The following is a 227,506-nucleotide window of genomic DNA, read 5'->3' as shown; positions in this document are numbered from 1 at the left end:
TGTCGGCCATCAGCTCGTCGAGTCCGGCGCGGTCCAGCGGGATCCGCGAGTCCGCGGCGAGCTTGTCGAGCAGCTCGTTGCGCTCGGCGCCCTGCTCGCGCATGGCCAGGGCCGACGCGACGGCGTTCTCCTTGATGGCCTCGTGGGCCTCCTCGCGGCCGACGCCCGCCCGCACCGACGCCATCAGGACCTTCGTCGTGGCGAGGAACGGCAGGTAGCGGTCCAGCTCGCGGGCGACGACGGCGGGGAACGCACCGAACTCGTCGAGCACCGTCAGGAACGTCTCCAGGAGACCGTCGAGCGCGAAGAACGCGTCCGGCAGCGCGACGCGGCGCACCACGGAGCAGGACACGTCGCCCTCGTTCCACTGGTCGCCCGCCAGCTCACCGGTCATCGACGCGTAACCGCGCAGGATCACCATGAGGCCGTTGACGCGCTCGCAGGAGCGGGTGTTCATCTTGTGCGGCATCGCGGACGAGCCGACCTGGCCGGGCTTGAAGCCCTCGGTGACGAGCTCGTGCCCGGCCATCAGACGGATCGTCTTGGCGGTCGAGGACGGCGCGGCCGCGAGCTGCACGAGCGCGGTGACGACCTCGTAGTCGAGGGAGCGCGGGTAGACCTGGCCTACCGAGGTGAACGCCTGCGAGAAGCCCAGGTGGCCCGCGATGCGCTGCTCCAGCTCGTCGAGCTTCGCCGCGTCGCCGCCGAGCAGGTCCAGCATGTCCTGCGCGGTGCCGACGGGGCCCTTGATGCCGCGCAGCGGGTAGCGGGAGAGCAGCTCCTCGACCCGGGCGTACGCGACGAGCAGCTCGTCGGCGGCGGTCGCGAAGCGCTTGCCGAGGGTCGTGGCCTGAGCCGCGACGTTGTGCGAGCGGCCCGCGATCACCAGCTCGCCGTACTCACCGGCGAGCTTGCCGAGGCGCGCGAGGACGGCGACGGCGCGGTCGCGGACCAGTTCGAGGGAGAGGCGGATCTGGAGCTGCTCGACGTTCTCCGTCAGGTCGCGGGACGTCATGCCCTTGTGGACCTGCTCGTGGCCGGCGAGGGCGTTGAACTCCTCGATGCGGGCCTTCACGTCGTGGCGCGTGACCTTCTCGCGCTCGGCGATGGAGGCCAGGTCGACCTGGTCGAGGACGCGCTCGTAGTCGGCGAGAGCGCCGTCCGGCACCTCGATCCCGAGGTCCTTCTGCGCGCGCAGCACGGCGAGCCAGAGCTGACGCTCCAGCTTCACCTTCTGCTCGGGGGACCAGAGAGTGGCGAGCTCGGCGGAGGCGTAGCGTCCGGCGAGAACATTCGGGATACGGGGCTTTGCAGGCGCGGCAGTCACGTGTACGGATTCTACTGGCGATTCGTGCAGGCCAGCGCCAGGGCCCCGTTCGTCGGAAGCTACGAGGGCGGGGCGCCCGGCGCGCGCCGGGCAACGTCCCGGCAGGTCAGCCCCGCGGAGCCTCGTACGGCAGCAGCTCCGGTCGCTTCGCCGGGCGGCCGTCGCCGGAGGAGCGGCCCGTCAGCCGGCGGCCGATCCACGGCACCAGGTGCTGCTTGGCGAAGCGGGCGTCGGCGACGCGGCGTGCGCCCCAGCCCGGCGGCACGGTCGGCGGGAGCACGGCCTGCCAGTCGTCCTCGGCTTCGTGGCCGAGCGCCTGCCAGACGGCCTCGGCGACCCGGCGGTGCCCTTCGGCCGTCAGGTGCAGCCGGTCCACGTCCCACATGCGGGGGTCACCGAGGACGGGCGGCCCGTACAGGTCCACGACCACCGCGCCGTGCCGCGCCGCGAGCCCGTCGATGCAGGCGAACAGCTCCTCCATGCGCGGCCGGAAGCGCTCCATCACCGGACCGTTGCGGCCGGGGCTGCGCATCAGGACGAGCTGCTCGCAGGCCGGCGCCAGCTTCTCGACGGCCTCTTCGAGGAGCCCGCGCACCCGGCCCATGTCGACCTTGGGGCGCAGGGTGTCGTTGAGCCCGCCCACCAGCGTGATGACGTCGGCGCCCATCGCGGCCGCGACGTCCACCTGCTCGTCGACGATCTGGCCGATGAGCTTGCCGCGCACAGCGAGGTTCGCGTAGCGGAAGCCGGGGGTGCGGGCCGCCATCCGGCCGGCCAGTACGTCGGCCCAGCCGCGGTAGGAGCCGTCGGGCAACAGGTCGGACATGCCCTCGGTGAACGAGTCACCGACCGTGACGAGGCTGCTGTAATTGGTGTGGTTGGCATTTTTCTGCATGGCGGAAGCGATGGTAACCCGGGTCCCGCGATCACCGGCGGGCGCCGTGTGCCCGGCGTCCGGGCACACGGCGTCCTGCACGCGGCGCCCTGCGGACGGAGCCGGAATCAGTCGCCGAAATCAGGCCGCCGGGTTCACGCGGGCTGGCCGAACAGTTCCCGCAGGACGTCCTCCATCGTCACCAGACCCGCGAGCCGCCCGTCCGCGCCGAGGACCGCCGCCACATGCGTACGGCTGCCCCGCATCGCCGAGAGGACGTCGTCGAGCGGCGTCGTCTCGCGGACGCGGGCGATCGGCCGCATGTCCGGAATCCGGAACGGCAGATCGCGCGGCGACGCGTCCAGGGCGTCCTTCACATGCAGATAGCCGACGATGCGGCGGTTGTCGTCGACCACGGGGAAGCGCGAGAACCCCGACCGCGCCGACAGCTGCTCCAGCTGCTCGGGCGTGACGCCCACATGCGCGTAGACCACCCGCTCCAGCGGCAGGACGACGTCCCGGACCGGGCGGCGGCCCAGTTCGAGGGCGTCGCGCAGGCGCTCCTGGGCGCGGTCGTCGATGAGTCCGGCGTCGCCCGAGTCCTTGACGAGACGGGCCAGCTCGTCGTCCGAGAACGTCGCGGACACCTCGTCCTTGACCTCGACGCGCAACAGCTTGAGCAGCCCGTTCGCGAAGGCGTTGACCGTGAAGATCACCGGACGCAGCGCCTTCGCGAGGGTCACCAGGGGCGGCCCGAGCAGCAGCGCGCTGCGCACCGGCTCGGCGAGCGCGACGTTCTTCGGGATCATCTCGCCGAGCAGCATGTGCAGATACGTGGCCACCGCCAGGGCGATCACGAACGAGATCGGGTGGACCAGACCGTGCGGCACTCCGACCGCGTCGAACACGGGCTCCAGAAGATGGGCGATGGCGGGTTCGGCGACGATGCCGAGCACCAGGGTGCACAGCGTGATGCCGAGCTGTGCCGCGGCCAGCAGGGCCGACACGTGCTGCAGGCCCCACAGGACGCTCTTCGCGCGCCGGTCGCCCTCGTCCGCGTGCGGTTCGATCTGGCTGCGGCGTACGGAGATCAGGGCGAACTCGGCGCCCACGAAGAAGGCGTTGACGACCAGCGTCGCCAGGCCGATCAGGAGCTGGATCGCGGTCATCGGTGCCCCTCCGAGGCTTCGTCGGTCCGGTCGGACAGGGGCGCGTGCATCAGGACGCGGGCCGCGCGGTGGCCCGCGGCGTCCACGACGTCGAGCCGCCATCCGGCCACCTCGACGCTGTCGCCGACGGCCGGGATGCGGCCCAGCTCGGTGGCGACCAGGCCGGCGAGCGTCTCGTAGGGTCCGGCGGGGAGGCGCAGGCCGACCCGCTGGAGCTGGTCGGTGCGGGCGGCGCCGTCGGTTGAGTAGAGGGCGCGGCCCTCGTCGTCCTTGCCGGCCGGCGCGAGGTCCGGTGTCTCGTGCGGATCGTGCTCGTCCCGCACCTCGCCGACGACTTCCTCGACGATGTCCTCCAGGGTGGCGACGCCCGCGGTGCCGCCGTACTCGTCGATGACGACGGCCATCGTGCGCCTCCCGGAGAGCCGGTCGAGGAGCCGGTCGACGGTCAGGGTCTCGGGTACGAGGAGCGGCTCGCGCATCAGATCGGACACGGAACGGCGGCCCCGGAGTTCGGCGGGCACGGCCAGGACGTCCTTGATGTGCGCGACGCCGACGACCGAGTCGAGGTTGCCGCGGTAGACGGGGAACCGGGACAGGCCCGTGGCCCGGGTCGCGTTCGCCACGTCCTCGCAGGTGGCCTGCGCGTCGAGCGCCACGACCTGGACGCGCGGCGTCATCACGTTCTCCGCGGTCAGGTCCGCGAGGTTCAGGGTCCGCATGAACAGCTCGGCGGTGTCCGCCTCGAGGGCGCCCTGCTTGGCCGAGTGCCGGGCCAGGGCCACCAGCTCCTGCGGACCGCGCGCGGAGGCCAGCTCCTCGGCGGGCTCGATGCCGAAGCGGCGCACCGCCCGGTTCGCGGTGTTGTTCAGGTGGGTGATGAAGGGGCGGAACGCGGCGCTGAACCAGCGCTGCGGCGTCGCGACGTTCTTGGCGACGGCCAGCGGCGACGAGATCGCCCAGTTCTTGGGGACGAGCTCGCCGACGACCATGAGGAAGACGGTCGACAGGGCCGTGCCGATGACCAGCGCGACCGAGGAGGCGGTGGAGCGGGAGAGCCCGAGGCTCTCCAGGGGGCCCGCGATCAGCTTGGCGACGGACGGTTGGGCGAGCATGCCGACGACCAGATTGGTCACGGTGATGCCGAGCTGGGCGCCGGAGAGCTGGAAGGTGAGGTTCCGTACGGCCTTGAGGGCGCTGGCGGCGCCTCGCTCTCCGCGCTCCACGGCGCGCTCGAGGCCGGAACGCTCGACCGTGGTGAGGGAGAACTCGGCCGCGACGAACGCACCGCAGGCCAGCGCGAGCAGCACCGCCACGGCGAGCAGGATCACTTCGGTCATCGGGTCACCTCCGTCCCATGATCGGCCAGGGCGGTGGGTATTGCGCGATGTCGCAGGCGCCGGGTACTGGGAGGCTCGCCCATGGGCGGACGCTCACACCTTTCAAGAGGAGGACGGAACAAGTGGAGCACCCATGGTAAAGGGTCGGCAAAGCCGGTGCGGCCGGGACGCCGTCGCCCCGGCCGCACGAGGTCAGTCCGTGAGGTGCTTGACCCAGCGCGTCCACTGCGGCTCCGGCGCGTAGCCCCCGGCACGCCACGCGTGCCGCGCGCGCTCGTTGCGGTCCAGGACCATCGCGTCGCCCCGCCGTCCGCCGAGCGCGACGAACCGCTCCTCCGCGGCCGCGAGCAGCGCCGACCCCACGCCCTGCCGTCGCGCGTCCGGATGCACCGCGAGCCGGTACAGATGGCAGCGCCACCCGTCGAAGCCCGCGATGACGGTCCCCACCAGCTCTCCCTCGCGCTCGGCGAGCAGCAGCGACTCGGGGTCTCGGGCGACGAGCCGCTCCACGCCCGCGCGGTCGTCACTGATGCTCGTGCCCTCGGCGGCCACCTTCCAGAACGCGAGGGCGGCATCGAGGTCGTCGGGCGTCGCGGCCCGTATCCGAAGATCACTCATGGGTCAGATCCCACCACCGGGCTGTCGGGCCCGCGCACCATTTTCAGGATGCGGACAGCGCCCCGGCTCAGGCCTTTCGCAGTTCCTCGATGACCGGACCGAACGTCTCCATGTACGGCTCCAGGACCGTGATGTACGTGAACCCGTAGTGGTCGCGCTGCGCGCGCAGCTGGTCGGCGATCTCGCGGACCGTGCCGACGAGCAGGAGCGGCAGGTCCAGCGCCTCGTCCTCCGTGAACTGCGGGATGCGTTCGAGGACCGGCCGGATCGCTGCCCTGCGGTCGTCGGTCACCGTGACCATCTGGATCAGCAGATTGAGCTCGGCGGGCTCCGCGCGTCCCGCCGCGTAGCGGTGGTACGCGGCGACGCGCTCGTCCAGCTCCTCAGGGGTGAGGTGCTGGAGCTTCCCGTTCGCGTCGCCGGGGACGGAGCGCGCCCCGGTGAACGCCGCGATCTCCGCGTGTTCGGCCGTCAGCTTCAGCATCCGGTCGCCGTTGCCGCCGATCAGCAGTGGCGGGCGGGGGCGCTGCGCGGGGCGCGGCCGGTGCTCGTCCGACCCGAGCAGCCGGTCCAGCTCCTCGACGACGCGCCGCAGATGGTCCACGCGCTCACCGGGCGAGCCCCACGGGAGCCCGGCCGCTTCGTGCTCCGCCTGTACGTAGCCTGTGCCCAGGCCGAGTTCGAGCCGGCCGCCGGTGAGCGCGTCGGTGGTCGCCACCTCGCGGGCGAGGAGTACGGGGTTCCAGAAGCCGGCGTTGAGGACGAACGTGCCCACGCGCGGGCGCTCGGTCGCATCGGCGGCGGCGACCAGGGAGGGGAACGGCGAGGGCACGCCCAGGTGGTCGGCGACGAGGATCACGTCGTAGTCGAGATCCTCGGCCCTGCGACAGCGCTTGCGCCACTCGTCGCCGGACGCGGCGGTGAGCATGTTGACGCCGAACCGGAACGCACGACTCATGAACTCTCCTCAGTCTCGGGCGAGTTGAACCACGGTGAGTTGAACGGCCGAGAGGCCACGTGGCGAGTACATCATTCGTGCGCGACGGCCGCCAGCACGTTCATGCGCGAGGCGCGCAGCGCCGGAAGGAGCGCCGCCGCGAGCCCCACGAGGACCGAGCCGACCACGACCGCGACGATCGTCCCCCACGGGATGGCGAGCGCCTCCATGCCCTGGAGGGCGAGCACCTCGTGGATCGCAAGACCCCACACGACACCGAGCGAGAGCCCGAGCACCGCGCCGAACACGGCGATGACCACGGACTCCAGACGGATCATCCTCCGCAGCTGGCGCCGGGAGAGCCCGATGGCGCGGAGCAGACCGATCTCCCGTGTCCGCTCCACGACCGACAGGGCGAGGGTGTTGACGACGCCCAGGACGGCGATCACGATCGCGAGCCCGACCAGCGCGTACACCAGGTACAGCAGCACCGCGATCTGGTCGTGCACGAGCTTCTTGTAGTCGGCCAGGTCGCGTACCTGTACCTGTGGGTACACATCGAGGGCCTTCTCCAGACGGGCGCGCAGCACGTCCGCGCTCGTGCCGGGGGAGGCGTTCACGTACACCGCCGAGTCCTGGCCGTCGGGAAGGAACTTCTCCAGCGTCCCCATCCCCATGAACAGGCCGCCGGACATGCCGAATCCGTCCCCGCTGCCCTGGTCGGTGAGGGCCGCGACGGTGAGCCGGTCCGTTCGCCCGCCGGGCAGGTCCACCGGCACCACCGTGCCCACGCGCGCGTGGTGCTCCTTCGCGAACTCCGCGTCCATCGCGACCTTCCCGGGCGCGAGCGCCGCCTCCGAGTCGCCCTGGGAGTACGTGACGTGCGCGACGTCGTCGAGCTGTGCCCCGTAGCCGGCGGCGGTCGTCTTCACGCGCTTGCCGTCCGGCAGACGTACCGCGAGCGGGACGAACCGCTGCCGTACCACGAGCCCCGCCCCTTCCGTGGCGCGGATCCTGTCGGTCACCTCTTTGGGGAAAGGCATGAAGTTGGAATTCTGGACTGTGAAGTCGGCGCCCAGGGTCTTGTCGATCTGTTCGTCGAACGACTTGCTCATCGACGCGCTGGCCACGGACATGCCCGCCACCAGGGCGAGCCCCACCATCAGCGCGGCGGCGGTGGCCCCGGTGCGCCGCGGGTTGCGCAGCGCGTTGCGCTGGCTCAGCCGACCCACCGAGCCGAACACGGCGGGGAACGCGCCGCCCAGGACGCGGATCACGGGACGTACGAGCAAGGGTCCGGCGATCACCGTGGCCAGCAGCGTCAAGGCGATGCCGACGACCAGGAGCGTCGAGGCACTCGCCGTCTTCGTGGCCGCGGCACAGCCGGCCAGGGCGGCCACCCCCGCCAGGCCGACCACCGCTCCCGCCACGGCACGCACCCGCAGCGGCCGTCCCGCACCCGCGATCTCGGCGTCCGCGAGGGCCGCCATGGGGGAGACCTGGGAGGCCCGCCGCGACGGCAGGTACGCGGCCACGAACGTGACCCCGACCCCGACCGCGAAGGCCGCGACGGGCGTCCCCCAGCCGATCACCATCTCCGTCGACTTCAGGTTCATCCCGAACGCGCTCATGAGTTTGATGAGGCCGAGCGCAAGCCCGATGCCCGCCGCGAGGCCGAGCACCGAGCCCACCAGGCCGAGCAGCACCGCCTCCGTCAGGACGGAGCGGCGCACCTGACGCCGGTCGGCGCCGAGCGCGCGCAGCAGTCCCAGCTCGCGGGTGCGCTGCGCGATCAGCATCGAGAACGTGTTGATGATCAGGAAGATCCCGACCAGGACCGCGATCCCGGCAAAACCCAGCATGACGTACTTGATCACGTCGAGGAACGAGCCGAGGTCCGCCGCGTCCGACGTGGCCTGCTCGCCGGCGGTCTTCAAGTCGTAGCCGGAGCCGAGCTGTTGGGCGATCCGCCGCTTCAGGGCGGCGTCGCTCACCCCGGGGGCCGCGTCCACGGAGATGCTCGTCGCGCGGTCCGTCCCGCCGAGCAGCTTCGTCTGCGCCGTCGCCGTGTCCAGGAAGACGAGCGCGGCGCCGGGGTTGGTGGTGCGGAAGGTCGCGATGCCGACGACCCGGACGGTGAAGGAGCCCGGCTGTGCGAGGACGGTGAGCGAGTCGCCGATGCGGATGTGCTTCTTGTCGGCGGTGTCGGCGTCGAGCAGTGCCTCGCCGCTGCCGCGCGGGGCATGCCCCGAGGTCAGGCGGACCGGACTGCGGTCGGTGACGTACCAGTTGGTGGCGATGGTGGGAGCGCCGCTGGTCGGTCCGACCGAGTCGTTCTCGCCGTCCACGACGGTGATGTTCTCGGCGGCGGCGTCGATCCTGGCCGCGGCGACGCCGTCGACGGACCTGATCTGCCGGGCGAGGCGGGCCGGGACGGTCTCGACCGCTCCCGTCGGCACCGACTCGCTCAGGGAGTCCTGCTTCGGATTCACCTGCACGTCGGCGGACGTGGACGCGAACAGCCGGTCGAAGGTGCGCGTCACCGTGTCCGAGAAGACCAGACTGCCCGCCACGAACGCCACCGAGAGGACGATGGCAAGCCCCGACAGGACCAGCCGCCCCTTGTGCGCGAGGAAACTCCTGAGCGTCGCCTTCAGCACAACGGCCTCTCTACGGCTGGGAATTGTGGGGGTTTCCCCCGGTGAACAGGCGCATGCGCTCCAGGACCGCCTCCGCCGTGGGCTGGGGCATCTCGTCCACGAGGCGGCCGTCACCGAGGAAGAGCACCAGGTCGGAGTGGCCCGCCGCGCCGGGGTCGTGCGTCACCATCACGACGGTCTGCCCGAGGTCGTCCACCGCCTCGCGCAGGAACCCGAGGACCTCCAGGCCCGCGCGCGAGTCCAGGTTCCCGGTCGGCTCGTCCGCGAAGATCAGTTCCGGCCGCGACGCGAGGGCCCTGGCGCAGGCCACCCGCTGCTGCTGGCCTCCGGAGAGCTGCGCGGGACGGTGCTTGAGCCGGTCACCCAGGCCCAGCGTGTCGATGACCTGCTTCAGCCACTGTGCGTCCGGGGTGCGGCCCGCGATGTCCATCGGCAGCGTGATGTTCTCCGCCGCGTTCAGCGTCGGAATGAGGTTGAACGACTGGAACATGAAGCCGATCCGGTCACGCCGCAGCCGCGTCAGCTCCTTGTCGCGCAGGCCCGTGATCTCCGTGTCCCCGAGCCACACCTGGCCCGCGGAGATCGAGTCGAGCCCGGCCAGGCAGTGCATCAGCGTGGACTTGCCCGACCCCGAGGGGCCCATGACGGCGGTGAACCGGCCGCGCGCGATGTCCACGTCGACCGAGTCGAGGGCGAGGACCGCGGTCTCCCCGGACCCGTACGCCTTGGTCAGGCCCCGGGCGCGCGCGGCGATGTCGCCCGCCTCCGCCAGGCCGTAGGGCTGTTCTGCTGCCGCTGTGGACAAGGCCGCCTCCTGGGTCTCACCGTCGTCCTGGCCGTCGCAACTCCCTTGCCGCGTACGAGAGTAGTGGGGTGCGTCAGACCTGCGGTATCCCTCCGAGGTCGGGCTCCCGATACGCATGTAAGGGGCACCTTCGCTGTCTCCTTGCCGGTGCTAGCACGTCGGCGCTAGCGTGAAGTCATGGCGAAGACTCAGCTGAACGTACGGGTGGACGAGGACACCGCCCGAGCCGCGCGTGAACGTGCCCTCGCACGCGGCGTGAGTGTGAACCGGTATATCGAGGAGCTGGTCAGACAGGACGCGGGCGAGCTCGGCCGGACGTTCGTCGACGCGGCCGCCGACTTCATGAAGCAGTACGAATCCGTGTTCGCCGAGGAATTCGGCACGGACCGCGAAGGCCGACGCTGAACCCTTGAGCGAATCGAAGAACGTGCGTATCGACCTGGCCTGGCTGCTCATGATCGCCGAACAGAAGACCCCCGGAGACCCCCAGGTGACCGACTGGGGCGCGCTCGTCGCCGCCGTCAGCCGCCACGAGGCGGAGATATTCGGGACCGCCGTCTACGACAGCCCGCAGGCACGGGCCGCCTCACTGCTCCAGCTGCTCCTCCACGTCCCGGCCCTCGAACGCTCGAACGCGATGTTCGCGTCGGCCGTCGCGTACGCCTACCTCGTCGCGAGCGGCCTCAAGGTCGCCACGTCGCCCGACCAGGTCAGGGAACTGGCCCGCCTGGTCAAGGACGGCGGGGCGACCGTGCACGACATCGCCGAGGAACTCCGCAGATGGAGCCTGTGAGCCGTCAGGCCCTCACGGAGGACGACTCGGCGTTCGCGGTGAACGCCGCCGCGTCCCACGTCCCGTCCAGTTCCGGCGCCAGCCAACTCGGCGCGGACGCACGGAAGACGGGGTGCGTACCGGCACCTTCGGGGATCGCGCCGAGGAGCTTCGTCCCCGAGACCTCCGGAAAGTCCGCGAGATTGCAGCGGGCCGCGAGGTCCGGCCGCTTCGGCCAGCTGCCGACGACCACGCCGAGCGGCGTCAGGTCCCTGGCACGCAGGGCCTCCGTCGTCAGGGCCGTCGAGTTGAGTGTGCCGAGCCCCGCCGCCGCGACGACGAGGACCGGCGCTTCGAGGAGCCGCGCGGCGTCCGCGAGCGTGCCCCCGTCCGCGTCGAAGCGCACGAGCAGGCCGCCCGCGCCCTCGATCAGGACGAGGTCGTGCTCCGTGGCCAGCTTCGCCGCCGCGTCGGCCACCTCGTGCGGGCGCACCGGCGGGAGGCCGGCGCGCAGCGCGGCCGTCGCGGGCGCCAACGGTTCCGGATACCGCGCCAGCTCGACAGCCGTCACTCCGCTGCCCACCAGGCGCTTCACCTCGTCCGCGTCCCCGTACTCACCGGGACCGACCCCGGTCTGGGCCGGCTTCAGGACGGCCACCGACCGCCCCGCGGCCAGCGCCGCGGCCGCCACGGCCGCCGTCGTGACCGTCTTGCCGATCTCGGTTCCGGTCCCCGTGACCACCAGTACCGTCATGCCGTTCAGCCCTCCCGTGCGGCCGCGCACACCGCGCGGCCGATCCGTGCCAGATCCTCGTCCCCTGTGATGTACGGGGGCATCGTGTACACGAGGCCGCGGAACGGCCGCAGCCACACGCCCTCGCGCACCGCCGCCCGTGTGGCCGCCGCCATGTCGATCTCGTGGTCCAGCTGTACGACACCGATCGCGCCGAGCACGCGCACGTCGCGCACCCCGGGCAGCTCCGAGGCCGCGGCGAGCGACTCCCGCAGCCCCGACTCGATCCGCTTGACCTCCGTGGCCCAGTCCTGCCCGAGCAGGAGATCGATGGAGGCGCAGGCGACCGCCGCGGCGAGGGGGTTCCCCATGAACGTGGGCCCGTGCGCGAGCACCGGCACCTCGCCCCGCGAGATCCCGTCCGCCACACGCGCCGTGCACAGCGTCGCCGCCAGCGTCATATAGCCGCCGGTCAGCGCCTTGCCGACACACATGACGTCGGGGGTCACCGACGCGTGCTCCGCGGCGAACAGCGCCCCGGTCCGCCCGAACCCCGTGGCGATCTCGTCGAACACGAGGAGCACGTCGTGCGCGTCGCAGGCCTCGCGCAGGACCCGCAGATACGCGGGGGAGTGGAACCGCATCCCGCCCGCGCCCTGCACCACGGGCTCCACGATCACGGCCGCCAGCTCATGGGCGTGACGCCCGATCAGCTCGTGCAGATGCTCCGCGTAGGCCTCCTCGTACGCGGCCGGCGGGGCGTCGGCGAACACGTGCTGCGGAAGTGCCCCCGACCACAGCTCGTGCATGCCGCCCTCGGGGTCGCAGACCGCCATCGGCTGCCAGGTGTCACCGTGGTAGCCGCCGCGCCACGTCAGCAGGCGGCGCTTCTCCGGCCGGCCGAGGGAACGCCAGTGCTGGAGGCACATCTTGATCGCGACCTCGACGGACACGGAGCCCGAGTCGGCGAGGAAGACGTGCTCCAGGCCCTCCGGTGACATGTCGACAAGGCGCTTCGCGAGCCCGACGGCGGGCTCGTGCGTCAGCCCGCCGAACATGACGTGGCTCATCCGGCCGAGCTGGTCGCGCACCGCCTCGTTGAGCGCGGGGTGGTTGTAGCCGTGGATCGCCGACCACCAGGACGACATCCCGTCGACCAGCTCGGCACCCTCACCGCCCCTACCGCCTTCGCCGGCGAGCCTGAGCCGCACCCCGGCCGCCGACTCGACGACGAGCGGTTCCTGCCTCCCGGGCATCGGACCGTACGGATGCCACACGTGCCGCCGGTCCAGTTCGAGCAGCTCCGCCACGGGCAGCCCCGTCACCGGCAGCCCCGTCGTCGGCAGTCCCGGCCCCTCAGGCATTGGGTGCGAGATCCGTTCCGGCACCCCGGCGGCGTACGGCGACGAGGTCCGTGCGCGCCTCGGGGACCTCGGCGACCGGGGACTCCGCAGCGTCTTCGTGCGAGCCGCAGCCCCCTTCCTCATGGGAGCCGCAGCCCCCGCCGGAGCCGCAGGCCGAACCCGCGCCGGAACCGCAGGCCGCCTCGGCCCCGGACCCGCAGGGCCCGCCCCGGTGCTCGGGCAGCGTCACCTGGTCGGTGCCCTCGACCTCGAACCCGGCGTCCGTGATCATGTCCAGGTCCGCCTTGCCCGCCTGGCCCTCACTGGTCAGGTAGTCGCCGAGGAAGATGGAGTTGGCGAGGTGGAGTGCCAGCGGCTGCATCGAGCGCAGGTGCACCTCGCGCCCGCCCGCGATCCGCACCTCGACGTCGGGGCAGACGAAGCGGACCATCGCGAGGATCCGCAGGCAGCGCTGCGGCGTCAGGTTCCACTCCTTGGCGAGGGGCGTGCCCTCGAAGGGGATCAGGAAGTTGACCGGCACCGAGTCCGGGTCGAGTTCACGCAGCGAGTAGACGACGTCCACCAGGTCCTCGTCGCTCTCGCCCATGCCCGCGATGAGCCCGGAGCAGGCGGACAGGCCGGCCGCGTGGGCCTTCTGCACCGTGTCGACGCGGTCCGCGTAGGTGTGCGTCGTCGTGATGTCGCCGTACGTGCTCTCGGAGGTGTTGAGGTTGTGGTTGTACGCGTCGGCGCCCGCCCCGCGCAGCCGCTCGGCCTGGCCCTCGGACAGCAGACCGAGGCAGGCGCACACCTCGACGCCCTCGTTCTGCTCCTTGATCGCGCCGATGGTCTCCGACACGCGGTCGACGTCCCGGTCCGTCGGGCCGCGACCGGACGCCACCAGACAGACCCGCTTCGCGCCGCCCGCGACACCGGCGGCCGCGGCCTTCGACGCCTCGTCGGGCTTCAGCCACGTGTACTTGAGGATCTCCGCCTTGGACCCGAGCCGCTGCGAGCAGTACGAGCAGTCCTCGGGGCACAGGCCCGACTTGAGATTGACCAGATAGTTGAGTTTCACCCGCCGGCCGAACCACTGGCGCCGCACCTTGCCGGCCGCGGCCACCACATCGAGCAGTTCGTCGTCGGAAGTCGCCAGAACGGCGAGCGCTTCTTCACGGCTCGGCAGCTCGCGCCGCAGCCCCTTGTCCACCAGCGTGTTCAGCAGGTCCATAGCCCGATCCTGGCCTACGTCCCCTGCTCAGGCCAAGGAGGCTCCGGACAACTCTGCCGGTTCGACGTGTGGGTATTGCCACACACTGGGCGGCTGGATGTCCCGCTAGTGTCTGTGCACTGCCTACAAAGACGCAGGGGCACGGGACAGCACACCCCACTCGAGAACCGGTCGCGACACACGGCCGTCGGAGGGACTCACATGGCGGGATCGCCGTTCGGCTGGATCGACGAGCAGGAGCGCGTGCGCCGCGGCGCCGGACTCGTCCGCACGCTGCGCCCCCGCCCGTCATCGAACCCCCTCCTCGATCTCGCGAGCAACGACTACCTCGGCCTCACCCGCCACCCCGAGATCACCGGGGGAGCGGCGGACGCGGCGCTGCGCTGGGGCGGCGGCGCCACCGGCTCCCGGCTCGTCACGGGCACCACGGAGCTGCACACCGAACTCGAGCGCGAACTGGCCGAGTTCTGCGGCTTCGAGGCGGCGCTCGTCCTGTCGTCCGGCTACGCGGCCAACCTCGCCGCCGTGACCGCGCTCGCTCCGCACGGCTCCCTGATCGTCTCGGACGCGAGCAACCACGCCTCCCTGATCGACGGCTGCCGGCTCGCCCGCGGCGCCACGCAGGTCGTCCCGCACGCCGACCCGGGCGCCGTCCGTAAGGCCCTCGACACCCATCAGGGGCCGGCGGTCGTCGTCTCCGACTCCGTCTTCTCGGTGGACGGCGACGCGGCTCCACTGCCCGAACTCGCCGGAGTGGCAAGGGAGTTCGGGGCGGGTCTGATCGTCGACGACGCGCACGGGCTCGGGGTGCTCGGCGACGGCGGCAGGGGGGCGCCGCAGGCGGCGGGGCTCTCGGGCGCCGACGACACCGTCGTCACCGTCACGCTGTCCAAGTCGTTCGGCAGCCAGGGCGGCGCCGTCCTCGGTCCCGCCCGGGTGATCGACCATCTCGTCAACACCGCACGGACGTTCATCTTCGACACGGGCCTCGCGCCCGCCGCGGCCGGCGCCGCACTCGCGGCCCTGCGCCTGCTGCGCCGCGAGCCCGAGCGCGCCGACCGGGCGCGCGCCGTCGCCTCCTCGCTGCACGAACTCCTCACCGCCGAGGGGCTCCAGGCCGTACGGCCGGACGCCGCCGTCGTCTCCGTGCGTGCGCCGTCCCCCGAAGAGGCGGTGCGCTGGGCGGCCGAGTGCCGTGCGGCGGGCCTCGCCGTCGGCTGCTTCCGTCCCCCGTCCGTGCCGGACGGCATCTCGCGGCTGCGGCTGACCGCCCGCGCCGACCTGACCGACGATCAAATCGCCGAGGCCGTACGGGTGATCAGCCGCAACGCTCCCGACTCTGCTTTCACCGCAGGGAGTTGAGGAACCCCTCCCACGCGGAGGGCGAGAACAGCAGTGCGGCTCCGGCCGTGCGCTTGGAATCGCGCACGGCGAGCAGTCCGGCCGAAGGGCCGCGGCGCAGGGCGGCCGTCTCGACGCAGTTGTTCATTCCGGTGCTGCGGCTGCTTCGCCGCCATGGCGCGTCGTGCAGAGAGGTGCTGGGAACCGCGGCGGATGGTACGTACCGAGGCAGAGCTGACATGGTGCCTCCTTACGTGCGTTCACTGACCTCAGGGCGGTGTGCTCCGGCGATCCCGGCGATGAAATCCAGTGAGTCCCCGGGCGAAAGGGCGTGGATCCGAAGGGTGTCGAAGGCGTCCGTGTACGCCTTGAGGTCTTCTTTCCGCTCGAGGTAGAGGCTACTCGTCAAATGGTCGAGAACTACTACGTCGAGATCAGAAGTGTTCGGAAAGGAGAACACAACGAAAGGGCCGGTGAGTCCGACATGCTCTCCCGCGGCGAACGGCAAAACCTGTAGCCGCACATGGGGAAGCCTTGCCACGGCGGTGAGATGACGCAGCTGCTCCGCCATCACCTCGGGACCGCCCACCGGCCGCCGCAGCACCGCCTCGTCGAGCACCGCGCTGAGCCGCAGCGGCGACGCCGAACGCAGCACGTCCTGCCGGGCGATCCGCACCTCGACCAGGGCGTCGACCTGCCCGTCCGGCAGCCCGTCGAGCGCGGCCCTGGTCACCGCACGCGCGTAGTCGGGCGTCTGGAGGAGTCCCGGCACGACGGACGTCTCGACCGTCCTGACCCGGCACGCCTGCGACTCCAGGCTGATGAAGTCCCGGTAGGCGGGCGGCAGAAGACCCCGGTAGGCGTGCCACCAGTGCTGGCCGCCGTCGTCCCCCGACCCGGCCAGCGCGACCAGCAGATCCCGTATGCCGGGGTCCGAAACCTCGAACGCGTCGAGCAGGAGGCGTACGTCCGACGCCTTCACGCCGCTGCGCCCGGTCTCGATACGGCTCACCTTCGACTGGTGCCAGCCGACGAGCCGGGCCGTCTCACCACTGGTGAGCTGCGCGCGGGCACGCAGCGCGCGCAGCTCCGCGCCGAGCCTGCGGCGGCGCACCGCCGGACCGTGTTTCATTCCGTCTCCTCGGACCTGCGGCCCGGCTCCTTCCGGCCCGCCGGATCGTTGTTCTGAGCCGACGGTAGAGGAAGCAGGCGGCGTACGCCCAAATGCGGCCCACCGACGCAGAGTTCACCGCTTCGAGCGACAGATATATGCATATCTCGGGGGATCGGCTCCATGGGTCGAGCGGGAGTGGCACTCTGGCGCGAAGCACCAGTCCGGGGGGCGCCTCGAGTCATCCGCCATGTGTCGGATTCAGGCCCCGGCGAAAAAAGGGACGACGTCGCCATGGCAGATCACCAGGAAGCATCCGTCACTCTGCCGAGCGATCCCGCCTCGGTCTCCTCGGCCCGCACATATGTCGGTGACGTACTCGCCGAATGGGGCATGCCGCGCGACGCGGAAACAGCCGACACCGTCCGGCTCATCGTCTCCGAACTCGCCACGAACGCGGTGATGCACACCCGCGGGCAGTCACCGGTCTTCACCGTCGACGTGCATCTGGCGCGCGACGAACAACTGCGCATCGGTGTCACGGACAGCCACCCGCGCTACCCGAAGCGGCTGCCGGCCGCCGTCCAGCAGGACAACGGGCGCGGCATGGTGATCATCCGCTGTCTGACCGCGGAGTGCGGCGGAAGCCTGTCGGTCCGGCCCACCCCCGAAGGCGGCAAGACCGTATGGATCGCCCTGCCGTGGACGGTCCCCGTCCCGCAGGCGTGACGGGCAGCAGGCACGAGGCGGCTACGGGGACGGGGTGTCCGTCCCTTCCTGTGCCCGCGTGAGTGAGCGCCGCACCAGACGCGGCAGCACGCCCCACAGGCCCGCACAGACCGCGAACGTGCACGCCCCCGCCGCGATGCCCGCCGCGCGCCCCGCGGTGACGTCCACGACGAGCAGCACGGACCCGGCCAGGGCGAGCATCAGAACGCCCAGGCCGGCCGAGGCGAGCCGCGAGGACATCTGCACGATCTCCGGCTTGGCACCCCGCCGGAACAGCGCGCGGTGCAGCGCCGCGGGCGCCGTGAACAGCGCGGCGGCGAGCACCGCGAGCAGCAGGGTCGCGATGTAGGTCGCGCGCTGCACGCCGTCGAGCGACGGGAACCTCGGAGTGAACGCGAGCGTCAGCAGGAACGCGAAGAGGATCTGCACGCCCGTCTGGGTGACTCGCAGCTCCTGGAGCAGCTCGCCGAAGTTCCGGTCAGCACGCTCCAGCCGCGTCTCGTGCCGGTCCTGATGCCGGTCCTGATGCCGGTCCTGATGCCGGTCCTGAGCTCCGCCGGGCGGGCCCGTGGCGCGTCGGTCGTCCTCACCGCCTGCGGGTCGGTCCTCGTCCATACGACCACGAGTACCCCATCGCGCGGTTCCAAGGCGGACGGGGCGGGCGCGTGCCCCTCCGAAGCCTGACGGGTCCCCAGGCCCCCTGGGGACCCGTCAGGCGACGCGAAGGGTCTTCGCGGACACGACCTACCGCACGCGCCCGTACCAGACGCTCTTCGTCCAGATCCGCTCCAGTCGCACCACGGCACCGGTCTTCGGCGAGTGCCAGATCTTTCCCTTCCCGGCGTAGATGCCGACGTGGTAGATGCCGCGGCCCGCGTGGAAGAAGACCAGGTCACCGCGTTGGCGATGGGACGCGGAGACATGGCGGGTCTTGTTGTACTGCTGGGCGGCGGTGCGGGGCAGCTTCTTGCCCACACGCTTGAACGAGTAGCGCGTCAGGCCCGAACAGTCGAACCTGTGCGGTCCTGAGGCCCCCCATTGGTAGGGGCTTCCCTTCTTGGAGGCCGCGATCTGGAGGGCCTTCGTCGCCGGTGGCGCGGCTTCCGCTTGGGGCGCGGCTCCGGGGACCAGCAGGCTGCCACCCGTTACGGCGAGCGTGAGGGCCGAGGCGGTGCCGGCCCTGGTGAGCAGCGACGGGACACGATTGAGCGCAGTCATGCGCAACCCTTCGTCAGCCGCCTGTGAAGGATGACCTGTCGGATTCGGGCTGGCGAAGTTGCCCGGCCGCGAAGTGCGGCTTCACCCCAAGGGCCGGCCCGGAAAACAGCTCCGGCGGCCCGTCATGCTCGGGTCCTCCACTCCTGCCGATCCACTTCTGTCGACCTGGCATCCGTACGGCGGCAGGACTCGGCGTCCGCACGGACCGCCCCGCCGCGGCGGCGGGGGCTTGTCGTCGGAAGGGATCTTCACGCACGAACGGCGCGACCGCAGCGCGGAATCGGCCGTGTGTGAGTGTCCTCACGAATGATCTGTTCGGGTGGACAGCGCACCTTTCGCCCCCGGCGCGGGGGTCCCAACGACGCCCGCACCAGCAGCGGAAGGCGAAATTCCGCACTCCGCGTACACGTTCCGCGCAACTTTTCCGGTTCGCATGTGCGAGTACCGGCTACTCCGTATGTGGGTACCTCTTCTGGTCCGTTTCAGCCCGGCTCCGGACGGTTCGAGTCGATCGCTTCGGTCTCGGATGCGCCGTCAATTGACCGGCTCCGGTGGCAGAGTGACCCGTTGTGTCCTTCTTTCTCCGTCCAGGACCCGCAAAGCCTGAGCCAGCGTCGTCGTGTGGACCTCGCTCTCGCCCCGCTGATGCATGAGCGTCAGGGCGTCCCTGAGCGCCGTCGCCTTGCTGACGAGCGCTTGCGCGGCCCGTAGTCCGCCGTACGTGTGGTCGCTCCTGGCCGGGTTGATCCTGCCGAGCAGGTCGACGACCTCCAGGTAGCGGTCGAGGAGCTCGCACTCGGCGCGGGTCAGTGCGGGCAGTGGGGGCAGCTCGGGCGGCAGCATCGCCGGTTCACCGGGCGCCGGGGGCCGAACCGGACGTCTTGCGGTTCTCGATGACCCGGTCCACGAGCCCGTACTCCACGGCGTCCTGGGCCCGAAGGATCGTGTCCCGCTCGATGTCGGCGCCGATGCGCTCGCGGCTCCGCCCGGTGTGCCGCGCGAGCAGTTCCTCCAGCTGGGCCCGCATGCGCACCAGTTCACGGGCCTCGATCTCCAGGTCGGTCGGCTGGCCCTGTGCGGGTTCGGGCAAGCCGGGCTGATGGATCACCACGCGCGCGCCGGGCAGCATGGCCCGCTTCCCCGGCGTCCCGGCGGCCAGGAGTACGGCAGCGGCGGAGGCGGCCTGCCCGAGACACACGGTTTCGACCTCGCAGCTGACGAACTGGATCGTGTCGTAGATCGCCGTCATCGCGCTGAACGAGCCGCCGGGGGAGTTGATGTACAGCGCGATGTCCCGGTCCGGCGCGGCGTACTCGAGGTGCATGAACTGCGCCATCACGTCGTTCGCGGAGGTGTCGTCGATCGGCGTCCCCAGGAACACGATGCGCTCCTCCAGGAGCTTGGAGTACGGATCGAACGTGCGGTGCCCGGCCGAGGTGCGCTCGGTGAACTCGGGCAGGACGTAGCGGGCGGAAGGTCGGGTCATGACGCGTGCCTCCTTGAGCGCGACACTCGGTCGCTACTCGGTCGCTGCTTCTGTAAAAAATGTACAGGACGTACGGAGAGTGGAAAAGGTCGGAGGCGTGCGAGGCGCGAGAAAGGGGGCCGGCCCGCGCTCGATGCGCGTGGCCGGCCCCCTGCTCCGTACTCCTGTGTCGTGGCTACCGGTCGCCGTCGTCCGTCCGGGACAGGCGCAGCGCGAGATGTTGCAGGAGGTCCGCGGACTTGATGTCGGACCGGCCCGAGTCATGCACCTCGGCGAGCTCGGAGAAGAGGAACGCGAACGCGCCCACCAGGGAGATCGTCACCGGCATCAGCGCCGCGATGGTCGCTTCCGCCGCCTCCTCCACGCTCGATTCCGCCGGGATCTCGATGGAGGGGAACACCTCTGTCACCAGACGCCCGAGCTGGGCGTCCTCGGTGTCGATGTCGGGCTCGGCATCCTTGCTGAGCCTGCGCACCATTTCCTGGGTCTCGGTCAGGACGCCGATTGCGCGCAAGATGATCTCGCTCTGTTCCATGCGCGGAGCCTAGGCGGATGGGCCCCGCCGCGGGCGCTGTTCCGGGCGGGGCACCGTCGGATCCGCGCAAGCAGCCATGCAGCACGAACAGTTGACACGTCGACGCTACGCGCGGCCACTGACAACGGTGGCGCCCTCGAACCGTCCCGCTGAGCCCGAGGTCCCACCTGCGGGTTGCCCGGCGGTCACACACCGTGTCCGTGCCGCGGGCCCGGTCTAAGCTGGACGACATGGCCTACGAGATTCCGGTGACGCAAGCCCGCGCTGAGCTCGCCGATCTGATCAACCGCGTCGTCTACGGGGGCGAGCGCGTCGTCGTGACCCGGCACGGTAAGCCGCTCGTCGCGCTGGTCTCCGCCGCCGATCTCGAGCGCCTCGAGGCCCTGGGCGAGCCGAAGGACGAGCAGGTCATCAATTCCGTCTCCAGCGTCGGCTCGACCTCGACCTCGGCCACCGGCCACGACCGCCACCGCTTCGGCATCGCCGCGGAGCACCGGGGGCCTGAGGTCAGGTAGGTAGGCCGGACAGGCCGGATGAGCCAGGTAGGTCGAGCGGGTTCGGTGTGAGTCGGCGGGTCCGGTAAGTCTGCCGGTTCGGTAAGTCTGCGGGGCAGGTAAGACGGCAGGTCCGGCAAGTGGGCAGGTCCGGTAAGTCGGCAGGTCGGGCGGCTCTGTCGGGTCGGGTGGGTCCGGCCGTCCTCAAGGAGGGACTGGATCAAGCGACTTGGATGCCCGGCCCTGGCAGGGGGAAGGCTGTGCGCCCCCGTCCGCTACAGCGGGAGAGGGAAGGCCGTGCGCCCCCGTCCGCTACAGCGGGGGCGCACGGCTGTCATGAGGGCCGTCGGCGTCAGCCGACCGCCACCGCCACCGCCTCCCGGGCCGCGGGCTCCCCGGCCCCTTCGCCGGCGCCCCGCTTCCTGCGCAGTCCGCCGAGCAGTACGCAGACGAGCCCGAGCCCTGCCCAGGCCGCCAGCGTGATCGCGGGCGTCATGGCCCGCGCCCCGTCGAAGTAGGACACCGAGCGCAACAGCGTGCCACCCGCGCCCGGCGGCAGGAACTGCCCGATGCGGCCGACCGGTTCGGGCAGCAGCTGCGGCGCCGACGACACCCCGGAGAACGGGTTTCCGAGCAGTACCATCAGGAGCGCGCCCACCCCTATCCCCGCCGGGCCGATCAACGCGGCGAGCCCGGCCACGGTGCCGCCCACGGCCAGCGCCGAGAGGCCCAACACCCCTGCTTCGTCCCACCAGTTGCCCGTAAGCACCCCGAGCCAGGTGTGCGTGAGCGCCGCTGCCACGACGCCGACGAGCGCCGCCGCCACGACGAGCGCACCCGCCGCGCGCCACCCGCGCAGGCCGAACAGCGTCACTGCCGAACCGCCGGCCACACCCGCGATCGCCAGCGGCAGCACGCTCGAACTCAGCACCGCCCCACGCGGATCCCCGGCCGGCGCGGCAACCACGTCGACCGTCGGCACCTGCGTGCCCTTGGGGGCCCCGGCGCTCACCGCCTGCTGGAGCAGCTGCGCCACGACGGGGCTCGCCGCCGTCGCGGTGAGGAGCTTCGGGCCCTGGGCCGTCGCAACCACCGCTCCGTAGACGGCCCGGTCCTCGATCGCCGCACGCGCCGCCGCTTCGTCGGCGTACCGGTGAATCTCGAACGCGCCTTTGTGGGAACGCAGTTGCTGCTCGACGGGTGCTGCCGCGGCCGCCGGTCCCGCGACGCCGAGCGGCAGGTCGCGGGGGGCGGTTCTGGCGCCGGGCCAGGCGAACGCCCACAGAGCGAGGGCGACGAGCACGGGGACGAGCAGAGCGACCGCGGCCATCCTGCGCGCCGGAGACGGCGGGGCCGGGGTGGCGGACGGGCTGGACATGACTTCCTCCGGGAGGAGCGGGAGCTTCAAGGGGGCGAGAGCTTTGAGGGGCGGGGGCCGCCGTGAACATCTCGTTACAGGGAAGGGCGGGAAGGATCGCTATAGAGAAGGATCGTTCGTTTTGCCGATCGCCCACTGTCCCGGTGCGGCGTTTTCTTTTCAAGAAGGAATGTTCGTTTTACGTTGTGACCATGGCCCGTGTATCCCAGGAACACCTGGACGCCCGTCGTCGGCAGATCCTCGACGGAGCGACCCTCTGCTTTGCGCTCAACGGCTTCCACGCCACGTCCATGCAGGACGTGCTGAAGTCGGTCAACCTCTCCGCGGGGGCGGTGTACCGCTACTTCAGTGGCAAGGAGGAGCTGATCGGGGCCATCGTCAACGAGGCGCTCGACGACATACGGGGTGTCTTCGAGTCGGCCGGCGCCGAGAGCCCGCCTCCGCCGCCGGACGTCCTGGTGGGGAGGGTCCTGGGCGAGATCCTCGGGATGCGGCCGGGGCTCACGCACGAGGGTGTGTCCGTCTTCCCGCGGCTGATGGTCCAGGCGTGGACGGAGACCCTGCGCAACGACGAGCTCTCCCGGGTGATGCGCGAGGGCTACGACGGAGTGCGCGCGGCCTGGGTGAAGATCGTCGAGGGGTATCAGGCCGCGGGGATGATGCGGGCCGACATCCCCGCCGACGACGTCGCCCGGATCATGATCGCCACGGCGCAGGGATTCGCCGCGCAGCAGGCCCTGTTCGGCGAAGTCCAGGTCCCGGTCAAAACTTTGCAGAACGGCCTGCGGGCCCTGATGAGTATGGGTGAAACCACCTGGCAGTCATGAGCGGGTCAAGGGGTGGTTAACCTCATTGAAACTCCCCCCAATTAGCCTGCGCTGCACGTCACCAGCGGTTTGTGTAACCGGGATGCGCAAGATCGTGTGCATTTCTTGTATGTTACATCTATATCCGCCGCGGTGGCCGCGGCAACCGGACCCCGCACGGTCCGGAGTGAAGGACTGTGAGGTGAGCTGTGCAACTGACCCCGCACGAGCAGGAAAGACTGCTCATTCATGTGGCCGCCGACGTGGCCGAGAAGCGTCGGGCCCGGGGTCTGAAACTGAATCATCCCGAGGCGATCGCTCTCGTCACGTCGCACATCCTCGAAGGTGCCCGTGACGGCCGGACCGTAGCCGAACTCATGTCGTCCGGTCGCAAGGTGCTCACGCGCGACGACGTGATGGACGGCATCCCCGAGATGATTCACGACGTCCAGGTCGAGGCGACCTTTCCCGACGGCACCAAGCTCGTCACCGTCCACGACCCGATCGTCTGACGGGGGAGCAGTTTCATGATTCCCGGAGAGATCCTGTTCGCGGACGAGCCCGTCGTGTTCAACGAGGGCCGCGAGGTCACCCGCCTGACCGTGCTCAACGCCGCCGACCGGCCCGTCCAGGTCGGCTCCCACTATCACTTCGCCGAGGCCAATCCCGGTCTGGAGTTCGACCGTGCCGCAGCGCACGGTCTGCGACTCAACGTCGCCGCAGGGACCGCCGTGCGCTTCGAGCCCGGAATCCCTGTCGACATCGAACTCGTGCCTCTGGCCGGCCGGCGCATCGTGCCCGGCCTGCGGGGCCAGACCGGAGGTGCCCTCGATGGCTGAACTCTCCCGCGCCGCCTACGCCGACCTGTTCGGCCCCACCACCGGCGACCGCATCCGCCTCGCGGACACCGACCTGCTGATCGAGATCGAGGAGGACCGCTCCGGCGGCCCCGGACTCTCCGGTGACGAGTCCGTGTTCGGCGGCGGCAAAGTGATCCGCGAGTCCATGGGGCAGTCACGCGCCACGCGCGCAGACGGCGCCCCCGACACCGTCATCACCGGCGCCGTGATCGTCGACCACTGGGGCATCGTCAAGGCCGACATCGGCATACGCGACGGCCGGATCACCGCGATCGGCAAGTCCGGCAACCCGGACACCATGGACGGCGTCCACCCCGACCTCGTCATCGGCCCCGAGACCGAGATCCTCTCGGGCAACGGCAAGATCGTCACCGCCGGCGCCATCGACACCCACATCCACTTCATCTCGCCGACCATCGTCGACGAGGCGCTCGCCTCCGGTGTCACCACGCTGATCGGCGGCGGCACCGGCCCGGCGGAGGGCTCCAAGGCGACCACGATCACCCCTGGTTCGTGGCACCTTGCCCGCATGTTCGAGGCGATGGAGTCGAGCCCGGTCAACATCGGCTTCCTCGGCAAGGGCAACACCACGTCCGCCGAGTCCATGTACGCCCAACTGCGCGCGGGCGCCGTCAGCTTCAAGATCCACGAGGACTGGGGCGCGACCCCCGCCGTCATCGACGCCTGCCTGAACGTCTGTGAGGACACCGGCGCGCAGCTCGCCGTCCACACGGACACCCTGAACGAGGCGGGCTTCGTCGACGCCACCTTCGACGCCGTGGCAGGGCGCACCCTGCACGCCTTCCACGTCGAGGGCGCGGGCGGCGGACACGCACCCGACATGATCACGGCCGTCTCGCTGCCCAACATGCTGCCGAGCTCGACCAACCCGACGCGTCCGCACACCGTCAACACCGTCGAGGAACACCTCGACATGCTGATGGTCTGCCACCACCTCAACCCGGCCGTCCCCGAGGACCTCGCCTTCGCCGAGTCCCGGATCCGGCCCACCACCATCGCGGCCGAGGACATCCTCCACGACATCGGCGCCATCTCGATCATGTCCTCGGACTCCCAGGCGATGGGCCGCATCGGTGAGGTCGTCCTGCGGACCTGGCAGACCGCGCACGTCATGAAGCGCCGCCGCGGCCAACTGCCCGGCGACACCCGCGCCGACAACCTGCGCGCCCGTCGCTATGTCGCCAAATACACGATCAACGCGGCCGTCGCGCAGGGCATCGACCACGAGATCGGCTCCGTCGAGACCGGCAAGCTCGCCGACCTGGTGCTCTGGGACCCCCAGTTCTTCGGCGTCAAGCCGCTGCTCGTCATCAAGGGCGGCCAGATCGCGTACGCGCAGATGGGCGACGCCAACGCGTCCATCCCCACACCGCAGCCGGTGCTGCCCCGCCCCATGTTCGGAGCCCACGGCAGGGCCCCCGCCTCGAACTCCTTCTTCTACGTGACGCAGACCGCCCTCGACGACGGCCTGCCCGAACGCCTCGGTCTGGACAGGAAGTTCGTGCCGATCCGCTCGACGCGCGGACGCACGAAGGCGGACATGCGGCAGAACGACGCGCTGCCGCGGGTCGAGGTCGCCCCCGACAGCTTCGCCGTCACCATCGACGGCGAACTCGTCGAGCCCGCGCCCGCCGCCGAACTGCCGCTAGCCCAGCGGTACTTCCTGTTCTGACGGGCCGAGAAGAAGAGTCATGACACGAGCCGCACTACTCGTCCTGGCCGACGGCCGCTTCCCCGCCGGTGGGCATGCCCACTCCGGCGGGGCGGAGGCCGCCGTCAAGGCGGGACGCATCACGGGCGCGGCGAGCCTGGAGGACTTCTGCCGGGGCCGTCTGCACACCACGGGACTGGTGTCGGCGTCCCTGGCGGCCGCCGCCGCGCTCGGCCTCGACCCGGTCACCCTGGACGGGGCCGCCGACGCCCGTACCCCGTCGCCCGCCCTGCGCATTGCCGCGCGCAGGCTCGGCCGACAGCTCATGCGCGCCGCACGCGCGGCCTGGCCGCATCCCGAACTCGACGCGCTCGCCCGGCGGTTCCCCAAGGGGGCGCACCAGCCGGTGGTCCTCGGCCTCGCCGCGCGGGCCGCGGGCCTCGGACCCGCCGACGCCGCCTACTGCTCCGTCTACGAGAGCGTCAGCGGGCCCGCCACCGCGACGGTCCGGCTGCTCAGCCTTGATCCGTTCGACGCGACGGCGGGGCTGGCGCGGCTCGCGGACGACATCGACCGCGTCGCGACGGCGGCCGCCGAGGCGGCGGCACGAGCCGTCACCGAAGGGGTGGATGCACTGCCCGCGGCGTCCGCGCCGCTGCTGGAGGTGGGGGCCGAGGCCCACGCTGCCTGGGCCGTGCGCCTGTTCGCGTCGTAGCACGCGACGCGACGGACGTACCCCCAGCGCCCCGCCCTCCCCACTGAACGATTGGAGTAACACCATGCACCTCGACCACTCACACGACGGCCCCGCCGCTGTCAGCGCCGACGCCCGCCGCCCCGACGGCACCCGCCGTGCCCTGCGCATAGGCCTCGGTGGCCCGGTCGGCTCGGGCAAGACCGCCACCGTCGCCGCGCTCTGCCGCGCGCTGCGCGACGAGCTGTCCCTCGCCGTCGTGACGAACGACATCTACACGCGTGAGGACGCCGAGTTCCTGCTCCGTGAGGCCGTGCTGCCGCCCGAGCGGATCACCGCCGTGGAGACCGGCGCCTGCCCGCACACCGCCATCCGCGACGACATCTCCGCCAACCTGGAGGCCGTGGAGGACCTGGAGGACGAGGTCGGGCCGCTCGACCTGATCCTCGTCGAGTCCGGCGGCGACAACCTCACGGCCACGTTCTCGCGCGGCCTCGTCGACGCGCAGGTCTTCGTCATCGACGTCGCCGGCGGCGACGACATCCCGCGCAAGGGCGGCCCGGGCGTCACCACCGCCGACCTGCTCGTCATCAACAAGACGGACCTCGCCCCGTACGTCGGCTCCGACCTCGCCCGGATGTCCGCCGACGCGAAGGCGCAGCGCGCCGAACTCCCCGTCGTCCTGCAGTCCCTGCGCTCCGCCGACGGTGTGGGCGAGGTCGCCGGCTGGGTGCGCGGACAGCTCGCCGCGTGGACGGCATGACGGCAGGCGTACGCTCCACGGCCCGCATCACGGCGAGCGACGACGGCCGCGGCGGCACCTGCCTGCCCGTCCTCGACGGAGAGGGCTCGCTGGCCCTGCGCCGCATCCGCTCGACCGGTCCCGACGCGCGCGTCATGCTCGTCGGCGCCATGAGCGGACCGCTCGGCGGCGACCACATGAGCGTCGAAGCGCACGCGACGGCCGGTGCCCGCCTGCGCATCGGGTCCGTCGCCGCGACGATCGCCCTGCCCGGGCAGGCCAAGGGTGAGGCGCGCTACGACGTCCGGCTCACGGTCGACGACGGGGCCGAACTGCACTGGCTGCCCGAGCAGTTGATCTCCGCGAGCGAAAGCGACCTGAGGGTCACCACGCGGGCCGAGCTCGCCCCGGACGCCCGGCTCGTGCTGCGCGAGGAGCAGGTGCTGGGCCGCACCGCCGAGGACCCCGGCCGGCTCACCAGCCGCCTCACCGTCCACCGTGGGGGCCGCCCCCTGCTCGACCAGGAGCTGTCCTGCGGCCCCGGCGCACCCGGCGGCTGGGACGGCCCCGCCGCCCTCTCGGGACACCGCGCGCTCGGGCAACTCGTCGTCGTAAGGCCCGAGTTCGAGAAGGACAAGCCGCCTCCCGCGCTGCTCGGCGAGAACGCGGCGCTGATGCCGCTCGCCGGGCCCGCCGTCCTGGTCACGGCCCTCGCGTCCGATGCGCTGCGGCTGCGCGGAACGCTCGACGACGCCCTGCGTCGCCTGGCCTGAGCGACGGCCCAGAGGGCCCGGCCGGTCCGAACCAAGCGACCGTACGGGCCCATTCCGCTCACCGGGACGAGTTATACCGTTTATCGGATTGGTAAAGAACGTCAACAGTCTCTGTTGTCAGGGACGGTGCAGGCGCAAGGATCCCCGTACTGATCGAGAACCCGATCGAAGTAACGATCGAATCGATGTACGGAGGCCTCAGTTGAGACGGACTCGACTTACCAGTCGAAGCAGCCGGAAGGCGGTGATCGGCTCCGCCGGAACCCTCGTGGCGGCGACCCTGATAGCCGGAGCCATGGCGGCGCCGGTCGCCAGCGCGGACTCCCGGAACGGCCAGGACCGTGAGGCCCGCGGTGCGGCCGTCGCGGCGGCCCGTGCCGCCAAGGCCGGCATCGACTGGAGGGACTGCCCCGCCGACTGGGGCATCGCCAAGCCCATCCAGTGCGGCTGGGTGACGGTGCCGCTCGACTATGCGAAGCCGTACGGCAAGCAGATCAAGCTGGCCGTCGACCGCATAGGCTCCACCGGCACCAAGGACGAGCGCCAGGGCGCCCTCGTCTACAACCCGGGCGGCCCCGGCGGCTCCGGCATGCGCTTCCCGACGCGCGTGACCACCAAGAACCCGCTCTGGACGAAGACTTCGAAGGCGTACGACTTCGTCGGCTTCGACCCGCGCGGCGTCGGCCACTCCGCGCCGATCTCCTGCATCGACCCGCAGGAGTACGTGAAGGCCCCCAAGGCCGACCCGGTCCCCGACTCCGAGGCCGACAAGCTCGCCCAGCGCAAGCTCGCCAAGGAGTACGCGGACGGTTGCGCCGAGCGCAGCGGCGACATGCTGCCGCAGATGACCACGCCGAACACCGCGCGCGACCTCGACGTCATCCGCGCCGCCCTCGGTGAGAAGAAGCTCAACTACCTGGGCGTCTCCTACGGCACGTACCTGGGCGCCGTCTACGGCACGCTCTTCCCGGGCCACGTGCGCCGCATGGTCGTCGACAGCGTCGTCGACCCGTCGCGCGACAACATCTGGTACGAGGCCAACCTCGGCCAGGACGTCGCCTTCCAGGGCCGCTGGAACGACTGGACCTCGTGGGTGGCCAAGAACGACGCCTCCTTCCACCTCGGTGACACGCAGGCCAAGGTCGAGGCCCAGTGGGTCAAGCTGCGCGCCGCCGCGAAGAAGAACCCCATCGGCGGCGTCGTCGGCCCCGCCGAGCTGATCGCCTTCTTCCAGAGCGCCCCGTACTACGACTCGTCGTGGGTACCGGTCGCGCAGGTGTGGAGCAAGTACGTCGCCGGCGACACCCAGGCGCTCGTCGACGCCGCGGCCCCCGACATGTCGGACACCGCGGGCAACGCCGCGTCGGAGAACGGCAACGCGGTCTACACCGCCGTCGAGTGCGCCGACGCCAAGTGGCCCACCAGCTGGCAGAAGTGGGACCGCGACAACACGCGTCTGCACAAGGACTACCCGTTCATGACGTGGGCGAACGCGTGGATGAACCTGCCGTGTGCCACCTGGCCCACCAAGCAGCAGACCCCCGTGAACGTGAAGACCGGCAAGGGCCTGCCCGCCGTCCTGATCGTCCAGTCCACCCGTGACGCGGCCACTCCCTACAAGGGCGCCGTCGAACTGCACCAGCGCTTCAAGGGCTCGCGCCTGATCACCGAGAAGGACGCGGGCTCCCACGGTGTCACCGGCCTGACCAACCCGTGCATCAACGACCGGGTCGACACCTACCTGCTCACCGGCAAGACGGACACCAAGGACGTGACCTGCGCCCCGCACGCCACGCCCACGCCGTAACCACCGTCTGACGGCAGCACCTTGACGGCCCGGCCCCCGCTCGGGGCCGGGCCGTCACCGTGCGGTCAGCCGCGCCGGGCCAGCCACGCGTCCTCGGCCGCGTAGTCGAAGAGCCCCGTCGTGTAGCTCCGCACCATCGCCGGGAACGCCTCCTCCCAGCCGCGCCCCGCGCTCAGCCGCTCGGTCAGCCAGCCCACCGTCTCGGGCAGTGACGCGCTGTACGTCGTCACGGCGCGGTAGCCCAACTCCCGCTCCGCGGCGGCCATGTCGTACACGACGGGGTGCGCGATGGACCACGGGGTGCCACCCACGCTCGGCTCCGGAGGCGCACCGTCCACCAGGACCGTCTCCGTCCCGACCTCCATCACGGCGTCGATCTGCGCCCCGATCTCCGCGATCGTCGGCGCCTCGGGGTCCCCGGCGTTCAGGACCCGCGAGCCGGGCCGCGCCGCGGCGAGCCGCACCAGCTCGGCGAGGTTGTGCACGCTGACCGGATGGAACCGGCTGCGCCCGCCGTACGCCAGCACACGCGTACGGCGGCCGTCCAGGTTCCGCTTCACGAAGTACAGTTCGCGCGGTGTGCGGCAGTGCGGCCCGTGCACGGCGCCCGCGCGCAGGAGCGTCGCCGGCAGCTGGTCGCCCAGCGCCAGCAGTTCCCGCTCCAGCCCGACCTTCCGCGTGCTGTACGTCGCGTCGCCGGGCGCGACCGTCAGCTGGGTCTCCGGAATCGGCACCGGGTACTCGGGCGCCCCGTCCGGTTCGCCCTGCGTGTCGAAACCCCGGCCCTTGTCGTCCTCGTAGACCGACCCGCTGGAGATCACCACCGCGGAACCGATCCGGTCGGAGAAGGAGGCCAGCTGTCGCGCGTGGGCCGGGCCGTACGCCACCGTGTCCACGACCGCGTCCACGCCGTCCCCGAGCACCGCGCCGAGCGCCGCGTCGTCCTCCCGGTCGGCGAGGGACTCCCGCACGTCACCCGGCCAGCTCGCGTCCCGCCCGCCGCCCCGGGAGACCGCCGTCACGGCCCAGCCGTCCTCCGCGAGCGCCCGCACCGCCGCGCGCCCGATCTGCCCCGTCGCCCCGATCACCACCGCTGTCCTCATGGCCGGACCGTAGCCCGGCGCGGGGCGTCACCTCCAGGGCGTTACGCGGTGCGCAGAAAACCCCGGAGGCCGCTCTCAGCCCGGCCGCCGCTCTCAGCTCAAAGGCATCCGCGGGAACTTCCGTGCCTTCTCCTTGGCCTCTTCGGCCTCGGCCTTCACGTCGGCCGCGTACTTGTCGACGTACTCCTGGCCGGAGAGGCCGAGGATCGCGTAGATGATCTCGTCGGTGACCGCGCGGAGGATCGCCTTCTCGCCGTCCATGCCCGCGTAGCGCGAGAAGTCCAGGGGCTCGCCGAAGCGGATCGTCACGCGGTGGAGGTTCGGGATGACCTGGCCGGGGGGTTGCGCCTCGAAGGTGCCGATCATCGCGCAGGGGATCACCGGGACCTGCCCCTTGAGCGCCATCGCGGCCACGCCGACCTTGCCCTTGTACAGCCGCCCGTCGTGCGAACGCGTGCCCTCCGGGTAGATCCCGAGCAGCTCGCCCTTGCTCAGCACGCCGAGGCCCTCGCGGATCGCGGCCTGACCCGCCGACTTGCCGGAGCGGTCCACCGGAATCTGACCGGCGCTGCGGAAGAACGCGGCGGTCAGCCGGCCCTTGATGCCGGGCCCCGTAAAATACTCCGCCTTCGCCAGGAACGTGATGCGCCGCTTCAGGATGGCCGGCATGAGGAAGTGGTCCGAGAACGACAGGTGATTGCCCGCGACGATCGCCGCGCCCGACTCCGGCACGTGTTCGAGCCCCTCGATCCGGGGCCGGAACACCAGCCGCAGCAGTGGGCCCAGAATCACGTACTTGAGCAGTCGGTAGAACATGCTGGGCCGCCTTCCCCGTGGATCGAGATGCGTGCGCACAGTAACCAATCGTCGGCCCGTGCGCGAGAGCCCGTTCGGACCCTGCCGGACCACCGACCGGGGGACCGCACGGCGCGTCCGCTTGGCGGCCACCCGGTGCACGGAGTGCCCTGGCCGCCTCGCTTCTCCCCGTAACCGCACCGGAGGACCCGTGATGCGTCCGCTCGTCATCGCCGCCGCAGCCCTCACCGCTCTCGCCGCGGCCGGCCCCGCCCACGCCACCGCCACCGACCCGCCCGCGCCCCAGGGGCTCTTCCTCACCGTCTCCGGGGACCAGGGCTCGTGGATGCGCGGCGAGCTGCTGCGCTGCGAGCCGGCGGCGTCAGGGCACCACCCGTACGCGTCGAAGGCCTGCGCCGCACTCGACGGAGCGCGGGGGAACCTGGACGCCCTGCCCCCGGATCGGGAGATGTGCACCCAGGTCTACGCCCCGGTGACCGTCACCGCCAGCGGCACGTACCGGGGCAAGAAGATCACCTGGCAGAAGACGTTCGCCAACGCCTGCACGATGAACGCGTCGACCGGGTCCGTCTTCCGCTTCTGACGCGCGGGACCCGCTCTCGTGCGGCACCGGGCCCTGCGTCAGGTGCTGCGCGACGCGGCCATCGCGAGGGTGAGCAGACCGAGCACGACCCAGCCGAACCACAGCCAGCCGTTGCTCCCGAGCGCGACCGTGTAGGCCGTCACCGCGACGAGGGCGCCGACGGTGAGCACCCCCATCGTCTTCATCGATCCGGGCATGGCCCGCCTCCTCCCGGTAACCCGGACGGCGCAGCGCCCGGACCACGGCTGAACACCATGGTCACCCCTCAGGGGCGCCGGGCGCTACTGGCCGCGCGTGTTCAGTGAGGCGAGATACGCGTTGTACGCGACCAGCTCCTGGTCGCCGTCGCGGTCCGCGGCCCGGTCCTTGCGGCGCGCCTGCCGGTCCTCGGACTTCTTCCACTGGAACAGCAGCGCCAGCAGCACGAGCACCGAGGGCACCTCGCTGAACGCCCAGGCGATGCCGCCCGCCGCGGTCTGGTCCGCCAGCGCGTCGATCCCGAGCGAGGCCGGCGGGTGCTCGTACGTGCCGATCATCGGCCCGGACGCCATCATCAGGGCGATGCCGAAGAACGCGTGGAAGGGCATGCCCGCGAAGAGCTCCAGCATCCGCATCACATAGCCGGGGCGGTGCGGGCCCGGGTCCACGCCCATGATCGGCCAGAAGAAGACCAGGCCGACGGCGAGGAAGTGCACCATCATCCCGATGTGTCCGACCTTCGAACCCATCAGGGTGTCGAAGATCGGCGTGAAGTAGAGCGCGTACAGGCTCGCGATGAACAGCGGGATCGTGAACGCGGGATGCGTGATGATCCGCATGTACCGGCTGTGCAGCAGCATCAGGAGCAGCTCGCGCGGCCCCTTGGTGCCGCGCCGCGCCACCGGCATCGCCCGCAGCGCGAGCGTGATCGGGGCGCCCATCAGGAGCAGGATCGGCGACAGCATGCTGATCACCATGTGCTGCACCATGTGCACGCTGAACATGACCATGCCGTAGTCGTTCAGCTTGGTGCACATCACCAGCATCACGGTCAGCACGCCGATGACGAACGACAGCGTGCGGCCTACCTGCCAGCTGTCACCGCGCCGCGCGAGCCGCACGACGCCCCAGCCGTACAGGCCGAGCGCCACCAGGCACCCGATCAGGAAGAAGGGGTCCGCCGACCATGCGAGGCCTCGCCCCAGCGTGAACGGCGGCAGATCCATGTTCATGCCGTGCCCGCTGTGATCCATCCGCCGGCTCCTGATTGGTACTGGTTGTGGGCTGTCTGTCCGCACCAGAGTAGAACTGCCCCCGGTCGCGGCTGCGACCGGGGGCAGACTCTTCAAGAGCGAACTACAGAACGCACTCCGCCTCGGCGTACCGCTCCTGCGGAACGGTCTTCAGCGTCTCGACGGCCTCGGCGAGCGACACCATCACGATGTCCGTGCCGCGCAGCGCCGTCATCATGCCGAACTCGCCGCGGTGCACGGCCTCGACGGCGTGCCAGCCGAAGCGCGTGGCGAGCACACGGTCGTACGCGGTGGGGGTGCCGCCGCGCTGGACGTGACCGAGGATCACCGGGCGGGCCTCCTTGCCGAGGCGCTGCTCCAGCTCGCCGGAGAGCCGCGTGGCGATGCCCGCGAAGCGCTCGTGGCCGTACATGTCCTTGACGCCCTCGTCGAACTCCATGGAGCCGGGGGCGGGCTTGGCGCCCTCGGCGGCCACGACGATGGCGAACTTCTTGCCCGCGGAGAACCGCTCGCCGACCTTCGCGGCCAGCTCCTCGATGTCGAAGGGGCGCTCCGGCACGACGATGGCGTGCGCGCCCGCCGCCATGCCCGAGTGCAGCGCGATCCAGCCGGTGTGACGGCCCATGACCTCGACGATCAGGACGCGCTGGTGGGACTCGGCCGTCGTCTTGAGGCGGTCGAGCGCCTCGGTCGCGACGCCGACGGCCGTGTCGAAGCCGAAGGTGACGTCGGTGACCGCGATGTCGTTGTCGATCGTCTTCGGCACACCCACGATCGGGAGGCCGCCGTCCGACAGGAGGCGGGCCGCCTTCAGCGTGCCCTCTCCGCCGATCGGGATGATCGCGTCAAGACCCAGCTCCTCGACATGGCCCCTGGCCCGCTCCACGCCGTCGCGCAGATGCGCGGGCTGGACCCGCGACGAGCCGAGGATCGTGCCGCCGCGAGCGAGGATGCCGCCCACCGCGTCCAGGTCGAGCTTGCGGTAGTCGCACTCCAGCAGGCCCTTCCAGCCGTCGTGGAAGCCGATGACCTCGTCGCCGTGGTCGACGACGGCACGGTGCACGACTGAACGAATCACGGCGTTCAGGCCGGGGCAGTCTCCGCCGGAGGTGAGGACACCAATACGCATAGCCCGAGAACCTTTGCAAAGTGGGCCGATGACCGGACCACTTTGTCCGGCTGGATCCCCGCCACCCTACCGGCGGCAGGGGGCGGGGCCGCACCTGACGTCCGCCTGCTGGACGGACCCGCTCACTTGTGCGGGACAGCGATCAGGCGGGCTGCTGCGCCGCCGAGATCCGCTCGTTGCGCAGCGCCTCGTACCAGCGGTCGTCGACCGGCGGGAGCGCGTTGACATCGAGGGCCAGCTTCAGGAGCAGGTCCGCGATCAGCGGGTTGCGGGCGAGGACGGGGCCGTGCATGTACGTGCCGAACACGGTGTCGTTGAACGCGCCCTCCGTGCCGTCACCCGTGCCGTTGCCCCGGCCGATCTGCACGCGGGCGAAGGGCCGCGCCGACGGGCCGAGGTGCGTGATGCCCTGGTGGTTCTCGAAGCCCGTCAGCGGCGGGAGCCCCAACTGCGGGTCGATGTCGCCCAGTACGTCGCCGACGCACCGCTCGCCCTCGCCACGCGTGGACACCACGTCGAGCAGGCCGAGGCCCTGCTCGCGCTCGCCCAGGTCGTTGATGAACTCGTGGCCGAGGATCTGGTAACCGGCGCAGACCGAGAAGACGATCGCGCCGTTGGCCACGGCCCGCTGGAGACCGCCGTCACGGCGCAGCCGCTCCGCGGCGAGACGCTGCGGCCGGTCCTCACCGCCGCCGATCAGATAGATGTCGCCGGAGGTGGGAATCGGCTGGTCGCTGCGGACGTCGAGGCGGTGCACGTCGAGGCGGCGCTGGCGGGCGCGGCGCTCCACGACGAGGGCGTTGCCCTGGTCGCCGTACGTGCTCAGGAGGTCCGGGTAGACCCAGACCAGACGAAGGCCGTTGTCGCTCATGCTCATGAATCCTCTGCGGGGTCTCAGTTGCCGACGCGGCGGCGGACGTCCTGGAACGCGGTGTAGTTGGCGATCAGCTCGATCCGCCCGGGCGGGGCGGACTGCACCGCCTCGTCGACGCTCTCGCAGACCCGAAAGTCCAGGCCGGCGACCTCGAGCCGGACGGCGAGGTCGAGCCTGCGGTCGCCGATCACGAAGATCGGGTGACCCGCCAGACGCGTGTAGTCGACGTCCCACAGCCAGGAGGTGTCGGTGCCGTCGGCGCCGCGCGCGTTGACCGAAAGGATCACCGGGGTCGGCGGCGGGTCGATCAGGGAAAACGTTTCGAGCCAGCCCGCCGGGTTCTTCGCGAGCAGCAGACGCAGGTCGCGGCCGAGGAACTGCACGACGTCGTAGCGTCCCGCGACTGCCTGCACCTGGTACATGCGCTCGAGAGCCACCTGGGGCGGCACCCCGAAGCACGCGGCGACGGCGGCCGACGAGGTCGCGTTCGCCTTGTTGGCGCGGCCGGGGAGCTGGAGGTGGATCGGCCAGGCCGAGCCGTGCGGGTCGAGGACGTAGTCGCCCTGGAGCGCCCAGCTGGGCGTCGGACGGCGGAAGCCGCACTCGCCGCAGTACCAGTCGTCGCCGGGGCGCTGCATCACGCCGCCGCACGACGGGCAGGACCACGCGTCGTCCTTCCACTCCTGCCCTGCGGCGACCCACACCACGTTCGGCGAGGAGGACGCGGCCCAGACGACCAGCGGGTCGTCCGCGTTCGCGATCACGATCGCCTTCGAACCGGCCAGGCCCTCACGCCACTTCTCGGCGAGCATGCGGGTCTCGGCGGCGCGGTCGAGCTGGTCGCGCGAGAGGTTGAGCAGCGCGATCGCCTTGGGGGCGGTGTCGCGGGCGACGCCCGCGAGGTACTTCTCGTCGACCTCGATCACGCCGAACTTCGCGTCCGAGCCGCCGGCGAGTGCCGAGGTGATGCCCGCGGGCATGTTCGCGCCGAGCGCGTTCGACACGACGGGGCCGGCGGCGCGCAGGGCCTCCGCGATCAGCCGGGTGGTGGTGGTCTTGCCGTTCGTCGCCGAGACGAGCACCACGTCCAGATGCTGCGCAAGCCGCCCGAGCAGCTCGGGGTCGAGCCTGAGCGCGACCTTGCCGCCGATCACCGATCCGCTGCCGCGGCCCGCCGCGCGGGACACCGCCGCGGCCGCCTTGCCCGCCGTGACGGCCAGCTTGGCCCGCGGAGTCAGCGGCTCCGAGTTGCCTGACATCGTTCTGGATCCTCCTTGCGTACGGCGCCGCGCCTGCCCCCGGCATCGCTTGGTGGAGTCAGCCTATCGAGATCCACCTTTGCGCCCGAACCGCGGCACCACCCCGGATCCGGGGTTCGCTCTGACCGTACCCTTACGGCCATGCGACACGGCTCGATCCCGGGCGCCTCCGGGCGCGTACGACCCCTGACCCTGCTCGGTGATCCCGTGCTGCACACGCCCTGCGAGGAGGTGACAGATTTCGGCCCCTCGCTCGGCCGTCTCGTGGAGGACCTCTTCGCGACGATGTACGCCGCCCAGGGCGTGGGCCTCGCGGCGAACCAGATCGGCGAGTCCGCGCGGGTGTTCGTGTACGACTGCCCCGACGACGAGGACGTCCGCCACCTCGGGTACGTCGTGAACCCGCGCCTCGTCGACGCGGACGGCGTGGTCGTACGCGGCCCGGAGGGCTGTCTCTCGCTGCCGGGCCTGGAGGCGGGCACACCCCGCTTCGACCACGCCCGCGTCGAGGGCGTGGACCTGCGGGGCGAGCCTGCGGTGGTGCACGGCACCGGCTGGTTCGCCCGCTGCCTCCAGCACGAGTGCGACCACCTGGAGGGGCGGCTCTACACGGACCGCGTCACGGGGTGGCGCCGCCGCAGGGTCCTGCGTCGGGCGGCGCGGGCCCCCTGGGCGACCGACGCGGCGTCCTGAGGCTCCTTGGGCCAGGGCCTCTCGTTCGGATCAGGCCGGATCAGTTCGGAATCAGGCCGGATCAGGGAGCGGCCCTAGAACCCCGGCCCGCCCGCCTTGTCGCCCGCCGCGGCGAGCCTGCCCCACAGCAGGTCGGCGAGGCTGCGCACCAACTCGGTTCGCGAGCAGGGCCTTTCGCCGAGCCACCAGTCGCCCGCGGCGTGCATCATGCCGACGATCCCGTGGCCCCAGACCCGCGCGAGCTGCTGGCTGCCGGGGCCGAGGTCGACGCGCTCCTCGATGACCTCGGCGAGCTCCTCGCCCATGCGGCGCAGCAGAGGAGCGGAGTGCTTGCCGACGTAGAAGCCCTGCTCGCCCGGCGCCGTGCTCTCGGACACGCTCTCCGAGGGATGCATGAGGAAGCGGTACACCTGAGGCCGCGCCTCGATCGCCGCGAGATAGGTGTCGAGCGTCGACTCGACCCGCTCGCGGCGCTCCGCCGGGGCGTCGAGCGCGGCCCGAAGCGAGGCGAGGAGCGCGTCGGTGTGACGCTTGGCGAGCGCGGCGTAGAGGCCGCCCTTGTCGCCGAAGTGCCGGTAGAGGATCGGCTTGGTGATGCCCGCCTCGGCCGCGATGGCGTTCATGGACGCACCGGGCCCGTCGCGGAGCACCACGCGGTCCGCGGCCTCCAGCAGCTCTCGCCGCCGGCGCTCGGCAGACGACTGCTGTTCCGTCCGCTGTGTGGTCTCCATGAGGTTCTCCCCGCCCGTGCGATGGCCTGACGCACGCGAAACGTAACACTCGACGGTCTCGGGGCATCGAACGGGCTGCCGGGAGTTGACAGGTGCTACTGGCGAGTAACAGACTGCCGTTACCGCAAGTAACGTCTGAAGTGTACGCAGTGCTGGAGGGGACATGGCCGAGTTCACGATGGATCTGAACGACGAGCAGAAGGAAGTCAGGGACTGGCTCCACGGGTTCGCCGCCGATGTGATCCGTCCCGCGGCCGCCGAGTGGGACGAGCGCGAAGAGACGCCGTGGCCCGTCATCCAGGAAGCCGCGAAGATCGGAATCTACTCCCTGGACTTCTACGCGCAGCAGTTCTTCGACCCGACCGGTCTCGGCATCCCGATGGCCATGGAGGAGCTCTTCTGGGGCGACGCGGGCATAGCCCTGTCGATCGTCGGCACCGGACTCGCCGCGGTCGGCGTCCTCGCCAACGGCACCGAGGAGCAGATCGGCACCTGGATCCCCCAGATGTACGGCGACGCCAACGACGTCAAGGTCGCCGCCTTCTGCTCGTCCGAGCCGGACGCCGGATCCGACGTCGCCTCCATGCGTACCCGCGCGGTCTACGACGCGACCAAGGACGAGTGGGTCCTCAACGGCACCAAGACCTGGGCGACCAACGGCGGCATCGCCAACGTCCACGTCGTCGTGGCCGTCGTCGACCCCGAGCTCGGCTCCAAGGGCCACGCCTCCTTCATCGTTCCGCCGAACACGCCGGGCCTGTCCCAGGGGCAGAAGTTCAAGAAGCACGGCATCCGCGCCTCGCACACCGCCGAGGTCGTTCTCGAGGACGTGCGCGTGCCCGGCTCCTGCCTGCTCGGCGGCAAGGACAAGCTCGACGAGCGCATGGCACGCGCGCGTGAGCGCGCCGAGGCCGGTGGCGGCGAGCGCGTGAAGAACGCGGCCATGGCCACGTTCGAGGCGTCCCGCCCGGCCGTCGGCGCGATGGCGGTGGGCACGGCCCGCGCCGCGTACGAGGAGGCCCTGGAGTACGCCAAGACGCGTACGCAGTTCGGCCGCCCGATCATCGACAACCAGGGCGTCGCCTTCCAGCTCGCCGACATGCGCACCCAGATCGACGCGGCGCGACTCCTGGTGTGGCGTGCCTCCTGGATGGCGACCACGGGCAAGAAGTTCGAGTCGGCCGAGGGCTCCATGTCGAAGCTCTTCGCGAGCGAGACCGCCAAGAAGGTCACCGGCCAGGCCATCCAGATCCTCGGCGGCAACGGCTTCACCCGCGAGTACCCGGTCGAGCGCATGCACCGCGACGCCGCGATCTACACGATCTTCGAGGGCACCAGCGAGATCCAGCGCCTCGTGATCGCCCGCACGCTCTCGGGTCTGCCGATCCGCTAGCCGAGTCGGCCGGTGCCCTTCGCGCGGCGGAGGGCACCGGCTTCCGCGGTTGTGCCGCGTGGTCAGAGCCGTGCGGCGACCTTGCGGGCGATGCGGACGACGTCGCCGGAGGGCCGTGCGGAGTACGCCGGGTGGTCGCGGATCCAGCCGTCCTCCAGGGCGTACCAGTCGACCGGCCGCGGTGTCGTGCCATCGGTGAGGGCAACCGCGAGCCCGTCGAAGTAGGTCCGCCAGCGCAGCGTGTAGAGGCCGCCCACGAGCCCGGCCCACTCGCGGTTCGCGTAGTCGTGCAGCCCGCCGTCGTCGGCGCCCGAACGCGGGCCCCAGACCGTCACCAGAGACACGGCGTCGTACTCGAGACGGTCCCGCTCCTCCTCGTCGGCGCCCCAGGCGCGCGCGTCGGCGATCCAGCGCCCCAGCAGATGGCGCGGCTGCGTGGCGACGGTCTCCTCCAGCAGCCCGAGCCAGCCGAACCACTCACCGGTCAGCTCCTCGAACGCCCCGCGGTCCTCGGCGTCGAACGCGGCCTTGATCCGCGGCAGCAGGACGCGGCTGCGGTGCGAGATCGTCTGCCGGGTGACGTCCATCAGGTCGTAGGCGTACGCGGAGCTGCGGCGCAAGGCCGGTGCGACCGCGAGCAGTTCGGGCAGGGCCCGCGCGAACTCCTCGGGGTCGTAGCGCAGCGCGCCCGGCGACCAGGACGCCGCGCTGGAGACGTCCAGGGCGGGCCGGGCGCCGAACAGGCCGTCGTGACCCTCGCTCCAGCTGTCCGCGCGCGTGGTGCCGTACGCGGTGCGGCGCAGGATGTCCCAGGCGGCCACCGCGTGCGCGTCGTGCCCGCCGTAACGCTGCGCCGGCCACTGCTCGAACCAGCTCTTCAGCTCGACGGAGCCGTCCGTCCACGGCAGATCGCTGAAGAGGGCGAACGCGGCCGGATTATTGTCGGCGCCCTCGGGCATGAGCGCGATGCCGTCCAGGGCGCTGTTCTCCTTGGTGTGCCAACTCTCGTACAGCGAGGCCCAGTCGGGGGTGTTGGCGCCCATCGTCGTGTGGCCGCCGAAGTTCCAGATCGAGCCGAAGGCGTAGGGCGTGCCCGCCCAGTCCTCTTCGCGGTCGGTCACCGTGGGGAAGCGGTCGGAGAGGCCGTCGACGATGAACATCTTCGAGCGGTCGACGGCGTCGAGGATGTCGCGGCGCGGGTTGGTCTGCCAGCCGAGGATGTTCCAGATCGCGCCGGGATGGGCGGTGCGCAGCGCCTTCTCCACCGCCTTCGCGGCCTCGCCCACCGGCACGTCCCCCGGCTTGCCGCCCTCGTGCAGCAGGTCGAGTTTGTACATGGTGGTGTCGCCGAGCAGTTCGCTCTGCACGCGGTAGAAGGTCTCCGCGATCCTCGCGAAGTGCGGGTCTCGCGGGTCGAGCCAGTCGGGGCGCGTGAAGCCGACCCAGTCGCCCTGAGGGACGATGTGCGCGCCAGAATTCCGGTCGGCGAAACCGGGCGGGACGGTACCGAAGTAACCGGGGAACACCGGGGTCATGCCGAGCTCGCGGATCCGGCGGACGATTTTGCGGGCGAGCGCCGCACGCCGGTCGAGGAGCCTGCGCGACACGGGGCCGCCGAAGCCGGACATGTTCTGGAGCAGCCACCACGGCTGGTGGGCCGGGCCCGCGATCCACGCGCGCATCTCGGCGTCCTCGTAACCGAATTCCTGGAACGTGCGGTCGTAGACGGTGTCGGCGCCGAGGTGCACGAGGACCTCGTTGAAGCCGTGCAGCGCGAGCACGTCGAGCTCGCGCTCCCAGTAGTCCCAGCCGTGATACGGGCCTGTGTAGCCGTCGTTGGTGTCGTTGAAGGCGAACCGGTGGGCGACGTTCGCGCCGCGCGCCAGGGGCGCGGCGAGAGCGGGCAGCCGCGCTGGCAGGGACTCCGTCTGCTCGCCGTTCCACGAGAAGTGCGCGTGGGCGTGGTGGCGCAGATAGTGGTGGAAGCCGGTCAACTGCACGGCGGGTGTGGTGCCTTCGACGAGGATGCGGCCTCTGGACCCCGACACCCTGAACGCGTCCCCTCCGCCGCGGTCGGGGCGGGGGAGGGTGCGGAAGGTGACCTGGTCGTGGTGGCGCGGCAGCAGCCGGGCCAGGGCGTCGGCGGCCGGGGCGTGCGAGGCCGCTCCGCTCCCGGCGCGGGCCCCTGAGGCGGACACGGTGAGCGCGGCGGTGGAGCCGAGGGCGGTGAGCACGGTACGGCGGCCGATGTTCATGGAGCACTCCAAGCGCGTGAGTGGACTGGACCACTTGCGCCGCGGATCTTACGGAGGGCGGGGAAGGTTCGGTAGGGAGCGCGAGTAAGCGCTTGCGGGTTGCTCCCTGTACTCGCTGTAGGGGGTTGCTGGAGGGGAGGGTTCGGCCGGGGTGTGTGCTGGTGCGTGGTCGCCCCGGCCGGAGGTCATTCGTCCCCGGTGGCGGCCGACAGTGCTGCGGCCGGGTCGTGGGCGGCGGGCTCCGACGGGAGCCGGTGGTTGCTGGAGGGGAGGGTTCGGCCGGGGTGTGTGCTGGTGCGTGGTGACCCCGGCCGGAGGTCATTCGTCCCCGGTGGCGGCCGACAGCGCCGCGGCCGGGTCGTGGGCCGCAGGGCCCGCCGGGAGCCAGCGGCCGCGGTGCTTGCGGTACGGCCACCAGCGGCCGTCGCGGCCGAGCCGCACCTGCGCGCCCGTGCCGGTGGCCGTCCACCGGTTGCGGGCCGCCCGCAGCGGCGGGCGCTCCCCGGCGTCCCAGGCCGCTTCGACGGCGGTACGCGCGCGTGCCGCCGTCTCTGCGTCCGGCGTCCACTCGTCCTCCAGGACGGACAAGGCGGCGGTGCCCCCGTGTTCCCAGGCCGACACGGCCGCCGCGAGACCTTCGCGGACCCGCCCCGATCCGTCGGCGAGCCTGGCCCCGATCCGCGCCTCGGGGGAGCCCGCAGCCAGCCGGACCGCATCCTGATCCATCGTCAATTCGGCTTCCGGAGCGCGTAGTTCATGGCCCGGTGCCAGCGCATCCGTCAGCATCCGGTGTGCCTCGGCCGCTGCCCGCGCGCCGAGGAACTCCAGCGCCGCCACATCCGTCCCGGCAGGCGGCTCCGTCTCCGTGTCCAGGGACGGCACGCGCCCCACCTCGGGCGGCACCGGGGGAGCGGCCGGCAGCGGGGGCAGGATGCTCCCCGCCGCGAAAGCCTCCGTGGCGGCGACGCCGTCCGCGTGCACCGGTCCTTCGTCGGTCTCCTCGTCGATGGACCCGGCCGAGGCGGACGCCACGCTGCGCACCTGGAGTTCGTCGAGCAGTGCCCGCTCGCCGCGCCCGCGCATCAGCAGCAGCACGAACGGATCCTGGTCGAGGAGACGGGCCAGCTGGTAGCAGAGCGCCGCCGTGTGGGCGCAGTGGTCCCACGCGTCACACCCGCAGCGCGGCTCCAAGTCGCCGATACCCGGAAGGAGTTCCACTCCGGCCGCCGCCGCGTCCTCGACCAGGTGCGGCGGCATCTCACGGTCGAGCAGAGCCGCGATGTGCCCGGCTCGTTCGACCGCCATCCCGAGGAACCGGTGCCACTCCTCCTCGCTCAGCCGTTGCAGCAGCACGTCCGCGCGGTACGCGGCGCCGCCCCGGTCCTGGACGACCGCAGTGACCCGACCGGGCCGCACCGAGACGGCCCCCACGGAACCGGCGCGCGCGAGTCCGCGCCCTGCCTTCAGCTGCTGGAGGTCGAGGGCGGTGTCCTCCAGCGCCTTGAGCCAGGTCAGTCCCCACCACGACTGCGCGAAGCCGCGTCCCTGGACAGGCGGCAGCGCCGCGAAGACACGCTCCTCCGCCGCGTCGGCCCCCTCGCCATGGTTTTCCTCTTCGCTGTCGAACAGGTCGTCTTCGCCGTATTCGTGGCGGTCCGTCATCGTGCGCCCCCTCGCAGCTCGACCAGATCGGCGAGTTCGGAATCGGTCAGTTCGGTCAGGGCCGCCTCGCCGGAGCCGAGCACCGCATCCGCCAACTCCCGCTTGCGGACCAGCATGTCGGCGATCCGGTCCTCGATCGTCCCCTCCGCGATCAGCCGGTGGACCTGCACGGGCCTGTGCTGCCCGATCCGGTACGCGCGGTCCGTCGCCTGCGCCTCGACCGCCGGGTTCCACCAGCGGTCGTAGTGCACGACGTGTTCGGCGCGGGTGAGGTTGAGGCCCGTACCGGCAGCCTTCAGCGACAGTAGGAAGACCGGCACCTCGCCCTCCTGGAAGCGCCCCACCATCGCCTCGCGCGCGGCGATGGGCGTGCCGCCATGGAGGAACTGCGAGGCCACACCGCGAGCCGCCAGATGGCGCTCGATCAGGCGCCCCATCTGCACGTACTGCGTGAAGATCAGCACGCTCGCGTCCTCGGAGAGGATCGTGTCGAGCAGTTCGTCGAGCAGTTCCAGCTTGCCGGAGCGGCCGGGGACGCGCGGCTCGTCCTCCTTGAGGAACTGGGCCGGGTGGTTACAGATCTGCTTGAGCCCCGTGAGGAGTTTGACGATCAGTCCGCGCCGGGCGATGCCGTCCGCGCCGGAGATCTCGGCGAGCGTCTCGCGCACCACGGCCTCGTAGAGCCCGGTCTGTTCGGTGGTGAGCGACACGGCGCGGTCGGTCTCGGTCTTCGGCGGGAGCTCGGGCGCGATGCCGGGGTCCGACTTGCGGCGCCTGAGTAGGAAGGGCCGCACGAGTTGGGACAGGCGCTGGGCCGCCGCCGGGTCCTTGCCCTCCTCCACCGCGCGCGCGTAACGCGTACGGAACGTGCCGAGCTTTCCGAGCAGCCCCGGGGTCGTCCAGTCGAGGATCGCCCACAGCTCGGACAGGTTGTTCTCCACGGGAGTGCCGGTGAGCGCCACGCGCGCGCGTGCCCCGATGGTCCGCAGCTCCTTCGCGGTCGCCGAGTGCGGGTTCTTGACGTGCTGCGCCTCGTCGGTGACGACCATGCCCCAGTCGGTGCCCGCGAGTTGCGCGGCGTCGAGCCGCATCGTGCCGTATGTGGTGAGCACGAACTCGCCGGGGCCGAGGTCGTCCAGGCTTCGGCGCCCGCCGTGGAAGCGGCGCACGGGGGTGCCGGGTGCGAACTTCTCGATCTCGCGCTGCCAGTTGCCCATGAGGGACGTAGGGCACACGACAAGGGTCGGGGCGGCGGTCTCCGGGACGATCTGCCGGTGCAGATGGAGGGCGATCAGCGTGATCGTCTTGCCGAGGCCCATGTCGTCGGCGAGGCAGGCGCCGAGGCCGAGGGACGTCATCCGGGCCAGCCAGTTCAGGCCGCGCAGCTGGTAGTCGCGCAGCTCGGCGGCCAGCGCGGCGGGCTGTCCGACGGGCTCCATGCCTTCCGGGTCGGCGAGCCGCTCCCGCAGATCGGCCAGCCAGCCCGTCGGGTGGACGTCGACGCGGCGGCCGTCGACCTCAGTGGAACCCGTCAGGACCGCGCCCAGCGCGTCGATCGGCGTGACCTTGCGGTCCTGGTGCTCACGGGCGCGCCGGGCCTCCTCGGGGTCGATGAGGACCCACTGGTCGCGCAGCCTGACGACGGGCCGGTTGGCCTCGGCCAGCCGGTCGAGCTCGTCCCGGCTCAGCTCCTGGTCGCCCAGCGCGAACCGCCAGTTGAAGGCGAGGAGGGCATCCGCCGCGAGGAACGACGGGGTGTCTGTCCGGAGCCGGTCCGGGTCTTCCCCTCCGGGTGACCCTTCGTCCGGAGGACCGATGACCGCGCGTGCGCTCAGCCGGCGCGCCAGCTGCCGGGGCCAGTGCACGTCGACGCCCGCCGCGGCGAGGGCCCGTGCCCCGGCGCCCAGCAGGTCGGCGATCTCCTCGTCCGCCAGGTCGAGCGCGTCCGGCACGGCGGCCGAGAGCAGCGGCGCGAGGGGTGCCCAGGCGCGGGCGGCGCCCCGCAGCGCGAGCAGGGCGTCCATGCGTGCCCGCGGCCCGAATGCCGTGGCCGCAGCGCCCGACGCCGCCCAGACCTCGGCGGTGTCGGCGACCAGTGCGGGGTCGCTGACGCTGTGCATCTGGAGCACGGCGCGGAAGGCGACGCGCTCCTCGTCCGCGGCCCCCGGCACGGCGAGGTCGAGGCCGGCCACCTCGACGCGCAGCGAGATCCGCACGCCCGCGTCGTGTCCCGCGGCGACATCGGCGGCCCAGGCACGGTGTTCGGGCACCGGCTGCGGCTCGGGTGCGGCGAAGGCCCGCGCGCCCGCTGCGAGGCTCGCCGCGGGGGAGCGGGGCAGGGTGTCGGCGACGGCGTCGAGGAAGGCGCGCAGCAGCGCCTCGGGGGCGGGGAGACGGAGCGGCCCCGGACCGTCCAGGGGCGTCGCGTGGGCCTCGGGAGGCATCGCTGCGGCCAGCTCCCTGACCCGCTCCAGGTCCTCGGCCCGCAGCGGGCCCGCGCGCCAGGCGTCGTGATCGGTCGCGGTGAGTCCGGGCAGCAGCAGGCCGCGCGCCGTGAACTGGAGGGCGAGCACGGAGGCGGCGCCCCAGAAGAGGGTGGTCGGGTGCGCCTGTGCGGTGGCACGCGCGCGCGTGAGGACGGGTAGTGCGGCGCGTACGGGCAACAGGAGGGCCGGTACGGACTCGCGCTCGGCACCGGCTTCCCCGGGCACGGCAAGGCTGAGCTCCTCGGGCGTGCCCGCCTCGGTGTGCGGAGCCCGGCCGCCGTCGGGGCGCCAGAAGGCGACTCTTCCATTGCGTGCCGGGTCGCCGGGCACGAAGACAGCGCAACAGCGGACCAGTTCGGAGATCTCGGGGAGTGTTGCCACGGGACGCCTGTGGGCAGCGATGACGTATTCCTCAAATTTGACTACCGGGCGGAATCGCCGAGGCTACCCGAAGAATCCGCCTGGCCTGGCACGTCACAAGGTGACGTCGGTCACCCTCGTCCGAAAGGGGTGTAGCTAGCCCCCCTTCGGAGGCGGTGCTAACCCCGCGCACAGTCGGGTGGTGGCCTCATGGTGGCCAAGGCCGCTGATTCCTAGGTTTGTTGAGGTCAGGCCGTCTCGTGAGCAGGGCGTCCGGACAGTACGCCATTCCCCACCCCGTCGCCACATCCTCCGCCGTGCCCATCCCGCGCCTGTTGCCATGCCCAGAGACCGGAGACCTCGCCATGACCCTGGCCGTCGAACCCGTAGTGGACCATTCCTCAGGTGCGACCGGGACGCAGCCGAGAGGCAGCGATTTCACGCCGCTGCTGCGGACCGTCAAGAGCCAGGACCTCCTGGAGCGGCGCACCGGCTGGTACGTGCGCAACATCGCGCTGAACGCCCTGTCCCTCGCGGCCGTCGGCACGGGTATGGCCCTCATCGGCGGTTCCTGGTGGGTCCTCGCGCTCGCGCCCGTCCTCGCGGTGCTCTGCGCACGCACCGCTTTCGTGGGGCACGACGCCGGCCACGCCCAGATCACCGGCAACCGCGCCGTGAGCCGGGTCATCGGGCTCATCCACGGCAATCTGCTGCTCGGCATGAGCTACAGCTGGTGGAACGACAAGCACAACCGGCACCACGCCAACCCCAACCACATCGACAAGGACCCCGACGTAGCCGCCGACGTCCTCGTCTTCACCAGCAAACAGGCCGCGACCCGCTCCGGCTTCCGCCGCTGGCTCACCCGCAACCAGGCGTGGCTCTTCTTCCCGCTGACCCTCCTGGAGGGCCTCGCCCTGAAGCTGTACGGCTTCCAGGACCTGCGCCGCCAGCCCCCGCGCGAACGCGCCGTCGAAGGACTGTTCCTCGTCGCCCACGTCGTCGGCTACGTAGTCCTGCTCCTGACCACCATGCCGCTCGGCCACGCCCTCGCCTTCGCGGCGATCCACCAGGCACTCTTCGGTCTCCACCTCGGCATGGCCTTCGCGCCGAACCACAAGGGCATGGAGATGCCCGACCCGGACGGCGAACGCTGGGGCCACCTGCGCCGACAGGTCCTCACCTCCCGCAACATCAAGGGCGGCGCACTGACCGACTGGTTCCTCGGCGGCCTCAACTACCAGATCGAGCACCACCTCTTCCCGAGCATGCCGCGCCCCCACCTGTGCCTGGCCCAGCCCCTCGTCAAGGCCCACTGCCGCGACCTGGGCATCCCCTTCACGGAGACCGGCCTCGTCGACTCCTACCGGCAGGCCCTGCGCCACATGTACGAGGTCGGGGAGCCGCTGCGCATGGAGTGAGCCGGCGCATGGAACGAGCCGGCGCACGGAACGAGGCGCTGTCCGGGTGGGTCCGGCCGCCCCTGCGCAGCCCTTGGCCCCGGGTTCCTCGCCCGGGGCTCAGGGCGTGCGTGTCGGATGGGGATGCCGGAGGCTGCCTGGGACTCTCCGCGACTGCCTGGGGCTGCGCGGGGCTCGGGGGTGCGTCAGGGTGGAGGCTCAGGGGTGTCTCAGGGTCGTGAACAGGAACCGCTTGGACGGCGAGTCCGTTTCAGAGAGTAGAGGCGGGGGCCCGCCTCTCATGGCGAGGGCGCTTTGCAGCCCCCGAAGGAGGCGACGGACATGTCGAGGAACGCGAAGATCGCCGCAGGAGGTGTGGCGGCCGGACTCATCCTGTTGATCTGGCTGCCCTGGTGGGTGTCACTCCTGATCGTGCTCGGGGTGCCCACGGCGGCCTACCTGGCGCTGGACCCCTCCCAGCGGCGCAGGCTCCGCCGCGCCTCACGCAGGGAGATAGGCCGCTGACAGGCCGGGCTACAGGCGGGGCTACGGGCAGGGCTATGGGCGGGCGGCAGCTGCCGCTGCCGTCACCGAGCAGCCGTTGACGACGTCGCCGGCCGCCGGCCTGGCGATGGTGTGGTCGGCGGGCGGCCGCGCGCCGTCCTCCACCCACGCGGTGAGCACGTCGAACGCGGACCGGTAGCAGGGCAGCACGGGCCGCAGCCGGTCGGGATAGGTGTCGTAGAGGCCGTCGGTGTGCGTGCCGTCCTGCACGGTGTACGAGCGGTGCAGGCGGGCGCGCCCCCGGTCGTCGACCATTCGCCCGTACACATCGGAGTCGGCCGCGATCGGCAGCAGGGTGTCCAGGTCGCCCTGGAGCGTGATCAGCGGCTTGCCGATCCGCCCGCTCAGCGCGACCCGCGCGACGGCGCGGTGCACCGAGGCGGGGCGTGCCGCGTAGTCGTAGGAGGCGTCGGAGGCGCACGGTGCGAGCAGCTCGTCCGTCGTCGAACCTGCTGACGGGCCAGGGCACTTGGCGTCGTACGAGGGGTCGAACTCGGCTCGGTAGACCTTCTGCGTGAGCCCCCAGTAGGCCTTCTGGTGGTAGGCCCAGAGGAATTCGGAGCCGCGCGCGAAGCCCACGCGGTACAGATCGTCGTCGTCGGCCTTCCCGAGCCCGTACGCGACGGCGGTCGGCAGGGACGTGAGCGGGTTCGGGCCGTCCGCGGTCCAGAGGGTGCCCTCCCAGTCGACGCCGCCGTCGTACAACTCGGGATGGTTCTCCAGCTGCCAGCGCGTCAGATAACCGGCGTTGGAGATCCCGGTCATGTAGGTCCGCCGCGGGGCCCGCCCGTAGCGCTGTGCCACGGCCTTCTTCGCCGCCCTGGTGAGCTGAGTGGTCCGGTTGTTCCATTCGACGATCGCGTCGCCGGGGCGCTTTCCGTCGCGGTAGAAGTCGGGGCCGGTGTTGCCCTTGTCGGTGGCCGCGTAGGCGTAACCCTGGGCCAGGACGCGGTCGGAGATCGCCGCGTCCGTCGAGAACTGCTTTCGGTTGCCGGGAGAGCCGGTCACCACGAGGCCGCCGTTCCAGTGGTCGGGCAGCCTGATCACGAACTGCGCGTCGTGCTGCCAGCCGTGCGTCGAATTCGACCTGGAGTCGTCCGGGAAGTACCCGTCGATCTGCGAACCGGGGACGCCGGAAGGGTTGCGGGTCCCCTTCGCGGTGAGGCCCGCCTGGTCGGCGGTGTCGGTGTACGGGGTGCCGGCCAAGGCCGATGTCGTCAAGTCGTCCAGGCAGGTGCTCTGTTGAAGGGCGGCACCCGGGACGTGCACCCGCTCCTGACGAGCGCAGTGTGCCCCGCCCCCACCGCTCTCCGTGGCGGCTCCCGCGGGCACCGGCCCCGAGACGGCGAGCGCCAACACGGCCGTGGCGAAGAGGGGAACTGTTCCGGGCACGCGCATGGGGAGCCTCCGCGACGACGAGGGACCGGCAGGGGTGACGAGCGGGGCCATCGTGCGGGCGGGGCGGCGCACCGGGCCATGGGCCGGCGCCACATGGGAGAGAGGGGCGGTATGTGGGGCGAGGGAGGGGGGAGGAGATGCCGAGGTACGCGGCATTGGGAGAGGCAGGGCTCGGCCGCGTGAACCCGGGGCCAGGCCACGCAGCGGGCCGCCGGTGGCCCGCTGCGGGAGGCTTCAGGAGGGGCGTACGGCCATCTTGTCGAGCGCTTCCAGGAGGCCGGGCAGCTCGGGGCCCCGCCCGACGGGCAGCACTTCACCGGGCTCGTCGTCCAGCAGCACGAACGCGATGTCGTCCGTCCGGGCCACCATCGACCAGCCGGGACCGTCGGCCCGGAGGGTCCGGGCATCCCCGGACGCGAACGCCGACCGGACCCGGCCCAGGGGCGGAGGGCAGTCCACGTAGGCGCGTACCTCGGCGAGGACCCGCCGGATGCCCGCGTGCGGGGCGCGCGTGCTCTGCGCCTCGGAGTCGCTTCCGGGGGGAGCGGTGGCCGAGGTGTTGTCGGCGGCGTCGCCGGAATCGATGGTGGTGGAAGCGGAAGCGGCGGGGGTTGCCGTGCTGTCGGCGTCCGTGTCGCCTGCCTCCTTCGAGGCCTCCGCACCGGCCGCGCCCTCGGAGCCCTCCGAGCCGGCCGGGCTGTCCGTCAGGAACGCACTGTCGTCGATCTGGTCCCGCCAGGACGCCCACTGGAGGGCGATCTCGTCGGCGCCGAGGCGTCGTTGGGCGGGGCCCCACGTCTCCGTGTTCGGCGGCGTGAGAGGCGGACCGTCCATGATCTCCGGGTCGTGTTCCGGGTCGTGCGGGGCGGGGACGCCCGGCGCGGAAACGGAAAGGGCCAGCGGCCACCCCGGCATGGCCGAGACCACCGTGCGCTCGTCGGGCGACAACTCGTACTCCATGCCGCAGTCCCAGGACGCGATGGCGACGGCGACGAGGGACACGTCGTCTATGACGACGGTCCAGCGTGCCCCCGTCCCGTCCTGCCCGAGCACGAGCCCGTACCCGTCGGCGAGGGGCGCGAGCCCGAGCGCGGCGCATGCCTCCGGGTAGTCGTCCCCGAGCACACTGGGGAACTTCGCAGGGGTCAGCAACACCGCCGTCAGTACGTACAGCGCGTCGTCCCCGGCGGCGACCGTGTCGTCCGTCCCGGCCATGCCAGCCTCCCCTGAGCTTTCTCCGTCGGCGCACCCTAACCAGTCGCGGTGGAGATCGTCGAGGGCGTTGAGCTGGAAATTCTCCCGAAGGACCCGCCGTGGCGCCCAGTGGGCGGACCCTGCCAAGATCCCGTGCGCACTTCGTGTGCCTCCCGTGGAGAGCCGGCGGGCGAGGCCGGTCAGGTGGCGGCGGGCAGGCCGAGCAGCGCCCGCGCCACCTCCTGGGGCGACTCGTCGCGCTCCCGCGCGAGCGCGACGACTGCCCGGCACGCGAGTTCGTTGATGCCGAACGTCAGGGCCTCCGGAGATACCCAGGTCGCGGCCTCGGCGAGCCTGTCCTCGTCGTCCTCGACCGATGCCGAGACGTAGGTTGCCGCCGCCTCGAAGAGGTTCGGCGGGCGCTTGCGCGGCGGCGCCGCGACGCTCGCACCGGCCGGTGTCCGTGCGGCCAAGGCCTTGCGGAGTCTGTCGAACATGTACGCCACCTTCCCTCAGTGCGGTGTGCGACGGTGCGTCACCTCATCAACGTAGAGCTGGAGTTCGAGCGTCAGAAGGGTTTCGCCTACGTACGTGTCCGCAAGTCCGCGAGGGTGGAGCGCAGCCAGGCGAGTTCGGCCCGGCTGGTCGCGCGGGCGATGGTGAGGATGCCGCGGCGGAACGGGTCGTCCAACTCCTCGGCCCGCAGTGGACGTTCACCTTCGTAGAAGAAGCTGGCCGGTTCCTCCAGGAATGCCAGCCTGCGCCCGAGCACCGTCGCCTGCGCCCCCGGGTCGTCGAGGTGCCGCAGGAACGCGAGGACCGTGAACCAGCGGTTCTCGTCGGTGATGTCCGACCGGCCGGGCTCCGCCAGCCTGCCGCGAAGGTCCTCCCGGCCCGCCGTGGTCAGGCTGAGGACGTGGCGCTGGGCCGCGACCGACCCCGGCTGTGTCTCGCGGGTGAGCAGGCCCGCCTTCTCCAGGCGCTTGATCGCCGGATAGAGCGTGCTCTCGGCGACGGGTCGCACGTGGCCGGTCAGTGCCGTGATCCGTTTGCGCAGCTCGTAACCGTGCAGAGGTGCGTCGTAAAGGAAGCCGAGGATGGCGAGTTCCAGCATGCCCTCATTGTGCCGCACTCCCTCCGGCTCGGTGTACATCGGTCTGGCAATACATCGGTGGCGATGTATGCTCTACGGAGTGCCTCGTAAGGGCGGGGCTGTGCGGTTGCTGGGGAGAGGGAGTGGGGGCGCATGTTGAAGCAGGCCCGGTTCGACTCGCAGGGGAGCCACATACGCTGGGTCGAGGGCGACGGGGACGGGGCGCCGCGGGTGTACGTCCATGGGCTGGGATCCGCCTCGACCGTCTACCACGCGCATATAGCCGGCAGGCCCGAACTCGCGGGCCGTCGTTCGCTGTTCGTCGATCTGCCGGGGCACGGCATCAGTGACCGGCCCGCCGACTTCGGGTACTCGCTGGACGACCATGCCGACGCCCTGGCGGCCGTTCTCGACGCGGCCGGGGCGTCCGGTGCCGAGCTCGTCGCGCACAGCATGGGCGGCGCCGTGGCGATCGTCCTGGCCCATCGGCGCCGCGACCTCGTCTCGCGGCTGGTGCTCACCGAGGCCAACCTCGACCCGTACCCTCCCCGGGTGGAGGGCAGCAGCGGAATTGCCTCTTACGGGGAGGACGAGTACGTCACGGGCGGCGGCCACGCGCGCGTGCTCGCCAAGGTCGGCCCTCTGTGGGCGGCCACCATGCGCCTCGCGGACCCACTCGCCCTGCACCGCACCGCCGTCGGACTCGCCCGCGGGACCCGCCCCACCACGCGGCGGATGCTCATGGACCTGGACATCGACCGCCTGTATCTGCAGGGCGCGCGCAGCGGTGAACTCGCGGACCGCGCAGGCCTCGAAGCCGCGGGAGTACGCGTGCGCACCGTGCCCGATGCCGGGCACAACGTCATGTTCGACAATGCGGAGGCATTCGCCGCGGCGGTCGCGGACCACGTCCACGCCTAGCCGGGCATTGCGTCAATCCCGCACGGCACCAAATCCGTACAGCACCAAATTCGTACGGCGTCAGTCCCGGCGCTGCGCCAGTGCCAGGAAACGGGCGTCCTCGTCCACGTACGACGTCATGCGCCAGCCCGAACCGGCCAGCAGTGACCGGAGGTTCGGTTCGGCGCGCAGGTCGTCCGGGGTGAGTCGGCGGCCCTGTCGCGCGGCCAGCGCCGCCCGCCCGATGGGGTGGAACAGTGCGAGGAGCCCGCCGGGACGCACGACCCTCGCCAACTCCCGCAGATTCTCCTGGGGTTGGGGCAGGTGTGAGACGAGGCCCGAGCCGAAGACGGCGTCGAGCGACTCGGGCCGTACCGGCAGGCGCGTCACGTCGGCGAGCGCGAGTGAGCCGGCGCGATCCCGTCCCGCCCGTACGGCGGCCTCCAGCATCGCGGGGGTCAGGTCGACCCCGAGGACAGTTCCCGAAGGCCCTACGGCGTCCCTGAGCGCCGGCAGGGCGCGCCCCGTGCCGCATCCCGCGTCGAGCACCCGGTCACCCGCGCGGAGCCCCAGCTCGGAGACGGCCGCCTCGAAGGCCGGACCGTCGTCGGGGAACCGCGCGTCCCAGTCGGCCGCGCGGGCCGAGAAGAACTCCTGTACGTGCGTGTGGTCGTCGCTCATGACTCCATGATCCCTCGGGTACGGGCGTGTAGAGCGAGTACGGGCGCGTGTGTGGGGGCGTCCAAGGGATCGAAAACTCCGCATGCGACCGATGAGAACCGATGCGAACCGAAACCGCCGCATGTCGGGCGGTGCACATGTTCGAGCGTGACGCGATCGTTCTGGTGCGTCTCTCTGTCAGATTCCAGCAGCTTTCGAAATGCGCCCCTGTTGTGCGCCCCCGAGAGGTCTAGCGTCCCGGAGCCATGGGACACCTGGACCACGCCACCTTCGGCTGGCTGACCCCCGTGCTGTCATACGTGATGGCATCCATCGGCGCCGCGCTCGGTCTGCGCTGCACCGTCCGCGCCCTCGGCGCCACCGGCCGTTCGCGGCGCAACTGGCTGATCACCGCGGCGTCCGCGATCGGCACGGGCATCTGGACGATGCACTTCGTGGCGATGCTCGGCTTCGGCGTCACCGGTACGGAGATCCGCTACAACGTGCCGCTCACCGTCCTCAGCCTGGTCGTCGCCGTGGCCGTCGTGGGCGTCGGCGTCTTCGCCGTCGGCTACAGCCGCGACCGCAACCGCGCCCTCGCGCTGGGCGGACTCACCACGGGACTCGGCGTCGCGAGCATGCACTACCTGGGCATGGCGGCGCTGCGCCTGCACGGACAGGTGCGCTACGACCCGCTGCTCGTGGGGCTCTCCGTCGCCATCGCCGTCGTCGCCGCGACGGCCGCCCTCTGGGCCGGACTCAACATCAAGTCGCCCGCCGCTGTCGCGGTCGCCTCCCTCGTCATGGGCGGCGCGGTGAGCAGCATGCACTACACCGGAATGATGGCGGTGAGCGTGAAGGTCGCGTCCTCCGCAGCGGCCCTGCCCGGGGCCACGGCGATGCAATTCATCTTCCCCCTCGCCGTCGGCCTCGGGTCCTACCTCTTCCTGACGTCCGCGTTCGTCGCGCTGTCCCCCACCACGGGGGAGCGCGAGGCCTCCGCGTCGGCCCAGCGGCCCGTCGAGAGCGTCGCCCGCTGACCGCGGAACGGCGCCACCACCCTTCGCACCACGAGCGCACCACGAGCGAGGAGGCCATGCGTACACCCCGTAGGACCCCCATCAACGGCGCACCGCCCAAGCCCGCGCCTCCGTCGCGCGGACGGCGCGCGCACGCCGGACCGCCCGCGGAAGAGGACCACGGAACAGACGGCCCGTCCGTTCCTGTCGTGCCTCCCACGCGCGCGGGAGGCCGAGGGCTGCGGCCCCGTACCGTCCGCGCCAAGATCGTGTGCCTTCTGATGGTGCCCGTCGTCTCACTGCTCGCTCTGTGGGCGTACGCGACGGTCACCACCGCCCAGGACGTGGCCCGCATGCGGCAGTTGCAGCGGGTCGACTCCACGGTCCGCGGCCCGGTCGCCGACGCGGTCGCCGCGCTCCAGGCCGAACGCACCGCGGCCGTCGCCTACGCCGCCAAGCCGGCGGCCGACCGTGGTGACGACCTCAGGAAGCGCGGCTCGGCGACCGACCGGGCCGTGGCGAAGCTCCGTCTCGGCGAGGGCGGCACCGTCGCGGACGGCGCCGATCTGCCCGCGCGGCTCGGCGAGCGACTGACGGCGTTCGTCTCCGACGCCGACAAGCTGCGCCCCGTGCGCAGCGCGGTGCTCGGCCGACGCACGGGCTGGGAGGGCACATACGGGCAGTACACGAAGACGATCGGCTCGGCGTTCGCCGTGAGCGGTGCGGTGACCGGGATCCAGGACGACCGTCTCGGCTCCGACGCGCGCGTGCTGCTCGAGTTCTCACGGTCCGGCGAGATGCTCGCCCGCGAGGACTCCCTGCTCGCCGCCGCCCGTCTCTCGGGCTCGCTGGACGGGACGCGGCTGCGGCTGTTCACCGGGGCGGTCGACACCCGGCGCAACCTGGCCGAATCGGCCGTCGCCGATCTCCCGGCACCACAACGGACGGCGTGGCGCCACCTCGTGGAGGGGAGCGCGTACGGCGACGTACGCGCTGTCGAGGACAAGGCGCTCGCCGCTCGGCCCGGCCGCGCGGCGCTCGACGCGGCTCCCGCACTCACCTGGGACAGCGCGCACACGACCGTGCAGAACCGGTTCCGCTCGATCGAGGCGGACGCGGCGCGCACGGCCGCGGTCCGGGCGGATCCGTTCACCCGCGGACTGCTCACGCCCGCGGGCGCCGCCGTCCTCTTCGGCCTGCTGGCCGTCGGCGCCTCGCTCGTGATCTCCGTACGCATCGGCCGAGGCCTGGTCGTCGAACTGATCAGCCTGCGCAACAGCGCCCTGGAGATCGCCCGGCGCAAACTCCCGAACGCGATGCGGAAACTTCGCGCCGGCGAGGAGATCGACGTCCGCGCGGAAGCGCCGGAAGGCCCTCCCGCCGAGGACGAGACCGGACAGGTCGCCGAGGCCCTCGGCACGGTGCACAGGGCAGCCCTGCGCGCCGCCGCCGAACGCGCCGAACTCGCCAGCGGGATCTCCGGGGTCTTCGTCAACCTCGCCCGCCGCAGCCAGGTCCTCGTCCACCGTCAGCTCGGCCTCCTCGACACCATGGAGCGCAGGGCCGAGGACCCGAACGAACTCAGCGACCTGTTTCGCCTCGACCACCTCACGACCCGCATGAGGCGCCACGCGGAAAGCCTGATCATCCTCTCCGGAGCCGCCCCGGGCCGCGCCTGGCGCACCCCCGTATCGCTGACCAACGTGGTCCGCGCGGCGGTCTCCGAAGTCGAGGACTACGCGCGCGTGGAGCTGCGGCAACTGCCCGCCGCTTCCGTACAGGGCGCCGCGGTCGCCGACCTCACCCACCTCCTGGCCGAACTCGTGGAGAACGCCGCCCAGTTCTCCCCGCCGCACACCAAGGTGCGGGTCAGCGGCGAACCCGTCGGAAACGGCTACGCCCTGGAGATCGAGGACCGGGGCCTCGGCATGGGCAAGGAGACCCTCGCCGAGGCCAACAACCGCATCGCCCACTCCGAAGCGCTCGACCTGTTCGACAGCGACCGGCTCGGGCTCTTCGTGGTCAGCCGGCTCGCCCACCGCCACGGCATCAAGGTGCACCTGCGCACCTCGCCGTACGGCGGCACCACCACGGTCGTCCTGCTGCCCACACCTCTGATGCACGCCGGGGCCCCCGACAAGTCCGTCGGGGCGGACACCACACAGGAACACGCGACGGAGCACCACTACGCGCGCGTGCCCGACCCGGAAGCGCACCACACGAACGGCAACTCCGTGCCCGCCCAGGGGCCGCGCCCCGCCATCGCCGCCGCCGTGCACGCCGTGCCGGACAGGGACACGGCTCACGACACCCCGCCGCCCCCCGGAGTCACCGCCCTGCGCCTGCACAGGCCCGCTGCCGACGAGAGTGACTCCGAGGCACCTGACGGACTGCCCAAGCGGGTACGGCAGGCGAGCCTCGCACCCCAGCTGCGTGAGCGGCCGGAGGGCGACACCGGCGCCACACACCAGCAGGAATCCGGCGCACGCACGCCCGAACAGGCGCGGCAGCGCATGGCGGCCTTCCGTGACGGCTGGGTCCGGGGCGGCGGCCGCCCACCAGGAGCCGGCTCAGGACCCGTGCACGGCAGCGACAGCACCGAAGGAGATCCCACATGATCAAGGACCCGACCACGGACGCCGCGCCCCGGTCCGGAGAACTCGACTGGCTCCTCGACGACCTGGTGCTGCGCGTCGCCGAGCTGAGGCACGCGGTCGTCCTCTCCAACGACGGACTCGCCGTCGGCGCGTCGAGCGGGCTCGGCCGCGAGGACGCCGAGCATCTGGCCGCCGTCGCCTCCGGCTTCCACAGCCTCGCCAAGGGGGCGGGCCGGCACTTCGGAGCGGGCGGCGTCCGCCAGACCATGGTCGAGATGGACGACGGCTTCCTCTTCGTCGCCGCGGCGGGCGACGGTTCGTGCCTCGCCGTCCTCAGTACCGCCGACGCCGACATCGGCCTCGTCGCGTACGAGATGGCCCGCATGGTCAAGCGGGTCGGCGAACACCTCTACACCCCACCGCGGTTCGCCGCGCACCCGCCCGCCGCCGGATGACCGGACGGCCACGACGATGAACGATCACGGGCACAGGGACGACGAGGGACGGGGCAGCCCGGACCGGTCGGGCAGCCAGTGGTACGACAACGAGGCCGGCCCGCTGGTCCGCCCGTACGCGATGACCGGTGGGCGCACGTCACCCGGTCCGAGAGGGGTGCGCTTCGACCTGATCGCACTCGTCAAGCTCGACGACGCCGCACCCGGCAAGGACGACGACACGGCGCTCGGGCCCGAACACAGGGCGCTCATCGAGTTGTGCCGCACCGAGACGCAGTCGGTCGCAGAACTCGCCGCGGGCACCGACCTCCCCGCAGGGGTGGTCAGGGTGCTCCTGGGAGACCTTCTCGACATGGGCTGCGTCAAGGTCAGCCGGCCCGTGCCGCCCGCACAGCTACCCGACGAAAAGATCTTGAGGGAAGTCATCGATGGCCTCCGAGCACTTTGAAGAGACGAACGCCGGCAACGGAGACAACGCAGACCACGCAGAAAATTCCGCAAACACTGATAACGACAACACGGCCCTGGCTTTGAAGATTCTGGTCGCGGGCGGATTCGGGGTCGGCAAGACCACCCTGGTCGGCGCCGTCAGCGAAATCCGGCCACTGCGCACCGAGGAACTGCTCAGCGAACTGGGCCAAAACGTGGACGACATCGGAGCCGTGGAGCGCAAGACCACGACGACCGTCGCCATGGACTTCGGCCGCATCACCATCCGGTCCGGCCTCTCGCTCTACCTGTTCGGAACGCCCGGGCAGGACCGTTTCTGGTTCCTCTGGGACGAACTGTCGCAGGGCGCGCTGGGCGCCGTCGTCCTCGCGGACACCCGACGGCTCGAGGACAGCTTTCCCGCCGTGGACTACTTCGAGCACCGCCGCATCCCGTTCGTCGTGGCGGTCAACTGCTTCACGAGCGCGCGTACTTACGGGGCCCACGACGTGTCACGCGCCCTCGATCTCGACCGCGGGACGCCGGTGGTGCTGTGCGACGCCCGCGACCGCGACTCGGGAAAGGAGGTGCTGATCCGGCTCGTCGAGTACGCCGGGCGGATGCACACCGCCCGGCTCCTCGACTCCGTGAGCTGAGGTGAGGTGAGGTGCGCCGTCGTCAGTCGGCGAGCCCGGCCAGGGCCACGACCTTCTCGATCCGCACGCGCACGAGGAGCTCACCGGGCACGCCGTTGCGCTCGCCGAACTCCTGGGCGCGGTCCTCGCCCATGTAACGCGCACCGATCCTGGTGGCCGAGTCCCGCAACTGCCCCAGGTCCTCGATGAGTTCGGCGCGCCCCTCGATCACGGTGAAGGAGAACGGCGGCCGCTCGTCGTCCACGCACAGGGCCACCCGGTTGTCCCTGGCGAGATTGCGGCCCTTCACGGTGTCCTTGCCGGTGTTGAACAGGAGGTCCTCGCCGTCGAGAACGAACCAGACGGGCGCGATGTGCGGGCTGCCGTCGGGCCGCACGGTGGACAGCTTGGCGGTACGGGTCCCCTCGGAGACGAACGCCCGCCATTCCTCATCGGTCATCTTGTGTGCCATGGGGTCATCCTGCTTGCCGAGACGCCGAGCGTGGGTAAGGCTGGCGAGACAGATCCTCCGGGTGGAGCGATCGGGAATGGGGGAGACGGGATCATGGCGGACAACGAGGGGCTCGGCTGGCTGCTGGACGACCTGACGGAGCGTGTCGAACATGTGCGCCACGCTCTTGTCCTGTCCAACGACGGTCTGGTCACCGGGGCGAGCAGCGATCTGAGGCGGGAGGACGCCGAACATCTGGCGGCCGTGTCGTCCGGTCTGCACAGCCTCGCCAAGGGATCCGGGCGGCACTTCGGCGCCGGCGGCGTCCGGCAGACGATGGTCGAGTTCGATGACGCCGTCCTTTTCGTGACGGCGGCGGGCGACGGCAGCTGCCTGTGCGTCCTCAGCTCGGCCGAGGCCGACATCGGTCAGGTCGCGTACGAGATGACGCTGCTCGTCAATCGGGTCGGCGAGCATCTCGGCGTGGGAGCCCGCCGAGCAGACGGCTTCTGACCTGCATAAACGCCAGGCGCGCCAGAGTTATCCACAGGCTCAGCGGCGCGGGCGGGTTTCGGGCTACGGTTTTTCCCGGGAGCGATCACGACTCACGGGGGAGATCAGACATGGATGGCAACACCATCACCACACCGGCCACACCAGCCACGCGGGTGCACGCCGCGTCGCTTGCGCAGAGCCGGGCTGCTCGCGAACTAGGGCTGAAACGGGGCGAGTTCGAGCTGGCCGTAAGGCTCGGACGGGTCCGCACCGTAGCGGCCGACGGCGGCGGGCGCCGCCGCGTCGCCCGCGAGGAGGTCGAGCGGGTGCGTGACACCGTGGGCTTCCCCGACACGCTGCGAGAGCACGTCCGGGCCGTGGGGACCACGGAAGGCGCGGGCCTCATGGACATCACCACGGCCAGGTTCACCCGGCTCGCCCGCGCGGGGATGCTGACACCCGTCCGCTTCTACCTGAACCGTTACCGGGCCGTGGTCTGGCTCTATCTCGCGGAAGAGCTGCGGGAGTTCGCGGCGGCCGAGGTCAACGCACCACTGATGACGGGACGCGCACCCGACCGGATGCGCGCCCGCCTCGACGCGGGGATCGACCTGCGGCCCCGGAACTGGCGGTCGCGACACGCGGGCCATCTGCTTGGGCAGAGCGGCGACGCATGGGAGCGAGCCGCTGCAGTCGCGTCCCTGCTGGACCCGGTGACGGTCTTCGAGCTCGTCAAGTGCCCTTACGAGCGCGGCTATCTGAGCAAACTGCGGCCCGAGTCGACGGGACACGGGGCGCCCGACTCGCCATCGGCACGCATCGCCGAGCGGATCATGACGGCGGACGACCCGCACGAGATCAGCTGGCTCAGGGCGAGCCTGCTGCTCAGCCTGGCGGAGGCGCGACGCCGACGGCCCGCACCGCGCCCGACCGCGGGCTTCTCCGGCGCCGCACGTCAGGCGCCCGGCGAGACGGCGACGAACTCGGCCGCGCTGCTCCCGGCGGAGCCGGATGTGGCGCTGGTGAGCGCGAAGGGAACGGGACAACAGAGCCCGGCCGACACCGAGCCGCACCGCCCCGCGCGCGGACTGCTCGGCTGGCTCCGCCGCAGAGGATCCTGAACAGGGCCTGGAGCAAAGGCAGTTCGCAAGATTCGGATCGCCTAATCGACAGCGTCGAGATCCTCGGCATAGTGCTCGAGGGCCGGCCGGTACGCGACGAGGTCCGGGTCGCCGCTCGTCTGCGCGAGGACCGTGAGCAGCAGCCGCATCCCGTCGTGCGCGCGGCCCACGTTGTACAGGGCCATGGCCAGGAACGTCTTGAGGGCGTTGTCCTCGGGGAACTCGGCGCCGCCGCCGCTCAGCGTGGCAACCGCCTCCGGGTAGCGGCCGAGGGTGCGGTAGGTGCTGCCCAGACCGAGCAGAGCGCCCCGCCGGGCTTCCCCGGTCAGGCCGGAGCCGGCGATTGCCCGCACGTAGTACGGGACGGCATCGGCTTCGAGCCCGAGGGTGTCGTGGACCCAGGCCGTCTGGTACGCGACCTCGGCGTCGCCGGGGAACCGGGCGGACAGCGCTACGAGCAGCTCGCGGGCCTCTTCGCGCAGGCCGTCCTCGCGCAGCCGCACGGCCCGCGCGAGCGACGCGTCCCGGTCGTCGGCGCCGGTCATTCCCCGAGCTTGCGGAAGAGGCCCTCTTGCACCACGGACACGAGGAGGTGTCCGTCGGCGTCGTAGATCCGGCCGCGCGCCAGACCTCGGCCGCCCGTCGCGATCGGGGACTCCTGGTCGTACAGGAACCACTCGTCCGCACGGAAGGGACGGTGGAACCACATGGCGTGGTCGAGCGAGGCCATGTCGAAACCGCGCTGCCCCCACAGGGGTTCCACGGGGATGCGCACGGCATCGAGGAGGGTCATGTCGCTCGCGTACGTGAGCGCGCAGGTGTGCACGAGCGGGTCGTCGCCGAGGGGCCCGACCGCGCGCATCCAGACCGCGCTGCGCGGCTCGGCGCGCTCGATGTCCTCGGGGGACCAGCGCAGCCGGTCCACGTAGCGGATGTCGAAGGGCTGGCGCCGCGCCATGAGTTCCAACGCGTCGGGCAGTGTGCCCAGATGAGCACTCACCTCGTCGGCGATCGTCGGCAGGGACTCCGGATCGGGAACCTCGCGCGCCGGCGGCAGCTGGTGCTCGAAGCTCCCGTCCTCGGGCTTGTGGAAGGAGGCGGTCAGATTGAAGATCGTGCGGCCCTGCTGCACGGCGGTGACGCGGCGCGTCGTGAACGACCGGCCGTCGCGGACCCGTTCGACCTGGTACACGATGGGCACGCCGGGACGGCCCGGGCGCAGGAAGTACGCGTGCAGCGAGTGCACGGGCCGGTCGCCCTCGGTGGTGCGGCCCGCGGCGACGAGCGCCTGGCCGGCCACCTGGCCGCCGAATACCCGCTGCAGGGACTCCTGCGGGCTGCGGCCCCGGAAGATGTTGACCTCGATCTGCTCCAGGTCGAGCAGGTCGACGAGCCGCTCAGCTGGATTCGTCATGGAGTGTTCTCTCATCTCTGCGCCGCGCTCCGAGCGCTGCGTCCGGGGTCCGCGACCGGGTCAGGACCTACAGCTGGCCGACATCCGTGACACGGATGACCGCACGGCCCTCCGCGTCGGACGCCTCAAGATCGACCTCGGCGCTGATGCCCCAGTCGTGATCGCCGTTCGGATCGGCGAACGTCTGGCGCACCCGCCACAGGCCGTGCGCGGCGTCCTCCTCGATCCGCAGCAGCTTCGGCCCGCGGGCGTCGGGACCGGTGCCGAGATCTTCGTACTCGTCCCAGTACTTGTCCATGGCCTCACCCCAGGCGTCCGCGTCCCACCCGGCGTCGGCGTCCAGCTCGCCCAGTTCATCGACGTTGTCGAGGGCGGCCAGCTCGACCCGGCGGAACATGGCGTTGCGGACGAGCACACGGAACGCGCGCGCGTTCGCCGTGACCGGCTTGACCTGGTCGGCCTTCTCCTGGGCCTCCTCGGCCGTCATGACCTCGGGGTTGGCGAGCTGTTCCCACTCGTCGAGGAGACTGGAGTCGACCTGTCGGACCATCTCGCCCAGCCAGGCGATCAGATCCTCGAGGTCCTCGGACTTGAGGTCGTCGGGCACCGTGTGCTCAAGGGTCTTGTACGCGCCGGCGAGGTAGCGCAGCACGATGCCCTCGGTGCGGGCGAGCTCGTAGAAGGACACGAACTCCGTGAACGTCATGGCCCGTTCGTACATGTCCCGGATCACGGACTTCGGCGACAGCGGGTGGTCACCCACCCACGGGTGGCTCCGGCGGTACACGTCGTACGCGTGGAAGAGCAGCTCCTCCAGGGGCTTCGGGTACGTGACGTCCTGGAGCCGCTCCATGCGGTCCTCGTACTCGACGCCGTCGGACTTCATCGCCGCGACGGCCTCGCCGCGCGCCTTGTTCTGCTGGGCGGCGAGGATCTGCCGCGGGTCGTCGAGCGTCGACTCCACGACGGACACCATGTCCAGCGCGTACGACGGCGAGTCGGGGTCGAGCAGGTCGAAGGAGGCGAGGGCGAACGTCGACAGCGGCTGGTTGAGCGCGAAGTCCTGTTGCAGATCGACCGTCAGACGCACGATCCGGCCCGTGGAGTCGGGCTCGTCGAGCTTCTCGACGATGCCGCCGTCGAGGAGCGAACGGTAGATGGCGATCGCGCGGCGGATGTGCCGCAGCTGCTGCTTGCGCGGCTCGTGGTTGTCCTCGAGGAGGTGACGCATGGCCTCGAAGGCGTTGCCGGGCCGGGCGATGACCGCGAGCAGCATCATGTGCGTCACCCGGAAGCGGGACGTCAGCGGCTCGGGATCGGAGCCGATCAGCTTCTCGAAGGTGTTCTCGGTCCAGGCGACGAACCCCTCGGGCGCCTTCTTGCGGACCACCTTGCGGCGCTTCTTCGGGTCGTCGCCCGCCTTCGTGAGCGCCTTCTCGTTCTCGATGACGTGCTCGGGCGCCTGCGCCACGACGAGGCCCGCCGTGTCGAAGCCGGCCCGCCCGGCGCGCCCCGCGATCTGGTGGAACTCCCGAGCGCGCAGCGTCCGCACCCGCGTCCCGTCGTACTTCGTCAGGGCGGTGAACAGGACTGTGCGGATGGGCACGTTGACCCCCACGCCCAGCGTGTCCGTGCCGCAGATGACCTTCAAAAGGCCGGCCTGCGCGAGCTTCTCCACCAGCCGCCGGTACTTGGGCAGCATGCCCGCGTGGTGCACGCCGATCCCGTGCCGCACGTAGCGCGACAGATTGCGGCCGAACTTGGTGGTGAAGCGGAAGTTGCCGATCAGGTCGGCGATCTTCTCCTTCTCCTCGCGCGTGCACATGTTGATGCTCATGAGTGCCTGCGCGCGCTCCACGGCCTGCGCCTGCGTGAAGTGCACGATGTACACCGGGGCCTGCCGGGTCTCGAGCAGCTCGGTCAGCGTCTCCGTGAGCGGCGTGAGCCGGTACTCGTAGGAAAGGGGAACCGGGCGCGTCGCGGAGCGGACCACCGACGTGGGTCGGCCGGTGCGCCGCGTCAGGTCCTTCTCGAACATCGCGACGTCGCCGAGCGTCGCCGACATCAGGATGAACTGCACCTGGGGGAGTTCGAGCAGCGGAATCTGCCAGGCCCAGCCGCGGTCGCCCTCCGCGTAGAAGTGGAACTCGTCCATCACGACCTGGCCGATGTCGGCCCTAGCCCCGTCGCGCAGCGCGATGGACGCGAGGATCTCGGCGGTGCAGCAGATCACGGGGGCATCGGCGTTGACGGACGCGTCACCCGTGAGCATGCCGACGTTCTCCGTGCCGAAGAGCTTGCACAGCTCGAAGAACTTCTCGGAGACCAGCGCCTTGATCGGTGCCGTGTAGAAGGTGACCTCGTCCCGCGCGAGCGCCGCGAAGTGCGCACCGGCGGCGATCATGCTCTTGCCGGACCCGGTGGGCGTCGAGACGATCACGTTCGCCCCCGACACCACCTCGATCAGCGCCTCCTCCTGGTGGGGATAGAGGGTGATCCCGCGCTCCTCGGCCCACGACTCGAAAGCCTCGTAGAGGGCGTCGGGGTCGGCGGTCCTGGGCAGCTGATCGATAAGGGTCACGCCCCCATCTTGCCTGCCTTCCGACCCGATCCGGCAATCGGTTGCCTGTACGAAGATCACGAAAGGTACGCTGTGGCGCCGACGGAGCGTCAGGACGCGGTGGCCCGGGTGGGGACAACTGGGCACCGACACAAGTGGAATGGGGCGGAACACAGCCATGATGGGACCGGCACACTCGCTGTCAGGAGCAGCGGCCTGGCTGGGGGTGGGGGCGGCCGCAGCCGCCGCCGGTCACCCCATGCCCTGGCCCGTCGTGCTCGTCGGGGCACTGATCTGCGCGGGCGCAGCCCTCGCCCCCGACCTGGACCACAAGGCGGCCACCATCTCGCGGGCCTTCGGCCCGGTGTCGCGCGGCCTGTGCGAGATCGTCGACAAGCTGTCGTACGCGGTCTACAAGGCGACCCGCATGAAGGGCGACCCGCGCCGTTCCGGCGGACACCGCACCCTCACGCACACCTGGCTGTGGGCGGTTCTGATCGGCGCCGGCGCCTCGGCGGCGGCCATCTTCGGCGGGCGCTGGGCGGTCCTCGCCCTCCTCTTCGTCCACATGGTCCTCGCCATCGAGGGCCTGCTGTGGCGGGCGGCACGCGGCTCCAGCAGCGACGTCCTGGTGTGGCTGCTCGCCGGGACCAGTGCCTGGATACTCGCCGGAGTCCTCGACAAGCCGGGCAACGGCTCGGACTGGCTGTTCACACAGCCCGGCCAGGAGTACCTGTGGCTGGGCCTGCCCATCGTCCTGGGCGCCCTGGTCCACGACATCGGGGACGCGCTCACGGTCTCGGGCTGCCCGGTCCTGTGGCCCATCCCCATCGGCCGCAGGCGCTGGTACCCGATCGGCCCGCCCAAGATGATGCGCTTCCGCGCGGGAAGCTGGGTCGAGCTGAAGGTCCTGATGCCTGTGTTCATGCTGCTCGGCGGAGTGGGGTGCGCGGCCGCGCTCAACGTCATCTGAGCCGCCGCACGCCCCTGGGGGGTGTCCCCCTTGCCCCGCCCGAGCGATCACCCGTGCCAGGACCGCCACAACGCCGCGTATGCGCCGTCGGCCGCCACCAGCTGGTCATGGCTGCCGAGCTCGCTGATCCGGCCCTCCTCGACCACGGCGATCACATCCGCGTCGTGCGCGGTGTGCAGCCGGTGGGCGATGGCCACGACCGTGCGGCCGTCGAGGACCCTGCCGAGCGAACGCTCCAGGTTCCTGGCCGCCCGCGGATCGAGCAGCGAGGTCGCCTCGTCCAGGACCAGGGTGTGCGGATCGGCGAGGACCAGGCGCGCCAGGGCGACCTGCTGGGCCTGCGCCGGGGTCAGCGCCACCGCGCCGGAGCCGACCTCGGTGTCGAGGCCCCCGTCGAGCGCGCGCGCCCAGCCGTCCGCGTCGACCGCGCCGAGAGCCGCCCACAGCTCGGTGTCCTCGGCCCCGGTGCGCGCGAGGCGCAGATTGTCGCGCAGGGAGCCGACGAACACGTGGTGCTCCTGGTTGACCAGCGCCACGTGCGAGCGCACGCGCTCCGCGGGCATCCGGGAGAGCTCGGCGCCTCCCAGCGTGACCTGGCCGGTGCGCGGCGCGTAGATCCCGGCGAGGAGCCGGCCGAGCGTGGACTTGCCCGCACCGGAGGGTCCGACCAGCGCGAGCCGCGTACCGGGCCGCACATCGAGGGACACCTCGCGCAGCACGTCGACGCCCGCCCGGTACCCGAAGTGGACGTCGTCGGCCTGCACGTGCCGGCCGTCCGGCGCCACCGCGGCGTCACCCGCGTCCGGCTCGATGTCCCTGACCCCCACGAGCCGGGCCAGCGACACCTGGGCGCCCTGGAGCTCGTCGTACCAGCGCAGGATCAGGCCCACCGGGTCCACCAGCATCTGGGCGATCAGCGCGCCGGTCGTCAGCTGCCCGACGCCGATCCAGCCCTGGAGCGCGAAGACACCGCCGATCAGGAGCACCGCGCACAGGACGGTCACATGGGTGGCGCTGATGACCGGGAAGAACACCGACCGCAGATAGAGCGTGTAGCGCTCCCACGCCGTCCACTCCTTCACCCGTCGATCGGACATCGCCACGCGACGGTCACCGAGCCGGTGCGCCTCGATGGTGCGCCCGGCGTCGACGGTCTCCGCGAGGGCCGCCGCCACCGCGGCGTAGCCGGCGGCCTCCGAGCGGTAAGCGGACGGGGCCCGCTTGAAGTACCAGCGGCAGCCGACGACCAGCAGCGGTACCGCGACGAGTACCGCTGGTGCCAGCGGCGGAGCGGTCACGGCGAGACCGCCGAGGAGCAGCCCCACCCACACGACGCCGATGGACAGCTGGGGTACGGCCTCGCGCATCGCGTTGGCGAGCCGGTCGATGTCGGTGGTGATACGCGAAAGGAGATCGCCGGTACCGGCCCGTTCGAGCACGCCGGGCGGCAGGCCGACCGCTCGCACGAGGAAGTCCTCACGCAGGTCCGCGAGCATCCGCTCGCCGAGCATCGCGCCCCGCAGCCGCACCTGCCGCACGAACACGGCCTGGACGACGAGCGCGACGACGAACAGCGCGATGGTGCTGCCCAGATGCTCCACGCGCAGCCGGTCCGTGCCGTCCGAGACGTCCTGGACCAGAGCGCCGAGCAGGAAGGGGCCGACCATCGACGCCACGACGGCGATCGCGTTCACGCCGATGAGCAGCACGAACGCGCGGCGGTGCCGCTGATACAGCTCGCGGACGTAGGACCGCACGGTCGCCGGGGCGCCGACGGGCAGCGTGTTCGCCGTGGTCGGGGCCGCTGGGTCGTAGGCCGGTGGCGCCAGGCCGATCATGCCGTCTCCTCGATCTCGGTGAGTTCTTCGATGCCGGCGTCGCCGATGTCCGGTTCGCCGCGCAGAGAGGTGCCGCCGTTCTGGGACTGTGTTGCCGGCGCCGCCTCCTCGTCGGTCTCGCGGGTCACGACGGCCCGGTACCGGGGCTCGGTGAGCACCAGTTCCCGGTGCTCGCCGACTGCCGCGACCGTGCCGTCGTGGACCAGGACCACCCGGTCCGCGCGGTCGAGCAGCAGCGGGGACGAAGTGAGCACGACGGTCGTACGCCCACTGCGCAGCGCGCGTACGCCGTCGGCGATCCTGGCTTCGGTGTGGGAGTCGACGGCGGACGTCGGCTCGTCGAGGACCAGCGCCTCCGGGTCGGTGACCAGGGACCGCGCCAGCGCGAGCCGCTGCCGCTGGCCCCCGGAGAGGGAACGGCCGCGCTCGGTGATCCGCACGTTCATCGGGTCGTCGTCCAGCGACGCCTGCGACAGTGCGTCCAGCACGTCGGCGCACTGTGCCGCGGTCAGCGCCTCCTCGGGACGCACGGAGCCCGAGGACGGGACGTCGAACAGTTCGGCGAGCGTGCCGGACAGCAGCACGGGGTCCTTGTCCTGGACGAGGACGGCGGCGCGGGCCGTGTCCAGCGGCAGTTCGTCGAGGGGTACCCCACCGAGCAGCACGGAGGGCAGGGCGGTGACGGGGGCGGTCCGCTCATCGGGATCGCTCCCGGAGCCGGAGCTAGAGCCCGAGTCGGTCTCGGAGCCGGAGCCCGAGTCGGTCGTCTTGGGGCTGGTACCGGAACCCTTGTCCGGACCGGTCCCGGTGCCCGCGATCGTGGGGTGTCCCCCGAGACGGTCCGCGAGGCGGCCCGCGAGGTCCGGGTCGCCGCACACCACGGCGGTGAGCCGGCCCGCGGGCGCCAGCAGTCCCGTCACCGGGTCGTACAGGTCACCGGCCGGTGCCTCGGCGGCCCGGAGTCCGCCCGGCTCCGTGACCCGTTCGAGGGAGAGGACACGTGCCGCGCGCTGGGCCGAGGGGCGCGAGAAGGAGTACGCCATGGCGATCTCCGCGAAGTGCCGCAACGGGTAGTTGAGGATCATCACGGCGCTGTACACGGTGACGAGATCGCCGACGGTGATCCGGCCCTGGCGGGCAAGCTCGATGCCGTACCAGACGACAGCGATCAGCAGCAGGCCGGGCAGCAGCACCTGGACCGCGGAGATCAAGGACCACATGCGGGCGTTGTGGACGGCGGCTGTGCGGACCTCCTGGGAGGCGCGGCGATAGCGGTCGAGGAACAGTTCCTCGCCGCCGATGCCGCGCAGGACGCGCAGTCCCGCGACGGTGTCCGAGGCGAGTTCCGTGGCCCGGCCCGCCTTCTCACGCTGTTGGTCGGCACGGCGGGTGGCGCGGGGGAGGAGCGGCAGGACGGCGAGCGCGAGGACGGGCATGCCGATGGCGACGACGCTGCCGAGCGCCGGCTGGTAGAGGACGAGCCCCACGCAGACCACGACAACGGTGAGCGCGGCGGCGGCGAAGCGCGACAGCGCCTCGATGAACCAGCCGATTTTCTCGACATCGCCGGTGGAGACGGCGATGACCTCGCCGGCGGCGACCCGCCGCGTCAGTGCGGCGCCCAGGGCCGCCGTCCTGCGGGCGATGAGCTGCTGCACCCGGGCCGCCGAGGTGATCCAGTTGGTGACCGCCGTCCGGTGCAGCATCGTGTCGCCGAGGGCGAGCGCGGCGCCGAGGAGCAGGATCAGCCCGCCCGCGAGGGCGAGCCGCGAGCCGGAGCCGTCGACCACGGCCTGCACGGCGAAGCCGACACCGTAGGGAAGGGAGGCGACGGACAGGAAGTGCAGGAGCCCCCAGGCGAGGGACTTGAGCTGGCCGCCGAGCTGGTTCCGGCCCAGCCAGAACAGGAATCGGGGGCCCGAGCGGGCATCCGGCAGGCCCGGGTCGGGATACGGAAGATCGTGGATCTGCATGACGTCCCAGGGCTCGGAAGGGGAGAGCGAAGTTGGGGTACGGACGGAACAAACCGTGCAAGGTTCGCGGGATTCCGGCATCGGAGGCAAACGGTTTTCCGCCGCGGGGCAAAGTTTCGGCTCGCGTTCGACGCCGGAGGCAGGGCTGGTCGGGGTCACCCGGTGCGTGGTGCGACCATGGACCGTATGCGTAACGCGGGTGCGGTTCGAACGGCGGTCGCTGCGGCGGCCTGCAGCGTCCTTCTCATGACCCTTTCGGCCTGCGGCGGTTCGAGCGGAGGCGACGGGACCGAGCGGAAGGCCGAGTCGGGCTCCGCCGACGCCAGGCAGGAGGACCGCCCGGCCGTCGACCTCAAGCGCATTCCCGACGTGGGCGACCAGCTCCAGTCGAAGATCCCGCAGGACGCGGGGCAGGTCGTCGCGGTCTACGGTGACGGCAAGAACTCCGGTGACTCGACCGTCGTGCTCTACACGAAGTCCGGTTCGGCCTGGGAAAAGACGCGCAGCTGGCCCGCGCACAACGGCAAGAAGGGCTGGACCGCCGACCACCGCGAGGGCGACAAGCGAAGCCCCATAGGAGTGTTCACCCTCACGGATGCGGGCGGTGTGCTCGCCGACCCCGGCGCGAAGCTGCCGTACACGCAGGCGGCGTCGTTCCAGGCCCCCCACTACTGGGCCAAGTCGCACTGGCACGACTTCGACTACGTCATCGCCATCGACTACAACCGCGTGAAGGGCACCGCGCCGAACGACCCGACCCGGCCCGAGGGGCAGACCAAGGGCGGCAGCATCTGGCTCCACATGGACCACGGCAGCGGCACTTCGGCGTGCGTGAGCCTGTCGAAGTCCGGGATGGAGTACCTGTTGCGCACGATCGACCCGAAGCAGCATCCGGTCGTGGTGATGGGCGACAAGGCGTCACTCAAGAGCTGACGCGACACCAGTTGCCGACGTCGGCCTGGCATGAGGGCCGCCGCGGGGTGCAGCGCGGCCTTGGGGTTGCGGGGTGACGGTGCGGCGTCAGGGGCTGTTGCGGGGGCAGCGTCCGCCCCGTACAACACCCCTCATGAGAAGACGCGTCATGTCCATGCTCGCCGCGGTGACTCTCGCGGCCGCTGCCCTCGCCGGCCAGGCCAACGCGGCCTCCGCCGAACCCCACTCGTCCGCGCCCCCATCCACAGGCGCCAACGCCACCGTCGCGCCCCAATCCGCCACCTCACCCGCCGAGTTCGGCACCGACTGGCACGACCCGATCACTGCCACACCGCCCGTGGCGAAGCCGGCCGGCAAGTCCTGCCGTGTGACGCTCGCGGAGACCGAGTTCCGTGACTTCACGCCCTACAAGGGCAGTTACACCCCGCCCAAGGGCTGCGGAGACCGGTGGAGCAAGGTCGTCCTGCGCCTCGACGGCAAGGTCAAGGGCCGGCAGTTCGACCGTCTCGGCTATCTGCACATCGGTGGCGTGGAAGTCCTGCGCACCTCCACCCCCGAGCCCTCGCCCGACGGCATCGCCTGGAATGTGGAAAAGGACGTCACCCGCTACAGCGACACCCTGCGGGCCGACCAGCCGGTCGAGATGCTCATAGGCAACGTTGTCGACGACACGTACACCGGTGTCATCGAGGTGAAGGCCACCCTGACCTTCTACGCCGCCGAGCCGCACGCGAAGCGGCAGCCCGAAACGGACACCCCGGACCGCGTGCTCACCCTCGACCAGGGCAAACTCACCGCCCCGCGCAACAGTGAGCGCATCGTCGCCGAGGTGTACGCCACCGGATCGGGCGGCGGCTGCGAGGAGTTCTGGTACCTGGCGGTGCCGAACGAGGTCCCGTACTCATGCAAGGCGGACGGCGGACCGTACCGCGAGGTGCAGATCTCTGTGGACGGCCACCTCGCAGGCATCGCCTCGCCGTTCCCGAACGTCTGGACGGGCGGCTGGTCCAACCCCTTCCTCTGGTACGTGGTCCCGGCCCCGGGAGCCTTCGACGTCCGGCCCCTCCAGTACGACCTGACGCCGTTCGCCGGACTCCTCGATGACGGCCGTCCGCACCAGATAGACGTCTCCGTCGTGGGTGTCCCGAAAGGCCAGAGCGGCTGGAGTGTCCCGGTCAACGTGCTCGTCTGGCAGGACGGCGGGAGTTCGCGCGTCACCGGCGCGCTGACCGGCCACAAGGAGAGCGAGCCGGCCGGCTCGACGACGTACACGCCCGGCACGGACGAGTACCGCCTCGACGCACGTGGCGGGCACAGGCTGACGGTGTCCGGCTATGTGAACACCTCGCACGGCCGCGTCGCCACCACCGTCACCCGCGACCTCACCAGCACGTCCACGCACCGCTGGACCGACGGCGAGAACAACGACGCGCTGAAGGGGACTTGGAGCGACCGCCAGACCGTCGTCTCCGGCCACGACATCCTTCGCACGAACCGGACTTACACGATGGACGGCGCCACCACGCTCGACGCGGACAACCGGCTGCGGACCGTGATCGAGCTCGGCGACCGGGCCGGGACGGGACGGGCCACGGGCGCGAGCCGCACGGCGTGGACGGTGCTCGACGACACCTACACGGGTGACGCCTCGTACACGGCGAACGTTCCGCGGGAACAACGGCACGCGGTGGGTACCAGTCGTGAGCGATACCGTCTGACCAGCACCGACGGCTGCTACGACCGCGAACTGGTCGCAGTGCAGGGTGCGTTGACGGTGGACCGCAGGCACTGCTGAGGGGCACGGCTGGGGCGCGGCCGTAGGCGCGGGCGCCCAGGTCTTGGAGCAATGTCCAAGATTTACGCCGATGTGACATCGGGGTCTTCTACGGAAGCGGCTACTCCGACATAGTGACGCTTCGCGGAAGGGAATTGGAATCCAACTTCCGCATAGCAGAATCCGCACAAGTCACTGACGTTGCTCCGGAGGAATGCCCGTGCCGCAGTCCGTACCGTCCCTGCCGCGACGCGCCGCACGCGTACTACGCACCTCATTGTTCGCGCAGGTCGCCTGCGCACTCGTGATCGGAGTCGTCGTCGGACGGCTGTGGCCCCACGCGGGCACAGCCGTCCAGCCGCTCGGCGACGGCTTCGTACGGCTCATCAAGGCGATGATCGCGCCCCTTGTGTTCTGCGTGGTCGTCGCCGGAATCACCAAGGCCGGAGACCTCAAGGCCTTCGGCCGCATCGGGCTCAAGGCCCTCCTCTGGTTCGAGGCGGCGACGACCGTCGCCCTCGTCGTCGGCCTGCTCGCCGGAAACCTGGCGGGCCCCGGCGTCGGCATGAACGTCGACCCGTCCAAGCTGGACGCGTCCGCCGTCGAGGACAAGACCGGCGGCGGCTCGCTCCCGTCGACCGGCGACTTCATCCTGCACTCGCTCCCCGACAGTGCGGTCGGCGCCTTCGCCGAGAACTCGCTGCTCCAAGTGCTCGTCCTCGCCTGCCTCGTGGGCGCAGCCCTGCTGCACCTCGGCAACACCAAGGTCCCCGCGATCCTGCCCGCCATCGAACAGGGCCAGGAAGTGGTCTTCGCCGTCGTCGGATTCATCATGAAGCTGGCCCCGCTCGCCGTCTTCGGCGCGACGGCACACCTCGTGGGCGAGTACGGCCTCGGCGCCCTGTCGACGTACGGCAAGCTCATAGGCGTCTGTTACGCCGTCGCCGTGATCTTCCTCGTGCTCCTCGGCCTCGCCATGAAGGCGGTCACCGGACTGAGCCTGTGGAAGTTCGTCCGTTACACGCGCGAGGAACTGCTCCTCGCGCTCGGCACCGCCTCCAGCGAGACAGTCATGCCCCGCATGATGCAGAAGCTGCGCCACGCCGGCTGCCGCGACGACGCCGTGGGCCTGGTCCTGCCGACGGGGTACTCGTTCAACCTCGACGGAGCGTCGATCTACCTCTCCATCGGCACGTTGTTCATCGCGCAGGCCGTCGGCGTGGACCTCTCGCTCGGCCAGCAGATCACCGTCGTGATCGTCCTGATGCTCACCAGCAAGGGCATGGCGGGGGTGCCCGGTTCGGCCTTCCTCGCGCTGTCGGCCACCGCGTCCGCACTCGGCGTCATCCCGGCGGGTGCCGTCGCCCTGCTGCTCGGCGTCGACCGCATCATGGACGCCATGCGCGTCTCCACGAACCTGCTCGGCAACTGCGTGGCCGTCTTCGTGGTCTCCCGCTGGGAGGGCGCGCTCGACACGGCCAAGGCCAAGAAGGTGCTGGGCGGCGAGATCGCGTTCGTACCGGAGGAGGACCGCGACGGGCCGGTCGAGTCGCCGGAGCCTGCCAAGACTCAGGGTTCCAAATCCCCTGCGGAGACGGTGGGTTGAGCCACGGGGGGCCCGGCGGCAAGCACGAAGCCGCCGGGCCCCCGTGCCGTCAGGCCTCCTCGGGCTTCTCGGAATCCACCCCCGGCCGCGCCTTCTTCCACATCCCGCGCGTGAAGTCGGGGATCGCCTGAGGCGCCCCCTTCGCCTTGATCGACAGATGGCTCAGCGGCACCGGAGACGTCCACGTAGCGGCGTCGTAGACGTCGAAGTCCGGTACCAGGCCCACCCGCAGACACTGCATCAGACGGAACACCATGATGTAGTCCATGCCGCCGTGGCCGCCCGGCGGGTTGGAGTGCTCCTTCCACAGCCAGTGGTCGAAGTCGGTGTACTTGGAGAAGTCACCCCAGGAGTCGTTCGTGTGGTCCGGCTCTATATAGATCCGCTCCGGGTAGTCCTCGAACACACCCTTCGTGCCGCCGAGGCTGTTGATCCGCGAGTAGGGGTGGGGTGTGGACACATCGTGTTCGAGCCGGATGACGCGCCCCTTAGCGGTCTGGACCAGACTGATGGTGCGGTCGGACTCGATGTACGTCTCCTTCCAGCTCGGATCGCCCTTCGGCATGTGGGCCTCGCGGTACTGGGCGAGGCCGAGTGAGGGCGTGCCGAAGCTGGAGATGTGCGTGACGCGGTCACCACGGTTGATGTCCATGTAGTTGGCGACCGGGCCGAAGCCGTGGTTGGGGTACAGATCGCCGCGCAGCCGCGTGTGCCACAGCCGCCGCCACGGGCCCTCGTAGTAGTCAGGGTCGAACATCAGGCCGCGCAGGTCATGGTTGTATGCGCCCGCTCCGTGCAGCAGATCGCCGAACTTGCCGGCGTGCGCCATCCGCAGGACCCGCATCTCGTTCCTGCCGTAGCAGCAGTTCTCCAGCTGCATGCAGTGTCTGCGGGTGCGCTCGGAGAGATCGACCAACTCCCAGAGCTGGTCGAGCTGGAGGGCGATCGGACACTCCACACCGACGTGCTTGCCGTTCAGCATCGCCGTCTTGGCCATCTCGAAGTGCCAGTCCCAGGGCGTCGCCGCGTACACGAAGTCGATGTCGCCCCGCTTGCACAGGTTCTCGAAATCGTGATCGCCCTTGGTGTACGTCGCCGGGGCGGGCTGGCCCGCGGCCGTCACCTTGGCCGCCGCTCTCGCGGTCTTGTCCTTCACCGGGTCGCAGAGCGCGACCACTTGGACCCCTGGGATCGCCAGGAACAGATCGATCATGCTGCCGCCGCGGTTGCCGAGTCCGATGATGCCGACCCGCACGGTGGAACGCCCCTCGAAGGGCACGCCGACCATGGTCTCGCCCTTCCGGGCCGGGGCCTCGGCCGCCGCCCCGGCCTGCCCGGCCCCGCTCCGCCCGGCCTCGGCCTGCCCGCCGGCGGCCTGCACCGTGCCACCGGTGAACGCGCCGAGCCCGAGCCCCGCCCCGGCGATGCCGGCCGTCCGCAGTACGGCCCTGCGGGACTGCCCGGCTGCGTCGTGTCCGGCCTGCTCGGGGTGCTCGTGGCTCGCGTCGGGTGCCGGTGTCGCGTTGTCGTCGTGCATCGGACCTCCATCGATAGGTGGCTGCGCTGCAAGCGCTTGCCACCCTGGAGGGGGACGACACGGGGACGCAAGGGGCGGAAGTGGTCCGGGAGTTGGACTTTCTTTACAGACTCTTGGGGACCTACGGGTAGCGGAGAGACGGAAGTTGGCCTGACAAGGCCCTGGGGGCCACCGACCCTAGGGACGCGTCGCGCGCTCCAGCTCCACGATCACGGAGTAGTAGCCGCGGCCCGTCGAGTGGTCCATGCCCACCTCGCACATGCGGTTCGCCGACAGATGCGCGTCGAAGTCCCGGGCGGTCACCTCGGCCGCCTCCTTGCGCGTGGCCGACTCGGTGAGCTCCTTGTGGAGCATGCCCCGGTCGCCCGCGAAGGCGCAGCACCCGGCGTCGTCAGGGACGACGACCTCGTCGGCGCAGGCCTCGGCGACGGCCCGCAACTGCGCCACATCGCCGAGGTGCTCCATGGAGCACGTCGGATGAAGGACCGCCGAACCGACCGTCCGGTGCACCGTGAGGTGCGCAAGCAGCTCGTCCGCAGCCCAGACGATCGAGTCGACGATCTTGAGCTCCTTGTGCAACTCCCTGTTGTCGTCCGTCAGATAGGGCACGACTTCATGGGCGATGCCGAGCGTGCACGACGAGGCGTCGACGACGAGCGGCAGTCTGCCGCCGGCGGTCCAGCCCCAGGCCGCCTCGACGATCCGGTTCGCCATGACGGTGGTGCCCCCGTCGTACCCCTTTGAGTGCCAGATCGTGGCGCAACACGTCCCCGCGACATCGTCCGGAATCCAGACCGGCCGTCCCGCGCGCGCGGACACGGCGACCATGGCCTGCGGGAGCGACACGTCACCCGGGGTGCCGAAGATACGGTTCACACAGGCCGGGTAGTAGACCGCGGCGGCGCCCACGCGCGCGGTGCGGGGCAGCTTCCGGGCGGCGGCAGCGGGGATCTCCGGCAGCCACTCCGGCACCAGGTCGGGGCGGACGGCCTTGCGGGCGGCCTGGGTCACGGAGGTCAGGAGCCGGTCGCCGATCTTGTCGGCGGCCGCCACGGCGAGCCGCGCCGACGCCTCGACGGCCTTGAAGTTCTTCGCGGTGAACGCGGCCACCTTCTCCTCGCGCGGGGTGTGCCGCGCGTGGCGGAACTCCTTCATGAAGGCGCCCGTGTCGATGCCGACCGGGCATGCCAGCTTGCAGGTCGAGTCGCCCGCGCACGTGTCCACCGCGTCGTACCCGTACGCCTCGACGAGCCCGTCCTCGACCGGCGAACCGGAGGGTTGGCGCATCATCTCGCGACGCAGGACGATCCGTTGGCGGGGTGTGGTCGTCAGGTCCTCACTGGGACACGTCGGTTCGCAGAAGCCGCACTCGATGCACGGGTCGGCGATCAGCTCCACCTTGGGGATCGTCTTCAGGCCGCGCAGATGGGCCTTGGGGTCGCGGTCGAGGACGATACGCGGCGCGAGAATGCCGCCCGGGTCGATGACCTGCTTGGTGCGCCACATCAACTCCGTGGCCTTCGTGCCCCATTCGAGTTCGAGGAACGGCGCGATGTTGCGCCCCGTGGCGTGCTCGGCCTTGAGCGACCCGTCGAAACGCTCGACGGTGAGACGGCAGAACTCGTCCATGAACGCGGCGTACCGCTCGACGTCCTCGGGCCTGCCCGCGTCGAAGGCGAGCAGGAAGTGCAGATTGCCGTGCGCCGCATGACCGGCGACGGCGGCGTCGAAGCCGTGCCGGGTCTGGAGTTCGAGGAGCGCCTCGCACGCCTCGGCCAGGCGCGACGGCGGCACCGCGAAATCCTCGGTGATCAGCGTCGTCCCGGAGGGGCGCGATCCGCCGACCGCCGTCACGAACGCCTTGCGGGCCTTCCAGTAGCCACCGATCGTCTTCGCGTCCCGTGTGAACGCGTTGGTCACCGAGGCCACGGGCGCCACCAGTTCGAGCCCTGCCAGCACCTCGGCGGCCGCCTCCTCGTAGCGCTCCTGGGCCGCCTCGTCCGGCGCGCGGAACTCGACCAGGAGCGCTGTCGTCGACTTGGGCAGGCGCGCCCAGTCGGCGGGCACGCCCTGCACGCTCACCGAGGCCCGGAGCGTATTGCCGTCCATCACCTCTACGGCGATCCCGCCCGCCGCGTTGAACAGCGGGACCGCCGCTGCCGCCGCGGGCAGCGAGGAGAAGAACAGCAGGGCCGTGGAGACCTTCCGGTCGAGGGGCAGTGTGTCGAAGACGACCTCGGAGATGAAGCCGAACGTCCCCTCGGACCCCACCATGAGGCCGCGCAGGATCTCCACGGGCGTCGCGCCGTCCAGGAACGCGTCCAGTCGGTAGCCGTTGGTGTTCTTGATCTCGTACTTGGCGCGGATGCGGGCGACCAGCTCGGCGTCGGCCTCGATCTCGTCCTTGATCTCCAACAGGCCCGCGCACAGCGCCGGTTCCGCGTGCGCCAGCAGATCGTCGGCGATGGGGTCTGCCGTGTCCACCACGGTGCCCGAGGGCAGCACGAAGGTGAGCGAGGCGACCGTCCGGTACGAGTTCCTGGTGGTGCCCGCCGTCATGCCCGACGCGTTGTTCGCGACGACCCCGCCGATCGTGCAGGCGATCGCGCTGGCCGGGTCGGGGCCGAGCACGCGGCCGTGCCGCGCGAGCGTGGTGTTGGCGCGCACGACCGTCGTCCCCGGGCCGATCCGGGCCTGCTCGCCGTCGCCGATGACCTCGATGCCCGCCCAGTGCCTGCGGACGTCCACGAGGATGTCCTCGCCCTGCGCCTGCCCGTTCAGCGACGTGCCCGCCGCGCGGAAGACCACCTCACGGCCCTTTCCGTGCGCGTACGACAGGACGGCCGACACATCGTCGATGTCCTCGGCGACCACCACGACCTGCGGCACGAAACGGTAGGGACTCGCGTCCGACGCGTACCGCACGAGGTCCGAGATGTGCGTGAGGACCTTGTCCGCCCCCAGGAGCCTGGCCAGCTCGGAACGGAGCGGCTCCGGGGTCCCGCCGGCCTGCGCGTCCGGTACCCGGTCGGGCGCCGGGCCTCCCGCGTGCGGTCCCGGGCGCAGCGCTTCCGGCTTCGGCTCCAGCAGGGGCATGCCTCTCCAACCTCTCTTCGGCCGCTGTCGGCCCGGGGCTAACAGCGGTGGTCGTACGGCGTCTCGAACAGCGCGTTCAGGAGGACGCCCAACTGGGCGCGCTGGTCGGGGCTCAATGGAGCCAGGATGTCCTCTGCGGCGGTCCTGCGCGCGCTGCGCAACTCACGAAGTGCTTTGCGCCCCAGCTCGGTGAGCTCGATGCGGATCACCCTGCGGTTGGTGGGATCGGGTACCCGGCGCACCAGGTCGGCCGTCTCGAGACCGTCGACCAGGGTCGTCACGGCGCGGGGCACGACTTCGAGGTGCTCGGCGAGGTCGGCCATGCGCGGCGGGGTGTCGTAGTGCACGAGGGTGCGCAGAAGCCGGGACTGGGCGGGTGTGATCCCGATCGGCTCCAGATGGCGCTTCTGGATCCGCTGCAGCCGTCGGGTCAGCCGGAGCAGCTGTTCCGCGAGAAGGCCGTCGGCGTCCGGGGTACTCATGTACGGAACAATATCAGGACCTTGTTCATTGTGAGTATAGGTAACAATGAGCTATGCTCCCTGAGACCTCGAATCGCCACCCGTAGGAGGCTCATGCATCACGACGCACCCGGCTGGACGCCGTCGCCCTCCGACACCACGTCGCCGGAGCCGCGACAGATGCGCCGCATCCTGGCCCTCTTCCGTCCCTACCGCGCCCGCCTCGCGCTGGTCGGTCTGCTCGTCGGCGCCGCCTCGCTCGTCTCGGTCGCCACGCCCTTCCTGCTCAAGGAGATCCTCGACACCGCGATCCCGCAAGGCCGCACCGGCCTGCTGAGCCTGCTCGCCCTGGGCATGATCCTCAGCGCCGTCGTGACCAGCATCTTCGGCGTCCTGCAGACCCTGATCTCCACGACCGTCGGCCAGCGCGTCATGCACGACCTGCGCACCGCCGTGTACGGCCGGCTCCAGCGCATGTCGCTCGCCTTCTTCACCAGGACTCGCACGGGCGAGGTCCAGTCCCGCATCGCCAACGACATCGGCGGCATGCAGGCGACGGTCACCTCCACCGCCACGTCCCTGGTCTCGAACCTCACCAGCGTGGTCGCCACCATCGTGGCGATGGTCGCGCTCGACTGGCGGCTCACGGTCGTCTCGCTGCTCCTGCTGCCCGTCTTCGTGTGGATAAGCCGCCGGGTCGGCCGTGAGCGCAAGAAGATCACCACGCAGCGTCAGAAGCAGATGGCCGCGATGGCCGCCACGGTCACCGAGTCCCTCTCCGTGAGCGGCATCCTCCTCGGCCGCACCATGGGGCGCGCCGACTCGCTCACCCGCTCGTTCGCCGACGAGTCCGAGCAGCTCGTCGGCCTCGAGGTCCGGTCGAACATGGCGGGGCGGTGGCGCATGGCCGTCATCACGATCGTCATGGCCGCCATGCCCGCCGTCATCTACTGGGTCGCGGGCGTCGCGCTCCAGCTCGGCGGCCCCTCCGTCTCGATCGGCACCCTGGTCGCGTTCGTCTCGCTCCAGCAGGGCCTGTTCCGGCCGACCGTGAGCCTGCTCGCCACCGGCGTCCAGATGCAGACCTCACTGGCGCTCTTCCAGCGCATCTTCGAGTACCTCGACCTGCCGATCGACATCACCGAGCCCGAGAAGCCCGTCCGCCTCGACGCGATCAAGGGCGAAGTCCGCTTCGAGAACGTCGAGTTCCGCTATGACGTCGCCGACGGCAAGAGTGCGGCGATACTCGACGGGATCGACATCACCGTTCCCGCGGGCGGCAGCCTGGCCGTCGTCGGCCCCACGGGTTCGGGCAAGTCCACGCTCAGCTATCTGGTGCCGCGTCTGTACGACGTCACGGGCGGTCGCGTCACGCTCGACGGGGTGGATGTGCGCGACCTGGACTTCGACACCCTCGCCCGAGCCATCGGCGTCGTCTCCCAGGAGACGTACCTCTTCCACGCCTCGGTCGCGGAGAACCTCCGCTTCGCCAAGCCCGACGCCACGGAGGAGGAGCTGCACGCGGCGGCCGGGGCGGCCCAGATCCACGAGCACATCGCCTCCCTGCCCGACGGCTACGACACCATCGTCGGAGAGCGCGGCCACCGGTTCTCCGGCGGCGAGAAGCAGCGCCTCGCCATCGCCCGCACCATCCTGCGCGACCCGCCGATCCTCATCCTCGACGAGGCGACGAGCGCCCTGGACACCCGCACCGAGTTCGCCGTGCAGGAGGCGATCGACGCACTGTCGGCCGATCGCACGACGGTGACGATCGCCCACCGGCTCTCCACGATCCGGAGCGCCGACCAGATCGTCGTCCTCGACGGCGGGCAGGTGGCCGAGCGGGGCACCCACGAGGAGCTTCTGGAGCGGGACGGCCGCTATGCCGCCCTGGTCCGCAGAGACGCCCAACTGGAGCCCGCGAGCTAGCCCGTGCCGGGGTGCGCGGGTGACGCCCAAGTGGAGCCACCCGCACGAAGATATGCCTGGTTTGTCACCCTTTGCGGGTTAGCGTTCGGCCATGCTGAACGAGACTCCGCAAAGAACCACGATGCGACTGACCCGCAGGGGCCGCGCCTCCCTGATCGCGGGTGGGGCCCTCGTGGCGGCGGCTGCCGCCGTAGTGGTGCCGCTCCTTCTCCCGGGCAACGGGGGCGGTGACAAGCGGCCGCAGGCGCTGACCGTCCCCGAGGGCTGGCGCGCGGGCCAGGTCTACAAGGCCCTGGACAAGGCCCTCAATGTCCCGGCGGGTACGACCAAAAAGGCGGTGCCCAAGGCCGGCCTCAAACTCCCCGGGGACGCGGGGGGTAACCCGGAGGGCTACCTCTTCCCGGCGACGTATCCAGTCAACGACAAGTCGACTCCGGCGACCCTGTTGTCCTACATGGTCAACACCGCCAACAAGAAGCTGAACGGCAGCCAGGTGACGGCGGGAGCCGACCGGGACGGGGTGAACCCCTATCAGACCCTCACCATCGCGAGCATCGTGCAGGCCGAGGCTGCCACCAAGGCAGACATGGGGAAGGTGGCCCGCATCATCTACAACCGGCTCGACCACGGCATGCCGCTCCAGATGGACTCGACCATCAACTACGGGCTCAACCGCTCCACACTCAACACCACCACCAAGGAGACCCGGGCCGAGAATCCGTACAACACCTATGTCCGGATGGGGCTGCCGCCCACCCCGATCGCCAACCCCGGGGCCGATGCCATGAAGGCCGCGATCAGCCCGCCGCAGGGGGACTGGCTGTACTTCGTGACGGTCAAGCCCGGCGACACCCGCTTCACGGCGGACTTCGACGAACAGCAGAAGAACGTCTCGGAGTTCAACAAGCTGCGCACGAGCGGCAAGCCGTCGTCCGCCTGATCGGGCCGTGCCCGAGCCGGTCGTATTCGAGCGGGTCGTGCCTGATCGGGGCGCGCCGGTGCGTCACACGGCGGCCGGCGCCCCGGCCAGCAGGCGCTTGATGTCCCGTACGGCCGCGCGCCCCGCGCGGTTGGCGCCGATCGTGCTGGCCGAAGGCCCGTAGCCCACCAGGTGGATCCGCGGATCGGCGACGACCCGGGTGTCCTCCGCCTGGATGCCGCCGCCGGGCCCGCGCAGCTTCAGTGGCGCCAGATGCTCGATCGCGGGCCGGAAACCCGTGGCCCACAGGATGATGTCCGCGTCGACCCGCCGTCCGTCGTCCCACTCCACGCCGGACGGTGTGATCCGGTCGAACATCGGCAGCCGGTCGAGCACACCATCGGCGCGGGCCTGCCGGATCGCGTCGTTCAACGGGAGTCCTGTGACCGACACCACGCTCTGCGGGGGCAGCCCGGCTCGGACCCGCTCGTCGACCAGGGCGACCGCCGCGCGGCCGAAGTTCTCGTCGAAGGGACCCTCGTTGAAGACGGGCGGCCGGCGCGTCACCCACGTCGTCGCAGCGGCGTACGGCGCGATCTCCATCAGATGCTGCGTACCGGAGGCCCCGCCGCCCACCACGATCACCCGCTGTCCGCGGAACGCCTCCGGACCCGGGTAGATCGCGGTGTGGAGCTGACGCCCGCGGAACGTCTCCTGTCCCGGGTAGCGCGGCCAGAACGGCCGGTCCCAGGTCCCCGTCGCATTGATCAGCGCCCGCGTCGACCACGTCCCGTCGGACGTCTCGACGAGGAGCCTGCGGCTGTCTCCCTCCCGTACGGCGCGCACATCGACGGGACGTCGCACCCGCAGGTCGAACGTCTCCTCGTACGAGGAGAAGTACGCCGCGATCACCTCTGACGACGGCCGGGACGGGTCCGCGCCGGTCAGTTCCATGCCCGGCAGCGCGTGCATGCCGTGCACTTTGCCGTATGTCAGTGAAGGCCAGCGGAACTGCCAGGCGCCGCCGGGACGCGGTGAGTGGTCGAGGACCACGAAGTCCCGCTCAGGCTCGAAGCCGGCCTGGCGCAGGTGATAGGCGCTGGACAGTCCTGCCTGCCCAGCGCCTATGACGACCACGTCGACCTCACGCGCGCCCGCTGTGTCCCGTACCCCGATATCGTTCACGGTTCTACTAACTGTGCCGGGGTCGTGGATCTTCCCGCACTCGGCGCGCGACGGTTCAGCGGCCCCCGGCGACCAGAAGCGGCGCGCCTCCGACGGCAGGCCTGGTGAGCGGGGACGCCGGGAGCCGCGGCAGCAGTCCGCGCGCCGCCAGATCCGGGATCACGCCCTCCCCGAACCAGTACGCCTCCTCCAAATGGGGATACCCCGACAGGACGAAGTGCTCGACGCCCAGCGCGTGGTACTCCTCGATCCGGTCCGCGACATCGCCGTGGCTGCCGACGAGCGCCGTGCCCGCGCCGCCCCGCACCAGACCGACGCCCGCCCACAGGTTGGGCGAGATCTCCAGGTCGTCGCGCGAGCCCCCGTGGAGCGCGAGCATCCGCTGCTGGCCGACCGACTCACTGCGGCCGAGCGCCTCCTGGGCGGCGGCCACCGTCTCCGGCGACAGGTCGTCGAGCAGCCGGTTCGCCGCAGCCCACGCCTCCGCCGACGAGTCGCGCGAAATGGTGTGCAGCCGGATCCCGAAGCGGACCGTGCGCCCCTCCCTCTCGGCGAGGCCTCTGATCCAGTCGATCTTCTGCTTCACCTGCTCGGGCGGTTCGCCCCAGGTCAGGTACACATCCGTGTGCCGCGCCGCGACCGGGCCCGCCGCCGCCGAGGAACCGCCGAAGAAGATCTCCGGCAGCGGGTCCGGCGGCAGCGCGGTGAGACCGCCCTCCACCTGGTAGTGCTCACCGTCGAAGTCGAACGGCTGCCCGCTCCACACCCCGCGGACGACGGACAGGAACTCGTCGGTCCGCGCATAGCGCCGGTCGTGGTCGAGATGGTCGCCGAAGCGCCGCTGCTCGGTCGAGTCACCACCCGTCACCACGTTCAGGAGCAGTCGCCCGCGCGTGATCCGCTGATACGTCGCCGCCATCTGGGCGGCGAGCACCGGCGAGATCACCCCGGGCCGGAAGGCAACCAGGAACTTCAGCCGCTCGGTGTGCTGGGCGAGCGCCACCGTCGTCAGCCAGGCGTCCTCGCACCACGTGCCCGTCGGTGTCAGTACCGCCTCGAACCCCAACTGCTCGGCGGCCTTGGCGATTTGGGCCAGATATTCGATGTCGGGCGCGCGCACGCCGCTGACCGGGGCGATCCGCGAGCGCTTGACGCCCCCGTCGGTGTAGGCGTGCCGGTCCACGAGCGTGCGGCCGTCGCCGCCGGTCGGCAGGAACCAGTGAAGGTGGACGCTCATCGTCAGGACTCCTTGCCGAGGGTGCGGGGTGCGGTCGTGGATGCCGGAAGGCCACCGTTGAACCGGGTGTCCACGAACGACGCGAAGTCGATCTTCCGGGGGATCAGCTTCAGTGCCGTGAAGGTGTCGGCGATCTGCTGCTCCGAGGCGATGGCGGGCTTGTCGACGGCGACGGTGACCCGGGTGCCGTTGGTGCGCTTCACCGCGTCCAGGGCGACGTCGTACGGCAGCCCGGTGTCCTTCGCCCAGACCTTCGCCCATGCCTCGGGATGCTTGAAGACCCAGTCCTGGGCTCGCTTGAGCCGCTTGAGGTAGTCACCGATCGCGGCGGCCTTCTTGCCGTCCTTGAGCGAGGACGGCGCCGCGATCTGGAACGCGAGCCCGTTGGTGATCCCGTCCCCATCGGTGAGCACCCGCCCCTGCTTCCCCCGCAGAACCTGGGAGGTGTACGGGTCCCAGACGGCCCAGGCGTCCACCTTGCCGCCGGTGAACGCGGCGAGCGCGTCGGCCGGCTGGAGGTACTTGACCTGCACGTCCTTCAGGGACAGGCCCGCCTTCTTCAGGGACGCGACGAGCTGGTAGTGCGCGGACGAACCCTGCGCCACGGCGATCGACTTGCCCTTGAGGTCCTCGGGCTTCTTCAGCTTCGAGTCGTTCGGGACGAGGATGGTGTCGCCCTTCGCGGTGCCGTGGCTGGCCGCCACGACGGAGATCTTCGAGTTGGCGCCGGCCGCGAAGACGGGCGGGGTGTTGCCGACCCCTCCGATGTCGACCGCCTTGGCGTTGACGGCCTCGAGGAGCGGCGGCCCGGACGTGAAGGTCGACCAGCGGATCTTGTAGTCGAGGTCGTCGAGCTCTCCGGCGGCCCGCAGCACGGCTTCCGAACCGCCCTTCTGATCACCGACGTTGAGCGTGAGGGCTCCCTTGCCGTCGGTCCTGCCGCCGCCCGAACCGCCCGTGGACGTATCGGCGGCGGAGGTGCCGGAGCAGGCGGCGAGCAGCAGGGCCAGGGGGAGCAGTAGAGCGGGGGCGAGGCGTCGTCGCATCGGGGAGTCCGTTTCGTGGGTTCATGGCCGGCGTGAGTCTGTCGGGCGCAGACCAAAATGGCCGTAGGGCGGTGCGCCGGTACGGGTGGTGTGTGTAGGGGATATAGGGGTGGGAAAGTGTGACGGGACGTCAGGCGGCGGCAGCGGCAGGAGAGGAAGCCTCCGGCGCGTCGACCCCCAGACGGTGGAGCAGCTCGGTGCGCAGTTCGCCGAAGCGCGGGTCGGATATCCCGCGCGGACGCTCCAGGTCGATCTTGGTCTCGTACGCGATGACGCCTTCGTCCATCACGAGCACGCGGTCGGCGAGCAGGACGGCCTCCTCGACGTCGTGCGTGACCAGGAGGACGGCGCAGCCGCGCCGCTGCCACAGCTCGTCGACGAGGCGCTGCGCCTTGATGCGGGTGAGCGCGTCGAGTGCGCCGAACGGCTCGTCGAGCAGCAGCAGGTCGGGCTCGCGCACCAGGGCGCGGGCCAGCGAGGCGCGCTGGGCCTCGCCGCCGGAGAGCGTCTTGGGCCAGGCGCTCGCACGGTGGCTGAGGCCGACCTCTTCCAACGCCCGCTCCGCGACTGCCCGTTCGGGCTTCCCGGGCAGCCCGAGCAGCACATTGCGCCACACTCGCTTCCACGGCATGAGGCGCGGCGCCTGGAACGCGACGGCCTTGCGGCGCGGCACGAGCACGGTGCCCTCGATGTCGCGGTCGAGCCCGGCGAGGATGCGCAGCAGGGTCGACTTGCCGCAGCCGCTGCGGCCGAGCAGCGCCACGAACTCGCCCGGCTGTACGTCGAGATCGAGGCGGTCGATGACGGCGCGCCCGTCGAAGGAGCGGGTGAGCCCCACCACGCGTACGGCCGAACGGGGCTCTGTGGACAGGGACTTGGTGCTGGTCACCGGCCGGTGAACGTCGGTCGCCATTGCAGCAGCAGCCTTTCGAGGGTACGGACGACGAAGTCGGCGAGCAGGCCGAGGAACGCGTAGACGATCAGGCACACGACTATGACGTCGGTCCGCAGGAAGTCGCGGGCCTGCACCATCAGGAAGCCGATGCCGGCGTCCGCGTTGATCTGCTCGGCGAAGACCAGGGCGAGCCACGAGATCCCGAGCGAGTACCGCAGCCCGGTCATCGCCCCGGGCAGCGCGCCCGGCAGGACCACATGGCGTACGAGACCCCACCGGGAGAGCCCCAGCGACTCTCCGGCCTCGATCAACTGCGCGTCCACGCCGCGGATTCCGGCGTACACATTCAGATACAGCGGGAACGAGACGCCCAGCGTGATGATGGCGATCTTCGGCGCCTCGCCGATCCCGAACCAGATGATGAACAGCGGGATCAGGCCGACGAACGGCACGGTCCGCAGCATCTGCACGCTCGCGTCGACGAGGTCCTCGCCGACCCGGAACAGGCCCGAGACGAGGGCGAGCCCCGTGCCGACGACGACGCCGAACAGCAGGCCGATCGCGACGCGTTGGAGTGAGACCCCCATGGCGTTCGGCAGCGACCCGTCGGCGACGAGATCGCCGGCGACGCGGGCGATGGTGCCGGGCGACGCGAGGACGTCGGCGGTCAATACGCCCGTACTGCTGAGGAGTTGCCACAGGATGAGCAGGAGGACGGGTCCGGATGTGCGGCGCAGCCACCTCGGGACCCGAGTGCGGCGGGTGGAGGACGGAACGAGTTGGACGAGTTCGGGACGACCGGCGGGTTCGGCATCGGAGTCGGCGGGGGCGGCGTCCGGGCCGGGCGACTTCGCGACGACGGCCGGATCCGGCGGGGCATGGCTGATGCTCATGGGTGCTCCACGCAGAAGGCAGGGGAGGGCAGCGATGAAGGTGTGAAGGGGTACGCGTATGCGTCAGCGCCCCCGCGTGAGGTCACGCGGGGTGGAGGCAGGTGCGTACGGGGCTACGCGACGTAGCAGGAGATGCGGGGAAAGGGCGTCAGCGGCCGCGGCGACACGCGGCGGAGGCCACCCGCAGCAGGTCGATGTGACCGCGCGTGGTGAGCAGAACTGAACGCAACATGCCGCAGAAAGTAGCCACTTTGTCGACGCATGGTCAATGCCGTCTCGATGGATGGACGCGCCGTATCAGGTGACGGGCGCGGATCGGGCGCGTACGGTGCCCGATGCGTGAGGATGGATCCATGTCCGACGCCTTCACCACGCGCATCCTGAACGTGTCCACCGGCTCCGCGGAGCGGGTCGTCGACCTGACCCACGACTGCCAGACCTTCCTGAGCGAGGTCGCCGAGGGGCGCGACGGCCTGCTCAACATCTTCGTGCCCCACGCGACGGCCGGCGTGGCCGTCATCGAAACGGGCGCGGGCAGCGACGACGACCTCCTCGCGGTCCTCCATTCACTGCTCCCCGCGGATGACCGCTGGCAACACCGCCACGGCTCCCCGGGCCACGGCCGCGACCACGTCCTCCCGGCCCTGGTCCCACCCCACGCGACCCTCCCGGTGATCGCCGGCACCCTGGAACTGGGCACGTGGCAGTCGGTGTGCCTGGTCGACACGAACAAGGACAACGCGCGGCGGGAGGTGCGGTTGTCGTTTCTCGCTTGAGTCGAACTCCAGCGCCAGCTCGTCGGGGCCACCCCCACCGCCCCAGATGCTCGGGCTGCTGGTCCGCTCCCCAGGCAAGGCGGTCCAGGCCTTTTCGAGTTGGCTGACGGCCACGTCGGCCCTTAACTTCAAATCTGGTTGGACCAGATGGAATGGGCGCGGTCCCGAGCTCAGGCGGTGAAGACCGCTTGGCGGATCCACGCCTCGATCCGCTCGGCGGATGCCAAGGCGTCCTTCGCCTCGGCTCCGGGGTCAGCCGCTCTCGCTGGAATCGCCGCTCTCAGGCCTGCGTGTGGTGCGTCGCGAGGAGGCGCGGACCCGGAACCGGGCGGTTGTCAGGACCGGGCCCACGCTCGGCTCGCCCGCGATGCGCGCCTGGAGAAGGTCCAGCAGCGCCAACGTCGTTTCCTCGGCGTAGAGTTCGACCGCCGAGATGGCGGGTCGGCTGTGCCGGGTGTGCTCGGAGTCGGAAGCCGCGGCAAGCATCGTCCGATCGGGCACAGCGACGCCGCGAGCCGTGAGGCCCGCTAGCACTCCGACCGCCTGACGGCCGGTGTGGCACAGGATCGCATCGGGGATCCCGTCGTCCACGATCGTGTGCGCGATGTTCTCACCGCCGTGCTCGCCGGCGCGCTCGGCCGACATGTAGACGCGCGGCGTGATCCCGGCGCTCTCACACCATGCGCGATACGTCGCCTCGCTGTCGATGTTCCAGGCATTGGGGTCGGCTCCGCGCAACAGCACGATCGATCGGGCACCGGATGCGGCGAAGTGCTCGTAGATGCGCCGGAAGTTGGAGCCGTCGTTCTCGGTGGCCCAGTCGGTGAAATCCGGGCGGCTGGGATCGCGTCCCAGCGTCACGTACGGGATCCCGCGCCGTTCGAGGAGGCCGATCACCGGATCATCCACGTGCGGCATCATCACGATGTAGCCGTCGAGCGACAGCGCGAACGGTGGTGTCGGCCGCTTGGTCGGGTCAGGCACGAGCATCAGGCTGAGTCCGCGGTCCATCGCCTGCGCCGAGGCGGCCCCGATGTAGCGCGTGAACACGTCGACGCCCCGCGGCGCGTACTCGCCCAGCGCGTCCAGCGATCGCATGACGAGTCCGATCGCCCCGACCGACGAGCGTCGCAGGCCGCGCGCGAGGGCGTCGGCTTCGTACTCCATCTCCTCGGCGACGGCCCGGACGCGCAGTCGCGTGGCCGCGCTCAGCGTCCCGGTGTCATTGAGCGCCATCGACACCGCCGCGACCGAGACACCCGCGCGCCGGGCGACATCGCGAATGGTCACGCCCTTCGATCGAGCCACGGCAACCTCCTTGGTTCGTACCTTCCCGCTGCTGCGTCACGCCGCCGGACCGGGGTTTCCGACGCAGGCCGGGCGACAGCGAGAGCAGAGAGCGGCACGGGCAACGCCATTGTATTAAACGTTTTATGGACCTAGCTTATCGCCCACCTCTCACCGTGACGTGCTTCACAAGCAAAGGTCGGACAGCAACACCATGAAGCTGCACACACTGCGCACGACCACCACCGATTTCCGCGACCGTGGACGCGAGATCGGCACGCGACACGCGGACCAGGTGCGTGATGTCAGCGCCCGCTACCTGGCGCATTTCAAGGTTCTGGGCATCTCGGAAACGACCGTCCGCGACATAGCCGCCCACAGCTACGAGGGCTTGCGCGACTGGTACCCGGGTCTCGTCGAGGAGTCGGACGGAATCGCCGAGGCATCAGGAATCGAGCCCTGGCAAGTGGCAGCGGTCGGTGCACGGACCGAAGTGCTCGCTGCCGTGCCCGGGAAGGGCGAGTGCACGACCGCCGTGCACACACCGCCCTTTGGTGGCCCACCCGAGACGATCCAGACGTGGGACTGGCACGACTCGCTCACGCCGGACGGTCTCCTGCTGTCACTCGTGACCGGAACGCAACGCCGGGTGAAGCTCTTCACCGAGTTCGGCACGGCCGCGAAGATCGGGGTGAACGACGCCGGACTCGGCGTGCATTTCAACATCCTGAGGCATCGCTCCGACAACGACACCGGCGGCGTGCCCGTCCATGCTGTTGCGCGTCGCGTCCTCGAGGAGGCGACAACGGTGGCGGAGGCCCGCGACATCGTCGCCTCCGCGACCCTGAGCGCATCCACCGTGCTGACCGTCGCGACCTACCGAGACGGCCACGCCGCAGCGGCGTCCATCGAGATGTCACCCTCCGGAATCGCCGTGGTGGAACCCGATGCCGACGGCTGGGTCATCCACACCAACCACTTTCTCGATCCCGGCCTCGCCGGCGGTGACACCAGCACTCCGGAATCGGTGTCGGCCGAGCGGTACCTCCACGCGCGCGGTGTGCGCCGAGGCATGACCGGCCGCTCCGCGCCGGAGCGCGCGGCCGCCTTCTGCGGCGGCGACGGCGGCGCCGCGGTGGTGTGCGTCCACGCCGACACGTCCCAACCGGGCCACGAACAGTGGAGCACGTTGCTCACGGCATCTCTCGACCTTCCCGGCTTCGCACTCCAGTACCGGGCAGGCAACCCCGACACCGCGGCCCGCGAGGGTCTCGACCAGTTCTGAGGAACCCGATGGACAACGACGTGACCAAGCCCGTTCATCTCTACCGCAACGCCCGCATCTTCACCTCCGACCAACGCACCTGGGCCGACTCGCTCGTGGTGGTGGGCGACCGGCTCGCCTACGTCGGCGACGGGGCCACCGCAGCTCGCGTGGCCGGACCGGATGCCCTGATCCACGACCTCGGCAGCTCGACCGTCCTCCCCGGATTCGTCGACGGCCACGCGCACGTGGTCGGAACCGGCGAAGCAGCGGCCCAGGTCGATCTCTGGGGCGCCAACACGGTGGAGGAGATACAGCGGCGCATCCGCACGTGGGCGGGGGAGAACCCCGACGCACCTCGCGTGCTCGCCACCGGTTGGAAGCACGGTGACATCCCGGGCGGCGCACCTGATCGAGGCATGCTCGACGCCGTCGTCGCCGACCGGCCCGTCTACGCGCAGGCATACGACTTCCATTCGATCTGGCTGAACTCGGCGGCCCTCGCCGAAGTCGGCATCGACGACAGCACGGCATCACCACCCGGGGGAACCGTCCACCGGGACGAGCAGGGCGTGGCCACCGGCCTCGTCGACGAGACCGCGATGCACCACCTCGTGTGGCCGGTGCTGGACGGCTTCACCAGTGACTCCGACCGTGACGAGGCCCTGGCGGTCGCCCTCGCGGCGTACGCCGAGTCCGGGATCGTCGGTTCGACCGAGATGGCGCTGGGCGAGGACGACTACGCGGCGATGTGTCGTGCCGACGCGGCGGGCGCCTTGACCACGCGCATCGGCGCGTTCTGGCGCGTCCAGCCCACCGGAGACGAAGCCGGGAATCTCGCTCAGGTCGAGCGCGCTGTCGAACTCGCCGCCCACCACTCGACCCCGTTCCTGCGCGTGACCGGCATCAAGGTCATGGTCGACGGAACCGTCGACGGGTGCACCGCATCGCTCGGGAAGCCCTACGTGGACGGCACGAACGCCGATCCGATCTGGGGTCCTGCCGCACTCGCACCGGTGGTGGCCGCCGCGGACGCAGCCGGACTGCAGGTCGCCATGCACGCCATCGGTGACGAGGCGATCCGGGTCGCGATCGGCGCCGTCGAGCAGGCCGTCGCTCTCAACGGCCCCAAGGAGCGCCGCCACCGCATAGAACATCTCGAAGTCGTCGACCCCGCGGACATCGACCGACTGGCAGCACTCGGCATCACGGCGAGCATGCAGCCCGTGCACGCCGATCCGGCCATCCAGGAGAACTGGCGGCGCGTACTCGGCGACGAACGGGTCGACCGCGGCTTCCCGTGGCCCGAGATGACCGAGGCCGGGGCCACGCTCGTGCTCGGCACCGACTCCCCGACCTCGCCGCACGCGCCGCTGCCCAACATGTTCATCGCGGCGACACGGCGTTCGGCACTGAATCCGTCGCTGCCCGCCAACCTCGCGCACTACGCCCTGCCGTTGGCGAACGCGATCGTGCACGCCACGCGTGACGCCGCCTGGGCGAGCCGCTCCGAGCACCTTCACGGCCGTATCGCCGAAGGGCTGTACGCCGACTTCATCGTGCTTGACCGGGACATCTTCGCCCGGCCGCTCGAGGAACTGCTCGACACGCGAGTGCTGCGGACGGTCGTGGGTGGCCGCGTGGTCCATCACGCACAGGCGGAGGTGAACCGATGAGCGACGCGACCCTGCCGGCGCCCGTGCCGTCGGGGCAGGCGAAGGCGAAGGCGAAGCAACGGCCCGGCGGGGCGATAGCGCGGTTCGTCGCCGTTCGCATCGTGGGACTTGCGGTGACCTTGTTCATCGCGAGCCTGGTCGTCTTCGGAGCGCTCTACGCCGCCCCTGGAAACCCGCTCACCTATCTCACGCACGGTCGCACCATGACCCCCGAAGCGATCGCCGCGATCAAGGCCGAGTATCACCTCGACGACTCCATCTGGCAGCAGTACCTGAGGTGGCTGGGCGGCGTGCTGCACGGCGACTTCGGAACCTCGATCATCTACAACCAACCCGTGTCGTCGCTGGTCGGAAGCCGCGCCTCGGCGACCACGCTGCTCGTCCTCATGGCCGCGGCGATCGTCCTGGTGCTCGGGTTGACCATCGGCACGCTCGCCGGTCTCAAGCCCGGCTGGCTGTCAAGGGCCGCCATGGCCGGCGCGACGGCCGTCATGGCGGTGCCGACCTTCGTCGGAGCGGTCGTGCTGATCATCGTGTTCGCGGTCCAATTGGAGTGGTTCCCGGTGTTCGGCGCGGGCCGTTCGGGCCTCGACGAGGTCTACCACATGGTTCTTCCGTCGATCGCGCTCGCGCTCGCGTCCGTCGCGTTCGTCGCGCGACTCGCCCAGACCGCGGTCCGACAGGAGTTGTCGGCCGATCACGTGCAGACGGCGACCAGCCGCGGACTGCCCCGTGGGGCAGTCGTACGCAGACACGTGATGCGCAACGCCGCGATGCCGGTGCTCACTGTCGCCGGTCTCACGATCGCGGGCCTGATCGCCGGAAGCGTCGTCGTGGAACAGGTCTTCCAGCTCGGAGGGCTCGGCCAGTTCCTCGTCAGTTCGGTGCAGCAGAAGGACTTCCCCGTCGTACAGGCGATCTGCCTGATGTACGTCGCCGCCTTCATCCTGCTGAACACCCTCATCGACATCGCCTACACACTGCTCGACCCGCGCGTGTCGATCGGGAAGAAGGACTCATGAGCGCAACAGCAGCGGTACGCCGCATCGGATCCCGAAAGACCGGCCGGCGAACGACGCGGGGCACGAGAGGCATCGGCATGTCCGGCTGGGTGTCGCTCACCCTCCTCGGACTGGTCGTCTGCTGCGCCGTCCTCGCGCCGCTCCTCTCACCGCAGGCCCCGAACGCCGTCGACCTCTCCGGCGCGTACCAGAGTTCGAGCGGCGCCCACCTGCTGGGAACCGACGCGAGCGGGCGGGACCTTCTCTCGCGTCTCGTCCACGGCTCCCGGACCGCGCTGGTCGGACCGTTCCTCGTCGTGGTGCTCTCGACGCTCCTCGGGACGCTCCTCGCGCTCGCGGCCGTGTGGTTCGGCGGATGGTTCGACCAGATGGTGGTGCGCGTCGTCGACGCGGTGTTCGCCTTCCCCGGTCTGCTCCTCGCGATCCTGGCGACCGCCCTGTTCGGGTCCGGCCTGACGGCCGCCGTGGTGGCGCTGTCCATCGCCTACATCCCGTACATCGCACGGATCGTGCGGAGCGCGGCGCTGCGCGAGCGCCACCTGCCCTACATCGCGGCGCTGCAGGTCCAGGGCGTGCACGGGCTGCGGATCGCGCTGGGGCACATCCTGCCCAACGTGGGCGGGCTGATCGTCGCCAACGCCACCCTCGCCTTCGGGTTCGCCCTGATGGACCTCGCCGGCCTCTCCTTCATCGGGCTCGGGGTGCAGCCGCCGACCTCGGACTGGGGCGCGATGGTCGGCACCGGTATGGCCGGTGTGTTGCAGCAACACCCGCAGGAGGCGCTGTTCGCCAGCGCGCTCATCGTCGTCACCGTCGGGGCCGTGAACATGCTCGGCGACCGGCTCACGGAGCGCTGGGAGGCCCGCTCGTGAACGCACTTCTCGAAGTCGAGGATCTGACAGTCCAGTTGCCGGTCGCGGGCGAGCTGCGCACCGTGCTGCGCGACGTCTCGTTCTCGCTCGACCGTGGAAGTACGCTCGGCCTGGTCGGCGAGTCCGGCTCCGGCAAGTCGATGATGGTGCGCACCATCGCGCGCCTGCTGCCCGACGGCGCCGACGTCCGGGGCGGTGTCCGCTTCGACGGCACCGAGGTGTTCGACCTTCGCGCCGACGCCTTGCGGTCCTACCGGGCCAAGAGTGTCGCGATGATCTTCCAGGACGCACGGGCCTACACGAACCCCGTACGCACGATCGGCGACTTCCTCACCGAGGCGATGCGCATCAACGAGCGGATGCCGAAGTCCGCCGCTCGCAAGCGCGCACAGGAGCTGCTCGCCGAGGTCGGGATCGGGGACCCGGAGCGCCGGCTGCGGCAGTTCCCGCACGAGCTCTCCGGCGGTCTGCTGCAACGGGTGATGATCGCTGCCGCCGTCGTCGCGCGACCCCGGCTCATCCTCGCGGACGAGCCGACGACCGCGCTCGACGTCACCACCCAGGCGGAAGTCATGGCGATTCTCCGGCGCATGCAGCGCGAGTACGGCATGGCGATGCTCTTCATCACGCACGACCTGGAACTCGCCGGTGCCGTGTGCGACGAGACGATCGTGCTGTACGCCGGCCAGGTCATGGAGCGTCAGGCGTCGGTGCGGTTGCACGAGGACCCGCTCCACCCGTACACCGCCGCACTGGTGCGGGCACGACCCGAGATCGACCGACGCGTCGACAGGCTGCCCGCGATCAACGGTCATCCGACCACCGCCTACGAGGCGCCGGACGGCTGCGCGTTCGCGCCGCGCTGTTCCTTCGCGCAGGAGGCGTGCCGGGCGGGAGTGCCGCCCCTGCTGCAGATCGGTGCGTCGCAGACCCGGTGCGTCCGGATGCCCGGCCTGCGCGGCCAGTTGGTGCCGCAGGAGCACGTCGGCTCCGCTTCGAACGAGGAGGTCCAGCGATGACCGAACCGCTTCTCGTGGTCGAGCACCTGACCAAGACGTTCGGCCATGGGCGTGCCCAGGCGACCGCGGTCGCCGACGTGAGCTTCGCCCTGGCTCCGGGCGGGTCCCTCGGCATCGTCGGCGAATCCGGCTCCGGCAAGACGACCACGGCACGGATGATCATCGGCCTGGAGCGTCCCTCCGGCGGCCGCATCACGTTCCGGGGCCAGGACCGTACCCATCCGGCGCGCTCCGCACGCAGCCGCCGTCAGCGGGGCCGGGACATCCAGATCGTCTTCCAGGACCCGTACACCTCGCTCGACCGCCGCCAGCGCGTCGGCGACTGCCTCGCGGAAGTCGTCGGCGTTCATTCCCGGCTCGGCCGTGACGAGACCAGGAAGCGCGTGAGCGAACTCGCCGAGCTCGTCGGACTCGACGACCGGCAGCTGGCCGCACTGCCGAGGTCACTCTCGGGAGGGCAGCGCCAGCGCGTCGCCATCGCCCGCGCCCTCGCCGCCGATCCGGACATCCTCATCCTCGACGAGGCCGTGTCCGCCCTGGACGTCTCGATCCAGGCCCAGATCCTCAACCTGCTCTCGGACATCCGACGCAAGCGTGGCGTGAGCTACCTGTTCATCAGCCACGATCTCGCCGTCATCCGCCAGGTGACCGACGACACGATCGTCATGCGGCACGGCGCCGTCGTCGAGCAAGGACCCACCGCCGACGTGCTCGACAACCCCCAGGACCCCTACACCCGCCTGTTGCGCGACAGCGTCCCCCGCAGCGGGTGGGACCCCGAAACCCTCACAGCCCGACACTGACCAGGAGTTGTGCCATGTACTCACCCCGCCCCGGCAGACGGGCATCGGCACTCGCCGTCGTCGTCGCCACCACCCTCGTGCTGGCCGGCTGCTCCGGAGGAGGCACACCCGACACCGAAGCGACCAAGTCCTCCGGCGCGCTGACGAACTTCACGCCGGCGGGCAAGGGCTCGGTCGACAAGATCACCTGGAACGTCTTCCAGGGCGAGCCGCAGAATGTCGACCCCTTCCAGTCGGCCGACTACACGCCGAACATGATCAACTCGAACATGTGCGAGACCCTGCTCGCCCAGACGCCCGACTTCAAGATCAAGCCCAATCTGGCGACGTCGTACGCCAACCCCGACCCGAAGACCTGGGTCTACAAGCTGCGCAGCGACGTCACCTTCTGGGACGGCTCGCCGATGACCGCCGACGACGTCGTGTGGAGCATGCGGCACAACATGACGGACAAGGCGAGCTTCTACGGCTACCTGTACTCGAACGTTGCCTCGGTCATGAAGACGGGCACCGCCGAAGTGACCGTCAAGCTCAAGAAGCCCGACTACCTCTTCAACGACGAGCTGGCGAGCTACGCCGGTGTCGTCGTCCAGAAGAAGTTCTACGAGCAGCACGGCAAGAAGGCCGGTACGCCGGGCGTCGGCGTCATGTGCACCGGCCCCTACAAGTTCGCCAAGTGGACGCGGGGCCAGTCGATCAGCGCGAGCCGCTACGACGGCTACTGGAACAAGTCGCTGCCGCGGAAGGTGAAGAACATCGACTTCACGTTCCTTACCGACGACTCCGCGATCACCTCCGGCCTGCTCTCGGGCCAGATCGACGGAACGTACGGTCCGCCGGTGGCCGGGCTGTCCCAGTTGAGGGCGTCGTCGGCGGGCAAGCTCTATTCGGGGCCCGCGCCCCTGGCCGTCACGCTCGTGGTCGCGAACCACAAGGGCGCGATGGGCAACGCCGACGTGCGCAAGGCGCTCCAGATGGCCATCGACTGGAAGGGCATCGGCAAGCAGGTGTACGCCGGTGAGGGGACCCCTGCTTCGCTGCAGACCGTTCCGGCCGTGTACGGATTCGCGAAGGACGACCTGACCTCGTACGCCGACTCGGTCAAGACCAACGGCACCGCGAAGATCGACGAGGCGAAGAAGCTGCTCGCCGGCGTTCCGGCCGACGTGAAGTCGAAGCAGATCAGCCTCGTCGTCCCGCAGCAGGCGGAGACACAGCAGTTGGGCATCGGGATCAAGGACGCGGCCGACAAGATCGGCCTGAAGTTCAAGCTCGACGTCGTCCCCGCGACCGGCTACTCGAACTACCTCTACGACCCGGCGACGCGTGGCAGCACCGACCTGCTGTACACGCAGTTCTGGCCGAACATCCCGAACCCGCTCGACTGGCTGGGCCTCACAGCGGTGACCGGCGGCACCTTCAACCAGTCCGGCTACAAGGGCATCGACGGGCTCTACGCCAAGGCGATAGGCACGAAGGACGAGAGCGCCCGCTCCAAGCTGGTCCTCCAGATGGAGCGGAAGCTGCACGACGAGATGGATCCCATGTTCTCCGGCATCCAGCTGACGAACGACGTGTGGCTCGGCAGCAAGATCACCGGTGCGCCGGCAGCGTTCGACTACGTCTACTACCCGTGGGCGGCCCACCTCAGCGGAACCGGCAAGTAGCCCTCACCAGGCTTCCCTTCCGCCCGAAGCGGGGAACTCCAGCGGCAACCCCGCCGGGTTCCCTGCTTCGGGCTGCTGCCTGCCCGGAGTGTGGTTCGTCAAGCGATGGCGGTCGATGGTCGCCGTGCCCCATCGAGCGAGCGCCCCAGAGCCGGAGCCGGCTGCTTGGGGCGGCTAGGGCAGGTCCGGTTGTCGTTTTGCTGGAGTCGCTACTCGTTGTCCTCGACCAACCGCTCGATCACAGCTTGCACGACATCCGCGCGAGGCCGGTCGTCGTGCTGCTCGCGCACGGCACGCTTGAGCGCGAGCAGGTCGCGCCACGCGTCTGCGTCCTGCTCCATGACGGAGTCGACGACGGGTGCGGAGACAAGACGCAGGCACTCGGCGAGGTGGCGGCGAGTCGTCGGGGAAGGCGGGGAATCGGTGTCCGGGGTGGTGAAGCCGCTGGTGAGACAGCGGGCAGGGTCGAGGAGGCGCCAGCCGGTCAAGGCGCCCTCGTGGACCAGCAGTTCCAGGTCGGGGGCGATTCCGATCCGAGCGTCCGGCTGCCTGTCGAGCAGGTTCGGGGCGCTCAGGCACACCAGCTCGGCGCCGTCCGGGGCGCAGCGGAACACGGTCGTCTGCAGTAGTTCGAACTCCGACGGCTCGTTGGCCCGCAGCCCGGCCGGCACGCTCGGCGGCTGTGCCGCCGCCCCGTGTTCCGCCTCGTAAGGAGCGGACCGGAACGGGAGGAAGAACGTGGCGCTGCAGAGTTCCAGGCTGTCCTTGTCGAACCGGAGGAAGTCGTCCTCAGACCACAGCCACTGCATGCTGCCGAAGGTGTCGGCCAGCTGCTCCTCACGCTCACGCGCGTCCGCGTATCCGGCGACGATCAGCTGTTGGCCAGGCAGGTCGAAACGTGGGGTGAACCACAACGGACGCCCCGTCGTCTCGACACTGACCGTGCCGCCGATCGAGAAACTCACCATGATCAGCCAGTCCTGGTCGACTTCATCTCGGAGGGCCATCTCCCGCGCCACATCCGGCGGATGCGGACGCTCTACTCCACGCGGCAGGCGGCGCTGATCGATGCCGTCGCACGCCACTGCAGCGACTTGATCACCCTCGCGCCCGACGACACCGGGATGCATCTGATCGGCCGGTTCGCCGTGGGCCTGCGCGACACCGAAGTGGCCGCGCGCTGTGCGGAGTTCGGGATCTCCACCCCGCCCCTGTCGCCGTGCCACCACGAGGGACGCGCTCCGTGAGAGGGGCTCCTGCTGCGCTGTACGGGCTTCGACACCGACGCCCTCGAGGCCGGGGGGGCACAGGGCTCTTCCGGGACGGGTTCATCCCCGGGCGGCACCAGCACCACCGTACGCCGGAACTCACCCAGCAGTCGGGCGCACTCACGCCCCCTGGTCAACTGCGCTGCGGACGCCGACAGCCCAGCCGTCGGCCGGGCTGTCGGCCTCACCCCGGTCAGGATTTGATGCCTACGCCCGCCAACAGGCTGATCTCGGCGTCCGCGATCTCCGTCCCGGCGTCGGGGTCGGCGGGACGCCAGCGGTGGCAGCAGCAGATGCCGGGGTCGATCAGGTCGAGCCCGTCGAAGAAGCGGCGGACATCGCCGTGTGAACGGAACTGCACCGGAGTCCCGGAGTTGGTGTAGGCCTCAGCGACCCCGTTCCAGGTGTCGGGGTCGAAGTCGGGCGTGCAGTGGTTCATGGCGAGGGCGCTGCCCGCCGGGAGCGGGTCGAGCAGCCGACGGACGATGGCGTACGGGTCGTGCGGGTCGGTGACGAAGTGCATCAGCGCGTTGAGGGTGAGGGCGATGGGCTGGTTGAAGTCCAGGACCTCGGAGTCCTCCACGGCGCTCATCAGCGCATCGGGGTCGGTGACGTCGGCCTCGATGTAGGCCGTGCGTCCCTGCGTCGTGCTGCGCATGAGACGTTCGGCGTACTTGAGGACGAGGGGGTCGTTGTCGACGTACACGACGCGGGCATCGCCGGCGACGGACTGGGCGACCTGGTGCAGGTTGGGCTCGGTCGGGATGCCCGTGCCGATGTCGAGCCACTGGCGGATGCCGTGCTCCTGCGCCAGCACACGGGTGGCCCGGTGCATGAACGCCCGGTTCTCGCGCGCGGTCACGGGGAGGCCGGGGTGGGCCTTGGCGGCGAGCAGGGCCGCCTCCTTGTCGACCTCGAAGTGGTCCTTGCCGCCGAGGAAGTAGTCGTACATCCGGGCCGAGTGCGCCCTGCTCGTGTCGAGATCCCGGCCGGCCTGCCTGGTGGTCATGTTCTCCCTTTCGTGCGTGTGTCTTTCGGCCCGCAGGCCGGGAACGGGACCGGTGTCGTCGTCCCTACTGCCCGCCGCCCGTTCACCCGGCGGCCAAGTGATCGGCCAGACCCTCTTTGACCCCGCGGACGAACGCGGCGATCTCCTCCGGCGTGTAGATCAGCGCCGGCCCGGCCGGGTCGGTCGACTGCCGTACGGCCACGCGGCCGTCGGCGAGCTGTTTCGTCTCGACGCACTGACCGCCGTTCGGCCCGCTCCAGGGACGCTCCCAGCCCTGTTCCCCGAGATTGCGGGCCGGCATCCCGTTGTAGACGCCCTCGTCGGTGATCGTCATGAGTACTCCTTGCGCATGCGGTTCAAGAGCGCCCTGCTGTCCTCGGACGACGTCTGCAGCGACAGACGGGAATGCGCCTCGAGATGGGCGACGACGTCCTCGCGCTGGTCCAAGTAGACGGAGGCGGACAGCAGTTCGCTGTAGACGATGTCGGGCAGCTCGGGTTCCTCGAACCGGAAGTACGTGAACGGGGCACACGCTCCGACGTGCGCACCCGCGGCGAAGGGCACGATGTCGAGGCTGACGTGCGCGAGCTCGGACATGTCCAGGAGCCGCTCGATCTGCTCCCGCATCACGTCAGGGCTGCCCACCGCCCGGTGCAGGACAGCTTCCTCCATGACCACCCACAGCGTGGGGGCGTCCTCCCGCTCCAGGAGGCTCTGGCGGCGCAGCCGCAGCTCCACGCGGCGCGCGAGCTCCTCCTCGCTGCCGTTCGGCAACCCGCCGCGCAGCACGGCGTGCGCGTAGCCGGGAGTCTGGAGAAGGCCGGTGACGTATTGGGGTTCATAGGTGCGCAGGGTCTTGGCGCCGGTCTCCAGGCTGACGTAGGCGGTGAACCAGCTGGGGACGACGTCGCGGTAGGAGTGCCACCAACCGGGCTCGTTGGCTTGCTCGGCCAGGTCGACGAACTCGTCGATCTCCTGGCGGTCCGCGCCGTAGGTCTCCAGGAGCTTCTCCACGTAGAGAGGCTTCAGCGCTACCTCGGCCTTTTCCAGCCGGCGGATCGTCAGAGTCTTCACGCGCAGTGCTTTTGCCGCGTCCTCCAGCGAGGCGCCGGCGCCGAGCCGCATGTCCTGCAGCCGGCGGCCGAGGATCATGCGCAGGACTGTCGGCGCGCTGGTGCCGGAACGGGCTTCACTCACGCCCAACCTCCTGAGGGATCATCAACAGCGCCATTCTGACAGTGACTTGATGACGACGCCAGGGTGATACTCGATTGCTGAAATTATCAGGGAGTCGGTTGCAGCGTGAGCGCGATCACGCGCATAGTTGACATGTGAGCGGTCAAGTCACAGCTCTGACGCAGCATCCGGCCCGGACGGGACGCGTGATGCTGATGCCGTCGTCGGCACCCCACCCCAGGGGGCCTGCCTCGGCGCACGCCTCTCACCGCTCGAGCTGCAGCCCGCATCCCCGCACCGCGCCCGCCCCCCGGAAGGCGCTGGAAGGCGACATCCGTGACTCTGCCCACGCCCTCAGCCCCGGCCTTGGCCCCCGCCTTAGCCACGACCGTGCCTCGTCGGGAGTTCTGGTTCGGCCTGCCCGCCCTGCGCACCAGCGCGAGATCCGCCCGCGACACCGTGCGCGACCGGCTCCGTGCCTGGAAGGTGCCCGGCGACACATGCTGCGACGCGGTGCTGCTGGTCTCCGAACTGACCACGAACGCTGTACTCCACACCGCCAGCGGACATGTCCTGTGCGGCCTCACGCTGACCGGCGACGAGCGGCGCCTGCGTATCGAACTCCACGACGACAGCCGCACCCCGGTCCGCCCGCCCGAGCACCACGCCGGCCCCGGCGAGGAGAGCGGGCGAGGCCTATTCCTCGTCCAGCAACTCGCGGACCGCTGGGGCTCCGCACGCTCGACGCGGGCCGAAGGCAAGGTCGTCTGGGCCGAGTTGACGGCCTGACCCTGACCCTGCCCCTGACGCGATGGGAACCGGCCGGCGCCGAATGCGGCGCCTGCCCGGGTGCAGCGTGGCCAGGCCCGGCCTGCCGCGCACCGGACCAGTTCCCCCGTCCGACGGCGGAGACCGTCGTCGGCCCCGCACGGCCCCGCTACGTCCCCTTCACGCGGCGAGGAACCCGTTCTCCTCGATCCACCTACAGAAGGCGCCCATGACCCCCCACAGCGAAACCGCTCCTCCCGTCGTGCTGTACGTATGCGCCGACCGAGCCCCGGGCACACGCGGGGCAGCCACGCAGTGCGCGCAGACCGAAGGCCACGCGTTCGCCCAGGAGCGCGGGCTGACGATCGCCGAGGTCGTCACCGACACGTACGGTGAGCCCGACCCGGCCCGGCGCAGAGGGTGGCGGCGTGTGAGACAGCTGGTGCAGACAGGCGACGTCACCGCGGTACTCGTCCGCTGGCCCAGCGCCATCGCCCCGGAGTCCGCGCACGAACTCCGGCAACGCGAGACCGGCTGGCTCCACGACCACGGCGTGCCCGTCCGGTACACCTGGGCGCCCTTGTCTTCGAAGAGCGACGAGGCGCGGTGATCCCTCTCGGCGAGGTGCCAGATCTTTGATTCACCTGGCCAGTGACGGCAGCCGCCGTCCACCGGCGGTTCTGATGACCTCAGGACAGTGACAGCGTGGTGCCGCTCCATGGCTGATCACGGTCTTGAATCGCATCCGTTGATCACGGTCTTGAATCAGCTGATCACGCCCCAGCCGGCTCGCGCGTCCCCGCACCAGCTCACTGGCCGTCGATGGTCCCGGGCAGCAGTGAAGGGTCGGTGGCCGCGCCGCGCAGCCGGTTCAGGATGGCCGTGGCTGCCTTGTCGTAGCTGGTGAACTCGTCGTGCAGGACGGACTCGGCGTTGGCCATCTCCAGGAGCGCAACCAGTTCGAAGGCGAGCTGGGGGACATCGATGCCCTCCGCGATCTCCTCTGCCTGCTGCGCCTCGACGATCGTCTGCTCCAGATACGAGGACCAGCTGGTACGGGCCGCGGCGAGGGTGTCGTGCACCTTGCCCGCGCGGGCGTCGTACTCCGCCGACGTCGAGTAGAAGAAGCAGCCGCCGGGGAAGACGCGCTCGCGCGAGTAGGTGAGCCAGTTGGTGCACACGCGCCACAACCGGTCGATCCCCGGCGGGAGTTCACGGGCGGGCTGGACCACATGCTCCAGATAGACCTCGATCGCCGCGCGCACCGTGGCGAGCTGGAGGTCCTCCTTGGAGCCGAACAGGGCGAACACGCCGCTCTTGCTGAGCTTGAGCTCGCCCGCGAGCCGGCCGAGGGAGAGGCCCTCCAGGCCTTCGACGGATGCGACCTGCATGGCGCGCTTGAGGACCAGCTGGCGGGTCTGATTCCCGCGGGCGACCCGTCCGTCGATGTGTGTTGCTGCCATGGCTGTTCCTACCCTGTCCCAGGTACTCGCGGTGCGCGACAGGGAGCCAGTCTACCGATCAAGTGGACGATCGTGCGGTCAGTGGAGAGTGGGCGGCGCTAACGGCGCACGGCAACCCCGGCATCCCTGAGGCCGCCTGGGTCCCGCCCGCCACAAAGTGCCCCCGCGCGCTCAGTCCGCCGCCGGGATCGCACCCGTCTCCGCCGGAACCACGCCGCTCTCCACCTCGGGGAGGCCCGCCGCGTCGGGCCCGTGCTCGACGAAGTCCAGGACGGCGCGCACGACCTCGGGGGCGCCGAGGATCCTGCGGTGCCCGAGCCCCCGCGTGGTGATCATCCGTGCCTGGTCACCGAACGCCGCGGCGATGCCACGCCCCTGCCCCACCCCGATCCTGCTGTCGTCCTCGTCGTGCACCACCAGGATGGGTGCGGTGACGGCGCCGGTGGCGTGCGAGACGGAGAACGGCATCCGGCCGGCGGGCGCACCGGGGAAGAGCTTCTTCTCTATCCGGACGAGCAACTCGTCCTTCAGGGAAGGGCGCAGCTTTAGTTCGGAGACGAACTCGTCGACCAGGTAGTCGAAGTCGCAGACCCCGCTGATGACGACGATCCGCTCCGCCTTGACTCCCTCGTTGAGAGCGTAGAACGAACCGAGCGCGCCAAGGGAGTGTGCGACCAGGGCCTCGAACGTGCCGTACTGGTCGTGGAGTTCGGCCAGAATGCTGCGGTACTCCAGGATGGTGGTGCTGCGGCCCGTGCCGTCACCGTGCCCGGGTGCGTCAAAGGTGACGACGCTGTAACCACGGTCGAGCAGCCCCGGCACGAAGTCGGCGAAGCGCGAGCCGCGCGACTGCCAGCCGTGCACCAGCAGGACGGGGCGCTCGCCGCTGCCCCACCGGTAGGTGGTCGCGGACTTGCCGTTGACCCGGACGCGTCCCAGGTGCGCTGCGGCCAACAGATCACGCTCCGAGGGGCGCATCTTGCTCCGGGCCAACGGCATGTGGAACAGGGTGTACGCGCCGGCGCCCGCGAGTCGCACAGAGACGCGCGAGACGGTGTTGAGGGTCGTACGCACAACTGCCTCTGTGGGGTCCATGTCCGGTACTCCTCGGTCGGCGATAGCGGAATGGTGAGATATTAGCACGATCGTACGTGCTGTTATATTCCACATTCGAGATTCGGGATTCGAGTTCCACGCTCACGAGAGGAACGCCATGTCGTCCACCATCTGGTTCGCGCCCTGGGCGTCGGGCCCGGCAGCGGCCTCCGTGTACGAGGGGGACCTGACGGGCCCGGCCGTCGTCAGCGTCACCCAGTTCACCCCGCATCGGCCCTGGACCGCGATGGGCGTCAACATCGCCGGTGTCGTGCTGCGCCGCTCCTGGCGCGATGTCACGGGCGCGCTCGGACTCTGGCTGTGGGTGGATCCCGACCCCCGCCGTCCCCGGTCGGGATCGGTCTCCGTGTGGCGTGACGAGAGGGGCCTGAAGGGCTTCGTGGCGCGCCACGACCACGTGCGCATCATGCGCTCCTATCGCGACCGGGGCACAACGCGCTCTGCGCTCTGGGAGACCGAGCGCTTCGACGCGGAGGTGACACGGGAGGCGGTCCGCTCCTTCCTCTCCGGGCGGTCCGAGTGGCCGGACGCCCCGTCGACGGGTGGCGGGCGGACTTAGGGGTCCCCTTGCCAAGGTGTGAAGCAAGCAGAGCCGCGAGGAGTCGTTGATCGACATCCGTATGAAGGATGCCGACGCGCAATGTCTAGGTGGTTCTTTCAAGGCTGCCCCTGCTGGCCATCGAGGAAGTGGTCGACGAGGGCGAGCGGGTCGTGATGCGGGCACGGATGCCGCAGGAGCCGGCGCCGTTCCCCGTCTCCGGGGCGCTGTGAACTCGTCATCGCCGAACGGGAGTTCACCGGTAGGGCCGGGCGGGCTCGTAGTACGCCTCGCGCGGCGCGACCCGGAGTACGGGGAGCCCGCATCCTGCGCCGCCGGCAATCGCGCAGCAGGTCTGCCTAGGAGTCGGCTGATTCTTGGCAGCCACCACTTCTTGGCAGCCGCCGCTCATCGCGATCGGCCCGTTTGTGTCGTCTGTACGGACGCGTTGAGCCGGGTGGGAGTCGGATACGTGGGGATGTGGAATGAGCCAAGTCGGACCGACGGGCTGGCCATCAGGCCTGCATAGGCCGGGTCTGCATCAGGCAGTAGCATCCCGTCATCCGCACCGATTTCCGCCACACCGGATTCGAGTAACCACGCCATCACGACACGTTCCCGGCAAGACTCTTTGCCGAGCACGACTGCCCCGAGGTCCGGCCCGCGCTATCCGGCACCCCGCGCGGCCACGCTGGAAGGCAAAGACGTTGCTGAGTCGGACTCCCGCTCTTATGGGGCTGGACGAGGGGTGGGGCCGTCGGCAGTTCTGCCTCGCGTACGAGGGCACTGTCCGCTTCCGTTGGAGTGAAGAACCCAGTGAAGAACTCGATGAGCCGCAGCCCTCCACGCCTCGACACGTAATGGTTCCTCTGAGGCAATCATGATCGAAGGGAACAGGGTTGTGCGTATGAGGTGTATCGGAACAATCCTGAGTGCTGCCGCGCTCACCATGCTGGCCATTCCGGCTCACGCTCACGCCGCAGCAGTCGCCTGCGGCGGTGGTGTGTCGACCGGCCGGGTGGCCGTCAACGGCTGCATCAGCGCCCAACGCGGAAAGGAAGGCAGGATCTACACCCGGGAGATCACGGCGTACATCAAGGCGCGCAACACGGGGCCGAGGGCGGTGAACGTCTCCTACGAGGCGTACTTCCGTGTCGTCTCCGGTGGCTACTGGGTGAAGCTGGGCAGCGGTCGCACCTATGTCCCGGCGGGTGGAACCGTCGAGCCCACAGAGGTGGGAAGCTCGACCCGGCCGTGTGGGCCCGTGAAGGTCGAGATTCGCGTACACGCCCGTGCCGACGGGGGCGCCTGGAGCGGTTGGTCCACCGCCGGCACGGCGCAGTGCCAGACCTGAGCGGCTGAACATGGCAGCCGGGCAAGGGTCACGTCCGTGGGCGTGACCTGTGTCCCGCCCCGGCGTCGCAGTGCGGTGGGACCGTCAGTCCCGATCCCCGCGACAGGGCCCGATCGCCGCCCGGCCCCCGTCGCCGACCTGCAAGCTCCTTGCTCAACACAGCAACTACCTTGACTTGGCGTGCGCGCGGAGTGGCTGGCGTGCGTTCGGGATGTCGTACGAGCAACTCGCCCCCGCCGCGCGGCGGTTGTTCCGGCGGCTTGCCGCCGTACCCGGCCGGGACTTCGACGCGGTTCTCACGGCCGTCGCCGGCGGGGTGCCGATCGAGGCGCCTGGGACGCGCTGGACGACCTCGTCGACCTCGGCCTCCTGCAGGACGGCTCCGCAGGCCGCTACCGCTTCCACGACCTGGTCCGCCTGTTCGCCCGCGACCGGCTCCAGGAAGAGGAGTCACCGGCCGAACGTGCCGCGGTGGCAGACACGGTGACGTCGTGGCTGCTGCGCATGGCCACGATGGCGGGGCGTTGGTTCGAACCCGGCTACGGCAGGCCCGAGCGGCCCGATCCGGACCTCGCCGCTCTCGCCCGCGAGCCGGAAGCCGACCGGTGCCCGCGGGACAATGTGGACAACTGGATGGGCGCGAGAGAGCCGCCACACCTACGGGTGGGCCGCGCGGATGCATGCGGTGATCGGTGACAGCGCAGCCCACGACCGCTGCCACGCCCTGTCCACCGAAGGTTCCTGAGCCGCGCGGGACGGCCATTCCACAACTCCGCCTGCTGCTCGGCGTGTTCGGCCGGTGGGGACCCCGGACCCGGGTGTGCGCTGCGATCCCATTGAGCGTTCCCTGACGTCCGTGACCGCGCGCGCCCGGCCTCACATCATGAGTCGGCGCCGCGACCTCGCAGGGCCGGCCACCGGTCAGCGCGCCGTCCGGCCCTGTTCGAAGTCGTTCGGTGCTTGTCCGGTCCCAGTTCTACGCGTCCTCGGGGGTGGCCGGTCGCGTCGCGTAGCGGTTGCGCATGGCATCGCTGGCTGCGGGACCTGCGGTGAAGACGTAGGCGTCGCTGTCGTCGAGTCGGCGGCCGGTCTTGGCGTCGACGACGACGGGCTCGACTTCCTCGCCGTTGTGGGCATCGATGAGGATCATGCTGCGTTCGGCCGGCGTGAGGCGGGCGTTGCCCCACGCGGCCAGGGCGACGATCACCGGTCGCAGGGAGTGCCCGAGTTCGGTGAGGACGTACTCGTGGCGTACGGGGTTGGTCCGGTAGGGCCGGCGCTCCAGGAGTCCGTCCGCGACGAGGGACTTCAGCCGGGTGGTGAGCATGCTTGAGGAGATGCCCAGGCTTTCCTGGAACTGGTCGAAGCGGGTGTAGCCGTCGAAGGCGTCGTGGAGGATCAGCAGCGTCCACCACTCGCCGACGTGCTCCACCGTCGTGGACAGCGGGCACTCCCGGTCCTCCAGCCTGATCCGGCTTGCCACGGCGACCATCCCCTCAGTTACTGCTAAAGTCGAAGTTAGTAGCTTCTATTTTAGCAGTAAGGGCTGGAGCGGTGCCTTCTGCGCCCGCGCCTGGGAACGGAGCACACCATGACCGCATCCATCAGTGAATCCCTCGAAGGCCGGCGTGCTCTGGTCACCGGCGGCACCAAGGGCACCGGAGCCGCCATCGCCCGACGGCTCGCCCAGGCCGGCGCGACCGTACTGGTCACCGCCCGCAGCCGCCCCGAGGACGTCGAGGAGAAGGCGTTCATCGCCGCCGACCTGTCCACCGCGCAGGGCGCAGCCCACGTGGCCGCCGAAGTGGAAGCCCGCGTGGGAGGCGTCGACATCCTGGTCAACAACCTCGGCGGGTCCGAAGCGCCGGCCGGAGGGTTCGAGGCGCTCGACGAGGACGACTGGGCCAGGGAACTCAACACGAACCTCCTGGCCGCCGTCCGACTGGACCGCGCACTTCTGCCGCACATGATCACCGTGGGCAAGGGCGCGCTCGTGCACGTCACCTCGATCCAGCGCCGCATGCCGCTGTGGAACGGAACCCTGGCCTACGCCGCCGCCAAGGCCGCCCTGACCACCTACAGCAAGGGCCTGGCAAACGAGGTCGCCCCGCACGGCGTCCGCGTCAACACCGTCTCGCCCGGTTTCGTGCAGACCGCGGCCGCCGACAACCTCATCGCCCGGATCGCCCACGAGGCGGACATCGACCAGGAAGCGGCGCTGGGCCGGCTCATGGACTCTCTGGGCGGCATCCCGCTGGGCCGTCCCAACCGGCCCGAGGAAGTCGCCGAGCTCGTCGCCTTCCTCGTCTCCGACCGCGCCTCGGCCATCGTCGGTGCCGAACACGTCATCGACGGCGGCACCACTCCAACCGTCTGAACCCGCGACGGCCCCCACGGTCTGAACCCGCCATCGCCCCACCGTCTGAACCCGCCACCACCCCAAGGAGCGTCATGCGCGACAACGAGCCCCGAGCCATCACCCCGGACGCCCTGCCCGAGGTGATCACCGGGTACCTGAAGGCGCACCGCGCCCACGACACCGCCACCGCAATCACGGCGTTCACCGGTGAAGCCACGGTGATCGACGACGGCAACACCTATGAAGGCACCGAGTCGATCGAGGGATGGCTCGACCGGTCCGCCACCGAGTTCACCTACACCACCCGGCTCACCAACGCCCAGCAGACCGACGCGACCCACTACATCGCCAACCACCACCTCGCAGGCGACTTCCCCGGCGGCACCATCGATCTGCGCTACCGGTTCACGCTCCGCGACGACCTCATCGAACGCCTCGTCATCGAACCCTGAGCCCTCTCCTGATCGACCCCTGAGCCCCCCTCCCGTTCCGTGACCTCCGCCGTCCCGGGCGCCTCCTCGCCGGACTCGGCGTGCTGGGACTCAGCGACGGCAATCTACGCAGGCAGGCTGCGCCTCACTCGCCCGCCCGCACCGCGGTGGGCGGCATGTCGGCCGCCGGCGCCGTCGATCCGCCGACCACCAACTCGGTCGCGATACGCAGCCGTCGGGCCCGCTTGGGAGGGTCTGTCTCGTGGAGAAGGCGGACGGCCGCGATGCCGGCCTCTTCGAGGGGCACCTTGAGCGTCGTGGTGTCGGGGCGGTCCGTGCTGATCGCGGTCAGGTCGTCCGACGCGGCCAGGCTGATGTCCTCGGGGACGCGCACGCCCGCGTCGCGCAGGCCCAGATGGAGACCGAGAAGCAGGTAACTGCTGTACGCCACCACGGCGGTGACGTCGCGGTCGGCGGCGATGCGCTCGGCGACGGCCAGACCAGCGTCGATACGGGGCGGGACGGGGCCCAGGACCCTGATGCCGACTCCGGTGCGCCGGGCGGCCTCCTCGACGGCGGCGCACCGGCGTTCGGCCATCCATGAGCCGGCCGGCCCGCCCACGTACGCGACGGACCGGTGGCCGAGGCCGGCCAGGTGCGTCACGATGTCGGCGACGCCGCCGGGGGTGTCGATCAGTACGCCGGGCACCGAGGGCACTGTCCGGTCGACGGTGGCGACCGGGAGCCTCGACGTGAACGCGCGGATCGCCGCGTCCGGGCTGAGCGGCGCGATGAAGACGAGTCCGTCGACGCGGGAGGCCAGTTTGCCCGCCAGTTCGTGCTCGCTGCTCTGGGAGCCCTCGGACACGGCGAGCAGGATGTTGTCGCCCTGCTCGGAGAGCGCGCGCTGCACGCCCGTGACGATCGGGGCGAAGTAGGGGTTGGCGAGGCTTGGCACGAGGACGCCGATCAGTCCGGTGCGCCCGGTGGTCAGGGCCCGTGCGCTCGCGTTGAACTCGAAGCCCATGGCTTCGGCTGCCGCCGTGACCCGTTCGCGCGTGCCGGCAGCCACCATGTCGGGCCTGCTCAATGCCCGCGACGCGGTCGCCTTGGACACCCCAGCCGCCCGTGCGACGTCTGCAAGCGTCACCATCTCGCCCCCCAGCGTGTGTAACCGGACCTTTACAGCGTGTGTAACCAGATCTTTATACGAGTGCGTTGACGCCTCGCTTCGTACGAAAGTATGGTCCTTCTCGGCTGGTTGCTGCAACCGGTTGCAGCAACCGGTTGTAGGAATTCCGAGAAATTCCCGGAAGATCCGAGAAATTCCGAGAAGAGAGGAGGCGTGGTCGTGTCCCGGAAGGCCACCTTGGGGCTGCTGCTCGCGCCCGGCCTCGGCCTGCTGGCGTTCGGCTTCGCATTCCCCTTCGTGACGACGCTCTTCGCGCCGCCCGCCGCCGAGAACCCGGACGTTCTCGGCAACTTGGGCGGCATGCTCACCGACAGCTACGTGCTGGAAGTGCTTGCCCGCACTGTACGCGTGGCCGTCACCGTCACCGTCGTCTGCCTGATCTTCGGTTTCCCGACGGCCTATCTCATCTCCCGGGCCCCCAAGAGCCGCCAGGGCCTGCTGCTCGCACTCGCGGTCTTCCCGCTGCTGCTCAGCACGGTGGTGCGGACGTTCTCCTGGCTGGTCATCCTCGGCCGCAACGGCCTCATCAGCGACTTCGTCACGGCGACCGGCCTCGCCGACCGGCCACCGCAGTTGCTCTACACGGAGTTTGCCCTGGTCGCCGGGCTCACTCAACTGTTCATGCCGCTGGTGATCCTCACCTCGTACAGCTCGCTCTCGCACATCGACCCGGGACTTGAGGACGCCGCGCGCGGCCTGGGCGCGAGTTCCGGCCGGGCCTTCCGGCAGGTCGTGCTGCCGCTCGCGCTGCCCGGCGTCCTGGTGGGGGCGACGCTGGTGTTCGCCGGAGCTGTCACCGCCTTCACCACACCGATGCTGCTCGGCGGCTCCCGCAACCGCACCCTGGCGACACTGCTCTACAACTACGCGAACGTGAAGCTGGACTGGGGCGGGGCCAGCGCCGTCGCACTGATCATGACCGTACTGGTGCTCGTCGTCGGGTGGGCCTCGGGCAAGATATCGGCGAAGGTGGCCACGTCGTGATACGCCGACGCCCCGTTCTCTCTCTCCTGTCCGCCCTCGCGATGGCGTTTCTGCTCGGGCCCATTCTGCTCGTCGTCGCCATCGCCTTCTCCTCCGGCGACACCGTCGAGTTCCCGACGCCCGGATTCTCCCTGCGCTGGTTCGACCAGGCCCTCTCCAACACCTCGTTCCAGCAGGGCCTGGCGACCAGCGCCATGGTGGCCGCAGGCGCGACAGTGCTCGCACTCGCGCTCGGCATCCCGGTGGCCCTGGCCGTGCAGCGCCACAAGTTCCGAGGGTGCAAGGCGGTCGAGACCCTCTTCCTTTCCCCCGCGATCGTGCCCGAACTGGTTCTGGGCTTCGCGCTCTTCCAGCAGCTCATGGTGACCATGCGGATCACGGCGCTCGGAGCGCTCCTGATCGGCCACACCGTCCTGCTGCTGCCCTACGCGGTGCGCGTCACGGGGGCCTCGCTCGCCCTGTCGGACCCGGCACTCGAAGAGGCCGCCCGGGGCCTGGGCGCCGGACCGCTCCGGACGTTCTTCGCGATCACGCTGCCGGTGATGACGCCAGGCATCGTGTCGGCGGCGGTGCTGTCCTTCCTGACCTCGTTCAACAACGTCCCGCTGTCCCTGCTCCTCAAGGGGCCAGGGACCTCCACGCTGCCCGTCGAGATGCTCAATTACGTGCAGTACTCCTACGACCCCGTGGTGGCCGCGGTGAGCACACTGCTGCTCGCGGCCACGGTCGGCGCGGCCCTGCTGACGGAGCGCCTCGTCGGGTTCAACAAGGTCTTCAGCCGGTGAGCACCATGAGCGCCATACGCAAGGACAGGAAGTCGACCATGACTCCAGTGGTTCAACTCGAAGCCGTTTCCCGGGAGTTCGCGGGCACGGCGGCCGTACGGGACCTCGATCTGACCGTACGCCGCGGAGAGTTCACCGCACTTCTCGGGCCGAGCGGCTGCGGCAAGACCACCACCCTGCGCATGATCGCCGGGTTCCTCGAGCCCACCGCGGGCCGCATCCTGCTGGAGGGTGAGGACGCCACCCGGCTTCCCGCGGAGCGCCGCAACATCGGCATGGTCTTCCAGTCCTATGCGCTCTTCCCCCACATGAGCGTGGAGAAGAACGTCGCCTTCGGGCTGAAAATGCGGGGTGTTCCGGACCGCGAGCTGCGCACCCGCGTCGGCGAGGCCCTGGAACTCGTCGGCCTCTCCCACCTCTCCGGCCGCAAGCCCAAGCAGCTGTCCGGCGGTCAGCAGCAACGCATCGCGCTCGCCCGGGCCATCGCCGTACGCCCCTCCGTGCTCCTCCTCGACGAGCCCCTGTCCAACCTGGACGCGCGCCTGCGCATCCAGATGCGCCAGGAGCTCGCCCGCATCCAGAAGGAGACGGGGCTCACCGCGATCCTCGTCACGCACGACCAGGAGGAGGCCCTGGAACTCGCCGACAACATGGTCATCCTCAACCAGGGCACCGTCGCCCAGCAGGGCGCCCCGCGCGAGGTGTTCCGTGCCCCCGCCGACCGCTTCGTCGCCGAATTCCTCGGCTACGAGAACTTCGTCGAGTTGCCGGACGGCCGTACGGTCACCATCCGGCCCGAACACGTCGACGTCCTCAGCCCCGAATCCCCAGCGCCCGCCGGCGGCACCACGGTCGACGCCGACCTCACCTCCGTCCGGTTCCGCGGCACCGACTGCGTCGTCACCGCCGCGTCCAAGGGACGCACCGTCCTGGCCACCACCAGCGACTTCGAGTTGCGCACTGGCCAGCAGATCCGTCTTCATCTCCCCGCCGCTCACACGATCGATCTTCCCCGGATCGATCTTCCCCGGACGAAGCAGGAGCTCCCCGCCCCATGAGACGACTCACCACCACCACCGCCGTGACCGTGCTGATCCTTCCGCTCGCCGGCTGCGCCGGATCGGCCTCCGGGCAGCAGGACCCCAAGAGTCTGACCGTCTCCACCTTCGGCTTCGGCGTCGACCAGTTCGAGAACAACATCGTCGAGCCGTTCGAGAAGGAGACCGGCATCGAGGTCCGGATCGATAGCGGCGACAACGCCGAGCGGCTCACCAAGCTCAGGCTGAAGCGCTCCGACCCGGACGTGGACGTCGTCATGATCTCCGACCTCTTCGCGCGACAGGGCCGGGAACAAGGCCTGTTCGACAAGATCGACCCTGCGGCGGTCCCCAACCTCAAGAAGATCCACGCCTTCGCCAAGGACAAGGACGGCTACGCCCCGGCGTACACGTACCAGTTGCTCGGCATGCTCTACCGCAGCGACAAGGTCTCACCGGCGCCGGGCATCAAGGACCTCTGGAAGGCCGAGCACAAGGGCAAGATCGCTCTCCCCGACATCTCGACCAGCGCCGGCGTTCCCTTCCTCTACGGCACCGCGGCGACCTTCGGCTCGGGCCCCCGGGACACCGACACCGCGTTCAAGAAGCTGTCCGGCAACACCACCAACGTGCTGAAGTACTTCAGCCGCAGCACCGAAGTCGTCAGCCTCCTTGAGCGCGGCGAGGTGGAGATGGCCCCGGCACTCGACCTGTTCGCCATCGACCCGGTCAAGGCCGGCAAGCCGATCGCCTGGGCACCGCTCGACAAGGGCCGCTACATGGTCTCCAACACCGCACAGCTGGTGAAGGGCGCGCACAACAAGGCGGGCGCGGAGAAGTTCATCAACTACCTGCTGTCGAAGAAGGCTCAGGAGAAGGCCGCCGCCACCTTCTACGACAAGCCGGTCAACAAGGACGCCAGGATCCCCGCGGACATCACCAAGGTCGTGGGCGACGCGGCGACCGACCCCGCAGCGGACGGCTTCACCGTCCCCGATCTCAAGCTGGCCGCGAAGAACAACGACGACTGGGTCGACCGCTTCGAGCGAGAGGTCTCCGGGTGACACACCCCGAACCGGTCGTCATCGACTGCGACCCCGGCATCGATGACGCCGTCGCGCTGATGCTCGCCTTCGCGTCCCCCGAACTCGACGTCACCGGCATTACCACCGTCGCCGGGAACGTCGGGATCGGGCAGGTCGTGGCCAACGCGCTGGCGCTGTGCGACCTGATCGGCGTGAACGCGCGGGTACCCGTGCTGCGCGGACACGCCGGGCCGCTCGCCCGCGCCGTGCGCGTCCCGGACGAGCCGGTCCACGGCGCGGGCGGGCTCGGGGGAGTGGAACTCGCCCGGTCCGCGCGCACACCACACGCGACCCACGCCGTCCCGTGGCTGGCCGGACAGCTGCGTGAACGGGGGCCCGCGGGCACCACGGTCATCGCGACCGCGCCGCTCACCAACATCGCGTCCCTCCTTCACACCCATCCGGAGGCCGCCGCCTCGATCAAGGAGATCGTCCTGATGGGCGGGGCGGCCTTCGCACCGGGCAATGTCACGCCATCGGCCGAGTTCAACTTCTTCGCCGACCCCGAGGCCGCCCGATTCGTGACCGAGGCCGGAGTGCCGCTGCGGATCGTGGGTCTGGATGTCACCCGCAAGGCGTTGACGACCCGGGACGACATCGCCCAGCTGCTGGCCGGCGGCGCGCCCGTCACCGACGCGGCGGGCCGGATGCTCGGCCATCTCGCCACCCGCTACGAGCAGCGCCACGGCGTCGCAGCCTGCGCGGTGCATGACGCACTCGCGGTGGCGGCGGCCGTGCGGCCCGACCTGATCGAATGGACGGATGCCTGGGTGACGGTGGAATGCGGCGGCGAGTTCTCCCGCGGCAAGCTCATCGCCGATGTGCACGGCCGCACCGGCCTGCCGCACAACGCGAAGATCGCCACCGGCGTCGACACCGCGGCCTTCCGCGCGTTCCTGACGTCCCGCCTGCTGCGCCACTACGGAGGCGCCACCCCGGCCGCCACAACCGCTGACCAGTGACGAGTAACCAGCGACCACTGACCAGCGACCACCCTCGTCGCCGTCACCGGTGAAGTGATCCGTGCGCTGCTCCGGCCCCGGGTCTGTTGAACTCGAGCGACTGTTTGTAATGGCTGTCGCCCGGTACGGTCGACAGCATCCTCGGTCCCGTTCAGGCTGCGCTGTCGGCGGGTTCGGCTGCGGTGCCGCGGAGGAACACCGGGAGTTCTCGGTAGTCGTTGCCGATGAACGACGGCTGATGGTGCAGATCGCCGGTGTCCACGGCGAGGCGCAGGCGGGGGAAGCGGGTGAACAGGGCCGGCAGCGCGACGCGCGCTTCGAGGCGGGCGAGTGGGGCCCCGAGGCAGTGGTGGACACCGTGGCCGAACGCGAGGTGCTCCCGGTCGCGTCGGTCGATGTCGAACCGCTCCGGGTCGTGATTGGCCCCCCCCGCGCGGCCTGGTCTTCGCCTCCTACCAGGCCGATCTGGTCGAGCAGTTCGACACGAGCGCCGAGCAGAGCCGAGCGGCGAAGGACAGCCGCGGCCGGGCGCATCCGCCCTGATCACCGGGGCCACCTCCGGCCTCGGACGGAGCCTCGCGCGAGCCCTCGCCGGCCGCGGCTGGACCGTTCTCGTGCACGGCAGGGACGAGAGCAGGTGCGCCGCGGTCGTCGAGGAGCTGCGCGCGGCGGGCGGCACCGCCTACCCCTACCTCGCCGACCTCTCCTCGCTGAGGGAGATCGCCGGACTCGGCGCAAGGGTGACCGCCGAGCATCCCTCGCCGGGGCTGCTCGTGAACAACGCGGGCGTGGGCGCGGGGCGGGACGCGCGCCGCCGCGAGGTGAGCCGCGACGGTTACGAACTGCGCTTCGCCGTCAACTACTTGGCGCCGGTCGTCCTCACCCACGCACTGCGCGCCCCACTGCGCGCGGCCGGCTCGGCGCAGGTGCTCAACATCGGGTCGATCGGGCAGAGCCCCGTGGACCCGGACGACATCCAGTTCACCCGGCACTACGACGGCACGGAGGCGTACACGCGCAGCAAGTTCGCGCTCGCCGCCTTCACGTTCACCATCGCCGAGGAGTACGCAGCCGACGGCATCCGGGTCAACTGCGTGCACCCCGCGAACTACATGGACACCGCGATGGTCACCGAAGCGGGGGTGCGCCCCTGGTCCTCCGTGGAGGACGGGACCAAGGCCGTGCTGCACGCCATCGACGAGGGCGCGCGGGGCGCGAGCGGCCACTACTACAACGAGAGCCGCCGGGCGGAGGCGCACCGCCTCGCCTAAGCCGCCGGCACCCAGCGTCGGCTCACCTCGCTCACCGACCAACTCATCGCCCCCGCACGGGACGCGGGAGCGTCCGGATCCTGATCCTGGCTCGGCGTCGTGCGGCACCCAGCCCTCAGCGCCAGCTCGTCCATCCCCCGCCCCCCCGCGTGAGCACTTCGGCCCCGCGCGGACATGGATGCGTCATTCGACTGAAACAGCCCGTGCCTAATTTCTGTCGCCCGACAGGAAACGGCGACAGGGGCTGACATGACCGCCACCGCACCAACCGACGTACGGCCGGACCCGCCCGAGACCGGTCATGACGACCGGGAAGCCCTGGCCGGGTTCGGCTACCGGCAGGAACTGCACCGGTCCATGGGGCGGTTCGCCTCGTTCGCGGCCGGTTTCTCCTTCATCTCCGTCCTCACGACCGTCTTCCAGTTCTTCGCCTTCGGCTTCTCGTTCGGCGGCGCCGCCTTCTTCTGGACCTGGCCCGCGGTGCTGCTCGGCCAGCTGCTGGTGGCCGCGTGCTTCGCCGAACTCGCCGCCCGCTACCCGCTGTCGGGCGCGATCTACCAATGGTCGACCCGGCTGAGCACGCCCGCCTTCGGCTGGTTCGCGGGCTGGATCATGGTGATCGGGCAGATCGTGGTGGTCGCCGCGGCGGCGCTCGCGCTCCAGGTGGTGCTTCCCGCGGTCTGGCCCGGCTTCCAGCTGCTGGGCGGCGACCCGGCGCCGACCACGCCGACGGGCGCGGGCAACGCGGCGCTGCTCGCGGTGGTCCTGCTGGCGCTCACCACAACGGTGAACCTGCTCGACAACCGGGTCATGTCGGCCGTGAACCGGATCGGTGTCACGGCGGAGATCATCGGTGCCGTACTCATCGTGGTTCTCCTGTTCACGCACGCCGAACGCGGCCCCGGTGTCACCCTGCACACCGGTGGCCAGGGCGGCACGACCGGAGCGCTCCTCGTCGGTTCGTTCATGGCGGCGTACGTCCTGATCGGGTTCGACAGCGCGGGGGAGATGAGCGAGGAGACCCGCAGCCCGCGCCGCACCGCGCCCCGCACGATCCTGCTGGCGCTCGCCTCGGCGGGGGCGCTCGGCGGCCTGCTGGTGCTCGGCGGTGTGCTGGCCGCGCCGAGTCTCGCCGACGGGCGACTGGCCACGGAGGGCCTCTCGTACGTGCTGACCAGCAGCCTGGGTGACGGAGTGGGGCGGCTGCTGCTGGCCGACGTGGCCGTCGCCGTCGCCGTGGCCACGCTCGCCATCCAGACCGCCGGTTCCCGGATGCTGTTCTCGATGGCCCGCGACGGAGTCCTGCCCGGCTCCGCCCGGCTGGCGAAGGTCTCCCCGCGCACCGGAATGCCGGCCGCTCCCGCGCTGCTCGTGGGCGCGGCGGCAGCGGCGCTCGGACTGCTCAACCTGGCGTCCCCGGAGGCTTTCCTCGCGATCGGCACCACGTGCATCGCCCTGCTCTACCTGGCGTACGCGATGGTCACCGGCCCGATGCTGCTGCGCCGCCTGCGCGGCATCCCCCTAGCCCCCGACACCGAAGCCGCCCCCCACGACGAGACGGGCCGCCCCCTGTTCTCGATGGGCCGGCTCGGACTGCCCGTCAACGCCCTGGCTTTCCTGTACGGGGCAGTCATGACGGTCAATCTGGCCTGGCCGCGGGCGGCGGTGTACGACCCGGCGGGTGGCCACTGGTACTTCCAGTGGTTCACGGTTCTCTTCCTGGGCGCGGCGGTGCTGCTCGGTGCGGTGTATCGCTTGTACGGGAGGAGGCCCCGCTCCGTACGCTGACGGGACGGATCGTCCGAGGCGCAGCACGCGGCATGGTCGGTTCGTGATGTGAGCCGAGGTCCGTCGGTGGTCGGCGGTCGGCAGGGAGCGGACCGACCGGCTGCCGTGTGCCGTACCCCGCCCCTGCGCCTCAGAACTTCTCCGCGCCCACGATCCGCAGTGCCGCATCCGCCGTGGCCGCCGCGAACGCGCCGACCGCGCGCTCCGGATCGGACCGGTGGACCAGGATCACGCCCTCGATCAGCCCGAACACCAGGTCCGTACGGAGATCCGCCTCGTCCTCACCGAGGGCCGCGCCCGCCTCCGTCGCCGCCAGCAACTGCCCGTAGGCCTGCTTCAGTTCGGCCCGGACGCGGCGGAAGTCCGCGAATCGCTCGGCCTGCACCTCGGGCAGTACGTACAACGCCCCGAGGTTGTACGGACCGCCGCACAGCAGCGCCACGTCCGAGCGGCACAGCTCCCACAACCGGTCCTCCGCGGCCGTCGCCTCGTCCGAGAGCAGTCGCCTCGCCAGTTCCAGCGACGGCGTGACCGTGGACTCCAGGAGCTCGGCCAGCAGATCCTCCTTGCCGGCCACGTAGTGGTACATCGTCGCCTGGCGCATGCCCGCCCGCTCGGCGACGGCCCGGGTGGTGGTCGCGGCGTATCCGAGTGTGGTGAACAACTCGGCGGCCGCGGTGAGCAGTTCGTCACGCGCGGTCAGCCCGCTGTCCGGCCGCTGCTGGGCCCGCGGGCGGCCGACCCTTCTTCCGGTGCTGGACATGGGCCGATCGTCGCACACCCGCCGAACGTCGCGATCTAGGTGAGGGCTCGGTAACTCCCGCGCAACGGACGGGCAATGACCACGACTTCCCGGCCTCCTAGTTTCTGTCGCGCGACAGAAATTGGCCGCAGTCAGGCCGCAGTCAGGCCGCAGTCAGGCGGAAGCCAGACCGTAGCCAGGCCGAATCCAGGCAGAAGCCAGGCAGATGCCGGGCCCAGGTCAGGCCCAAGTCAGGCCCAAGTCAGCACGTCAGCCCCCCGTCGAGCCGGAGGTCCAGCCATGGCGACAGCGACGACACACGGAGCCCGGGAACATGCCCGCGCCCAGCACGGCACCCGTACCGAATCCATGCCGGTGGTGCCGGCGGGCGACTGGCCCGAACCTCTTCCCGGCACCCCGGTCTGGGCCGAGACCGTCGCGGGCGGCTCCTACACGCACCGCGTTCTGGCCCGCGGCACCGAGCTGCGGCTCACGGACCTCGCGGGCGACGCCTGCGCCCATCTGCTGCTGTACGCCGACGGGCGGCCGTGGGAGCGGCTGAACACCGCCGACACGGTGAAGGTCCAGTGGAACGCCTACCTCGGCGCCGGCCGGCTGCTCCTCTCCGATCAGGGCCGGGTCCTCGCCTCCGTGATCGCCGACTCCGCCGGCCGCCACGACGCGCTGTGCGGCACCTCGACCCTCGTGCGCAACACGGCGCGGTACGGGGACGGCACCCCGCAGTCCGCGTCCCCAGCCGGCCGGGAGTTGCTGAAGCTGGCCGCCGCGAAGAACGGTCTCGCCCCGCGCGATCTGCCGCCCTCGCTCTCCTTCTTCCAGGGAGTGGAGGTACGGGAGGACGGCGCCCTGGACTTCACCGGCTCGGCCGGAGCGGGCGCCGCGGTGACGCTGCGCGCCGAGCAGGACCTGACCGTACTGATCGCGAACGTCCCGCACCCTCTGGACCCGCGCCCGGAGTACGTCTGCACCCCGCTCGAGGTGCTGGCCTGGCGCGCCGGGGCGACGGAGCCCGGAGATCCGCTCCGGGACGCCACCCCGGAAGGCCACCGGGCTTTCCTCAACACGCTCGACTTCCTCACCGCCAGGGGGCTCGCATGACCGTCGCCACCACCACGCCCGACACCGGCGCCGGCGCCGTCCGCCGCTCGGACCTGATCCCCGCGCGGGCCGCCTGGTCCGCCGTCGTCCGCGCCGGCGAACAGCTCACGCTGACCGACCTGCACGGCAACCAGGCCGTGGACTTCCTGGTGTACGACGCTCATGACACGACCGTCCGCTACAGCGCCCCGGACACCCTCCACGCACAGGGCAGCATCTTCCTCACCACGGGCAGCGTGCTGATGTCGAACGAGCACACCCCGCTGATGACGGTCACCGAGGACACCTGCGGCCGCCACGACACGGTCGGCGGCGCCTGCTCCAAGGAGTCCAACACCCTTCGCTACGGACACCACACCTGGTCGCAGCACGCCTGCGTCGACAACTTCCTCGCCGAGGGCGCCCGGCACGGGCTGGGCAAGCGGGATCTGGTCTCCAACATCAACTGGTACATGAACGTCCCGGTCGAGAAGGACGGCACGCTGGGCATCGTCGACGGCATCTCGGCCCCGGGCCTGCGGGTGACGCTGCGGGCCGAGACGGACGTTCTGGTCCTGATCTCCAACTGCCCCCAGATCAACAACCCCTGCAACGGCTTCGACCCGACAGCCGTCGAAGCCACCATCACAGAAGCCACCATCACAGAAGCCACCATCACACAGGCCGCCGTCACCGAGGCAGCCGTCAGCGAGGCCACCGCATGAGCGACTTCGACACGCTGCTGGTGGCCAACCGGGGCGAGATAGCCGTACGCATCATCCGCACCGCCCGCCGTCTCGGTATCCGTACGGTCGCGGTGTTCTCCGACCCCGACCGTTCCGCGCCCCACGTCCGCCTCGCCGACGAAGCGGTACGGCTCGGCCCCGCACCCGCCAAGGAGTCGTACCTCGACGCCGACCTGATCCTGCGGGCGGCCAAGGACACCGGGGCGGGCGCCATCCACCCCGGCTACGGATTCCTCTCCGAGGACGCCGGGTTCGCGCGGCGCTGCGAGGACGCCGGGATCGTCTTCGTCGGCCCGTCCGCCGATCAGCTGGAACTGTTCGGCGCCAAGCACACCGCACGTGCGGCGGCCGAGGCGGCGGGCGTGCCGCTCGCCCCCGGCACCGGACTGCTGCCCGATCTGCCGTCCGCGCTGGCGGCGGCCGACCGCATCGGCTATCCCGTGATGCTCAAGGCCACCGGCGGTGGCGGCGGCATCGGCATGTCGGCATGCCGGTCCACCGGCGAACTCAACGACGCCTGGGAGCGAGTGCAGCGGGTCGCCGCCGCCTCCTTCTCCTCGGCCGGTGTCTTCCTGGAACGTCTCGTCGAGAACGCCCGCCATGTCGAGGTCCAGGTCTTCGGCGACGGACACGGCCACGTGGTGACCTTCGGCGACCGCGACTGCTCCCTCCAGCGCCGCAACCAGAAGGTCCTGGAGGAGGCCCCCGCACCCGCCCTCCCCGACGACGTCCGCGCACAACTGGCGCGATCCGCACGCGAGTTGTGCGCATCGGTCGGCTACCGATCCGCGGGCACCGTGGAGTTCGTGTACGACGCGGCGCGCACCGAGGCGTACTTCCTGGAGGTCAACACCCGTCTCCAGGTCGAGCACCCGGTGACCGAGGAGATCCACGGCGTGGATCTCGTCGAGTGGATGCTGAGGCTCGCGCAGGGCGAGACCGATGTCGTACGCGAACCCGGCCCGTCGCGCGGCCATGCCGTCGAGGCGCGGGTGTACGCGGAGGATCCGACCCGGGACCACCGCCCCGGCGCGGGCCTGCTGACCCGGGTCGCGTTCCCCGAGGGGGACGGTCTGCGCGTGGACACCTGGGTCGAGACCGGTACGGAGGTGACGACGGCCTACGATCCGATGCTGGCCAAGGTCATCGCGTACGGCACCGACCGCGCCGATGCCCTCGCACGGCTCGACGCGGCGCTCGCCGCCACCCGGATCGACGGCATCGAGACCAACCTCGGTCTGGTACGGGCTGCCCTGGCCGACGACCGGGTGCGCGGCGCCACGCACTCCACGGCCACCCTCGCCACGATCCCCGACCCGACCCCGCGCATCGAGGTGGTCACCGGCGGCACCCTCACCACCGTGCAGGACTGGCCGGGCCGCACGGGCTACTGGCAGGTCGGAGTACCGCCGTCGGGACCGATGGACGACCTGTCGTTCCGGCTCGGCAACACGGCCCTCGGCAACGACGAGGGCGCGCCCGGCCTCGAATGCACGCTCCAGGGGCCGACGCTGCGCTTCTCGCACCCGACGACGGTCTGTGTCACGGGCGCACCGGCCCCCGTGAGGGTCGACGGTGAACCGGTCGCCCAGTGGGAACCCTTCACCGTCCCGGCAGGCTCCGAGCTCTCGGTCGGCGCACCGGACCACCACGGTCTGCGTACGTACCTCCTGTTCGCCGGAGGCGGCCTGGACGTGCCCGGCTTCCTGGGCAGCGCGGCGACCTTCACCCTCGGTGGTTTCGGCGGTCACGGCGGCCGGGCCCTGCGCACGGGCGACGTCCTGCACGGCGGTGCAGCGCAGGCTGCGGGCACCCCCGTTCCGGACGCCGACCGTCCGCGCATCGACGGCGTCTGGCACATCGGCGCGACCGAAGGCCCGCACGCCGCACCGGAGTTCTTCACCGAACAGGACATCCACGACTTCTACGCCGCCGAGTGGAAGGTCCACTTCAACTCGGCGCGCACCGGCGTCCGGCTGATCGGCCCCACACCGCGCTGGGCCCGCACCGACGGCGGCGAGGCCGGCCTGCACCCCTCCAACATCCATGACACGCCGTACTCCGTGGGCGCGGTCGACTACACGGGCGACATGCCCGTCCTGCTGGGCCCCGACGGCCCGTCCCTGGGCGGCTTCGTCTGCCCGGCGACGGTGCTGACGGCCGAACGCTGGAAGCTGGGCCAGTTGCGCCCCGGCGACACGGTCCGCTTCACACCCGTCACGATCACCGGCGAGCGGCGCCCGGACATCGTCGACGGCGGCATCCTGTATCAGAACGACGACACCACCTACCGCCGCAGCGGCGACGACAACGTGCTGGTCGAGTACGGGCCGATGCAGCTGGACCTGGCCCTGCGGATGCGCGTGCACGCCCTGATGGAGGCGCTGACGGCGCAGGCCGTCCCGGGGATCACCGGTCTGACACCGGGCATCCGCTCGCTCCAGATCCAGCTGGACCCGAGGGTCCTGCCCCAGCACCGGATCGTGGAGCTGCTCCAGGACACCGAGGCCGCGCTCCCGCCCACGGACGCCCTGGTCGTCCCGTCCCGCACCGTGCACCTCCCGCTGTCCTGGGACGATCCGGCGACCCGTGAGGCCATCGCCCGCTACATGGCCGGGGTGCGGGACGACGCCCCGTGGTGCCCCTGGAACATCGAGTTCATCCGCCGGGTCAACGGCCTGGACTCGGTCGAGGACGTGTACCGCACCGTGTTCGACGCCGAGTACCTGGTGCTGGGCCTGGGCGACGTGTATCTGGGCGCCCCGGTCGCCACACCGCTGGACCCGCGCCACCGCCTGGTCACCACCAAGTACAACCCGGCCCGCACCTGGACCGCGGAGAACTCGGTCGGCATCGGCGGCGCCTACCTGTGCGTCTACGGGATGGAGGGGCCGGGCGGCTACCAGTTCGTCGGCCGCACCACCCAGGTCTGGTCGGGCTGGCAGCAGCGCGGCGCCTTCGAGCCCGGCTCACCGTGGCTGCTGCGGTTCTTCGACCGCATCAAGTGGTACCCGGTGGAGCCGGACGAACTCCTCGCACTGCGTGCGGACATCAAGTCCGGCCGGTTCGTGCCACGCATTGAGGAGGGCGAGTTCTCGCTGGCGCGGCACGAGGAGTTCCTCGCGCGGCACGCCGACTCGATCGCGGAGTTCCGGACCCGCCAGGGCAGCGCCTTCGCGGCCGAGCGGGATGCCTGGGAAGCGGCGGGCGAGTTCGCCCGCGCGGACGCGGCGACGGCACCGGCGCCCCCGGCCGCCGAGGTGACGGTACCGCCGGGCGGCCACCTGGTGGAGGCGGAGTTCGCGGCATCCGTCTGGCAGCTGAACGTCGCCGCGGGCGACACGGTGACGACAGGTCAGCCCTTGCTGGCGCTGGAGGCGATGAAGATGGAGTCCCGCGTCCACGCCCCCATGGCCGGCATCGTCACGGAGGTACTCACCCGGCCGGGTGCCCAGGTGGAACCGGGTACGGCACTGCTGATCCTGGCCCCGCTCCACGAGAACTGAGGAACACCCATGCCGGTACCTGCCCCCCTCCTCACTCCCTTCGTCACCCGCGTCCGGGCCGCGTACGCCCGCATCGAAGCGGTCGACCGCCCCGAGGTCTGGATCGGGCTGCGCCCGCAATCCGACCTGGAGGCCGAGGCCCGAAGCCTCGAAGCACGTCTGGCCGCGGGCGAACAACTCCCCCTCGCGGGCCGCCTGCTGGCCGTCAAGGGCAACATCGACGTGGCCGGCCTCCCCACCACAGCGGGCTGCCCCTCGTACGCGTACGAGCCGAGCGTCGACGCCCCGGTGGTGGCCCGCCTGCGCGCCGCCGGAGCGCTGGTGATCGGCACGACCAATCTGGACCAGTTCGCCACGGGCCTGGTCGGCACCCGCTCCCCGTACGGGGCGGTACGCAGCGCCCATGACCCGTCCCGCATCAGCGGAGGCTCCAGCTCGGGTTCCGCGGTCGCTGTCGCCCTCGGCATCGCGGACCTCGCGCTCGGCACGGACACCGCGGGCTCCGGCCGGATCCCCGCCGCGTTCAACGGCATCGTCGGCCTGAAACCGACCAGTGGCCTCGTGCCGACGCACGGTGTGGTCCCGGCCTGCGCGAGCCTGGACTGCGTCACCGTCTTCGCCCGGACGCTCCCCGAGGCCGAACAGGCGCTGTCTCTGATGGCCACCCCCGTCCCGCAGCCCGTCCCCTCGCGTGTTCCGGGCCCCTGGCGGATCGCGGTCCCGCCCACAGCACAGCTCGGCGAGCTCGACCCCGGCTGGGCGCAGGCGTACGAATCTGCGGCCGCCCGTCTCCAGGCGGCGGGCGCGGCGCTCCGGGCCATCGACCTGACCCCGTTCACCCAGGCCGCCGCGATGCTGTACGAGGGTGCGTTCGTCGCCGAGCGTTACACCGCGGTCGGAGCGTTCATCGACGGCGCGCCCGACGCGCCCGGCCTCGACCCCACGGTCGCGGGGATCATCACCGCGGCCCGCGACATCCCGGCACACCGCCTCTTCGCCGACCAGGCAGAGCTGGCCGCCCTGCGCGCCGCCGCGACGGACGCGCTCGGCGACGCGGATGCGCTCCTGCTGCCCACCGCACCGGGCCACCCCACGCTCGCCGAGGTCGCCGCCCACCCGCTGGCTGCGAACGCCCGCCTCGGCCGGTTCACCAACTCCACCAACCTGTTCGACCAGTGCGCGGTGGCGGCCCCCGCGGGCGAGGTGGCAGGCCTGCCGTTCGGTGTGATGCTGATCGGCCCGGCGCACACCGATGAACGGCTGGCCCGGATCGCCACGCTGCTGACCCCGCCCTCCCGTATCGCGGTGGTGGGCGCCCATCTGACCGGCCAGCCCCTGAACCCGCAGCTCCTCTCCCTGGGCGCCCGCCTGATCCGGACCACGGCCACCGCCCCGGTCTACCGCCTGCACGCCCTGCATACGGACCCGCCCAAGCCGGGCCTGGAACGGATCGGCGAGGGCGGGTCCGCGATCGAGGCGGAACTGTGGGAGCTGCCTGCCGAGGGACTCGGCCGGCTCGCCGCCGCTCTCCCCGCGCCCATGACGCTCGGCCGAGTGGAACTCACCGACGGAACTGCCGTCCCCGGGTTCCTCTGCGAGCCGTACGCGCTCGACGGCGCCGCCGACATCACCTCGCACGGCGGCTGGCGCGCTTACCCAGGTCATTGATCCCGATCCGGGTTCCTCGGCACCGACACGCACAGTGCGCGCCTCTGACCTGCGCAGATGGTCTGTGAGTCGCTCACGATGCGCTGTCGGTCAGGGATCCCGAGGTGCGAAGCGATCTCGGCGGGCTGAGATTGGAAGTAGCCCGATCGGCCGAGCGCGAGCGCGCGGTCGTGCGGGGCGGTCCGACACGAAGGAGCCGGCGATGGCCAGCAACGTGAGTGGAACAGGCTCGGGCACGGCGAGGAGTTCGCCGAGCAGTGCGCCAAGCACCGGCCTAGGCAGCGGCTGGCTGGTCTTCGCCGCCGTCCTCATGGTCTTCGGCGGCCTGATGATGCTCCTCCAGGGCATCGCCGCCATCGCGAAGGACAACGTGTTCGTCGCCACGCGCAACTACGTGTACCAGTTCGACCTCACCGCATGGGGCTGGATCCATCTGATCCTGGGCATCATCGTCATTCTCGTCGGAGTCGCCCTGTTCACGGGCGCCACCTGGGCCAGGGTCGTCGGCGTCGCGCTGACCGGCCTGGCGATGCTCGCGAACTTCCTGTGGGCCCCCTACGCACCGGTCTGGGCCATCGTCCTGATCGCGCTCAACGTCTTCGTGATCTGGGCGCTGTGCGCCGCACCCGGCCCGCCGGAGTGAGGAAGCGGGGGATGTCCTCGCGGATGCGGCCCGACCTCTATCCCGACCTGTGGGCCGACCTCCGGGCCCGAGGCGACGGGCCCGAGGCGACGGGCAGGCGAGGGAAACAGCAGAGGTCCCGTCCGATGGTTCATGAGGACCATCGGACGGGACCGTCGTGTCAGGAGAGGCCGGTCACGGCTTCCTGTCGCACATTCCTTCCTCCAGCTCGTGAATGTCCCGGTCGCCGGCGGCCACGCAGATCCAGCGGGTCGGTTCCTCGGAGTACTCCCAGCTGTGCGGGTCGGCCAGGAGGTCCGCCAGGTCCTGGCCCGTCACCTCCTCGCCCGTGGTGTCCGCCGGCCAGGCATCTGACCGGAACACCTTGATGAAGCCGAGCCGTTGCCAGCAGCCGTGACTTCCTTGATGAGCGCGGGGTTGCCCGTCTCGCCCATCATGCCGGGGCAGGCCAGGTAGCCGGAGCCCGTTCCGTTGCAGCTGTTGCCGGTGTTGGTCGAGTTGTCGGTCATGGCCGGGCGCCACCGGTGGTGGTGCACTGGTTCATGCCCATCGCGTAGTAGCACGTCGTCGTGCCCGTGCTCGCGGTGGTCGCCGTGCCGGACTTGCCGCCACCGCTCCGGGCGGGAGTTCTGCGCAGCCGCGACCTCCACGACCTCGTACTCAACCACCTGACAGACAAGGTCGTGTAGACGGGGGAGTGCTGCGTGGATTGATTTAGGCCGTAAATGCGACACTTCGGCGTATGTGCGTAGTTGGGTACCGCGTCTCCGGTAGTTAGTGGATCTTCCTGAATCCCTGACCGAGGAGCCCTCGTGCTTTGTCGTCGTGCCCTGGGTGGGCGGGCTGTGGCCGCGTTCACCGCCGCAGCCTCCGCCGCGCTCACCTTCACCGTGCCGTCCGGCGAGGCGGCCGCCGCCGACCCACTGCGCACACAGCAACGGCCGACGAGCCTGCCCGCCGACAACGGCGACGTCCTCAGTTCGGAGCCGAGCGTCTTCTACCTGGATCCGCTCAAGGCGATCAAGGTCAAGGCCACCGCGCACCGGATCATGTACCGCACCACCGATCGCACCGGGAAGGCCATCGCCGTCACCGGCACCGTGTTGACCCCCGAAGCGTCCCCACACGGTCAACGCCCGATCGTCGCCTTCGCCCCCGGCACCCAGGGCCTGGCCGACAAGTGCGCCCCCTCCCGCCAGCTGGCCGAAGGCACCGAGTACGAGGCGCTGCCCATCAAGAAGCTCCTCGACCAGGGCTATGCCGTGGTGGTGACCGACTACCAAGGGCTGGGCACACCCGGAATCCACACCTACATGGACCGCGAGGCCCAGGGGCGCGCCGCCCTGGACTCCGTCCGGGCGGCCCAGCGTCTGGTCTCCGTAGATCTCCCGGACGCCGGCCCGGTCGCGCTCTACGGCTACTCACAGGGCGGCGGCGCGACGGCGTCCGCCGCCGAACTGGCCCCCGCCTACGCGCCCGAACTGAAGATCAAGGGCGCAGTCGTCGGCGCTCCACCCGCGGACATGAACAAGGTGGCCGACAGCATGGACGGCTCGGCCTACGGAGCGTTCTTCAACTACGCCCTCTCCGGCCTCGCCACCTCGTACGGCATCGACATCGCCCCGTACCTGACCGCCCACGGCAAACGCGTGACGAACGACCTGCGCGACAACCTGTGCACGACGCAGGCCCTCGCCAAGTACCCCTTCCTGAACTCGCGTTTCCTGACCGTGGACGGGCGTCCGCTGACCGAGCGCCTCAAGCGCGCCCCCTGGGACACGATCGTGGCCGAACAACAGCTGGGCAAGCGCAAGCCCGTGACGCCTGTCCTGCTCTCCCACAGCTCCCTGGACGACGTCGTTCCCCAGCAGATCGGCAAGAACCTGGCCGCCGACTGGTGCCGCCTGGGCGCGACGGTGAGGTTCGCCGGCAACCACGTCCCCGGCCACATCGCAGCGACCGCGGCCACCAGCGCCGAGGGCGTCCCCTGGCTCGCGGACCGCTTCGCCGGCAGGACCGCACCGAGCACCTGCTGACCCTCTCGGGCAGTCCCGTGTCAGTGCCGCAGCAGGCGAAGGTCGACCGCATCCGCCATGGCCTTCATGCCCGCGTCGTCCGGGTGGATGTGATCGCCCGAGTCGTAGGCGGGATTGAGGGCCGAGGGGTCCGCGGGGTCGCGCATGACCCGGTCGAAGTCGATGACGCCGTCGAAGGCGCCGCCGGTGCGGATCCAGTCGTTGACGCTGCGGCGGATCGCCTCGGCGGCGGGCGTGTAGTAGCCGTTGCCCTTGACCGGCATCAGCGTCGCGCCGACGACCCGGACACCGGCGGCGTGCGCCTCGTCGATCAGGGTGCGCCAGCCGTCGATCAGGTCCTGCGCGGTCAGCGGTCCGCCGTCGGGACCGGCGTTGTTGCCGATGTCGTTGATGCCTTCGAAGAGAATCACGTCTTTGACGCCGGGCTGACCGAGGGCGTCGTGGCGGAACCGCTTCAGGGCGCTGACGCCCTGCCAGAGGTTGGGGACATCGGTGAGCACGCGGTTGCCGCCGATACCGGCGTCGACGACGCTCAGCCGCTGCGGGCCCGGCTCGGCTTCGAGGCGGCGGCCGAGCACGTCGGGCCACCGGGTGTAGGTACCGGTCGAGGAGTGGTATCCGTCGGTGATGGAGTCGCCGAACGCGACGACCGTGCCTTTCGCCGTCGGAGACAGGACGTCGAGACCCGCCAGGTAGTACCAGGAGGTCGAGGTGGTGACGAATCCGGCCGCGCTGTCGTCCCCTGTGTGATCGCCCGGGGCCGTGTAGGTCGTGTCGAAGGCGTCCGAGTGCCAGGTCGACATGCCGGTCGCGCCGGGCACGTAGAGGCTGACGAGCAGGTTCTGCCCCGCCTCCACCGAGATCGGGACTACGTCGCTGACGGTCTCGTCGCCGGCCGGGAGCGCGACGCGGTCCGAGCCGCCGAAGGTGATGCGCCGGGTGGTGCCCGGCCTTGCCTCGCCGCCCTGCGCCTGGACGGCGACGGTCGCGCCCGCCACGTCGAGCGGCCCGGGGCTGTAGCGGTTCGAGAGAGTGATCCGGGCGCGCGATCCCGCGACGCTGCTGTGCACGACCATCCGGATGGTCTGGTTCTCGAAGGACGGGCCGCCGGTCGTCATGCTCGGCGACCAGGCGCTCACCCGGGTGCCCGGGGCGTGCGCCGGCTGCGTGGCCGCGTTCGCGGTGCCCACCGACGCGGCTGCCAGGGTGAGCGCGAGCAGCGCTCCGAACAGGGACCGCGAAGGTCTGCGGACGGCGCGGCTGCGCCCCGCCCGGTACGACTGTCGGTACGGCTGACCGAGGGTCATCGGCACTTTCTCCGTTCATCTAGACGTTCATCTCGACGTTCGGGTCGTCGTTCAACTCGTCGTTCGACTCGTCCCGTTCAGGCCGCCCTTCAGGCACGGACGTCCCCGGGAAAGCGCGGTGCACGGCAGGGCGCCCGTGAGGCCGGGCGCCCTGCCGCGTGAACCGGTCGTACCGACCGGTTCAGCCCTGGAGGTCCGTGAGCCTCATCGACTGACCGGGCCGCAGGGTGACGGTCGTGCTGCGGCCGCCCGCGGTGACGGTGGTGCTGCGTCCCCCGACGCTGTGCAGCGTCGCCCGGCGTACGCGGCCTCGCTCCCACGTCATGTCCACGGTGAATCCGCCGCGGGCTCCCACGCCCTTGACCGAGCCGGATGCGGCCCAGGCGTCGGGGAGCGCCGGCAACAGTTCGATGTGGCCGGGGCGGGAGTGGACGAGCATTTCCAGCATCGCGGTGGGAGTGCCGAGGTTGGCGTCGATCTGGAAGATCGCCCGGGTGTCGGAGACCCGGTACATGTCGAAGAAGTTCATGGCTGTGCCGGTGTCACCGCCCGCCCAGGGCTTCAGGTTCGTCAGCAGCAGGCGGTAGGCCTTGTCGGCGTCCTTGAGCCGCGCCCAGCACGCCGCCCGCCACGCACAGGCCCACCCATAGCTCTCCATGCCGCGGGAAGTCAGCAACTCCCTTGCTCCCTTGAGGAGTTCGGGATCGCCGGCGTCCGGGCGGATACGGTCGCCGGGGAACAGGTTGATGAGCGGCGAGAGGTGGCGATGGGTGGTCTCGCCGAGGTCGTCCTCGCTCATCCACTCCTCCAGGCGCCCGGACTTCGGGCTGACCTTCGGGAGATAGAGACGGTCCCGCAACTTTCCTACGGCGGCGCCGTGTTCGGCGTCGCGGCCGAGTGCGCGGCACGCCTGCTCGTAATGGCCGAAGAGGGACCACAGGAGTTCCTGGGTGTACGTGATGCCGCGGGCGTCCTGCGGGCCCTGTTCGGGCGACCAGTCGTGGTCGTCGACGAGGACCTCGCGGCCGTCGACGGTCATGGTGATCAGGCGTGCTTCCCAGAACTCGCAGGCGCCCTTGAGGAGCGGCATGATCCGCGCCAGGTACCGCTCGTCCTGCGTGTACTCGTAGTGCTCGTAGAGGGATTCGCACAGCCAGGCGTTGCCCGCCGGGTGCCACCACCAGCCCAGGCCGCCGTAGGGGTTCGTGGAGAAGGCGACGGTCCAGCCCGCGACCTTGCCGGAGGTGTTGCGGTAGCGGTTGCGGGAGTCGTTGAACTGCTTCTGCGTCACCTCGCTCCACGCGGGGAGCTGGGCCAGGCAGTAGTCGGCGAAGGCGGGGAAGGTGTCGCCGAGGCCGGCCCGGTCGGCCAGCCAGTAGTTCATCTGGAGGTTGATGTCGGTGTGGTAATCGCCCATCCAGTCCGGGGTGTTGCCCTCCAGCCACAGTCCCTGGAGTCCCATGGGCAGCCCGTCACGCGAACCGCAGATGGTCAGGTAGCGACCGAACTGGAGGTAGCTCGCCTCCAGTTCCGGGTCGGGCGCCGATCCGTCGGCCGCGCGCGCCTTCAGGCGTGACCAGGTGTCCATCCGGCGCTGACCGCCGCCGGAGCGGCCGAGGTCGAGGGTGAGGCGGTCGTAGCGGGCGCGGTAGTCGGCGACGTGGGTGTCGCGCAGCCGCACGGCCGAAGTCCGGGCCGCCGCGAGGGCCTTGTCCTCGGCGAGGGCGAGCGGGTTTGCGTCCGGGTTCCGGTAGCCGGTGGCGTGGCTCGGCGCGTAGTCGGTGCCGCCGCTGATGACGAGGGTGACCTCGGAGCAGTCGGTGAACGTGACGCGGGTTCCGGTGGCGGTGATCGTCCCGTCCCCGGCGGCGGTGACCGCCGCGGCGTAGCGCAGCTTGTTGCCGAGGGCGGCGGAGAAGGAGGCGAGGTTGCGGTCCTTGTCGACGCCCGTCGTCTCGCCGTGGGTGCCGGAGAGGATGACGGCGCCGGTGAGGGAGCCGCCGCCGCTCTGGCTCAGCCGGACGACGATGGTGTCGTCGGGCGCGCTGGCGAACATCTCCCGGGTGTAGCGGACCTTGTCCTTGGTGTACGTCGTGGTGACGAGGCCGTTGCTGAGGTCGAGCGTGCGGCGGTAGTCGCTGACGGCGGAGCGCTCGTGTCCCGGCAGGTACAGCATGACGCGGGCGAGCAGGGTGAAGCTGCCGAAATCGTCGCGCCCGTACAGGAATTGGCCGTCGGAGTCGAGGGTGGTGTTGGCGCCGCCGGTCCACAGGGTGGCGTCGGTGACGTGCAGGAGTTCCCGGGCCGGGTCGGCGCCGACGAGGGCACCGAGGCGGCCGTTGCCCAGCGGCAGGCCCTGCTCGATGAGGAGGTCCTCGTCGGCGGGCTCGGGGTACCACAGGGTCGTCGCCTCGCCGGTCGGCACCAGCGGGGACGTGGTGGGGCGGGACGGCGCGGCGTGCGCGGTGAAGGCGGGCAGGGCGCTCAGCGCGAGGGCTCCGCCGAGGCCGAGGACCAGGCGTCTGGAGGGTCCGTTTCTCATGTGCGGCTCCTTGGACGTGACGGGCGGTCAGGAGAGCTTGATCAGGCGGGAGCCGTGGGCCGGGACGGCGGTGGCGGTCCAGGAGCCCTTGGCGGTGCCGAGGTCCTTGCGGGCGACGACGTCGCGCAGGTGCTGGGGGCGCTTGACGCCCAGGTCCCCCAGGTCGACCGTGATGTCGGTGGCCTCGGAGCCGAGGTTGTAGACCGCGAGGTACCGGGCGCCGCCCACCTTCTTTGTCCACACCTGCGTGTCACCGGAGCGGATCTGCTTCGGCAGGACGGCGGCCTGGTCGACGGCGATGACCTCGGGGTTGGTCAGGATGGCCTTGGCCTTGTCGTCGAGGAAGTAGATGTCGCCGCCGACGTACAGCGGGGACGACGCCATCGACCAGAAGGTCATGACGGTCTGCCGCTCCGTGTCGTTGATGCCGTCCTGGAGTCCGCTGCCGGTGTTGTTGTTGATGGGCATCGAGTCGAGGTCGCCGAGGTAGCCCGGGGCGGACAGCTTGGGCAGCCACTCGGGGAGGTCGGCGAAGCGGTCGTCGACGGAGCTGGTCCAGGTGCTGGTGGTCTCGCAGTAGCACTCGATGTCGGTGTCGACGCGGACGCCGTTGGCGTAGGGCCGCAGGCCGTCGCCGGCCTCCAGGTCGACGGGCCAGGCGCTGGCGGACAGCCACATGCTGCGGCCGCTGTGGTCGATGGCCGTGGACCACGCCTTGATGTCGGCGACGTTGTCCTTCGTCACGCCGTCGATCTTGATGAAGTCGATGCCCCAGGAGGCGTACCGGGCGACGATCGAGTCGATGTAGTCCTGGGCGCAGGGGTTGCTGTAGTCGATCTTCCAGCTGCCGCCCCACTTGTTGGTCGGGGTCAGCGGCTTCACGGCGATGTCCTGCGCATGACAGTCAGTACCGAGGATCGGCGCGTTCTTGTCGTAGACCTCCTTCTCCAGTCCGGCGGCGCCGTACAGACCGAGCTTGAGGTCCTTGCCGTGGACGTAGTCGGAGAGCGACTGCATGCCGCCGGGGAAGCGGTCCTTGTCGGCGTTCGGGATGCCGTTGGCGTCGGTGTGGAAGTTCCAGTCGTAGTCGAAGTTCCAGCCGGCGTCGATGTTCAGGTTCTTGTATCCGGCCGAGGACAGCTTGCTGCTGAGCGCGTCGGCGGCGTTCTTGATGTTGCCCTCGTTCAGCCAGTGCGTGCCGTACCCGGCACGGGAGGAGGACTCGACGCTCCAGCTGCTCCAGCCCATGAACGGCTTGACGTACGGAGTCTTGGCCTCGGCGGTGCCGGTGGACAGGGCGAGGGTGAGGGGCAGTGCGCAGGCGGCGGTGAGCGCCGCGCGCCGGGTCGTTCTGGTCGTACGGGTCACTGGAAGTACCTCCGGTATGAGGGAGAGGGAGTTTCAGGACTTGAGACCGGACATCGCGATGCCCTGGACGATGTGGCGCTGGGCGACCAGGAACATGATCACGAGCGGGAGGATCGCCACGGCCGTCCCGGCGAACAGCTCGGGCAGATTGACGGTCTGGGAGGTGAGGAAGCTGGAGAGCGCGATCTGCACGGTCCAGCTGTTGGGGTCCTGGCCGATCATCAGCGGCCACAGGAAGGAGTTCCACGCCTCGATGAAGGACAGTGCGCCGAGGGAGGCGATCATCGTGACCGAGTTGGGCAGGATGATGCGCCCGTAGACACCGAGGTAGCTGAGGCCGTCGAGGCGGCCCGCCTCCTCGATCTCGGCGGGGAAGGACAGATAGAAGCTGCGGAAGAGCACGACGGCGAAAGCGTTGAACAGGCCGGGTGCGATCAGGCCCCACATCGTGTTCACGCCGCCCATCGAACCGACCACGACGAACGTCGGCAGGAAGGTCACGGCCTGCGGGATCATCAGCGTGCCGACGATGAGCGAGAGGACGACCCCGCGACCGGGCACGTTGATCCGGGCCAGCGCGTACCCGGCCATCGAGGCGAGCAGGGTGGACACCGGGGCCGAGATCACCGCGATCAGCAGTGAGTTGGCCAGGGACCGGCCGAAGGGCCGCTCCGGGTTGTCGAACAGGGCGCTGAAGTTGTCCCAGCTCAGCGCGGACGGCAGCCAGTGCCAGTCGGTGGCGGTGACTTCCGGCGTCGTCATGAAGGCGTTGCGCAGAAGTACGTAGAACGGGATCAGGAAGACCACGGACAGCAGGCACAGCACCAGGTACGTGGCGGCGGAGCCGAGCACGCTCCCTCGGTAACGGTTCATGGGTTCAGTCCTTGTCCGATCAGTCCTTGTCGCGGGAGAACCCGAGGATCCGGCCCTGGAGGAGCGTGACCAGCACGATCAGGAGGGTGAGCAGGAAGGCTCCGGCGGAGCCGACGCCGTAGTCCTGGTCCTGGAGGGCGACGCCGTAGAGGTGCATGAGGGGGGTGCGCACAGGTTCGCTGCCGAGCGAGGCGCCGGTGGAGAAGATCGCGTAGAACTCGTCGAAGGCCTGGAGCGCGGCGATCAGCATGAGCAGCAGGATCGCGACCGACGTGTTGCGCAGCATGGGGAAGGTGATGCTGCGGAAAGTGCGCCAGGCGCCGGCGCCGTCGAGGGCCGCGGCTTCGTACAGGTGCTGCGGAATGGACTGGAGCCCCGCGATGAACAGGATCATGTAGAGGCCCACTTGGAGCCACAGGCGCAGCGTGACGAGCACGATCCAGTACAGGGGCGGGCTCTGCGTCTGGATCCACGGCGTGGGATCGGCGCCGAACAGCGCGCCGAGCGTGTTCGCGAGGCCGGACGGCACGCCGCTGAACAGGGCCATCTTCCAGATCATCGCGGCGGCCACGTAGCTGACCGCCGCGGGCAGCAGGAAGGCCGTGCGGAAGAAGGCCCGGCCGCGCCGTACCCGGTTGACGAGGACGGCGAGGCCCAGGGACGCGGCGAAGGTGATCGGCACGATCATCGCCGTGAACAGCACGATCATCGTGAGTGAGTCGCGGAACCGCTCGTCGCTCAGCAGCTGTTGGTAGTTGTCGAGGCCGACCCAGGTGCCCAGCGAGATGGTGCGGCGGGCCTCACTGAAGCTGAGCAGGAAGCTCCAGCCGATGGCCACGTAGCGGAAGACGCCGAGGCCGATCAGCATCGGGGCGGTGAGGACGACGAAGGCAAGGGCCTTCGAGCGCCGCTCTGTCAGCCGCCGGCGGCGCGGCGCCGTGGCGGGCGCCGGGCGGGCGGCACTCCCCTGCAAGGGCGTGGTGCCGGTGGCGGTCATGACGTTCAGCCCATCTGCTTGTCGAGGTCGGACTGGGCCTTGGCCTGGGCCTTCTTCAGGGTCTTCTCCGGCGCCGAGCCCTGGGCGATGTCGGCGGCCGCGGCGATGAACTCGGCCTGCATCGCCTGCGTCCACTCGGCCGGGAAGGAGATGCCGTACTTGGTCCCGATGGCGACGGTGTCCTTCGCGGCGCCCTTGCTCAACTCGGGTGTCTTGGCGGCCACTTCGGTCTGCGGCGGCACGTGGAAGCCGTACTTGACGGCCCAGTCGATCTGGACGTCGGCCTGCTTGATCCACAGCCACTGGAGGTACTTCTTGGCCTCCGCGACGTGCTTGCTCTTGGCGTTGACGGCCTGCGTCCAGCCGCCGAGCCGGGCGACGGGCTTCCCGGAGGAGTCGTACGCGGGCCAGGGCGCGACCCCGAAGTCGTCGCCGAGCGCCTTCTCGACGGTGGGCAGCGCCCACAGGCCGCACCACTGCATGGCGGTGGCGCCCTGGGTGAACGCCCCCGCGTCGTACCAGTCGGTGGTGAAGCCGAGCAGCACCGACTTGTCGGAGTGCAGATCGTGCAGCCCGCCGATGGACTTGGCGGCGTCGGCGTAGACGACCTTCTTCCCGTCGATGAGGTCCTTGCCCTGGGACCAGGCGAGGAGGTAAGGGCTGTCGCCGATGCCGTCGTTGCCTATGAAGAGGCCCTTGACGTTGCCGGACGTCAACTTCTTTGCGGCGTCGGTGAGTTCGGCGAAGGTCGTGGGTACGGCGACGCCGGCCTTCTTCAGCATCGACTTGCGGTAGAAGAGCATCATGATGTCGTCGATGGTCTTCATGCCGTAGAGCTTGCCGTCGACGGTGAGGTAGTCGAGGTCGGCCTTGACGAAGCCGTCCTTGGCGGAGCCGTACACGTCGTCGAGGGGTTCTAGTTGTCCCTTGCGGGCCATCTCGGCGCGGAAGTCGCCGAGTTCGAAGATGTCCGGGGCGCCGGCACCGAGCAGGGCGGCGTTCAGCTTGGTCTCGTACTGGGAGGTGTCGGCGCCCCACACGACGTTGATCGCGATCTCCGGGTTGGCCTTGGTGAACTCCTCGGCGTACCGCTTCACCGCGGCCTGGGTGCCCTCCTCTCCGTACTGGTGGTACCACTGCGTGAGGGTGACCTTGGCGCCCTTCGCGGACGCGGTCTCCTGAGGGTTGTTGGAGCAGCCGACCGCGGCACCCGCGACGAACAGCAGGGACGTGCCGAGGAATCCCCGGCGGGACAGGGCGGAACTGGCAGTCATGACAGGGTCCTTCCGGGGAACGGAGACGTGCGAGAGATCAGGCGATCGCGTGGGTTCACGCGGCGAACAGTGACTGGATGCTGACGGCGGCGGCCCCGCGCGCCCATTCCTCCCAGGGCAGCGGGCGCACGACGAGCGGGCAGCGGGCCGCGGTCCCGAAGGCCTGGGTGGTGAAGGCGGCGCGGATCTGCTCCTCGAAGAGGTCGTACGCGGCCACGCCCTCACCGGAGACGACGACCCGCTCGGGTCCGACGAGGTTGACCATGGCGGCGAGGCCAAGACCGATGGCCTTGCCCGCCTCGTCGAAGACGGCGCGCACGGCGGCGTCCCCGCCATGGGCGCGGTCGATGGCCCCGGCCATGTCGAGGTCCGGCTCGCCTGCCGCGCGACGTGCCCGGGCGACGATGGCCTCCTCGGAGGCGATGGCCTCGACACAGCCGCGGGCGCCGCAGTGGCAGTCGGGCCCGTCGCCGGCGGCCACCGGGATGTGGCCGATCTCGCCGGCCACGCCATAACCCCCGGCCACCAGACGGCCGTTGACCACGAGCGCGCAGCCGATGCCGACGCCGACCGTGGCGAGGGCGAAGGAGTCCGCGCCCACACCCTCGCCGAACCACTGCTCCGCGACGGTGAGCGCCTTCACGTCGTTCTCGACCGTGACCGACAACCCCGTGGCCGCACCGACCAGTTCGGCCAGCGGCACGTCGCGCCAGCCGAGGAACGGCGAGTAGCGCACGACGCCGCCCGTCCGGTCCACATCACCCGAGACGGACACCCCGATGTGGTGGGTCCGCTCGGCGTGCGCGGGAGTCAGCTCCGCGACGAGCGCGGCGATACCGCGGACGACCTGCTCGGCCGACCGGTCCGTCACCGGGATCCGGTGCGCGGCACGCACCTGCGCCCTCAAGTCGGTCACCACACCGATGAGTTCGTCGGCCGTGACCTTGACGCCCACGAAGAACTCCCGGTCGGCGCGGACGGCGAGGGGGTGCGCGGGACGCCCCGCACCTTCGACGGTCCTCGGCCCCTGCGGCAGCTCCTCCAGGTAACCGGCCTCGATCATCGGCTTGACCGCCTTGGTGACGGCGGCGGAGGAGAGACCGGTGATCCGGGCGATCTCGGGGCGGACGACCGGACCACGGGTGAGCACTGTCGTGAACACCGTGTTGGCCGCCGGAGACGCGAGCAGCTTTGCTCGGTTCAGCAACATGGGGGAAACGTAGAGCCAATAATTTCCTTCGTCAATATTTAAATTCAGGGAGTTCGGATCTAGGCTCCAGCCCATGTCACAGGTGTACTTCGACGAGCCCAGTCGCACGTTCCTGCTCACGACCCCCGCCTCCTCGTACGCGCTGCGCATCGGCGCGGACGACAGCCCACGGCATGTGCACTGGGGGGCGCCCCTCACACTCGACCAGGTCGCCGCGCTGCCCACGCACGACGGTGTGACCAGCAGCTTCGCCTCGACGGGCGGTGAAGAGCTTGCCGTGGAGGGCGGCGCCCGCTTCGGGGTGCCGTCACTGCTGGTGCGGTATTCGGACGGGACGCGCGGCGTCGAGTGGGTCTACGAGGGCCACGAGATCGACGGCGGCCGGCTCCACGTGCGGCTGCGTGACCGCCACTACCCACTCGGCTGCACCTTGCACTACGCGGTGCACGCCAACAGCGACATCGTCGAACGCTCCCTGACGCTGCGGCACTTGGGCAGGGACGAGGCGACCGACGAGCCCGTCGAAATCCTGCGCTGCGACGCCGCGAGCTGGTCCGTGCCGGCTGCGTCGGGCGTGCGGCTGAGTCACACGGTCGGTGAGTGGTCGGGCGAGACGCAGCTGCGGCGCACCGAAGCCCCGTACGCCGAGACCGTGTTCACGAGCCGGCGCGGCGTCTCGGGGCACTTCGGGAATCCTTGGCTGATGGTCGACGCGGGTGACGCGGACGAGGGCCACGGCGAGGTGTGGAGCATGGTCCTCGCCTGGTCGGGGAGCTGGCGGATCACTGCTCAGCGCGACCACTCGGGCGGCCCGTTCACGGTGACCGGCGGCGCCGGGCACGACGGTCTGACCTGGCGGCTCAGGTCCGGCGAGAGCCATCGAACGCCCGTGTTCGCCGGGCAGTTCAGCCGGGGCGGCTTCGGCGCGACGAGCCGCGGCTGGCACCGGTACACCGCCACGCACGTCCTGCCGCTCCCCGACGAACCACGGCCCGTGGTCTACAACAGCTGGGAGGCGACCGGCTGGGACGTCACCCTGGAGGGCCAGCGGGCCCTGGCGGCGCGCGCCGCCGAGCTGGGCGTCGAGCTGTTCGTGGTGGACGACGGCTGGTTCGGGCAGCGCACCAGCGACCGGGCCGGGCTCGGCGACTGGCACCCGAATCCGGAGCGGTTCCCGCACGGGCTCGGCCCGCTGGTCGAGGAGATCCGAGGGCTCGGCATGCGCTTCGGCCTGTGGGTGGAGCCGGAGATGACCAACCCGGACAGCGATCTGTACCGCGAACACCCCGACTGGGTGCTGCACATGCCGCACCGCCGCTCCACCGAACTGCGCCACCAGCTCGTCCTCAACTTCGCGCGCACCGATGTCACCGAGTGGGCCTTCAAGTGGCTCGACCGACTGGTCTCCACGTACGCGATCGACTTCCTGAAGTGGGACATGAACCGGGCGCTCACGGAGGCGGGTTGGCCGGGGCACCCCGACGCCGAACGGCTGTGGACCGACCACACGCGGGGCGTGTACTCGGTGCTCGACCGGCTGCGCAGCACCCATCCCGGCCTGCGGATCGAGGGCTGCGCGGGCGGTGGTGGCCGCGCGGACCTCGGAATGCTGGCCCGCACGGACCAGACCTGGATCTCCGACAACACGGACGCCGACGACCGCACGGCCATCCAGCACGGCTACAGCCAGGTCTATCCGGCGCGCACCATGTCCGCCTGGGTCACCGACAGCCCCAATCCGCACACGGGCCGCACCACGCCGCTCCGCTACCGCTTCCATGTGGCGATGGCAGGCGCGCTGGGCATCGGCGGCGACCTCTCGCGCTGGAGCGGGACCGAACTCGCCGAGGCCCGTGACCTGGTGGCGCTGTACAAGGAGATCCGCCCGGTGGTGCAGTTCGGCGAGCAGTACCGGCTCGACGACGCCGTGCAGTACCGGGCCGGCGATCGGGTCGTGGTCATCGCCTGGGGCCGGGACCGCGATCTGCGGCTGACCGGCCTCTCCCCGGCCGCGGTCTACGTGGACGAGTCCACCGGCGCCGAGCACACCGCGGCGGCCCTGCTCTCGCACGGCCTGCCTCTGCGGTTGCCTCGGACGGACCGGCCGAGCACCGTGATACGGCTGACCCGGCGATGATCTGAAGCGCGTCCCGGCCGGGTCGGAGCGGCCCTTCAGCCTCGCCCCGACCCGGCCACTTCGGCCGCCCCCGGCCATTGACCAACTCGACACATCAGGATCAGTCGTTGATCTGCGGCCGGCTGTTGAGGCCCTCGTCGTAGTGGTTGTGTGCGATCCGGATGCCCGAACTGCCGTGGAAGACGAACAGCGGTGAGGTGTAGGGCGGTTGATCCGCTCCGTCCAGCCGCTGGACGGTGTTTCCGGTGAAGGCGAAGCCGCCGACGCTCTTGGCGTCGACGACGGTGACGTCACCGATGTCGAACGAGTTGTGCTCGACGGAGATGTTGTGGTGCACCGGGTTCGCGGGGTCGACGACCTGGTTGGTCGGCTCCACGAAGATGACCGGACCACTGGGCCGCGTGAACGAGTTCCCTCGGATCGTGAGGTCGGCGACCGGCCCGGACTCGTACCACTGGTAGGCGTCGGCGGAGACGTAGATGCTGGCCATGGACATCGCGTCGAACCGGTTTTTGGTGATCAGTACGGGCTTGCGGGTGGTGACCAGGATGCCGCGGGTCGGCACGTTGCGGAACACGTTGCCGGAGATGACGACCGACGGGGTGGCCGTGATGTTCTCGGCGACCGTGCCGCCGGTCTCGACCCCGGCGGGAACCGGCCGGTCGAAGGTGACGGTCATCGTGGTGAGCGGCTTCTCGTGGTCCATCCCGCTCGGCCCGTCGACCGCGGTGACCTTCGCGTGCGGGTCCAGCGGCGTCATCGTGCGCTTGGTGGCGAACTCGACCTCGTCGCCCGGGGCGAACTGCGGGAATCCGGCGGTCTGCGGGTGCTTGTAGGCGAGGGTGAGGGTGTTCGGCCCGGGTTTCCCCACGACTTCGAGGTAGGTGCCGTGGATGTTGATCGGGTCGTCGTGCGGGCCGTCGAAGAGACTCCGGGTGATCGAGACCTTCCCCTTGACGCCGGACATCTGCACGAAGTCCGCGAAGGAGGCCGTCGACCGGCCGGACTTCGGATCGGGCGCGAAGTTCACCTTGTCGATGGAGATGTTCTCGCTGAACTGCCCCACCACACCGAAGGATTGGAGGTAGTAGGCGTTCATCGAGCGCATCGTGACGTTCTTCGACTGCCAGATGAAGGCGCCCGGCTCCGTCCGCTCGATGAGGCGCATCTGGTAGACGAGCCCGGCGTCCGCCGGCTGTGCCGCAGTGGTGTAGTCGATCCGGATCCGGCGGCCACCGAGGTCGGTGACGGAGGCGACGTCGTTGAACAGCGGGTTGTCCCCGCGCCAGGTCCGTTCGGCCTTGGGGTCGTGGATCTGTGTGTACTGGAGTCCGTCGACGCCCGACCAGTACGGCTGCCCGGTGGCCGGGCTCTTCTCGCCGAGCCAGGTGACGTGCGTGCCGTTCACCTGGTACGGGCTGCCGGCCGGGATCGACAGGACTCGGTAGGCGTGTCCGTCGGTGACACCGGTGTCGGCGACGGTCGCGTCGATGACCTCCGGGGCCGCGTAGTCGAAGGAGAAGTTCTGGAAGGTCACGTCGCTCGAACGGATCGACGCGAACGCCGTCTGCAGGCCGTGGTAGACGAGCTTGGCCCCGCCGCCGTCGACGGTGACGTCGTGCATGTCCTCGACGAGCAGCCCGATCTTCTTGTCCCGGTAACGCTGGTCGGCGCCAACGGTGTTGGACACGTACAGCTCACGCTTCTCGGCCCGCTCCGGGTACAGCTGGTAGGTGCCCTGCGAGAAGACGATCCTGACCGGCCGGTCGATGCTCCTGGCGTGCCGCAGCGCCGCCGTGACGGCGGGCGTCGAGTCCGTCCGTCCCGTGGGGTCGGCTCCGTAGTCGTCCACGTCGACCACCACCGGTCTCGCGCTGGGCGCTGCGGCGACAGGACCGGCGGCGCCTGAGAACAACGCGAGCGCCAAGCCGAGAAACACGAACCGAGACTTTGGCATAGCTCCTCCGGAGCATCCATGAACACGAAACACCCGATGAATACGGGAAGTTGCCGCCGACCGCCCGGTCGGATCTCCGAGCAGAGTGTCCATAGAACCGATGTCTAGGTCAATGGTCTGGACGCACGGTGGCGCCTCGTGCGGACAGTCGGCGCCTCACTCGGCCTTCGGCGCGGCCGTGCTCGCGCGGATCACCAGTTCGGGGTCGAAGAGGAGCTCACCGACGGGTACGTCGCGGTTGCCGACCAAAACGAGGACGCTGCGGGCCACCTCCGAGGCCAGACGGTCGGCCGGCTGGCGCACCGTGGTGAGCGGGGGGTCGACGAAGTCCATGATCATGGTGCCGTCGTAGCCGACGACCGACACGTCACCCGGGACGTCGTACCCCTGACGGCGTGCGCCACGGATCGCACCCAGGGCCATGTAGTCGCTGGCGGCGACGACGGCCGTGGCGCCGCGGCCGAGGAGCGAGATCGCGGCGGACTGGCCGCCCTCGACGGTGTAGGACTGCCGGACTACCCACTGCTCCGGGTCCTCGACACCGCGTCTGGCGAGCGAGGTGACGAAGCCGCTGACGCGGCGGTCGGCCGGGCGGTTGCCGACCGGTCCCGATGCCATGCCGATACGGCGGTGACCGAGCCGGAACAGGTGGTCGACGGCGAGTTCGGCGGCCAGCAGGTCGTCGGTGGAGAAGACCGGCGCCTCGCCCACCCCCTCGAACTGACCGTTGACGCCGACGAACGGGATCCTGCGGGAGCGCAGGAGTTCGTACACCTCCGGGTCCGCCCCCTCGATGGTGTTGCTCGCCGAGAGGAACACCACGGCGGCGACGCCCCGGTCGGCGAGGGAGGTCACGAAGTCCAACTCCTGTACCCCGCCGGGGAAGCACGGGCACAGAACCGTCTTCAGGCCGTGCGGGGCGAGGGTGGACTCGATGCGTTCGCAGACGTCCGCGAAGAACGGGTTGGAGACGAACTCGGTGATGACCGCGATGAGTTGACCCCGTGTCTGTCGCTCGTACCCCAGGTCGGCCATCGCCTGCTCGACCGCCTCACGGGTCGTGCGCGACACGCCCTGGCGCCGGTTGACGACGCGGCTGACCGTGGCCTCGCTCACCTGCGCCCGCACCGCGACCTCGGTGATGCCCACCTTCATCGGTTCCCTCCCCAGGTCCTACTTGCAAGATGGCAATGAAAACTTTCAGACCGACATTCCAGGCAACATAGCAGCCGGTCTGCAAGCCTTCCATGTTTCTTGTGCATGACCATTGAACCGGTTCTCGGGCCCCTGTTAGCTTGCCGCCACCACCCGGCCGCCCGCCCACTCGCCGTGACCGATGACCCGGGAGACCCGATGAAGCCCTCAAGGCTCATACTGCTCACCGCTGTTGCTCTGCTCACGCCGATGGCCCCCGCACTGTCGGCCGCGGCAGACGCGGACACCGCTTCCGCCGCCCACCCCCAACTCGCCGTCCAGGACCCGGGGTTCGAGAGTGGCGGCGCGGGCTGGACCTTCGGACCGGGCACCGGGGTCGGCACCGGCAACTCCCACGGCGGCGCCCGCTTCCTCTACCTCGACGCCGGAGCGGGCAAGAGCGCCGAGCAGACCATCGTCGCGCCCCGAGACGGCAGTTACGACTTCTCCGCGTGGATCGGAAGCGCCGGAACCGGCGGCACGTACACGATCCGGCGCAACGGCGAGACCGTCCAGACGATCACTCTGCCCGAACGCCGCGCGTACGCCCGGTACACCATCAGCCGCGTCGAGCTGAAAACCGGCGACCGGCTGCAGATCGCCTTCGGCTCCGGCAGCTCCTGGGTCAACGCCGACGACCTCATGATCTCGCCTGCCGCGCCCGCCGACCCCGAGGTCACCTCGTCCGACCCCGAGGCCGCCGAGATGTTCGACTGGGCCAAGAGGAAGGCCAACAGCTGGGTACAGCTGCCCGGCACGACGGGCCCGATCAACGTCGACGAGAACCAGACCGGCGGCACCGGCACCGCGCCGTACGCGCCCACCTACTGGGCCGGCTACGCCAACCGAAGCGCCTACTACTCCCGCGACATGACCCACCAGCTCGCCGGCGCCCACATCCTCGGCCTCGACGCCGAGAACGAGACGATGCTCCGTTCGTACGCGCAGTCGGCCACCGCCGCGCACAACTTCTTCCCCGTGTGGTCCCTCAACTTCGACGCCAAGACGTACCTGAGCATCGACTACAAGAGCCCGGACAATTTCGTGCGCGAGGTACCGGCCGTCTTCGAACTCGTGGAGAAGGCGGCCCAGGCGTACCTCTGGACCGGCGACCGGAGATACGTGGACGACCCGGCGCTGTGGGACTTCTACCGGCACGCCACCGAGGAGTTCATCGACCTGCACAACTCCGCCAGGCCCAACGGAAAGGTCAAGGTCGCCGAGGGCACGGGCAACGGCATCTTCTCCGGCGCGGCCAGCTACAACGAGCAGGACGGCGACGGCCTCGCCGAGGCCGGGGACGGCATCGCCGCGCAGTACCAGGCGTATCTGGCGATGGCCACGCTCGCCCGCGGCAAGGGCGACACCGCGCTTGCCAGGACGTTCGACCGGCGTGCCGCCGACCTGAAGACGTACTTCAACGAGGACTGGAGCGGCACCGGAAGCGGCGCCGGCATGGTCCGCGCGTACACCCTGTCCGGCACCCCGGTCACCGGTTGGGGCAAGGAGAACAGTGTGTTCATGCCGATGAAGCAGATTCTCGATCCCGGCCCGCGCAACGACGCCTATCTCGACTACATCCAGGCGCAGGAGCTGGGGCCGGAGGGGTCGACCAACATCGAGTCGACGACGTACCTGCCTGACATGTTCTTCAGGAACAACCGTAACGACACGGCGTGGTCGTGGATGAAGAAGATCTACGGCGAGCGGGAGCTCCAGCACGTCAACTCCGGCCAGGGGCCCAACGGCGACTACCCCGAGGTGTCGTTCACCCTGGTCAGCCAGACCGTTCAGGGCCTGATGGGCATCACACCGGACGCGCCGAACCACAGGGTGACCACCCAGTCGCGGCTGCCGTCCGGCATGAAGTGGCTCCAGGCGGCGGACGTACCCATCGGCACGGGAAGGATCACCGTGCGGCACGACGGCGCGACGAGGACCACGCTGACGAACAACTCACGCAAGAGCGCCTACCGTTGGGAGGCCCGCTTCCCCGGAGTCCACAAGGACGTCACGGTCAACGGCGTTCCGCAGCGGGTGCGCAGCAAGCGCGTCGACGGCGTGACGTACACGTATGTGACGCCGACGGTGCGGGCGGGCACGACGGTGGTGGCCCAGGTGACCGACTGAGGCGAACCGGCGTGCGCTCCGGACCCAAGACAATCCGGACCCAAGACAATCCGGCCCCAAGACGAAGGGCAAGGAGAATCCTCTCCCTGCCACTCTCAACGTATAGCTCACCGGGGGGCTTGCGGCAAGGGCCGGGTCGTGGCGCAGAATCGTCGGCCTAGGCCGCAACCTGCGGAAACAGGGACACGACGTGGCGTGTGTTGTCGACGCATGGGGCACGTGGTGAGGTCGGACCAGTGGGCTGCCCCGGAGGTATCGCAGTGATTGAGCAGTACGTGTTGGATCTTCAAGAGGTCGACGAGACTCAGGTCGCGGTCGTCGGCGGCAAGGGCGCGCACCTGGGCGGGCTGTCGCGGATCGAAGGGATCCGAGTACCGGGTGGCTTTTGCGTGACGACGGACGCCTTCCGGCGGGTCATGGCACAAGCGCCGTCGATCGACGATCTTCTCGATCAGCTGTCGGGCTTGAACCACGTCGACGGCGAGGGGGACGACCGGGAGGCGATCCGCACACTGAGCGCGCAGATTCGTCGGGCCATCGAAGAGATTGCCATTCCGGGCGATCTCGCGGCGGCGATCACCGGCGCGCTCGGCCGTCTCGGCGAGCAGGCCGCCTACGCCGTCCGGTCCAGCGCGACGGCGGAGGACCTGCCGACGGCCTCCTTCGCCGGCCAGCAGGACACGTACCTGAACGTCGTGGGGCCGGCGGCGGTCCTCCAGCACATCAGCCGGTGCTGGGCCTCGCTGTTCACCGAGCGGGCCGTGACCTACCGCCGGCGGAACGGCATCGACCACCGTACGGTCCACATGGCCGTGGTCGTGCAGCAGATGGTGTTCCCGCAAGCGGCCGGCATCCTGTTCACGGCCGACCCCGTCACGGGCAACCGGAAGGTCGCCACCGTGGACGCCGGCTTCGGCCTCGGCGAGGCGCTGGTCTCCGGCCTCGTGAACCCGGACGTCTTCAAGGTGCGGAACGGCGAAGTCGTCGAGAGGGCGATCGCCGCCAAACAGCGTGCCGTTCTCGCGCTGCCGGACGGCGGTACGCAGGAAGTGGAGATCGACTCGCAGCGGCAGGAGCAGCCGGCGCTGACGGATGCGCAGGCCGTACGGCTCGTGCAGCTCGGGCGGCGGATCGAAGCGCACTTCGGCCGCCCGCAGGACATCGAATGGTGCCTGGTCGACGACGGCTTCCAGATCGTCCAGAGCCGGCCGATCACGACGCTGTTCCCCATCCCCGAGAGCGACGACCAGGAGAATCACGTCTACGTCTCCGTCGGTCATCAGCAGATGATGACCGACCCCATGAAGCCCCTGGGATTCTCCATGTGGCAGCTGACGGCCATGGTGGCGATGCACGAGGCCGGCGGGAGGCTGTTCGTCGACGTCACCCAGCGCCTGGCCTCACCCGCGAGCCGCGCCGCCCTCCTGGACGTCTTCGGGAAGGGCGATCCGCTGGTCAGGGATGCCATGGAGACCGTCCTCGCCCACGACGGCTTCGTTCCGTCGCTCCCGGACTCGGGTCCCGGCGGGCCCGCTCCGGCCAGGAGTGCGCCCGCCCCGATCGAGACCGATCCCGCCATCGTCACCGAGCTGATCGAGCGCAGCCAGGCATCCGTCGCCACCCTGGAGCGCGACATCCGGACGAAGACCGGACCGGCGCTGTTCGACTTCCTCCTTGAGGCCTTCGAGGAGCACAAGCGGGTCCTCAGCGATCCGCTGAGCATTCAGGCGATCATGGCGGGGATGGAGGCCACGTGGTGGCTCAACGACAAGCTGCGGGAGTGGCTGGGCGAGAAGAACGCGGCTGACACGCTGACGCTGTCCGCCCCCGACAACATCACGTCGGAGATGGGCCTGGCGCTGCTCGACGTCGCGGACGTGATCCGCCCGCAGCCGGAGGTGGTGGCGTACCTGCAAGGCGTCGACTCCGTCGCGAACGTGGAGTCCGTCGAGAACGTCGAGAACACAGCCTTCCTGGACGAGCTGGCGAAGGTCCCGGGCGGGACCGAAGCGCGCGACGCCATCGAGGCCTACCTCGACCGGTACGGCATGCGCTGCGTCGGCGAGATCGACATCACGAGGCCACGTTGGAGCGAGCGCCCCACCACTCTGGTGCCGGTGATCCTCGACAACGTCAGGAACTTCGAGCCGGGCGCCGCCGGGCGGCGCTTCGAGCAGGGGCGGCTGAGGGCGCAGGAGAAGGAACAGGACGTGCTGTCACGGCTGCGGGCCCTGCCGGACGGGGACCGGAAGGCCGACGAGGCCAAGGGGATGATCGACCGGGTCAGAACCTTCATCGGGTACCGGGAGTACCCGAAGTACGGCATCATCAGCCGCTACTTCGTGTACAAGCAGGCCCTGTTCGCGGAGGCCGAGCGCCTCGTGCAGGCAGGTGTGCTTCCTGAGAAGGAGGACATCTTCTTCCTCACGTTCCAGGAACTCCACGACGTCGTGCGCTCGAACCAGGTGGATGACGAGCTCATCCGGCAGCGCAAGGACGCGTTCCGTTCGTACCACGCGCTCACGCCGCCCCGGGTGCTCACATCGGACGGCGAGGCCGTCACCGGGGCGTACCGGCGCGATGACGTACCGGCCGGCGCCCTGATCGGCGTACCGGTCTCCGCGGGGACCGTCGAGGGAAGGGCCCGCGTCATCCTGGACATGGCGGAGGCCGATCTCGAAGCGGGCGACATCCTGGTCACGCCGTTCACGGACCCCAGCTGGTCGCCGCTGTTCGTAGGAATCGCGGGCCTGGTGACGGAGGTGGGCGGCCTGATGACCCATGGCGCAGTGATCGCCCGGGAGTACGGTCTGCCGGCCGTCGTGGGTGTCGAGCAGGCGACCCGGCTGATCCGGGACGGACAGCGGATCCGCGTGCACGGAACGGACGGGTACATCGAGATCCTGCCTTGACCGGTCTCCGTGTTCCTGAGCGCCGTGCTCGGCGATCAGGTGCCGACGGATGACGTCGAACTCGCCTGATACTTGTTGTGTGGGGCGCAGTTCGCGACGGGCACGGGCCGCTCACTACGGATGCGGCGCGGACCGAGCGACCGGTTTCTTCGGTCTCGGCACCGTGCCCTCGAAGCCGTCGTCGACCCGTCGGCGCCCGGGGGCCCGTTCATCAGCGAACCGCGGACGGCAGCAACCACTCATTCAGCACCGAAGGCGGGCAAGGTCAGGACGGCCAGGACGGTCAGGGTGTGGTGTCGAGCCCTACCGCCAGGTTCTCCGTCTCGGTCCAGAAGCTGTCGTCCGCGTCCTGGAGCCGGGACGCGGCGTGCTTCATGTGGGTGCGGGCCGCGGTGTGGGCCGCTTCGGGGTCGCCGGACTCGATGGCGGCCAGGATGGCGTGGTGTTCCAGCCGGACCGCTTCGATGAAGTCGCCGCGGCGTGCCTCGTTGGCACGGGTGACGCGGATGCCGCTGCGCGCCACCTCGCCGAGGTACCGCATCGTCGATACCAGCACGGCGTTCCCCGTCGACTCGGCGACCGACCCGTGGAAGGCGAGGTCCTCGTCCACGCCGTCACCCCCGGACGCGACCGCCGCGTCGATCGCGTCCAGGGCCTGACGCATCCGGTCGAGGGCGGCCGGTGTGGCGCGGGTGGCCGCGAGGGAGGCCGCCTCGCCCTCGAGGGCGGAGCGGGCCTCCACGATCTGCAGCACCTTCGACTTGGTGTCGGCCGACTCGGCCTCGAGGTCGAGGGGGCGGGTGCGCCGGGGCAGGACGAACACGCCGAGACCCTGGCGCGATTCGACCAGCCCCGCGGTGCGGAGCCGCGAGACCGCCTCGCGCACCACCGTGCGGCTGACACCCAGCTGCTTGACCAGCTCCACCTCGGTCGGGAGCTTGTCGCCCTCGGCCAGGCGCCCGGACTCGATCTCTGCCGCGAGTATCGCGGCGACCCGGTCCGTGAGCCGAACGGGACCGCTCACCTTGGAAAACATGTTCCTCAGTCTATTGGCCGGAGCCCGGGTGCCCGGCTGCGGCCGGTGCCCCGGCCGTGACCGCGTCGGGGTGGGCGGCGACGTAGTCCCGTACGACCGACTCGAAGCTCGGGTCGGGCTCGAGGCCGAGTGCGGCGGCGCGCGTGTTGTCGAAGGCGGCGGGCCAGGAGCCGACGATGGCCTCGACGCCGGGATCGGGAGCGATCGTGACCAGATCGGCGACGGTGGCGCCGGCCACCCGTCGCAGGGTGTCCAGCATGTCGGCGACCGAGACCGTGAGCGCGGGAAGGTTGACCGGGATCGCGCCGTCGAGCAGGCCCGGCCCGGCGCCGCGGTCGAGCTCCGCGATACGCAGGATCCCCTCGACCGTGCGTCGCGGCGAGGCCACGGCCACCCGCAGGGCGGGATCGACCGGGCAGACGGCCGGCAGGCCCGCGAGGGGCTCGCGGATGATGCCGGACAGGAATCCGGACGCGGCCGCGTTCGGCTTGCCCGGACGGACCGACACGGTCATCAGACGGGCTACGCGTCCGTCGAGGAAGCCGTGGCGCGTGTAGTCGGCGACCAGCTGTTCGCAGACGAACTTCTGGGTCCCGTAACTCGACTTCGGTGTGGGCAGGGTCGCCTCGCTGACCACCGGGGGCAGCGGCAGCGCCGGGTCGGAGCCGTAGACGGCGACGCTGCTGGAGAACACCACCCGTGGTCGGGGGCCGCCGGCGGCGGTCTGGGCGCGGGCGGTCTCGAGCAGTGCGCGGGTCGTGTCCAGGTTGGTGCTCATGCCGAGGTCGAAGTCGGTCTCGCACTCGGCCGACACGGCCGAGGCGAGGTGGATCACCACGTCCACCGGCTCCGCGAACAGCTCGTCGAGACGCTCCGTCAGGTCGCCCCGCACGATCTCCACGAGCGGGTCGTCCGCCACCGCGGAACCGTCCGGCACGAACCGGTCCGCGAGCACCAGCCGGTCGATCGGCGCCCCACGGAACGTCCGCGTCTCCAGCAGTCGTTCGGCGACCTGCCGCCCCAGGAAGCCGAAGCCACCCGTGATGACGATCCTCATGCCTGTACTCCTCGATAGTCGTTCAGCCAGCCGAGACCTTCGCTCGTGCCGGCGCGGGGGTGGTATTCGCAGCCGATCCACCCCTCAAAGCCCAACTCGTCGATCACACCGAAGAGGTGACGGATGTTCAGCTCGCCCCCATCGGGTTCGTGCCGCTCCGGTACGCCCGCGATCTGCAGATGACCGACCCTGCCGGTCGGTACGTCGCGGCGCAGGGTGGTGGTGAGGTCGCCCTCCACGATCTGGCAGTGGTAGAGGTCGAGTTGGACCTTGAGATTGGGGGCACCCACCTCCTGGACCACGGCGTGGGCCTCGGCCTGCCGGGTCAGGAAGTAGCCGGGCATGTCGCGGCGGTTGATGGGTTCGACCAGGATGTCGACGCCCGCCGTGGCGGCCTGCTCTGCGGCCCACGTGAGGTTGGCGAGGTAGGTGTCGCGGTGCCGGTCCGCTTCCGCGGGCGTGGCGTCCGGCTCCACAAGCCCGGCCATCATGTGCACCTGCGCGCAGCCCAGGGCCGCCGCGTACTCCAGCGCCCGGTCGACCCCGGAGCGCGCCTCCGCCTCGCGGCCGGTCAGCGCGGCGAGCCCGCGCTCACCGGAGTCCCAGTCTCCGGGAGGTGCGTTGAACAGCACCTGCCGCAGACCGTGGTCGTCGAGCCGGCGGCGCAGCTCGGCGGCGTCGTACGCGTAGGGGAAGAGGTATTCGACGGCTTCGAAGCCGTCCGCCGAAGCCGCGGCGAAGCGGTCGAGGAAGGGGTGTTCCGCGTACATCATGGACAGGTTCGCTGCGAACCTCGGCATGGTGACTCCTGAGTGTGCGGCGTCTTCCGGTGTCTTCCGGTGGTGTGCCCAGCTTGTCCGGTCGATCCGGTCGATCCGGTCGATCGGGTCAGCGGTTGACGACGTCCTTCTTGGTGGTGAGTACCACGGCCGCACCGACGACGAGGCTGAGCGCCAGGACGTACATCGGGATCGATGTCGAGCCGGTGGCGTCCTTGAGCGCGCCGATCATGTACGGGCTGACGAAGCCGGCGAGGTTGCCCACGGAGTTGATCACGGCGAGGCCGGCCGCGGCGGCGGCCCCGCCCAGAAACGCGGTCGGGAGCGACCAGAACAGCGGCGCGCAGGTCAGCACGCCGGCCGCGGCGAACGACAGCGCGATCAGGGACAGTACGGTCGAGCCGGACCAGGAGGCGGCCAGCGAGAACCCGACGGCGCCCATGAGGCTCGGGACGACCAGGTGCCAGCGGCGCTCGCGGCGCTTGTCCGCCGAGCGGCCGAACAGGTTCATCGCGACGAGCGCGGCCAGGAACGGCACGGCACTGAGGACTCCGATCGCGAGGTTGCCCTTGATGCCGGTGGACTCGACGAACGTGGGCAGCCAGAACGTCAGAGCGTACTGGCCCATCACGAAGCAGAAGTAGACGAGGCACATCAGCCACACCTTGGGCTCGCGGAACGCGTCCCAGACCCGGCCGTGCACCGTCTGGTGCCTGACGTCCTCGGCGAGGGCCCGTTCGACGACGGTCTTCTCCTCGTCGGAGAGCCACTTCGCGTCGCGCACACCGTTGTCGAGGTAGAACAGCGTGGCCACGCCGACCATGAGCGCGGGGACGGCCTCCAGCAGGAACATCCACTGCCAGCCCTGCCAACCGCTCACACCGTGGAACATGTCCAGGATCCAGCCGGAGAGCGGGTTGCCGAAGATGCCGGCCACGGGGATGGCGGACATGAACATCGCGATGACGCGGGCACGGCGGTGTGACGGGAACCAGTAGGTGCAGTAGAGGATCACCCCGGGGTAGAACCCGGCCTCCGCGGCGCCCAGGAGGAACCTGAGCACGTAGAACGTCGACTCGTTCGTGACGAAGACGAACGCCGCCGACACCACACCCCAGCTGATCATGATGCGGGCGATCCAGGTGCGGGCGCCGACGCGCTGGAGCATCAGGTTCGAGGGGACCTCGAAGAGGAAGTAGCCGATGAAGAACAGGCCGGCACCGAGGCCGTACGCCGCCTCGCTGAAGCCGAGGTCGTCGGACATCTGCAGCTTCGCGAAGCCGACGTTGACGCGGTCCAGGTAGGAGACGACGTAGCAGAGGATGAGGAAGGGGACGATGCGCTTGGTGACCTTGCGGAACACGGCGTTCTCGTGGGCGAGTTCGGGGGCCTCGGTTGCGACTCTGGGCAGGGACATGGTGAATCCTTCGAGCGGCTCAGCGGGGGATTCTCTGACGGGACGCGGGGTTCTGTGACGCGCGTGAGGGCTGGTCGACGACGGGACGGGGGGAGTGGGACGGGGACGGGGGAGAGGGACGGGGCCCCGGGGGAGTGGGACGGGGAAGAGCTGGTCACCACGCCGCGCCGAACGCGGACCGCAGTTCGGCGAGGGCGGGGGCGGGGAGTGGCTCGGGCCGACGGTCGGTCAGAAGCCAGAGGCGTGCCGTCTCCTCGAGTTCCTCGAGGACGGCGAGCGCGGCGGCGGCGTCCGGGCCCCAGACCACGGGGCCGAGGCGGTCGAGCAGGACGGCCCTGATCGGCGTGCCGCTCGCCGCGCGGTCGGCGATGCGGGCGCTGACCAGATCGGCCACGCGCGGATCGCCGGGCCGGTGGTAGGGGACGAGCGGGACGTGCCCGACCTTCATCACGTAGTACGGGGTGATGGGCGGGAGCACGTCATCCTGACTCCACACGCCGGACAGGGTGAGGCCGACCAGGTGCGTGGAGTGGGTGTGGAGGACGAACCGGGCCGTGGGATCGGCGGCGTAGATACGTCGATGGAGCGTCAGGGTCTTGCTGGCGCGGTCGCCCGAGACCTGCTCACCGTCGGCGTCGACCAGCGCGAGACGGTCGGGTTCGAGGAAGCCCAGGGCCGCGTCGGTCGGCGTGATCAGATGGCCGCCGTCGACCCTGGCGCTGATGTTCCCGGCGCTGGCGTGGACGTAGCCCCGGGCGAACAGGCTCGTGCCCACCCGGACGATCTCGTGGCGCGCCTCATCGACGGCGGTGATGTCCAGGCTCATGTCCAGGCGCGTGTTCAGGCTCATGAGGCGTCCTCGCCGAGCAGGGCGAATGACGCCGAGAAGAAGTCGGGGCCACCGAAGTTGCCGGACTTGAGGGCGATGTGGAGGGTGTCTCCGTCGGGGAGAGTGGTCGCGCACCACGGGACACCGGGGTCGATCTGCGGGCCTATCCGCAGCCCGGTGACGCCGAGCGCTCGGACGACCGCTCCGGACGTCTCACCGCCGGCGACGACGAGCTGCCGGACGCCGCGCTCCACCAGCCCCTGCGCGATGCGGGCCAGGGTCCGCTCCACGAGCTCACCGGCCTCGGCGGTGCCGAGTTGGCCCTGGACGGCCCGTACCGCGTCGGGCGAATCGGTGGAGTGCACGAGGACCGGCCCGTCGGCCAGGTGCGCCCCGGCGAAGGCCAGCGCCTCGCCCGCCACGTCCTCGCCGGCCGCGACTCGCAACGGGTCCACGCCGAACGCGGGCCGCCCGCTGCGCAGGAACTCCCGCACCTGGCCGTTCGTGGCGACGGACACCGAGCCGGAAACGACGGCCTGATGCCCAGCGGGCGGCGGCAGTTGGGCAGCGGTGGGGGAGGGCTTGAACCCCCAGTTCGCGGGCAGCCCGATCGCGAGACCCGAGCCGGCCGTCACCAGCGGCAGCCCCTGGACCGCCGCGCCGAGACGCAAGAGGTCGTCATTGGTGACGGCGTCGACGACAGCAGCGCCCACACCTTCGGCGCGCAGTTCGTCGATACGGACCCGGATCGCCACGGCGCCGCCCGCGACGGCGGTGTGGTCGATGAGGCCGACCGGCCGCGTGGTCTGCGCGCCGAGTACGGAGACCAGGTTGGAGTCGGTCATCGGTGTGAGCGGGTGGCGGCGCATGCCGCTGTCGCTCAACAGCACGTCGCCGACGAAGAGATGCCCCTTGAAGACCGTGCGCCCGTTGTCGGGAAAGGCGGGGGTCGCGACCGTGAAGTCAGTGCCCAGCGCGGACATCAGGGCCTCGGTGACCGGCCCGATGTTGCCGTCGGGCGTCGAGTCGAAGGTCGAGCAGAACTTGAAGTAGATCTGCTCGGCGCCCACGGACCTCAGCCAGGCCAGCGCCCGCAGCGACGCCTCTACGGCGTCGGCGGCCGGGACGGTCCGCGACTTGAGGGCGATGACCACGGCGTCCGCGTCCGCTGCCTGGCGGGCTGCGTGCCGGTCGGCGTCCGACGGTACGTCGATGAGCTGGACCACGCGCATGCCCGCGCGCACCAGGTTGTTGGCCAGGTCCGTGGCACCGGTGAAGTCGTCGGCGATGCAGCCGAGTCGGATCCGCATGTCAGACCTCCGCCGGCTTCGGCAGGTCCATGCCCGTGGCTACGTCCACGTCCATATCCACGCCTGCCCCCGTGCGAAGGGCGGACCTGTCCTGGCAATTCATGCGCAACGTCCTTGTCTCGCAGTGCTGTCGGGGCGCGACCCGGCTCCCGGTCCCGCCCGTTTCCGGTCGGCGATCGGGTCATATGATGACCTGCGGACGTAAGTTGGCGCGCTGTGACGTCGGTCACATCGCCATGAGGGCCTCGGACATTACGTGCGATCCGGTCGCATAGGGGCCAGGAGAGCCGCGTCGCCGGTGCGGAGGAGGGGCTCAGGCGGGAGAGTCACCAGTTGATTCCGGCCGCCACTGGCCGGTCCTCGACTGCGAACGGGGAGATGCCGCCCCCTCCGCCTCCTGCGGAGATCCGCTACAGCGGCGAATACTCCACCGACCCCCTCGGTGACGCGTCCATCGCGCACATGTGCACCCGCCTGCCCTCCGTTCTGCGTCGCATCTGCCACATGGCCTGGCAACTCGACCGCTCGGCCGTGGCCCTCCTCATCGCCTGCCAACTCGTCACCGTTCGGCGGCCTGAGTGTGTGGATCGGCGGGCCGGGTACCACGTGCGCCAAGCCGCCCTTTAACTTCGACGCCGAGTGCCTCGTCGGCGAGGAGGGCCGCTTCGCTGAGTGGAGCCAGACGATCGGACGCGATCTCTTCCCGATGGGCAACCAGATGATCTTGAAGCCCTGAGTGCTCGGCCCCTGTGTTTCAGAGGGACACGCGCGCTGTTCTGCCAGCGGCGGAACACCGGCCGGACCGGGCTCGACGGTCACTACAGTCCAGTCTCGTGACGACGATTACGACGCGTACGGTCGAGTACCCCGCGGACGGTTTGACGATGATCGGGCACCTCGCGCTCCCGGCCGGTATCGACCGCCGGCCCGCGGTGCTGCTCGGACCAGAGGGCATGGGGCTCAGCGACGTCGAGCGCCGCAGGGCCGATGCTCTCGCCGAGCTGGGATATGTAGCGCTGGCCTTCGACCTTCACGGCGGGCGCTATTTGGGCGACCCCGAGGAGATGCTGGCCCGTTGCCTGCCGCTGCTCGCCGACCCCGACCGGATGCGGGGCATCGGCCACGCGGCGCTCGACCTGTTGCGCACCGAACCGCGGACCGACCCCGACCGGATCGGCGCCATCGGCTACGGCACCGGGGGCGCCATCGCGCTGGAACTCGGGCGCGACGGCGTCAACCTGCGCGCGATCGGGACAGTCAACGCAACTACCACGGGCCGACCGGGCGAGGCGGAGCGCATTCGCTGCCCGGTGTGGGCCGGGGTCGGGTCGGAAGACCCGATCATGCCGCCCGCGCAACAGAACGCGTTCACCGCTGAGATGCAGGCCGCGGGCGTCGACTGGCGCCTCGCGGTCTACGGCGGCGCCTTGCACGCCTTCCACCATCCGCCGGTCGACCACCCCGTGGTCCCCGGCGTCGACTACCACCCACAGCACGCGCAGCGAGCCTGGCGCGACGTCGTCGACCTGCTCACCGAGTGCCTGCCCGTGAAGGAGGATCTGGGGGTATGACCCAGGCAAACATGCCGGCGCCTGGCCTGGTCGGCGTCGGGCACTGACGGCCCCCTCCCCTCAAGTCCGCACAGCAGAGCCGCATTCGGGCAAATGCTCGATTGCGGAGACGTATGCACAACTGCCGCAGTAAATGCCGGATTTACTGCGACGGAGCCCCTGCCGTGATCGTCGCGACCTGCGGCGGTCCGTTCCGGCCGCCAGGGCGAGGTGTACGCATTTACTGCGGCTTCACTGTGCTGTCCACGTGCGAAGTCGCATCAAGATCAACTCATTGCCCCTTTGGCGCGTATCTCGGCTGGACCCCACGTACGGGCGAACGCGGCCACTTCCTGATGCGTTGAGGAGGGCTGGTCGGCACTCTGCTGCGTAGTCGGTGTGCTGCGGCAGGGGGTGGTCGGCGATGGTCTTGGATCCGCGTCGCTGCTCGGAACTACGGCAATTTCGGGGGCTGTTGGAGTCCGGGGCAATTGGAGTCCGGGGCAATGAGCCTGTCGGAGATCGCCCGAGCTACCGGCTCAAGAACCGTCTCCAGGCCATCGAGCGCGAGAACCAAGTGGCCTAACAGTTCGGGACGTTCGCCCTACACATCTGGGGAGAGCATGCACCAAGAACATCCGAACGGCAGTCAGCACCTTGTTGATCCGGCTCTCGCCCCGGATCGGCTTCGCACCCGGCCCAGGCAACACCACCCGCCGCTGACCGCCGTTTCCCGGGGTCCACTTCAGCCACAGCATGAACAACCCCATGTCGCGAGCGGCGGTCCGCCATTCCCGCCTGGAGTTCGCGCACCAGGTCAGGAACAGCACGACGGCCTCGGCGTACGCCTTCGTCGTCGTCTCTGCCCGCCCCCGGGCCAACCTCAGCTCCCGGAGGAAGCGGTCAGCTTCCTCCACCACACCCAATTCATCGTCCACCACGGTCCAATACCGGATGCCTGATGGCAGCCGTACAGGCAATGCACGCACTGATCTACCTCTACTCCACGAGTTGATCGCAACGATCCACCGCAGAGCCACACCCCCTGAGAACCGTCGCAACCTCCTCAACGAGAAGGACTTGTACGACGTCACACCACAGCCGGGGAACCCTCAGAGAACACGAAGATCGCCGACCGCGTGGGCGTGATGGAGCACGGCCGGATCACCGAGCAGGGCGGGTACGACGAACTGGCCCACGCCGGCGGCCTTTTCACCGACTTCTCGCCCTGGCCCAGGACCGGTGACGCCCGAGGTCCGCACCGGTCCGCCCGTGGCCCACGCCTGCACCCGACTGTCTCAACCGGGCTACTGGAACACGCCTAGAACACGCCCTTGTAGACCTGCCAACCCGTGGCGATCTTCGTCCGCCCCGTGAACGATCCGTTCCCCTTGCCGTCGTTGCGGTAGAGGTTGCCGGAGGTGTCGCGCTCGACCAGGTCGGGCTTGCCGTCACCAGTGATGTCACCGACCCCGACGACCGTCTGGTACGTGGCTCCCCAGCCGGTGAAGACAGTGACCCGGTCCTTGAGCGTGCCGTCGCCTGCCCCGTCGTAGCGATACAGCGTCCCGTCGTTGCGGCGGGCGAGCACGTCACCGATGCCGTCGCCGTTCAGGTCGCCCACGCCGACGATGTGGGTGTACGTGGTCCAGGCCGAGCGGATCTTCGTGCCGGGAGCCAGCGTGCCCGTACTCGTCCCCGCGAAGACATAGATGTCACCGGTCGATGCCTTGCGCCCGAGCAGGTCGGGCCGGCCGTCTCCGGTCAGGTCGCCGGGCGAGGTGAGGGTGTTGTACGCGCTCCAGCCGGTGCCCAGCTTCGTGTAAGGGGCCGACGGGGTGAGCGCGCTGCCGCTCGTGCGGTAGGCGCGCAGCTCGCCTCCGGTGGTCCGGACGAGCGTCTCGTTCCAGTCGTCGCCGTTCAGATCGCCGAACGGCACCGCGACGGTGGCCGTCGACCAGCCACTCGCCGAGGTCTTCCCGGAGAACGTGCCCTTCCCGGTGCCGTGTTGGTAGGTGAACGCGCCCGAGGAGTTCATGGTGAGCAGGTCGCCGGTGCCGTCCCGCCCGACCATGTCGTGCTGGGCGGCGCGCGCCCCGGAGATCGCCACGCTGCCGGTCTTCGTCAGTGCGGCTCCCTGTCCGTCGGCCGGCTGCGCGGTCAGTGTCCAGGTGTACGTGGCGTCCGGAGCGGACACGTCTGTCACCCCGGTCCAGCCGTCCCATGCTGCGGTGAGCATGCCCCGGGCCTCGCCGCCGGTCAGCGTGCGGGCGGTCTTGCCGGTCACCTTGTTCTTCAGGACGAGCGTCCAGGACGACACCGGCTTGGACAGCCACCACCGCGGCTTCCAGTAGTTCGCCTCGAGGAACACCTTGGCGCTGGCAGGCACCGACGAGTCGGTCTGGGCGAGGGCGGCCGATGCGATGCCAGTGGGTACGACGTGCACATTGCCGTCGGTGTCGACGTAGGCCACCCGGTCGCCGCTCGGGTCGACCGTCCAGTCCCGGCCCGCCGTGATGCCGCCGGCGGCACCGATCGTGTGCGACGTGGGCGTGGCGGTGGTGACGTCGACCACGGTCACCTGGTGCCCGGCGTCCACGTACGCGACGAACCCGTCGCCGAGCAGGCCCGACCGGGTTCCGGTCAGGCGACGTACAGCTCCGTCGGCCAGGTTCACGACGCCGGCGCCGTCGGCTGCCGTGGCGCACTCCCAGTACACGTGGCGGGCCGTCGCCTGTACGGATCCCAACGTGCAGTCCGTGCCCAGCGCGAGGGTGCGGCCGACCGTGCCGGTGGTGACATCGGTGCCGGTCACCTTGCCGGATCCGGCCGCCTGCCACAGCGTGCGGCCCCACAGGGCGGCGGCGCCGGTGCCGGTCACGGTGCGCACCACCGCGCCCGAGTCCAGGTCGCGGACCTCGGTGGCGGTTGCGGTGCGGTAGGCGACGTACCGGCCGGAGACGCCCAGGACGGACAGCTGCGACTGACCGGTGGCGATCTGCGTGCCCGGCACCTGCTTGCTCTTGTCGACGAGGTGCAGGACGCCGTCCGCCGACGCGTACAGGACGCGGCCGTCGCCGGTCGGGTGCAGGGCGGGGCATCCGGCCGCGCCGCACGCCCCGGCCGTGCCGAGGTTCTCCTTGGTGACCGCGTCGGGCACGCCGGTGAGGGCCAACTTGCGCTCGTGGAAGGAGGACTGGCCGCCCGCGTAGGCGTCGACGGTTGCCAGGCGCCCCTGTGAGAGGGCCAGTCCGTCGGTCCGCGAGGGGTACCAGGGGGCCGGTAGGACGACGTCGTCGCGCAGTGTTCCCTCGGAGGTCTCGGTGAAGCGGTGGACCCCGTAGTCGCCGCCCGCGTCCTTGCGGCCGAACACCAGCAGGCTGCCGTCCGGGCCGGGCACCATCTGTGCCCCTCCGGTGTATCCGTAGTCGAGGACCTGGCTGCTGGTGCCGTCGGCGGATGCGGCGGTCACCGGCCCGCCGCCGTCCTTCGCCCACAGCAGGCGGGAGCCGACGAGGCCTTGGGCGAGTGTGGTCGGGTCGTTCGGCACGCTCCACTGCCCACCCGAGCCGTCGCGCGGGGCGACGTACGTCTTCTTGGCCGCGAAGTCGTACCAGGACACGGCTTGCGGCGTCACCTGAAGCCGCTGCGGCACGATGTTCGGCGGGGTGGGCAGGGCCGTCATCCGGGCGGTTTCCAGGTCGACGAGGCCGAACCGGCCTTCAGTCGCGGTCGTGTACCGCACGACCACCGATGATCCGTCACCCGTTTCGGGTGCCACCGCGCCCCCCGGCCCGCTGCAGTTCGCGCCGTCCGGCAGTCCCGTCACCGTACGGTCCGACACCTCACCGTCTGCGCCGAGCCTCACGAGGTGGCACTGGCCGTCGGCGTACGCCACGGCAGTCTCGCCGACCACGGCCTGCAGGGTGAGACCGGCGGGCACGCGCAGGGTGCGCCGCGCACCGTCGACGGGGTCGACGAGAACGACTTCACCGGCCGTGCTCGTCGTGTAGGCGACGGTGTCGGCGTGGGTGTTGAAAAGGCGAACGAGGTCTTCGGGCCGGTCGAACGGCGTCGAGTGACCAGTCGCGTAGTCGGTCCACGCGTAGTCGGCGGAGCCCGTGGCGGCGTGCAGAAAGCCCGTGCGGCCCGCCGTGTACATGCGTTCCGACACGATGGTCCTGCCGTACGGCGCGAACACCGCCTCGTCCGCGGCGCCCGCGGCGGCCGTGCCGACGAAGGGAAGCGCCGTTCCCGCGGCCGCGAGCACGGCGGCCGTCACGATGGCTGTGCGCGCACGACGTCTGCGCAGGAAGCCGGTGAAACCCATGGAACCCTCCCGGAACGGGCGCACGGTGACCGCGCGGAGCCGCGAACGTGAAGGAGGGTGTGGGGCCCCTCGGTAAGTGTCCTCTGCATCAAGGATTCCGGGAGCCTAGCAGTCCGACGGACCGAGCTGATCAGGTCGCCAAGTCCCGTCCCGCTGCGGGGTGTAGGGGATCAGCGTTGGCGTTGGTGGCGCGAGGGATCGGTCGGTCCGAGGCTCCGAGCTTGCCTGACAGGGCTGTCCTGACGTGCGCACGTCGGGCAGACTGCGGCCATGTTTTCCTGGCGGAGCTACGCACTGGCCGCGGTCCTGGTCACGGTCACCGCGCTGACGGGAGCCTGGCGGGCCCCGGCCGCCACGGCTCCACGTGACATCAGCAGGCCGGTCTTCTATCTGAGCCTGCACCCCGACACCGCCCCGCCCAGCAGCAATGTGCTGGCCCTTGACATCGATTACGACGGGCCCCGGCGCACGGGCCGGATCACCGTCGACGCCCGCGATATTGAGGGCGTGGCGCATTTCAGCGAGGCGGATGACGGCTGCGGCCCGCGCAAGGGCGTCTTCAGCTGCGACATGTCGCTGAACCCCAAAACGGCGGGCTGGACGGAGAAGCAGCTGGTCATGCAGCCGGCCGCGGGAGCCAGGCCCGGGGACTCCGGCGTGCTGCGGTACACCGTGACCGCTGAGGGTGTGTCCCCCGTCCACGGCAGCGTCGTCGTGATCGCCGGACGGCCGGAGCTCCGGGTCAACGAGGGGGAGGACGTGCCAGGGATCAGCCCAGGAGACTCGTTCGACGTGCCGATTCTCATCCGCAACACCGGTGATGTCCCGGCGCGCGGAGTGGCGTTGGGCCTCCACGGCGGCGGGGACCTCTACCCGGCCACGAGCCACCGCAACTGTGCACGGCTGAGCGAGGACGGCGAAACCCGGTGCCTGTTCCCCGACGCCGTCATCGCACCGGGCGAGACGTGGCGTGTGACTCCTGTTCCGCGGTCCAAAGCGAGCGAGGATGCCGTGGACCCTCGCCAGAGCTATGCGGCATCGGCGTACAACGCCGACCTGAAGCCGGGCGACCTCGGACGTGATCCGCAGCGCGGCGACGGTCCGGCGCTGCGCCTCGAACGGGAGCCCGGCGACGGCGACGGCCGGCTTTTCACCACCGATTCCGGCCCGGCCACCATCGATGTCCCGGTGAGCAACCGCGCGGACTTCGAAGCGCGCGGCGATTCGCTGGGCGGGAAGGTCGGCGCTGTGCGCAAGGTCAGCATCGGCTACGTCAACAACGGCCCGGGTGATCCGGATGTGGCCAAGGTGCGGGCGGTGTTCACGGTGCCGCCCGGGGCGAAGGTGGTGCATGCGCCTTATGACCCTGCGCTCGAGGAGGAGGGGGACGCGCAGCACTGTTTGACCGACGATCGCGGCCGTACGTATGTGTGTGACGGGAACACGAAGGTTGGTCGGGAGAACCTCTTCGAGTTCACGCTGCGGATCGTCAGGAAGGACAGCAGGCCGGGGTCTGTGGCCGTCATGGCGGAAGTCGTCCGGGACAGGGGCAGCACGAGGCTGCCGGATCAGCGGCCGGGCAACGACAAGGCCGCGGTCCGGCTGACGGCGTCCGGCCCCGCCCCGGCGGCGGACACCGGCGCCGGCGGACCGGCGGTGTGGACGGCCTCGGCCGGGGCGGCGGCTGTGGTGGGTGCGGGGGGTGTGCTGGTGGTGCGGCGGATACGCAGGCAGAGGTTGGCGGACCCGGCTGCAGACGAGCGTTCCAGCTGACGTGGCGGGTGATTGAGCGTCAAAGCCGTTGTCAGTGCCTCCTCATAGAGTGAAGACATCACTCGGGGAGCCTCGGAGGGGGAGCACAAACGTGTCCGCAAACAAGATCCAGCACAAGGTGAATCACGTCGCGCTGGTAGTGGACTGTTCGGGTTCAATGCGTCCGCACCAGAGTCAACTCATTCGCGTTGTGGACGAGTTCGTGGCGGGCTTGAAGGCCGAGTCGGACAGCCTCGGCCACGAGACACGGATCAGTCTCTACTCCTTCGATCACACGGTGGAGAATCTGGTCTGGGACATGGACGTGAAGCATTTGCCGTCCATGCGGGGGCTGTACCGGGTCAACAATGGCGCTACGGCCCTCATCGAGGCTTCTCTGAAGTCCCTGGACGACCTGGGCCATATCTGGGAGGAATACGGCGAGCACAGTTTCCTCCAGATCGTCGTGACGGACGGCGAGGAGAACGCCTCCGGCGGCGACAGGCGGCACGACGGTGACATGGCCATCCTCGGCCCCTGGCTCGACAGGATCACGGCGAAGATGGGCGGTCTGCCGGGACACTGGACTTCCGCGATCCTCGTTCCGAACTCCCTGGCCAAGCGCACCGCCCAGAACTACGGCTTCCCGGCCGGGAACATCGCCATCTGGGACGCCGATTCCCAGAAGGGCGTCGAGGAGGCGATCGGCACGGTGCGCGCTGCCGCGACCAGCTTCCTCCGCGGGCGGGAGCAGGGAGTGCGCGGCACGAAGAACCTGTTCGCCGTCGGCCAGGACATATCGGTTGACGAGGTACGGGCGAATCTCGAACCGATCGCGGCTGACAAGTACCGGCTCCTGAAAGTCGACAAGGAAGTCGAGATTCGCCCCTTCGTCAATTCGCATCCGGGCGTGGAGTACGAACGCGGCTCTTGTTACTACCAGTTGGGCGTAAGGGCCCAGGTTCAGCCGAACAAGGAAGTCATCGTGGTCGAGAAGGACACCGACCGCGCCTACACCGGCGACGCGGCACGCAGCCTTTTGTTCGGTACGGACGTCCAGGGAACCGTCTCCGTGAAGGCAGGGAACAACCCCAAGTTGGAGGTATACGTGCAGAGCCGTTCGGTGAACAGGAAACTCAAGCCGAAGACGCGTCTGCTCATCATGCTCTGACATCAATGAGCGATGAGCGATGAGCGGGCCGGTCCGGGAATTCCCGTTCCCATTAGCCCGCCGCGCCCGCCGCCCCCTCCTCCGCCCCCGCCGCCCAGCGCAGGCCGCCCAGGAGGTGGCGGCGGAAAGCGGGGGCGGTGTAGGCGTCGATCGCGTGGCCCAGCGCCGTATAGAAGGAGCGGCCGGCGCCGGACTCCTTGCACCAGATCACGGGGTGATCGGCGCCCATGCCACCGCCCTCGTAGCCGGATTCGTCGACGGTGGCCAGGACCCGTACGCCGGGTCGGCGCGGGGTGCTGCGGAAGTCGTACCACTCGTCGTTCCAGTCCCACCGCAGTGGCAGGTGGGCCATCGCCGGATGGCTCGGGTCCTCGACCAGCACGGTGCCGGGCTGGACGGCGGGGTGGCCGGCGAAGCGCGCGCCGAGCAGGTCGCCGTAGTACGGCCATTGGTACTCGGTGCACGCGGCGGAGTGAACGCCCATGAAGCCGCCGCCGTCCGAAATCCAGCGCCGCAGCGCTGCCTGTCCGTCCGGGGTGAGCACCTCGCCGCTGGTGGACAGGAAGACCACGGCACTGCGCCCTGCGAGGGAGGCATCCGTGAAGACCGCGGGGTCCTCGGAGGCCTCCACCGTGAAGCCGTGCGCCTCGCCGAGCTCGCGCAGGGCGGCCTTGCCGGAATGGATGGAGTCGTGGCGGTAGCCCGTGGTGCGGGTGTAGACGAGAACGTCCGACAGGCGGCCGGTGTGGCGCATGTGGCACTCCGAGTTGTTGCGCACGGGAATTCAGGCGGACGTCGTCAGGGCCGCGCGGGTCACGGGATGCTTGAACTCCCGCCCTGCGCAGTAGCGTTCGATCTTCGTCCAGCGCGCTCCGGGTGATGCGCGCGAGCTCGCCGCCGAGCGAGCCGGCGATATGCGGGGTCAGGAGCACGTTGGGCAGCGAGTACAGCGGCGATGTCTCCGGCAGCTCCTCGGGATCGGTGACGTCGAGGACGGCGTGGATGCGTCCTGACGAGGCTTCGGCGGTGAGGGCCTGGGTGTCGACGAGCGAGCCCCGCCCGGTGTTGATGAGTGTGGCGCCGTCCCGCAGCAGCGACAGCCTGCGGGCGTCCATCAGGTGGTAGGTCTCGGGCAGAGCGGGGGCGTGGAGCGAGACGACATCGCAGACAGCAAGCATCTCCTCGAGGCCGACGAGCCGGGCCCCCAACCTCTCGGCCGTCGCCGCGTCGATGTGGGGATCGGCCAGCAGGACTTCGAAGTCATAGGGGCGCAGCAGCTCCAGCACCCTGCGCCCCACCAGGGATGCGCCCACCACGCCGACCGTCCTGCGGTAGTTGCCGAAGCCGGGAAAGCGCGCCGACCAGTCCAGGGCGGCTCGATGTTCGCGGTAGAGCCCGCCGATCTCCAGTACGCGCTTGTTGGCGAAGAGGACGGCGGCGACGGTGTACTCGGCGACCGGCACGGCGTTGGCGGCGGCCGCGGTGGAGACCAGGAGTCCGCGGTCCCAGCACGCCTCGGTCACGTGGTGTTTGACGCTCCCCGCGGCGTGCACGACGGCCTTCAGCGCAGGCATGCGGGCCAGCACACTGTTGTCGAGCGGAGGGCATCCCCAGGAAGTGATCAGGATTTCGACAGTCGCCAGGTCCGGAACGTGGTCGAACCCCTCGGCGACGAGCTGCGGATCGATCCCGACGTGACGGGTCAGCCGTTGGACGGCGGTCGGCGGGAAGAGGGCATCGCGGTGGGGGCGGCCCATGGCGAACAGGGCGCGCGGGCGCGGCTGGGTGGATGGCATGGGGATCCTCATGACGATGGCCTACTTGACGGCGCCGGCGGTCATGCCGGACTTCCAGAACCGCTGGAGCATCAGGAAGAGAACGACCAGGGGAGCGACGGACACCAGCGATCCGACGACGGCCAGGAGGTAGTCCTGCGGGTGGCCCTGGGAGAGCGCGGACGAATACCAGACGTACAACCCGAGGTTGACCGGGTAGAGGTCCTTGTCGGACAGCATCACCAGGGGAAGGAAGAAGCTGTTCCAGATCTGGGTGAACTGGAAGAGGAAGATGGTCACGAAGGCGGGTGCGAGCATGGGGAAGGCGATGCGGCAGAAGGCCTTGAACTCGCCCGCCCCGTCCATGCGGGCGGCCTCCAGGACCTCGTTGGGTACGTAGGCCGCACTGAACACCCTGGCCAGATAGACCCCGAACGGGAAGACGAGGCCGGGGACGAACACGCCCCAGAAGGTGTTCACCAGACCGGCCTTGGCAGCGATCAGGTACAGCGGGATGGCCATGGCCGTTCCGGGGACCATGACGCCCAGCAGGACGAGGGAGAAGAGCTTCTCCTTGGCGGGGAAGGTCAGTTTGTCGAAGGCGTACCCGGCGGCCACGCTGAACACCGTGGCCAGCAGCGCGCCGACACCCGCGTACAGGACCGTGTTGGCCATCCAGCGCAGATAGATGCCGTCGTTGACCCGGAACAGGTGGCCGAGGTTGTCGAAGAGCGCGAAGTCCTTGCCCGGCGCGAAGCCGTTCGTGGCGAAGAGGTCCTTGCGGCTCTTGGTGGACGACAGGACCAGCCAGAGCATCGGCAGGAGTGTGTAGAGGGCGGCGAGGCCCAGCATCGCGGTCACGCCGGCCTTCGACAACAGGGCCGAGGATCGCTTGCGGGGACTACGCGGACTGCGCCCGGTCGGCCTGCTCTCGCTCTTGAGGCCCGGGTCCGGCGCGGTGGGCGCCGGGGCAGTGAGTGTCGTTGTCTTGGTCACGCCTGGCTCCTGCTGCGCGAAAAACGGGTGACGAGGAAGGACAGCACCGCGGCGAACAGCGCGATGAGCAGCGAGGCTGCCGCTGCCAGGCCGAAATCGTTGTGGGTGAAGGCGGCGGTCTGGACGTACATGTTGGGCGTCCAGCTGCTGCCGATCGAGCTGGAGGCGCTGTAGATGACCTTCGGCTCCGTGAAGAGCTGGACCGAGCCGATCACGGTGAACAGCACGGACAGTGCGATGGCCGGGCGGATCATGGGCAGCTTGATCGACAGGGCGGTACGGATGCCACCCGCACCGTCGATCTTCGCCCCGCGAGCGGGACCACGGTGTTCCTCCGTCCCCGAACGTAGTGCTTCCTCCGAGACACCCGCACTGCCACTCGGATGGGTGGGTGTGTGCCTGGAGGCGGCGGGCAGCCGACCGGCATGGAGCCCTTCACAACCGCCGAACTTGTCATGGAGCGATGGACCAACACCTTGTGGGGCAAGCTGTTTCGTCCGAAGGAGAGGCCCGGAGAGGTCGTTGAGGTGCTCCGCCGCGAGTGCGACGACAACGCCCTGATCGTGGGTCGTCAGAGGGTGGTGGTGCCCAATGCCTTCGTCATCGGTCTGGCGCCGGAGATCCACCACAAGTTGATGACGCACACGCTGGCGGTCGAGCCGGATCTGGTGAATCAGGTGCGACGGCACGCTGCCGAGAAGGGTTACACCTTCGCCGGGCCGGTGGCCGTGGAACTCATTCCTGCACCGCATGAGCCGACGGTGCGATTCCGTGTCAGCAGCCGTATCGCGCCGGTTGAACGGCAGCCCAGGTCCGGTACAGGGTGATCGCCTTGGGCACCTTGTCGAGAACCAGGTGCCCAAGATTCACCTCCGCGCGAGGGGCTGCGGCGACGGCTCAGCGCGTTGTCGCGCCCCGCCCTCACGCGGGGAATTCGATGAGACCGACGGGAGGCAGCGTCGGAGTCCTGGAACCGCCCGCGGGCTCGACGGTGATGCCGACGCTGCCGGCTTGGTCGAGGCTGCCCTCGATGAGGGCTGGTTGCTCCGGTCCGGGTCGAGGAAGCCCGCCCGCCTGGTCGACACGCTCAACAACGCCAAGGACATCACGGTGTTCGCGCCGACCAACGACGCCTTCGCGAAGATCCCGAAGGCTGACCTGGACAAGGTCCTGAACGACAAGGCCACGCTGACGAAGATCCTCACGTACCACGTCGTGGGCCAGAAGCTGGCTCCCAAGGACCTGGACAACGGTTCGTTCGCCACGCTGGAGAAGTCGAAGCTGACCACCGCGGGCTCCGGCGCGTCCTACAAGGTGAACGACTCCGCCGACGTGGTCTGCGGCAACGTCAAGACGGCCAACGCCAACGTCTACATCATCGACACGGTCCTCATGCCGAAGATGTGACACCCGCAGTCCCAGCGGTGACGAGGGGCCGGCCGTACACGGTCGGCCCCTCGCGTCATCGGCGCCCCGGTCGTCCCCTGTTCGCCGACGCAGGTCCGCCGCAGCGCCTCATGTATTCACCGCGTCGCGGCCATTGACATTCACCCGGCACTGCGGCCAAGCTCCCGACATCGAGTGTTAACGATAACACGATCTTGAACATGCCTGAGGGAGCCGCCCCATGACAGGCCGTCACCCACCGCTGAGTCGCATACGCACGTCCGCCGTTTCCGCCCTCCCCAGCCGCCGCGCCGTGCTGCGCACAGTGGTGGCCGGAACCTTCGCCACCGCCGTGGCGCCGCTCGTCTCCGCGTGCGGCACCGCGGCCGGGCAGCCGCCCGGCAAGGTGGCTGTGCACGGGGACAACCCGACCTGGGCCGCCCCGCTGAAGGCGGCGGGCGCCGCGATGCGCTCGGTCGCCGGACTCGAACTCGTCCCCGAGGTCATCCCGTCCCTGGAATCCTTCGAACAGGTCGTCAAGTCCTCGCTGCGCACCAGCAAGACGCCGGACATGCTCAAGTACTGGTCCGGTTACCGCCTCCAGGACCTGGCCCGCACCGGCGGCATCGTCGACCTGTCGGACCACTGGGCGAGTGCGGTCCGCAAGGGGTGGGCCGACCCGTCGCTGCGCTCCGCGTTCACCTACCAGGGGCGTGTCTACGGGCTCCCCATGAACCTGGCCTACTGGGTCTTCTACTACAACCCCGAGGTCTTCCGGTCCAACGGCCTGAAGAAACCGCAGACTTGGGACGACTTCCTGCACGCCGCCGATCGCCTCAAGCGCGCCGGCATCACCCCGCTGCACGGCACCACCGCCGGCCGGTGGCCCGCATTCATCTGGTTCCAGGAGATCCTCAGCCGCCAGGACCCCCAGTTCTACGACGACCTCATGAACGGCCGGGCCCGGTATACCGACGCGCCGACGCAGCGGGCCATGCGCACCATCGTGTCCTTCTTCGACAAGGACTGGTTCACGCCGATGGACATGGACCACACCGCGGCCGCCGCCGGCCTCGTCCACGGCAAGGTCGGGATGGTGCCCTGCGGCACCTGGCTCGGCTCCATCCTCGCGGGCGCCGGGGGCAAGCCCGGCAAGAACGTCGACGCATTCGTGCTGCCCATGCAGAACACCCGCGTACGCCCCGCCGTGATCTTCGAGTCCAGCGCCCTCGTCTGCACGGTCAAGGGACCCGACCGCGAGGAGGCCTACCGCGCCGCCGGAGCCTGGACGAACCCGAAGGTGATGAAGGCGTTCTCGCACACGCTGCAGGACGGCTGTCCCAACCCGGCCGTGCCGCCCGCCGACACGATCATCGACGGCGTGGCGACGACGGCGCGGGAGAAGAAGGCGCGCAAGCTCAACCGCTTCTGGGAGTTGGGACCGCCCGAACTGGTCGAGTCCACGGTCGACGACCTGGCCGGCTTCCTGATCGACCCGTCCTCGTACCACATGGTGCTGCGGACCATGCAGGGCCGCGCCGACGAGGCGTGGCAGGTATGGAAGGAGGCGGAAGGCTCATGACGGACGCCGTGCGCGCGATACCCGCAGCCGAGTCGGCCGAAGCGGTGCGGCCACGTCGCCGCATCCCCACCCGCACGCCCCACCAGGCGGCCACCGGGTCGCGTGGCCGGATGGGCGGCCCGCTGACCGGCGTCCCGTGGGCGCTGCCCGCGCTGCTGCTCGTCGGGGTGCTGCTCATCTACCCGTTCCTGCGCAGCATCTACGGCAGCCTCTTCGAGGACAACGGCTTCACAAGCCACTTCACGGGCCTGGACAACTACACCCGGCTTGCCGACGACCCGATCTTCGGCCGGTCGCTGTTGAACACGGTGATGTGGGTGGCGGGCACGCTCCTGCTGCCCGTCCTGGCCGGACTCGCCATCGCCGTGGCCACGCACCGGATGCGTTTGGGGCCCATCGCGCAGTTGGTCGTCGTGCTGCCGTACGCGATCTCGGGCGCCGCCACCGCCGTGCTGTGGAAGTTCATCCTCACCTCGGAGGGCTCGCTCAACCAGGTGCTGAACGGTATCGGTCTGGGCTCCCTCGCCCACCCCTGGCTGCTCGAATGGCCGCAGAACACCCTCTCCATGATCGTGGCCAGCACCTGGCAGGCCACCGGCCTGAACGTCGTCCTGTTCGCCATCGGCCTTCGTGCCATCCCGCGCGAGACCGTCGAGGCGGCCGAGCTGGACGGCGCGACCGGCTGGCGGATGTTCCGCCACATCACGCTGCCCCAACTGCGGTCCGTGAGCGTGGTGGTGATCGGCATGGCCATCGTCAACAGCCTCAAGGCCTTCGACATGATCTGGGTGCTCACCCAGGGCGGACCCGCCCGCTCCTCCGAGACCCTGGCGCTGACCATGTACCGCGAGGCCTTCCGCCTCTTCCACGTCGGTTACGGCTCCGCCATCGCCCTCGTCCTGTCCGTCATCGTCGTCGCCTCCTCCTGGATGTACCTGCGCCGGCAGATGCCCGAGACGTCCCCGCGCTGACCCGAGCCGCCCGACAAGGAGTGACATCCCGTGGGAAGGATCTTCCGCAACATCTTCGTCGCCGGCACCGTGGTGCTCTGGCTGATCCCCGTGTACCTGCTGGTCGTGAACGCGCTGACGCCGGTCACCGCCTATGCGGGCAAGCCCGACTGGACGCCGCAGGGCTTCGCGCTCTGGGACAACCTCTCCACCGCCTGGAGCGAGGCGGGCATCGGCGACAGCTTTCTCAACTCGCTGCTGTACGCGGTGGTGTGCGGCGCCGTCGCCGTGGTCGTCGCCGCCATGGCCGCCTTCGCCGTCGTGGTGCTGCCCGTCCCGAAGCCCGCGTTCTGGTTCTGGCTCATCTACTCGGGGACCCTCTTCCCGCTGCAGATGTTCCTCGCGCCGCTGTTCGGCATGTACGCCGACGGCAACCTCTACGACACCCGGCTCGGCCTGATGCTCGTGTACGTGGCGTGGGCCGTCCCGTTCGCGTTCTTCCTCGTCCGCAACCAGATGACCACGATGCCGCCGGAGGTCACCGAGGCGGCCATGATCGACGGCGCCTCGTTCCGGCGGATCTTCTGGCGCATCCACGTGCCGCTGATGGGCTCCAGCCTGGCGGCCGCGTTCATCTTCCAGTTCACCGCCGTCTGGAACGACCTGCTGTTCGGCATCACGCTCAGCCGCAGCCCCGACATCCAGCCGGTGATGGCCGCCCTCACCACGCTCAACAACGCATACGCCTCCTCGGGCCCGCCCGTCATCCTGGCCGGCGCGCTGATCGTCTCCCTGCCCACCCTCGTCGTCTTCCTCGTGTTCCGCGGCCTGTTCCTGCGCGGCGTCACCGCCAGCACCCGCTGAGTCCCACACCCTCACCCCGACTTGGAGATCTCCGCATGACCACACGGGCCCTCGTCCGTACCACCGACTGGGACAACGACCGTATCCGCGAGAGCCTGCGCGGCTCCGTCGTCAGCGCCGAAGGCACCCTGGGCGGCAGCGCCCTGCGCCTGACCACCGAGCCGCTGATGCGCCGGGCGGAAGGCGGCGGGCTGCTGCAGTCGCTGCGGGTGGAGGCGGTGAACGGCACCCCGATACCGGCCGAACTCGCCGTGCGCACCGATTCGGGCGCGCCGCTGGCCGCCGAGCGCGTCGCCGGGCCGAACGGCTCGGTCCGGCTGCTGGTGCCCGCCGTCGACACGGCGCAGCGGGTCACCGTCGCGCTGCCGGAAGGCGACGGCGGCATCCAGCTGACGCTCACACCGCAGCGGCAGTGGACCATCCACCTGGTGCACCACTCGCACCTCGACATCGGCTACACCGACCCGCAGGGCCGCGTCCTCGCCGAACACCTCTCCTTCCTCGACTCGTGCCTGGAACTGACCCGGGCCACCGACGACTGGGCGCCCGAGTCCCAATTCCGTTGGTGCGTCGAGTCGTTGTGGTCGTTCCAGCAGTGGGCTGCCGGCCGCCCGGCGGAGCAGGTGGCGGAGTTCGTACGGCGGGTGCGCGAGGGACGTATCGAGCTCACCGCGATGCCGTTCAACCTGCACACCGAGACCTGCTCCACCGACGAGCTGCACGAACTGCTGCGCCTGGCCCACCAGGTGAGGGACCAGCACGGGGTCGACATCACCTCGGCCATGCAGACAGACGTGCCCGGATCCGTCGTCGGCCTGGTCGACGCGCTCAGCGCGGCAGGCGTCAAGTACCTTTCCGTGGCGCACAATTGGGCCGGACGTTCGGTGCCGCACCTGGTCGGCGGCGAGAAGCTGCCCCGCCTCTTCCGCTGGCAGGCGCCCAGCGGCAACAGCGTGCTCGTCTGGGTCACCGACACCCCGCACGGCCTCGCCTACATGGAGGGCCCGCTGCTCGGCTTCGACACCGACTACTCGTCCGTCGACGACCTGCTGCCCGCCTACCTCACCTCGCTGGCCACCAACCCGTACCCGTACGAGGGCGGCGTCTTCGGCTGGGCGATGGACCAGGAGGAGATCAAGCGCGAGCCCTACCCGTGGGACGTCCTGCACCTGCGCGTCCAGGGCAAGTTCGGCGACAACGCGCCGCCGCGCCGGATCATCGCCGAGACCGTACGCCGCTGGAACGAGACCTGGGCCTACCCGCAGCTGCGCCTGTCGCGCAACGAGGACTTCTTCACCGACGCCGAGGCCAGGCTCGGCGATCAGATCCAGACCTTCGACGGAGACTGGACCGACTGGTGGGTCGACGGCGTCGGCTCCGGCGCCCACCCCCTGTCGATGGCCCGCACCGCGCAGGCCGTCGTCGCCGACGCGCAGACGCTCGGCACCTTCGCGGGCGTCCTCGACGCCACCGGAGCGGCGGACGACACACGCGACGCGGCCGGTGTCTACGAGGCGGTGTCGCTCTTCGACGAGCACACGTGGGGCGCGGGCGACCCGTGGACGCACGGACACGATCACGGCCACTCCGGTGAGCAGCAGTGGCACTGGAAGTACGGGCAGGCCCTGCGCGCCCGCGACGACGGGCAGTCGCTGCTCGACCGGGCGAGCGCCCGCCTCGGCCAGCGTCTGGCCCGCCCCGCCGGCACCGCCGCCTCCTACCACGTGGTCAACACCTGCTCCTGGCCGCGCACCGACGTCACCGAGGTCTTCCTCCCGGAGTCCAGCGCCCCGCTGGAGCAGGCCGTGGCCGTTCACGACGCCCGCACCGGCGAGCGGTTGCCCCACGAGGAGCGCCCGCAGACCAACGAGAACCACCGCGACGCCGGCCGGTTCCTGCTCGTACGCGTCGACGGCGTACCGCCCGCAGGCTCCGTACGGATCGACGTGCGCGCGATCGACACAGCGGGCGACGCCTCCGAGGAGACGGCCACCGTCAAGGCTGCCACCGGCTGGAACCCCACCGGCGGCACCGAGCGCGAGGACCCGGCCACCAGCGCCGCGGCAGCCCACGCGCTGTCCGACCCGCTGCTCCTGGAGAACGAGCACCTCGCCGTCCGCGTCGACCTCGCCCGCGCCTGCATCGCCTCCGTCGTCGACAAGGCGACCGGCCGCGAACTGGTCCGCGCCGACGCCATCACCGGCTTCAACTCCTACATCCACGACAAGTACACAACGGCGGGCGGCTTCAACCACAACTCCAGCCGCACCACCGCGTCCGACCGGCTCGAACACCTCGGCAACCGCTCTGTCGCCCCGCCCGCCGCGCTCATCGCCCGCCACTCCACGGCCACTGCCGAAACACTCACGTACGAGACCCGCCCGCCGGGCGCCAACCGCGTGCGCACCACCCTCACGCTCCGGCACGGCGTCGGCCGACTCGACATCGAGAACCAGGTCGACAAGGACGCCACGCTCGGCAAGGAGAGCGCCTACTTCGCCTTCCCCTTCGCCTTCGAGACGCCCACCGTACGGATGGAGGCGTCGGGCGGCGCGACCGGCACCGGGCTGCCGGTGGTGCCCGGCTCGGCCCTGCACATGCGTGCCGTGCGCCGCTGGGTCTCCCTGCAGGAGGACGACCTCGCCGTCGCGTGGGCCACGCAGGACGCGCCGCTGGTCCAGTTCGGCAACATCGCGCTGCCCTACGCGCCGTTCCCCAAGACCATGGGTCACGACGAACCGGCCACCGTGTACTCCTGGATCCACAACAACCTCTGGGACACCAACTTCCCCAGCGAGCAGGCCTTCGAGTTCACCTTCCGGTACTCCCTCTCCTGTGCCACCGGCGCCGACGTCGCGGGCCTCGGCCCGCGCACCGCGGCCGGCACCTCACGACTCCTGCACGCCGTGCGCGCCCGCGGGTCGGTGTCCGCCGGGGCCCCGGACCGGCTCGGCTTCGCGACGGTCGGCGACCCGCGCGTACGGCTCGTCGGCGCCACCACCCCCGACGCGGACGGAGCCGTCCTGCTGCGCCTGCAGTCCTTCGCCGAAGAACGTGTCGCCTGCCCCGTGCGCGCCCTCTTCCCCGTCTCGGAGGCCCGTCTCGCCGACTACCACGGCCGCACCGGGAACGAACTGTCCCTCCAGGACGGCGAGGTCACCGTCGACCTGCCCGCCCTCGGCACCGCCGCGGTGCTCTTCCGCCGCTGAGACCGTGCGCGCCCACGCGTACCCCGATGTGTGAAGGAGACTTCGTGTACCGGCTCGACCCGCGTTATGCCCCGGCCCCGCAGGCCGTTCTGACCGTCGGCTGGCAGGCAGCGGCAGCTCAACTCCCCTCCGAACCAGCGGTGTTGGCAGTTGATGGTCCGCCGTCCGTGGACTGGGACGCGCTCGCCGAGCACCTTCGGCGCGCGCTCACGGCCACCCCGGTGACGCTGCTCGACGTACGCGGCCACTACGCACCGCCCGCCGAGATCCGCACCCGGACCGAGCGGCCCGAGGACGAGGAGGACCCCTACTTCCGCACACTCGCCGACAACCCGCTCGACGACCTCTTCGACACGCTTCCCGCGGCGGCACGACCGGACGAGGGGCTCCTCGTCGTCTACGGCCCCGGCGCCGCGCTCGTCGACCACGACCTGCTCTGGTACGCCGACGTGCCCAAGCGGTACGCGGAGGCCGCCGCGGTCGCGGGCACCGCCGGGACCAACCTCGGCCTGCCGGGCGAGAAGCCCGACCTGCGGCGGCTGTTCTACGCGGACTGGCCGATGCTCGACCGCCACCGCGACGCGCTCGCGCCACGGCTCGACGGCTGGCTCGACCTCCAGGACCCCGACCGCCCGGTGTGGCTCGACGGCCCCGGCCTGCGGGCCACCTACGCCGCCCTCGCCCGCCGGCCCGTGCGCACCCGCCCGTACTTCAACTCCACGCCCTGGGGCGGACATTGGGCCCAGCGCACGCTCGGCTTCAGCCCCGATGCCCGCAACACCGCACTCGGCTACGAGCTGATCGCACCCGAGGCCGGAATCCTGGTCGGCACCGGACCCCGGGCGCAGGCCGAGGTGCCGTTCCAGCTCATGTGCGTCCTGGAGCCGCAGAGCGTCCTCGGCGAGGAGGTGCACGCCCGCTTCGGCACGTCGTTCCCCCTTCGCTTCGACTACCTCGACACCGTCGGCGGGGGCAACCTCTCGGTGCACTGCCACCCCAAGGAGCCGTACATGCGCGAGCGGTTCGGCTGGCCGTACACCCAGCACGAGACGTACTACATGACGCTCGGCGGCCCCGACACGAAGGTGTTCCTCGGGCTGCGCGAGGACGCGGACGTCGATGTCTTCCGCGAGCAGGTGCGGCAGGCCGCGACCGAGGGCACACCCATGAATCCCGAGGACCACGTCCGCGCCTTCCCCGCCGAGCAGGGCCAGTTGTTCATGATCCCCGCGGGCACACCGCACGCCAGCGGGACCGGCAACCTCGTCCTGGAGATCAGTGCCACGCCGTACCTGTACAGCCTGCGGTTCTACGACTGGCTGCGGCCCGACGCCGACGGCAACCCGCGCCCGCTGCCCTACGAGCACGGCTTCGCCAATCTGGAGACCGGGCGGCGCGGCGCCGAGGTCGCCCGCGACCTGGTGCAACAGCCACGCACCGTGCGCGAGGGAACGGGCTGGCGCGAAGAGGTCATCGGCGCGCTCGACGAGATGTTCTACGAGGTGAGGAGGTACGTGCTCGACGCCGGCGCGGAGGCCGACGACGACACCGCGGGACGGTTCCACATCCTGAACGTGGTCGAGGGCGACGGCGTGACCGTGCACACCGCGGCGGGCGACCGGCACGAACTGGCGTACGCGGAGACGCTGACCGTACCGGCCGCCGTGGGTGGCTACCGGCTGCGCGCGGCGGACGGGGGACCGGTCCGGGTCGTGAAGGCCCTCGTCCGGTGATACCGGTCATCGAGGTCGGAGGCACCCATGTCACCGCGGCCCTCGTCGACCCGGCCGACGGCCGCGTGGCCGGCCGCACCCACCGGCCGCTCGACCCGGGCGGTGGCGCCGGGGACATCCTCGGCGCCATCCGGCGCTGCGCCGACCACCTCGACGCCGCGCTGGGCACGCGGTGGGGGGTGGCAGTGCCGGGCCCCTTCGACTACACGCGGGGCATCGCGCTCTATGCGGGCGTCGGCAAGTTCGAGGCCCTGTACGGGACGGACGTGCGCGCGGTACTGCTCGCACAGCTGCGGCAGCGGCCCGAAGACGTCGTCTTCCTCAACGACGCCCACGCCTTCTTGATGGGGGAGTGGTCCGCGGGCGCCGCGCGAGGCCACCGCCGCGCCGTCGGCATCACCCTCGGCACCGGCGTCGGCTCGGCCTTCCTCGCCGACGGCAGGATCGTCGAGAAGGGGCCGGGTGTGCCGCCCGAGGGGCGCATGGATCTGACCGAGGCCGACGGCGCGCCCTTGGAGGAGTCCGTGTCCCGCCGGGCCATCCTCGCCCGGTTCGGCGATCCGTCCGCCGACGTGCGCGACATCGCCGAGCTGGCCAGGGCCGGCGGGCGGGCGGCCCGGCGCGTCCTGGACGATGCCTTCGTGACCCTCGGCGCCGTCCTCGGACCGCGGCTCACCGCCTTCGGGGCGACGACTGTCGTCATCGGCGGCTCGATGGCCCGCTCCTGGGACCTGGTCGCCCCCGCGCTGCGGGCGGGACTCACGGACGGCGGCTGGGCGCCGGACACCGCGGCCTCGGATGACAGCTCCCGACGCCTCGCGCGGCATACTCGTGCGGTGCAACCCGCAGGCCTCGCCTCGGACGCCGCACTGGTCGGCGCGGCCCGCGCCGTTGCCATCCGCGACTGACGATGGGGGAGACGGCGATCATGTCCGACACCCGCGGGACGAAGGACCCGCACCCGACGCTGCGCGACGTCGCGCAGCAGGCGCAGGTGAGTGCCATGACCGTGTCACGTGTGCTGCGCGACGACCCCAGGGTGCTGCCCGCCACCGCCGCGCGGGTGCGCGCCGCCGCCGCCGAACTCGGCTACCGCCGCAACGAGATGGCCCGCAGTCTGCGCCTGGGCCGCGGTACCGGGCTCGTCGGGCTCGTCGTCACCAACCTGGCCAATCCCTTCTACTCGCGGCTCGCCCTCGGCGTCGACGCGGTCGTGGCCCAGCACGGTCTGAAGACCGTCATCGGCAACACAGGCCACGACCCGGACAGCGAACGCGGCCTCGTGGCGGACCTCGTCGCCCGCCGCGTCGACGGCATCATCGTCGTCCCGGCCGCCGACGACCAGCGGCACCTGGCAGCCGCCGCGGCGGGCGGCGTGCCCGTCGTGGTGGCCAGCCGACCGCCGAACGGCTTCGCCGCCGACTGCGTCCTGGTGGACGACTACGGCGGTGCCCGTACGGTGACCCGGCACCTGCTCGACGCGGGCCATCGCCGGATCGGCTTCGTCGGCTCCCCACCCGCTGTCTACACCGCCGCCGAGCGGTTGCGCGGCTTCACCGACGCACTCGCGGACGCGGGCCTGCGCCCTGAACCGGACCACGTACGGCTGGGCCCGCAGGAGACCGAGGAAGCCAGTCGGGCCGCCGCCGAGCTGCTGGGCCTGCGGCAGCCTCCGACGGCGCTGTTCTGCTCCAACAACCGCAACACCATCGGTGCCTTCCGCGCGATCCGCGGCGCGGGCACCGACACCGCACTCGCCGGGTTCGACGACTTCGAGCTCGCCGACGTGCTCGGGCTGCCGCTGACCATCGCGGCGTACGACAGCGACGAACTCGGCCGGGAGGCAGGCCGGTTGCTCGTCGGCCGGCTCGGTGAGGGAGCGGCCGACGGCGGTTCCGGCAGCGGCCCGCCCGCCCGGCGCGTCGTCGTCCCCACGTCGCTCGTCCACTACGGCGCACCGGGACCGGCGTGAGTGCGCCGGTCCCGGCGGAGCGACGCAGACGACAAGGGGCCGACGATCGTTCGGCAGCTGTCCCAACGGTACGATCGAGCGTTGGCCGGATGGCCGTCGGCAGACTCCGGACTCCCACAGGGACCGGTAATGTAGGTCCGCGCGGTCGGTGTTGACGTTGACCGACGATACCGAGCGAGGAAGAGGGCCGCGCCTTGGCACGTAAACGGACGCAGGACCTGCCTGACCTGTCCGGGCTGCTCCTGCCCCGTGACCAACGGATGACGGCCGTGGAGCAGTCGGTGCTCCGGCATCGCGCCAACACGGAGGTGGCGGTCTCCCTAGCCGAGCAGATCGCTGCCCGGCTGGCCTCTGCCATCGCCTTCGACCTCGTGCACGCGGGTCAGCGCCTGCTGGAGCAGGACATCTGCGCGATCCTCGGCGTCAGCCGGGCCCCGGTCCGCGAGGCACTGCGCATCCTCGAGCGGGACCGGCTCATCGAGTTCCAGGCGCGGCGGGGTGCGCTCGTCACCGCGCCGACAGCCAAAGAAGTGCGCAACGTCTTCGACGTCCGGATCGCGCTGTACGGAATGCTCCTCCGGGAGGAGATGAACCAGGACCCGAAGCGGCTGCTCGCGGTTCTGAACGCCCACCTGCCGGCGGTCGAACGGTCGATCACCGAGTCCGCGGACGACTATGCGACGGCGACGTTCCTGATGAACTCGTCGATCGCGGCGGTGGCGAGCAACGAGACCCTCGCGGACCTGTTGCAGTCCGTCTCCCTCCAGACATTCCGGTATGTGCGCATGGGCCTGGCGCATCATCCGGGGAACATTCCGCGGTCCCTCGAGAGCTGGCACGCCCTTCGGGCCGCGGTGGCGGCGGGTGAGGTCGCCCTGGTGGTCCGGATCGCCGAGAGCCGCATCGAGCGGGTCCGTGACGCGGCCCTGGTGGCCATCGAAGCCACCGAAACATCGGACTGAGCCGGGTTCGGCTCAATGGGTTGACAGTGCTCGCGGCTTCTTTATTCTTGTCGACGTGAATCCCGGAGGGACGGGATTGAGTCCCATCCCAGTCGACGACGATTGCGAAGGAAGCCATGGCTCTTAAGATCACACCCCTGACCGGGTCGATCGGCGCGTCGGTGGAAGGTGTCCGCCTCGGGTGGCGCCTGGACGACGCCACGCTCACCACGCTTCGGGAGGCGTTCCTGGAGTACAGCATGCTCGTCTTCCGGGGGCAGCACCTCGAAGCGCCGGCGCACGCGGAGTTCGCCCGCCACTGGGGCGAGCCCGTCGTGACGGCCATGCTCGACCAGCTCCCGGACGCTCCTGGCGTCGTCCAGATCACCGACGTCAAGAAGGAGGCCACGGCCACCGAGGCCTGGCGCTACGACGCGACGTTCGAGAAGGTCCCGCCGAAGATCTCGATCCGCCCCTGGTTCCAGACCCACTTCGACCGGTTCGTGGTGCCGCCCGGGGCCGAGGAACTGGCGCGCAGTGCGGTCGGTCCGCAGGCGTTTCGGACCGGCCGCTCGCTGGGTGTCCAGTTCCATCCGGAACTCACCGAGGCGACCCTGCGGAGGTGGCTCGACCTGGGCCTGTACGACCAGGCGCGCGGCCTCGGGCTTGATCCGGACGAGTTGCTGGACCGTACCCGCGAGCTGCGCGAAGAGGCGCGCCGGCGGGCCCACGCGCTGGTGGACGGATTCCTCGACCGCGTGGCTCGGTCGCCGGCCGCAACCGGTGCGGAGCCCGCGGCCGCAACGGGTGCGGAGCCCGCGGCCGCAACCGGTGCGGTGCCAGGGGCCTGCAACCCTGGCTGAGTACACATCTGTTCCGGACCCTCGCCGGCCCGTACCCCCGACCTTATTGTTTGATCTCAAACGAATTCTGTCCGCGCCGCATGGACCACAAGGACCTACCGATGCCCACGATGCCCACACCCCGCATGCAGCTCGTCCTCAGCGAGAACTGGACCATGACCGGCGGCCGCGCGGATCTGCCGGCCGTGGTCCGCTGGGCCTGCGAGGCCGAGGACGCCGGCTTCGACTCCGTCATGATCAGTGAGCACGTCGTCCTCGGCCCGGACGCCGGGGCGAACGGCGTCATGGGCAATCCGCGCGACTACGCGCTGCCGGGCAACCAGGACCCGTACATGCCCTGGCCCAACTCCCTCATGCTGCTCAGCGCCATCGCCTCGGTCACGCAGCGGGTGCGGCTCGCCGCGTCCGCGGTGATCGCGCCGCTGCGCCACCCGCTCCTGCTCGCCCGCGAACTGGGCACCCTCGACCTCCTCTCCGAAGGCCGGCTGATGGTGCTGCCCAACGTCAGCTGGAGCCGCGACGAATACGCCGCCCTCGGCGTGCCGTTCACCCGGCGCGGCAAGCTGCTGGACGAGCACCTGGAGATCTGGGCCAAGGTGTGGGGCCCGTCCCCCGTCTCGCACGAGAGCGAGTATTTCCCCTTCCAGGACGTCTACTTCGAGCCGAAGGCCCACCGCCCCGACGGCCCCCGGCTGTGCTTCGGCGGCGCGGGGATGCACGACGCGATGGTGCGGAGGATCGTCCGGCACGGGCATGCCTTCAATCCGCTCGGCCGTCCGACGCCCGAGGAGATGAAGAAGCTGGCGGATGCGATGGCCTCCGCGGGGCGTGACATCGCCGACCTGGAAATGATCGGGGGCACCCGCGCGGTCTTCCCCGACGACCGGTCGTGCGCCGACCTGGACCAGGCGCTGGAGTGCATCCCCGAACAGCTGGCTGCGGGCTTCACCACCTTCTGCATCAAGCCCTCGCAGTTCACCGACGACCCGAAGGGCGTCGGGGCCTTCTGCCGTGACGTGATGCGCCGCGTGGAGTCGCTCGTGGGGTGATCGTCTCGCGGGGTGACCGTGGTGATCGCGGCACCGTATGGTGCCCGTATGGATCAGCTGATGCTCCGTCGGGCGGTCGACGAGGAGTTCGCCGTCACCGGGGCGGACACCCCGCCCTGGCCTGATCCGCATCCCGACGGTGCAGTGCGGGACGCGGAATACTCGCGGTGTTCGGACCCGGGCAAGTACCGCATTCTTGCCGCCCGCGCCGAGGCATGGACGCGGGCGCTGACCCGGCTCGGGATGGGCCGGGCGGAGCCGGTTGCCGATCCGGCGGCGATCTGGCGGCGGGAGCCCGGTGTGACCGTCGGCGGTGCGGTCCGCGTACGGCCGGTGCGCGCCGGTGCCGTCCCTCTCGTCTTCGGGTTCTCCGCCATCGACAAGGTCCCCAGGACGGTTCTCGTGCTGGGGGCGGGCGATCCCGCGGTGGCGCTGGAGACGGTTCCGGACTGCGGGTGCGATGCCTGTGACGACGGTTCCGCGAGCCTGCTCGAGATGGTTGACGACATGGTGCTTGCCGTGGTCACGGGCTCGTTCGTGTACGTCGACGCCGGGCGGGGCGGGGAGATCGTCGGTGCGGGGGACAGCTGGTCGGCGAGGGACTGGGATGCCGAGCGGCCGTCCGTCGAGGAGGCGCTTGCCGCGGCGCGGGCCGGGCGGTCCCCGCACTCTGTTGTGCGCGGGTCGGCCTGGGGGTGACGGCCCTCGCGAGGGGATTTCCGGGCTGATGCCCGGGTGTGCCCGGAACTCGTGCTCACCCCATGGCCGCGGTCACGGGGTGCTCCGCAGGAGAACGAGCGATCCGTCGTAGGTGGGCCGACTGCGGAGGTGGCCGAAGGCCTCGTCCCAGGCGCCCGAGCCCAGGGCGCGGCGCAGCGAGATGTCGAAGTCCTGGCGGGCGCGGTCGTCGATGAAGCTCCAGGCCGAACAGGCCTGTCGGGCGGCGGGGTTCAGGAGGAGTTCGGGGCGCCCGTAGTACGCCTCGTTGAAGCCGTCGGTGCAGTCCAGCGGGATGGGAATGTACTGGACGGTGGTGGTGCCGCCGAGCGCGGCGGTGAGCTGGTGCAGGGGCGGATAGCGGCGGGCCTCGGTATCGAGGACGTCGGGGGCGTACTCGTAGAGCCAGAAGTCGCGTACGCGTGCCGGGTCGCAGGTCAGTACGGCGACCGGGCCGCGGCTGACGCGTCGAAGCTCGCGCAGCCCGGCCTCGACGTCGGTCCACTGGTGGACGCTGAAGAGGGTCATCGCCGCGTCGAACTGCTCATCGGCGAAGGGGAGGTCTTCGGCGACGGCGTCGATGGCGGTGGCGAGCTGGGCGGGGCGCTGGGCGCGCATGGCCAGGGAGGGCTCCACCGCCGTGATCGTGCGCGCCGCGGTCTCGTAAGAGCCGGTTCCCGCACCGACGTTGAGGACGGTGCGCGCATCGCCGATGGCCTCGGCGATGACCTGGGCGATGCGTTCGTCGGGGCGGCGGTAGTGGGCGTATCCGGAGCCGACGCTGCCGTGGTCGACATCTCCGGCGCTGCCGTCGTGGGTGCGCATGACCATGGGACCTCGCCTTGTGGGCCTGGGCCGGGGCGGTGACGTCCGCCTCCCGAACAACAACACCTCATATCTTGCATCTGCCAGGGAAGATCTCATAACCCACTGGCTAATGCTTGGCTGATCGGCCAATGAGCGTGGCATGTGCGTTGGTCGTTTTGGGCGATGTGCTGGCGTGTGGCGGGTGGAATGAAAGGGATTGATCTACGCGAACACTGATGAAGGGTGCATAGCGGTTAGACTCGCGCACCCGATGGCTTGTGGAGGCCGGAATGCGACGGTGGGCCGAGTTCGTTCTGCGGCATCGCAAGGCGGTCGTGGCGTTCTGGGGACTGGTACTGATCGCCGGCGTGCTGCTGGTCGGCCGGACCACGCATCGATTGACGACCGACTTCTCACTGCCGGGCCAGCCGGGCACGGTGACGGCGCACCAGATCAAGCAGTCCTTCGGCAGTGGCGGCGACACCAGTCCGTACCTGGTCTCGGTCACGCTGCCGGCCGGGCAGACGGTCACCGGCAGCGAGGCCGATGTCGGCCGGGTGTTCACGGCGGTCGGGGACACTGTCCCCGGCGTGCGGGTGATCGATGAGGCGAACACCGGTGACAAGGCCTTCCGGACGAAGGACGACCGCACCGCGTATGCGCTGGTGTTCTACCGGTTCAACCCGTCGCTGAGACAGCAGCTGCTGACCGATCCGATCCACTCGGCTGCGGAGAAGGTCATGCCGGCCGGCGCGTCGGTCGGTGTGACGGGCCAGGACGTGCTGGCTTCGGGGGGCGACGACAGCGGTGGTCCGGGGGTGCTCGGGGAGACCCTCCTCGGTGCTGTCGGCGCCCTCGCCGTGCTCGCCTTCGTGTTCGCCTCCTTCCTCGCGCTGCTGCCGCTGTTGGTGGCCGCGGTGTCGATCCTTGCCACCTTCGTCATGCTGCTGCCACTCACGTACGTGGCCCACGTGTCGTTCATCGTGCAGTTCCTGGTCGCCCTCATCGGCCTCGGCGTGGCGATCGACTACTCGCTGCTGTTCGTGACCCGCTGGCGCGAGGAGCGCGACCGTGGCCGGGACCCTCACGACGCGGTCGTGGTCGCGATGCAACGGGCCGGGCACGCGGTGGTGTTCAGCGGTGTGACGGTGGCCATCGGCCTGCTCGCCCTGGTCGTCCTGCCGGTCCCGTTCATGCGCAGCATGGGGTACGGCGGGGCGCTCATCCCGCTGGCGAGCGTCATGACGACGCTCACCCTGACGCCGGCGATCCTGGGGGGCATCGGGCCACGGGTCGACTGGCCCAGGATCCGCCACGAGAGCCGGGCGAGCCGCGCCTGGAGCCGGTGGACAGCCGCCGTGGTGCGGCGCCGCTGGATCGCGGCAGGCGCCGCGCTGGCCGCACTTGCGGCTCTGGCCGGTGTCTTCCTCGGGATCAGGATCGGCCACGCGTCCTCCGAATCACTGGCCAGGAGCGGGCCGGGGCACACGACGCTGACCATGCTGGAGCGCGGTGGTGTCCCGACGGGCGCGCTGACTCCGATGGAGGTCCTGGTCAGTGCCGGCCGGGCTCGACCGGTGGCCGACCGGCTGGCCGAAGTCGACGGTGTGAGCGGGGCGTTCGTCCCCTCCGGGCCGGCCGGCAACCGTGCCGGAACGAGCATCGTCGTGGTCGTCCCGGACGGCGAGACGGTGAACTCCAAGAGCGTCGACGTGGTCAAGCGGGTCAAGAGCGTCAGCGAGAACCTTCCCGGGGTCATCGGCGTCGCCGGTATCGGTGCCGCCCAGATCGACTTCCTGCACGCCGTCTACGGCACCTTCCCGCTGATGCTCACGATCATCGCGCTGCTCACCTACGTGCTGTTGGCCCGAGCCTTCCGCTCCCTGCTGCTGCCGCTCAAGGCGGTGCTGCTCAACCTGGTCTCGCTCGCGGCGACGCTCGGGCTGATGGTGATCTTCTGGCAGGACGGTCGCGGCTCCCGCGCGGTCTTCGGCGTCGCGGCCACCGGGGCCATCACCTTCTGGATCCCCATCATGATCTTCGCGTTCCTGTTCGGACTGTCGATGGACTACGAAGTGTTCATCCTGTCCCGCATCCGCGAGGAGTACGACGCCGGGCGCTCGACCGATGCCGCCGTCATCGAGGGCATCGGCCGCACGGGCCGGCTCGTCACCAGCGCCGCCCTCATCCTCTTCCTCGCCTTCGCCGCGCTCGCCTCCGGCCCCGGCACCGACCTCAAGACCCTGGCCACGGGCCTCGGCCTCGGCATTCTTCTGGACGCAACTGTCGTGCGGATGCTGCTCGTTCCCTCCCTCGTCTCCCTGTTCGGCCCCTGGAACTGGTACCTGCCGAACTGGGCGGCCCGCGCGCTCCGTGTCCAGCCGTCCTACCCGCGCCCGGAGCGGGAGGAGCCCGAGCCGAGGGCGGCCGTGGGCGAGGCGTACTGAGCAACGCCGTGCCGTCCGCTGCAGCGATCGACGCTGCGGTGGGCGGCACGGCATGTGCCGGGAATCAAGGAGTGCAGCTCTGACGGGGACTGGGGCTGGGCGGCGGCTCGGGCTTCGGCGATTCGGGGCACGACCCCTCATCGGGCTCGACCGGAGTGACCGCTGCCCATGGTGGGCCGTGGGGCGACCCGGTCGTCGCCCCCGTCACCGTCGCCCCGCCGGGCGCTACGCCAGGGGCGTCGACCGGATCGCGGAGATGTCGAACTGGAGCCGGACCTTCTCGCTCACCATGGTGCCGCCCGCCTCCAGGCGCTGGTTGTACACCAGGCCCCACTGCGTGCGGTCGATGCTGGTGGTGCCGTCGAAGCCGGCCCGTTCGAAGCCGAAGGGGTCCAGGACCGAACCGAGGTAGTCGAGTTGCAGCTCGACGGGCCGGGTGACGCCGCGGATGGTCAGGTCGCCCGCCATGCGGAAGGTCTCTCCGCCGTCGTGGACCGTGGAGGTGCTGCGGAACACCATCTCCGGGAAACGGCGTGCGTCGAAGAAGTCGGCGCCGATGAGGTGGGCGTCCCGCTGCTCCACACCCGTGTCGACGCTGGCGACCTGGATGACGAGTTCGGCCCTCGACTCGGAGGGCCGGGCGCCGTCGAAGTGCAGCTTGCTCTCGTACTCGCCGAACGCGCCGCGCACCGTCGTGACCATCGCATGCCGTACGGAGAATCCGATGCGGCTGTGCGGGCGGTCGATCGTCCACTCTCCGGTAAGTGCGCGAAGCGCCGGGTCGAGCGTGGGCCTGGGTGCCGGGGTCCCCGGGAAGGGCGTGCTGGGGCCGACAGCCGGCGTCGGCTCGAGGGTCGCGGTGTGGCGACGGCTGAAGATACCCATGATGTCGTCATCTCCTTCGAATCTGATCACTACGTGTTATCACGGGGTCGGCGGTTGCTCCGGAGCGAGATGGGCGGGCTCGTCCGGGTTCTATGGAGCTGCCTGCAAAGTTGCACAACATCGGCACGGATGTGGAGGCACGGTCGGGTGGCCGGGGGTCACTCAGAGTCAGGCGATCAAGCTCGGGGGGACCGTTTGAACGATCAAAATGGCGGCGGGTTAGCATATGAGCGCCGCCTAGCTCGAAAGATAAACCTGTGACTGTCAAAGACGACTCGTTCACCAACTGGAAGAACCGCGAGGAGATCGCGGAGTCGATGATCCCGGTCATCGGGAAGATGCACAGGGAGCGCGACGTCACCGTCCTGCTCCACAGCCGCTCCTTGGTGAACAAGTCGGTGGTGAGCATCCTCAAGACCCACCGGTTCGCCCGCCAGATCGCCGGCGTGGAACTGTCGGTCACCGAGACGATGCCGTTCCTGGAGGCGCTCGCCGCGCTGGACCTCGGCCCGTCGCAGATCGACATCGGCCTGCTCGCCGAGGCGTACCGGACCGACGATCGCGGTCTGTCGGTGGCGGAGTTCACCGCCGAGGCCGTCTCCGGCGCCACGGGTGAGAACAAGATCGAGCGCCGCCAGGCGCGTGACGTCGTCCTCTACGGCTTCGGCCGCATCGGCCGCCTCGTCGCCCGCCTGCTCATCGAGAAGGCCGGCTCCGGCAACGGCCTGCGCCTGCGCGCCATCGTCGTCCGCGGCGGTGGCGACCAGGACCTCGTCAAGCGGGCCTCGCTGCTGCGCCGTGACTCCATCCACGGCCAGTTCAACGGCACGATCACGGTCGACGAGGCGAACAGCACGATCGTCGCCAACGGCAACGAGATCAAGGTGATCTACGCCAACGACCCGTCCGAGGTCGACTACACGGCGTACGGCATCAACGACGCCATCCTGATCGACAACACCGGCAAGTGGCGCGACCGCGAGGGTCTTTCGAAGCACCTCCGCCCCGGCGTCGAGAAGGTCGTCCTGACCGCTCCGGGCAAGGGCGACGTCCCGAACATCGTGCACGGCGTCAACCACGACATGATCAAGCCGGACGAGCAGATTCTGTCCTGCGCGTCCTGCACCACCAACGCGATCGTCCCCCCGCTGAAGGCGATGGAGGACGAGTACGGCGTGCTGCGCGGCCACGTGGAGACCGTCCACTCGTTCACCAACGACCAGAACCTGCTGGACAATTACCACAAGGCCGACCGCCGCGGCCGCTCCGCGCCGCTCAACATGGTCATCACCGAGACCGGCGCCGCTTCCGCCGTCGCCAAGGCGCTGCCCGACCTGAAGGCGCCGATCACCGGCAGCTCGATCCGCGTCCCCGTCCCGGACGTCTCGATCGCGATCCTCAGCCTGCGCCTCGGCCGCGAGACCACCCGCGAGGAAGTCCTCGACTACCTCCGTGACGTCTCGCTGAACTCGCCGCTCAAGCGCCAGATCGACTTCACCACCGCCCCCGACGCCGTCTCCATGGACTTCGTCGGCTCGCGCCACTCCTCCATCGTGGACGCCGGTGCCACGAAGGTCGACGGCGACAACGCGATCCTCTACCTGTGGTACGACAACGAGTTCGGCTACTCGTGCCAGGTCATCCGCGTCGTCCAGCACGTCTCCGGGGTGGAGTACCCGACCTACCCGGTCCCGACGGCGTAAGCCTCGACAGCCCGAAGGGGCCCGGCCGTTCCGACGGCCGGGCCCCTTCGGGCTGTTGTCGCAGCTGCGCGGTCTCTACCGCTCACCCGCGAGCGTGCGCATCCATGCCTCGACCTCGTCCGCCGACCGGGGCAGGCCCGCCGACAGGTTCTCCGTGCCGTCGGCCGTGACCAGGATGTCGTCCTCGATCCGCACGCCGATGCCCCGGTACTCCTCCGGCACCGACAGGTCGTCCGGCTGGAAGTACAGACCGGGCTCGACCGTCAGGCACATGCCGGGCTCCAGCGGGCCGCCCACGTACGACTCCGTGCGCGCGGCCGCGCAGTCGTGGACGTCGAGGCCGAGCATGTGGCCGGTGCCCGCCATCGTGAAGCGCCGCTGGAGACCGAGCTGGAAGACCCGCTCGGGGTCACCCTCCAGCAGTCCCCACTCGACGAGCTTGCCCGCCATGTAGCGCTGGGCCGCGTCGTGGAAGTCGCGGTAGGCCGCACCCGGCTTCACGGCGGCGATGCCCGCCTCCTGGGCCTCGTACACCGCGTCGTAGATCTTGCGCTGGAGCGGTGTGAACGTGCCGTTGATCGGCAGGGTGCGCGTCACGTCCGCGGTGTAGAGGGTGTGCGTCTCCACGCCCGCGTCGAGGAGCAGGAGCTCGCCGGGGCGCACGGGGCCGTCGTTCTGCTCCCAGTGCATGATCGTGGCGTGCTCGCCGGCCGCGCAGATCGAGCCGTAGCCGAGGGCGTTGCCCTCCAGGCGGGCGCGGCGGAAGAAGGTGCCCTCGATCCAGCGCTCCGAGGTCGCGATCGCCGTGGCCAACTCCCGTACGACATCGGTGAAACCGCGCACCGTGGAGTCGACGGCCTTGCGCAGCTCGCCGATCTCCCACTCGTCCTTGACCAGGCGCAGGTCGGACAGCGCCTCCTCGAGTCCGGCGTCGCGCTCCTCCTCCGTCGTCACGGCGGCCTCCAGGGCCGGGTCGTGGCCGCGGACGATGCGGGTCGGCACCTCGGGCGCGGCCGACAGCTCGGCGGCGGCGTCGCGGATGTCACGGCAGGGCAGGCCGAGGACCAGTTCGGACTCGGCGAGGCTGCGGCGCCGGCCCATCCACAGCTCGGACGTCATGCCGGTCCAGAACTCGTCGGTGTCCCGGCTGTCGCGGGGGAGCAGGTAGAGGTGGACGTCGTGGCCGCCGCCGGCGCGCGGCTCGAACACGACGGCGCTGTCCCGTGCCTGATCGCCCGTCAGGTGCACATACGCCGAGTAGGGGCGGAAGGGGTAATGGCTGTCGTTCGAGCGGATCTTGAGGTTGCCGGACGGGATCACCAGCCGCTCGCCCGGGAAGCGGGCGGACAGGGCGGTGCGGCGGCGCGCGGCGTGCGGCGCCTGCTCGTCCTGTGACAGGTCGCGCTGCTCGGTGTCGGCCCAGCCCGTCCGCATCAGGGCGGAGAGCTCGTCCGAGAGGCCTGCGTAGAGGCCGTTCTTACGTCCCCCGGACCGGGGCTGGGCCTCGGGCTGGGACGTCGGCTGAGACGTGGGCTGAGACGTGGGCTGTGACCTGGCGTCGGAGGAGGACAAGGTGCACCCTTCTGCTGTTTTCTGCATTGGTTTCGACTGACCTGTCCGTCAGCCTAGTGGTCCTTGGCGAGTCTGGGAACATGTGACATAGTACAGTCGTGACTACGCGGCTGACCTGCGATGTTGTAGTGGTCGGCGCCGGAATGGTGGGCGCGGCCTGTGCTCTCTACGCGGCGCGGGCGGGGCATTCCGTCGTCCTGGTGGACCGCGGCCCCGTGGCCGGCGGCACCACCGGTTCGGGCGAGGGGAACCTGCTCGTCTCCGACAAGGAACCCGGCCCCGAGCTCGAGCTCGCCCTGCTCTCCGCCCGGCTGTGGTCCGAGCTCGCCGCCGAACCGGGCGTGGCCGAGGCCGTCGAGTTCGAGGCCAAGGGCGGCGTCGTCGTGGCGTCGACCGCCGAAGGCCTGGCGGCACTGGAGAAGTTCGCCGTGCGGCAGCGCGACGCCGGTGTCGACGCGCGCGCCGTCACAGCCGACGAGCTCTACGCACTCGAACCGGAACTCGCCCCCGGAATGCCGGGCGGCGTCCACTATCCGCAGGACGCCCAGGTGATGCCCACGCTGGCCGCCGCGCACCTCGTACGGCTTGCGCGCGCGGCGGGGGCCCGGCTGCTGACCGGCGCGCCCGTCACCGCGGTGCTCCGGGGCGCGGACGGAGCCGTCCGAGGCGTCCGCACCGGCCGGGGTGAGATCCACGCCCCCGCCGTCGTGAACGCGGCAGGCACCTGGGGCGGTGAGCTGGCCGCCCTTGCCGGGGTCCACCTGCCGGTGCTGCCGCGGCGCGGCTTCGTCCTCGTCACGGAGCCGCTGCCGCGCCTGGTCCGGCACAAGGTGTACGCCGCCGACTACGTGGCCGACGTCGCGAGCGACTCCGCGGCGCTGCAGACCTCGCCGGTCGTCGAGGGCACCGCGGCCGGTCCCGTGCTGATCGGCGCGAGCCGTGAACGCGTCGGCTTCGACCCCACGTTCTCCCTGCCCGTCGTGCGGTCCCTCGCGGCGGGGGCGGCACGCCTGTTCCCCTTCCTGGAGAACGTCCGTGTGATGCGGTCCTACCTGGGCTTCCGCCCCTACATGCCGGATCACCTGCCGGCGATCGGGCCGGACGCACGCGTACCCGGGCTCTTCCACGCGTGCGGGCACGAGGGTGCCGGCATCGGACTCGCCGCGGGGACCGGGCACTTGATCGCCCAGGTGCTGGGCGGCGGAGGTCCGGACCCCGCGCTCGCGCCGTTTCGCCCGGACCGGTTCCCCGAGGAGGCGTCGTGAACAGCAAGCGCACACCACTGGATCTCGTCAGGGCCGAGCCCGGTCCCGCGCACACCGTCACGTTCGACGGCGCGCAGATCGCGGTGCTGCCCGGGCAGACCGTCGCAGCGGCGCTGTGGTCGGCGGGCGTCACCGCCTGGCGCACCACGCGCGGCACGGGCGAGCGGCGGGGGGTCTTCTGCGGCATCGGCGTCTGCTTCGACTGCCTGGTCACCGTCAACGGCAGGCCCAACCAACGGGCTTGTCTCGTAAGGGCAGAAGCGGGCGACGACATCCGCACGCAGCACGGGACCGGTCACGACAAGGCGTCGGAGGGGGAGGGGCGATGAGCCGTAGCCCCGGTCAAGGGACCGAAGAAGGCACGACGCCCACGCTCGCGGTGATCGGGGCCGGGCCCGCCGGACTCGCCGCCGCACTCGCCGCGAGCCTCCGCGGGAGCCGCGTGACACTGATCGACGCGGGCGCGCAGGCGGGCGGCCAGTTCTACCGCCAGCCCGCCGAGGAACTCGGCGCCCGACGCCCACAGGCGCTGCACCACCAGTGGCGGACCTGGGAGCGCCTGCGGGACGGGCTGGCCGCGCAGGTCGGGGCGGGCCGCATCACTCATCTGACGGATCATCATGTGTGGTGCGTGGAACGGCTCGACGACGAAGCGGGCTTCCGCGTGCACGCGCTGCTCGGCCCCGCGCAGGAAGAGCCGTCCGTGGTACGTGCGGACGCCGTGATCCTGGCGACCGGCGCCTACGAGAAGGTGCTTCCCTTCCCGGGCTGGACACTGCCGGGTGTGATCACCGCGGGCGGCGCGCAGGCCATGCTCAAAGGTGGACTCGTGCTCCAGGGGCGCACGGCCGTGGTGGCGGGCACGGGGCCGCTGCTGCTGCCCGTCGCCGCCGGGCTGGCCGCGGCCGGTGCCGAAGTCGCCGCACTGGTCGAATCCGCCGGGCCCAAGCACGTCACCCGGCACGCGCGCACGCTCTTCGCCCACCCGGACAAGCTGGTCGAAGGCGCCGGGTATCTCGCCGAACTGATGTGTCGCCGCGTGCCGTTGAAGGCCCGGCACGCCGTCGTGGAAGCGCACGGCGACGCCGTGCTCGAAGCCGTCACCATCGCCGCGCTCGACCGCGAAGGGCGGGTCGCGCCGGGCTCCGAGCAGGTCATCGCCTGCGACACCCTCGCCGTCGGCCACGGCCTCCTGCCGCACACGGACCTCGCCGAGGCCCTCGGCTGCGGCCTCGAAGGGACCGCCGTGGCCGTGGACGACGAGCAGCGCACAGACGTCCACGGGGTATGGGCCGCGGGCGAGGCCACCGGCGTGGGCGGCGCCGCCCTCTCGCTCGCCGAGGGGCACATCGCGGGCTGCTCCGCCGCGGCACGGCTCGCGGGTCGCGAACCCGACCCGCGTACGTGGGCGGCGGCAGCCAAGTCCCGTACACAGACACGGGAGTTCAGTGCCACGCTCGACGCCGTCTTCGTGCCGCGTGCGCAATGGGCCGAGCAGGTCACCGGCGACACCGTCGTGTGCCGCTGCGAGGAGGTGACAGCCTCGTCGGTCCGTGAGGCGGTCACCGAACTCGGGGCCACGGACGTGCGCACCGTGAAACTGCTGACCCGGGCCGGAATGGGCTGGTGTCAGGGCCGCATGTGCGGACCGGCGGTCGCCGGGCTCGCGGGATGCGAACTGCGCCCGTCCAGAAGGCCGTTCGCCCGCCCCGTACCCCTTGGGGTGCTCGCCCGGACGGGGGAGGACCTGCCCGACGAGTGAAGCGCACCCGCCCACCGCACCGTCGTACGCCACGAAGGAGAAACAGCCCATGACCACGTCCGAGCGCAGCCCCTGGCACGGCGTTCTCGTAGCCACGCCGCTCCCGCTGAACGACGATCTGTCCGTCAACTACGCCCGATACGCCGAGCATTGCGCCTGGCTCGTCGAGAACGGCTGCGACGGCGTCGTGCCCAACGGATCCCTCGGTGAGTACCAGGTGCTCACGCCGCAGGAGCGCGCGAAGGTCGTCGAGACCGCCGTCGCCGCCGTCGGCGGGGAGCGCGTGATGCCCGGCGTCGCCGCCTACGGATCCGGCGAGGCCTGCCGCTGGGCCGAGCAGGCCAAGGACGCCGGCTGCGCCTCCGTGATGCTGCTCCCGCCCAACGCCTACCGCGCCGACGAGCGTGCCGTCCTCGCCCACTACGAGGCGGTGGCCGCGGTGGGCCTCCCCGTCGTCGCGTACAACAACCCCATCGACACCAAGGTCGACCTGGTGCCCGAGCTCCTCGCCAAGCTGCACCGCGAGGGGTTCGTCCACGGGGTCAAGGAGTTCTCGGGAGACGTGAGGCGGGCCTACCGCATCGCCGAACTCGCCCCGGAACTCGACCTGTTGATCGGTGCCGACGACGTCCTGCTCGAACTCGCCCTGGCCGGCGCCAAGGGCTGGATCGCCGGCTATCCGAACATGCTGCCCGCCGCGTCCGTCGAGCTGTACCGCGCCGCCGTGTCCGGCGACCTCCCCACCGCGACCGCCCTCTACCGCCGGCTCCACCCGCTCCTGCGCTGGGACTCACAGCCCGAGTTCGTCCAGGCCATCAAGCTGTCCATGGACATCATCGGCCGCCACGGAGGCCCCTGCCGCCCGCCGCGCATGCCGCTGATGCCGGACCAGGAGAAGGCGGTGCGCGCCGCCACCGAAGAGGCGGTCGCCGCCGGACTCGTCTGACCGCCCGACCGCACTCACCCACCCCACCGTCCACTCCCAGGAGCAGCTTCCGACATGCGCAGCAAACTCGTCCTGCACGCGGTCGACTCGCACACCGAGGGCATGCCGACACGGGTGATCACCGGCGGCATCGGCACCGTTCCCGGCGCCACGATGAACGAACGCCGCCTGTACTTCCGTGAGCACCGCGACGACATCAAGCAGCTCCTGATGAACGAGCCGCGCGGACACGCCGCGATGAGCGGAGCGATCCTCCAGCCGCCGACCAGGCCCGACTGCGACTACGGCGTCATCTACATCGAGGTCTCCGGCTATCTCCCGATGTGCGGGCACGGCACGATCGGCGTCGCCACCGTCCTCGTGGAGACCGGCATGGTCGAGGTCGTCGAACCGGTCACCACCATCCGCCTGGACACGCCCGCCGGGCTCGTCGTCGCCGAAGTCGCCGTGGAGAACGGCGCGGCGAAGTCCGTCACCCTGCGGAACGTGCCGTCCTTCTCCGTCGGCCTCGACCGCGAGATCACGCTCGCCGACGGGCGCACGGTCACGTACGACCTGGCCTACGGCGGTAACTTCTACGCGATCCTGCCCCTCGACCGGTTCGGCCTGCCCTTCGAGCGCGAACGCAAGGACGACATCCTCGCGGCGGGCCTCGCGCTGATGGACGCGATCAACGCGAAGGACGAGCCCGTACACCCCGAGGACCCGTCCATCCGCGGCTGCCATCACGTCCATCTGTACGCGCCCGGGGCGACCGCCCGGTACTCCCGGCACGCGATGGCGATCCACCCCGGCTGGTTCGACCGCTCACCCTGTGGCACGGGAACGAGCGCGCGCATGGCACAGCTGCACGCGCGGGGCGAACTTCCCCTGCACACCGAGTTCGTGAGCGAGTCGTTCATCGGCACCCAGTTCACCGGCCGACTGCTCGGCACCGCCGACGTGGCCGGGACCCCGGCGGTGCTGCCCAGCTTCACCGGCCGCGCGTGGGTCACCGGCACCGCCCAGTACCTGCTCGACCCGGACGATCCCTTTCCGGCGGGATTCGTCCTCTAGCGCCAGGCCTTTGACACTCGTCCCGCAGCACTCCACCTGCCACGGGATACTTGTGGAACGTGACATGTCATCTAGGAGGACCACCCCATGGCCGACCGGCGCAGCGCCCAGTCCGCCGCTCCCGCCCTGCCCAGCCTCGGGGGGACGCGCAGCAGCTACCGCGAGCGGGTCGCCGACGCGCTGCGCGCCGCACTGATCGCGGGTGAGCTGCGGGCCGGTGAGGTGTACTCGGCGCCCACCCTCGCCGTCCGCTTCGGGGTGTCCGCGACGCCGGTACGGGAGGCCATGCTCGACCTCGCGAAGGAGGGCCTCGTCGACGCGGTGCCGAACAAGGGCTTCCGGGTCACGGCCGTCTCCGAGAAGCAGCTCGACGAGTACAAGCACATCCGCTCGCTGATCGAGATCCCGACCACGGCGGAACTCGCCACCACCGCCGACCTCGCGGCCCTGGAGGCCCTGCGCCCCGTCGCGCGGGAGATCGTCGACGCGGCGGTGGCCGGCGATCTCATCGCGTACGTCGAGGCGGACATCCGGTTCCACCTGGGGCTGCTCGCCCTTTCAGGCAACGAGCACCTGGTCGAGGTGGTCGGCGACCTGCGCAAGCGCTCCCGGCTCTACGGGCTGAACGCGCTGGTGGAGGCAGGTCGCCTGGAGGCGTCGGCCGAGGAGCACCTGGAGATCCTCGACGCCCTCGTCGCCCGTGACGAGGACGCGGTGCGCGCGGTCATGACCCGCCACCTCGGGCATGTACGCGGACTCTGGGCCAGCTAGGGCCTCTCGTTTGGATCATGCCGGGCTCGCGGGGTCTGGCACCGCACCTCGCCGCGTTGTCGTCACTCGCCGACTCCCCCAAGCTCTCGGCTTCGCTCGAGCAGGGGGCACCCCCATGCCCCCGCTCCCTGACCCGGCCTGATCCAAACGAAAGCCCCTAGGCCACCCCGTGGGCGCCGTTCGCGGGCCCTCAGTCGAGACAGAACTCGTTGCCCTCGATGTCCTGCATCACGAGGCACGACTCGTTGTACTCATCGGCGAGCAGGAGCTGCACGCGTGCCGCGCCGAGCGGGATCAGCCGGGCACATTCGGCCTCAAGCGCGGCCAGGCGCTCTTCGCCTTCGAGCCCGGTGCCGACCCGCACGTCGAGATGCACCCGGTTCTTGACGACCTTGCCTTCGGGAACCCGCTGGAAATACATGCGCGGGCCAACACCAGTGGGATCCATGCAGACGAACCCCGCGCCCTGACGCTCGGGCGGCTGCGTGCGTTCGAAATCGTCCCAAGTGGCAAACCCCTCCGGGGGCGGCGGCACGACGTACCCCAGCACCTCGCACCAGAAACGGGCGACGCGCTCAGGTTCTGCGCAGTCGAAGGTGACCTGGAACTTCTTGATCGACGTCATCGGGCCATCGTAGAGGCGGGGTCCTTCGTCGTCTCCACGGGTCCGCTCCCAAGTCCCGATGCTCCTCAACTCCCTTATCCCGCCGCACGCCGTGTCGGCGCGGCCGGTGGCGGCACGCGGCGTCGTAGCGTGGCCGCACCGCGGACGGCGACGGGCGTCGGCGCGCGACCCGGAACCGTGGTGATGTGGCATGTGCTGGAGCGCGACGGCCGACCTCGTGGCCGGCACCGCGACCGCCGCCGTGGGAGCCGGCTGCGTCGCACGGGCGGTCCGCGCCCGGCGGCCCCGCGACCTGCCGCTCGCCGCGCTGCCGCTGCTGCTTGGCGCCCATCAGATCGTCGAGTCCGTCCTGTGGCGATCCGGGGGCGGGTCGGGGCCCGCCACTGTGGCCTGGGCCGTGATCGCCCTCCCGGTCCTGGCGCTGTGGGTGCCCGCCGGGGTCATCTGCGCGGCGCCCCGCCGCGCCCGCGGTCGGCTGCTGATCCCGCTCGCGGCCGGGGCCGTGACCGCGGCGGGACTCACGTACGCCCTGGCGACCCGGACGGTGACGGCCGAGATCCGCGGTCACACCGTGGGGTACACCCTGGGGTTGCCGCACGCCGGGCTCCTGGTCGCCGGGTACCTCCTGGCCACGGTCGGCTCGCTGCTCCTGTCCGCCGACCGCGGCCTCGTGCTGCTCGGTGTGCTGGTCGCGGCCGGCGCGGCGGTCTGTGTCGCGCTGTGGCGGTGGGAGTTCGTCTCGACGTGGTGCGCGTTCGCGGCCGTCTGCTCCGTCTTCCTTCTGCGGTGGACGGGCCGCCGCGCCGATCAGCCGGTCAGAAGGCGTCCTCCGCGAGGTCGACGGCCGTCCGGTCCAGGGACTCCAGCAGGCTGAACTGAGCCTCGGTCTTGGGCAGTTCATACCGGAAGAAGTAGCGGCACGCGCCGCGCTTGCCCTCGTGGACGGCCTCCTTGCCGGGCGCCGCCGCGAGCAGCTGCTCCAGCCACATCCAGGCGACGACGACGTGCCCGACGGCTTCGAGGTAGGCGCTCGCGTTGGCCAGGGCGGTCTCCGGGTCGCCGGTCGACCACAGGCGCTGGGTCACGGCGACCGCACGGCGTACCGCGGTGTCGAGCAGGGCGCCGTACTCGGCAGCCTCTCCGCCGGCTTCGGCCGCGCGGGCGGTCGTCGCCGTGATCCGCTCCACGAGCAGGCGAAGCCCGGCCCCGCCGTCCATGACGACCTTGCGCCCGAGCAGGTCGAGACCGTGGATGCCGTGCGTGCCCTCGTGGATGGGGTTGAGCCGGTTGTCCCGGTAGAACTGCTCGACGTTGTACTCGCGGGTGTAGCCGTAGCCCCCGTGCACCTGGATCGCGAGGCTGTTGGCCTCCAGGCACCACTGCGACGGCCAGCTCTTGGCGATCGGGGTGAGCACGTCGAGCAGCAGCCTGGCGGCGGCGCGGGCCTCGGGCGTGGCGCCGGTGTGCTGCTCGTCGAGCAGCCGCCCGCAGTACAGGGTGAGCGCCAACGCGCCCTCCACGTAAGCCTTCTGGGCCAGCAGCATCCTGCGGACGTCGGCGTGCGCGAGGATCGGGACCTGCGGGGCGGCCGGGTCCTTGCCCGCGAGGGGGCGGCCCTGCGGGCGCGTGCGGGCGTAGTCGAGGGCGTGCAGGTAGCCGGTGTAGCCGAGAGCGGTGGCGCCGAGGCCGACGCCGATCCGGGCCTCGTTCATCATATGGAACATGTAGGCGAGCCCGCGGTTCTCCTCGCCGACGAGGTATCCGACGGCGCCCGGCGCGCCGCCCGGCCGGTGGGCGCCCTCACCGAAGTTGAGGAGAGCGTTCGTCGTGCCCCGGTAGCCCATCTTGTGGTTGAGGCCCGCCAGGACCACGTCGTTGCGCTCGCCCGGCGAACCGTCCTCGCGGACCAGGAACTTGGGGACGATGAACAGCGACAGGCCCTTCACGCCGGCAGGACCGTCGGGGGTCCTGGCGAGCACGAGGTGCACGATGTTCTCCGACAGTTCGTGCTCGCCGCCGGAGATCCACATCTTGTTCCCGGAGAGGCGGTAGGTCCCGTCCTCCTGCCGCTCGGCCCGCGTACGGACATCGGCGAGCGACGATCCCGCCTGCGGCTCCGAGAGGCACATCGTGCCAAGGAAGCGGCCCTCCACCATGGGGCGCACGTAGGTGTCGATCTGCTCCTTCGAGCCGTGCGCGAGGATGAGGTTCGCGTTGCCCATCGTGAGGAACGAGTACGCGGACGTACCCACGTTCGCGGCCTGGAACCAGGCGAAGCACGCGTCGGCGACCACCGACGGCAGCTGCCCGCCGCCCACCTCGTAGTCCATGGCGCTCGCGATGAGCCCTGACTCGCCGAAGACCCTGAGCGCCTCCTTCACCTCGGGGATGGTGTGCACCCGCTCCCCGTCGAAGGTCGGCTCCTGCGCGTCGTTCTTCTTGTTGTGCGGGGCGAAGTGCCGCGTCGCGATCTGCTCGCTGAGTTCGAGCGCCGCGTCGAAGGTCTCGCGGGAGTGGTCCGCGTACCGCTCCCGGGACGTGAGCGCACAGACGTCGAGCCACTCGTACAGCAGGAACTCGACGTCGCGGCGGGACAGCAGCAGGGATGCCATGCGTTTACTCCAGGCGCACTGGTGGTGACGGGCGGTACCGAACCACGGGGCCGGCGGGCCCCGCGCAACCAGCGTACTAAGCAGTTGCTTATTTCGGCCAGTAAGTGACGGGGGTACCAGTAGGTGACGGGGGCAACGGCGCCACGTGCGCCCGGTCGCTGGGTAGGGTTCCGCCCGAAGGGGGAATGCCGTGACAGCGGAACCTGCGAGCCGGACAGTTCTGGACGACGGGCAGATCAGACACCTCGAACTGATCCAGGCCGTCGTCGCGCGGATGGGCAACAACTCGTTCCTGATCAAGGGCTGGGCTCTGACCCTGATGGGCGCGCTGCTCGCCTTCGCCGCCGGGAACGCGAGCCGGACGGTGGCGGCCACGGGCTTCGTCCCCATCGTGGCGTTCTGGCTGCTCGACGGGTACTTCCTGTACAAGGAGCGACTGTTCAGGCGGCTCTACGACAAGGTGCGGAGGCCGGGCGGTGACATAGAGCCGTTCAGCCTCGACGCGAGCGGCGGCGCGGAGCGTGCCGGGGCGCTACGGGCCGCGGGTTCCCTGACGGTCGCCCTCTTCTACGGCGGCCTCGCCCTGGCCCAACTCATCGCCCTGGTCGTCCTGTTGTAGGGCTCTGGACAACCGGCTCGCCGCCTCGTCCAGGGCGAGGGGTGACCCGTCGGCGGGGGCGGGCCAGATGGCGCCCATCCGGTCGTCCGTGAACCGTGGGACCACGTGGACGTGCAGGTGCGGCACGGTCTGGGTCGCGGCGGCCCCCGAGGACTGGATGACGTTCAGCCCGTCGGGCCGGAACACCGCACGTACGGCGTGCGCGACCCGAAGTACCGTACTGCTCACCGCTGTTGCCGTGGCCCCGTCCAGGTCCCAGATGTCCTCCAGGTGGCGCCGCGGCACGACGAGGACGTGGCCGGGATGGACCGGGCGCAGCGGCAGGAAAGCGATGACGTCCTGGCCCGTGCTGACCAGGCGCGCCGGTCCCGTACCCGCGGCGATCCGGCAGAACGGGCAGTCGCGCGCGGGTCTTCGGTTCGGGGTCACGTGTGGTGAGGCCATGCCGCGACAATACGGTCCACGAGGTGGTGCACTGCGGTCACGGTCTCGTCGGGGGCGTCCGCGCCGCCGGGGTCGACCAGCGTGAGCGCACGGGCCATGGCGCGGAACAGGTCCGGGGTGGACTGGTCGTAGGCGAAGTTCACCAGGAGGTGCACCCGTCTCCTGAGCGGGTCGACGAACTGCGTGACCGCCGGATGGTGCACCTCGTCGACGTCCCGGAGCACGGCCTCGACCCACGGTGTGTACCGCGTGGGCTCGCGCAGCGGGCCGGTCGTGAGGGCCTCGATGAGCCGGGTCTTGTCGGAGCCCGATGGGGGAGTGGACGCGGGTGGGGGCGTTGTGGGGCGTACCGAGGGCCGGGGCTGGTCGGGGGAGACACGAGGGTCCGGCACGAGGGAGGGCCCAGGGGACTGGTCGGCCCGCTCGCGAGGCGCCGGATCAGGTTCCGGTTCGGGCTCAGGCCTCGGCTTTGGCTGCGACTCCGGGTCGGGTTGTGGATCGGGGTCCGGATGGGGATCGGGATGCGGCTGGGCGCCGCTCACGCCAGGGCCCGAGCCCGCTTTCGAGCCCGGCAGCGACGTGTCCCCCGTGTCCCACTCGCCGAACGCGAGCGGAATGTCCCGCACGGCGTCCGCTTCGAGCGCCGGAAGGTCTCGGTCCGCCGCTTCGATCATGGTGTCGGCGAGCCTGCGGATGAAGGCCGCGGCCTTCTTCTTGTCCTCGCGGAGCAGGTCGATCAGGTTGTCCGGGGCTCTGCTCCCGCCGAACAGCGCGGGCGAGCTGTACTGGATGGACGCGAGATCCTTGGGGAGCGGGCCGCGGGGCTTGACCCAGAACAGCGGCAGGATGGCGACCGGCTCGTCGCCCGGCGAACGCCCGGCACGGCGGGCACGCTCCGTCATCACGGCCCACTCCCGCCGGCACCACTCGCTCTCGAAGTAGTCCGCGGTGATCAGCGCGACCAGCAGCCGTGTCGAGCGGATCGCCTCGACCATCGGTTCCCGCCAGGTCAGGCCGAGTTGGAGACTGCGGCGGTCCAGGAATCCCGTACTCGTCACGTTGCGGCCGCGCTTGATGCGCAGCTCCTGTTCGAGCTGTTCGTGGAACTCGGCGACGTGCTCCTGATCGTCCTCCCGGTTCGCGTAGCTGGTGAAGAAGAACGGGGCATCGGCGGGGCGTGGGGGCAGCACTGCGCGTATCGGCTCCTTGTTCTCGTTCCAGTTCGCCGCCGCCGGGCCGATCAGCGCCCGGACGAGCTGCGCCTCGTGCCGGCCGGTCTTGTCCTCGAAGGCTTTGGCGAGGGCCAGCAGGACATCGGGCGCGTCGCGGCTGAGGGCGATGGACACCAGGCCGACGACGCGCGTGCGGATGGTCTCCGTCTCCGACGGCAGGCTGGACGACACCGTCGCCCGCCGGTCGATGGCCTTGATCCAGGCGCGGTAGCTGGGCAGGTCCCGGCAGACCGGTGAGGACAGCAGGGTGTCGATGAGCGTCTCCCGGTCCTGGGCGCTCATCCGCACATGGCCCGACGGCTGCGGCGGTGCGGGCCGCGCGGGCGGGGGCGCGAGCCGGACGGCGTCGGCGAGCGCGACACACGCGGCGGGCGGCGTGCCCCGCCGGATCTGCTCGGCCACGGCGATGATCTGCTGCGGATGTCCCGCGAACGTCCGGGCGAGATCCTCGGCCACGGGCTGTCTGATCTCGGCCAACTGACGGAAGAGACTGGCCACTTCGGACGGGTCGAGATCGCCGACGGGCAGCCGGGCGTCCTCGTCCCACGCCGAACCCCGCGGCCGGGACGTGACCAGGATCCGGGCGTCGCCGGCCGGGAAGAGGTCCTGGACCCGGTCGGGATCGGCCACGTTGTCGTACAGGAGCAGCCACTTGTCGTCGGGGCGCTCGGGGATCTGCGCCACGCGCAGGACCTCGCGGTACCGGGTGTGCAGCTCGTCCGTCCCGCGCTCGATCAGCTGCCGCAGCCGGCCGAGATCGCTCTCGTGGGAGCAGTTGAACCACCAGGCCACGCGGTAGCGCATGCGGTAGCGATGGCAGTAGGTGATGGCCGCCTCCGACTTGCCGTACCCGTGCCGACGGTCGGCCGGGTCGTGCAGGAGGACCGCACGGTGGTCCTCGAACAGGTCGTGGATGGCGGCGATCTCTTCGTCACGGCCGACGAACGGGGTCGCCTGGACCGGAAGGTTCGATATCGGCGGAGGATCGGTTGCGGAACGTCTCGACCCGGTCAACGCGCTCCCCCCGCAGGGTCGCGGGGCGCCGCACCCACCGGGTCTGTGACCCCTTCGCGGAGCCGTTCGGCCTGGTCGGGACCGGAGCCCTCCAGCGCGAGGACCTTGACCCCGCGTACGAGTACGGGCCGGGGCGCCGCGTCGATCTGTACGGCGACGAGCCAGGACGGGTCGGAGGCGGGCGGGGTGAAGGCGCTCTCCCAGTCGGTGGGGGCGGTGTTCCCGGCGTCGAAGTAGCTACGGGAGAAGACGACCACGACCCGGTCGGCGCCGTCCCGTGCCCGCTCCACGGCCTGCGACAGGGTCTCGCGGCCGACGCGCCAGCGCCGCTGCCGCACGGCGTGGCCCTCCTCGCGGAGCACGTCGTCCATCCAGTCGGCCCACGCCTGGTCGGCGCCGACGTAGCTGATCGCGACCGAGCGGGGCTCACCGGCGGCGCTCTCGTGCCGGGGATCCGGCTGCTCGGGCACCCTGAGTCCGGGGCGGGCCGGTCCGGCCGCGCCGTACGCGGAGCCGAACGCGGGGAGCGTGTCGCGCGCTTCGTCGGAACCGAGCGGTTCGAGCCCGGCACGCCCGGCGTCCAGGATGTTCTTGGCCAGCTGCTCGACGAACACGTAGTACCGCTCGTCGGCGCCCGGGTCGGACGACGACACCAGGGTCTGAAGGCCCTGCCCCCTGAGCCAGTCGAAGGCGCCGGGCCCGGGGAACGACTCGGAGCGGCGCACCGCCTGCGGGATCAGCCGGTCGGCCACGGGCTTCCAGCAGACCGGGATGAGGCACCCGGGGACCTGGATGCCCGCGGTGTTCGCGCGGTGGCGCATCCGGGCCTGGATGACGGCCCATTCGAGGCCGCAGCCGCGGTCCTGGAAGTATCTCGGGGAGTACAGCGCGATCATCACGCCGGCCTTGGTGATGGCGCTGCTCGGCGCCGTGTCGGGGTTCATCGCCGCGCCGAGCGCGCCGCTGATGCCGTAGCCCTCCTGCGCCCGCAACCGGTACTCCAGATCGGCGTGGAAGCGGGTGAGCGCCGGCCAGCCGTCGCCGCGGGTGCAGCTCGTGTAGAAGAAAGCGGATGGATCCACACGCCCTCGCAAACGTCGGCCCGTTCAACACCTTTGAGAATAGGCCGGGTTGAACGCCGTGGATACGGTGACCTACCTGCCCGAGGCCGGTTTGCCGCCCGGCGCCGACACGTCGACCAGCTCCGACGTGCCCTTCGGCGTGAGCCGCAGGATCGGGACCGCCTTGTCGCGCGGGTCCCCGTTGTCCTTGAACGACAGGAAACCACTCGCACCGGGCACCTTGCGGTCCCCGTCGAGCTGGAGGAACATCCGGCCGACCGAGCGCCCCGTCACCTCGCCCTGCCAGTTGGACGCCATCCGGATGGCCTGCGCCGCGGTGAGCACGGCGTCGTGGCCCATGATGTCCTGGCCGTCGTAACGGGCGTCGCCGGGGAACCACTTGTCGAGGGTGCCGCCCGGCTGGAAGCTGCCGGCCGACGGGCCCGACACCGCGCCCGGGTCGTTGCGCCACATGTCCGCGTGGGCGAGACCCGTGTAGAGCATGGTCACGCCCGTGCGCGCGGCGGCGTCGAGTTCCTTGGGCGTCAGGTTCGTCGTGTCGTCGCCGGTCAGCACGGTGAAGTTCCGCGACTGGCAGGTCCGGTTGGCGAGCGCGTTAAGGAAGTGCGACAGATGGCGTCCGCGCCCGGCGAAATAGACCACTTCGGGCCGCTCGCCGCACAACTGCTCGGCGGTGTAGTGGAGTTCGTTGGGCCAGGCGGAGGGTACCGAGGAGTCGTACGTGATGCGGTCCGCGACGAGGCGGTGGTCCTTGTCCGGGTACTCCTCGCTGAACGCCTCGCCGAGGGTGGACGCGTAGAGGTCGTCCTTGTCGGCGTCCTGAATGACGACGGCGGTGCGGTACTTGTTCTTCTGCCGCTTGAGGTACGCGGCGCCCGCCCGCGCCTCGTCCGCGTTGGTCGGCGCGACCCGCACGAAACCCTGTATGCCCTTGATGTCGGTCGCCGTCATGATGCTGGAGACCGTGGCGATGCCGTTCTCCGACAGCTTGCGCAGCGCCGCGACGTTCGGGCCGGTGCTCGGGCCGAGGCCCGCGACGGCGACGAGCCGGTCGGGGGCGCTCTTGAGGGCGATCAGCTTGTCGACGGCGTTCTCCCAATGGCGCGCCGCGCTCCCGGTGTTGGCGACGAGCAGCCGGATCTTCGGGGACGCGGCGAGGTCGCCCGTGTTGTGCCGGATCTGCGCGAGATAGGCACCTTCGAGCTCGTGCCGTACGGAGTCCTCGGAGTTGCTGTCGTCGTCGGTGACGGTGAAGGAGGTGAGGTAGGCGACGGTGACGTACGGGTCCGTGCCGCGGTGGTCGTAGACCCGCTTGTTCTCCTCCTCGATCTTCTTCTCGACCCGCTTGAGATGTCCGGCGAACGTGTACGAGCCGTCGGTGACACCCACGCACTCCCGGTCCGGCTCCACATGCGTCACCCCGTCGGCGCAGCGGGCACGGGCGTCCGAGACCTTGTCGGAGATCACGAACCCGGCGACGGAGAGCACCACGGCGAGCGCCACACCGGCCGCGACCAGCTTCACCGTCCGCCAGGACCACTCGCGCCACCGCGGCAGGCTCAGCGGGCTCATGTCCCGCTCCCCAGTATCGGCGGCGTACGGGTGGGTGTCGTGAGCCGGTAGCGCTCCGCCTCGTTGACCAGGGCCACGTTGTAGTTCCTCCACAGTCGGGACAGGTGCACGAAGCCGTCGGCGAGGACCGGGCTGAGCTGCCTGCCGGGATCTGTCAGCGGGTCGCTCCACAGCCAGCGCGCCACCACCAGGTCGCGGATCACGGCGGGGACGGTGACCTGGTCGCCCGGGTCGGACGGCGCGAGGCGGGCCCGCAGCTCCAGCGGGCCGCCGGGGTGGACGAGCCGGTTGGGGGCCGAGGTGATGGTGTGGAAGGCGCTGAGCCATTCCTCCGTCCGTGCTGTGTTGCGCAGGGTGACGAGATGGTCGGCGACCTCGTCGACCTTCTCCAGCGCGAGAAGGTGGTAGAGCTCCTGAACGCGATGCTCCCCGTTCGCGTAATGCTCTGCGAGGACCTCGTGCGCGGTGTCCCAGGCGCCGGCCCGTCCGGCCAGGTGCCACAGCAGCATCCGCCGGAGCCAGGGATGGAGGGACAGGGTGCCCGGAGCGCTCAGCAGCCAGCGGCTGCGGATGTCGGTGAACAGCTCCGCGCCGCGGCCGAGGAGCTGCGCCCCGACGAACAGGTCCTCGGCGGCGGCGCATTGGGCGAGGCGGTCCCGGTCCGCGGCGTCGAAGTCGGCGAGCAGGTCGTCGAGCGCGGCGTCCACGAGGAACGGCTTGCGTCCTCCGGCCGACACGGTCCGGTGCGGAAGGTCGCGCAGCCAGAGGTTCTGCTGCGGTCCGGGCACCTGGGGCACGTTCGGCCCGCCGAGCGCTTCGAAGACCTGCTGGACGGCCTTGGGCAGCCCGCCGGTGAGCCGGTGGACGAACGGCGCGAGCGTGGTGAACGGCGTCAGCTCGGGGTGCGTGTTGAGCTGCTGCTCGACATGGATGCGCACCTCGTCGCGGTCCAGGTCGCGCATGCGCAGCGGATACCACCAGGTGTCCTGGCCGTCCCCGGAGGGGCGGTGCTCGTGCCAGTCGGCGAGCGAGGCCCGGTCGGGCTCGCGCGGCTGCCACGGCCACTCCTCGCCGGTCGCCGGGCCCCAGCGGGGCAGCCACCGGTTGCAGCCCGCGACGACGGACAGCGGGTCGCACGGGCGGCGCCCGAGAACCGTGTCGTCGTGCCGCGCCTGGAGCAGCAGATCGAGGAACTCGCGGCCGTGGTCGGTGTGCGTCTCGTCGAGCAGCAGCAGATACGAGCGCGGCCGGAAGGCCCCCTTGACGCTGGTGCGCAGGTCTTCCAGGAAGGCGGAGCACAGGAGTTGGTCGAGCCGGAGCTTGTCGCGCTCGTCGCCCTGGTGGCGCCAGCGGTTGAGTTCGAGCAGCGACTCCCACGGGTCGGAGCTGTGGGTGAGGCGGTGCTGTCCGAACCAGGCGGCAGCCGAGTGGTCCCAGCGCCCGGCCCACGACCGCGCGGACGTGTCCGTCGCCGCGGCGAGCAGCGCACGGGCGCTGCGGCTCGCGCCGTCAGGAGCGTCGATCGAGGCCTGAGCGACCGTCAGATAGGCGCCCAGATAGTCGCCGTGCTGGTGCCTGGCCTTCTTCTCCAGGTCCGTGAGGGCGCCCCTGATGCCGCGCTGCCCGCCGGTGAGGGCCTGGTGCGGCAGGCCCTGGTCGGAAGCCAGCAGTCCGAGGGCGAGACGCGGGAACGCCGTGTGACGGTAGCTCGGCAGATTCCGCGCCAGCTGCCGGGCGAGCAGGCCGAGGGCGTAGCGCGGCAGCAGCTCCTGGCCCGACGTGAACTTGACGTATCCGAAGGGGTATTGGGTCCCGAACTGTTCCATCAGGACGCACAGCAGCTCGCTGGTGCCGCTGCCGCGTGGCCCGAGCAGCATGGTCAGCGGACGCTCCGCGGCGCGGTCGAGCGCGAGCGTCGACTCCACGAGCGAGACGATGCCTCCGCGCCCACGCACGCCGGTGACTGCCGAGTGCTCCGTCACGGCCCCTGCCCCCTCGTATCTCGGTGATCTGCAGGGCATCAGTGCAGCGAGAATGCCACATGAGGCATTCCGTGACGTCAAGTATTCGGGTTTCCCGCGGAGTTGGCTGATCTTTACATGCAACTGGCCGCTGACGGTGCCCTGACGACCCGCGCTCCCGAGCCGGGGCGCGGGTCGTCACCGTGTGCTCTCACCGCGTGCTCACACCTGCGCGATGGACCGTCCCGCCCAGTCAGGGGTTTCCTCGGTCAGCGCGGTGAAGCGCTCGCGGACCTCGTCGGGGAACGGCGCCGCGCGCCCCGCCTTCTGGTCGACGTGCACGGCGAGCAGCTCCGTCGTGGCGACCGGCTGCGCGTCCTCGGCCGGTTGGGCGCCCGGGGCCGTGACGACGTACAACTCGTGGGTGAAGCGGGCCTTCTTGGCCGCCGCGCCCAGGACCCGGGTGCGGACGGCGAGGGCCGCCCCCTCCGGGACGTCGCGCAGATAGCGCAGGTGCGACTCGACCGTGTACAGGGAACAGCCGGTGGACTCGCGGTACCCGGAGTGCAGGCCCGTCTCGATCATCAGCGCGTCGGTGGCGTGCCCGAAGACGAGGACGTAGAACGCCTCGCTCATGTGGCCGTTGTAGTCGATCCACTCGGCACGCACGGTGCTGTGCAGCAGCGGCAGCGAGGTCACTTGCCCGCCTCCTTCCGGGCGCCGGGCAGGCGGCCCGTCGCCCGCAGTACGTCGATGACGCCCTGGTCGCGCTCGGCCACGAGGTCGGCGATGGTCCGCCCGGCCGCCGCGTCGTCGCAGCCGGCGACCACGGAGTCGTACAGCGCCTTGTCGAGCTCGGGTGCTTCGAGGCGGGTCCAGGGTGACTTCAGCGAGGGACCGAAGTGGTCCAGCATGTGCGCCATTCCGCCCTCGCCGCCCGCGAGCGCGAACGTCAGCATCGGGCCCATGAACGCCCAGCGCAGGCCGGGACCCTCGGTGATGGAGTCGTCGATCTCCTTCACGGTGGCCTCGCCGTTGGCGACCATGTGCAGGGCCTCGCGCCACAGCGCTTCCTGGAGGCGGTTGGCTATGAAGCCGGGCACCTCGCGGTCCATGGTGATGACGGACTTGCCCGCCACCTCGTAGAAGCGGGAGGCCCACGCCACCGCCTCGGCCGAGGTCCGCTCGCCGCCGACCACTTCGACCAGCGGGATGAGGTACGGCGGGTTGAACGGGTGCCCGACGACGAGGCGGCCCGCGCCCTCGGCATCCGTCTGCATGTCCGACATCGGATAGCCGGACGTGGACGAGGCGATGACGACTCCGGGCGGCGTCGCGGCATCCAGCCGGGCCAGCAGCTCGCGCTTGAGCTCCAGCTTCTCCGGGGCGCTCTCCTGGACGAACTCGGCGTCCGCCACGGCCTCTTCGAGCGTGGCGGTCACCGTGAGACGGTGAGTGGACGCCCCGTCGGCGAGACCCAGCTGCGTGAGCGCGGGCCACGCGGCATCGACCAGGCGGCGCAGCCGCAGCTCCGCGTCGGGTGCCGGGTCCCAGGCCGTGACGTCGTAGCCGCGGGCCAGGAAGTGGGCGACCCAGCCGCCGCCGATCACACCGGCGCCCACGCAGGCGACGCGGGTCACGTTCTCGGGTTCGGGTGACGTCATGATCAGAGGGTTCCTTCCTGGGCGGCCGCGGCGGGGACGGCGGCGGCATCGGCGCGGGGCTTGAGGCCGAGCTTGTGCCGGGCCTCGTCCGGGGTGGCGACGCGGGCGCCCATCGCCTCGACGATCGTCACGGCGCGCTCCACGAGCTGCGCGTTGGTGGCCTTGACCCCCTTGCCGAGATAGAGGTTGTCCTCCAGGCCGACGCGGACGTGCCCGCCGAGCACGACGGACTGCGCGACCCACGGCATCTGCATCCGGCCGAGCGCGAAGCTCGCCCACTGGGCGCCCTCCGGCAGCATGTTGACCATCGACTGGAGTACGCCCGGGTCGGCGGGCGCGCCCCACGGGATACCCATGCAGAGCTGGAAGACGGTCGGGTCGTCGAGCAGGCCCTCGGCGAGCAGCTGCTTGGCGAACCACAGGTGTCCCGTGTCGAAGATCTCCAACTCGGGCCGTACGCCCAGCTCCTGGATGCGCCGGGCGCCCGCGCGCAGCATGTCAGGCGTGGAGACGTAGAGGTTGCTGCCGTCGCCGAAGTTGAGGGAGCCGCAGTCCAGGGTGCAGATGTCGGGGAGCAGGTCCTCGACGTGCGGCAGCCTTTCGAGGCCGCCGACGAGGTCGGTGCCCGGCAGCTGCTTGAGCGGTTCGTCCGGGTCGACGACCAGGTCACCGCCCATCCCGGCGGTGAGGTTGATGACGACGTCGGTGCCGGTCTCCTTGATCCGCTCGACGACCTCGCGGTACAGCCGCGGGTCGCGCGAGGGCGCTCCGGTCTCGGGGTCGCGTACGTGGATGTGGACCTCGGCGGCGCCCGCGTCCGCCGCCTCCACCGCGGAGCGGGCGATCTGCTCGGGGGTGACCGGTACGTGGGGGCTCTTGCGGACGGTGTCGCCGGCGCCGGTGAGGGCGCAGGTGATGATGACATCCTGGTTCATGGGCATGCGGACATCGCTCCTTGGACCCGAAGGCCGTTGGGGGCAGGGGGATGTGATGGTGAGTCAGTTCATTGGGGGGCGGGCGCGGTCAGGGTGCTGTCGACGTACGCGAGCAGAGCCGTGTGCATCGCCTCGGCGTCCGTGCCGGGGGCGCCGGGCGCCGTCGCGAGCACCTGGGTGGCCAGGCCGTCGATCAGGGCGGTGAGCGCGAGCGCCGCCGCCTGAGGGTCGACGGGTCTGAACGATCCCCGCGCGACACCGCGCCGCACCACGTCGGCGACGGTCTCGCGCCACTGCCGGTAGTACTCGGCGTGCAGCCCGCCGACCGCCGTGGAGCGGGCCGCCTCGGCCCACAGATCCAGCCACACCGCCCACTGCCGGCGCTGCTGCGCGGTGCGCGGCGTCTGGAGCGCGATGAGCTGGCGCAGCTCGTCGGCCGGGTCCGCCGCGGTGGCCGTGCGTGCCGCCCGGTGGGCGGTGTCCTCGTCCATGCACCACCGCACGGCCGCCTCGAGGAGTTCGGCGCGGCCGGGGAAGTGGTAGTGGATGGCGGCCGTGCTGGTCGCGCAGGCCTCGGCGATGTCGGAGACCCGTACGGCGTGGAAGCCGCGCTCGGCGATCAGGCGGACCGTCTCGCGCACGATCTGCGAGGGGCGGCCGCCCTCGACCGGGACGGCGGTGCCCACCGGGCGGGCCGGGGGCCGGTGCCGCGCGCCGAGCAGCCGGCCCGCGTCCACTTGCCCCTCGTCGGCGATCCGGGCCAGCTCGGCCGCCGTGAAGCGGCGCGTGCCGCTCAGGGACCGGGACAGCTTGGAAGGGTCCATGACGATCCGCCGGGCGAACTCGCGTTGGCTCACCCCGGCGGCGGTGATCACCTCCCGCACCCGGGCGGCGACCTCGTCTCGGTTCTCGTCTCCGTGCTCCACGGTCGACGACCCTAACCGCGCATTGAGCAGATCTCAACACGCGGGAGCACATCGATACAGATCAACGGGGGTATTGAGGTGCTGACTGGCGCATCAGTCAGCACCTCAATACGAGATCGACGGGGTCGGCGGGCCGCCCTTTGCGCAGTTCCAGGAGACTTTTACGAGCCCCCTTGCCGACGCGGCTTTAGCGCTTTAGTGTCCACCACACTCAAGCGCTTTAGTGAAGCTATGACGAGGAGAACTGCCGGTGATGCAGCCCTGGTTCACGGACGGCAAGCTCGGCGTCTTCCTGCACTGGGGGATCTACAGCGTCGACGGCGTCGCCGAGTCCTGGTCCTTCTTCGACGGGCAGGTCCCGTACGACACTTACATGGCGCAGCTCGACGGGTTCGCAGCGCAGAACTGGGACCCCGATGCCTGGGCCGACCTGTTCGTCGAGGCGGGCGCCGCGTACGCGGTCCTCACCGCCAAGCACCACGACGGGGTCGCCCTGTGGGACACGCGGGCGAACGACCTGTCCGTCGTCAAGAGCACCCCGGCCGCCCGCGACCTCATCACCCCCTATGTGGACGCGCTGCGCCGCCGCGGCCTCAAGGTCGGCCTCTACTACTCGCACCTCGACTGGTCCCACCCGGACTACGCCGCGATCCGGCCGGACGGGCAGGACCCCGACGACCGCGGCAACCCGTACTCGATGCCCGCCGTCGGTGACGAGTCACCCGAGCGCTGGGACGCCTTCCTCGCCTTCCACCGCGCCCAGGTCCGCGAGCTCCTCGAGCTCTTCCAGCCGGACCTGCTCTGGTTCGACGGCGAGTGGGAACGCAGCCCAGAACAGTGGCGCATGGCCGAACTCGCCGAACTCATCAAGGAGTTGAGCCCGCACACCGTCGTCAACGGACGCCTCACCGGACACGGCGACTACGCGACACCCGAACAGGGCGTGCCCGTCGAACCGCCGAAGGGCCCCTGGGAGCTGTGCCTCACCGTCAACGACTCGTGGGGCCACCAGCCGCAGGACGACCACCACAAGTCGCCCCGCCAGCTGGTCCGCGTCTTCGCCGAGACCGTCGGCGGGGGAGGCAACCTCCTGCTCGCCGTGGGCCCGAAGGCCGACGGCACGATCCCGCCGGAGCAGGCCGAACGCCTCGAAGCACTCGGCGGGTGGATCGCCGGGCACCGGACCGCCGTCCGCGACACCGTGCGCGGCCTGCCCCACGGCCACTTCTACGGCCCGTCCACCCTCTCCGCCGACCGCCGCACCCTGTACCTGTTCCTCTTCGACCGGCCCAACGAGTACGTCGTGCTGCGCGGCGTCCGCAACGCGGTCCGCTCGGCGCGGGTCCTCGGGACCGGCACGGACGTCCGCCACGAGCGCGTCGGCGGGCTCGGCGAGGTGCCCGGCTGGGAATACCTGTACGTCACCGACGACCAGCTCGACCCCCTGTGCACGGTCATCGCCCTCGAACTCGACGGCCAACTCGACCTGTACCGCGAACACACCCGCGACTGACACCACCCCCCGCGCCCCCTGACACCCCCCGCGTCCCCCCTGACACCACCCCCCTGACTCGCTATCACGGAGGCAGAGCACCATGAGAGCCCGAAGAGCCCTGCACGCCTGTTCCGTCGCCACCCTGCTCGTCGCCGCGTCGGCCGCGGCGGTCCCGCCCGTCTCGGCACACCCGACGGACCGGCCCCTGCCCGTCGTCTCGCCGACCCCGCAGCACATGACCCGCGCCGGAGCCGACGTGGCCCTCCCGGCGCGCGCCGAACTCGTCGTCGGCGACACCACCGACAAGCCGGCCCGCGACCTGCTCACCGCGACCCTGCGCGCCCACGGCGTCCGCCAACTCGACGTGCGCACCAAAGCGTCGGGGCACGCACCCCTGACCGTGCTCCTCGGCCCGGCCACCCGCCCCGACGTGGCCAAGGCCCTGCGCGGCACCGACGTCCCCACCCAGGACGAGGGCTACGCCGTGCGCGTCTTCGGACGAACCGTCGCGCTCGGCGGTCCCGACGCGACCGGCCAGTTCTACGCGGCCCAGACGTTCGGACAGCTCGTCACCAAGGGGAAGATCGCGGGGGCGTCCGTCTCCGACTTCCCGTCCATGCGGTTGCGCGGCTCCATCGAGGGCTTCTACGGACCGCCCTGGACGGAGGCGGAGCGTCTGGACCAGATGGACTTCCTCGGCGAGGTCAAGTCCAACACCTATGTGTACGCGCCCAAGGACGACCCGTACCACCGCGACAAGTGGCGCGAGCCGTACCCGGCGGACAAGCTCGCCCAGCTCGGCACGCTCGTCGACCGGGCCCGCGCCAACCACGTCCGCTTCACCTTCGCCGTCTCGCCGGGAGGCTCGGTCTGCTACTCGGACCCGGCCGACGTGAAGGCCCTCACCGCGAAGCTCCAGGCGCTCTACGACCTGGGCGTGCGCTCGTTCTCCGTGCCGCTCGACGACATCAGTTACACCAAGTGGAACTGCGATGCCGACCAGCAGAAGTTCGGCGCCCCCGGTCGCGGTCCCGCCGCGAAGGCGCAGGTCGGTCTGCTCAACACCGTCCAGCAGGACTTCATCGCCACGCACGACGGCGCCAACCCGCTCCAGATGGTGCCCACCGAGTACGGCGACCTCACCGACACCGCGTACAAGCAGGAGATCCGCGGGAACCTCGACAAGAACATCGAGGTCATGTGGACCGGCACGGACGTCGTCCCGCCGGAGATCACCAACGACCAGGCGCAGAAGGCGTCCGAGCTGTTCGGGCGCAAGGTGTTCGTCTGGGACAACTACCCGGTCAACGACTTCGGCCGGACCTCGGGACGCCTCCTGCTCGCCCCCTACGACAAGCGTGAGCCCGGCCTCTCCGAGCACCTCAGCGGCCTCGTCTCCAACCCGATGAACCAGGAGGCGGCCAGCAAGCTCGCCGTCTTCACCATGTCCGACTTCTCCTGGAACGACCGCGGCTACGACCGCACCCGCTCCGCCCGCCGGTCCGCGCTGCACCTGGCCGGCGGCGACCCGCGGGTCGCCGACGCCGTACAGACCTTCGTCGACCTCAACCACATGGCACCGACGTTCGGCGCCAAGCCGTGGCAGCCGCAGTCGCCGATCCTCAGCGCGCAGCTCGAGAAGTTCTGGAAGGCGTACGAGAGCGACCCTACGGCCGCGATCCGCTCCTTCACGCCGACCGCGACGAACATCGGGCGCGTCCCGGCCGTCCTCCGTGCCGGCGTGCCCGACCAGCAGTTCCTGCACGACGCCGGGCCCTGGCTGGACTCCACCGCACTGTGGGGCAAGGCCCTCGGGCACGGTCTCGCCGCGCTGAAGGCGATCGACGCCCATGACGCGGACAAGGCGGCCGGCGAGCGCGCCGCGATGGACAAGGTGGCCGACGCCGCCTCGCACATCACCATCGACCCGGCCGAGCACCACCAGCCCGGCCCCGTGAAGATCGCCGACCCGTTCCTCGACGACTTCGTCAGCCAGGTCCAGGAGCTGCACGACGCCTCGAAGGGCCTCGAGCCGCTGCGGCAACTCGCCCTGAACAAGGACGTGAAGCAGAGCTCGGACTACGTCTCGGACGGCGGGTTCCCGTACGGCGCGGACAAGGCGGCCGACGGCGACCGCTTCAACTTCGCGACGACCAGCGGCAAGGACGCACAGCCCTGGTGGCAGGTCGACCTCGGTTCCGTCGCCGACCTGGAGCGCGTCGACGTCTACAACCGCAGCGACTGCTGCGCGGAGCGCACCAAGGACTACTACGTGCTGGTCTCCGACGAGCCCTTCACCGGCTCCCTGTCCGACCAGCTGACCAAGCCCGGCGTGTGGTCCCACCACGAGACCGCGCAGGCCGGTGGCCCGACGGCGATCCCCGTCGCGGCGCACGGCCGCTACGTGCGGGTGTGGCTGGCGAGCGAGAAGCCCGTCGAGCTGAACACGGCGGAGGTCGAGGTGTACGGCAGGGCGCGGAGCTGACCTACCTCGTGAACGAGTAGATCTCGCTCTGCAGGTCCGCCGGCAGCCGCGCGTCGTCCCGCCTCGCGGCGGTGGCGAGCAGCGCCGTGACGCGATGGACGTGACTGCCCGGCAGGGCCTCCATGCCGCGCAGTACCCGACGGTACGTCAACTCCAGCTCGGCGTCGGTGAGTTCCACGCCACCGCTGAGCAGGAGGTGCAGCACGTCGTGCGCGAGCGAGGTGGCCGGCTCCCCTTCCGTGGCCACGAACGTGGTCACGGAAGGGCCCAGCCACGCGAACACCGGGTCCATGACGTGCCGCACGAGAGAGTCGTTCGTCCCGCCGGACACCTCCATCTTGTGCCAGATCTCGTCCCAGTAGGGCCGGGACCAGCCGGGCCCGCCGTGGCCCCGGGGGTAGCGGTAGAGCCAGTTCGCGTCGACCGGGTCCGGCGGTGCGGGCGCGCCGTACCGCGGCGCGACGTCGAGCGTGCGGCGGCCGTCGGCGTCCCAGGACCGGTGCAGGGTCATCGACAGGGCGAAGTCCGTCCACTGCTCCTCGTTGAGCGCCGAACGCCACAGCAGGGCGTGCCGGTGCCAGGCGCTGACCGGGTTGGCCGAGCCGGGGAACAGCTCGGCGGCCGTGGTGCCGCCCGTCAGCAGCAGAATGACCAGGACGAGATTGGCGCCGTAGAGGCCGTGCCGCGACGCGACTCTCAGCGTCGCAGGCCGGTAGGCGGGGTGCTGGTCACCGGTGCGGGTCTCGTGCTGGTCGAGTACGCGGATCAGGACGCGGCTGAGCCTGGACCGCTCGGCCGGCTCCATCCGTGCCGTCATCGCGCCGGCGAACCGCAGCATCTGGCGCCCGGACAGGGGCGCGTACGAGAGCAGCGCGTACGCCAGGTCGTCGTCCACGCGCTGGTCGCCGAGGGCGAGGGCGGGCCGGTTCTGTACGAGCGCGCTCAGCACGTGCAGCGCGAGCCGCACCGCCAGATACTCGCCGAACGTGGCGTGCAGGAACTCGTACGTCGCGAGGACGTGGCCGTCGCGCACCGACTGGGCGCGCTGCACGAAGTAGAACCGGCCGAGCGCGACCTCGGCGGCGCCGAGCGGCGTGCGGAAACCGGAGGCCCCGGGGGACGAGCGGCCCAGGAGCGCGGCCAGGTCCTCGTCGAGCTCGGCCGCCGAGACCCACTGACGGCGCCGGTTGAGCAGGGCGAACGCGACCAGGGACAGGCGTTGCATCTCCAGCTCGGCGCGCTCGCGCAGGAGGTCGTCGGACGCCATGTCCCCGCTTGTCTTGCCGACTTCACGGCGCGCGAAGGAGAACAGGAGCTCCTCGTACAGGTCGGCCTCGTCCAGCGGTTCCCCGCCGTCACTCTGCAGGCCGTTGCCTGCCACGTCGTACAGGGCCAGCATCGTCAGGAGCAGCGGCTGCGCCGCGAGCGCGGCGTGCCGCGACACCACCTCCCACGACAGCGGGCGCAGGCTCCTCGCCGTGAACCCGGCCGCGTTGGCGTCGTTCCACACCGCGAGCCACTGCTGGATCTGCGCGGCGCGGAATGGCTCGAGGCGCAGCGCCACCATGCCGTCCGGGTAGCGCGCGCGGTCGGCGACGGACGTGCGGCTGGTCACCAGGGCCAGCAGCGGACGGCCCTGTTCCGCCTCGCGCTCCTGGAAGCGGGCGACCCGGACCAGGAAGTCGTTGTGGTGCACCCCGGTCGTCTGCAGCAACTCGTCGAACCCGTCGAGCAGGAGCACGGGGACCGCGCCGCCTGCCGAGCGGACCAGATCGGGCCACGTGACGCGCTCGCCGGTCGCGCCCCGCACCGCCTGCTCGATCTGCTCCTGGAGATCGTCCTCGGCGCGTACGTCGCGCAGCGGCACCCGCACCGGCAGGAATCCGGCCGCGGGGAGCCGCGCCGCGAGCACCCGCGTCAGGACGGACTTGCCCGCGCCGGGCTGTCCGAGCACCAGCAGGGGAGTCCGCTCCTGCCCCGCCGAGGTCAGCGCCCCGGCGAGGTACCGGGTCAGGTCCTCGCGCACCGGGGCCCGCTCCCACCACGCCTCGTCCGCCGGCCCGTGCTGCCCGGCCACCGGCCGCACCCGGAAGTCCGGGTCCAGATACATCTCCTCCAGGGCCGGTACGCGGATGCCGTCGGGCGCCGACGCCGCGTCCAGGACCGGACGGGAGAGCGCCGCCTCGTGGGAGCGGGCCAGGGCGGCCGCGACATCCACGGGCTGCCGCGCGTGCGACGCCGTACCGGCCAGCAGCGTCTCGATTCCCGCGAGGGCCCGCTGCACACCGGCCCGCGTCGCCCGGTGCTCGGTCAGCGTGGCCCAGAACCCGAACTCCGGCGCCTGCTGGCTGAGTTGGGCGTACAGGCTGTCGTAGTGGACGCACGCCGCACCCGGCAGCGCACCCGTCAGGGCCCGCTCCGCCGCATCCCGCCCCGCAGGCGTGAGTGTGTCCCACACCGCGAGGCCCGCCACGAACCGCAGGAAGCGCCCGGACAGAGCCGTGTACCAGCCGAGGAGTTCTTGCGCCACGTCCTCCGGCGCGAGGTGCGGCGCAGGGAACGGCGCGTCCACCGCGGCGAGAGCCCGCGCGAAACCGGCGTCCGCTTCCCCGGCCCCGACCAGCGACAACTGGTCGCCACGGGTGATGCGCACCGCGTCGAGGGAGAACGGAAGGTCCTGCTCCGCGAGCGCCTCGAACCAGCCGAGGACCACGACGACCGTGTGTGCGGCCCGCAGCACCTCGCCCCGCTCGACCCGCCCGTCCGCCGCCCCGAGCCGCGCCCCGACCCCGCGCACCGCGTCACGGCCGAGCCCCAGGATCCGGCCCCGCGCGTCCGCGATACGGAGGATTCCGTCGCTCACGCCGCCCGTCGCCACGGCCAGCACCCCGCCGAGCGACCGGTCGAGCGCCGCGAGGCGCGGCGGATCGGCGCCGAGCAGCACCAACGCGTCCGAGAACGACAGCAGTCTGCGCGAACCCACCCGAACCCCCCATGGATCATGTGCGGACGGCGGCCACTCTGCCAGGACACGAGGTCGGGGTCCATCGAGCACGGTGCGTAAGCCGGGCGACACCGAGTGCGCGCCGTTCCCCCAAATGGCTTACCGTGTGGGCCGTGGACAGTCAGGGGAAGCGTGCGGTTCGGCTGCGCCTGACCGGGGCCGCGGCGCTCGCCGCCGTATCGGGAGTGGCGGGCTCGTGGGCGTACCTGCGGGCCGGTGGCTCCGCGGGCGACGTGGTGCGGGACCTCTCCGTGGGCTGGGCGTACGCGGCCGCGGGGATCATGGCCTGGCGGCGCAGGCCCGCCAACCGGACCGGCCCGCTGATGGTCGCCGAGGGCGTCACCTGGTTCCTCGGGAACCTCCAAGGCACTTCCGTACCAGCCCTGTTCGCGTTCGGGGCCTGGTGGGAGGCGCTGAACATGGCGATCCTCCTGCACCTCATCCTGTGCTTCCCCGAGGGCCGCCTCACGACGGTCCTGACCCGGCGCCTGGTCCAGTTCGCGTACGGGCTCGTGGCGGTCGGCGGCCTGCTGCGCACGCTCCTGTTCGACCCGGCGCGGGCCACCGGCGCGACGTATCTCGACTGCGACGGCTGCGGCCCGAACGCGCTGTTCATCCCCGGCACCCACGACCTTTTCGGCCCCGTCGACACTGTGTACCACGCGGTCGGCTGGATCATCTCCGCCGGCGCCGCGGTGGCCATAGTCCAGCGCTGGCGGCACGCCTCCGCCGCCCGCAGGCAGGCACTTCTCCCGGCCTGGATCGGTATCGGCGTCGCCGTCGTGTTCCTGATGTGGGACATGCTCTTCTACGTCGTGCCGTGGTTCGGCCACGTCGGCGACACCGGTGAGCAGGCCGTCTATCTGCTGTCCGACCTCGCGCAGGTCGCCGTGCCGTTCGCGTTCCTCGCCGGCCTGCTGCGCATGCACCTCCAGCGCGCCGAGGTCAGCGGCCTCGTCATCGAGGTCGGCACCGACCCAGACCCGGCCCGGCTGCGCGAGGCGCTGGCCCGCGTCCTGGGCGACCCGACGCTGCGTCTCGGCCTGTGGCGCGAGGAGCGCGCCGCGTACGTCGACGGCTCGGGGCGCGAGGTGACGGTGGACGGACCCGGCCGCACCCCCGTGGGCGCGGCGGACGGCCGGCCGCTCGCGCTCCTGCACCACGACCCCGCCCTCATGGACGACCCGGAACTCCTCGCGTCCGTCGCCGCGGCGCTGCGCCTCGCGCTCGAGAACGTGTGGCTGCGCTCCCGCGCCAGGGAGGTGAGCACGCGCATCGTGGAGGCGGCCGACTCCGAACGCAAACGCCTGGAGCGGGATCTGCACGACGGGGCCCAGGCCAGGCTGGTCTTCGCGCTGATGGCTCTGCGACGTGTCGAACGCGGCCTCGCCGACCATCCCGACGCCGCCCTGCGCGAGTCCGTGACCGAGGCGGAGTCCAGCCTCAGGCTCGCCATCGAGGAGCTGCGCGGCCTCGCCCACGGTCTGCACCCGGCGGTCCTCACGCGCGAGGGTCTCGGCCCCGCGCTGACCGCGCTGGCCAGGGAGGCGACCCTGCCGGTCGTCGTCGCGGCCGAACCCCGGCGCTACGACGCGGTCGTCGAGTCGACCGCCTACTTCACGGTGTGCGAGGCCCTGTCCAACGCGGCCAAGCACGCCGGGGCCCGAGCCGTCAGCGTCTCCGCGACGCACCAGGACGGCCGGCTCGTCATCGAGACCGTCGACGACGGGGTCGGGGGAGCGGACAGCATGCGCGGCAGCGGCCTGCGCGGCCTCGCGGACCGGCTTGCCGCCGTCGACGGAGTGTTGCATGTACACAGTCCCGCCGGTGGCGGGACCAGAATCAGGGCGGAGCTTCCGTGCGGGTGATCGTTGCCGAGGACTCGGCGCTGCTGCGGCAGGGGATCGTACGACTGCTGTCGGACGAGGGATTCGAGGTGTCCGCGGAGTGCCACGACACGGGGCCGCTCCTCGCGCTCGTCGCCGAGCACCGTCCGGACGCCGTGCTCCTCGACATCCGCATGCCGCCGACGCACACCGACGAGGGTCTGGTCGCGGCGGCCGCGATCCGCGCGGCCCACCCGGGCACGGGCGTGCTGCTGCTGTCCCAGTACGTCGAGACGACCGACACCGTCAGGGCCTTGGCGGAGCAGCCCGAGGGCTTCGGCTATCTGCTCAAGGAGCGCGTCGCCGACATCGGCGAACTCGGCGGAGCGCTCAAGCGCGTGGCATCCGGCGAGACGGTCCTCGACCCGCTCGTCGTGGCCAAGCTCATGAACACCCCGCGCCCCACGAGCCCTCTCGACGAACTCACCGGCAGAGAGCGGGACGTGCTGGCCCTGATGGCCGAGGGCCACTCGAACGAGGCGATAGCCCAGCGCCTCGTCATCGGCGGAAAAACCGTGGAGACGCACGTACGGAACATCTTCGGCAAACTGCGCCTGGAACAGGATCTGCTCGAACACCGGCGCGTGCGCGCGGTGCTCACCTACCTGCGCGGCTGACCCCGGCCTAAGGGGTGTCCGGCGGGTCATGGCCGGACATCCCCTGGCGGGCGGAGCGAAAAGGTCCCGGCTGGCCGCTCCGAAGGCGACGTCGTCCCCCGATTTGCCCCCGTGGCTCCCCCGTACGTCGACTGCGGAGCGGTGCCGGTGAACTCAACTCTAGGCAGGCCGCGCGCCCGGGACATCAGGGCCAGCCCTGAGATCCGGAGTAGTTGCTACCGGAACAGGCCGCCGGGGGTCGAAGTGCGTGTTCAGCGGGGTGCGCAGCGCCCCACCACCGTACCCGCGCGGTCGATGCACAATACATCGACCCGGACGGGTGCGCCCCGCAACACGCTCAACGCCTCGTCGCGGGCGGTCGCGGCGACCAGGTCGCCGAGCGGCGGCCACAACTGGAGTGCCGCGAGGCCCGTGTTGGCGTCCGCCACCGCCGCCGCGACCTCCGCGCCCGCGCCGGCGTCGGCAGCGAGTCCGGCCAGGAACGACTTGTCGACCTGCGAGCGCGCCGAGTGCAGATCCAGATGCCCGGCCGCGAGCTTCGACAGCTTGGCGAAACCGCCGCAGATCGTGAGCCGGTCGACGGGATGCCGGCGCACGTACTTGAGGACGGCGCCCGCGAAGTCACCCATGTCGAGAAGCGCGTCCTCGGGCAGCCCGAACTCGGCGACGACGGTCTTCTCGGACGTCGACCCGGTGCAGCCCGCCACATGCGTGCGCCCGGCGGCCCGCGCTACGTCCACGCCCCGCCGGATCGAGTCGATCCACGCCGAGCAGGAGTACGGCACCACGATGCCCGTCGTCCCCAGGATGGACAGCCCGCCGAGGATCCCGAGCCGAGGATTCCAGGTCGACCGGGCGATCTCCTCGCCGTGGTCGACGGACACGGTGATCTCGACGTCGCCGCTCCCGCCGTGGCGCTGGGCGACGGCCGTGACGTGGTCCCGCATCATCTGCCGCGGCACGGGGTTGATGGCGGGTTCCCCGACGGCGAGGGGCAGCCCGGGACGGGTCACGGTGCCGACGCCCGCGCCCGCCCGGAACACGATGCCGGATCCGGCGGGCAGCAGCCGCACCGATGCGCGCACCAGCGCGCCGTGCGTGACGTCCGGGTCGTCGCCCGCGTCCTTCACGATGCCCGCCATCGCTTGCTCGCCCGTCAACTCCTCGGCCGCCAGCGCGAACGCGGGCGTCTGCCCCTTCGGCAGCGTGATCGCCACCGGGTCGGGGAAGTCGCCGGTCAGGAGCGCGGTGTACGCGGCCGTGGCCGCCCCCGTCGCGCAGGCGCCGGTCGTCCAGCCGGGGCGCAGACCGGTGTGCTTGAGTTGGGCGCCGCGTCCGCCCTTGGGCCCGCCCGCCTCACTCATGAAGGGACTCCGCACCCGTGCACGTACTGATCCTCGGCGGCACGACCGAGGCCCGACGCCTCGCGCAGGCCCTGACCACCGGCCACCCCGGGTGGCGCGTGACGAGCTCGCTGGCCGGTCGTGTCGCGCGGCCCGTGCTGCCCGCGGGCGAGGTGCGGACCGGCGGTTTCGGGGGAGCCGATGGCCTGGCCCGCGCGCTGCGCGAGCTCCAGGTGGACGCGCTCATCGACGCCACCCATCCTTTCGCCGGGACGATCAGTTTCCACGCGGCACAGGCAGCCGCCACGGCCCATGTTCCCCTGCTGGCGCTGCGCCGCCCCGGCTGGGTCCCCGCTCCGGGCGACGACTGGCACGGCGTCGCTTCGCTGGAGGAGGCGGGGAGGCGGCTGCCGACGCTGGGCCGGCGCGCGTTCCTGACGGTCGGCCGCCTGGGCCTCTCGGCCTTCGCGGACATCGGTGACGTGTTCTGCGTCGTGCGCTCCGTGGATGCTCCCGAGCCGCCTCTGCCGCCCAGGTCGCAGGTGCTGCTCGCCCGTGGGCCGTTCACGCTGGAGGGCGAGCGGGCGCTGCTGCGGGAGTACGGCATCGATGTGCTGGTGACGAAGGACGCCGGGGGAGAGGCGACGGCGGCGAAGCTGGTGGCTGCGCGGGAGGCGGGGATCCCGGTGATCGTGGTGGAGCGGCCGGCGGCGCCGGAGGGAGTGACCGAGGTGGGATCGGTGGCTGAGGCGGTGGAGTGGGCGGGGGCTGTCCAGCGCTGAGCCCGGCACAATCCAGCCCGTCCGGCGTTTGAGGACGAGCCCGGAGGGCGCCAGAGGGGGGCCGGGGGCGCAGCCCCCGGGATGTGCGCCCGAACCTATTCCACCTCGCAAGCAACCGCGTTGACGGCTGCGGCGGCCATCGCACTGCCTCCCCTGCGCCCCCGCACCACCAGATACTCCAGCCCCAATTCCCCGGCATGCTCCACGAGCGCGTCCTTCGACTCGACCGCGCCCACGAACCCGACCGGAACTCCGATCACCGCGGCAGGCGGCGTCGCTCCCTCCCGCACCATTTCCAGGAGCCGGAAAAGCGCGGTGGGCGCGTTGCCCACGGCGACAACCGCCCCGCCCATCCGCTCCCGCCACAGCTCCAGCGCCGCGGCGGAGCGCGTCGTGCCGAGCCGCTCGGCGAGCGCCGGAACCGACGGGTCGGACAGCGTGCACACCACCTCATTAGCCGCGGGCAGCCGCTTCCGGGTGATCCCGCTGGCGACCATGGACACGTCGCACAGGACGGGTGCGCCCCCGCGCAGCGCCTCGCGGGCGCGGACCGCGACGTCCGGGGAGTACGCGAGGTCGCCCGCCAGGTCGACCATCCCGCACGCGTGGATCATCCGGACCGCGACCTGGGCCACCTCCGCGGGCATCCCGCCGAGATCGGCCTCGGCGCGGATCGTGGCGAAGGACCGGCGGTAGATCTCCGCCCCCGACTTCTCGTACTCGAACGCAGTGCTCACGGCGGGGAGCCTATCCAGCGGTCGCCACTTCACAGGGTGCGGGGCCCGGGTCTATAGTCCAAAACTAGCAGTGCTAATTAACTTCCCTCAGGAGCCGCACGTGCGTCCCGTCCACTTCGCCGCCGCCCGCCGCACCCCGATCGGAAAGCTGCGCGGGGCCCTGTCCACCGTGCGCCCGGACGATCTCGCGGCCGGAGTCATCCGCGGTCTGCTCGCCGGTGTCCCGCAGCTCGACCCGGCCCGGATCGACGACGTCTACTGGGGCGCCGCGAACCAGGCCGGCGAGGACAACCGCAACATCGCGCGCATGGCCGCCCTCCTCGCGGGCCTGCCCGAGTCCGTACCCGGCGCGACCGTGAACCGGCTGTGCGCCTCCGGGCTCGAAGCCGTCACCACCGCCGCCCGCACCATCGCCTCCGGCGAGGCCGACGTCGTCCTCGCGGGCGGCTCCGAGTCCATGAGCCGCGCCCCCTTCGTGCTCCAGCGCCCCGACGAGGCGCTGCCGCACAAGATGGAGACGTACGACACACGCCTCGGCTGGCGGCTGGTCAACCCGAAGATGAAGGAGCTGCACGGCGTCCTCGCCATGGGGGAGACGGCGGAGGAGGTCGCCGACCGCTACGACGTCTCGCGCGAGCGCCAGGACGCCTTCGCGCTGCGCAGCCACCACAACGCCGCCGAGGCCCGCAAGAACGGCCTCTTCGACGCCGAGATCCTCCCCGTCACGCGCCCGGACGGCGTCGTCGTCGAGCAGGACGAGTGCATCCGCCCCGACACCTCCCTGGAGAAGCTGGGCGGCCTCAAGCCCGTCTTCCGCAAGGGCGGCACCGTCACCGCGGGCAACGCCTCACCCATGAACGACGGCGCCGCGGGCCTGCTCCTGGTCAGCGAGGACGCCCTGCGCGACCTCGGCCTGGAATCCCTCGGCCGGTACGTCGCCGGCGCCTCGGCCGGTGTGCACCCGGACGTCATGGGCATCGGCCCCGTCCCCGCCACACAGAAGGCGCTCGCCCGCGTCGGCTGGTCCGTCGGCGACGTCCAGGAGGCGGAGTTCAACGAGGCGTTCGCCGCCCAGGCCCTCGCCTGCGTCGACGCGCTCGGCATCGACCCGGAGCTGGTCAACCCGACCGGCGGCGCCATCGCGCTCGGCCACCCGCTCGGCTGCTCCGGCGCCCGCATCCTCACCACCCTGCTCCACCGCATGCGCCGCACCGGCGGCTCGCGCGGCCTCGCCACCATGTGCGTCGGGGTCGGCCAGGGCTCCGCCGTCCTCGTCGAACGCGCCTGAACCCCCGTACAACGTAAGGAATTCGAAGAAGATGAGCAGCAGGTTCACCGGCCGCGTGGCCGTCGTCACGGGTGCCGCGCAGGGGATCGGCGCCGCCACCGCCCTGCGGCTGGCCGAGGAGGGCGCGGCCGTGGCCGTCGTCGATCTCACGGCCGAGCGCGCCGAGGCCACCGTCGAGGCGATCCGCGCCAAGGGCGGGCAGGCGTCCGCGTACGGTTGCGACGTCACCGACCAGGACGCCGTCGAGGCCACCTTCGCGCGCATCCACGACGAACTCGGCGCACTGCACATCCTGGTCAACAACGCGGGCGTCACCCGTGACGGCATGTTCTTCAAGATGCCGAAGTCCGACTGGGACACCGTCATCAACGTGAACCTCAGCAGCGTCTACAACTGCTCGCAGGCCGCACAGAAGTACATGTCGCAGGCCGGTTACGGGAAGATCGTCTCCCTGTCGTCGCGCTCCGCCCTCGGCAACAGGGGCCAGGCCAACTACGCCGCCGCCAAGGCCGGCATCCAGGGCTTCACCGCCACCCTCGCCATCGAACTCGGCCGCTTCAACATCAACGTGAACGCCGTGGCGCCCGGCTACATCGCCACCGCCATGACCGCCGCGACCGCCGAGCGCGTCGGCACCACCGCCGAGGACCACCAGAAGCTCGCCGCCGAGCGCACCCCGCTCGGCCGCGTCGGGCAGCCCGAGGACATCGCGTCCGTCGTAGCCTTCCTCGCCAGCGACGACGCCTCCTACGTCAGCGGCCAGACGCTGTACGTGAACGGCGGCGCGCGCTGACGCATCGCTGAGCTGTACCTGGTTCAGAGCCGCACCAGAAGTCAGTACGGAACGGAGCACCACCCTCATGGCAACCCTGTCCCTCGCCGCAATCCTCGCCGAGTCCGCCCGCCGTCACCCGGACAAGGCCGGGCTCGTGGAGGGTGAACTGCGCATCACATTCAGGGAGTTGTGGCTCCAGGCCCGCAAGCAGGCCGCCGCACTCATCGGACTCGGGGTGCGGCCGGGGGACAAGGTGGCGCTGATGGCGCCCAACGTGGCCGAGTTCCCGCGCGCGTACTACGCCGCGCTCGCCGCGGGCGCCGTCGTCGTCCCCGTACACCTGCTCCTGTCCGCCGGGGAGGTCGAGCACGTCCTGCGCGACAGCGGCGCCACCCTGCTCCTGTGCCACCCGGGTCAGGCGAAGACCGGCGGGGCGGCGGCCGAGGCGACCGGCGTGCACATGCTGACCCTCGGCGAGGGCGGCGACCTGGAGCGGCTCACGCACGAGGCCGAGCCGCTGCCCACGTACCTCACCCGCGACGCGGACGATCCGGCCGTCGTCTTCTACACCAGCGGCACGACCGGCGTCCCCAAGGGCGCCGTCCTCAGCCACTTCAACCTGGTGATGAACGCGACGGTCAGCGCCTTCGACGGCCACGACGTGCGCTCCGACGACATCGCGCTCGGCGCTCTCCCGCTCTTCCACGCCTTCGGGCAGACCGTCTCCATGAACGCGACGTGGCGCGCCGGCGCCACCCTCGTCCTCCTCCCGCGCTTCGACGCGGCCAAAGCCATCGCCCTGATGGTCGCCGAGGGCGTGAACACCTTCCACGGCGTGCCCACCATGTACGTGAACCTGGTGGCCGCGGCGGCAGCGGCCGAGAAGCTGCCCACCCTCAAGGTCTGCGTCTCGGGCGGCGCTTCGCTCCCCGTCGCCGTCCTCGAACGCTTCCAGGACGCCTTCGGCGCCACCGTCTATGAGGGCTACGGGCTCTCCGAGACCTCCCCGGCCGCCGCCACCAACCAGCCGGTCTTCGGCGCGCGTCCGGGCACGATCGGGCACCCCATGTGGGGCGTCGACGTGGAGATCGCCCGCGCCGAGGTCGAGGACCGCGTGGAGCTGCTCCCCGAGGGCGAGCTCGGCGAGGTCGTCGTGCGCGGCCACTGCGTCTTCACCGGATACCTGGGGCGCCCCGAGGCCACGGCGGAGGCCCTCGTCGACGGCTGGTTCCGCACGGGCGACCTCGGCACCAAGGACGAGGACGGCTATCTGCGCATCGTCGACCGCAAGAAGGACGTCATCATCCGCGGCGGCTACAACGTGTACCCGCGCGAGGTCGAAGAGGTCCTGATGCGCCACCCCGGCGTCGCCCAGGTCGCCGTCATCGGCCTGCCCGACCCCGTGCACGGCGAGGAGGTCTGCGCCGTGATCATCCGCAAGCAGGACGCGGGGAGCGCGGCCGCCGGCGCCGACGAGATCACCGAGTGGTCCAAGGAGCACCTGGGCCGCCACAAGTACCCGCGCCGCGTCGAGTTCGCCGACGAGCTGCCGCTCGGCCCGAGCATGAAGGTCCTCAAGCGGGAACTGCGCGCCCAGTACACCGACTGACCCCGGGAGCAGGCAGGGGGTGCCGTCCCAGCATGCGGCGCCCCCTGCCGCCGGGCCGATAGATGGGTCTAGCATCTGTCCCCGGTATGTACTCCATAACCCTCTGGGAATTCGCCGCGCTCGCCGCCGCGGCCGTGCTCGTCGGCTTCTCGAAGACGGCCGTCAGCGGCGCCAACACGGTCAGCCTCGCCATCTTCGCCGCGGTCCTGCCCGCCCGTGAGTCCACCGGCATCCTGCTGCCTGTCCTCATCGCCGGCGACATCCTCGCCGTACTCACCTATCGCAGACATGCTCACTGGCCCACCCTGTGGCGCCTCTTCCCGGCCGTGGCCGGGGGAGTGGTGCTCGGCACGCTGTTCATGGTGTGGGCCGACGACGCCATGGTGCGCACGTCGATCGGGGCGATCCTGCTCCTGATGGCCGCCGTCACGGTGTGGCGCAGACGCCGGGCGGACGCGCCGGAGGTCGAGGAGAGCGCGAGCCGCGCCGGCCGCGCGAAGGCCCGCTCTTACGGCGTGCTCGGCGGCTTCACCACCATGGTCGCCAACGCCGGCGGGCCCGTCATGTCGATGTACCTGCTCTCGGCGGGCTTCCGCAAGCTCGGCTTCCTCGGCACCTCCGCGTGGTTCTTCCTCATCGTCAACTCGGCCAAGGTGCCGTTCAGCGTGGGCCTCGGCCTGATCAACGGGCGTTCGCTGCTCCTGGACGCGGCGCTCGTCCTGTTCGTCGTACCCGGCGCGTTCATCGGCAAGGCCTGCGTGCACCGCATCAACCAGCGGCTGTTCGAGCGCCTGGTGATCGCGGCGACCGTCGTCGGCGGGGCGCAGCTCCTGCTGCGCTGAGCCACCGTCAGGAAGCGGACAGGACCTTGTCCCGGCTCCGCGCCGGCAGGCCGTGCTCCAGGTCCTCGGCCAGCAGCCGCTTCGCGATCGTGTCCACGGCGGCCCGCAGGTCCTTGCCCGGCGGCCTGCCGAGGTCCTTCTCCACCTGCCGGCTCAGCCACGTGCCCCAGGCGTGACTGATCTCGTCCGCCTCGCGCTGCCCGGCAGCCGTGTTCGAGAAGTAGTGGCCGGTGCGCGTCAGATAGCCCTCCTCGACCATGCGGTCGAAGACCGGCACCAGGACCTCGGGCGGCAGGCGGCGGCGGGCCGCGATCATGCCGAGGCTCGCGTGCCCCACCATCCGTGTGAAGAACTCCACCTGCATCACGGCCCACGCGCCCGCGGTGTCGAGCCGCGTGTCCGACTCCTCCAGGATGCGCCGGGCGGTGTCCAGGTCCGTCGACTTGACGATGTCGCCGACGGCCCGTTCGAGCAGGATCGCCGAGTCCCCGCCCTGCGGCGACGCGAAACCCTCGCCCATGTCGGACGACCCCAGCCGCGCACTGTCCCGCAGCTGAACCTGCTTCAGGAAGAGCGCCACGACGAAGCCGAGCAGCGCGACCGGGACCGTCCAGAGGAACACGGTGTGCAGCGTGTCGGCGTACGCCTCCACGATCGGCTGACGCGCCGGGGCGGGCAGGCGGTGCAGCCCCTCCGGGCTCTGCGCCGCCCTGGCGATCACGGCCGGCCGCGCGACCCCGGTCCGCGCCGCGGCGGCGACCCCGTCGGTGAGGTTCGTCTTGAGCGTGTTGGTGTAGATGGTGCCGAACACGGCCGTACCGAAGGAGCTGCCGAGCGTACGGAAGAAGGTGACGCCCGACGTGGCCGTGCCCAGATCCGCGTACTCGACGGTGTTCTGCACGGCGATCGTCAGGACCTGCATGCACAGGCCGATTCCGGCGCCGAGCACGAACATGTACAGCGACGCGAGCCAGGCGCTGGTCGAACTGTCCATCAGGGACAGCAAGTACAGCCCCACCGCCATGATCAGCGAGCCCACGATGGGGAACAGCCGGTACTGGCCCGTCTTGCTGACGACGTTGCCGCTGAACACCGACGCGAGCAGCAGACCGATCACCATCGGCAGGGTGCGCACGCCGGAGACCGTGGCCGAATCGCCGTCCACGTACTGGAGATAGGTCGGCAGGAACGTCAGCGCGCCGAGCATCGCGAATCCCACGATGAAGCTCAGCACGGAGCACACCGTGAACACCGGATTGCCGAACAGCCGCATCGGCAGCATGGGTTCCTCGGCGCGCGTCTCCACCCAGCAGAAGCCGGCCAGCGCCACGAGGCCGAGCACGAACAGGCCGATGATGGTGGGCGAACCCCACGCGTACTCGTTCCCGCCCCAGCTCGTCGCCAGGATGAGCGCGCTCGCGCCGACCGCGACCAGCGCGATGCCGAGATAGTCGA

At 70.6% G+C, this 227,506-nt stretch carries 197 protein-coding genes, 3 pseudogenes and 1 riboswitch (2 of these 201 cut by a window edge); of the genes and pseudogenes, 100 read left to right on the top strand and 100 right to left on the bottom strand.

Translation table 11 applies throughout. The annotated features are described in order from the left end of the window. The 8 genes from purB to AC07EJ_RS12555 form a co-directional block, all read right to left on the bottom strand. A protein-coding gene (gene purB, locus AC07EJ_RS12590) for an adenylosuccinate lyase (protein WP_362908886.1) crosses the window boundary here: on the bottom strand, positions 1–1,327 show its 5' portion. 116 nt of this gene lie to the left of the window's left edge; the window shows 1,327 of its 1,443 coding nt (coding positions 1–1,327); it begins with the start codon at positions 1,325–1,327; its stop codon lies beyond the left edge, outside the window. A gap of 106 nt (positions 1,328–1,433) precedes the next feature. Further along, positions 1,434–2,222, bottom strand: coding sequence for an SGNH/GDSL hydrolase family protein (locus AC07EJ_RS12585; RefSeq protein WP_389476858.1), 789 nt, complete (start codon positions 2,220–2,222; stop codon positions 1,434–1,436). 134 nt (positions 2,223–2,356) lie between these two features. Then, positions 2,357–3,370 carry a hemolysin family protein gene (locus AC07EJ_RS12580; protein ID WP_389476856.1) on the bottom strand — a complete coding sequence of 338 codons (1,014 nt, stop codon included), beginning with the start codon at positions 3,368–3,370 and terminating at the stop codon, positions 2,357–2,359. Then, positions 3,367–4,707 carry a hemolysin family protein gene (locus AC07EJ_RS12575; RefSeq protein WP_389476854.1) on the bottom strand — a complete coding sequence of 447 codons (1,341 nt, stop codon included), beginning with the start codon at positions 4,705–4,707 and terminating at the stop codon, positions 3,367–3,369. The genes AC07EJ_RS12580 and AC07EJ_RS12575 overlap by 4 nt, the downstream gene beginning before the upstream one ends. 192 nt (positions 4,708–4,899) lie before the next feature. Continuing rightward, positions 4,900–5,325 carry a GNAT family N-acetyltransferase gene (locus tag AC07EJ_RS12570; RefSeq protein WP_389476852.1) on the bottom strand — a complete coding sequence of 142 codons (426 nt, stop codon included), beginning with the start codon at positions 5,323–5,325 and terminating at the stop codon, positions 4,900–4,902. Between the two features lie 67 nt (positions 5,326–5,392). Continuing rightward, the gene (locus tag AC07EJ_RS12565) at positions 5,393–6,283 is read right to left on the bottom strand and encodes an LLM class F420-dependent oxidoreductase (protein ID WP_478884184.1); all 891 of its coding nucleotides are present in this window, start codon (positions 6,281–6,283) and stop codon (positions 5,393–5,395) included. A gap of 71 nt (positions 6,284–6,354) precedes the next feature. Next, a complete protein-coding gene (locus AC07EJ_RS12560) occupies positions 6,355–8,922 on the bottom strand; it encodes an ABC transporter permease (protein WP_389476848.1) in 2,568 nt (855 codons plus the stop codon). Between the two features lie 10 nt (positions 8,923–8,932). Next, positions 8,933–9,727, bottom strand: coding sequence for an ABC transporter ATP-binding protein (locus AC07EJ_RS12555; protein ID WP_389476846.1), 795 nt, complete (start codon positions 9,725–9,727; stop codon positions 8,933–8,935). Positions 9,728–9,904: 177 nt separating this feature from the next. Between AC07EJ_RS12555 and AC07EJ_RS12550 the strand changes: the two genes are divergently transcribed. After that, the gene (locus AC07EJ_RS12550) at positions 9,905–10,132 is read left to right on the top strand and encodes a toxin-antitoxin system HicB family antitoxin (protein ID WP_389476844.1); all 228 of its coding nucleotides are present in this window, start codon (positions 9,905–9,907) and stop codon (positions 10,130–10,132) included. A 49-nt stretch (positions 10,133–10,181) separates the two neighbouring features. Next, positions 10,182–10,520 (top strand): fic family toxin-antitoxin system, toxin component, encoded by a 339-nt coding sequence (locus AC07EJ_RS12545; protein ID WP_362908914.1) that lies wholly within the window; start codon positions 10,182–10,184, stop codon positions 10,518–10,520. A gap of 4 nt (positions 10,521–10,524) precedes the next feature. Here the strand turns inward: AC07EJ_RS12545 and bioD are convergent, their stop codons facing one another. From bioD to bioB, 3 genes are read right to left on the bottom strand one after another with little or no spacing between them, the layout of a single operon-like run. After that, entirely contained in the window at positions 10,525–11,253 is a 729-nt protein-coding gene (bioD, locus tag AC07EJ_RS12540; protein WP_389476842.1) for a dethiobiotin synthase, read from the bottom strand. Between the two features lie 5 nt (positions 11,254–11,258). Next, positions 11,259–12,596 carry an adenosylmethionine--8-amino-7-oxononanoate transaminase gene (locus AC07EJ_RS12535; protein WP_389476840.1) on the bottom strand — a complete coding sequence of 446 codons (1,338 nt, stop codon included), beginning with the start codon at positions 12,594–12,596 and terminating at the stop codon, positions 11,259–11,261. Next, positions 12,589–13,806 carry a biotin synthase BioB gene (gene bioB / locus AC07EJ_RS12530; protein WP_389476838.1) on the bottom strand — a complete coding sequence of 406 codons (1,218 nt, stop codon included), beginning with the start codon at positions 13,804–13,806 and terminating at the stop codon, positions 12,589–12,591. The genes AC07EJ_RS12535 and bioB overlap by 8 nt, the downstream gene beginning before the upstream one ends. A 201-nt stretch (positions 13,807–14,007) precedes the next feature. Here bioB and AC07EJ_RS12525 point away from each other — a divergent pair, with 201 nt between their 5' ends. Continuing rightward, on the top strand, positions 14,008–15,168 hold the full coding sequence (locus AC07EJ_RS12525; RefSeq protein ID WP_478884183.1) for an 8-amino-7-oxononanoate synthase: 1,161 nt from the start codon (positions 14,008–14,010) through the stop codon (positions 15,166–15,168). Here the strand turns inward: AC07EJ_RS12525 and AC07EJ_RS12520 are convergent. Then, positions 15,152–15,388 (bottom strand): DUF397 domain-containing protein, encoded by a 237-nt coding sequence (locus AC07EJ_RS12520; protein WP_389476834.1) that lies wholly within the window; start codon positions 15,386–15,388, stop codon positions 15,152–15,154. The genes AC07EJ_RS12525 and AC07EJ_RS12520 overlap by 17 nt on opposite strands. 9 nt (positions 15,389–15,397) lie before the next feature. Further along, entirely contained in the window at positions 15,398–16,279 is an 882-nt protein-coding gene (locus AC07EJ_RS12515) for a helix-turn-helix domain-containing protein (protein WP_389476832.1), read from the bottom strand. A 273-nt stretch (positions 16,280–16,552) separates the two neighbouring features. Between AC07EJ_RS12515 and AC07EJ_RS12510 the strand changes: the two genes are divergently transcribed. After that, positions 16,553–16,987, top strand: a complete 435-nt coding sequence (locus tag AC07EJ_RS12510; RefSeq protein WP_389476830.1) for an ATP-binding protein — start codon at positions 16,553–16,555, stop codon at positions 16,985–16,987. 21 nt (positions 16,988–17,008) lie between these two features. Here the strand turns inward: AC07EJ_RS12510 and AC07EJ_RS12505 are convergent, their stop codons facing one another. From AC07EJ_RS12505 to AC07EJ_RS12485, 5 genes are all read right to left on the bottom strand, one after another. Continuing rightward, complete coding sequence (locus tag AC07EJ_RS12505) at positions 17,009–17,602, bottom strand: DUF6328 family protein (RefSeq protein WP_478884182.1); 594 nt, start codon at positions 17,600–17,602, stop codon at positions 17,009–17,011. A gap of 129 nt (positions 17,603–17,731) precedes the next feature. Continuing rightward, complete coding sequence (locus AC07EJ_RS12500; RefSeq protein ID WP_389476826.1) at positions 17,732–18,205, bottom strand: C40 family peptidase; 474 nt, start codon at positions 18,203–18,205, stop codon at positions 17,732–17,734. A gap of 3 nt (positions 18,206–18,208) precedes the next feature. Next, positions 18,209–18,386, bottom strand: a riboswitch (cyclic di-AMP (ydaO/yuaA leader). Between the two features lie 353 nt (positions 18,387–18,739). Next, positions 18,740–19,048 (bottom strand): hypothetical protein, encoded by a 309-nt coding sequence (locus AC07EJ_RS12495; RefSeq protein WP_389476824.1) that lies wholly within the window; start codon positions 19,046–19,048, stop codon positions 18,740–18,742. 7 nt (positions 19,049–19,055) lie between these two features. Beyond that, entirely contained in the window at positions 19,056–19,691 is a 636-nt protein-coding gene (locus AC07EJ_RS12490) for an ATP-dependent Clp protease proteolytic subunit (protein ID WP_393584402.1), read from the bottom strand. Between the two features lie 175 nt (positions 19,692–19,866). Beyond that, on the bottom strand, positions 19,867–20,226 hold the full coding sequence (locus AC07EJ_RS12485; protein WP_389476820.1) for a hypothetical protein: 360 nt from the start codon (positions 20,224–20,226) through the stop codon (positions 19,867–19,869). 230 nt (positions 20,227–20,456) lie between these two features. Here AC07EJ_RS12485 and AC07EJ_RS12480 point away from each other — a divergent pair, with 230 nt between their 5' ends. After that, complete coding sequence (locus AC07EJ_RS12480; RefSeq protein ID WP_389476818.1) at positions 20,457–20,741, top strand: type II toxin-antitoxin system Phd/YefM family antitoxin; 285 nt, start codon at positions 20,457–20,459, stop codon at positions 20,739–20,741. 331 nt (positions 20,742–21,072) lie between these two features. Here AC07EJ_RS12480 and AC07EJ_RS12475 read toward each other — a convergent pair whose 3' ends face one another. Then, positions 21,073–22,098, bottom strand: a complete 1,026-nt coding sequence (locus AC07EJ_RS12475; RefSeq protein WP_389476816.1) for an ABC transporter permease — start codon at positions 22,096–22,098, stop codon at positions 21,073–21,075. A gap of 191 nt (positions 22,099–22,289) precedes the next feature. On the opposite strand from AC07EJ_RS12475, the gene AC07EJ_RS12470 reads away from it, so the two are divergent. The 8 genes from AC07EJ_RS12470 (at position 22,290) to AC07EJ_RS12435 (ending at position 29,452) form a co-directional block, all read left to right on the top strand. Then, on the top strand, positions 22,290–22,925 hold the full coding sequence (locus AC07EJ_RS12470; protein ID WP_389476814.1) for a TetR/AcrR family transcriptional regulator: 636 nt from the start codon (positions 22,290–22,292) through the stop codon (positions 22,923–22,925). 188 nt (positions 22,926–23,113) lie between these two features. Further along, positions 23,114–23,416: an urease subunit gamma gene (locus tag AC07EJ_RS12465; protein WP_389476812.1), complete on the top strand. Its 303-nt coding sequence runs from the start codon at positions 23,114–23,116 to the stop codon at positions 23,414–23,416. Between the two features lie 15 nt (positions 23,417–23,431). Continuing rightward, positions 23,432–23,743: an urease subunit beta gene (locus AC07EJ_RS12460; protein WP_389476810.1), complete on the top strand. Its 312-nt coding sequence runs from the start codon at positions 23,432–23,434 to the stop codon at positions 23,741–23,743. Next, positions 23,736–25,457, top strand: coding sequence for an urease subunit alpha (locus AC07EJ_RS12455; RefSeq protein ID WP_389476808.1), 1,722 nt, complete (start codon positions 23,736–23,738; stop codon positions 25,455–25,457). Before AC07EJ_RS12460 ends, AC07EJ_RS12455 begins: the two co-directional genes overlap by 8 nt. Before the next feature lie 19 nt (positions 25,458–25,476). After that, positions 25,477–26,151, top strand: coding sequence for an urease accessory protein UreF (locus tag AC07EJ_RS12450; protein ID WP_389476806.1), 675 nt, complete (start codon positions 25,477–25,479; stop codon positions 26,149–26,151). A 64-nt stretch (positions 26,152–26,215) separates the two neighbouring features. Beyond that, complete coding sequence (gene ureG / locus AC07EJ_RS12445; protein WP_389476804.1) at positions 26,216–26,893, top strand: urease accessory protein UreG; 678 nt, start codon at positions 26,216–26,218, stop codon at positions 26,891–26,893. Then, positions 26,890–27,645 (top strand): urease accessory protein UreD, encoded by a 756-nt coding sequence (locus tag AC07EJ_RS12440; protein WP_478884181.1) that lies wholly within the window; start codon positions 26,890–26,892, stop codon positions 27,643–27,645. Before ureG ends, AC07EJ_RS12440 begins: the two co-directional genes overlap by 4 nt. A gap of 295 nt (positions 27,646–27,940) precedes the next feature. Beyond that, on the top strand, positions 27,941–29,452 hold the full coding sequence (locus AC07EJ_RS12435; protein ID WP_389476957.1) for an alpha/beta hydrolase: 1,512 nt from the start codon (positions 27,941–27,943) through the stop codon (positions 29,450–29,452). 65 nt (positions 29,453–29,517) lie between these two features. On the opposite strand, the gene AC07EJ_RS12430 is transcribed toward AC07EJ_RS12435, so the two are convergent. Continuing rightward, positions 29,518–30,555 carry an NAD-dependent epimerase/dehydratase family protein gene (locus AC07EJ_RS12430; protein WP_389476800.1) on the bottom strand — a complete coding sequence of 346 codons (1,038 nt, stop codon included), beginning with the start codon at positions 30,553–30,555 and terminating at the stop codon, positions 29,518–29,520. A 93-nt stretch (positions 30,556–30,648) separates the two neighbouring features. After that, positions 30,649–31,371, bottom strand: a complete 723-nt coding sequence (locus tag AC07EJ_RS12425; RefSeq protein ID WP_389476798.1) for a lysophospholipid acyltransferase family protein — start codon at positions 31,369–31,371, stop codon at positions 30,649–30,651. 193 nt (positions 31,372–31,564) lie between these two features. On the opposite strand from AC07EJ_RS12425, the gene AC07EJ_RS12420 reads away from it, so the two are divergent. Beyond that, positions 31,565–31,954 (top strand): SSI family serine proteinase inhibitor, encoded by a 390-nt coding sequence (locus AC07EJ_RS12420; RefSeq protein ID WP_389476796.1) that lies wholly within the window; start codon positions 31,565–31,567, stop codon positions 31,952–31,954. A 38-nt stretch (positions 31,955–31,992) separates the two neighbouring features. Here AC07EJ_RS12420 and AC07EJ_RS12415 read toward each other — a convergent pair whose 3' ends face one another. The 5 genes from AC07EJ_RS12415 to AC07EJ_RS12395 all read right to left on the bottom strand — a co-directional run bounded on the left by AC07EJ_RS12415 (position 31,993) and on the right by AC07EJ_RS12395 (position 36,448). After that, positions 31,993–32,151, bottom strand: coding sequence for a hypothetical protein (locus tag AC07EJ_RS12415; protein WP_266566960.1), 159 nt, complete (start codon positions 32,149–32,151; stop codon positions 31,993–31,995). Between the two features lie 84 nt (positions 32,152–32,235). Beyond that, a complete protein-coding gene (locus AC07EJ_RS12410; protein ID WP_389476794.1) occupies positions 32,236–33,186 on the bottom strand; it encodes a cytochrome c oxidase assembly protein in 951 nt (316 codons plus the stop codon). 103 nt (positions 33,187–33,289) lie between these two features. Further along, complete coding sequence (locus AC07EJ_RS12405; RefSeq protein ID WP_389476792.1) at positions 33,290–34,315, bottom strand: 6-phosphofructokinase; 1,026 nt, start codon at positions 34,313–34,315, stop codon at positions 33,290–33,292. A 142-nt stretch (positions 34,316–34,457) separates the two neighbouring features. Then, the gene (locus tag AC07EJ_RS12400; protein ID WP_362908853.1) at positions 34,458–35,186 is read right to left on the bottom strand and encodes a type 1 glutamine amidotransferase; all 729 of its coding nucleotides are present in this window, start codon (positions 35,184–35,186) and stop codon (positions 34,458–34,460) included. A 23-nt stretch (positions 35,187–35,209) separates the two neighbouring features. Next, positions 35,210–36,448: a Mur ligase family protein gene (locus tag AC07EJ_RS12395; RefSeq protein WP_100597528.1), complete on the bottom strand. Its 1,239-nt coding sequence runs from the start codon at positions 36,446–36,448 to the stop codon at positions 35,210–35,212. Positions 36,449–36,589: 141 nt separating this feature from the next. On the opposite strand from AC07EJ_RS12395, the gene def reads away from it, so the two are divergent. Then, a complete protein-coding gene (gene def / locus AC07EJ_RS12390; RefSeq protein WP_389476789.1) occupies positions 36,590–37,141 on the top strand; it encodes a peptide deformylase in 552 nt (183 codons plus the stop codon). Between the two features lie 74 nt (positions 37,142–37,215). Here def and AC07EJ_RS12385 read toward each other — a convergent pair whose 3' ends face one another. Beyond that, a complete protein-coding gene (locus AC07EJ_RS12385) occupies positions 37,216–37,872 on the bottom strand; it encodes a TetR/AcrR family transcriptional regulator (protein ID WP_389476787.1) in 657 nt (218 codons plus the stop codon). Between the two features lie 163 nt (positions 37,873–38,035). Here AC07EJ_RS12385 and AC07EJ_RS12380 point away from each other — a divergent pair, with 163 nt between their 5' ends. Continuing rightward, a complete protein-coding gene (locus AC07EJ_RS12380; RefSeq protein WP_478884180.1) occupies positions 38,036–39,265 on the top strand; it encodes an acyl-CoA dehydrogenase family protein in 1,230 nt (409 codons plus the stop codon). Between the two features lie 62 nt (positions 39,266–39,327). Here the strand turns inward: AC07EJ_RS12380 and AC07EJ_RS12375 are convergent, their stop codons facing one another. The 3 genes from AC07EJ_RS12375 to AC07EJ_RS12365 form a co-directional block, all read right to left on the bottom strand. Beyond that, positions 39,328–41,520, bottom strand: coding sequence for an alpha-N-acetylglucosaminidase (locus tag AC07EJ_RS12375; protein WP_478884179.1), 2,193 nt, complete (start codon positions 41,518–41,520; stop codon positions 39,328–39,330). A 318-nt stretch (positions 41,521–41,838) separates the two neighbouring features. After that, positions 41,839–43,182, bottom strand: a complete 1,344-nt coding sequence (locus AC07EJ_RS12370; RefSeq protein WP_478884178.1) for an SWIM zinc finger family protein — start codon at positions 43,180–43,182, stop codon at positions 41,839–41,841. Beyond that, the gene (locus tag AC07EJ_RS12365; protein ID WP_389476779.1) at positions 43,179–46,049 is read right to left on the bottom strand and encodes a DEAD/DEAH box helicase; all 2,871 of its coding nucleotides are present in this window, start codon (positions 46,047–46,049) and stop codon (positions 43,179–43,181) included. The genes AC07EJ_RS12370 and AC07EJ_RS12365 overlap by 4 nt, the downstream gene beginning before the upstream one ends. A gap of 344 nt (positions 46,050–46,393) precedes the next feature. Between AC07EJ_RS12365 and AC07EJ_RS12360 the strand changes: the two genes are divergently transcribed. Both AC07EJ_RS12360 and AC07EJ_RS12355 read left to right on the top strand, forming a co-directional pair. Beyond that, entirely contained in the window at positions 46,394–47,449 is a 1,056-nt protein-coding gene (locus AC07EJ_RS12360; protein WP_389476777.1) for a fatty acid desaturase family protein, read from the top strand. A gap of 321 nt (positions 47,450–47,770) precedes the next feature. Continuing rightward, positions 47,771–47,953: a hypothetical protein gene (locus AC07EJ_RS12355; protein WP_389476775.1), complete on the top strand. Its 183-nt coding sequence runs from the start codon at positions 47,771–47,773 to the stop codon at positions 47,951–47,953. 33 nt (positions 47,954–47,986) lie between these two features. Here the strand turns inward: AC07EJ_RS12355 and AC07EJ_RS12350 are convergent, their stop codons facing one another. The 4 genes from AC07EJ_RS12350 to AC07EJ_RS12335 form a co-directional block, all read right to left on the bottom strand. After that, positions 47,987–49,390: a tannase/feruloyl esterase family alpha/beta hydrolase gene (locus AC07EJ_RS12350; RefSeq protein ID WP_478884177.1), complete on the bottom strand. Its 1,404-nt coding sequence runs from the start codon at positions 49,388–49,390 to the stop codon at positions 47,987–47,989. Between the two features lie 234 nt (positions 49,391–49,624). Further along, positions 49,625–50,605 carry a hypothetical protein gene (locus AC07EJ_RS12345; RefSeq protein WP_389476771.1) on the bottom strand — a complete coding sequence of 327 codons (981 nt, stop codon included), beginning with the start codon at positions 50,603–50,605 and terminating at the stop codon, positions 49,625–49,627. A 179-nt stretch (positions 50,606–50,784) separates the two neighbouring features. Then, positions 50,785–51,081 carry a hypothetical protein gene (locus AC07EJ_RS12340; RefSeq protein WP_389476769.1) on the bottom strand — a complete coding sequence of 99 codons (297 nt, stop codon included), beginning with the start codon at positions 51,079–51,081 and terminating at the stop codon, positions 50,785–50,787. 86 nt (positions 51,082–51,167) lie between these two features. Then, positions 51,168–51,698: a PadR family transcriptional regulator gene (locus tag AC07EJ_RS12335; protein ID WP_389476767.1), complete on the bottom strand. Its 531-nt coding sequence runs from the start codon at positions 51,696–51,698 to the stop codon at positions 51,168–51,170. Between the two features lie 135 nt (positions 51,699–51,833). Here AC07EJ_RS12335 and AC07EJ_RS12330 point away from each other — a divergent pair, with 135 nt between their 5' ends. Then, a complete protein-coding gene (locus AC07EJ_RS12330; RefSeq protein WP_389476955.1) occupies positions 51,834–52,598 on the top strand; it encodes an alpha/beta fold hydrolase in 765 nt (254 codons plus the stop codon). Between the two features lie 60 nt (positions 52,599–52,658). Here AC07EJ_RS12330 and AC07EJ_RS12325 read toward each other — a convergent pair whose 3' ends face one another. Continuing rightward, positions 52,659–53,258 carry a class I SAM-dependent methyltransferase gene (locus AC07EJ_RS12325; RefSeq protein WP_389476765.1) on the bottom strand — a complete coding sequence of 200 codons (600 nt, stop codon included), beginning with the start codon at positions 53,256–53,258 and terminating at the stop codon, positions 52,659–52,661. Between the two features lie 245 nt (positions 53,259–53,503). On the opposite strand from AC07EJ_RS12325, the gene AC07EJ_RS12320 reads away from it, so the two are divergent. From AC07EJ_RS12320 to AC07EJ_RS12300, 5 genes are read left to right on the top strand one after another with little or no spacing between them, the layout of a single operon-like run. Beyond that, complete coding sequence (locus AC07EJ_RS12320) at positions 53,504–54,277, top strand: MHYT domain-containing protein (protein ID WP_389476763.1); 774 nt, start codon at positions 53,504–53,506, stop codon at positions 54,275–54,277. A 56-nt stretch (positions 54,278–54,333) separates the two neighbouring features. Beyond that, a complete protein-coding gene (locus AC07EJ_RS12315) occupies positions 54,334–56,874 on the top strand; it encodes a sensor histidine kinase (RefSeq protein ID WP_478884176.1) in 2,541 nt (846 codons plus the stop codon). Further along, entirely contained in the window at positions 56,871–57,308 is a 438-nt protein-coding gene (locus tag AC07EJ_RS12310) for a roadblock/LC7 domain-containing protein (RefSeq protein ID WP_389476759.1), read from the top strand. Before AC07EJ_RS12315 ends, AC07EJ_RS12310 begins: the two co-directional genes overlap by 4 nt. 16 nt (positions 57,309–57,324) lie before the next feature. Continuing rightward, positions 57,325–57,756, top strand: coding sequence for a DUF742 domain-containing protein (locus AC07EJ_RS12305; RefSeq protein ID WP_389476757.1), 432 nt, complete (start codon positions 57,325–57,327; stop codon positions 57,754–57,756). After that, on the top strand, positions 57,737–58,393 hold the full coding sequence (locus tag AC07EJ_RS12300) for a GTP-binding protein (RefSeq protein ID WP_389476755.1): 657 nt from the start codon (positions 57,737–57,739) through the stop codon (positions 58,391–58,393). Before AC07EJ_RS12305 ends, AC07EJ_RS12300 begins: the two co-directional genes overlap by 20 nt. A 22-nt stretch (positions 58,394–58,415) precedes the next feature. On the opposite strand, the gene AC07EJ_RS12295 is transcribed toward AC07EJ_RS12300, so the two are convergent. Continuing rightward, positions 58,416–58,844, bottom strand: coding sequence for a PPOX class F420-dependent oxidoreductase (locus AC07EJ_RS12295; RefSeq protein ID WP_116500197.1), 429 nt, complete (start codon positions 58,842–58,844; stop codon positions 58,416–58,418). Positions 58,845–58,937: 93 nt separating this feature from the next. Here AC07EJ_RS12295 and AC07EJ_RS12290 point away from each other — a divergent pair, with 93 nt between their 5' ends. Further along, positions 58,938–59,336 carry a roadblock/LC7 domain-containing protein gene (locus tag AC07EJ_RS12290; RefSeq protein ID WP_389476753.1) on the top strand — a complete coding sequence of 133 codons (399 nt, stop codon included), beginning with the start codon at positions 58,938–58,940 and terminating at the stop codon, positions 59,334–59,336. A 110-nt stretch (positions 59,337–59,446) separates the two neighbouring features. Next, the gene (locus AC07EJ_RS12285; protein ID WP_389476752.1) at positions 59,447–60,439 is read left to right on the top strand and encodes a DUF6397 family protein; all 993 of its coding nucleotides are present in this window, start codon (positions 59,447–59,449) and stop codon (positions 60,437–60,439) included. 41 nt (positions 60,440–60,480) lie between these two features. On the opposite strand, the gene AC07EJ_RS12280 is transcribed toward AC07EJ_RS12285, so the two are convergent. From AC07EJ_RS12280 to AC07EJ_RS12270, 3 genes are all read right to left on the bottom strand, one after another. Next, positions 60,481–60,984, bottom strand: a complete 504-nt coding sequence (locus AC07EJ_RS12280) for a tetratricopeptide repeat protein (protein WP_389476750.1) — start codon at positions 60,982–60,984, stop codon at positions 60,481–60,483. Beyond that, complete coding sequence (locus AC07EJ_RS12275; protein WP_389476748.1) at positions 60,981–61,853, bottom strand: acyl-CoA thioesterase; 873 nt, start codon at positions 61,851–61,853, stop codon at positions 60,981–60,983. The genes AC07EJ_RS12280 and AC07EJ_RS12275 overlap by 4 nt, the downstream gene beginning before the upstream one ends. Positions 61,854–61,920: 67 nt before the next feature. Further along, entirely contained in the window at positions 61,921–64,593 is a 2,673-nt protein-coding gene (locus AC07EJ_RS12270) for a DEAD/DEAH box helicase (RefSeq protein ID WP_389476746.1), read from the bottom strand. On the opposite strand from AC07EJ_RS12270, the gene AC07EJ_RS12265 reads away from it, so the two are divergent. Then, positions 64,592–65,386, top strand: a complete 795-nt coding sequence (locus AC07EJ_RS12265) for a metal-dependent hydrolase (protein ID WP_389476744.1) — start codon at positions 64,592–64,594, stop codon at positions 65,384–65,386. The two genes, AC07EJ_RS12270 and AC07EJ_RS12265, sit on opposite strands and share 2 nt — an antisense overlap. A 47-nt stretch (positions 65,387–65,433) precedes the next feature. Here AC07EJ_RS12265 and AC07EJ_RS12260 read toward each other — a convergent pair whose 3' ends face one another. Then, positions 65,434–67,224 (bottom strand): ABC transporter ATP-binding protein, encoded by a 1,791-nt coding sequence (locus AC07EJ_RS12260; protein ID WP_389476742.1) that lies wholly within the window; start codon positions 67,222–67,224, stop codon positions 65,434–65,436. Continuing rightward, complete coding sequence (locus AC07EJ_RS12255) at positions 67,221–69,197, bottom strand: ABC transporter transmembrane domain-containing protein (RefSeq protein WP_478884175.1); 1,977 nt, start codon at positions 69,195–69,197, stop codon at positions 67,221–67,223. The genes AC07EJ_RS12260 and AC07EJ_RS12255 overlap by 4 nt, the downstream gene beginning before the upstream one ends. A 186-nt stretch (positions 69,198–69,383) precedes the next feature. On the opposite strand from AC07EJ_RS12255, the gene AC07EJ_RS12250 reads away from it, so the two are divergent. From AC07EJ_RS12250 to AC07EJ_RS12240, 3 genes are all read left to right on the top strand, one after another. Continuing rightward, on the top strand, positions 69,384–70,130 hold the full coding sequence (locus AC07EJ_RS12250; protein ID WP_389476953.1) for a L,D-transpeptidase family protein: 747 nt from the start codon (positions 69,384–69,386) through the stop codon (positions 70,128–70,130). A 133-nt stretch (positions 70,131–70,263) separates the two neighbouring features. Continuing rightward, positions 70,264–71,925, top strand: a complete 1,662-nt coding sequence (locus AC07EJ_RS12245) for a peptide-N4-asparagine amidase (RefSeq protein WP_478884174.1) — start codon at positions 70,264–70,266, stop codon at positions 71,923–71,925. Positions 71,926–72,118: 193 nt separating this feature from the next. After that, a complete protein-coding gene (locus AC07EJ_RS12240) occupies positions 72,119–73,510 on the top strand; it encodes a cation:dicarboxylate symporter family transporter (RefSeq protein ID WP_389476736.1) in 1,392 nt (463 codons plus the stop codon). Between the two features lie 49 nt (positions 73,511–73,559). Here the strand turns inward: AC07EJ_RS12240 and AC07EJ_RS12235 are convergent, their stop codons facing one another. The 3 genes from AC07EJ_RS12235 to AC07EJ_RS12225 all read right to left on the bottom strand — a co-directional run bounded on the left by AC07EJ_RS12235 (position 73,560) and on the right by AC07EJ_RS12225 (position 78,625). After that, positions 73,560–75,047 carry a Gfo/Idh/MocA family protein gene (locus tag AC07EJ_RS12235; RefSeq protein WP_478884173.1) on the bottom strand — a complete coding sequence of 496 codons (1,488 nt, stop codon included), beginning with the start codon at positions 75,045–75,047 and terminating at the stop codon, positions 73,560–73,562. 177 nt (positions 75,048–75,224) lie between these two features. Then, entirely contained in the window at positions 75,225–78,143 is a 2,919-nt protein-coding gene (locus tag AC07EJ_RS12230) for an FAD-binding and (Fe-S)-binding domain-containing protein (protein WP_478884172.1), read from the bottom strand. A gap of 38 nt (positions 78,144–78,181) precedes the next feature. Beyond that, on the bottom strand, positions 78,182–78,625 hold the full coding sequence (locus AC07EJ_RS12225; protein WP_389476732.1) for a MarR family winged helix-turn-helix transcriptional regulator: 444 nt from the start codon (positions 78,623–78,625) through the stop codon (positions 78,182–78,184). A gap of 93 nt (positions 78,626–78,718) precedes the next feature. Between AC07EJ_RS12225 and AC07EJ_RS12220 the strand changes: the two genes are divergently transcribed. Together AC07EJ_RS12220 and mltG are read left to right on the top strand one after the other, a co-directional pair. Continuing rightward, positions 78,719–80,533, top strand: coding sequence for an ABC transporter ATP-binding protein (locus AC07EJ_RS12220; protein ID WP_478884171.1), 1,815 nt, complete (start codon positions 78,719–78,721; stop codon positions 80,531–80,533). 91 nt (positions 80,534–80,624) lie between these two features. Then, complete coding sequence (mltG, locus tag AC07EJ_RS12215) at positions 80,625–81,473, top strand: endolytic transglycosylase MltG (protein ID WP_389476728.1); 849 nt, start codon at positions 80,625–80,627, stop codon at positions 81,471–81,473. A 63-nt stretch (positions 81,474–81,536) separates the two neighbouring features. On the opposite strand, the gene AC07EJ_RS12210 is transcribed toward mltG, so the two are convergent. From AC07EJ_RS12210 to AC07EJ_RS12185, 6 genes are all read right to left on the bottom strand, one after another. Next, the gene (locus AC07EJ_RS12210; RefSeq protein WP_393584445.1) at positions 81,537–82,637 is read right to left on the bottom strand and encodes an NAD(P)-binding domain-containing protein; all 1,101 of its coding nucleotides are present in this window, start codon (positions 82,635–82,637) and stop codon (positions 81,537–81,539) included. A gap of 55 nt (positions 82,638–82,692) precedes the next feature. Next, positions 82,693–83,874 (bottom strand): LLM class flavin-dependent oxidoreductase, encoded by a 1,182-nt coding sequence (locus tag AC07EJ_RS12205; RefSeq protein WP_389476724.1) that lies wholly within the window; start codon positions 83,872–83,874, stop codon positions 82,693–82,695. A gap of 2 nt (positions 83,875–83,876) precedes the next feature. After that, entirely contained in the window at positions 83,877–84,920 is a 1,044-nt protein-coding gene (locus AC07EJ_RS12200) for an ABC transporter substrate-binding protein (protein WP_389476722.1), read from the bottom strand. A 130-nt stretch (positions 84,921–85,050) separates the two neighbouring features. After that, complete coding sequence (locus AC07EJ_RS12195) at positions 85,051–85,833, bottom strand: ABC transporter ATP-binding protein (RefSeq protein WP_478884170.1); 783 nt, start codon at positions 85,831–85,833, stop codon at positions 85,051–85,053. Beyond that, entirely contained in the window at positions 85,806–86,708 is a 903-nt protein-coding gene (locus AC07EJ_RS12190) for an ABC transporter permease (RefSeq protein ID WP_389476718.1), read from the bottom strand. Before AC07EJ_RS12190 ends, AC07EJ_RS12195 begins: the two co-directional genes overlap by 28 nt. Before the next feature lie 148 nt (positions 86,709–86,856). After that, positions 86,857–86,940, bottom strand: a complete 84-nt coding sequence (locus AC07EJ_RS12185) for a putative leader peptide (protein WP_352340592.1) — start codon at positions 86,938–86,940, stop codon at positions 86,857–86,859. 121 nt (positions 86,941–87,061) lie between these two features. Between AC07EJ_RS12185 and AC07EJ_RS12180 the strand changes: the two genes are divergently transcribed. Next, positions 87,062–87,484 (top strand): YjbQ family protein, encoded by a 423-nt coding sequence (locus tag AC07EJ_RS12180; RefSeq protein WP_389476716.1) that lies wholly within the window; start codon positions 87,062–87,064, stop codon positions 87,482–87,484. A gap of 252 nt (positions 87,485–87,736) precedes the next feature. Here AC07EJ_RS12180 and AC07EJ_RS12175 read toward each other — a convergent pair whose 3' ends face one another. Continuing rightward, a complete protein-coding gene (locus AC07EJ_RS12175; protein WP_389476714.1) occupies positions 87,737–88,792 on the bottom strand; it encodes a LacI family DNA-binding transcriptional regulator in 1,056 nt (351 codons plus the stop codon). Positions 88,793–88,985: 193 nt separating this feature from the next. Between AC07EJ_RS12175 and AC07EJ_RS12170 the strand changes: the two genes are divergently transcribed. From AC07EJ_RS12170 to AC07EJ_RS12140, 7 genes are read left to right on the top strand one after another with little or no spacing between them, the layout of a single operon-like run. After that, complete coding sequence (locus AC07EJ_RS12170) at positions 88,986–90,056, top strand: C45 family autoproteolytic acyltransferase/hydolase (protein ID WP_478884169.1); 1,071 nt, start codon at positions 88,986–88,988, stop codon at positions 90,054–90,056. Positions 90,057–90,076: 20 nt separating this feature from the next. Then, complete coding sequence (locus AC07EJ_RS12165; protein WP_478884168.1) at positions 90,077–91,711, top strand: amidohydrolase; 1,635 nt, start codon at positions 90,077–90,079, stop codon at positions 91,709–91,711. After that, positions 91,708–92,733 carry an ABC transporter permease gene (locus AC07EJ_RS12160; RefSeq protein WP_389476708.1) on the top strand — a complete coding sequence of 342 codons (1,026 nt, stop codon included), beginning with the start codon at positions 91,708–91,710 and terminating at the stop codon, positions 92,731–92,733. The genes AC07EJ_RS12165 and AC07EJ_RS12160 overlap by 4 nt, the downstream gene beginning before the upstream one ends. Further along, positions 92,730–93,605 carry an ABC transporter permease gene (locus AC07EJ_RS12155; protein ID WP_389476706.1) on the top strand — a complete coding sequence of 292 codons (876 nt, stop codon included), beginning with the start codon at positions 92,730–92,732 and terminating at the stop codon, positions 93,603–93,605. Before AC07EJ_RS12160 ends, AC07EJ_RS12155 begins: the two co-directional genes overlap by 4 nt. Continuing rightward, positions 93,602–94,624, top strand: coding sequence for an ABC transporter ATP-binding protein (locus tag AC07EJ_RS12150; protein WP_478884167.1), 1,023 nt, complete (start codon positions 93,602–93,604; stop codon positions 94,622–94,624). The genes AC07EJ_RS12155 and AC07EJ_RS12150 overlap by 4 nt, the downstream gene beginning before the upstream one ends. Beyond that, positions 94,621–95,427, top strand: a complete 807-nt coding sequence (locus tag AC07EJ_RS12145) for an ABC transporter ATP-binding protein (RefSeq protein ID WP_389476702.1) — start codon at positions 94,621–94,623, stop codon at positions 95,425–95,427. The genes AC07EJ_RS12150 and AC07EJ_RS12145 overlap by 4 nt, the downstream gene beginning before the upstream one ends. Before the next feature lie 14 nt (positions 95,428–95,441). After that, positions 95,442–97,094, top strand: coding sequence for an ABC transporter substrate-binding protein (locus AC07EJ_RS12140; RefSeq protein ID WP_389476700.1), 1,653 nt, complete (start codon positions 95,442–95,444; stop codon positions 97,092–97,094). Positions 97,095–97,303: 209 nt separating this feature from the next. Here the strand turns inward: AC07EJ_RS12140 and AC07EJ_RS12135 are convergent, their stop codons facing one another. Beyond that, positions 97,304–98,101 (bottom strand): hypothetical protein, encoded by a 798-nt coding sequence (locus tag AC07EJ_RS12135; RefSeq protein ID WP_478884166.1) that lies wholly within the window; start codon positions 98,099–98,101, stop codon positions 97,304–97,306. Between the two features lie 21 nt (positions 98,102–98,122). Here AC07EJ_RS12135 and AC07EJ_RS12130 point away from each other — a divergent pair, with 21 nt between their 5' ends. After that, the gene (locus tag AC07EJ_RS12130; RefSeq protein ID WP_478884165.1) at positions 98,123–98,341 is read left to right on the top strand and encodes a hypothetical protein; all 219 of its coding nucleotides are present in this window, start codon (positions 98,123–98,125) and stop codon (positions 98,339–98,341) included. 214 nt (positions 98,342–98,555) lie between these two features. On the opposite strand, the gene AC07EJ_RS12125 is transcribed toward AC07EJ_RS12130, so the two are convergent. The 3 genes from AC07EJ_RS12125 to AC07EJ_RS12115 all read right to left on the bottom strand — a co-directional run bounded on the left by AC07EJ_RS12125 (position 98,556) and on the right by AC07EJ_RS12115 (position 100,568). Continuing rightward, complete coding sequence (locus tag AC07EJ_RS12125; RefSeq protein ID WP_389476695.1) at positions 98,556–99,371, bottom strand: SAM-dependent methyltransferase; 816 nt, start codon at positions 99,369–99,371, stop codon at positions 98,556–98,558. 82 nt (positions 99,372–99,453) lie between these two features. After that, positions 99,454–99,705: a DUF397 domain-containing protein gene (locus AC07EJ_RS12120; RefSeq protein ID WP_148020507.1), complete on the bottom strand. Its 252-nt coding sequence runs from the start codon at positions 99,703–99,705 to the stop codon at positions 99,454–99,456. After that, the gene (locus AC07EJ_RS12115) at positions 99,702–100,568 is read right to left on the bottom strand and encodes a helix-turn-helix domain-containing protein (protein ID WP_389476693.1); all 867 of its coding nucleotides are present in this window, start codon (positions 100,566–100,568) and stop codon (positions 99,702–99,704) included. Before AC07EJ_RS12115 ends, AC07EJ_RS12120 begins: the two co-directional genes overlap by 4 nt. 369 nt (positions 100,569–100,937) lie before the next feature. On the opposite strand from AC07EJ_RS12115, the gene AC07EJ_RS12110 reads away from it, so the two are divergent. Both AC07EJ_RS12110 and AC07EJ_RS12105 read left to right on the top strand, forming a co-directional pair. Beyond that, positions 100,938–101,336, top strand: coding sequence for an ATP-binding protein (locus tag AC07EJ_RS12110; protein WP_389476691.1), 399 nt, complete (start codon positions 100,938–100,940; stop codon positions 101,334–101,336). 208 nt (positions 101,337–101,544) lie between these two features. After that, the gene (locus tag AC07EJ_RS12105; protein ID WP_389476689.1) at positions 101,545–101,925 is read left to right on the top strand and encodes a hypothetical protein; all 381 of its coding nucleotides are present in this window, start codon (positions 101,545–101,547) and stop codon (positions 101,923–101,925) included. Positions 101,926–102,124: 199 nt separating this feature from the next. Here AC07EJ_RS12105 and AC07EJ_RS12100 read toward each other — a convergent pair whose 3' ends face one another. Both AC07EJ_RS12100 and AC07EJ_RS12095 read right to left on the bottom strand, forming a co-directional pair. Continuing rightward, complete coding sequence (locus AC07EJ_RS12100) at positions 102,125–102,778, bottom strand: TetR/AcrR family transcriptional regulator (protein WP_389476687.1); 654 nt, start codon at positions 102,776–102,778, stop codon at positions 102,125–102,127. Positions 102,779–102,949: 171 nt separating this feature from the next. Next, positions 102,950–103,873, bottom strand: coding sequence for an alpha/beta fold hydrolase (locus AC07EJ_RS12095; protein WP_478884164.1), 924 nt, complete (start codon positions 103,871–103,873; stop codon positions 102,950–102,952). A gap of 118 nt (positions 103,874–103,991) precedes the next feature. On the opposite strand from AC07EJ_RS12095, the gene AC07EJ_RS12090 reads away from it, so the two are divergent. The 4 genes from AC07EJ_RS12090 to AC07EJ_RS12075 all read left to right on the top strand — a co-directional run bounded on the left by AC07EJ_RS12090 (position 103,992) and on the right by AC07EJ_RS12075 (position 106,482). Continuing rightward, a complete protein-coding gene (locus tag AC07EJ_RS12090; RefSeq protein ID WP_478884163.1) occupies positions 103,992–104,453 on the top strand; it encodes a hypothetical protein in 462 nt (153 codons plus the stop codon). Between the two features lie 89 nt (positions 104,454–104,542). Continuing rightward, positions 104,543–104,665, top strand: coding sequence for a hypothetical protein (locus AC07EJ_RS12085; protein WP_389476967.1), 123 nt, complete (start codon positions 104,543–104,545; stop codon positions 104,663–104,665). A 674-nt stretch (positions 104,666–105,339) separates the two neighbouring features. Then, on the top strand, positions 105,340–105,786 hold the full coding sequence (locus tag AC07EJ_RS12080; protein ID WP_478884162.1) for a hypothetical protein: 447 nt from the start codon (positions 105,340–105,342) through the stop codon (positions 105,784–105,786). 180 nt (positions 105,787–105,966) lie between these two features. Next, positions 105,967–106,482, top strand: a complete 516-nt coding sequence (locus tag AC07EJ_RS12075; RefSeq protein WP_478884161.1) for a hypothetical protein — start codon at positions 105,967–105,969, stop codon at positions 106,480–106,482. Between the two features lie 280 nt (positions 106,483–106,762). Here AC07EJ_RS12075 and AC07EJ_RS12070 read toward each other — a convergent pair whose 3' ends face one another. Continuing rightward, the gene (locus AC07EJ_RS12070) at positions 106,763–107,278 is read right to left on the bottom strand and encodes a winged helix-turn-helix transcriptional regulator (protein WP_389476677.1); all 516 of its coding nucleotides are present in this window, start codon (positions 107,276–107,278) and stop codon (positions 106,763–106,765) included. Positions 107,279–107,377: 99 nt separating this feature from the next. Here AC07EJ_RS12070 and AC07EJ_RS12065 point away from each other — a divergent pair, with 99 nt between their 5' ends. Together AC07EJ_RS12065 and AC07EJ_RS12060 are read left to right on the top strand one after the other, a co-directional pair. Next, positions 107,378–108,163 (top strand): SDR family oxidoreductase, encoded by a 786-nt coding sequence (locus tag AC07EJ_RS12065; protein ID WP_389476675.1) that lies wholly within the window; start codon positions 107,378–107,380, stop codon positions 108,161–108,163. A 74-nt stretch (positions 108,164–108,237) separates the two neighbouring features. Further along, positions 108,238–108,597 (top strand): nuclear transport factor 2-like protein, encoded by a 360-nt coding sequence (locus tag AC07EJ_RS12060; protein ID WP_389476673.1) that lies wholly within the window; start codon positions 108,238–108,240, stop codon positions 108,595–108,597. 124 nt (positions 108,598–108,721) lie between these two features. On the opposite strand, the gene AC07EJ_RS12055 is transcribed toward AC07EJ_RS12060, so the two are convergent. Then, positions 108,722–109,729, bottom strand: coding sequence for a LacI family DNA-binding transcriptional regulator (locus AC07EJ_RS12055; RefSeq protein ID WP_389476671.1), 1,008 nt, complete (start codon positions 109,727–109,729; stop codon positions 108,722–108,724). A gap of 198 nt (positions 109,730–109,927) precedes the next feature. Here AC07EJ_RS12055 and AC07EJ_RS12050 point away from each other — a divergent pair, with 198 nt between their 5' ends. From AC07EJ_RS12050 to AC07EJ_RS12030, 5 genes are read left to right on the top strand one after another with little or no spacing between them, the layout of a single operon-like run. Continuing rightward, on the top strand, positions 109,928–110,752 hold the full coding sequence (locus tag AC07EJ_RS12050) for an ABC transporter permease (RefSeq protein WP_393584493.1): 825 nt from the start codon (positions 109,928–109,930) through the stop codon (positions 110,750–110,752). After that, on the top strand, positions 110,749–111,537 hold the full coding sequence (locus AC07EJ_RS12045) for an ABC transporter permease (protein WP_478884160.1): 789 nt from the start codon (positions 110,749–110,751) through the stop codon (positions 111,535–111,537). The genes AC07EJ_RS12050 and AC07EJ_RS12045 overlap by 4 nt, the downstream gene beginning before the upstream one ends. 38 nt (positions 111,538–111,575) lie before the next feature. Further along, positions 111,576–112,595 (top strand): ABC transporter ATP-binding protein, encoded by a 1,020-nt coding sequence (locus tag AC07EJ_RS12040; RefSeq protein WP_389476664.1) that lies wholly within the window; start codon positions 111,576–111,578, stop codon positions 112,593–112,595. Then, complete coding sequence (locus tag AC07EJ_RS12035) at positions 112,592–113,638, top strand: ABC transporter substrate-binding protein (protein ID WP_478884159.1); 1,047 nt, start codon at positions 112,592–112,594, stop codon at positions 113,636–113,638. Before AC07EJ_RS12040 ends, AC07EJ_RS12035 begins: the two co-directional genes overlap by 4 nt. Continuing rightward, positions 113,635–114,621, top strand: coding sequence for a nucleoside hydrolase (locus AC07EJ_RS12030; RefSeq protein ID WP_478884158.1), 987 nt, complete (start codon positions 113,635–113,637; stop codon positions 114,619–114,621). The genes AC07EJ_RS12035 and AC07EJ_RS12030 overlap by 4 nt, the downstream gene beginning before the upstream one ends. 292 nt (positions 114,622–114,913) lie before the next feature. Here the strand turns inward: AC07EJ_RS12030 and AC07EJ_RS12025 are convergent. Then, positions 114,914–115,168, bottom strand: a pseudogene (locus AC07EJ_RS12025) (cytochrome P450); the annotation flags it as partial. Between AC07EJ_RS12025 and AC07EJ_RS12020 the strand changes: the two are divergent. Together AC07EJ_RS12020 and AC07EJ_RS12015 are read left to right on the top strand one after the other, a co-directional pair. Further along, complete coding sequence (locus tag AC07EJ_RS12020; protein ID WP_478884265.1) at positions 115,161–115,892, top strand: SDR family NAD(P)-dependent oxidoreductase; 732 nt, start codon at positions 115,161–115,163, stop codon at positions 115,890–115,892. The pseudogene AC07EJ_RS12025 and the gene AC07EJ_RS12020 sit on opposite strands and share 8 nt — an antisense overlap. Positions 115,893–116,141: 249 nt before the next feature. Next, positions 116,142–117,680, top strand: a complete 1,539-nt coding sequence (locus tag AC07EJ_RS12015; RefSeq protein ID WP_389476658.1) for an amino acid permease — start codon at positions 116,142–116,144, stop codon at positions 117,678–117,680. Between the two features lie 130 nt (positions 117,681–117,810). Here AC07EJ_RS12015 and AC07EJ_RS12010 read toward each other — a convergent pair whose 3' ends face one another. Next, positions 117,811–118,443, bottom strand: coding sequence for a TetR/AcrR family transcriptional regulator (locus AC07EJ_RS12010; RefSeq protein ID WP_389476656.1), 633 nt, complete (start codon positions 118,441–118,443; stop codon positions 117,811–117,813). Between the two features lie 279 nt (positions 118,444–118,722). Between AC07EJ_RS12010 and AC07EJ_RS12005 the strand changes: the two genes are divergently transcribed. The 5 genes from AC07EJ_RS12005 (at position 118,723) to AC07EJ_RS11985 (ending at position 126,083) form a co-directional block, all read left to right on the top strand. Further along, positions 118,723–119,541, top strand: coding sequence for an urea amidolyase associated protein UAAP1 (locus AC07EJ_RS12005; protein ID WP_389476654.1), 819 nt, complete (start codon positions 118,723–118,725; stop codon positions 119,539–119,541). Further along, positions 119,538–120,245 (top strand): urea amidolyase associated protein UAAP2, encoded by a 708-nt coding sequence (locus tag AC07EJ_RS12000; protein ID WP_478884157.1) that lies wholly within the window; start codon positions 119,538–119,540, stop codon positions 120,243–120,245. The genes AC07EJ_RS12005 and AC07EJ_RS12000 overlap by 4 nt, the downstream gene beginning before the upstream one ends. Further along, positions 120,242–123,772: a 5-oxoprolinase/urea amidolyase family protein gene (locus tag AC07EJ_RS11995; protein WP_478884156.1), complete on the top strand. Its 3,531-nt coding sequence runs from the start codon at positions 120,242–120,244 to the stop codon at positions 123,770–123,772. The genes AC07EJ_RS12000 and AC07EJ_RS11995 overlap by 4 nt, the downstream gene beginning before the upstream one ends. A gap of 9 nt (positions 123,773–123,781) precedes the next feature. After that, positions 123,782–125,440 (top strand): allophanate hydrolase, encoded by a 1,659-nt coding sequence (atzF, locus tag AC07EJ_RS11990; protein WP_478884155.1) that lies wholly within the window; start codon positions 123,782–123,784, stop codon positions 125,438–125,440. Positions 125,441–125,642: 202 nt separating this feature from the next. Beyond that, positions 125,643–126,083: a DUF7144 family membrane protein gene (locus tag AC07EJ_RS11985; RefSeq protein ID WP_389476646.1), complete on the top strand. Its 441-nt coding sequence runs from the start codon at positions 125,643–125,645 to the stop codon at positions 126,081–126,083. A 174-nt stretch (positions 126,084–126,257) separates the two neighbouring features. On the opposite strand, the gene AC07EJ_RS11980 is transcribed toward AC07EJ_RS11985, so the two are convergent. After that, a complete protein-coding gene (locus AC07EJ_RS11980) occupies positions 126,258–126,446 on the bottom strand; it encodes a hypothetical protein (protein WP_478884154.1) in 189 nt (62 codons plus the stop codon). Positions 126,447–126,928: 482 nt separating this feature from the next. On the opposite strand from AC07EJ_RS11980, the gene AC07EJ_RS11975 reads away from it, so the two are divergent. Beyond that, positions 126,929–128,119: an alpha/beta fold hydrolase gene (locus AC07EJ_RS11975; RefSeq protein WP_478884153.1), complete on the top strand. Its 1,191-nt coding sequence runs from the start codon at positions 126,929–126,931 to the stop codon at positions 128,117–128,119. A gap of 20 nt (positions 128,120–128,139) precedes the next feature. On the opposite strand, the gene AC07EJ_RS11970 is transcribed toward AC07EJ_RS11975, so the two are convergent. The 7 genes from AC07EJ_RS11970 to AC07EJ_RS11940 all read right to left on the bottom strand — a co-directional run bounded on the left by AC07EJ_RS11970 (position 128,140) and on the right by AC07EJ_RS11940 (position 137,690). Further along, a complete protein-coding gene (locus AC07EJ_RS11970) occupies positions 128,140–129,426 on the bottom strand; it encodes an SGNH/GDSL hydrolase family protein (protein ID WP_478884152.1) in 1,287 nt (428 codons plus the stop codon). Positions 129,427–129,607: 181 nt separating this feature from the next. Then, positions 129,608–131,968, bottom strand: a complete 2,361-nt coding sequence (locus tag AC07EJ_RS11965; protein WP_478884151.1) for a glycoside hydrolase family 95 protein — start codon at positions 131,966–131,968, stop codon at positions 129,608–129,610. Between the two features lie 27 nt (positions 131,969–131,995). Continuing rightward, positions 131,996–133,336: a glycoside hydrolase family 27 protein gene (locus AC07EJ_RS11960; RefSeq protein WP_389476634.1), complete on the bottom strand. Its 1,341-nt coding sequence runs from the start codon at positions 133,334–133,336 to the stop codon at positions 131,996–131,998. A gap of 33 nt (positions 133,337–133,369) precedes the next feature. Next, positions 133,370–134,209, bottom strand: coding sequence for a carbohydrate ABC transporter permease (locus AC07EJ_RS11955; protein ID WP_389476632.1), 840 nt, complete (start codon positions 134,207–134,209; stop codon positions 133,370–133,372). 19 nt (positions 134,210–134,228) lie between these two features. Next, positions 134,229–135,206, bottom strand: a complete 978-nt coding sequence (locus AC07EJ_RS11950; RefSeq protein ID WP_329567071.1) for a carbohydrate ABC transporter permease — start codon at positions 135,204–135,206, stop codon at positions 134,229–134,231. A 5-nt stretch (positions 135,207–135,211) separates the two neighbouring features. Continuing rightward, positions 135,212–136,480, bottom strand: a complete 1,269-nt coding sequence (locus tag AC07EJ_RS11945; RefSeq protein WP_478884150.1) for an ABC transporter substrate-binding protein — start codon at positions 136,478–136,480, stop codon at positions 135,212–135,214. 55 nt (positions 136,481–136,535) lie between these two features. Next, entirely contained in the window at positions 136,536–137,690 is a 1,155-nt protein-coding gene (locus AC07EJ_RS11940) for an ROK family protein (protein ID WP_389476628.1), read from the bottom strand. 73 nt (positions 137,691–137,763) lie between these two features. On the opposite strand from AC07EJ_RS11940, the gene AC07EJ_RS11935 reads away from it, so the two are divergent. After that, positions 137,764–139,827: an alpha-galactosidase gene (locus AC07EJ_RS11935; protein WP_389476626.1), complete on the top strand. Its 2,064-nt coding sequence runs from the start codon at positions 137,764–137,766 to the stop codon at positions 139,825–139,827. Positions 139,828–139,927: 100 nt separating this feature from the next. Here the strand turns inward: AC07EJ_RS11935 and AC07EJ_RS11930 are convergent, their stop codons facing one another. Continuing rightward, the gene (locus AC07EJ_RS11930; protein ID WP_478884149.1) at positions 139,928–141,679 is read right to left on the bottom strand and encodes an alpha-1,3-galactosidase-related protein; all 1,752 of its coding nucleotides are present in this window, start codon (positions 141,677–141,679) and stop codon (positions 139,928–139,930) included. Positions 141,680–141,940: 261 nt separating this feature from the next. Further along, positions 141,941–142,939, bottom strand: coding sequence for a LacI family DNA-binding transcriptional regulator (locus AC07EJ_RS11925; RefSeq protein WP_389476622.1), 999 nt, complete (start codon positions 142,937–142,939; stop codon positions 141,941–141,943). Positions 142,940–143,137: 198 nt separating this feature from the next. On the opposite strand from AC07EJ_RS11925, the gene AC07EJ_RS11920 reads away from it, so the two are divergent. Both AC07EJ_RS11920 and rph read left to right on the top strand, forming a co-directional pair. Then, entirely contained in the window at positions 143,138–145,108 is a 1,971-nt protein-coding gene (locus tag AC07EJ_RS11920) for a carbohydrate-binding protein (protein WP_478884148.1), read from the top strand. 260 nt (positions 145,109–145,368) lie between these two features. Continuing rightward, positions 145,369–148,020: a rifamycin-inactivating phosphotransferase gene (rph, locus tag AC07EJ_RS11915; RefSeq protein WP_389476618.1), complete on the top strand. Its 2,652-nt coding sequence runs from the start codon at positions 145,369–145,371 to the stop codon at positions 148,018–148,020. Positions 148,021–148,303: 283 nt separating this feature from the next. Here the strand turns inward: rph and AC07EJ_RS11910 are convergent, their stop codons facing one another. From AC07EJ_RS11910 to otnK, 6 genes are all read right to left on the bottom strand, one after another. Next, positions 148,304–149,056, bottom strand: a complete 753-nt coding sequence (locus AC07EJ_RS11910) for a FadR/GntR family transcriptional regulator (RefSeq protein ID WP_478884147.1) — start codon at positions 149,054–149,056, stop codon at positions 148,304–148,306. Between the two features lie 10 nt (positions 149,057–149,066). Beyond that, complete coding sequence (denD, locus tag AC07EJ_RS11905) at positions 149,067–150,113, bottom strand: D-erythronate dehydrogenase (protein ID WP_389476614.1); 1,047 nt, start codon at positions 150,111–150,113, stop codon at positions 149,067–149,069. Then, a complete protein-coding gene (gene otnI / locus AC07EJ_RS11900) occupies positions 150,110–150,913 on the bottom strand; it encodes a 2-oxo-tetronate isomerase (protein WP_389476612.1) in 804 nt (267 codons plus the stop codon). Before otnI ends, denD begins: the two co-directional genes overlap by 4 nt. 88 nt (positions 150,914–151,001) lie before the next feature. Continuing rightward, a complete protein-coding gene (locus tag AC07EJ_RS11895; RefSeq protein ID WP_389476610.1) occupies positions 151,002–152,309 on the bottom strand; it encodes an MFS transporter in 1,308 nt (435 codons plus the stop codon). Between the two features lie 154 nt (positions 152,310–152,463). Next, positions 152,464–153,159 carry a class II aldolase/adducin family protein gene (locus AC07EJ_RS11890; protein ID WP_389476608.1) on the bottom strand — a complete coding sequence of 232 codons (696 nt, stop codon included), beginning with the start codon at positions 153,157–153,159 and terminating at the stop codon, positions 152,464–152,466. Beyond that, entirely contained in the window at positions 153,156–154,448 is a 1,293-nt protein-coding gene (otnK, locus tag AC07EJ_RS11885; RefSeq protein WP_478884146.1) for a 3-oxo-tetronate kinase, read from the bottom strand. The genes AC07EJ_RS11890 and otnK overlap by 4 nt, the downstream gene beginning before the upstream one ends. Before the next feature lie 833 nt (positions 154,449–155,281). Here otnK and AC07EJ_RS11880 point away from each other — a divergent pair. Further along, positions 155,282–156,019 carry a dienelactone hydrolase family protein gene (locus AC07EJ_RS11880; RefSeq protein WP_478884145.1) on the top strand — a complete coding sequence of 246 codons (738 nt, stop codon included), beginning with the start codon at positions 155,282–155,284 and terminating at the stop codon, positions 156,017–156,019. A 1,300-nt stretch (positions 156,020–157,319) separates the two neighbouring features. Here AC07EJ_RS11880 and AC07EJ_RS11875 read toward each other — a convergent pair. Next, entirely contained in the window at positions 157,320–160,328 is a 3,009-nt protein-coding gene (locus AC07EJ_RS11875) for an FG-GAP repeat domain-containing protein (RefSeq protein ID WP_478884144.1), read from the bottom strand. A gap of 270 nt (positions 160,329–160,598) precedes the next feature. Between AC07EJ_RS11875 and AC07EJ_RS11870 the strand changes: the two genes are divergently transcribed. Together AC07EJ_RS11870 and AC07EJ_RS11865 are read left to right on the top strand one after the other, a co-directional pair. Then, positions 160,599–162,101 (top strand): COG1361 family protein, encoded by a 1,503-nt coding sequence (locus AC07EJ_RS11870; RefSeq protein WP_478884143.1) that lies wholly within the window; start codon positions 160,599–160,601, stop codon positions 162,099–162,101. Between the two features lie 91 nt (positions 162,102–162,192). Further along, positions 162,193–163,251, top strand: coding sequence for a vWA domain-containing protein (locus AC07EJ_RS11865; RefSeq protein WP_389476598.1), 1,059 nt, complete (start codon positions 162,193–162,195; stop codon positions 163,249–163,251). Between the two features lie 52 nt (positions 163,252–163,303). Here the strand turns inward: AC07EJ_RS11865 and AC07EJ_RS11860 are convergent, their stop codons facing one another. From AC07EJ_RS11860 to AC07EJ_RS11845, 4 genes and pseudogenes are all read right to left on the bottom strand, one after another. Beyond that, complete coding sequence (locus tag AC07EJ_RS11860; protein WP_478884142.1) at positions 163,304–164,005, bottom strand: ThuA domain-containing protein; 702 nt, start codon at positions 164,003–164,005, stop codon at positions 163,304–163,306. 30 nt (positions 164,006–164,035) lie between these two features. Next, positions 164,036–165,008 (bottom strand): annotated as a pseudogene (locus tag AC07EJ_RS11855) (hydroxyacid dehydrogenase). A 60-nt stretch (positions 165,009–165,068) separates the two neighbouring features. After that, positions 165,069–166,022, bottom strand: coding sequence for a carbohydrate ABC transporter permease (locus tag AC07EJ_RS11850; RefSeq protein ID WP_478884141.1), 954 nt, complete (start codon positions 166,020–166,022; stop codon positions 165,069–165,071). Next, positions 166,019–166,438 (bottom strand): ABC transporter permease subunit, encoded by a 420-nt coding sequence (locus AC07EJ_RS11845; RefSeq protein ID WP_478884264.1) that lies wholly within the window; start codon positions 166,436–166,438, stop codon positions 166,019–166,021. Before AC07EJ_RS11845 ends, AC07EJ_RS11850 begins: the two co-directional genes overlap by 4 nt. A 9-nt stretch (positions 166,439–166,447) precedes the next feature. On the opposite strand from AC07EJ_RS11845, the gene AC07EJ_RS11840 reads away from it, so the two are divergent. The 13 genes and pseudogenes from AC07EJ_RS11840 to AC07EJ_RS11780 all read left to right on the top strand — a co-directional run bounded on the left by AC07EJ_RS11840 (position 166,448) and on the right by AC07EJ_RS11780 (position 181,270). Further along, positions 166,448–166,849, top strand: coding sequence for a DUF3662 domain-containing protein (locus tag AC07EJ_RS11840; RefSeq protein ID WP_389476944.1), 402 nt, complete (start codon positions 166,448–166,450; stop codon positions 166,847–166,849). 235 nt (positions 166,850–167,084) lie between these two features. After that, a pseudogene (locus AC07EJ_RS11835) lies at positions 167,085–167,429 on the top strand (fasciclin domain-containing protein); the annotation flags it as partial. A 220-nt stretch (positions 167,430–167,649) separates the two neighbouring features. Continuing rightward, positions 167,650–168,990, top strand: a complete 1,341-nt coding sequence (locus AC07EJ_RS11830) for an ABC transporter substrate-binding protein (protein ID WP_478884140.1) — start codon at positions 167,650–167,652, stop codon at positions 168,988–168,990. Continuing rightward, the gene (locus tag AC07EJ_RS11825) at positions 168,987–169,961 is read left to right on the top strand and encodes a carbohydrate ABC transporter permease (RefSeq protein ID WP_389476590.1); all 975 of its coding nucleotides are present in this window, start codon (positions 168,987–168,989) and stop codon (positions 169,959–169,961) included. The genes AC07EJ_RS11830 and AC07EJ_RS11825 overlap by 4 nt, the downstream gene beginning before the upstream one ends. A 30-nt stretch (positions 169,962–169,991) precedes the next feature. Beyond that, positions 169,992–170,804: a carbohydrate ABC transporter permease gene (locus tag AC07EJ_RS11820; RefSeq protein WP_389476588.1), complete on the top strand. Its 813-nt coding sequence runs from the start codon at positions 169,992–169,994 to the stop codon at positions 170,802–170,804. A gap of 35 nt (positions 170,805–170,839) precedes the next feature. Beyond that, on the top strand, positions 170,840–174,013 hold the full coding sequence (locus AC07EJ_RS11815; RefSeq protein WP_478884139.1) for a glycoside hydrolase family 38 N-terminal domain-containing protein: 3,174 nt from the start codon (positions 170,840–170,842) through the stop codon (positions 174,011–174,013). Positions 174,014–174,057: 44 nt separating this feature from the next. Next, positions 174,058–175,746, top strand: coding sequence for a class I mannose-6-phosphate isomerase (locus AC07EJ_RS11810; RefSeq protein ID WP_478884138.1), 1,689 nt, complete (start codon positions 174,058–174,060; stop codon positions 175,744–175,746). Next, positions 175,743–176,654 (top strand): ROK family protein, encoded by a 912-nt coding sequence (locus AC07EJ_RS11805; protein WP_389476582.1) that lies wholly within the window; start codon positions 175,743–175,745, stop codon positions 176,652–176,654. Before AC07EJ_RS11810 ends, AC07EJ_RS11805 begins: the two co-directional genes overlap by 4 nt. 20 nt (positions 176,655–176,674) lie before the next feature. Beyond that, entirely contained in the window at positions 176,675–177,718 is a 1,044-nt protein-coding gene (locus tag AC07EJ_RS11800) for a LacI family DNA-binding transcriptional regulator (RefSeq protein ID WP_389476580.1), read from the top strand. A 194-nt stretch (positions 177,719–177,912) separates the two neighbouring features. Continuing rightward, positions 177,913–178,680 carry a GntR family transcriptional regulator gene (locus AC07EJ_RS11795; RefSeq protein ID WP_389476578.1) on the top strand — a complete coding sequence of 256 codons (768 nt, stop codon included), beginning with the start codon at positions 177,913–177,915 and terminating at the stop codon, positions 178,678–178,680. A 116-nt stretch (positions 178,681–178,796) separates the two neighbouring features. Then, positions 178,797–179,522 (top strand): TauD/TfdA family dioxygenase, encoded by a 726-nt coding sequence (locus AC07EJ_RS11790; RefSeq protein WP_478884137.1) that lies wholly within the window; start codon positions 178,797–178,799, stop codon positions 179,520–179,522. Positions 179,523–179,623: 101 nt separating this feature from the next. Further along, entirely contained in the window at positions 179,624–180,571 is a 948-nt protein-coding gene (locus AC07EJ_RS11785; RefSeq protein WP_389476574.1) for a TIGR03619 family F420-dependent LLM class oxidoreductase, read from the top strand. 48 nt (positions 180,572–180,619) lie between these two features. Further along, entirely contained in the window at positions 180,620–181,270 is a 651-nt protein-coding gene (locus tag AC07EJ_RS11780; protein ID WP_389476572.1) for a DUF6226 family protein, read from the top strand. A gap of 72 nt (positions 181,271–181,342) precedes the next feature. Here AC07EJ_RS11780 and AC07EJ_RS11775 read toward each other — a convergent pair whose 3' ends face one another. Beyond that, a complete protein-coding gene (locus AC07EJ_RS11775; protein WP_389476570.1) occupies positions 181,343–182,113 on the bottom strand; it encodes a class I SAM-dependent methyltransferase in 771 nt (256 codons plus the stop codon). A gap of 272 nt (positions 182,114–182,385) precedes the next feature. Between AC07EJ_RS11775 and AC07EJ_RS11770 the strand changes: the two genes are divergently transcribed. Further along, positions 182,386–184,542, top strand: a complete 2,157-nt coding sequence (locus AC07EJ_RS11770) for an MMPL family transporter (protein WP_389476568.1) — start codon at positions 182,386–182,388, stop codon at positions 184,540–184,542. 225 nt (positions 184,543–184,767) lie between these two features. On the opposite strand, the gene AC07EJ_RS11765 is transcribed toward AC07EJ_RS11770, so the two are convergent. Beyond that, positions 184,768–185,427: a YceI family protein gene (locus AC07EJ_RS11765; protein ID WP_478884136.1), complete on the bottom strand. Its 660-nt coding sequence runs from the start codon at positions 185,425–185,427 to the stop codon at positions 184,768–184,770. Positions 185,428–185,684: 257 nt separating this feature from the next. On the opposite strand from AC07EJ_RS11765, the gene AC07EJ_RS11760 reads away from it, so the two are divergent. Continuing rightward, positions 185,685–187,130 (top strand): glyceraldehyde-3-phosphate dehydrogenase, encoded by a 1,446-nt coding sequence (locus AC07EJ_RS11760; protein WP_389476564.1) that lies wholly within the window; start codon positions 185,685–185,687, stop codon positions 187,128–187,130. A 75-nt stretch (positions 187,131–187,205) separates the two neighbouring features. Here the strand turns inward: AC07EJ_RS11760 and AC07EJ_RS11755 are convergent, their stop codons facing one another. Next, positions 187,206–188,564: an aminopeptidase P family protein gene (locus tag AC07EJ_RS11755; RefSeq protein ID WP_389476942.1), complete on the bottom strand. Its 1,359-nt coding sequence runs from the start codon at positions 188,562–188,564 to the stop codon at positions 187,206–187,208. A 236-nt stretch (positions 188,565–188,800) separates the two neighbouring features. On the opposite strand from AC07EJ_RS11755, the gene AC07EJ_RS11750 reads away from it, so the two are divergent. The 6 genes from AC07EJ_RS11750 to AC07EJ_RS11725 all read left to right on the top strand — a co-directional run bounded on the left by AC07EJ_RS11750 (position 188,801) and on the right by AC07EJ_RS11725 (position 194,502). After that, a complete protein-coding gene (locus tag AC07EJ_RS11750) occupies positions 188,801–189,967 on the top strand; it encodes an NAD(P)/FAD-dependent oxidoreductase (protein ID WP_478884135.1) in 1,167 nt (388 codons plus the stop codon). After that, positions 189,964–190,296 (top strand): (2Fe-2S)-binding protein, encoded by a 333-nt coding sequence (locus AC07EJ_RS11745; protein ID WP_389476560.1) that lies wholly within the window; start codon positions 189,964–189,966, stop codon positions 190,294–190,296. The genes AC07EJ_RS11750 and AC07EJ_RS11745 overlap by 4 nt, the downstream gene beginning before the upstream one ends. Then, a complete protein-coding gene (locus AC07EJ_RS11740) occupies positions 190,293–191,729 on the top strand; it encodes an FAD-dependent oxidoreductase (RefSeq protein ID WP_478884134.1) in 1,437 nt (478 codons plus the stop codon). The genes AC07EJ_RS11745 and AC07EJ_RS11740 overlap by 4 nt, the downstream gene beginning before the upstream one ends. Before the next feature lie 49 nt (positions 191,730–191,778). Beyond that, a complete protein-coding gene (locus AC07EJ_RS11735; RefSeq protein ID WP_393581615.1) occupies positions 191,779–192,675 on the top strand; it encodes a dihydrodipicolinate synthase family protein in 897 nt (298 codons plus the stop codon). Between the two features lie 54 nt (positions 192,676–192,729). Continuing rightward, a complete protein-coding gene (locus tag AC07EJ_RS11730; RefSeq protein ID WP_478884133.1) occupies positions 192,730–193,731 on the top strand; it encodes a proline racemase family protein in 1,002 nt (333 codons plus the stop codon). 87 nt (positions 193,732–193,818) lie between these two features. Continuing rightward, on the top strand, positions 193,819–194,502 hold the full coding sequence (locus AC07EJ_RS11725; RefSeq protein WP_389476553.1) for a GntR family transcriptional regulator: 684 nt from the start codon (positions 193,819–193,821) through the stop codon (positions 194,500–194,502). Between the two features lie 190 nt (positions 194,503–194,692). Here AC07EJ_RS11725 and AC07EJ_RS11720 read toward each other — a convergent pair whose 3' ends face one another. Further along, positions 194,693–195,127, bottom strand: a complete 435-nt coding sequence (locus AC07EJ_RS11720; protein WP_478884132.1) for a VOC family protein — start codon at positions 195,125–195,127, stop codon at positions 194,693–194,695. Between the two features lie 190 nt (positions 195,128–195,317). Here AC07EJ_RS11720 and AC07EJ_RS11715 point away from each other — a divergent pair, with 190 nt between their 5' ends. Continuing rightward, positions 195,318–196,001 (top strand): DUF6629 family protein, encoded by a 684-nt coding sequence (locus AC07EJ_RS11715; protein ID WP_478884131.1) that lies wholly within the window; start codon positions 195,318–195,320, stop codon positions 195,999–196,001. Here the strand turns inward: AC07EJ_RS11715 and AC07EJ_RS11710 are convergent. Beyond that, a complete protein-coding gene (locus tag AC07EJ_RS11710; RefSeq protein WP_478884130.1) occupies positions 195,943–197,739 on the bottom strand; it encodes an acyl-CoA dehydrogenase in 1,797 nt (598 codons plus the stop codon). The genes AC07EJ_RS11715 and AC07EJ_RS11710 overlap by 59 nt on opposite strands. A gap of 190 nt (positions 197,740–197,929) precedes the next feature. On the opposite strand from AC07EJ_RS11710, the gene AC07EJ_RS11705 reads away from it, so the two are divergent. Further along, positions 197,930–198,358, top strand: coding sequence for a hypothetical protein (locus tag AC07EJ_RS11705; RefSeq protein ID WP_389476545.1), 429 nt, complete (start codon positions 197,930–197,932; stop codon positions 198,356–198,358). Here AC07EJ_RS11705 and AC07EJ_RS11700 read toward each other — a convergent pair. From AC07EJ_RS11700 to AC07EJ_RS11660, 9 genes are all read right to left on the bottom strand, one after another. Continuing rightward, complete coding sequence (locus AC07EJ_RS11700; protein ID WP_478884129.1) at positions 198,272–198,802, bottom strand: HIT family protein; 531 nt, start codon at positions 198,800–198,802, stop codon at positions 198,272–198,274. The two genes, AC07EJ_RS11705 and AC07EJ_RS11700, sit on opposite strands and share 87 nt — an antisense overlap. Next, positions 198,784–201,048: a TIR domain-containing protein gene (locus AC07EJ_RS11695; RefSeq protein WP_478884128.1), complete on the bottom strand. Its 2,265-nt coding sequence runs from the start codon at positions 201,046–201,048 to the stop codon at positions 198,784–198,786. The genes AC07EJ_RS11700 and AC07EJ_RS11695 overlap by 19 nt, the downstream gene beginning before the upstream one ends. Continuing rightward, on the bottom strand, positions 201,045–202,130 hold the full coding sequence (locus AC07EJ_RS11690; protein ID WP_389476539.1) for a TIR domain-containing protein: 1,086 nt from the start codon (positions 202,128–202,130) through the stop codon (positions 201,045–201,047). Before AC07EJ_RS11690 ends, AC07EJ_RS11695 begins: the two co-directional genes overlap by 4 nt. Positions 202,131–202,202: 72 nt before the next feature. Then, complete coding sequence (locus tag AC07EJ_RS11685; RefSeq protein ID WP_389476537.1) at positions 202,203–203,702, bottom strand: ABC transporter substrate-binding protein; 1,500 nt, start codon at positions 203,700–203,702, stop codon at positions 202,203–202,205. Then, positions 203,699–205,684: a hypothetical protein gene (locus tag AC07EJ_RS11680; protein ID WP_478884127.1), complete on the bottom strand. Its 1,986-nt coding sequence runs from the start codon at positions 205,682–205,684 to the stop codon at positions 203,699–203,701. The genes AC07EJ_RS11685 and AC07EJ_RS11680 overlap by 4 nt, the downstream gene beginning before the upstream one ends. Before the next feature lie 201 nt (positions 205,685–205,885). Then, positions 205,886–206,362: a thioesterase family protein gene (locus AC07EJ_RS11675; protein WP_478884126.1), complete on the bottom strand. Its 477-nt coding sequence runs from the start codon at positions 206,360–206,362 to the stop codon at positions 205,886–205,888. Beyond that, on the bottom strand, positions 206,359–207,327 hold the full coding sequence (locus AC07EJ_RS11670; protein ID WP_478884125.1) for a 3-hydroxyacyl-CoA dehydrogenase NAD-binding domain-containing protein: 969 nt from the start codon (positions 207,325–207,327) through the stop codon (positions 206,359–206,361). Before AC07EJ_RS11670 ends, AC07EJ_RS11675 begins: the two co-directional genes overlap by 4 nt. 2 nt (positions 207,328–207,329) lie before the next feature. Beyond that, positions 207,330–208,268, bottom strand: a complete 939-nt coding sequence (locus AC07EJ_RS11665) for a beta-keto acid cleavage family enzyme (RefSeq protein WP_389476529.1) — start codon at positions 208,266–208,268, stop codon at positions 207,330–207,332. Positions 208,269–208,330: 62 nt separating this feature from the next. Then, entirely contained in the window at positions 208,331–209,188 is an 858-nt protein-coding gene (locus AC07EJ_RS11660) for a TetR/AcrR family transcriptional regulator (RefSeq protein WP_478884124.1), read from the bottom strand. Between the two features lie 253 nt (positions 209,189–209,441). Here AC07EJ_RS11660 and AC07EJ_RS11655 point away from each other — a divergent pair, with 253 nt between their 5' ends. Next, positions 209,442–210,701, top strand: coding sequence for an alpha-L-fucosidase (locus tag AC07EJ_RS11655; protein ID WP_478884263.1), 1,260 nt, complete (start codon positions 209,442–209,444; stop codon positions 210,699–210,701). An 82-nt stretch (positions 210,702–210,783) separates the two neighbouring features. After that, entirely contained in the window at positions 210,784–213,168 is a 2,385-nt protein-coding gene (locus AC07EJ_RS11650; protein ID WP_478884123.1) for a beta-N-acetylglucosaminidase domain-containing protein, read from the top strand. A gap of 1 nt (position 213,169) precedes the next feature. On the opposite strand, the gene AC07EJ_RS11645 is transcribed toward AC07EJ_RS11650, so the two are convergent. After that, positions 213,170–216,151, bottom strand: coding sequence for an NACHT N-terminal helical domain 7-containing protein (locus tag AC07EJ_RS11645; RefSeq protein ID WP_478884122.1), 2,982 nt, complete (start codon positions 216,149–216,151; stop codon positions 213,170–213,172). A 134-nt stretch (positions 216,152–216,285) separates the two neighbouring features. Between AC07EJ_RS11645 and AC07EJ_RS11640 the strand changes: the two genes are divergently transcribed. Both AC07EJ_RS11640 and AC07EJ_RS11635 read left to right on the top strand, forming a co-directional pair. Continuing rightward, positions 216,286–218,040: a sensor histidine kinase gene (locus AC07EJ_RS11640; RefSeq protein ID WP_478884121.1), complete on the top strand. Its 1,755-nt coding sequence runs from the start codon at positions 216,286–216,288 to the stop codon at positions 218,038–218,040. After that, positions 218,037–218,675 (top strand): response regulator, encoded by a 639-nt coding sequence (locus AC07EJ_RS11635; RefSeq protein WP_478884262.1) that lies wholly within the window; start codon positions 218,037–218,039, stop codon positions 218,673–218,675. The genes AC07EJ_RS11640 and AC07EJ_RS11635 overlap by 4 nt, the downstream gene beginning before the upstream one ends. A gap of 251 nt (positions 218,676–218,926) precedes the next feature. Here the strand turns inward: AC07EJ_RS11635 and AC07EJ_RS11630 are convergent, their stop codons facing one another. Further along, the gene (locus AC07EJ_RS11630) at positions 218,927–220,039 is read right to left on the bottom strand and encodes a cobalt-precorrin-5B (C(1))-methyltransferase (protein WP_389476517.1); all 1,113 of its coding nucleotides are present in this window, start codon (positions 220,037–220,039) and stop codon (positions 218,927–218,929) included. A gap of 17 nt (positions 220,040–220,056) precedes the next feature. Between AC07EJ_RS11630 and AC07EJ_RS11625 the strand changes: the two genes are divergently transcribed. Beyond that, entirely contained in the window at positions 220,057–220,800 is a 744-nt protein-coding gene (locus AC07EJ_RS11625; RefSeq protein WP_389476515.1) for a cobalt-precorrin-6A reductase, read from the top strand. Positions 220,801–220,895: 95 nt separating this feature from the next. On the opposite strand, the gene AC07EJ_RS11620 is transcribed toward AC07EJ_RS11625, so the two are convergent. Next, positions 220,896–221,537, bottom strand: coding sequence for a precorrin-8X methylmutase (locus AC07EJ_RS11620; RefSeq protein WP_389476513.1), 642 nt, complete (start codon positions 221,535–221,537; stop codon positions 220,896–220,898). Positions 221,538–221,637: 100 nt separating this feature from the next. On the opposite strand from AC07EJ_RS11620, the gene AC07EJ_RS11615 reads away from it, so the two are divergent. The 4 genes from AC07EJ_RS11615 to AC07EJ_RS11600 all read left to right on the top strand — a co-directional run bounded on the left by AC07EJ_RS11615 (position 221,638) and on the right by AC07EJ_RS11600 (position 226,051). Continuing rightward, positions 221,638–222,825 carry a thiolase family protein gene (locus AC07EJ_RS11615; RefSeq protein WP_389476511.1) on the top strand — a complete coding sequence of 396 codons (1,188 nt, stop codon included), beginning with the start codon at positions 221,638–221,640 and terminating at the stop codon, positions 222,823–222,825. A 31-nt stretch (positions 222,826–222,856) separates the two neighbouring features. Then, entirely contained in the window at positions 222,857–223,618 is a 762-nt protein-coding gene (gene fabG, locus AC07EJ_RS11610) for a 3-oxoacyl-ACP reductase FabG (protein WP_389476509.1), read from the top strand. Positions 223,619–223,685: 67 nt separating this feature from the next. Further along, positions 223,686–225,209, top strand: a complete 1,524-nt coding sequence (locus AC07EJ_RS11605; RefSeq protein ID WP_478884120.1) for a long-chain-fatty-acid--CoA ligase — start codon at positions 223,686–223,688, stop codon at positions 225,207–225,209. Between the two features lie 86 nt (positions 225,210–225,295). Continuing rightward, entirely contained in the window at positions 225,296–226,051 is a 756-nt protein-coding gene (locus tag AC07EJ_RS11600) for a sulfite exporter TauE/SafE family protein (RefSeq protein WP_389476505.1), read from the top strand. A 7-nt stretch (positions 226,052–226,058) separates the two neighbouring features. Here the strand turns inward: AC07EJ_RS11600 and AC07EJ_RS11595 are convergent, their stop codons facing one another. After that, positions 226,059–227,506, bottom strand: the 3' portion of a protein-coding gene (locus tag AC07EJ_RS11595) for an MDR family MFS transporter (RefSeq protein WP_393581599.1). The gene runs 628 nt beyond the window's last position; only the last 1,448 of its 2,076 coding nucleotides appear in the window; the start codon falls outside the window, past its right edge; it ends in the stop codon at positions 226,059–226,061.

It is taken from the genome of Streptomyces sp. NPDC045026 (genome assembly GCF_056432625.1).
Note: the sequence above shows the minus strand (reverse complement) of the source record. Positions and strands in the feature narration are given on the sequence as shown.

What these genes read in the sequence shown, in the direction of transcription:
- AC07EJ_RS11970 (WP_478884152.1), bottom strand. Translation starts at nt 129,426, where the DNA reads ATGACCCTCGGTCAGCCGTACCGACAGTCGTACCGGGCGGGGCGCAGC.
- AC07EJ_RS12420 (WP_389476796.1), top strand. Translation starts at nt 31,565, where the DNA reads ATGCGTCCGCTCGTCATCGCCGCCGCAGCCCTCACCGCTCTCGCCGCG.
- AC07EJ_RS12430 (WP_389476800.1), bottom strand. Translation starts at nt 30,555, where the DNA reads ATGAGGACAGCGGTGGTGATCGGGGCGACGGGGCAGATCGGGCGCGCG.
- AC07EJ_RS12440 (WP_478884181.1), top strand. Translation starts at nt 26,890, where the DNA reads ATGACGGCAGGCGTACGCTCCACGGCCCGCATCACGGCGAGCGACGAC.
- AC07EJ_RS12250 (WP_389476953.1), top strand. Translation starts at nt 69,384, where the DNA reads ATGCGTAACGCGGGTGCGGTTCGAACGGCGGTCGCTGCGGCGGCCTGC.
- AC07EJ_RS11925 (WP_389476622.1), bottom strand. Translation starts at nt 142,939, where the DNA reads ATGAAGGTGGGCATCACCGAGGTCGCGGTGCGGGCGCAGGTGAGCGAG.
- AC07EJ_RS12385 (WP_389476787.1), bottom strand. Translation starts at nt 37,872, where the DNA reads ATGGAGACCACACAGCGGACGGAACAGCAGTCGTCTGCCGAGCGCCGG.
- AC07EJ_RS12395 (WP_100597528.1), bottom strand. Translation starts at nt 36,448, where the DNA reads ATGTCAGGCAACTCGGAGCCGCTGACTCCGCGGGCCAAGCTGGCCGTC.
- AC07EJ_RS11775 (WP_389476570.1), bottom strand. Translation starts at nt 182,113, where the DNA reads ATGCGCACCCACGACGGCAGCGCCGGAGATGTCGACCACGGCAGCGTC.
- AC07EJ_RS11700 (WP_478884129.1), bottom strand. Translation starts at nt 198,802, where the DNA reads ATGGCCTCACCACACGTGACCCCGAACCGAAGACCCGCGCGCGACTGC.
- AC07EJ_RS12240 (WP_389476736.1), top strand. Translation starts at nt 72,119, where the DNA reads ATGCCCGTGCCGCAGTCCGTACCGTCCCTGCCGCGACGCGCCGCACGC.
- AC07EJ_RS12065 (WP_389476675.1), top strand. Translation starts at nt 107,378, where the DNA reads ATGACCGCATCCATCAGTGAATCCCTCGAAGGCCGGCGTGCTCTGGTC.
- AC07EJ_RS12335 (WP_389476767.1), bottom strand. Translation starts at nt 51,698, where the DNA reads ATGCTGGAACTCGCCATCCTCGGCTTCCTTTACGACGCACCTCTGCAC.
- AC07EJ_RS12125 (WP_389476695.1), bottom strand. Translation starts at nt 99,371, where the DNA reads ATGACCACCAGGCAGGCCGGCCGGGATCTCGACACGAGCAGGGCGCAC.
- AC07EJ_RS12475 (WP_389476816.1), bottom strand. Translation starts at nt 22,098, where the DNA reads ATGTCCAGCCCGTCCGCCACCCCGGCCCCGCCGTCTCCGGCGCGCAGG.
- AC07EJ_RS11825 (WP_389476590.1), top strand. Translation starts at nt 168,987, where the DNA reads ATGACGGACGCCGTGCGCGCGATACCCGCAGCCGAGTCGGCCGAAGCG.
- AC07EJ_RS12220 (WP_478884171.1), top strand. Translation starts at nt 78,719, where the DNA reads ATGCATCACGACGCACCCGGCTGGACGCCGTCGCCCTCCGACACCACG.
- AC07EJ_RS11875 (WP_478884144.1), bottom strand. Translation starts at nt 160,328, where the DNA reads ATGGGTTTCACCGGCTTCCTGCGCAGACGTCGTGCGCGCACAGCCATC.
- AC07EJ_RS12375 (WP_478884179.1), bottom strand. Translation starts at nt 41,520, where the DNA reads ATGAACATCGGCCGCCGTACCGTGCTCACCGCCCTCGGCTCCACCGCC.
- AC07EJ_RS11945 (WP_478884150.1), bottom strand. Translation starts at nt 136,480, where the DNA reads ATGACTGCCAGTTCCGCCCTGTCCCGCCGGGGATTCCTCGGCACGTCC.
- AC07EJ_RS12410 (WP_389476794.1), bottom strand. Translation starts at nt 33,186, where the DNA reads ATGGATCACAGCGGGCACGGCATGAACATGGATCTGCCGCCGTTCACG.
- AC07EJ_RS12255 (WP_478884175.1), bottom strand. Translation starts at nt 69,197, where the DNA reads ATGCAGATCCACGATCTTCCGTATCCCGACCCGGGCCTGCCGGATGCC.
- denD (WP_389476614.1), bottom strand. Translation starts at nt 150,113, where the DNA reads ATGAGGATCGTCATCACGGGTGGCTTCGGCTTCCTGGGGCGGCAGGTC.
- AC07EJ_RS12135 (WP_478884166.1), bottom strand. Translation starts at nt 98,101, where the DNA reads ATGGCCCTCCGAGATGAAGTCGACCAGGACTGGCTGATCATGGTGAGT.
- AC07EJ_RS11940 (WP_389476628.1), bottom strand. Translation starts at nt 137,690, where the DNA reads ATGTTGCTGAACCGAGCAAAGCTGCTCGCGTCTCCGGCGGCCAACACG.
- AC07EJ_RS12235 (WP_478884173.1), bottom strand. Translation starts at nt 75,047, where the DNA reads ATGCACGACGACAACGCGACACCGGCACCCGACGCGAGCCACGAGCAC.
- AC07EJ_RS12285 (WP_389476752.1), top strand. Translation starts at nt 59,447, where the DNA reads ATGGATGGCAACACCATCACCACACCGGCCACACCAGCCACGCGGGTG.
- AC07EJ_RS12505 (WP_478884182.1), bottom strand. Translation starts at nt 17,602, where the DNA reads ATGGACGAGGACCGACCCGCAGGCGGTGAGGACGACCGACGCGCCACG.
- AC07EJ_RS12035 (WP_478884159.1), top strand. Translation starts at nt 112,592, where the DNA reads ATGAGACGACTCACCACCACCACCGCCGTGACCGTGCTGATCCTTCCG.
- AC07EJ_RS12510 (WP_389476830.1), top strand. Translation starts at nt 16,553, where the DNA reads ATGGCAGATCACCAGGAAGCATCCGTCACTCTGCCGAGCGATCCCGCC.
- AC07EJ_RS11630 (WP_389476517.1), bottom strand. Translation starts at nt 220,039, where the DNA reads ATGAGTGAGGCGGGCGGGCCCAAGGGCGGACGCGGCGCCCAACTCAAG.
- AC07EJ_RS11785 (WP_389476574.1), top strand. Translation starts at nt 179,624, where the DNA reads ATGCCCACGATGCCCACACCCCGCATGCAGCTCGTCCTCAGCGAGAAC.
- AC07EJ_RS11815 (WP_478884139.1), top strand. Translation starts at nt 170,840, where the DNA reads ATGACCACACGGGCCCTCGTCCGTACCACCGACTGGGACAACGACCGT.
- AC07EJ_RS11830 (WP_478884140.1), top strand. Translation starts at nt 167,650, where the DNA reads ATGACAGGCCGTCACCCACCGCTGAGTCGCATACGCACGTCCGCCGTT.
- AC07EJ_RS12340 (WP_389476769.1), bottom strand. Translation starts at nt 51,081, where the DNA reads ATGTTCGACAGACTCCGCAAGGCCTTGGCCGCACGGACACCGGCCGGT.
- AC07EJ_RS12350 (WP_478884177.1), bottom strand. Translation starts at nt 49,390, where the DNA reads ATGCGCGTGCCCGGAACAGTTCCCCTCTTCGCCACGGCCGTGTTGGCG.
- AC07EJ_RS12145 (WP_389476702.1), top strand. Translation starts at nt 94,621, where the DNA reads ATGACCGAACCGCTTCTCGTGGTCGAGCACCTGACCAAGACGTTCGGC.
- AC07EJ_RS11665 (WP_389476529.1), bottom strand. Translation starts at nt 208,268, where the DNA reads ATGCCCATGAACCAGGATGTCATCATCACCTGCGCCCTCACCGGCGCC.
- AC07EJ_RS12525 (WP_478884183.1), top strand. Translation starts at nt 14,008, where the DNA reads ATGGCGGGATCGCCGTTCGGCTGGATCGACGAGCAGGAGCGCGTGCGC.
- AC07EJ_RS11730 (WP_478884133.1), top strand. Translation starts at nt 192,730, where the DNA reads ATGCGCAGCAAACTCGTCCTGCACGCGGTCGACTCGCACACCGAGGGC.
- AC07EJ_RS12470 (WP_389476814.1), top strand. Translation starts at nt 22,290, where the DNA reads ATGGCCCGTGTATCCCAGGAACACCTGGACGCCCGTCGTCGGCAGATC.
- AC07EJ_RS12480 (WP_389476818.1), top strand. Translation starts at nt 20,457, where the DNA reads ATGGCCTACGAGATTCCGGTGACGCAAGCCCGCGCTGAGCTCGCCGAT.
- AC07EJ_RS12325 (WP_389476765.1), bottom strand. Translation starts at nt 53,258, where the DNA reads ATGAGCGACGACCACACGCACGTACAGGAGTTCTTCTCGGCCCGCGCG.
- AC07EJ_RS12295 (WP_116500197.1), bottom strand. Translation starts at nt 58,844, where the DNA reads ATGGCACACAAGATGACCGATGAGGAATGGCGGGCGTTCGTCTCCGAG.
- AC07EJ_RS11790 (WP_478884137.1), top strand. Translation starts at nt 178,797, where the DNA reads ATGGCTCTTAAGATCACACCCCTGACCGGGTCGATCGGCGCGTCGGTG.
- AC07EJ_RS11800 (WP_389476580.1), top strand. Translation starts at nt 176,675, where the DNA reads ATGTCCGACACCCGCGGGACGAAGGACCCGCACCCGACGCTGCGCGAC.
- AC07EJ_RS12360 (WP_389476777.1), top strand. Translation starts at nt 46,394, where the DNA reads ATGACCCTGGCCGTCGAACCCGTAGTGGACCATTCCTCAGGTGCGACC.
- AC07EJ_RS11920 (WP_478884148.1), top strand. Translation starts at nt 143,138, where the DNA reads ATGAAGCCCTCAAGGCTCATACTGCTCACCGCTGTTGCTCTGCTCACG.
- AC07EJ_RS12180 (WP_389476716.1), top strand. Translation starts at nt 87,062, where the DNA reads ATGTCCGACGCCTTCACCACGCGCATCCTGAACGTGTCCACCGGCTCC.
- AC07EJ_RS11950 (WP_329567071.1), bottom strand. Translation starts at nt 135,206, where the DNA reads ATGACCGCCACCGGCACCACGCCCTTGCAGGGGAGTGCCGCCCGCCCG.
- AC07EJ_RS11670 (WP_478884125.1), bottom strand. Translation starts at nt 207,327, where the DNA reads ATGACGTCACCCGAACCCGAGAACGTGACCCGCGTCGCCTGCGTGGGC.
- AC07EJ_RS11685 (WP_389476537.1), bottom strand. Translation starts at nt 203,702, where the DNA reads ATGAGCCCGCTGAGCCTGCCGCGGTGGCGCGAGTGGTCCTGGCGGACG.
- AC07EJ_RS12060 (WP_389476673.1), top strand. Translation starts at nt 108,238, where the DNA reads ATGCGCGACAACGAGCCCCGAGCCATCACCCCGGACGCCCTGCCCGAG.
- AC07EJ_RS11725 (WP_389476553.1), top strand. Translation starts at nt 193,819, where the DNA reads ATGGCCGACCGGCGCAGCGCCCAGTCCGCCGCTCCCGCCCTGCCCAGC.
- bioD (WP_389476842.1), bottom strand. Translation starts at nt 11,253, where the DNA reads ATGACGGTACTGGTGGTCACGGGGACCGGAACCGAGATCGGCAAGACG.
- AC07EJ_RS12080 (WP_478884162.1), top strand. Translation starts at nt 105,340, where the DNA reads ATGAGGTGTATCGGAACAATCCTGAGTGCTGCCGCGCTCACCATGCTG.
- bioB (WP_389476838.1), bottom strand. Translation starts at nt 13,806, where the DNA reads ATGGACCTGCTGAACACGCTGGTGGACAAGGGGCTGCGGCGCGAGCTG.
- AC07EJ_RS12290 (WP_389476753.1), top strand. Translation starts at nt 58,938, where the DNA reads ATGGCGGACAACGAGGGGCTCGGCTGGCTGCTGGACGACCTGACGGAG.
- AC07EJ_RS12460 (WP_389476810.1), top strand. Translation starts at nt 23,432, where the DNA reads ATGATTCCCGGAGAGATCCTGTTCGCGGACGAGCCCGTCGTGTTCAAC.
- AC07EJ_RS12260 (WP_389476742.1), bottom strand. Translation starts at nt 67,224, where the DNA reads ATGATCGGCCTGGCGCCACCGGCCTACGACCCAGCGGCCCCGACCACG.
- AC07EJ_RS11765 (WP_478884136.1), bottom strand. Translation starts at nt 185,427, where the DNA reads ATGGGTATCTTCAGCCGTCGCCACACCGCGACCCTCGAGCCGACGCCG.
- AC07EJ_RS12155 (WP_389476706.1), top strand. Translation starts at nt 92,730, where the DNA reads ATGAGCGCAACAGCAGCGGTACGCCGCATCGGATCCCGAAAGACCGGC.
- AC07EJ_RS11860 (WP_478884142.1), bottom strand. Translation starts at nt 164,005, where the DNA reads ATGCGCCACACCGGCCGCCTGTCGGACGTTCTCGTCTACACCCGCACC.
- AC07EJ_RS12205 (WP_389476724.1), bottom strand. Translation starts at nt 83,874, where the DNA reads ATGAGCGTCCACCTTCACTGGTTCCTGCCGACCGGCGGCGACGGCCGC.
- ureG (WP_389476804.1), top strand. Translation starts at nt 26,216, where the DNA reads ATGCACCTCGACCACTCACACGACGGCCCCGCCGCTGTCAGCGCCGAC.
- AC07EJ_RS12300 (WP_389476755.1), top strand. Translation starts at nt 57,737, where the DNA reads ATGGCCTCCGAGCACTTTGAAGAGACGAACGCCGGCAACGGAGACAAC.
- AC07EJ_RS12275 (WP_389476748.1), bottom strand. Translation starts at nt 61,853, where the DNA reads ATGACGAATCCAGCTGAGCGGCTCGTCGACCTGCTCGACCTGGAGCAG.
- fabG (WP_389476509.1), top strand. Translation starts at nt 222,857, where the DNA reads ATGAGCAGCAGGTTCACCGGCCGCGTGGCCGTCGTCACGGGTGCCGCG.
- AC07EJ_RS12010 (WP_389476656.1), bottom strand. Translation starts at nt 118,443, where the DNA reads ATGTCCAGCACCGGAAGAAGGGTCGGCCGCCCGCGGGCCCAGCAGCGG.
- AC07EJ_RS11655 (WP_478884263.1), top strand. Translation starts at nt 209,442, where the DNA reads ATGCAGCCCTGGTTCACGGACGGCAAGCTCGGCGTCTTCCTGCACTGG.
- AC07EJ_RS12270 (WP_389476746.1), bottom strand. Translation starts at nt 64,593, where the DNA reads ATGGCTGTGTTCCGCCCCATTCCACTTGTGTCGGTGCCCAGTTGTCCC.
- AC07EJ_RS11735 (WP_393581615.1), top strand. Translation starts at nt 191,779, where the DNA reads ATGACCACGTCCGAGCGCAGCCCCTGGCACGGCGTTCTCGTAGCCACG.
- AC07EJ_RS12380 (WP_478884180.1), top strand. Translation starts at nt 38,036, where the DNA reads ATGGCCGAGTTCACGATGGATCTGAACGACGAGCAGAAGGAAGTCAGG.
- AC07EJ_RS12310 (WP_389476759.1), top strand. Translation starts at nt 56,871, where the DNA reads ATGATCAAGGACCCGACCACGGACGCCGCGCCCCGGTCCGGAGAACTC.
- AC07EJ_RS12320 (WP_389476763.1), top strand. Translation starts at nt 53,504, where the DNA reads ATGGGACACCTGGACCACGCCACCTTCGGCTGGCTGACCCCCGTGCTG.
- AC07EJ_RS12435 (WP_389476957.1), top strand. Translation starts at nt 27,941, where the DNA reads ATGGCGGCGCCGGTCGCCAGCGCGGACTCCCGGAACGGCCAGGACCGT.
- AC07EJ_RS11935 (WP_389476626.1), top strand. Translation starts at nt 137,764, where the DNA reads ATGTCACAGGTGTACTTCGACGAGCCCAGTCGCACGTTCCTGCTCACG.
- mltG (WP_389476728.1), top strand. Translation starts at nt 80,625, where the DNA reads ATGCTGAACGAGACTCCGCAAAGAACCACGATGCGACTGACCCGCAGG.
- AC07EJ_RS11605 (WP_478884120.1), top strand. Translation starts at nt 223,686, where the DNA reads ATGGCAACCCTGTCCCTCGCCGCAATCCTCGCCGAGTCCGCCCGCCGT.
- AC07EJ_RS12570 (WP_389476852.1), bottom strand. Translation starts at nt 5,325, where the DNA reads ATGAGTGATCTTCGGATACGGGCCGCGACGCCCGACGACCTCGATGCC.
- AC07EJ_RS12070 (WP_389476677.1), bottom strand. Translation starts at nt 107,278, where the DNA reads ATGGTCGCCGTGGCAAGCCGGATCAGGCTGGAGGACCGGGAGTGCCCG.
- AC07EJ_RS12200 (WP_389476722.1), bottom strand. Translation starts at nt 84,920, where the DNA reads ATGCGACGACGCCTCGCCCCCGCTCTACTGCTCCCCCTGGCCCTGCTG.
- AC07EJ_RS11995 (WP_478884156.1), top strand. Translation starts at nt 120,242, where the DNA reads ATGAGCGACTTCGACACGCTGCTGGTGGCCAACCGGGGCGAGATAGCC.
- AC07EJ_RS12315 (WP_478884176.1), top strand. Translation starts at nt 54,334, where the DNA reads ATGCGTACACCCCGTAGGACCCCCATCAACGGCGCACCGCCCAAGCCC.
- AC07EJ_RS11780 (WP_389476572.1), top strand. Translation starts at nt 180,620, where the DNA reads ATGGATCAGCTGATGCTCCGTCGGGCGGTCGACGAGGAGTTCGCCGTC.
- AC07EJ_RS11755 (WP_389476942.1), bottom strand. Translation starts at nt 188,564, where the DNA reads ATGCGGACGGGCTGGGCCGACACCGAGCAGCGCGACCTGTCACAGGAC.
- AC07EJ_RS12015 (WP_389476658.1), top strand. Translation starts at nt 116,142, where the DNA reads ATGACCGCCACCGCACCAACCGACGTACGGCCGGACCCGCCCGAGACC.
- otnI (WP_389476612.1), bottom strand. Translation starts at nt 150,913, where the DNA reads ATGCCGAGGTTCGCAGCGAACCTGTCCATGATGTACGCGGAACACCCC.
- AC07EJ_RS12095 (WP_478884164.1), bottom strand. Translation starts at nt 103,873, where the DNA reads ATGGACCCCACAGAGGCAGTTGTGCGTACGACCCTCAACACCGTCTCG.
- AC07EJ_RS12160 (WP_389476708.1), top strand. Translation starts at nt 91,708, where the DNA reads ATGAGCGACGCGACCCTGCCGGCGCCCGTGCCGTCGGGGCAGGCGAAG.
- AC07EJ_RS12535 (WP_389476840.1), bottom strand. Translation starts at nt 12,596, where the DNA reads ATGCCTGAGGGGCCGGGACTGCCGACGACGGGGCTGCCGGTGACGGGG.
- def (WP_389476789.1), top strand. Translation starts at nt 36,590, where the DNA reads ATGCGACACGGCTCGATCCCGGGCGCCTCCGGGCGCGTACGACCCCTG.
- AC07EJ_RS12105 (WP_389476689.1), top strand. Translation starts at nt 101,545, where the DNA reads ATGACCCCCCACAGCGAAACCGCTCCTCCCGTCGTGCTGTACGTATGC.
- AC07EJ_RS12170 (WP_478884169.1), top strand. Translation starts at nt 88,986, where the DNA reads ATGAAGCTGCACACACTGCGCACGACCACCACCGATTTCCGCGACCGT.
- AC07EJ_RS11840 (WP_389476944.1), top strand. Translation starts at nt 166,448, where the DNA reads ATGGAGCCCTTCACAACCGCCGAACTTGTCATGGAGCGATGGACCAAC.
- AC07EJ_RS12185 (WP_352340592.1), bottom strand. Translation starts at nt 86,940, where the DNA reads ATGTTGCGTTCAGTTCTGCTCACCACGCGCGGTCACATCGACCTGCTG.
- AC07EJ_RS12585 (WP_389476858.1), bottom strand. Translation starts at nt 2,222, where the DNA reads ATGCAGAAAAATGCCAACCACACCAATTACAGCAGCCTCGTCACGGTC.
- AC07EJ_RS12405 (WP_389476792.1), bottom strand. Translation starts at nt 34,315, where the DNA reads ATGCGTATTGGTGTCCTCACCTCCGGCGGAGACTGCCCCGGCCTGAAC.
- atzF (WP_478884155.1), top strand. Translation starts at nt 123,782, where the DNA reads ATGCCGGTACCTGCCCCCCTCCTCACTCCCTTCGTCACCCGCGTCCGG.
- AC07EJ_RS12425 (WP_389476798.1), bottom strand. Translation starts at nt 31,371, where the DNA reads ATGTTCTACCGACTGCTCAAGTACGTGATTCTGGGCCCACTGCTGCGG.
- AC07EJ_RS11985 (WP_389476646.1), top strand. Translation starts at nt 125,643, where the DNA reads ATGGCCAGCAACGTGAGTGGAACAGGCTCGGGCACGGCGAGGAGTTCG.
- AC07EJ_RS12005 (WP_389476654.1), top strand. Translation starts at nt 118,723, where the DNA reads ATGGCGACAGCGACGACACACGGAGCCCGGGAACATGCCCGCGCCCAG.
- AC07EJ_RS12265 (WP_389476744.1), top strand. Translation starts at nt 64,592, where the DNA reads ATGATGGGACCGGCACACTCGCTGTCAGGAGCAGCGGCCTGGCTGGGG.
- AC07EJ_RS12370 (WP_478884178.1), bottom strand. Translation starts at nt 43,182, where the DNA reads ATGACGGACCGCCACGAATACGGCGAAGACGACCTGTTCGACAGCGAA.
- AC07EJ_RS12455 (WP_389476808.1), top strand. Translation starts at nt 23,736, where the DNA reads ATGGCTGAACTCTCCCGCGCCGCCTACGCCGACCTGTTCGGCCCCACC.
- AC07EJ_RS12520 (WP_389476834.1), bottom strand. Translation starts at nt 15,388, where the DNA reads ATGTCAGCTCTGCCTCGGTACGTACCATCCGCCGCGGTTCCCAGCACC.
- AC07EJ_RS12545 (WP_362908914.1), top strand. Translation starts at nt 10,182, where the DNA reads ATGATCGCCGAACAGAAGACCCCCGGAGACCCCCAGGTGACCGACTGG.
- AC07EJ_RS12580 (WP_389476856.1), bottom strand. Translation starts at nt 3,370, where the DNA reads ATGACCGCGATCCAGCTCCTGATCGGCCTGGCGACGCTGGTCGTCAAC.
- AC07EJ_RS12415 (WP_266566960.1), bottom strand. Translation starts at nt 32,151, where the DNA reads ATGCCCGGATCGATGAAGACGATGGGGGTGCTCACCGTCGGCGCCCTC.
- AC07EJ_RS11770 (WP_389476568.1), top strand. Translation starts at nt 182,386, where the DNA reads ATGCGACGGTGGGCCGAGTTCGTTCTGCGGCATCGCAAGGCGGTCGTG.
- AC07EJ_RS12100 (WP_389476687.1), bottom strand. Translation starts at nt 102,778, where the DNA reads ATGGCAGCAACACACATCGACGGACGGGTCGCCCGCGGGAATCAGACC.
- AC07EJ_RS11650 (WP_478884123.1), top strand. Translation starts at nt 210,784, where the DNA reads ATGAGAGCCCGAAGAGCCCTGCACGCCTGTTCCGTCGCCACCCTGCTC.
- AC07EJ_RS12140 (WP_389476700.1), top strand. Translation starts at nt 95,442, where the DNA reads ATGTACTCACCCCGCCCCGGCAGACGGGCATCGGCACTCGCCGTCGTC.
- AC07EJ_RS11895 (WP_389476610.1), bottom strand. Translation starts at nt 152,309, where the DNA reads ATGTCCCTGCCCAGAGTCGCAACCGAGGCCCCCGAACTCGCCCACGAG.
- AC07EJ_RS12550 (WP_389476844.1), top strand. Translation starts at nt 9,905, where the DNA reads ATGGCGAAGACTCAGCTGAACGTACGGGTGGACGAGGACACCGCCCGA.
- AC07EJ_RS11890 (WP_389476608.1), bottom strand. Translation starts at nt 153,159, where the DNA reads ATGAGCCTGAACACGCGCCTGGACATGAGCCTGGACATCACCGCCGTC.
- AC07EJ_RS12280 (WP_389476750.1), bottom strand. Translation starts at nt 60,984, where the DNA reads ATGACCGGCGCCGACGACCGGGACGCGTCGCTCGCGCGGGCCGTGCGG.
- AC07EJ_RS12515 (WP_389476832.1), bottom strand. Translation starts at nt 16,279, where the DNA reads ATGAAACACGGTCCGGCGGTGCGCCGCCGCAGGCTCGGCGCGGAGCTG.
- AC07EJ_RS11600 (WP_389476505.1), top strand. Translation starts at nt 225,296, where the DNA reads ATGTACTCCATAACCCTCTGGGAATTCGCCGCGCTCGCCGCCGCGGCC.
- AC07EJ_RS12400 (WP_362908853.1), bottom strand. Translation starts at nt 35,186, where the DNA reads ATGAGCGACAACGGCCTTCGTCTGGTCTGGGTCTACCCGGACCTCCTG.
- AC07EJ_RS11870 (WP_478884143.1), top strand. Translation starts at nt 160,599, where the DNA reads ATGTTTTCCTGGCGGAGCTACGCACTGGCCGCGGTCCTGGTCACGGTC.
- AC07EJ_RS12345 (WP_389476771.1), bottom strand. Translation starts at nt 50,605, where the DNA reads ATGGCCGGGACGGACGACACGGTCGCCGCCGGGGACGACGCGCTGTAC.
- AC07EJ_RS12575 (WP_389476854.1), bottom strand. Translation starts at nt 4,707, where the DNA reads ATGACCGAAGTGATCCTGCTCGCCGTGGCGGTGCTGCTCGCGCTGGCC.
- AC07EJ_RS12495 (WP_389476824.1), bottom strand. Translation starts at nt 19,048, where the DNA reads ATGCTGCCGCCCGAGCTGCCCCCACTGCCCGCACTGACCCGCGCCGAG.
- AC07EJ_RS12565 (WP_478884184.1), bottom strand. Translation starts at nt 6,283, where the DNA reads ATGAGTCGTGCGTTCCGGTTCGGCGTCAACATGCTCACCGCCGCGTCC.
- AC07EJ_RS12490 (WP_393584402.1), bottom strand. Translation starts at nt 19,691, where the DNA reads ATGACCCGACCTTCCGCCCGCTACGTCCTGCCCGAGTTCACCGAGCGC.
- AC07EJ_RS11910 (WP_478884147.1), bottom strand. Translation starts at nt 149,056, where the DNA reads ATGTTTTCCAAGGTGAGCGGTCCCGTTCGGCTCACGGACCGGGTCGCC.
- AC07EJ_RS12000 (WP_478884157.1), top strand. Translation starts at nt 119,538, where the DNA reads ATGACCGTCGCCACCACCACGCCCGACACCGGCGCCGGCGCCGTCCGC.
- AC07EJ_RS11720 (WP_478884132.1), bottom strand. Translation starts at nt 195,127, where the DNA reads ATGACGTCGATCAAGAAGTTCCAGGTCACCTTCGACTGCGCAGAACCT.
- otnK (WP_478884146.1), bottom strand. Translation starts at nt 154,448, where the DNA reads ATGCGGATCCGACTCGGCTGCATCGCCGACGACTTCACCGGTGCCACG.
- AC07EJ_RS12225 (WP_389476732.1), bottom strand. Translation starts at nt 78,625, where the DNA reads ATGAGTACCCCGGACGCCGACGGCCTTCTCGCGGAACAGCTGCTCCGG.
- AC07EJ_RS11710 (WP_478884130.1), bottom strand. Translation starts at nt 197,739, where the DNA reads ATGGCATCCCTGCTGCTGTCCCGCCGCGACGTCGAGTTCCTGCTGTAC.
- AC07EJ_RS12305 (WP_389476757.1), top strand. Translation starts at nt 57,325, where the DNA reads ATGAACGATCACGGGCACAGGGACGACGAGGGACGGGGCAGCCCGGAC.
- AC07EJ_RS11955 (WP_389476632.1), bottom strand. Translation starts at nt 134,209, where the DNA reads ATGAACCGTTACCGAGGGAGCGTGCTCGGCTCCGCCGCCACGTACCTG.
- AC07EJ_RS12485 (WP_389476820.1), bottom strand. Translation starts at nt 20,226, where the DNA reads ATGGAACAGAGCGAGATCATCTTGCGCGCAATCGGCGTCCTGACCGAG.
- AC07EJ_RS12120 (WP_148020507.1), bottom strand. Translation starts at nt 99,705, where the DNA reads ATGACGATCACCGACGAGGGCGTCTACAACGGGATGCCGGCCCGCAAT.
- AC07EJ_RS12450 (WP_389476806.1), top strand. Translation starts at nt 25,477, where the DNA reads ATGACACGAGCCGCACTACTCGTCCTGGCCGACGGCCGCTTCCCCGCC.
- AC07EJ_RS12500 (WP_389476826.1), bottom strand. Translation starts at nt 18,205, where the DNA reads ATGACTGCGCTCAATCGTGTCCCGTCGCTGCTCACCAGGGCCGGCACC.
- AC07EJ_RS11740 (WP_478884134.1), top strand. Translation starts at nt 190,293, where the DNA reads ATGAGCCGTAGCCCCGGTCAAGGGACCGAAGAAGGCACGACGCCCACG.
- AC07EJ_RS12245 (WP_478884174.1), top strand. Translation starts at nt 70,264, where the DNA reads ATGAGAAGACGCGTCATGTCCATGCTCGCCGCGGTGACTCTCGCGGCC.
- AC07EJ_RS12195 (WP_478884170.1), bottom strand. Translation starts at nt 85,833, where the DNA reads ATGGCGACCGACGTTCACCGGCCGGTGACCAGCACCAAGTCCCTGTCC.
- AC07EJ_RS11715 (WP_478884131.1), top strand. Translation starts at nt 195,318, where the DNA reads ATGTGCTGGAGCGCGACGGCCGACCTCGTGGCCGGCACCGCGACCGCC.
- AC07EJ_RS12130 (WP_478884165.1), top strand. Translation starts at nt 98,123, where the DNA reads ATGCGGACGCTCTACTCCACGCGGCAGGCGGCGCTGATCGATGCCGTC.
- AC07EJ_RS12230 (WP_478884172.1), bottom strand. Translation starts at nt 78,143, where the DNA reads ATGCCCCTGCTGGAGCCGAAGCCGGAAGCGCTGCGCCCGGGACCGCAC.
- AC07EJ_RS12190 (WP_389476718.1), bottom strand. Translation starts at nt 86,708, where the DNA reads ATGAGCATCAGCCATGCCCCGCCGGATCCGGCCGTCGTCGCGAAGTCG.
- AC07EJ_RS11965 (WP_478884151.1), bottom strand. Translation starts at nt 131,968, where the DNA reads ATGAGAAACGGACCCTCCAGACGCCTGGTCCTCGGCCTCGGCGGAGCC.
- AC07EJ_RS12055 (WP_389476671.1), bottom strand. Translation starts at nt 109,729, where the DNA reads ATGGTGACGCTTGCAGACGTCGCACGGGCGGCTGGGGTGTCCAAGGCG.
- AC07EJ_RS12355 (WP_389476775.1), top strand. Translation starts at nt 47,771, where the DNA reads ATGTCGAGGAACGCGAAGATCGCCGCAGGAGGTGTGGCGGCCGGACTC.
- AC07EJ_RS12040 (WP_389476664.1), top strand. Translation starts at nt 111,576, where the DNA reads ATGACTCCAGTGGTTCAACTCGAAGCCGTTTCCCGGGAGTTCGCGGGC.
- AC07EJ_RS12090 (WP_478884163.1), top strand. Translation starts at nt 103,992, where the DNA reads ATGTCGTCCACCATCTGGTTCGCGCCCTGGGCGTCGGGCCCGGCAGCG.